Genomic DNA, 226122 nt, shown 5'->3' on the forward strand with positions numbered 1-226122 from the left:
CTGGGTCATCTGGGCCGACTGTTGGGTCAGCTGAGGCATTTTTTCCAGGACTTTCTTGCCCAGAGGCGACTTGTAGAACGCCACCAGGTCCTTGAGTTCGGATTCACTAAAGTTGCTGGTGTACAGCTTGACCATGTCCGGCTTCAGCTTGTTCCAGCCAATGGCTTGATCCAGCGCGGCGTTGGCCTTGGCCTGGTAGGTTTCCAGCAGGGCTTTTTTCGACTCCGGTGCCTGGGTCTGGGCAAAGCGCTGGGCGAACATCTGCTGCACCTGCATGTACACCGGAGTGCCCAGCTTGTCAGCATGCGCCAGGGTCAGGAAGGCCTCGGCGCTGGCGTTGTGGCTGGCGGTATCGGCGAAAGCCTGGCCGCTGGCACAGACCAGAGCAACCGCAGTACAGATGGCACGAAGACGGGTCATCGAGTGTCCTTTTCTAGCTGGCGAGGTTAAACCCCAAGGGCAGCCATTCTGCGCCTAAAAAACACACGTGCTCAACCCCCACCCCTTGGCCGGCCTGACGGGCAGCAACAAAAGCGTGGAAAAGTCGACTGATGGAACCTCAGGTGACAAACAGGACCTAAACTGCGCTATCAGCCCTAAAGGAATGTGACCCATGAGCCGTATAGAAACCGACAGCCTTGGCCAGGTTGAAGTCCCGGATGACGCCTACTGGGGCGCCCAGACCCAACGTTCGCTGATCAATTTCGCCATCGGCACCGAGCGCATGCCACTGGCTGTCCTGCACGCCCTGGCGCTGATCAAGAAAGCCGCGGCGCGGGTCAATGATCGCAATGGCGACCTGCCTGCCGACATCGCCCGGCTGATTGAGCAAGCTGCCGACGAAGTGCTCGACGGCGAACACGACGAGCAATTCCCATTGGTGGTCTGGCAGACCGGCAGCGGCACCCAGAGCAACATGAACGTCAATGAGGTGATTGCCGGTCGCGCCAACGAGTTGGCCGGCAACCCGCGTGGCGGCAAGACCCCGGTGCACCCGAACGATCACGTCAATCGCTCGCAGAGTTCCAACGACTGCTTCCCCACCGCCATGCACATTGCCGCTGTCCAGGCCGTGCAACAGCACCTGCTGCCGGCGATCAACGAGCTATCCGGCGGCCTGGCCGAACTGGCCGCGCGCCACATGAAGCTGGTGAAGACCGGGCGTACCCACATGATGGACGCCACGCCTATCACCTTCGGCCAGGAAATTTCTGCGTTCATCGCCCAACTCGACTATGCCGAACGCGCCATTCGCGCGGCGTTGCCGGCGGTCTGCGAGCTGGCCCAGGGCGGTACCGCCGTCGGCACCGGGCTCAACTCGCCCCATGGTTTTGGCGAGGCGATTGCCGCCGAACTGGCCGCCCTCTCCGGCTTGCCGTTCGTCACCGCACCGAACAAGTTCGCTGCGCTGGCCGGCCATGAGCCGTTGACCAACTTGTCCGGCGCCCTGAAAACCCTGGCCGTGACCCTGATGAAAATCGCCAACGACCTGCGCCTGCTCGGCTCTGGCCCGCGCGCCGGTTTTGCTGAGGTCAAGCTGCCGGCCAACGAACCCGGCAGCTCGATCATGCCGGGCAAGGTCAACCCGACTCAATGCGAAGCCCTGTCGATGCTGGCCTGCCAGGTGTTGGGCAACGACGTGGCGATCGGCTTCGCGGCGAGCCAGGGTCACCTGCAACTGAACGTGTTCAAGCCGGTGATCATCCACAACCTGCTGCAATCGATCCGTCTGCTGGGGGATGGCTGCAGTAACTTCCAACTGCACTGCATCGCCGGACTGGAGCCGGATGCCGAGCAAATGGCTGCCCATCTGGAACGTGGCTTGATGCTGGTGACCGCGCTGAACCCGCACATCGGCTACGACAAGTCGGCCGAGATCGCCAAGAAGGCCTACGCAGAAAACCTGACCCTGCGCGAAGCGGCGTTGCAGTTGGGCTACCTGACGGACGAGCAGTTCGACGCCTGGGTGCGCCCGGAAAACATGCTCGAGGCCGGCAAGCAGGGCTGATTCCGCTCCTCGCCGCTGCTTTTATAAGCAGCGGCGATCAGCTCTGACCACCCACCGCACGCAACCGCCGCGCCCTGAGCCCGGCAATCAGCGAAGGCCCCAACGCCACCAGCGCCGAACCCAGCACCACTAGCACCGCACCGCCATAGGCCAGGCTGTTGATCTGCTCGGCGTGCACGAACTCGGGCCAAATCCAGGCCGCCAGCGCCACTGCCGCGAAGGTTACCAAGGGCGTGATTGCCAGGGTCGCACTCACCCGCGAGGCTTCCCAGTGCGCCAGCGCCTCGGCAAACGCGCCATAGGCAACCAGGGTGTTGAGGCAGCATGCCAGCAACAGCCAGCCTTGCAGAGGCGTCAGCGCCAGCGTTTCCAGCGGGTGCACCCAAGGCGTGAGCAGTGCTGCGCAGAACAGGTAAATCACCATCATCACCTGCAGCGAGTTCCACACCGTCAGCAGTTGCTTTTGCCCCATCGCATAGAAGGTCCAGACCGTCGACGCTGCCAGAATCAGCAACACGCCGGCGGTGTAGTCGCTCAAGGAGGTCAGGAGCTCGGCCAGGCGCTCATTGAAAAACAGGCCGAAACCGACCATCAGCACCAGCAGGCCAATGCCCTGCCCGAGGGTGAAGCGTTCCTTGAACACCACCACGCTGCCGAGCAGCAGCAGGATCGGCCCCACTTGCACCACCAACTGAGCGGTGCCGGGGCTCAGCAGATTCAGGCCCATCAGGTACAGGATGTAGTTACCCACCAGCCCGAACACCGCCATCAGTACCAGCCAGCCACCTTTCGGCCCCAGCGCCTGGCGGCTCGGCAGCCGGCGAGTGGCGGCCAGATAGACGAAGAGGCAACCGCCGGACACCAACAAGCGAAACCAGGTGACGGTGATCGGGTCCATCACCACCAGCACTTGTTTGAGCTTGATCGGCAGGATTCCCCACAAGAAAGAGGTCAACAGCGCCAGGAACAGACCGTAACCCCAGCGACCGGACGAAATGTGCATGCGAACCCCAAAAGAACCAACGGCGAGAAAAGCCCATTCTAGGCTTCCTCGCCGCGCACACACAGTGACAGTTGGCGACCAGCCGCTGCTGGGACTGTATCGGTCGCTGCCAGGCTAGCGCACCGCTTCGAATAAGCCACTCGCGCCCATGCCACCGCCGACGCACATGGTGACGATGCCGTAGCGCAGATTGCGCCGTTGCAACTCACGCACCAGATGACCGACCTGACGCGAGCCGGTCATGCCAAACGGGTGACCGATTGAGATCGAACCGCCGTTGACGTTGTACTTGTCGCTGTCGATTTCCAGTCGGTCGCGGCTGTACAGGCACTGCGAGGCAAAGGCTTCGTTGAGTTCCCACAGATCAATATCCGCCACCTGCAAGCCCTTGGCCTTGAGCAGCCTGGGCACCGAGAACACCGGGCCGATACCCATCTCGTCCGGTTCGCAGCCGGCCACGGTAAAGCCACGGAAAAACGCCTTGGGCTTGAGCCCCAGTTGCAACGCCTTTTCCAGACTCATCACCAGGGTCATTGAGGCGCCGTCAGACAACTGCGAAGAGTTGCCTGCCGTCACCGAACCGTCTTCGGCGAACACCGGTTTCAATCCGGCGAGGCTTTCGTAGGTGGTGTCGGGACGGTTGCAATCGTCGCGGTCAACGATGCCATCGAGGATTTGCACCTCCCCGGAGTTTTTGTCCTCAACCTTGTATTTCACCGCCATCGGCACGATTTCGTCGCTGAACAACCCGGCCGCCTGCGCCTGAGCGGTACGCAACTGGCTCTGCAAGGCATAGCGATCCTGCTCTTCACGGCTGACCGAATAGCGTCGGGCGACGATTTCAGCGGTCTGGCCCATGGGGAAGTAAATCCCCGGCACCTGCTCCTTGAGCAAGGGATTGATCAGGTTGTCGGTGTTGACGCTTTTCATCGTCAGGCTGATGGACTCGACACCGCCGGCGACGATGATGTCGCTGCAACCCGAGGCGATCTGGTTGGCGGCAATCGCAATGGCCTGCAGGCCCGAGGAACAGAAACGGTTGAGGGTCATGCCGGCAGTGCCGGTGCCCAGGCGCGAGAGCACCGCGACGTTGCGCCCGATGTTGAAACCCTGGGCACCTTCGTTGGAGCCTGCGCCGACGATGCAGTCCTCGACGCTGGCCGGATCGATGCCATGGCGCTGCAGCAATGCGTTGACGCAATGGGCCGCCATGTCGTCCGGGCGAGTCTGGTTGAACTTGCCGCGAAACGATTTGGCCAGGCCGGTCCGTACGCTATCGACGATCACTACTTCACGCATGGCATACCTCGAATGTTGTTGTCATTGAAAGAAGTGAATCGAGCATAGATCCACCTGATCGCTGACCGCGACAATCATTCACCTCGCGTATGCAAACCCATCGAACTACTTCTTGTCGTCCTTGTGCTTTTTGGCATGCCGGTCGGATTTCTCGAACGCTGCTTCCAGGGCGCGGTTGATGGTGCGCAACACCTTGACCCGAGCCCAGCGCTTGTCATTGGCCTCCACCAGCGTCCAGGGCGCGACCTCGGTGCTGGTGCGGTCGACCATGTCGCCCACAGCCGTGCGGTAGTCGTCCCACTTCTCGCGGTTACGCCAGTCGTCCTCAGTGATCTTGAAGCGCTTGAAGGGGATCTGCTCGCGTTCCTGGAAACGCTCCAGCTGGGTCTGCTTGTCGATGGCCAGCCAGAACTTCACCACAATCACATTGGAGGCGTTGATCTGCTCTTCAAAGTCGTTGATCTCGCTGTAGGCGCGCATCCAGTCGGCTTGGGTGCAGAAACCTTCGATGCGCTCCACCAGCACCCGGCCGTACCAGGAGCGGTCGAAGATGGTGAATTTTCCGCGCGCTGGAAGGTGTCGCCAGAAGCGCCACAGGTAAGGTTGCGCACGCTCTTCCTCGGTCGGCGCGGCAATCGGCACGATGCTGTACTGACGCGGGTCCAGCGCCGCCGCCACACGGCGGATCGCCCCGCCCTTGCCGGCGGCATCGTTGCCCTCGAACACCGCGATCAGCGCGTGCCGGCGCATGCGCTTGTCACGCAACAAGCCGGCCAGGCGGGCCTGCTCGGTAATCAGTTGCTCTTCGTAGTCTTTCTTGTCCAGGCGCTGGTTGAGGTCGAGGCTGTCCAGCAGGCTGAAATGGTCGACGCTGGTGGTCAATGGCGCGGCGCTGACCTTCTCCGGCTTGAGCTTGGCGCGCTTGAGCGCCCCCTGCAGGCCCTCGAGCAGAATCTTGCCGACCGCCAGGCTGCGGTAATAGGGATCGACCCCTTCGATAACGTGCCACGGCGCATAGTCGCGACTGGTGCGGCGGATCGCCCGCTCGCCGTAATGCACAAACTTGTCGTAGGTCTGCGATTGCTGCCAGTCCAGCGGGCTGATGCGCCAGCTGTGCAGCGGATCGTCCTGCAGCGACTTGAGGCGCGCCTTCATCTGTTTCTTGGACAGGTGGAACCAGAACTTGAAGATCAGCGCACCTTCGTCGCACAGCAGTTTTTCCAGGCGCTCCGCTCCGGTGATCGCCTGATCGAGCACTGCGTCCTTGAACAGGCCGTGGACCCGCCCCTGCAGCATCTGGCTGTACCAGTTGCCGAAAAACACCCCCATGCGGCCCTTGGCCGGGAGCATCCGCCAATAGCGCCAGGCCGGTGGCCGCGCCAGCTCTTCGTCAGTTTGCTGGTCGAAGGTGCGCACTTCGATCAGCCGCGGATCCATCCATTCATTGAGCAACTTGACCGTCTCGCCCTTGCCGGCGCCTTCGATGCCGTTAATCAACACGATCACCGGAAAGCGCGCTTGCTGCTGCAATTCGAACTGAGCTTCGAGCAGGGCTTCACGCAGCGCCGGGACTTCGGCCTCATAGGTTTCTTTGTCGATCACGTGACCGATTTCGGCGGATTCGAACATGGCTGACTCCCTTCCAAGATGGCTCAAGACTAGCGGATTGATGGCCCTCGTGTGCGCAATGCTGCTCTGCTTTTTGTAGGAGCGAGCCCGCTCGCGAAAAACTCGAGAGCGCCGCGTTTATTCAAAATGCCCGCGTCATCGTTGACGTTCTTCGCGATCAGCTAGAATGCCCGCCTTGCCCACACCGAGCCTGCCATGAATCCTGCACTGCCCCACGCCCAACTCGACTGGGACGACCAAGGCCGCCCGCGTTCGCGGGTGTTCGACGACGTGTACTTTTCCGATCAGTCGGGCCTTGACGAAACCCGCTACGTGTTCATCGAGCAGAACCGCTTGAGTGAACGCTTTGCCGCACTTAAGGCAAACGAAAAGCTGGTGATTGGCGAAACTGGCTTTGGCACCGGGCTGAATTTTCTCTGTGCCTGGCAACTGTTCGAGCAACAGGTCGTGGCCGGTGCGCGCTTGCATTTCATCAGCGTCGAGAAGTACCCGCTGAGCCCACCCGACCTGCAGCGAGCGCTGGCGCTCTGGCCGCAGCTCAAACCTTTCGCCGATCAACTGCTGGCGCAGTACGTGGCGATCCACCCGGGGTTCCAGCGACTGGTGCTGGATAACGGGCGCGTGACCCTGACCCTGTTGATCGGTGATGCGTTGGAGCAATTGCCGCAACTCGATGCCCAGGTCGACGCCTGGTTTCTCGATGGCTTCGCCCCGGCAAAAAATCCGGACATGTGGACCGCCGAACTGTTCGCCGAACTGGCGCGCCTGGCAGCCCCCGACTCGACCATCAGCACCTTCACCAGCACCGGCTGGGTACGCCGCCTGCTCAATGCCGCGGGATTCAAAATGCGCCGCACGCCGGGCATCGGTCATAAATGGGAGATCCTGCGCGGGGCGTTTCTTGGCTGGCCCGAAGACATCCCGCCCGCCGCCAGCGCCAAACCCTGGTTCACCCGCCCGGCGCCATGGCGCGGTGAACGTCGCGCGCTGGTGATCGGTGCCGGCCTGGCCGGTTGCGCCAGCGCCGCCAGCCTCGCAGCCCGTGGCTGGCAGGTCAGCCTGCTGGAGCGTCATGCCGATCTGGCCCAGGAAGCCTCGGGCAATCCTCAGGGCGTGCTGTACCTCAAGCTTTCGGCCCATGGCACCGCCCTGTCACAGATGATCGTCAGCGGTTTCGGCCATACCCGCCGTCTGCTCGAACACCTGCAACGCGGCAGCGACTGGGACGACTGCGGCGTGCTGCAACTGGCGTTCAACGCCAAGGAAGCCGAGCGCCAGGCGCAACTGGCAGCGGCCTTCCCCGCCGATCTGGTGCATCAGCTTGATCAACAGCAGGCCGAGGCCCGCGCAGGCGTAGCCCTGGAGCACGGCGGCTTGTTCTACCCGGAAGGCGGCTGGGTGCACCCGCCAGCGCTGTGCCAATGGCAGGCGACCCACCCCAGCGTGCAGTTGCTGAGTCACCGCGAGGCCGTGGAGTTACGCAAGGTCGATGATCAGTGGCAAGCCTGGGACGGCGAGAGCTTATTGGCCAGCGCGCCGTTGGTGGTCCTCGCCGGCGCCGCCGAAATCAAGCGTTTCGCGCAAAGCGCCGAACTGCCGCTCAAGCGCATTCGCGGGCAAATCACCCGCCTGCCGCAAACCGCCGACAGCCAGTGCCTTTCCACGGTGGTCTGCGCCGAAGGCTACGTCGCTCCGGCCCGCTTGGGCGAACACACCCTGGGCGCCAGCTTCGATTTCCACAGCGACGATCTGACGCCGACCACCGCCGAACACCTAGGCAACCTGGAAATGCTCAAAGAGATATCCACTGACCTGGTGACGCGTCTGCACGCCGATCAACTCGATCCGCAGCAGTTACAAGGCCGGGCCGCCTTTCGCTGCACCAGCCCGGACTACCTGCCCATCGTTGGCCCGCTCGCCGATCGCCAGGCCTTCATAGAGGCCTATGCAGCCCTGGCCCGAGATGCGCGGCAGGTTCCGGACATCGTCTGCCCGTGGCTAGAAGGCCTCTACGCCAACAGCGGCCACGGCTCGCGCGGCTTGATCACCGCGCCGCTGTCCGGCGAATTGCTGGCCGCCTGGCTGGACAACGAACCGTTGCCGCTGCCGCGCGGTGTGGCTGAGGCCTGTCACCCCAATCGCTTCGCTTTGCGCCAATTGATCAGGGGCAAGGCCGGCCAATGATTTCAGTGCTGGCGGTCGCCGGGATACAGCGCCAGATAGTTGCTGACCGCATCGTCAATTGTGGGAAAGAACGCCGCTTCGCCCAGACGGGCGAACAGGCCGAAGCGCTTGAGCTTGTCCTTGACCGGGTCTTTCATCTCGGCCACGCACAACTTGATGCCCGCTGCATGCAGGGTTTCGTCCAGTTCCGCCAGCACATCGGCTGAGGTCACGTCGACGCTGGTCACCGGTTCGGCGGCCACCACCAGCCAGCGTACCGGCGTCGGCGAGGCGGCCACGGCGTCCAGCACACGGTCGTTGAACAGTTCCGCGTTGGCGAAAAACAGCGGCGCATCCCAACGGAACAGCACCAGCCCGGGGATCAAACTGGCCTGTGGATAACGTTGGATATCGTGGTAGCCCTTGACCCCGTCGGGCTGCCCCAGCACCGCGGAATAGGGACGCCAGCCATCCCAGAGAAACTCAATCACGGCGAGCACGATGGCCAGGGCGATCCCTTCAATCGCACCGAACACCGCAACGCCGATGGTGCAGACAATCGACAGCCAGAACTCCCAGCGCTGGATGCGATAGATACGCCGCAGGTCGGCGACTTCGATCAGGCCGATCGCCGAGGCAATCACCACCGCCGCCAGTGCGGCATTGGGCAGGTGCTGCAACAGGTTCGGTGCCACCATCAGCAGCAAGGCCACCGTCAAAGCACCAACGATCCCGGTCAACTGGGTTTTCGAGCCTGCGGCTTCGGCCACCGGGGTCCGCGACGAACTGCTGCTGATGGGAAAGCCCTGGAAGAACCCGGCCGCCAGGTTGGCAAAGCCCAGACCGGCCATTTCCTGGTTGGGGTCGACGTAGCTGCGGGTGCGCGCCGCGTAGACTCTTGACAGCACGCTGGTGTCGGCGAATGAAACCAGCGCCACCGCGCAGCCACCAATCAACACCGGGACCAGGTCTTCGCGAGTAATCCAGGGAATGGCGAATGCCGGCAAGCCCTGGGGCAACGCGCCGAGCACCGAGACCCCGGCACTCGCCCCCAGATCCAGCACGCCGACAGCGACCGTCGCCCCGACCACGGCGATGAGGATGCCGGGGATGCGTTTGTTGCCCTTGAGCAGCAGGATCACCGCCAGGGTCGTGGCGCCGACCGCAAAGGTGATCCAGTTGCTCTTGCCGTCGACTATTGACGTGGCAATGGACCAGAGGTTGGTCAGTGGGCCTTCGGACTCGATGGAGAAACCGAACATCTTCGGCAACTGGCTGATCAATACGGTCAGGGCAATCCCGTTCATATAGCCATAGCGAATCGGCTTGGACAGCAACTCGGTGATAAAACCCAGACGCGCAATGCCGGCGAGGATGCACACCACGCCTGAGACAATCGCCATCGCCGCCGCCAGGGCCACGGCGCGCTGCGGATCACCACCGGACAGCGGCAGGATGACGGCGAGGATCACCGCCGCCAGCGACGAGTCCGGGCCCAGCACCAGAATCCGGCTGGGACCGAACAGGGCATAGGCAATCAGCGGCACGATGGTCGCATACAGGCCATAGATGCCAGGCAACCCGGATGCCACCGCATAGGCGATACCCACGGGCACCAGCATGGTGGTCAGCACCAGACCGGCGAGGATGTCGTGGCGCAACCAGGCGATCTGGTACTCGCGCAAGGTGCGAAATCCGGGCAGCCAGCGGTTCCAGCCGGTGTTGACGCCGGTCTTGCGCACGATGCGCCCCGGCTCGGGACTTGGCGACGGCGAGTCCGCAAGGTTCATGGGTCTGGCCCCTAAGTGTGGAGGATGTGTAGCGCCCGTCAGCGTTGTTCAGGGACTTGTGAAGAATCGCGAGAATGACCGAGGGGGAGCCGACCAGTGCCGGTCTCCCCCCCTCATCTGTCAATGGAACGGGAAGATGTAGTTCATCCAGGCGGCCATGCGCAGCAGTATCTTGCGCATGATCGCCACATGGTGGAAGTGCTGGCTGTACAGCGCCGCCTGACCATATGAGCCACCGGGTAGCAACTTGGCGTACTCCGGATAATCCGGGTCAGTGATCTCGATGATCACCGGCACCCGACCCGGTGGTGGCGATCCGGTGTAGCTGAGCAAGGTGCCGGATGGCTGGATCTGCCCCTCGCCTATCACACTGATGACATTCTTCACCTTACCGGTAAACACTCGTCCGGGAATGCCGTCGAAGGCGACCTCCGCCTCATCGCCCGGCACCAGGCGCAGCAAGCTGTTCTGGCGCATCCAGGCAGCAAAGTATTGGCCCTCTTCCGGGATGAAGACCATCGACGGACGCAGCGGAAACTTGGTCGCCATCATCCCCGCACGCAGCGAAACATGGGTCACGAAACCCTTGCTCGGTGCCCGTACGGTGGTGTTGTCCAAATCGAACTGGGCGTTGTCGATCTGCCCCTGCAGGTCGTCCACCAGGGCTTGGGCCGCATCCAGCTCGCGCCGCGTACCGAAGTTGCGCTTGATCAGTTCGTTGATTCGGAACAAATCAGCCCGTGCGGAGATTTGCTGGGCTTTCAGCGACTTGAGGCGGTTCTGGAACGGCTCGGGGTCGATGCGAAACAGCACATCCCCGGTTTTCAGCGGCTCGTTGCCCTTGACCGGCACCTCGATCACCTTGCCCGTCACGGTCGGGATAATCGGCACCGAGACGAAGTACGAACGCGCCACCTCCGAATACGGGTGGTTGTAGTTCATCAGGAAGATCAGCGCGCCAATCAACACCACGCCGCCCAACACGGCGGTCGGCACCGTCCACTTGTTCAGGGGAATACGGAAAATCTTGAAGATTGCCACGCAGATGGCGGTGTAGGTCAGGATCAGTAATAAGTCCATGGTTTATTGCCGTCCTTCTATAGAAGAGTCATCGGACTGCGTCTTCCCTTCCAGGCGCTGCACCCGTTGGCGCAGTTCAGCCAGCTCCTTGACCAGCTCCGCATCGAGTTTCAACTGCTCGGGATCCGTGCGAAATCCCCAGCCGCGATCCTCCCGGTACAACATCGCCCAGATCCACAGGAACGGCCACAACGCATGCAGGGTGAACAGACTCACCCAACCTGCTGCATGAATAGCGTCCTGATGCGGATGTTTGCGGTGTACGGCAATTTCGTAGGGAATGTCGTGCAGCACGATAATCCCGTAGAACAACACGATTGCCGCAAAAAAAAGAATGCCCAGCGCAATGTAGTCGAGCACGACGCCCCCCTCCCGAAAAACAAAAACAGCGCGTACGCACCACGTGAGTGCTGTGATGGTCGACTGCGGTCGCTGCTCCGCGCGCGCCCGTTCGAAATCAGAATAGTTCAAGTTTAATCGCCTGCCCGGCTATCGCTCGCTGACTTAACTCAGTGAAATCGCAGATAGCAGACAGTCCCATGCAGGGCGAAATGCTCGGCAATTCAATCGATAAGGTCACCAGGCAAGTTGCCGAACACCGACTATTCTTGGGCGTGTCCGTCAGCTATCACAGGGAAACCAAGCTCATGAAATCCGTCAAATCCTTCGCCTTGCGTGTCGCGTTTGCCACTCTCCTGTCGACTGCCGGCATCAGTGCCCAGGCGGCTGATATTCCGTTGGGCAGTACCGCGATGGAAGGCCACTTCGTGACGAAAGTGCTGGCAGTCGATGCGGCGAATTATCAGGTCACCATCGAAGGCCTCAACAAGCAGCCGATTCCCCTGCAACTGACCGATCAAGCCAAAGCCCTGCCCAACCTGAAAGTCGGAGATAACGTCGACATCCAGGTGCTGCGCTCGGTGGCCTATGTACTCGACACCCAGGTGGGGGGTGCACCCAAAGTCAGCGATGAAGCCATGACCATTCGCGCCACCAAAGACAACCCCAATCCCGGCGGCGAGGCGGTACGCCAGGTCAAGGTCACCTCGAAGATTACCCAGATCGATTTGAAGACCCATGAAGTGACCTTGATGCCTCCAGAAGGCAAGGTCAGGGTGGTCAAGGTCGAGGACCCGCAGCTTCAAGAGCGCATGAAGAAGCTGCAGGTGGGGCAGACGGTCGAGGCGATCTACACCGAGATCCTGAAAATCAAAACCTCGACCAACCCATAATCGCCCATGAGTGATTTATTCAACGCGATTGCCCTGGGATTGCTGGCGTTGTTGCCGTTGCTCAACCCGCCCACCACCGTGGCGCTGTTCCTCGCCCTGAGTAAAGGACTCAACCAACGGCAAAAGAATAAACAGGCGCGGCTGACGGCCTTCTATGTCTTCCTGATCATGACGCTGACCTACTACACCGGCGAACTGATCATGGATGCCTTCAACATCTCCATCCCCGGTTTGCGCATAGCCGGGGGTGGAATCCTGATCGTCATGGGCATGAAGATGCTGTTTCCACCGCCCGCACCACCGACGACCGACCATGACGTCAAGGAAAAGGAGAGCTTCGCCTTGATCCCGCTGGCTATGCCCAGCACCGCCGGCCCCGGCACCATTGCCTTGATCATCAGTTCTGCGGCAACGATCAAGCACAGCACGATGTTCCCGGCCTGGGTGATAATGGCCGCCCCTGCGCTAATCTTCCTGTTCACCGCGCTGATCCTGTGGATCTGCCTGCGCAGCTCGGGGCTGATCATGCGCATAACCGGCGAGTCCGGGATCGACGCAATCTCCCGACTGATGGGCTTTTTGCTGGTGTGCATGGGCGCTCAGTTCGCCATCAATGGCTCGATCGAAATCGTCCAGTCGCTCATCGACAGCAACTTCCATCCGCCGCGCCTGCCCTAGTTGGCAGCCCGCGCATTTCCTCCCGGTGCCGTGATCGACTACCATAGCGCCGCCGGTCCCCCAGGGGATTAATAGGGAATCCGAAACACCACACCCGGTGTCAATCGGAACTGCCCCCGCAACTGTAGATGCCGAGCCCACTCCACAACTGCCACTGGATCATTTCCGGGAAGGCTGGGGTGCGGCAACGACGCATGAGTCAGGAGACCTGCCGGCCAAGCAAAATCACTAACCGGCGGGGTGTCCGGGAAGGACATCCCTGCTGCCCGCCAGTTTCCTTGTCGCGCGGTCTTGCCCTGTGTTCAACGCAGTGTTCGAGGGTGTGTTTCCAAACCGTATCCCTGCTGTTGCCTGTACGGTTCAAATGGAGATTGCCCCATGCTGTTGCCCCGCCTTTCGACCCTCGTTGCCGGTATGGCTCTTTGCGCCCTGGCCCAGGCCACCCCGACCCAGTACCCACTGACCCTCGAAAACTGCGGCAGCAGCCTGACCTTCCAGCATGCGCCCAGCGGCACCGTGACCATTGGCCAGGCCGGTACCGAAATGCTCTACGCCCTGGGCCTGAGCGACAAAGTGCTCGGCACGTCGCTGTGGTTCAACAACGTGTTGCCGGTGTACAAGGCGCAGAACGACAAGATCGAGCGCCTGGCGGACAACGATCCCAGTTTCGAAGCGGTGATCGGCAAGCGCCCGCAACTGGTGACGGTTGAGCTGGAATGGATGGTCGGTCCGCAAGGCGTGGTCGGCACTCGCGAGCAATTTCATGAGCTGAAAATTCCCACCTACCTGCTGCCTTCAGACTGTGAAGCCAAGGACAACCTGGTGGGCGCTGACGGTACGCGCCTGGCGCCGTTCCGCATCGAGAGCATCTACAAGGGCATTGAGCAGCTCGCCGAGATTTTCGATGTGCGCGAGCGCGGCGCCCAACTGACGGACGAGCTCAAGGCCAGCCTCGCCCAATCGATTACCAAGGCCCACGAGAAAAAGCACCCGCCGCTCAGTGCCCTGGTCTGGTTCTCCAGCGCCGACATGGACATCGATCCTTATGTGGCCGGCCACAAGGGCGTTCCCGACTTCATGTTGACGACGTTGGGCGTGCGTAACGTGGTCGAGTCCGACGAGGAATGGCCGACGGTCGGCTGGGAAACCATCGCCAAGGCCAATCCGACTTTCCTGGTCATCGCGCGCATGGACCGCCGCCGCTTCCCCGCCGATGACCATGAAAAGAAACTGGCGTTTCTGCGCAGCGACCCGGTGACACGCAACATGGACGCGGTGAAAAACAACCGCATCATCGTGCTTGATGCGATGGCCATGCAGGCCAGCGTGCGCACCTTCGACGGCCTGCAGCAACTGGCCGAGGCCATCGACCGCTTTAACCTGCCGCAATGACTGCGAGCCTGATTCGAAGCTTATCGGCCATGGCGCTGCTGTTGGCAGCTGTCATCGCCGGCGTGGCCATCGGTGAAACCGCCATCGAGCTTCACGTGGTGTTCCAGGTGCTGGCAAACAAACTGTGGGCCGCCGGCTACGCGCTGGACCCGATCGACGAAGGCATCGTCTGGAATTATCGCCTGACCCGCGCCCTGGTCGCGGCGGCCTGCGGTGCCGGCCTGGCCACCTGCGGGGTGATTCTGCAGTCGTTGTTGCGCAATCCCCTGGCTGATCCGTATCTGCTGGGCGTCAGTGCCGGAGCCTCGACCGGTGCGGTGTTGGTGGCTCTGCTCGGCGTCGGCGCCGGCATGCTGACCTTGTCGGTCGGCGCCTTCGTCGGCGCCATGGCTGCGTTCGCCCTGGTGATTTTGCTGGCGCGACTCAGCGGTTCAAGCCGTGGCACTGGGCAAATCATCCTCGCGGGCATTGCCGGCTCGCAGTTGTTCAACGCCATCACCGCGTTCCTGATCACCAAATCGGCCAGCTCCGAACAGGCGCGGGGCATCATGTTCTGGCTGCTGGGCAACCTCAGCGGGGTGCGCTGGCCGTCGGTGTGGCTGGCGGTGCCGGTGGCAGTCGCGGGCCTGGTGTTGTGCCTGCTGCACCGACGTGCCTTGGACGCTTTTGCCTTTGGCAGCGATTCAGCCGCATCACTCGGCATACCGGTGCGCCGGGTGCAGTTGGTGCTGGTGGGGTGCGCGGCGCTGGTGACGGCAGTGATGGTGTCCATTGTCGGCTCCATCGGTTTTGTCGGTCTGGTAATTCCCCACGCCGTGCGCCTGCTGCTCGGCACCGGGCACTCGCGCCTGTTGCCCGCCAGTGCCCTGGCCGGCGCGTTGTTTCTGATTGCCGCCGACGTGCTGTCACGCACCCTGATCAAGGGCCAGGTGATTCCGGTCGGGGTGATCACCGCGCTGGTCGGTGCGCCGGTGTTTGCGCTGATCCTGATCGGCCGCAGGAGCGCCCGATGAGCGCCCCCGTTCTGAGGTGCCGAGGTCTGTCCTTCAAGGTGCGTGACGCCGAGTTGCTGCAGGATATCCATCTCGATCTGCACCCCGGCGAAACCCTCGGCGTCGTCGGGTCCAACGGCTCCGGCAAGTCCACCTTGCTCAAGCTGTTGGCCGGCTTGCGCACGCCGTCAGCCGGCGGTGTGTGGCTGGCTGACCAGCCGCTGGAAAAACTTTCGCGCCGCAGCATTGCGCAACGCCTGGCGGTGGTCGAGCAACAGGCCGACACCGACGACGCGATCCGCGTTTTCGACGCCGTCGCGCTCGGCCGCACGCCCTGGTTGTCGGCCCTGAGCCCGTGGAGCCGGGAGGACGAGGCGATCGTCCGCCAGGCCCTGCACGATGTCGACGCCACGCACCTGAGCACACGCATCTGGCGTGGTCTGTCCGGGGGTGAGCGCCAGCGCGTGCATATCGCCCGGGCCCTCGCCCAGCGTCCGCAGATCCTGCTGCTCGACGAGCCGACCAACCACCTCGACATCCAGCATCAACTGACGATTCTCAAGGGTGTGCAGGCGCTGCCCGTTACCAGCCTGATCGTGCTGCACGACCTCAACCAGGCCCTGACCTGCGACCGCCTGGCAATCCTCGACCGTGGACGGCTGGTGGCGCTCGGTAAGCCCCTGGAAGTGCTCACGCCACAACGTTTGCACGCCACCTTCGGCGTACAGGCCCACTACCTCACGGACCCATTCGATGGCGCGCAGATCCTGCGCTTGCGCGCCACCTGATCAATCGAGGACTCGACATGCGCTCTCTATCCTTACCCGTGCTGCTCGCCAGCGCCCTGTTCTGCTCGGCCCTGCAGGCGCAAACTTTTGAAGTGAAAATGCTCACCCGTGGTGCCGCTGGCAGCATGGTCTACGAGCCGGATTACCTGCGTATCGAGCCCGGTGACAGTGTCAGGTTCATTCCCAGCCAAAGCGGGCACAACGCCGCTTCGGTCGCGGGGCTACTGCCGGCAGGGGCTACTGCGTTCAAGGGCAAAATCAATCAGGAGATCGAGCAGGTTTTCGACATCCCTGGCCTGTATGGCATCCAATGCACCCCGCATCTGGCCATGGGCATGGTGATGCTGATCCAGGTCGGTCCAACCACCACCCAGCCAGCCGAAATCCCGTCAGCCTTGCCAAAGCGTGCCACCGAGCGTTTCAGCCGTCTGTTGCAGCACCAGCAGGCTCAATAGTCGCCAGTTGGAATTCCATATGGGTGGTCTGCCACAGCGGATCAGCCTCGACATCGATGATCGCGAAGCCCTGGCGAATCCAGAAATCAATGGCGCCGGGAAGGAAGGGATGGGTGTGCAGGTAGACCACCTGCACGCCGTCCGCCTGGGCCAGGGCCAGCAAGGCGCCGTACAACTGCGCCGCCAGACCGACTCGTCGGTAAGCCGGCAGGACGAACAGCCGAACCACCTCGACCACTTTGCGGCCGCGATAATCCAGCTGGGGGAAACGTCCGTCGTACGGCAGGTAGCCGATCGTGGCGACGATCAGCCCGTCGACCCGCGCCACCAGAAACCGCCCGTCACCGCGCAGATAGACCGCCTCGAAATGCGCCAGATCAGCCGGCAGGCCGCTGGCGCTGAGCTTGGGAAACAACTCGGCGCGGACCTGTTGAACGAAGGTCAGGACCTCGGGGATTTCTGTGGCGGTGACAGGGTGAAATTTCAAAATGCTATTCCTGTTTCTGACACACCGCAGAGCCCCCTGTCGCTTGCAAGCCAGCGCCTACAGCCGTCAAACACCCGCGACTTTGGCCCGTGCCGCATGCAGTTTCTTGTAGCTGTCGATCAACCGCAGGTGCCGATCCAGCCCTTCGAGCTTCATGCTGGTTGGCGTCAGGCCATGGAAGCGCACGCTGCCGTTGACCGAACCAATCGCCGCGTCCATTCGCTCGTTGCCAAACATACGACGGAAGTTGACCTCGTAGTCCGCCAGCTCCAGGTCTTCGTCCAACTCCATCTCCAGCACTGCGTTCACTGCCTGGTAGAACAGGCCGCGCTCGACGGTGTTGTCGTTGTACTGCAGGAAGGCTTCCACCGCGTCCTTCGCCTCTTCGAACTGTTGCAGGGCGAGGTAGATCAGCAGTTTCAGCTCGAGGATGGTCAACTGGCCCCAGGCCGTGTTGTCGTCGAACTCGATACCGATCAGGGTGGTGATGTCGGTGTAATCGTCCAGCTCGCTTTCCACCAGGCGCTCGCCCAGGGCCTTCAGTTCGGCGTCGTCGAGGCTGTGCAGATTGAGGATGTCGGCACGGAAGAACAGCGCCTTGTTGGTGTTGTCCCAGATCAGGTCGTCCAACGGATAGATTTCCGAATAGTCCGGCACCAGGATCCGGCAGGCCGTGGCACCGAAGTGCTCATACACCGCCATGTACACCTGCTTGCCCATGTCTTCGAGAATCTTGAACAGGGTCGCGGCTTCTTCGGCGTTGGAGTTTTCGCCTTCGCTGGTGAAGTCCCACTCGACAAACTCGTAATCCGACTGGGCGCTGAAGAAGCGCCACGAGACCACGCCGCTGGAGTCGATGAAGTGCTCGACGAAGTTGTTCGGCTCGGTCACCGCGTGGCCTTCGAAGGTCGGCAGCGGCAAATCGTTCAAGCCCTCGAAACTGCGGCCCTGAAGCAATTCGGTGAGGCTGCGTTCCAGCGCCACTTCCAGGCTCGGGTGCGCGCCGAACGAGGCGAATACACCGCCGGTGCGCGGGTTCATCAGGGTCACGCACATCACCGGGAATTCACCGCCCAGCGAAGCATCCTTGACCAGCACCGGGAAGCCCTGCTCCTCCAACCCCTGGATCCCGGCAAGAATCGCCGGGTACTTGGCCAGCACTTCCTGCGGTACGTCCGGCAGGGCGAACTCGCCTTCGATGATTTCGCGCTTCACCGCCCGCTCGAAGATCTCCGACAGGCACTGCACCTGGGCTTCAGCCAGGGTATTGCCGGCACTCATGCCGTTGCTCAGGAACAGGTTTTCGATCAGGTTCGACGGGAAATACACCACTTCGCCATCGGACTGGCGCACGAACGGCAAGGACACGATGCCCCGCTCTTCGTTACCTGAGTTGGTGTCGAACAGGTGCGAGCCACGCAACTCGCCATCTCGGTTGTAGATCTTCAGGCAGTGCGGATCGAGGATTTCTGGCGGCAGTTCATCCTTGCGACCTGGCTGGAACCAGCGCTCGTCCGGGTAATGCACGAACGCCGCGTTGGCGATGTCTTCGCCCCAGAACTGATCGTTATAGAAGAAGTTGCAGTTCAGCCGCTCGATAAACTCGCCCAAGGCAGAGGCCAGTGCGCCTTCCTTGGTGGCGCCTTTGCCATTGGTGAAGCACATCGGCGAATGGGCATCGCGGATATGCAGCGACCAGACGTTGGGCACGATGTTGCGCCATGAAGCGATTTCGATCTTCATCCCCAGGTCGGCGAGGATGCCCGACATGTTGGCGATGGTCTGCTCCAGCGGTAGGTCCTTGCCGACGATGAAGGTGCTGGCGTCCGCCGCCGAGTTAGGCATCAGCAGCGCCTGAGCATCGGCGTCGAGGTTGTCCACCTCTTCGATAACGAACTCCGGCCCGGCCTGCACCACTTTTTTCACCGTGCAGCGGTCGATGGATCGCAGGATGCCCTGGCGGTCCTTGTCGGAAATATCGGCCGGCAGTTCAACCTGGATCTTGAAGATCTGGTTGTAGCGATTTTCCGGGTCGACGATGTTGTTCTGCGACAGCCGGATGTTCTCGGTGGGAATGTTGCGCGTGCTGCAGTACAGCTTCACGAAGTACGCCGCACACAGGGCCGACGAGGCCAGGAAGTAATCGAACGGCCCTGGAGCCGAGCCATCACCCTTGTAGCGAATCGGTTGGTCGGCAATCACCGTGAAGTCATCGAACTTGGCTTCAAGTCGGAGGTTGTCGAGAAAATTAACCTTGATTTCCATAAGGGATTACCAAAAAAGTCTAGCGAAACTGAATGGGCGCGATTATCCGGGTTTTACGCCGGCAGTAGTGTCCTTTCAGTGAAAAAAGCCCGCCAAGCCACGACCGTTGGTAAATTTTATTGAACGATCGCGGCGCCCGGTCACTCGAAAAACCCAGACCATCAGCCGTGGCGGCACGCAAATGCCGCCCGGTTCGGTGCATAACGCTACTGGTCGAGCGCGCTGCGCAAGCAGGTGCCGCCTGAAAAGCCGTACAGAGTGCAAATGCTGCAATCAGCGGTACACCTAAGCCACCAGTAGCGACACACATGCCGAAAAAAAGGGCTTGGACTACATGTGCGGATTAGCTGGCGAGTTACGTTTTGATCTTCAACCGGCCGACCTGGCGGCCATCGAACGCATCACCCATCATCTGGCACCTCGTGGCCCCGACGCCTGGGGTTTTCATAGCCAGGGGCCGATTGCCCTGGGCCATCGCCGCCTGAAAATCATGGACCTGTCGGACGGATCGGCGCAGCCGATGATCGATAACGTCCTGGGCCTGTCCCTGGCCTTCAATGGCGCGATCTACAACTTCCCGGAATTGCGCGCCGAGCTGGAAGGCCTGGGCTATGCGTTCCATTCCGGTGGCGACACCGAAGTTCTGCTCAAGGGCTACCACGCCTGGGGCGAAGCGCTGCTGCCGAAACTCAATGGCATGTTTGCCTTTGCCATCTGGGAGCGCGATGCCAAGCGCCTGTTCATCGCCCGCGATCGTCTCGGGGTCAAGCCGCTGTACCTGTCGCGCACCGATCAGCGCCTGCGCTTCGCCTCAGCCTTGCCGGCGCTGCTCAAGGGCGGCGACATCACGCCGATTCTCGATCCCGTCGCGCTGAACCACTACCTGAACTTCCACGCCGTGGTGCCGGCGCCGCGTACCCTGTTGGCCGGCATTGAAAAACTGCCGCCAGCGAGCTGGATGCGCATCGAGGCCGACGGCCGCACCGAGCAGAAAACCTGGTGGACCCTGCCCTACGGCCCACGCGCCGACGAGCAGAATCTGACCCTCGAAGACTGGCGTGACCGGGTTCTCGACAGCACCCGCGAAGCCGTGGCGATTCGTCAACGGGCAGCGGTGGACGTTGGTGTGCTGCTGTCCGGCGGCGTCGATTCGAGCCTGCTGGTGGGGCTGTTGCGTGAAGTAGGCGTTGAGGATCTGTCGACCTTTTCCATCGGCTTTCAGGATGCCGGCGGCGAGCGCGGCGACGAATTCCAGTATTCCGACCTGATCGCCAAGCACTACGGCACCCGCCATCACCAGCTGCGCATCGACGAAAAAGAAATCATCGAGCAATTGCCGGCGGCCTTTCGGGCGATGAGCGAGCCGATGGTCAGCCACGACTGCATTGCCTTTTATCTGTTGTCCCGTGAGGTGGCCAAACACTGCAAGGTGGTTCAAAGCGGTCAGGGTGCCGACGAACTGTTTGCCGGCTACCACTGGTACCCGCAGGTAGATGCCGCAAGCGATCCATACGCGGCCTATCGCCAGGCGTTTTTCGACCGCAGTTACGAGGACTACGCCGCCACGGTGCAACCGCAGTGGATGACCGACCATGATGCGGCCGGTGACTTCGTCCGCGAGCATTTCGCCCAGCCCGGCGCCGAAGCGCCTGTGGATAAAGCGCTGCGCCTGGACAGCACGGTGATGCTGGTCGACGACCCGGTCAAGCGTGTGGATAACATGACCATGGCCTGGGGTCTGGAGGCGCGCACGCCGTTTCTCGACTACCGCCTGGTGGAGTTGTCCGCCCGGGTGCCGGGCAAATTCAAGCTGCCGGACGGTGGCAAGCAAGTGCTCAAGGAAGCGGCGCGGCTGGTGATCCCCAGCGAGGTGATCGACCGCAAGAAAGGCTATTTCCCGGTGCCCGGGCTCAAGCATTTGCAGGGCGACACCCTGAATTGGGTGCGCGAGTTGCTGCTCGACCCAAGCCAGGACCGTGGCCTGTTCAATCCGGCGATGCTCGATCGCCTGCTCACCGACCCGCAGGGCCAACTGACCCCGCTGCGCGGCTCCAAGCTGTGGCAACTGGCGGCGCTGAACCTGTGGCTCAGCGAACAAGGAATCTGATCAATGAAACCTCACGCCACAGCCCTCAACCAGCGCTTGCTGCGCGGCCAAGCGCCGTCCTATGAACGCCTGCAGGCGCGTTTTGCCGAAGACGGCAACAGCAGCGGCGAGCCGATTGCCGTGCATTGCGGCTGGGGGCGCTTGCTGATCGGCCACACCTTTCCCGACGCGGCGAGCCTGGCCGGTGAACTGGCCCACGAACAACCCGGCGAGCGTGACATCGCCCTCTACGTTGCCGCACCCCAGCAGGTGCTGGGGCTGGAACCGACGCAGCTGTTTCTCGACCCCTCCGACACCCTGCGCCTGTGGTTCAGCGACTATCGCCAGGCGACCCGGGTGTTCCGCGGTTTTCGCATCCGCCGTGCCCAGAGCGCGACGGACTGGCAAGCGATCAACCGGCTGTACCAACTGCGCAACATGCTGCCGATCGACCCCGAACGCCTGACACCCCGTCACCATGGCGGGCCGGTGTACTGGCTGGCCGAGGACGAAGACAGCGGCGCGGTGATCGGCAGCGTCATGGGTCTCAATCATCACAAGGCGTTCCACGACCCGGAGCACGGCAGCAGCCTCTGGTGCCTGGCGGTCGATCCGCAGTGCACGCGGCCCGGGGTCGGCGAGGTGCTGGTGCGTCACCTGATCGAGCATTTCATGAGTCGTGGCTTGAGCTACCTCGACCTCTCGGTGTTGCACGACAACCGCCAGGCCAAGCAGCTTTACGCCAAGCTGGGGTTTCGCACGCTGTCGACCTTCGCCATCAAGCGCAAGAACGGCATCAATCAGCCGCTGTTCCTCGGCCCGGGACCCGAAGCCGAGTTCAATCCTTACGCGCGAATCATTGTCGAGGAAGCCCACCGGCGCGGCATCGATGTGCAGGTCGATGACGCCCAGGCCGGCATGTTCACTCTGAGTCACGGTGGGCGCCGGGTGCGTTGCCGCGAATCCCTCAGCGACCTGACCAGCGCCATCAGCATGAGCCTGTGCCAGGACAAAAGCCTGACCCACAAAGTGCTCAAGGCCGCCGGTCTTAATCTTCCCGCGCAGCAACTGGCGGGCAATGCCGACGACAACCTGGCGTTTCTCGACGAGCATCAACGGGTGGTGGTCAAGCCGCTGGACGGCGAGCAGGGCCAGGGCGTGGCGGTGGATTTGCAGCAGATCGACGAGGTGCAGCAGGCCATCGACGCCGCCCGTGCCTTCGACAGTCGGGTGCTGCTGGAAAGCTTCCACGAAGGCCTCGACCTGCGCATCCTAGTCATTGGCTTCGAAGTGGCGGCAGCGGCGATTCGCCGTCCGGCAGAGATCATCGGCGACGGCCAGCACAGGATTCAGGCCCTGATCGAGGCGCAAAGCCGGCGGCGCCAGGCCGCCACCCATGGCGAAAGCAAGATCCCGCTGGACCACGAAACCGAACGTACCCTGCAAAGTGCCGGCTACCACTACGACACCGTTCTGCCAGCTGGCGAGCGGTTGTTCGTGCGACGTACCGCCAATCTGCATACCGGCGGCACCCTGGAAGACGTCACCGCGATCCTCCATCCAACCCTGGTCGACGCCGCCGTGCGCGCCGCCCGCGCTCTCGACATCCCGATGGTCGGCCTCGACCTGATGGTGCCCGCGGCAGACCAGCCGGATTATGTATTCATCGAAGCCAACGAGCGCGCCGGGCTGGCCAACCATGAGCCGCAACCGGTGGCAGAGCGTTTTGTCGACCTGCTGTTTCCCCACAGTCATGTGGCGATTTGACCAGCGCCCCTACCCTTTCAGGAGTTCCAATGACCGGTAAGATTCCAGAACCCGATCTCGCGTACCTGCAAAAAGTCCTGCTGGAAATGCTCGCGATTCCCAGCCCCACCGGCTTCACCGACACCATCGTGCGGTATGTCGCAGAACGCCTCGAAGAACTGGGCATCCCTTTTGAACTGACTCGGCGCGGGACCATCCGCGCGACCCTCAAGGGCCAGAAAAACAGTCCCGACCGCGCCGTTTCCGCGCATTTGGACACCATCGGCGCCAGCGTCCGCGCAATCAAGGACAACGGTCGCCTGACCCTCGCCCCGGTGGGCTGCTGGTCGAGCCGCTTCGCCGAGGGCAGTCGCGTCAGTCTGTTTACCGATACCGGGGTGATCCGTGGGAGCGTGTTGCCACTAATGGCCTCCGGACATGCCTTTAACACGGCGGTGGACGAACTGCCGGTCAGTTGGGACCACGTCGAACTGCGCCTGGATGCCTACTGCGCCACCCGGGCCGACTGCGATTCGCTGGGGATCAGCGTCGGCGACTTCGTCGCCTTCGACCCGCTGCCCGAATTCACCGAAAGCGGCCATATCAGCGCCCGCCATCTGGACGACAAGGCTGGCGTCGCCGCGCTGCTGGCCGCGCTCAAGGCAATCGTCGAGAGTGATGAGCCGCTGATGATCGACTGTCATCCCCTGTTCACCATCACCGAGGAAACCGGCAGCGGTGCGGCGGCGGCGTTACCCTGGGATGTCAGCGAATTCGTCGGCATCGACATCGCCCCGGTCGCCCCCGGCCAACACTCCAGCGAACACGCGGTCAGCGTGGCCATGCAAGACTCCGCCGGGCCTTACGACTATCACCTGTCGCGACACTTGTTGCACCTGGCCAGCGCCAACGAACTGCCGGTGCGTCGCGATCTGTTCCGTTATTACTTCAGTGACGCCCACTCCGCGGTCACCGCCGGCCACGACATCCGCACCGCCCTGCTGGCCTTCGGTTGCGACGCCACCCACGGTTACGAGCGCACCCACATCGACAGCCTGGCAGCCTTGAGTCGCCTGCTCGGCGCCTACATCCTCAGCCCTCCGGTATTTGCCAGCGATGCGCAGCCGGCCAAGGGTTCGCTGGACCGCTTCAGCCATCAGATCGAACATGACGCGCAAATGGAAAGCGAGACCCGGGTGCCGTCGGTGGACAGCCTGGTAGGACAGCGCTCAACCGACTGAGGGCAGACGCCTACTGGAAGTGTGGGGTGAAGCGCCGTAGCATCAGCGAATTGATGACCGAGGTAGTTATGCTGATCCCCCACGAGCAACTTGAAGTCGACACCCTGACCCGCCTGATCGAAGACTTCGTCACCCGCGACGGCACCGACAACGGTGACGACACCCCTTTGCAAACCCGCGTACTGCGGGTGCGCAATGCCCTGAGTAAAGGCCAGGCGGTGATTGTCTTTGATCCCGAAAGCGAGCAGTGCCAGCTTATGCTCAAGCACGACGTGCCCAAGCACCTGTTCGACTGAATATTCAGCCCCGCACCTCCTTGCGCAGGCGCTTGGCATGAATGCGCTCATAGATTTCGCAACGGTAGACGTTAACGTGTCGCGGGGCTTCGATGCCGAAGCGCACGTTGCCGCCACTCACGGCGAGGATGCGTACCGTGATGGTGTCGCCAATGGAGATCTGTTCACCGATAGCGCGGCTGAGAACGAGCATGGCTGTAGTCCTTGAGGTAACCGGGCCCTGAAGATGGCCGGGTTGTGCCGGCCCTTCAAGACAGCCGCGGGAAATCAGCCACCTCCTACACGCTAGATCGAATTACCCTACAGACATCCCTTGCAAAGCGGCGGTTTTGCCTCAAGTTGCAGTAAAGCGCGGTCCCAACAAAATGATGCTCGCCCCCAGCACACACAGGGCAACGCCCCACCAGTCAGAACTCAGCGGCCGGACCCGCTCGATCATCCACAGCCAGCCAATCGAGGCGACGATGTAGATGCCGCCATAGGCCGCATAAGCCCGACCGGCATAGTTCGATTCGATTTTGGTCAGCAACAGGGCAAACAGCGTCAGGCTGAGCAGCGCCGGCGCGATCCACCAGGCGCTTTTGCCCTGGCGCAGCCACATCCAGAACGCGTAGCAGCCGGCGATTTCAAACAGCGCGGCGAGGAAGAACCACAGGTAATTGAGCATGCATCCATCTCGTCAGGGAAGCCAGGTGCGGCCACCCTAACGAGGCAGTCGGTCAGTCGCAAGCTCAGTTGGCGCCCTGGCGGGCCTTGGCGCGCATCTTGTCGGCCATCAGGGTCATTTCGTTGTAGAGCAATTGCGGGTTTTTCTGCTTCAGCGCCCAGGCCATGCGCCCTTGTTCGTGGGGCAGGATCATGAACTCTCCGGCCGCCACCTGCTGATAGATGTAGTCGGCAATGTCGCTGGCGCTGATCGGCGAGCTTTCCAGCAACTTACCGACCTGGGCCTTCATGGCCGGAGTCGGACCCCGGAACGAGTCGAGCAGGTTGGTCTGGAAGAACGAAGGGCAAACCACGTGCACGCCGATCTCCTGCTGCGCCAATTCGATCAGCAGGCTCTCGGACAGTGCCACCACGCCAGCCTTGGCCACGTTGTAGTTGCTCATGGCCGGCCCCTGCATCAGTGCCGCCATCGACGCGATGTTGATGATCTTGCCTTTGCTCTGCTCCAGCAGCGGCAGGAACGCCTTGCAGCCCTTGACCACCCCCATTAGGTTGATCGCAATCTGCCAGTCCCAATCTTCCAGCGACAACTCGCTGAAAAAGCCACCGGACGCCACGCCCGCATTGTTGACGATCACATCGATGCCGCCGAGCTTGACCTCGCAAGCCTGGGCAAAGGCGGTCAACTGGCTGTAATCGCGCACGTCGCAACGCTGGATAAAGCCATCACCGCCAGCCTCGCGCACCAGCCTCAAGGTTTCCTGAAGGCCCGGTTCACTGACATCGGACAAGGCCAACTGCCAACCTTCACGCGCCCAGCGCAGGGCGATTTCGCGACCCAGGCCGGACCCGGCGCCAGTGATCATCATGCGATTTTGCATAGGAAGTTGCCTTGTTGTTCTGGGAAAGATGCTCGCAGTGTAGCGAAGGAATTTCCTACACCCACGACCATCAAAGCGCTGAATGCCCCGGGCAAACCGCAACGCGTAGGGCTGGACTAACGCGGAACAACGCAGCCTGCTGGAAGAAACTTTGAATTTTCTCGTGTATGCCGCAGTCGAAAGTTTTAAGCCGCTCGGATTTAAAACAAGCGAGCCTGTTGTTCAACCAGTGCGACGTTCAATGCCACTCCAATAAGGAATTCGACATGGGCACGATTCTTCTGATTATTCTGATTCTGCTATTGATCGGCGGCCTGCCGGTGTTTCCACACTCCAGAAGTTGGGGTTATGGACCGTCAGGGGTGATCGGCGTAGTGGTGGTGGTCTTGCTGGTGTTGCTGCTACTGGGCAGGATTTGACGGGTAACCAACAACCCCTGCGCTTTTCCAGAAAACTGTCGGAGCGAGCTGGCTCGCTCCGACAGTTCGTTACGCCGGACGTTAATCCGGCGCGTTATTGCGGCGCAGATTAATCCGGCGTGCCGTCGACGACACCGGCGGTGTTATCCATCAGACTCTTGGTCGCTGTCTGCAGGAATGCTTCAAGTTTTTGCTTCATCTCCGCTGTACGCGGTGCATCCGGCACCACTTCGGCGCCCGGGTTGGCACCCAGTTGGTACTTGTACATCTTCGGCGCCATGTCTTTCTCTTTAGGCAGTACCAGCACTTGGTCCTGGGTGATGATTGCCGTGGTTTGCTCGCTACCCGACGGCTTGATCACGCCGAAACCGGTATCGCCTTCCGGCAGGTTGAGCAGGTCACGTCCCCAGCACTGGTGACGCACTTCGCCACCGAGGCGACCCATGATGGTCGGTACGATGTCGACCTGGGTGCCGACGGTATGGTCCAGCTTGCCGAACTTCTCCTGGATGCCCGGCGCAATCATCAGCATCGGCACGTTGAAGCGGCCCAGGTCCATTTCGGTGATCTGGCGCTCGTTGCCAAAACCGTGGTCGCCAACGATGACAAACAGGGTTTCCTTGAAATACGGCTCTTTACGCGCCTTTTCAAAGAACTGGCCCAGTGCCCAGTCGGAGTAGCGCATGGCGGTCAAGTGCTCGTTGAGGTTGCCACGGTTGGTGACCTTCTCCACCGGCAACGGCGTCGGCAGCGCGTACGGGGTGTGGTTGGACAGGGTCTGCAGCAAGGCGTAGAACGGCTTGCCGTTTTCCCGGGCCTTCAGTTCCACCAGGCCGCGGTCGAACATGTCCTGGTCGGACACACCCCAGGTCGGGTCGGAGAACACCGGGTTGATGAAGTCGTTGCGACCGACGAAGTTGGTCATGCCCTGGTTGCTGAAGAAGCCCGACTGGTTGTCCCAGGCGAAGTCGCCGTTGTACACGTATACATCGTCAAACTTGCGCGCGCTGAGCAACTGCGGCAGGCCCGACAGCTTGTGACTGCCTTCCGGGGTCTGCATCAGGTATTCGAAGCCCGGCAGGTTGGGGAAGCACGCCATGGTGGCGAACATGCCTTGGTGGGTGTGGGTGCCGTTGGAGAAGAAGCGGTCGAACAGCAGGCCTTCCTGGGACAGTTTGTCCAGGTACGGCGTGATGTTGCCCGGCGCGCCCAGCGCACCGACCGAGTGACCGGCCATGCTTTCCATCAGGATGACCACGACGTTCTTGATCGGCAGGGTCTTGTCTGCTGGCGGCAGGAAGTCGCGGCGCACGGCAGCGGTGTCGGCATCCACCAGTTTTTCGTCCGGCATCACCAGCAGGTCACGCACGATCTGCTGCGCTTCAGGCTGCGGCAGGGTAGGTTTCCAGATGTTGTCGCGGTCTTCGGACATACGGCTTTTCGCTGCCGCAATCAGTTGCAAGGTGCCATTAAGGCCCAACTGGTTGGCGAAGTTGGAGTCGGTGGTGTACACGTCGCCCCAGCGCATTGGCGGGCCCTGACGCAGAGTGCCACGGGCCGCCGCGACACAGATCAGCAGGCAGACCATGAACACCGCGGTGCGGGTGTACCACGGTGCCACCTGACGGCTGCTGACATTGCCACCGCTGAATGGGCCCCGAGGACGGGTGGCACGGTCAGCGCCCTTGAACGCCAGGCTGAGGATCCAGGTCCCGACCACCCACGCCAGCAGGTAGCGAACCACCGGGAAACCGTACCAGAGCATGCTCATCACGGTTTTCGGGTCTTCCTTGACGTACTGGAAGACCAGGCCGTTAAGGCGCTGGTGGAATTCGCGGTAGAAATCCATCTCCATCAGGCCGAGGAACAGCGCGATGCTCGAAACCACGGTCAGCCACAGGCGGAACAGGCCGCGCGCAGCCATGGCGCGCACACTGAACAGCGCCAGCAACAGCGGGATGCTCAGGTAGACCACCAGGCGCAGGTCGAAGCGCAAGCCGTTGGCGAATGCTTCGAGGAAGGTCGAAGCCGGTGTATCGAGCATCATCTCCCGGTTGTACACCAGCAGCGCCACGCGCAGCAGGGAGAGCATCACCATCATGACCAGGGCACAAAGCAGCGTGTAGGCCAGATGGGATTTCACGGTCGGTTGCAGCAGACGATTCGAGGCTCGCTGCTGATTCAGGGCGTCCGGGTTTGCCATGTCGTTTTAGGACCCATTGGAAGTTGAAGTTGCAAAGCAGTCGCGGCGCCGTGGCCTCTGATTGCCGTCACCTGCGGGCAACGGCCGGGACTTTGCGCGGTGCGCAGATGTTGCACGATCACCCACGCCATTGCCATTGATTACTGGATCAAGGATGGCCGGGGTGAAGTTTGCGCGGAAGGATTGTCTTGGAGCGATTGTGAAAATTTCGTGCAACGCATATCTCGAAACACAAAAAAGGGGCCTTGATCGGCCCCTCTGTTGACCTGCCTGTGGGAGGTCAAATACGCACATTCCCTCGTGGCCCGGCAATTGCCCAGATGATCAGGCCCAGCACCGGCAACAGCAGGATCAACAGCGTCCAGACAATTTTCATCCCGGTGGACGCACTGCTTTTGAGCACATTGATAATCGCCCAGATATCCAGCGCGAGGATGATCAGGCCAATCAGGCCATTGAAGGTAGAACCCATGGTGTCACTCCAAAGAGAAGGCATTCGTCCCTTAGGATAGCCCGCTCCCGCAAGGGTTCCGTTTTATTGCACCCAAGGGTTCAGACGTGGACCGCCACTTTCAGCGCTTCCAGTGACTGCGCCGCCTGGATGCCGACTTCGGCACACAACTCCAGGACCCGCGCCACGTCATTGCCGTATACCAGCACCACCTGCAGTTCATCGTCGAGCAATTGGCTGAAGTTGATCAGGGTGTAGCCGCCGTTTTCCGGATTCATGCTGCCCATCTGGATCTGGATGCGATTGAGCGCAGTCAACGCCTCGGTCTTGGCCAGTTGCTTGGGCTTGATGTTGAAGGCCACGTCCGGGCCGAACGAGGCGACGATCTGCGCAAACAGATCCATGTAGGTGTCGGCCTGGAACAACACCGTCTCCGGCAGGCTACCCACAACTACCCACTCACCCAGGGCAATCGGGAAGGTCTCGTCGTAATTGATATCCGGATTGGCCGCCAGAAAGGCCTCGGGATCTGCGTAGGCTTGCGCCGCTTCGTCGGCGATCCGCGTGATTTCGTCCTCGCTCATGCAGCCGGAGCTGATTTTACTGATGAGTTCGATGAGTGCAGCTTTCATGGCGGATCCTGTTGCGGTGAGATTTTCGGGGGCGAAGAATAGCGTATTTGCCAACGTTTGGCCGGCACTGGCTGACCAACACCGACTCAACGCCAGGCCACTCAGCCGAGGATTTTCTGCAATTGCGCCGTGGTGTCGGTCGCGCCCATGGTCTTCGCCGCGTCCAGCGCGGTGATGCCATTGGCATCCTTGGCCCGGGGGTCGGCCCCTTTGCTGATCAAGTAGTCGACGATCGCGGTGCGGTTGAACATTGCCGCCATCATCAATGCGGTACGGCCGTCGAAGGACGAACCTTCGATTTCGGCGCCACCTTCAATCAAGGCGGTGACCACTGGCAGATCGCCCTTGAATGCCGCGCCGGCAATCGGGCTCTGGCCGTTATCGTTACGAATTTCCGGATCAGCCTTGTGTTCGAGCAGGACTTTCACCGCCTCGACATGCCCGTGATAGGCCGCCAGCATCAGCAGGGTGTCGCCCTTGTGGTTGCGCAGGTTAGCCGGCAAGCCTTTGCTCAGCAGGGCCGCGAGCATGGCCGCGTCGCCCTCGCGAGCCTTGTTGAAAACCTGCTCGGCAAACTCCGCGGCTTCTTCCGGGGTCATCTGGCGGGATTGGTCTGACATTTGAGGCTCCACATTCGGTCAATCGCAAAGCCGCTAGTGTCCTCAAGCGGCGCTGCCGCTGTCACCCCTTTTTTCTCTCGCGCCGCCATAGCCAGAATCAATAACGGTACTTGCCCGCATTGATATCCAGCAGTATCTGCTCGGTCACTTGCACATAGGTGTCCGACCCCGGCAACCAGGCGTAAATCGGATCCTCAGCCGTCTTGCCTGGATCAAAGGCCTCCTCCTTGAGTCGGGTCTTCTGATATTTGAACGTGCCGGTGGTTTCCATTTTGACTTTGACCCGCAGAAACAACGGCACTGCGTAGCCGGGCAGTTGTTCCCGGGCGAATTTCAACAGATCAGTGAAATCCAGGGTGGCCAGGGACTCCGCCGGGGTAATCGCCGCCATCCCGGCCCGGCCATTGGTATTGCTGATCTCCACGCCATAGGCCACGGCCTCGGCGATTTGCGGATGCTGCAGCAGGATGTTTTCAACTTCGGTGGTCGAAACATTCTCGCCCTTCCAACGAAAGGTATCGCCCAACCGATCGACAAACTGCGCATGGCCGAAGCCGATATTGCGCAACAGGTCGCCGGTATTGAAGTAGCGATCGCCCTTTTCGAAGACATCATGCAGCACGACTTTTTCGGTTTTCTGCGGATCGGTGTAGCCGTCCAGTGGCGCCTTGTCATCGATTTTCGCCAACAGCAGCCCCTGCCGCCCCTTGCCGACTTTCTGCATGAAGCCCCTGCCGTTGCGCAGCGGCGCCCCTGTTTCATGGGCGAACTCCACAAGCTCCCAGGACATCAGCGAGAATCCGATGGTGTTGTCGAAGTTAAGAATGTTGCTGAAGCCTATATTGCCGTCGCTCGCCGCATACAGTTCACAGACGTGCCGGACGCCAAAACGCCCCTTGAACTCACTCCACACCCCTGGGCGCAAACCGTTGCCGATCATCTTCACCACCCCATGCTCGCGCTCGTCAGGGCCTGCGGGCTGGTCTATCAGGTAGCGACACAGCTCGCCGACATAGCCGATGGTCGTGGCGCGGTACTTGCGCACGTCATTCCAGAACTGACTGGCGCTGAACTTGCGGCGGATGGCGAACGCCGAAGCGCCGCAAATCGCCGAACCCCAGCACACGCACAGCCCGGTGGCGTGGTACAGCGGCAGGGTGCAATAGACGATATCGTCGGGCCCCATATCGAGGGCGATCAGACCGAAACTGGTGGAGCTCTTCATCCAGCGCCCGTGCTTGAACACTCCGGCCTTGGGCAAGCCTGTGGTGCCCGAGGTATAGATGTAAAAACAGGCGTCGTCGAAATATACCTGCTGACTACTGGGTGGATTGTCCAAGGGGCAATCGACACTTGCGGCGATCAGGTCGGCGAAGCCCTCAGGCAACGCTTGCGGATTCAGCGGATCGGCCAACCACCAGGTTTTGTCGGGATCGATGGCCACTCGCTGGCGAATCGCCGAGTAGGCCTGGACCAACTCCGCCCCCACCACAACGGCCACCGGGTTGACGAGATTGACGCTATGCAGCAGCGCCTGCTGGGTCTGAGAGGTATTGAGCATGGCGCTGATAGCGCCGACCTTGGCCACTGCCAGCACACTGACCAGCAACTCGGGGCGGTTTTCAATGAGAATACCGACCACGTCGCCCTTGCCGATCCCTTGGGCAATCAGATGGTGGGCGATGCGGTTGGCCCACTGATTGACCTGGCGATAGCTGAGCACCACCGAGCCTTGCAGCAGCGCCGGGCCATCCGGGTTGCGCAGCGTCGCCTGCTCGAAGGTGAAGGCCAGGCCACAAGGCTGGTCCGGCTGTTTGACGTTGCCGATCTTCAACCCCTTGACCACTCGTGGCAGGGCTTTGACGATTGCCGGTAGCTTTCGGAGCATCATGCTCCAGGTGATCATGTCGTGATGCGTGCCGCTCATGGATGCTCCCGCCAGGCCCTCTGCGTCGGGCCTGTATTGTTATTGTCGGGCGGTGTTCGGGCATGAGACACAACAGCAATTCCTCTGCTGAACGGGCAAAAAGTACGCCTGCGGTTGCGCGGCTGTACACGCAGTTTTTGAAATGTTTTGTATCCGCCGAGCAAGACCTCAGCACTGCCCGTCACCTCGCAAAATGCAGGATGCACGATGGCCATTCATGCAGATTGCACGAATCCAATAAATTCAATTTTTATTAACTTATTGATTTATAACGATTTTATAGATTTAGAATACTGGCACAATCGCTGCAATTACCCCTCCATGATTGCCACACATGCGCAAATGGAGCCGATTGACATGAACCTGATCCAAGAAAAGTTTACTTCGCTGTTCTCCAACTACGACGTCACCACTCAGCCACGTCCGGACGGCGGGATCCTGCTGACGTTGCGCAGCAGTGATGGTCGAGTGTTCAAGCGGTCGATCTCCTACTCGCAACTGCACGCCGGCGATCAATTATCCTGGGCCATCAGCGCTATCCGCCGCGATTTGGCCGAACATGCCAGCGAGTTGCCGCAGATTTCCATGTTGCAGAGCCAGCAACGCTTTGCGCTGCCGAGCTATTACTCGATGTAAATATTTAGCCAATTTTCTGGCTGCCACGTCCACGCAGTTGTAATGCTGTTCGATTCCGTGGGAGCGAGCTTGCTCGCTCCTACAAGAGCGGCATTTGCGCTTGACGGTGTTCTTTTCGCTCAGCGCAACAAGCCTCGCCTGCCGGCCTCACCCACCGCCTGCGCACGATTGCTCACCCCGAGCTTGGCGTAGATGTTGCTCAGGTGAAATTTCACGGTGGCCGGGGAAATCGCACGGATCACGCTGATTTCCCAAACGGTCTTGCCCTGTGTGGCCCAACGCAAGACCTCCAGTTCCTTTTTGCTCAGCGGCCTGCCTGCCTTGACGATGCGCCGGTGTTGCACCGGCTTCGACAGCGGCACAGCCTCAGGCGTTGCGCTTGTCATTCCCTTCCTCCCTACGGCTGAACAGCCCCGAATCAGAAAGAAAGACTTACATAGGCAGAAGATTAAACAAGATGAAAAAGGCAAATCAGGGATGCCTGACGGACCAATAGGCAACGACCTACAGGTCCTACAGGCGAGCTCACAGTCTTGTGTAGATTCGCTGAAATGGCTGACGGGTTACGGCGAGTAGTCAGTCAGTAGCGTTCATTCAGGGGGTTAGTCGTCCAGGCGCGGGACGCGGCTGGCGATATCGTCGCCGGTGACGTGGGCGACGGCGCCATCCGCGGCACTGAACAGACGAATAGCCATGAAGTGCGGGCGCTCCCCGCTGTCGAACCAGTGTTTTATGCCGGCTGGAAGCAGCAGCAGATCATTTTTTTCGCACAGGACGGCATAGATATAGTCGTCGATATGCAGATTGAACAAGCCACGCCCCATGACGAATAGTCTTACAACGTCCTGCTCATGACGCTGCTCGTAAGGGGGCGCTGAGGGCTGATCGCCGCTTACGCTGAGTACCTCCACCCTGTCGTAGCCGCGCTCGCTCATCAGTTGCTCGATTTGCTGCTGATAGGCGCCAACGACCTCATCCTGACTGGCTCCGGCCTGGACTTTCGCCGCGGCGGGCCAACGCTCGAACCGTACGCCGTGCTCGGCCAGGGTCGCGGTGATGTCTTCGCCATGGGTCAGGACCTTGTTCGGCAGATCCAGGCTTGAAATGTGGTAGACAGACAGGCTGCTCATGCAGGTTTTCCTTGTGGGCGACGCGGCCGTGCGGTCATTTAGACCGTACGGACAACGCCATGGATCAGGTGCAGGACAAAGGGTTCCAGCGCCATGTTCATGGCCTCTCCTCCTGCATACGTGTCGCAATAATAACGGCTGCCGCCAGGGCCGCGACGCTGGCAATACTAAAGGTGAAGGCAGGCCCCAGGGCATTCCAGCTATAGCCGGCATACAAAGCGCCCAGCGCACCACCGGTGCCGGCCAGCGCCGCGTAAAGGGCCTGGCCCTGGCCTTGCTGACGGGCGCCGAAGCTGCGTTGCACGAAGTGGATGGCGGCGGCGTGAAAGCTGCCGAAGGTGGCGGCGTGCAGGATCTGGGCAAACAGCAACACCCAGAGGAATTCGGCAAACGTTCCCAGCAACACCCAGCGCACGGCGGCCAGCAGGAAACTGGCAATCAGCACCCGGCGCACCGAGAACCGCGTGAGAATCCGGCTCATGACCAAAAACACCAGCACCTCGGCGACCACGCCCAGGGCCCAGAGCATGCCAATCACGCCGCGGCTGTAGCCGAGGCGCTCCAGGTGCAGAGTCAGGAAGGTGTAATACGGCCCGTGGCTCATCTGCATCAGCGCCACGCTAGCGTAAAACGCCAACACTCCCGGACTGCGCAATTGCTTGAGAAAGCCCTCGCCTGCCAATCGATGCCCCTGCAACGGTTGCGCGTTGGGCACCCACAGGCTGCTGAGGACAATCGCCGCCATGATCACCACCAAGGCGACCGGGTAGATGTCCAAGCTCAGCCACTCGAACAAACGGCCCAGGGCAACCACAGTAATGATGAAGCCAATTGAGCCCCACAAGCGGATTTGGCTATAGCGCGAGGCCTGGCCCTGCAAGTGCGCCAAGGTGATGACTTCGAATTGCGGCAGCACCGCGTGCCAGAAAAACGCATGCAGCGCCATGACCAACGCCAGCCAGGCGTAGCTTTTGCTGATGAAGATCAACGAGAAGGTCAGCAGCGTGCACACTGCACCAAAGCGCACGATTGCCAGGCGCCGGCCCGTGTAGTCGCCCAACCAACCCCAGATGTTCGGCGCGATGCAGCGCATCAGCATGGGGATGGCCACCAGTTCGCCGATGCGCGCGGCGGAAAAACCCAGGTGATCGAAGTACAGCGCCAGAAAAGGCGCTGTCGAACCGAGCAAGGCGAAATAACACAGGTAAAAACTGGAGAGCCGCCAGTACGGGAGCGCCGCCACGGCCATCAGACCGCAGCGACTTCAGCGCATGGCTTCACAGCTGGCCCAGCACCGGGGTGCTGACGCGCACATCGGCGTTCTGCCCGCGATGGCGCAGCAGGTGATCCATCAAGACGATGGCCATCATTGCTTCGGCGATTGGCGTGGCGCGGATGCCGACGCACGGGTCATGGCGGCCCTTGGTGATGACGTCCACCGGGTTACCGTCGACATCGATCGAACGGCCCGGGGTGGTGATGCTCGAGGTCGGCTTCAGCGCCAAGTGGGCGACGATCGGCTGGCCCGAGGAAATGCCACCGAGGATGCCGCCGGCGTTGTTGCTGAGGAAGCCTTCAGGGGTCAACTCATCGCGATGCTCGGTGCCGCGCTGGGCCACACTGGCAAAACCGGCGCCGATTTCCACGCCCTTGACCGCGTTGATGCTCATCAACGCGTGGGCCAGTTCGGCATCGAGACGGTCGAAAATCGGCTCGCCCAAGCCAGGCTTGACGCCTTCGGCGACCACGGTGATCTTCGCGCCCACGGAATCCTGATCACGGCGCAGTTGATCCATGTAGGCCTCAAGTTCTGGCACTTTGTCCGGATCAGGGCTGAAAAAGGCGTTCTGTTCCACCGAATCCCAGGTCTTGAACGGGATTTCGATCGGGCCCAACTGGCTCATGAAGCCACGAATGACGATGCCCTGGGTGGCCAGGTACTTTTTCGCAATCGCCCCGGCCGCCACGCGCATTGCGGTTTCGCGGGCCGAACTGCGGCCGCCGCCACGGTAGTCGCGCTCGCCGTATTTGTGGTGGTAGGTGTAGTCGGCGTGGGCCGGTCGGAACAGGTCCTTGATCGCCGAGTAGTCCTTGGACTTCTGGTCGGTGTTGCGAATCAACAGGCCAATCGCGCAGCCGGTGGTGCGCCCTTCGAACACCCCGGAGAGGATTTCGACTTCGTCGGCTTCCTGGCGCTGGGTGGTGTGGCGGCTGGTGCCCGGTTTGCGGCGGTCGAGGTCGCGCTGCAGATCGTCCAGGGACAATTCGAGGCCCGGCGGGCAGCCATCGACAATGGCGACCAACGCCGGACCATGGCTTTCGCCCGCGGTGGTGACAGTGAACAGCTTGCCGTAGGTATTGCCGGACATGCAGGGCGCTCCGTGAAATCGCTGAACTAAGTGCGCGCCAGTATACGCAGGCTATACCGGTAGATCACCCTCGAACCTTATTGATGCTTGCGAGTCCAACCGACACCTAATCGATGATGGCGTGATGATGCTGCGAGTAATTGCCTTGAGTCTGGCCCTGATTGCCGGTCTGCTGCCCCACGTGGCCCAAGCCGCGGTTCTGCAACGTCCCGTCAGCCTGGACACCGGCAGCGGTGAGCTGTTTGGGACCTTGCTGCTGCCCGAATCCGCGAAACCGGTTCCGGTGGTGCTGATTATTTCCGGATCCGGCCCCACCGACCGCAACGGCAACAATCCTGATGGCGGCAACAATGACAGCCTCAAGCGCCTGGCCTGGCTGCTGGCCAAACACAACATTGCCAGCGTGCGCTACGACAAGCGCGGTGTGGCGGCGAGCCTGGCCGCCACACCGGATGAGCGCAACCTGAGTCTTGAGGCTTACGTCGCCGACGCCGTTGCCTGGGGTAAGCAACTCAAGACCGACTCGCGCCTCGGGCCGCTGATTCTGTTGGGGCACAGCGAGGGCGCGCTGGTCGCCACCCTCGCCGCCCCGCAAGTCGATGCCGCCGGCGTTATCTCCCTCTCAGGCAGCGCACGACCGGTGGATCAGGTACTGCGCCAGCAATTGGCCGAACACCTGCCGCCGCCCTTGCAGGCCCGTGCCAATCAATTACTGGACAGCCTCAAGGCCGGCCGGGTCGATACCGACGTGCCGGCGCCGTTGCAAGTGATTTTCCGCCCCAGCGTCCAGCCGTACCTGATCAGCCTGTTTCGCCAGGACCCGGCAGCCGCCTTTGCCCGACTGAAAATGCCGGCACTGATTATCCAGGGCAGCAACGATGTGCAGGTCGGTGTCGCTGACGCGCAAATGCTCAAGGCGGCCAAGCCCGACGCACAACTGGCAGTGATCGAGGGCATGAATCACGTGATGCGCATCGTCCCCAACGACCTCAAGCGCCAGTTGGCGTCCTATAAGGATCCACAACTACCACTGGCCGCCGAACTCGGCACACGGATCCTCGGCTTTATTGACGGCATTCGCCCAAGTTAAGCCGGTTTTACCCTCCAGTCCTGGAAAAAGCGGCCGATAAGCCGGTGTCGACAGCCCTTTGGCGGTCGACACGCAGAGCTTGGACAGGACCTTGCCGTTATGACTGAAACCCCAAAAGCCCCCGACACCGCTGCCGATACCGCGCCAGCCGAAACGGTTGACCTGCCGTGGGCGGACGTCCAGACCGAGCATCACCGCATGCTGCGCCTGGCGCCGCTGAAAACCGATCGTGCGACCGGGGGCCGGCCTTTGCGCTTTGTCGAGTTCGGCTATGCCGAGCGCAACAACCATCAGCACAGCCTGCTACGCCTGAGCATTAACCTGCCGGGGCAGAAGGTGCGCAAGGAGCAGAACCACCTCGACGTCTGGGTCGACCACGAACTGCGTCGCGTGCACTTTCGCCCGGATACCGGCCTGCAGGTCGAACCCATGAACCGCGGCATCGGTCGCTTCCTCGCCGCCCAGGGCATTACCTGGGCAAAGAGAAAATGGTCGAGCTACAGCTTCGATGCCATCGATCTGAGCAATAAAGATGCGCTGGTGGAAGACACTCGCCTGCGCCGCGACCACTTTCTGCGGGTCCAGGGTTTCGATGTGGTTTATGCCGACGCCCAGCATCTGAAGGGTAGCGTCAGGGAAGGCAAGGTTGGCGATCTGCTGGGAGACTGGAACAACGAGAAGCTGCAGTTCGTGGAGATCCTCGAAGCCGCACAGATGCTTCAGCAGGCCGAGCAGAATCTGGCCGAGCAGGAAGTCAAACTGCAGAAGCAGGAAGAGACGGTGAGCAAGTTCAAGCGTGAGGAAACCGGGCTGCGCTTCACTATTACCTGTCTGGTGGCGTTCGCCATGTTCCAGGCCGGGTTGCTGATCTGGATCGCGACCCACCGCTAGATCCCTGCAGGAGCATGCTGCTCCTGCAGAAACTCAAGCCGTCAGACCCGTGACGCGAACAACGCCTGGTGCGCGCGGCATTGTTCGGCGCTGAGCATGAACACGCCGTGGCCACCGCGCTCGAACTCGAGCCAGGCGAAGTCCACTTCCGGGTACAGCGCCTCGACGTGCACCTGGCTGTTACCCACCTCGACGATCAACAGGCCCTTGTCATTCAAGTGGTCCGCCGCTTGCGCGAGCATTCGGCGCACCAGGTTCAGGCCATCGTCGCCACAGGCCAGACCCAGCTCCGGCTCGTGCTGATATTCGTCCGGCATGTCGGCGAAGTCTTCGGCATCGACATAGGGCGGGTTGGACACGATCAAGTCAAAACGCTGGCCCGGCAGCCCATCGAAGCCATCGCCCTGGACGGTGTAGACACGCTCGTCGACGCCGTGGCGCTCGATGTTCTGATTGGCCACTTCCAGCGCCTCGAACGACAAATCGGCCAACACGACTTCTGCGTCCTGGAACTCGAAGGCGCAAGCGATGCCGATGCAACCGGAACCGGTGCACAGGTCGAGAATCCGTGCCGGCTCGCCATCCAGCCAGGGGGCAAAACGGTTTTCGATCAGTTCGCCAATCGGCGAACGCGGGATCAGCACGCGCTCGTCGACGATGAACGACATGCCACAAAACCAGGCTTCGCCCAGCAGATACGCGGTGGGGACGCGATCCTCGATACGACGCTTGAGCAAGCGTTGCAGATTCACCAACTCGTCCTCTTCCAACGCGCAGTCCAGATAGCTGTCTGCGATTTCCCAGGGCAGGTGCAAGGCCCCCAGCACCAGTTGCCGGGCTTCGTCCCAGGCATTGTCGGTGCCATGGCCGAAAAACAGATCCTCCCCATGAAAGCGACTGACGGCCCAACGAATATGGTCGCGCAAAGTGCGCAGGCGGGAAGTGATCACGGGGTAGACTCCTGAAAAAACGACCGGCGATTCTAACAGCCTAAACCGGCCCCGACGATGCGAGAAAGAAACCTCGGGGAAATGTAGGATTTCTCGCTTTTTTCAGCTTTTGATTGAACATTCACTCAGCGCAGGACAGGCTACAGGCCAGCAACGACGGTGCCTACGATGGTAGCGATTCACAGAAACGCTCAGCCAGAGGACAATGTCGCAAAAGCCCCACTCGAAGGAGCCCTCGAATGTCCGTTCCAAAGACGATGTTTCAACTCAGCGGTCGTGGTTATGCGCCAGCCAATCTGGCCCAGGCGACGCTGGTGATCATCGACGCCCAGAAAGAATATCTCAGCGGTCCGCTGGCCCTGTCCGGCATGGACGCAGCTGTCGACAACATCAAGCAGTTGCTCGCCGCCGCCCGCAAGGCCGGCCGCCCGATCGTGCATGTCAGCCATCGCGGCACCGTCGGCGGGATGTTCGACCCCAATGGCGAGCGCGGCCAGTTCATTCCCGGGCTGGAACCGGAAGTCGATGAAATCCGCATTGAAAAGATCCTGCCAAGCGCCTTCCATGGCACGGGCCTGGAAAAGATTCTCCAGGATCGTGGCCCGCTCGACCTGATCGTCTGCGGTTTCATGAGCCACTCCAGCGTCAGCACCACGGTGCGTGCTGCGAAAAACCTGGGCTTTCGCTGCACCCTGGTGGAAGACGCCTGCGCCACCCGCGACCTGCCTTACAAGGGCGGTGTGCTTTCGGCCGAGCAGGTCCAGCAGACCGAAATGGCAATCATGGCTGACAACTTTGCCACCCTGGCCTTGACCCAAGACCTGATCTGATCGCCCGTTTTGAGCGGCGGCAACCGCCGCTCATCCGCAAAAGCCTCTCATTTCTTCTAATTGACTTAGCCTCAGGAACAAGCCGGGCAACTCCCGGTCGAAGGGCCGATATCATTGAGGAAGGTCGGAATGAAAATATCCGATGGATTTGACGCTCGCCGCTTGCGCCCCAAAGGGCCGCGCAATTGGCGTTATCGCTTTGGCGCCGCCTTCGCCGCCCTGCTCGCCACCCTTGGCGTGCTGTCGGCCATGGCCGGGGCCGCCAGTCTGCTGGGTCACCCGCCCGCCCTGCGCGACCTGAACGCCAGCCCGCTGGGTTCGGCGATCATCCTGGTGGTCGGACTGCTGCTGCTCTATCTCGGCATTGCGTTCTGGCGTCGCTGCCGGCGCCGCATGCGCCAACCCCGCGAGCTGAACATGGCCCCGCATTTGATGAAAAAACACGACTGAGTCGAGCGCCAGGCGTTTTGCTGCGCCCGATTCGCCCGGACTTGGGTAAACTGGCCGCCCTTCGCGGAGGCTGACATGCAAGACGACGATTTTTCCCTGTTCAAAAGCTCGATCCAAGGCGTCAAGCCGATCAAGCACGACCGCGCCGACACCGGCAAACCCAAGACTGACCGGGCGCAGATTGCCAAGCTGCGGCAAGCGGCGACCGTGCGCACCGACGTCGCCGCCGTCGATGGCCTGTCCGACCAGTTCGTGATCGATGTCGGCCCCGAAGACGAGCTGATGTGGGCTCGCGACGGTGTGCAGGAAAGCCAGATGCGCAAGCTGAAGATCGGGCAGATCCCGTTCGAAGGCAGCCTCGACCTGCACGGCATGACCGTGGAAAAGGCCCGGGAAACCCTCTGGGCGTTTCTCGCCGAAGCGACAAAATTCGAAATCCGTTGCGTGCGCGTCACTCACGGCAAGGCCGTGCGCCTGGACGGCAAGCGACCGATGATCAAAAGCCACGTCAACACCTGGCTGCGCCAGCATCCGCAGGTGCTGGGCTTCACTTCCTGCCAGGCCCGACATGGCGGTGCCGGCGCGGTGTATGTGATGCTCAAACGCACCATGATGGAAGGTCGCGACGAGTAAAGCTGATGCATCACGCTTGCAGCGCCGTGTTTGCCACCGTACCCTTGCCCTTTGCGTAAAATCCCACAGGTAGATTCATGTCCCTGGAACAGAATTACACCGCGATTCTCGGCCAATTGGGCGAGGACGTCTCCCGCGAAGGCCTGCTCGACACGCCAAAGCGTGCCGCCAAAGCCATGCAGTACCTTTGCCGCGGCTATGAACAAACACTTGAAGAAGTCACCAACGGTGCCTTGTTCAGCTCCGACAACAGCGAAATGGTGCTGGTCAAGGACATCGAGTTGTACTCGCTGTGCGAACACCACCTGCTGCCTTTCATCGGCAAGGCGCACGTCGCCTACATCCCGAGTGGCAAGGTACTGGGTCTGTCTAAAGTCGCGCGGATCGTCGATATGTACGCCCGCCGCCTGCAGATCCAGGAAAACCTCAGCCGCCAGATCGCCGATGCCGTGCAGCAAGTGACCGGCGCCCTGGGCGTTGCGGTGGTGATCGAGGCCAAGCACATGTGCATGATGATGCGCGGTGTGGAGAAACAGAATTCCTCGATGATCACTTCGGTGATGCTCGGCGAGTTCCGCGAAAACGCGGCGACGCGCAGCGAGTTTCTCAGCCTGATCAAGTAATCAGGCGACGAAGAAAACCGGCATTCATCGCCGGTTTTTTTTCGCCCGCAAAAAATCAGGTAAGCTGCGCGCCTTTCCCATTTGCCCCGTGAGGCTTGTATCGTGTTCGTCAAAGCGCTTCGTGTCGGCCTCGGCCAGTTGATCATCTTCGTCGACTTCATCACCCGTCCGGCGAAAAAGCAGCGCCCTGCCGCCGCCCAGGCCCAGGTCGAAGCTGCCGCCAAAGACCTGACCCTGTATCAGTTCCACGCCTGCCCGTTCTGCGTGAAAACCCGCCGCACCCTGCGCCGCCTGAACGTGCCGGTGGCCCTGCGCGATGCGAAGAACAGCGAGCAGGACCGCCAGACGCTGCTGGAGCAAGGCGGCAAGATCAAGGTGCCGTGCCTGCGCATCGAAGAAAACGGCCAGACCACCTGGATGTATGAATCCAAGGTGATCATTGATTATCTGGATAAGCGCTTTGCGGCGGCTTGACTGATCAAGCAGCTTTTGTAGGAGCTAGACTGCTCCGGGTGGCGTTCCGACGAAGAACCTGAGGACACCGCGTGCACTCTGGATGCCCGCGTTATCGTTCACGACCTTCGCCGGCAAGCTGGCTCCTACAGGTTCTGCTGCACTCCCCCCTCAAGCAGCCTTTGCTGCCTGCGCCTCCCGCACCACCGCCGCCAACCGCTTCAACCCCTCATCCAGGCGCGCCGGGTCGATATGGCTGAAGTTCAGCCGCAGATGACCCGGATGGCGATCCGGTTCCGGGAAGAACGGCTCGCCGGGCATGAACGCCACATCATTGTCCAACGCTGCCTTGAGCAACGTCCGGGTATCCAGCGGCTGCTTGAGTGTCAGCCAGAAGAACAACCCGCCTTGCGGCATGTTCCAGTCCGCCAGGTCGGCAAAGTGTTTTTCCAGTGCGGCCTGAAAGCTGTCACGACGGCCCCGGTAGAAATCGCGCAACTCACCCAGGTGATCACGCAGACGCTCGCTACCGATCCATTGCATCGCCTGCCACTGGCCAACCCGGTTGGTGTGCAGGTCCGCTGACTGCTTGAGACGCAGCAGGTGCGGGAACAGGTCCGCACTGGCGATCAGATATCCGACACGCAGGCCCGGCAGCAGAGTCTTCGACACGGTGCCGGTGTAGATCCAGCTGGCCTTCTTCAAGCGACTGACGATCGGCGTGGCATTGCCGCCATCAAACGTCAGCTCGCGGTACGGCTCGTCCTCGATCAGGGTCACGCCAAACTCGTCGAGCAACGCCGCCACGGCATCGCGCTTGGCCTCGCTGTAGCGCACCGCCGAGGGGTTCTGGAAAGTCGGAATCAAATAGATGAACGCCGGGCGGTGTTTGCTCAGGCGCGCGCGCAACTCCACCAGGTCCGGACCGTCGGCTTGCAGCGGCACGGTCAGACAGTCAGCGCCGAACAGCTGAAAAATTTGCAGGGCGGCGAGATACGTCGGCGCCTCGAGCATGATCTCGGTGCCCTTGTCGATGTACAGCTTGGCCGCCAGGTCAAGGGTTTGCTGGGAGCCGCTGACCACCAAAACCTGACTCGCTTCGCAGGGCACACCCAAAGCCCGCGCCTCGGCCGCCAAGGCTTCGCGCAAGGCCGGCTCGCCCTCGCTCATGCCGTACTGACCGATCGATACCGGCATCTGCGTCCAGTCGACCTTCGGCAACATCGCCTCCGCCGGCAAGCCGCCAGCAAAGGACATGACTTCCGGGCGCTGGGCTGCGGCGAGGATTTCACGGATCAGGGAGCTTTTGAGGCGCGTTACACGTTCGGAAAATGCCATGGGGACCACCGGTAGCAAAGGCCAAGGGAATTAAGTCAAACTGGTTGACCGAAATTACGACAAGCCGAGGGAATACGTCAACATGCTTGACCTTAAAAACCCGATTTCTCAGCAGCAGGCCATGGAAGCGTTTTTCTTCGGCTACCAGGCCTTCACCGCCAAGGCCGACGAAATGCTCGAACGCCGGGGCTTGAGCAGGGTTCATCAACGCATCGTGTTCTTCATCGCGCGCTATCCGAATCTGAGCGTGAAAGAGTTGCTGGCGCTGCTGGGCGTCAGCAAGCAGGCGCTGAACATGCCGCTGCGGCAACTGCAGGAAATGCATCTGGTGAACAGCGTCGCGTCCGCCACCGACAAGCGCAAACGCCTGCTGGAACTGACCGACGAGGGCGCGCGTTTCGAGCAGGCGTTGCGCCGCGAGCAGGTGAAACTGCTGGAACGGGTATTTGCCGAGGCTGGGGAAACGGCGGTGAATGGCTGGTTGGCGGTGAATCTGGCGCTTGGAAAAAGCCAGGCGGCTCCCGAGTAGTTGATGCCCTCGAGAAATTTTCGCCAACCCTGTGGAGCGATATAGCCCTTTCAGCAAAACTTTCGTCGACAAAATCAAAAACATTATTTGCTTTATTTGTATACAAAAGCATAATTCGCTGCGTGCGAGTTCCTGACCCATTAGTCAACAAATTCGCAAATGCCTCAAAGAGCCGCTGCCCACCTCTGTGTCCGGCTCTGGAAATAACAATAAAACTGTTGAGGAGTACTCGCTGTGGAAAGCCGCAAATCCGAAGCATCGCCGCTGGATCTCTCGCCGCCCCTACGCACAGGTCTGCTGGAGCGCTTGTTCAAACTCAGCGTGCATGGCACCACGGTGAAAACCGAGCTGATCGCAGGCCTGACAACCTTCATCACCATGGCCTACATCATCTTCGTCAACCCCAACATCATGGCCGACGCCGGGATTGATCACGGCGCCGCCTTCGTCGCCACCTGCATCGCCGCCGCACTCGGTTGCCTGTTGATGGGCCTGTACGCCAACTGGCCCGTCGGCCTGGCGCCAGGCATGGGGCTCAACGCCTTCTTTACCTACACCGTGGTCGGCACCATGGGCTACAACTGGGAAACCGCGCTGGGTGCGGTGTTCGTTTCCGGCGTGTTGTTTATGTTCCTGACCTTCTCGCGCATCCGCGAGTGGTTGCTCAACAGCATTCCAGTGAGCCTGCGCTTCGCCATGGGCGCCGGTGTCGGTCTGTTCCTTGGCCTGATCGGCCTGAAAACCGCCGGCATCGTGGTCGACAGCCCGGCCACCCTGATCAAGATCGGCAACCTGCGCGAGCCGGGGCCGCTGCTCGCCGCCATCTGCTTCCTGATGATTGCCATCCTCAGCTACCACCGGGTATTTGGCGCGATCCTCATCAGCATCATTACTGTGACCCTCGCAGGTTGGGGTCTGGGCCTGGTGCATTATGAAGGGATCATGTCGGCACCGCCGAGCCTGGCTCCGACCTGGATGGCCATGAACGTTGCCGGTGTGTTCAACGTCAGTATGATCAGCGTCGTCCTGGCCTTCCTCTTTGTACACATGTTCGATACCGCCGGTACCCTGATGGGCGTCGCACAACGGGCCAATCTGGTGGGTGCGGACGGCAAGATCGAAAACCTCTCTCGCGCCATGAAAGCCGACAGTGCTTCCAGTGTGTTCGGTGCGGTGGTCGGTGTTCCGCCAGTCACCAGCTATGTGGAAAGTGCCGCAGGTGTTGCAGCCGGTGGCCGTACCGGTCTGACCGCTGTCACTGTCGGCGTGCTGTTTGTTGCGGCGATGTTCTTCGCACCGCTGGCTGGCATGATTCCGGCATACGCTACCGCTGGCGCGCTGATCTACGTGGCGATGCTGATGATGGGCGGGATGGAACACATCGAGTGGGACGATGCCACCGACAGCATTCCGGCAATTGTCACCGCAATCATGATGCCCCTGACCTTTTCGGTTGCCGACGGCATCGCCCTGGGTTTCATCACCTACGTGGCGCTGAAGGCCGGTACCGGCAAGTACAAGGAAATTTCGGTTAGCCTGTGGGTACTGTGCGCGATCTTTATCGCCAAGTTCATTTTCTTGTAACGGTTTCAAGCGTGACCCAGCCTCACCCCGTCGGGTGGGGCTTTTGCACATATGGAGGAAAGTGATGAGTCTGGAAACCTGGCTGCTGTTCAGCTGCGCCGCCCTGGTGGTAATCCTGATCCCGGGACCCCTGTCGTTGTTGATGATCAGCAACAGCCTGAACTATGGCTTGCGCCGTTCCTACCCGGCATTTCTCGGCGGCGTGTTCGCTTCGATCTGCCTGCTCAGCGCCTCAGCACTGGGGCTCGGCGCCCTGCTGCTGGCCTCGGAACAACTGTTCAGCGCACTGAAGATCGTCGGCGCCCTGTACCTGTTCTACCTCGCCTGGCAAAGCTGGCAGCAGTCACGGCAACCGGCGCACGCCACCGAAGTGCCGCAAGCGCCACCGGTGCCGCGCTTTCGCGCACTGTTCGGGCGCGCATTTGTGCTGGGAGCGAGCAATCCGAAGGACATCCTGTTCTTCGCCGCCTTCCTGCCGCAATTCCTCAATGCCCAGCAGCCATTCCTGCCGCAGTTGCTGATCATGATCGCCACCTGGACCCTGCTGGACCTGTGCTGCAAGCTCGCCTACGGCCTCGGCGCCCACGGCGCGGCGCGCTACCTGCGTAGCGGCAAGGGCCAGAGTTGGTTCAACCGGATCAGCGCCGGGCTGTTTGGTGGGGCGGGGGCGGCTTCGTTGTTGAGCCGATAATCAAGCGCTTCGCCGGCAAGCCGGTTCCTACAAGGGTTTGTGCACGCTCACATGTTCGGCTGTCAGTACCAACCCTTGTAGGAGCTGGCTTGCCAGCGAATGGCGGCACTGCGGTGTATCAGACCCTATGCCTTCGCCGGCAAGCCGGCTCCTACAGCCGCGCATCGCAACGAAACGCCCGCCCAGCCAGCACCTTTCTCAAGGACGAAAAAAAGCCCGCAGTGTGAGCGGGCGAATGACCAAAGAAGCTATGTGCGCAGGATTCGTGGGGGGAGAGTCCTAGCTTCCTCTGTAGGTCGAATAGCTGTACGGCGAGATCAGCAGCGGCACGTGGTAGTGGTCCTGCTCAGCAGAAATGCCGAAACGCAGGACCACCACGTCGAGAAACGCCGGCTCCGGCAATTGCACACCGCGTGCGCGGTAGTAGTCGCCGGCGTGAAACTGCAGCTGATAAACCCCGGAACGGTAGTCATCGCCTTGCAACAACGGTGTATCGACACGGCCATCGCTGTTGGTCAGTGCGCTGGCGACCAATTCCAGCTGCGAACCTTCAACGCGGTATAACTCGATTTTGATCGAGCTGCCCGGGCAACCGTGTGCGGCATCCAAAACGTGTGTAGTCAAACGTCCCATTGATTCTGCGGGCCCGTCTGCGTGTGTCGCAGCCAGACTTCGCACCTCCCGGAGTCAGTTGAAATGAAGGCCGCCACCTTTCGGTGCATGAAAAGCGGCGGCGAGCGACTGATTAAGACATTTTCAAGAAAAATTGTACACAATAAATTCGACATTTTTTCAGTGAATCTCCGACGCGCCCTGTTTAGCTGCAAAAGTCGGCAAAGTCTTAGGCTATAGAGAGCTCTGGCCCAATAGCTGATCAATCAGGCAGGTTTTTTGCAGTACCACCTGAAGATGACAAATGGTGAAAAATGCAAAAAATCGGGCTTACAAATCGCGCATAAAGTTGTATACAATCACTCCATCGTTGTGACGCCAGCCTTTCATCACAGGTTCAGGCCCCCACACCAACCCTTATCGCGCCCCGGCAAACCCGAACAAGAAGGAAGACTGCAGTGAGCGACTACCCACGCGACCTGATCGGTTACGGCAGTAACCCTCCCCACCCACACTGGCCGGGCAATGCCCGCATTGCCTTGTCGTTCGTCCTCAACTACGAAGAAGGCGGCGAACGCAACATTCTGCACGGCGACAAGGAATCCGAAGCTTTCCTCTCGGAAATGGTTTCGGCGCAACCGCTGCAAGGCGAGCGCAACATGAGCATGGAGTCGCTGTACGAGTATGGTAGCCGTGCCGGCGTCTGGCGGATTCTCAAGCTGTTCAAGGAATTCGACATTCCGCTGACGGTATTCGCCGTGGCCATGGCCGCCCAGCGCCACCCGGATGTGATTCGCGCCATGGTTGAAGCCGGCCACGAAATCTGCAGCCACGGCTACCGCTGGATCGACTACCAGTACATGGATGAGGCGCAGGAGCGCGAGCACATGCTCGAAGCCATCCGCATCCTCACCGAAGTCACCGGCGAGCGCCCACTGGGCTGGTACACCGGCCGCACCGGCCCGAACACCCGGCGTCTGGTGATGGAAGAAGGCGGTTTCCTCTACGACTGCGACACCTACGACGACGACCTGCCCTACTGGGAACCGAATAACCCGACTGGCAAGCCGCACCTGGTGATCCCTTACACCCTGGACACCAACGACATGCGCTTCACCCAGGTCCAGGGCTTCAACAAGGGCGACGATTTCTTCGAATACCTCAAGGATGCGTTCGACGTGCTTTACGCCGAAGGCGCCGAAGCGCCGAAAATGCTCTCGATCGGCCTGCACTGCCGGCTGATCGGCCGTCCGGCGCGTCTTGCTTCGCTCAAACGCTTTATCGAATACGCTAAAAGCCACCAACAGGTGTGGTTCAGCCGCCGCGTCGACATCGCTCGTCACTGGCAACAAACCCACCCGTACCAAGGGGCGTCGAAATGACCACCTTCCAAACCCTGCAACCCTCGACGCTGAGCCGTGACGCCTTTGTCGCCGCTTTCGCCGATATTTACGAACATTCGCCATGGGTCGCCGAAAAGGCCTTTGACCTGGGCCAGGACGCTTCGATCGACCAGATCGAGACCCTGCACCAGCGCATGAGCGATATCCTGTTGAGCGCCGATCACGCCAGTCAGCTGGCACTGATCAACGCTCACCCGGACCTGGCCGGCAAAGCTGCCGTCCAGGGCCAGTTGACCGAAGCCAGCACCAATGAACAAGCCGGCGCCGGTATTCACCAATGCACGGCCGAAGAGTTCCAGCGCTTCACCGAGCTGAACGATGCCTACAAGGCCAAGTTCAAGTTTCCCTTCATCATGGCGGTAAAAGGCAGCAACCGGCATCAGATCCTCGCAGCGTTCGAAACGCGCATCCACAACCCGGTCGACACCGAGTTCAAGTGCGCGCTGGCGGAGATCAACAAGATCGCCCTGTTCCGTTTACTGACCCTATAGCAAGCCTGGCCCCCAAGGATTCAAGAACGCCGAATCCGGCCCGGGCCTCGCAAGCATCCCAAGCCACTTATTCAAAGGCAGACAAGAAGAATGAAAGCTTACGCCGTACCTTTCGAGAAGTTCGTCAACCTGGCCGATGCCCGCCTGGGCACCAAGATCATCTCGGTCACCGATGACTGGTTCGCCGACGCCAACCGCCTGTTCCAGCCGACCCCGGCCGTATGGAAGGAGGGCGTGTTCGATGACAACGGCAAGTGGATGGACGGCTGGGAGTCGCGTCGCAAGCGCTTCGAAGGCTACGACAGCGCCGTGATCCGCCTGGGCGTACCAGGCTCGATCAAGGGCGTGGACATCGACACCTCATTCTTCACCGGCAACTTCCCGCCATCGGCGTCCCTGGAAGCCTGCTTCCTGGCCTCTGGCGAGCCTGATGCCAACACCCAGTGGACTGAAGTGCTGTCCGCCGTCGAGCTGCAAGGCAACAGCCACCACTACCACGAGATCAGCAACGACCAGGCGTTCAGCCACCTGCGCTTCAACATCTACCCGGATGGTGGTGTCGCCCGTCTGCGTGTGTACGGCGTGCCGTTCCGCGACTGGTCGGCAGTGGGCGACAACGAGCAAGTCGACCTGGCAGCCGCCCTCAACGGTGGTCGCGCCCTGGCCTGCTCCGACGAACACTTCGGTCGCATGAGCAACATCCTCAACCCGGGCCGTGGCATCAACATGGGCGATGGCTGGGAAACCGCCCGTCGTCGCACGCCAGGTAACGATTGGGTGATCGTCGCCCTGGGTCACCCGGGCGAGATCGAAAAAATCGTCGTCGACACCCTGCACTTCAAAGGCAATTACCCGGACAGCTGCTCGATCCAGGGCGCGTTCGTCAAAGGCGGTACCGACAGTCAGATCGAAACCCAGTCGCTGTTTTGGCGCGAACTGCTGCCAAGCCAGAAGCTGGAAATGCACGCCGAACACACCTTCGCCGAGCAGATCAAGGCCCTGGGCCCGATCACCCACATCCGCCTGAACGTGTTCCCGGATGGTGGCGTGAGCCGCCTGCGTGTACTGGGCAAGGTCGCTAAATAAGCAGTGAAGCCATTCGCGAGCAGGTCGAATCGTCGCACCGTCGCTCCCACATTTGGAATGCAATCCCCTGTGGGAGCCAGCCTGCTCGCGAAGGCGTCAGAACAGTCAACACAGAATTCGGATAAGAAGAACAGCATGCGCACACTACAGATTGAACCGCTGACCAAAGAAGCCTTCGCCCCTTTCGGTGACGTGATCGAAACCGACGGCAGCGATCACTTCATGATCAACAACGGTTCGACCATGCGCTTCCATAAACTGGCCACGGTGGAAACCGCCAAGCCAGAAGACAACGCGATCATCAGCATCTTCCGCGCCGACGCGCAGGACATGCCGCTGACCGTGAGCATGCTGGAGCGCCATCCGCTGGGCAGCCAGGCTTTCATACCGCTGCTCGGCAACCCCTTTCTGATCGTGGTCGCGCCAGTTGGCGATGCACCTGTATCAGGCTTGGTCCGCGCCTTCGTCACTAACGGCAGGCAGGGCATTAATTACCATCGCGGCGTTTGGCACCACCCGGTGCTGACGATCGAAAAGCGGGATGACTTCCTGGTGGTTGATCGCAGTGGCACAGGCAATAACTGCGATGAGCATTTTTTCAAAGAGGATGAGCGTCTGATCCTTGCCCCCCACCAATAAGAGAAGGTCTGAACACTCGATAACAGAGTGACAGGCGAGAGGTAAAGACTGTGGAAGCACATCTGTACGAATGGCTGAACCTGAGCGTGCGCTGGGTTCACATGATCACTGGCGTCGCCTGGATTGGCGCGTCCTTCTATTTTGTCTGGCTGGAAAACAACCTCAATCGGGTCAACCCGAAGAGTGGCCTGGCCGGCGATCTCTGGGCAATTCACGGTGGCGGGATCTACCACCTGGAGAAATACAAACTGGCTCCACCGACCATGCCGGACAACCTGCACTGGTTCAAATGGGAAGCCTATTTCACCTGGATGTCGGGTATCGCGCTGCTGTGCGTGGTGTTCTACTCCAACCCGACGCTCTACCTCCTGGCACCGGGCAGCAGCCTGAGCGGCCCTGAAGGTGTGCTGCTGGGTATCGGCTCGCTGTTCGCCGGCTGGTTCATCTACTCCTTCCTGTGCGACTCGGCCCTGGGCAAACGCCCTGCCCTGCTCGGCTTCATCCTGTTCGTACTGATCATTGGCGCCGCCTACGGCTTCAGCAAAGTGTTCAGCGGTCGTGGTGCCTACCTGCACGTCGGCGCGATCATCGGCACCATCATGGTCGGTAACGTGTTCCGCATCATCATGCCGGCCCAACGGGCACTGGTAGCGGCGATTGCCGAGAACCGCACGCCGGATCCAGCGCTGCCCGCCAAAGGCCTGCTGCGTTCGCGTCACAACAACTACTTCACCTTGCCCGTGCTGTTCATCATGATCAGCAACCACTTCCCGAGCACCTACGGCAGCCAGTACAACTGGTTGATCCTGGCCGGGATCGCGGTGCTGGCGGTGTTGGTGCGCCACTACTTCAACACCCGTCATGACAGCCACAAGTTCGCCTGGACCCTGCCGGTTGCTGCGGTTGGCATGATCAGCCTGGCCTACGTCACCGGTCCTGCACCGATGAACAGCCCGGAAGTGGCCAAGGCCCCGGCGAAAATCGAGTACCAGCCGTTGCCGGAAACTGCAGTCGGCGGTGGCGCCAAACCGGCTGCCGCGACGCCGGCTGAAACCCCTGCCGCTGCACCGGCCCAGGCGTCCAACGCCGGTCCGGGTTTCGACAAGGTGCACTCGGTGATCCAGGAACGCTGCGCGGTCTGCCACTCGGCCAAACCCACCAGCCCGTTGTTCAGCGCTGCGCCCGCCGGTGTGATGTTCGACACCCCCGAGCAGATCCGCCAGAACGCGCCACGGATCCAGGCCCAGGCCGTCACCACGCAGATCATGCCACTGGGCAACATCACCCAGATGACCCAGCAGGAACGTGACCTGATCGGCGCCTGGATTGTGCAGGGAGCCCCGACCAATTAATCGTTGAAAAGCATCGCGAGCAGGCTCACTCCTACACAGCTTTGTAGGAGCGAGCCTGCTCGCGATCGTCCGCACTGCGGTCAACCTGATGCACAAAATCACAAGAATAAAAAAGATCCGAGGTGTTGCATGTCCGTGTCATCCAAAGCGCGCATCCCCGACGCACCTGCCATTCAGCGACTGCCGCTGTTGCAACTGATCCTCGTGGGTCTGCAACACGTTTTGCTGATGTACGGCGGTGCCATTGCGGTGCCGCTGATCATCGGACAGGCCGCTGGCCTGAGTCGTGAAGAAATCGCCTTCCTGATCAACGCCGACCTGCTGGTCGCCGGTATCGCCACCATCGTCCAGTCGCTGGGGATAGGCCCCATGGGCATTCGCATGCCGGTGATGATGGGCGCCAGTTTCGCGGCCGTCGGCAGCATGGTCGCCATGGCCGGGATGCCCGGTATCGGCCTGCAGGGGATTTTCGGCGCGACCATCGCCGCCGGCTTCTTCGGCATGTTGATTGCGCCGTTCATGTCCAAAGTCGTGCGCTTCTTCCCGCCGCTGGTGACCGGCACGGTCATCACCTCGATCGGTTTGTCGCTGTTCCCCGTGGCCGTGAATTGGGCCGGCGGTGGCGGTACCAGCGCCGAATTCGGTTCACCGATCTACCTGACCATTTCCGCCCTGGTGCTGGCCTGCATCCTGCTGGTGCACCGTTTCATGCGCGGCTTCTGGGTGAACATTTCGGTGCTGATCGGCATGACCCTGGGTTACCTGCTCTGCGGCCTGATCGGCATGGTCGATCTGAGCGGCATGGACAACGCGCCCTGGCTGCAATTCGTCACGCCGCTGCACTTCGGCATGCCCAAATTCGAACTGGCACCGATCCTCTCGATGTGCCTGGTGGTGGTGATCATCTTCGTCGAGTCCACCGGGATGTTCATCGCCCTGGGCAAGATCACCGGCCAGGAAGTGTGCCCGCGTATGCTGCGCCGTGGCTTGCTATGTGATGCCGGCGCGTCGTTCTTCGCCGGCTTCCTCAACACCTTCACGCATTCTTCGTTCGCCCAGAACATCGGCCTGGTGCAGATGACCGGCGTGCGCTGCCGCTCGGTGACCATCGTCGCCGGTGGCCTGCTGATCCTCCTCAGCCTCTTGCCCAAAGCGGCGTTCCTGATTGCTTCGATTCCACCGGCGGTGCTCGGCGGCGCGGCGATCGCGATGTTCGGCATGGTAGCGGCAACCGGGATCAAGATCCTCCAGGAAGCCGACATCGGCGACCGCCGCAATCAACTGCTGGTGGCGGTGAGCATCGGCATGGGCCTGATCCCCGTGATGCGCCCGGACTTTTTCGCCCACCTGCCCCTGTGGATGAGCCCGATCACCCACAGCGGCATCGCTCTGGCCACCGTCAGCGCGCTGACCTTGAACCTGCTGTTCAACATTCTCGGCGGCAGCGAACGCGCGGCGGTCAATGACTGTCAGGCCCACTGAAGTAACCAGGCACGACTCCTGTAGGAGCGAGCCTGCTCGCGATGACGGCATCAGCCACACCATCACTGCTGACTGACACGCCGCTTTCGCGAGCAGGCTCGCCCCCACAAAAAATAAAAACAAATAGGGAGCAACACATGATTCGGATGCAAACCCACTTGCTGTTGGCAGGAGGTCTGTTGGCCGCGAGTCAGGCCATGGCCGGCGATCTGCTGCTGTGGCAGACCAACAGCCTAAGCTACCTGTACGGCAAGGACTTCGTGGTCAACCCACGGATCCAGCAGACGATCACCTTCGAACACGCCGACCGCTGGAAGTACGGTGACAACTTCCTGTTCGTCGACAGCACCTATTACAACGGCGAGAAAGACCGCAACAAAGGGGTCCATGCCTACTACGGCGAGTTCAGCCCGCGCCTGTCCTTCGGCAAGATCTTCGACCGGCGTTTCGAATTCGGCCCGATCAAGGATGTCCTGCTGGCGATGACCTACGAGAACGGCGAAGACGACACCGAAGCCTACCTAATCGGCCCAGGTTTCGACCTCGCGGTCCCTGGCTTCAACTTCTTCACCCTGAACTTCTACAACCGCCACACCGAAGGCTCCCGCGCCGGCGACAACGTCTGGCAGATCACCCCGGCCTGGTCCTACACCGTACCTGTGGGCAATTCGAGCCTGCTGCTCGATGGCTACATCGACTGGGTTGTGGACAACGACGAAAACCGCCACGGCACCTACCACGCCAACCTGCACTTCAACCCACAAATCAAGTACGACCTGGGCAAGTCCCTGGGCTGGCGCGAAAAGCAGGTCTATGTCGGCGTCGAATACAGCTACTGGAAAGATAAATACGGCATCGAAAACACCTCCAACTTCGACACCAACGAAAACACCACCAGCCTGCTGGTGAAGGTGCACTTCTGAAATGACCCGCAACCACGCCCCAATCCTGTCGTCGGTGCGCTGTTGCGGGGCACTTGAGACCTGGCCAAGGAGTCAGTATTCTCCGCGGCCGCCTGAATCCGCTTTAAAAAAAAGCCCGGATTTAATTCCTGACCAGAAAGCCAACTTATCCCGGCCCTGGACGGTATCAAGGCACCCACAACCCACTCTCGATCGACTGTGCCTGCACAGCCGAGCGGGAGTTTTTGTGCTTTGCGAAAGCCTTGGCGCGACCTTTGCTATCAGCACCAAAGCTGACCGAACGGATGTTTTTTTGCAGCACCGAAAAAAGGCGCCACACCAGAGCGCCGACTCAAAAACGTGGAACCACTTACTTTGGGAGCAACCGAATGAAACGTACGTGCACTAGCCTGATGCTCGCGGGATCCTTGTTGGCAGGCGGCCAAGCCATGGCCGGCGATCTGCTGCAGTGGCAGAACAACAGCCTGACTTACCTCTACGGCAAAGACTTTCAAGTCAACCCGCGGATCCAGCAGACCGTGACCTTCGAGCACGCCGATGGCTGGAAGTACGGCGACAACTTCTTCTTCATCGACAAGATCTTCTACAACGGTAAAGAAGATGCCTTCGCTGGCAAAAACACCCACTACGGCGAGTTCCAGCCGCGCCTGTCGTTCGGAAAAATCTTCGACCAGAAATTCGAATTCGGTCCGATCAAGGACGTGTTGCTGGCCATGACCTACGAGTTTGGCGAAGACGACACCGAGTCCTACCTGATCGGTCCAGGTTTCGATCTGGCGATCCCGGGCTTCGACTACTTCCAGTTGAACTTCTACAGCCGCCACACCGAAGGTAGCCGCCCGGGTGATGATGTCTGGCAGATCACTCCGGTCTGGTCCTACACCATTCCTGTAGGCAGCTCCGACGTGCTGATCGACGGTTATATGGACTGGGTGGTCGACAACGACGTCAACAGCAAAGGCACCTACCACGCCAACCTGCACTTCAACCCACAGATCAAGTACGACTTGGGCAAGGCGCTGAACCTGGGCGAGAAGCAGCTGTACGTGGGTGTCGAGTACGACTACTGGAAAGACAAGTACGGTATCGAAGACACTCAGGCCTTCAAGACCGACCAGAGCGTGACCAGTTTCCTGGTCAAGGTGCACTTCTGAGTCTGAACTGACCGGCCTTCGTTGCGACCGACTTCTGCAGGCGCGCATCACCTGCAGAAGTCACAGCGGTGTCAGAGCACTTTGACCGCACGACCGATGAACTGCACCGGCCCAGTCGGTTTGCCTGTCTGCGATCCGCCAGGATTCTCCAGGGTCAACTCGAACAATTGGTTGGGCTGCAGTGGCGGCAGTTTGTCCAACGGCACCGACAGTGTTTGATCAGGCTTGACCAAGCCCAGCGATACCGGACCCTGCCAGCCATCGGCCTTGGTCCAGAACTCCAGCGCCTTGTCGCTCGGCACCTGCGCCACCCCCAAGGGTATCAACTGGATTTCCCGCGGACTGCTCGCCTGGATCACCCAGCCGGGCGCCTGATTCTGCGGCGCTACCAACACCACCAGATAGGTGGTCGGACTCACCGCCACCGTTCTCGTCAGCAGCATGATGCCGAGTAGCAAGCTTGCCACCAGCCCCGCGCCTGCGAGCCCGCGCCACAACGGCAGAAGATTCCACCATGAGGTGACGGGCTTAGAGCGTGCGTCAGGTGTGCGTCGCTCGAGACTGCCCAGGCTGCGCTCGATTCGCTCCCACAGCCTGGGCGTCGGCGTTTGCGGTTCGGCAAGCTCGGTCAAGGCCAGCAAGCGCTGCTCCCAGCTATCCACTGCGGCCCGCAGCCCTGGATCACGCTCAAGACGCCGCTGAACCTCGAGGCGTTGCTCGGCGGGCAAGGTGCCCAGCACATACTCACTGGCCAGTTCGTCGGTGGCGTCCGGACTGTCGTCTTCAGGGCGTGTGTTCATCCCATGCACTCGCGCAATGCCGCCAGGCTGCGTTTGATCCAGGCTTTGACGGTCCCCAGGGGTGTGTTCATTTTTTGCGCAATCTGTGAATGCGAGTAGCCGTCCACATACGCGTGCAACAGGCAGTTACGACGCGCGGGGTCGAGCTGCTCCAGGCAGCCATAAATACGCCCGGAACGGGCTTGATAATCGAAGGTATCCAAGTGTTCCGCAGCCACCGTTTCTGGCTCACTGTAAGGCACTTCGCGGGCGTGCCCTCGCACAAAGTTCAAGGCCAGATGGCGCGTCACGCTGAAGATCCAGCCGCGCGCCGAACCCCGTGCTGGATCAAAGCTGGCGGCACCGGTCCAAATCCTGATAAAGGCATCGTGCACAATGTCTTCGGCCAGGGCCTTGTCGCCAGCGATGCGCTGGGCGACGCCCAGGAGCCGGGCGCTTTCCTGCTCATACAACGCCCGCAATGCCTGCTTCTCGCCGCGAGCGCACGCCGCCAGGCAGGCTTCATAGTCATAACCGTGCTCGGGTAGGGACAAGGACTTCAGCTACCAACAAGGGATAAATGCCCCCAGCCCTGAGGCTGGGGTTCCACGCAGCAGCGTAGACCACTTTGCACGCCAGCAAGCTGCTGCAGATCGAGGGCTTACTTGGCGGCCCAAAAAATATAGTCCGCCTGATACTTCACCACTTCTCGGGCGCCGCGGTTAGCCACGGAACACTTAGTGCCAGGCGCAACACCACCTTTGACGGCCAGGCGCTGGATGTAACTGACACCATTCATCGCACCCTGGCCCTGCGCAGGGTTGGCCTTGACCAATTGATAAGGCAGGTCGCCAGTGCCCGCCGGCGCTACCGCCAGTTGGGTCCCGGTGACGGTCGAACCATCTTTGGCCTGCCAGGTGGCGGGCGGTCCAAAGTAGCTGCCAACCGGCTTGCCGCTGCGATCATTGAGCACGGCTTTGGGCCCGACGAAAAACCACTCGGTCTGCCCGGCTGTGTTGGGTTTGTCACGGCATTCGTAGGTGATTTCGCCAACGCCGACGGTCTCCAGGGCGATTTTATGACCGTCCGGGACTTTGATGCTGTCAGGCAGTTGAGCTTGCGCGAAGGCCGCAGGCGCGGCGGACAACCAGCAGGTGGCGGTGAGCGTGGCGCCGACAATACCGAAGAATCGTTTAGCGTTCATGGGGGTCTCTCCAGATGAGGGAACAGTTCAGCAGCAAGGGCTACTACCTGTACTACCCGCCAGAGGACCGATTGGATGCAGTATCGGGAAAAAATACTGCGCAGGACGGTTCGATGGTCTTTCAGGCCGGGATGGCCGGCTCTGTGATACCCAGGAAGCGGCACAATTCGTCGCGCTTGGCCAAGGCATCACGCCGCCCCAGTTCGATCAGTTCGCTGCAATACCCGGCCTCGAACAGCAAGTAACTCAAAACCCCTGCCCCGCTGGTCCTGGTCGCGCCCGGGCCGCGTAAAAACAGACGTAGCGCGGGTGGTAGTTCCTGGCGATGGCGGGCGGCGATTTCGTCAATCGGCTGACTGGGTGCGATCACCAGCACGTCCACCGGCGCCACACCGAGGCTACGTGACTGCTCATTGATGGGCAGCAACTGGCTGAACTGATTCAAGCGCTGCAGCAACTCGATATCACTCTCCAGACTGTCGATGAACGTACTGTTGAGCATGTGTCCGCCGATCTGAGCCAGCGATGGCTGCTGGCCGGTGTAGGCGCGCTGCATGGGATTTTGCGGGTCAAGGCCGCGCGGGTTGCCACTGACCCCTACCACCAGCACCCGGCTCGCGCCCAGGTGCAGCGCCGGGCTGATCGGCGCCGACTGACGAACGGCACCATCACCGAAGTACTCGTCACCGATTTTTACCGGGGCAAACAGCAAGGGGATTGCCGAACTGGCGAGCAAGTGCTCGACCTTGAGCTGGGTCGGCACACCAACTCGCCGATGGCGCAGCCAGGCATCGATGCTGCGCCCGCCCTGGTAGAAGGTCACGGCTTGCCCGGATTCGTAACCAAAGGCAGTGACAGCCACGGCGTGCAGCTGCTTTTGCGCGATGGCCTGGTCGATGCCGCGCAGGTCGAGCTTGTGCTCCAGCAAGTGGCGCAAGGGCGAGCTGTTGAGCAGCGCCACCGGGACCTTGGCGCCAATCCCCAGCAGGCTGTGGCTGACGAAGCGACTGGCTTGGCGAATCACCCCCGGCCAATCGCTGCGCAGCACCTGATGGCTACGAAAACCCTGCCAGAACTCGGTCAAGCGCCGGACCGCAGCGCTGAAGTCCAGCGCGCCGCTGGCCAGGCTCACTGCGTTGACCGCCCCGGCGGAGGTGCCGACGATCACCGGAAACGGATTGCTCGCACCTGCCGGCAGCAGTTCGGCGATGGCCGCCAGCACCCCCACCTGATAAGCCGCCCGAGCCCCACCGCCGGAAAGAATCAAGCCTGTAACCGGTTCGCCTGGACTCATACGCAACGCTCCTTGGTGCTGGGTGGGTTTTTCGGTGCCCTCGCTCCTACAGGAGTCCGAGAATCAGGCCTCAACCACGCTTGGCATACAGCTTCGGCTCACCCGGTGGCCGGCTCTTGAAGCGCCGGTGGGCCCACAGGTATTGCTCGGGGCAGCCGCGCACCGCACTTTCGATCCATTGGTTGATGCGAATGCAGTCAGCCTCGTCGCTTTCCCCCGGGAAATTATCGAACGGCGCATGGATCACCAGGCGATAGCCACTGCCGTCGGCCAGGCGCTCCTGGGTAAACGGCACCACAAGGGCCTTGCCCAGCTTGGCGAACTTGCTGGTGGCCGGAACCGTCGCCGCCATGATCCCGAACAGCGGCACGAAGATACTCTGCTTGGCGCCGTAGTCCTGGTCCGGTGCGTACCAGATCGCCCGGCCCGCGCGCAGCAGCTTGAACATGCCGCGCACGTCTTCCCGTTCGATCGCCAGAGAGTCGAGGTTATGGCGCTCGCGGCCACGGCGCTGGATGAAGTCGAACAGCGGGTTCTTGTGCTCGCGGTACATGCCGTCGATGGTGTGCTGCTGGCCAAGCAATGCCGCGCCGACTTCCAGAGTGGTGAAGTGCAGGGCCATCAGAATCACGCCCTTGCCCTCGCGCTGGGCCTGTTTCAGGTGCTCCAGCCCTTCGACATGGGACAGCCGCGCCAGGCGCTCACGGGGCCACCACCAGCTCATGGCCATTTCGAAGAAGGCGATGCCGGTGGAAGCGAAGTTTTCCTTGAGCAAACGCTTGCGTTCGTCGGGAGTTTTCTCCGGAAAACACAGTTCAAGGTTGCGTTTGGCGATGCGTCGGCGCTCGCTGGCGACCCGATACATGCCGGCACCCAGCAGGCGACCAATCCAAAGAAGCCACGAATACGGCAACTGGACAACCAGCCACAGCAGCCCTAGACCGCACCATAGCGGCCAAAAACGTGGGGAAAGAAATGCAGCTCGAAATTGCGGGCGATCCATTAACGATTCCGGACGGACAACAAGGTCGCGCATTCTACAACGGTTCGACCCGGCTTGCGGGCCGCGGGCGTTCTCGTTATAAGTCTCGGCACTTTTAGCGACAAGCCGTTGTATGCCAACCATGAGCCAAACCGAACCGCTAGACCAAGATCCCGTGTTCCAGTTGAAGGGCAGCATGCTCGCCATTACCGTGCTGGAGCTGGCCCGCAACGACCTGGAAACCCTCGACCGGCAACTGGCTGCGAAGGTTGCTCTGGCACCCAATTTCTTTAGCAACGCGCCGCTGGTGCTGGCCCTGGACAAACTGCCGGCCCACGAAGGCACGGTCGATTTGCCGGCGCTGATGCGTGTGTGCCGCCACCATGGCCTGCGCACCCTGGCCATTCGCGCCAGTCGCATTGAAGACATTGCCGCGGCGATCGCCGTCGACTTGCCGGTGCTGCCGCCGTCGGGCGCCCGCGAACGCACCCTCGACCTGCCGGAACCCGCAGCGCAGAAAAAACCGGAAAAACCACCCGAGCCGACGATCAAGCCGACCCGCATCATTACCTCGCCAGTACGCGGCGGTCAGCAGATTTACGCCCAAGGTGGCGATTTGGTAGTGGTTTCCTCTGTAAGCCCGGGCGCGGAACTTCTCGCCGATGGCAACATCCATGTATACGGCCCGATGCGCGGTCGAGCGCTGGCCGGGGTCAAAGGCGATGGCAAGGCACGGATTTTCTGTCAGCAAATGAGCGCTGAACTGCTGTCCATCGCCGGTCATTACAAGGTCTCCGAAGATCTGCGCCGCGACCCGCTTTGGGGGGCTGGGGTACAAGTCAGCCTGTCGGGCGACGTGTTGAACATCATTCGGCTTTAACGGATACTGCCGCATTTTCCAAGCATCTCTAAAACGTAGTGAAAACGGCTCAAACGAAGTAGGAAAATGGCAGAAAGCGGTGTTTACCAACGGTAAACCCTGCCCCAGGCCTGATTCCAGCCAAGGCGGTCCGACTGCAGTCGTTTCAAGAGATGTTTTTCGGGGCTAAAAGTCCTTTTTCCTTAGGGGTGAAACACCTTGGCCAAGATTCTCGTGGTTACATCCGGCAAGGGTGGTGTGGGTAAGACCACCACCAGCGCCGCTATCGGTACCGGCCTCGCAATGCGCGGTCACAAAACAGTCATCGTCGACTTCGACGTCGGCCTGCGTAACCTCGACCTGATCATGGGTTGCGAGCGCCGCGTGGTGTATGACTTTGTCAACGTGGTCAACGGCGAAGCCAACCTGCAGCAGGCCCTGATCAAGGACAAGCGCCTTGAGAACCTCTACGTGCTGGCCGCCAGCCAGACCCGCGACAAAGACGCGCTGACCACCGAGGGCGTGGAAAAAGTGCTGATGCAACTCAAGGAGGATTTTGATTTCGTGGTCTGCGACTCCCCGGCCGGTATCGAAAAAGGTGCCCACCTGGCCATGTACTTCGCTGACGAAGCGATCGTCGTGACCAACCCGGAAGTCTCCTCGGTACGTGACTCCGACCGCATGCTTGGCCTGCTGGCCAGCAAATCGCGTCGCGCCGAACGAGGCGAAGACCCGATCAAAGAGCACCTGCTGATTACCCGCTACCATCCAGAGCGCGTAAGCAAAGGCGAAATGCTCGGCGTTGAAGACGTCAAGGAAATCCTCTCGGTGACCCTGCTCGGCGTGATCCCGGAATCCCAGGCGGTGCTCAAGGCCTCCAACCAGGGTGTTCCGGTGATTCTCGACGACCAGAGCGATGCCGGCCAGGCCTACAGCGATACCGTAGATCGCCTGCTGGGCAAGACCGTGGATCATCGATTCCTCGATGTACAGAAGAAGGGATTCTTCGAGCGCCTGTTTGGAGGCAACTAAACAATGAACCTTTTTGACTTCTTTCGTGCCAACAAAAAGCAAAGCACCGCGTCGGTAGCGAAAGAGCGTCTACAGATCATCGTGGCGCACGAACGCGGCCAACGCAGCACCCCGGACTACCTGCCAGCCTTGCAGAAGGAATTGGTAGAAGTGATCCGCAAGTACGTCAATATCGGCTCCGATGACGTACACGTGGCACTGGAAAACCAGGGCAGCTGCTCGATTCTGGAACTCAACATCACCCTGCCCGATCGCTGAGTCGATCCGTCAGGTATCACGGCAGTTAGAACACCTGCTGATCCAATGTGGGAGCGGGTTTGTCCGTGAAGGTTCAGGCACACTCAACTTCAGTGTTGGCTGTGCTGAACCTTCGCGGGCAAGCCCGCTCCCACACGTTATGAGGCTGTTTTTTAATGCCGCTGTCGAATATCCACATCCTCCATCAGGATGCCGCCGTCCTGGTGGTGAACAAGCCGACCCTGCTGCTCTCCGTGCCGGGCCGTGCCGATGACAACAAGGACTGCCTGATTACCCGTCTGCAGGAAAACGGCTACCCGGAAGCGCGGATTGTTCATCGCCTGGATTGGGAAACCTCGGGCATCATCCTGCTGGCCCGTGACCCGGACACCCATCGCGAGCTGTCTCGTCAGTTTCATGATCGTGAAACCGAAAAAGCCTACACGGCGCTGTGCTGGGGCCAGCCAGAGCTGGACAGTGGCAGCATCGACCTGCCGCTGCGCTACGATCCGCCGACCAAGCCACGGCACGTGGTGGATCACGAATTCGGCAAGCATGCCCTGACCTTCTGGCGCGTCCTCGAGCGTTGCGGCGACTGGTGCCGGGTCGAGCTGACACCGATCACCGGGCGCTCTCATCAATTGCGCGTGCACATGCTGTCCATCGGCCACCCGCTGCTCGGCGACGGGCTGTATGCCCACCCGCAAGCCCTGGCGGCGTATCCTCGGCTATGCCTGCACGCCAGCATGCTGAGCTTTACCCACCCGCAAAGTGGCGAGCGCCTGCGCTTCGAGTGCCCGGCACCGTTTTAAGCGCATTCAATACCCCCAAGCCCCCTGTTGAAACCAGAAGGACGCCTGGCCACATGACGCCTATCACCTCCCCCGCGTCGACGCCCCTTGAGATCGCACCGCAACAGTTGCTGTATCTCATCTATGGCGACAAGGACGTCTACCGGCGCGAAGCCAAGTTCAGCATGCTCACCGCCCTCGCCCAGCTCAAGCGCGGCGAGTCGCTGTGCATCAGGATCATGACCGATCGGCCGCAGGACTACGCCGGCTGGCCGGTGGAGACCATCACGCTCGATGAACAGACCCTCAAGGGCTGGCAGGGCGATAATGGCTACATCCATCGCCGCAAGGCCTGCGCCATTACCCAGGGCCTGAGGCTGGCGGACAAGACCCTGTTCGTCGACACCGACACCCTGTTCCTGGAAAACCCGCTGCGATTGTTTGAAAAAATCGCCCCCGGGCAGTACGTGATGGATCGCTTCGAGTACGACTGGAGCACCGTTTGCGCACGCGCCGACTACGTCAAACTGGGCCAGCACCTGCAAGCCCACGGCATCAATGCGCAGAACAGTTTCAAGCTGTACAACAGCGGCTTGTGCGGCGTCACTGCAGGCGACTCGGCGATGCTGGAGGAGTCGATTCGACTGATCGACGAATGGACCCGAGGTTCGTTCGATATTCACACCATCGAGCAAATTGCCATTTCTTTCGCCATGCGCGACAAACCGGTGCAGGAAGCGAAGAAGTTCGTGTATCACTACTTCGCCGAGAAGAACTTTTTCCATGCCATGCAGAAGCACTTTTTCACCCAGCATGGTGAACAGTTCCGCCCACAATTGCCGGCGCTGTGCACCGAAGTGCCGCGCTGCAAGCCGATACCCTCGCCCTGGCAGCGGCTGCGGATCAAATGGAAGCTGCGCAATAAAAGCGACAGCCTGAAGAAAGTCGGCCGCGCCTTGTTGTACGGCAGCGCCGCCCCAGAGCATCCCTACTACGAGGTGTGCCGCCATGAGTGGTGGGAATCGGCCGCGCGGGAAATCCTGCGCTGGGACGAAAGCAAACAGCAGAAATTTTTCGGCCCCCACAAGGGACGCTGGCCCAAACAGCTGCCCAAGCCTGCCCGGGCAAATGACGAACAAACCATCATTGCTTACCTGCGCAAACGCCTGGCCGACTGATCCCGGCGCGCAAGCACTTGCCCAACGCGCCGGGGCAATACGTTAAACTCGCGACACTGCTGTCTGGAGCTACTTATGCGCGAAGAGTTGAACCAAGGCCTGATCGACTTCCTCAGGGCCTCCCCTACCCCCTTTCATGCCACTGCCAGCCTGGTTCAGCGCCTGGAAGCGGCGGGTTATCAGCGCCTTGACGAGCGCGAACCCTGGACCACCGAAGCCAACGGTCGCTACTACGTCACCCGTAATGATTCCTCGATCGTGGCCATCAAGCTGGGCCGTAACTCGCCGCTGTACGACGGCATCCGCATGGTCGGCGCTCACACCGACAGTCCGTGCCTGCGAGTCAAGCCGCAACCCGAATTGCAGCGCCAGGGTTTCTGGCAACTGGGCGTCGAAGTCTATGGCGGCGCGCTGCTTGCCCCCTGGTTCGACCGCGACCTTTCGCTGGCTGGCCGGGTGACCTTCCGCCGCGACGGCAAGGTCGAAAGCCAACTGATCGATTTCAAGGCGCCGATTGCGATCATTCCCAACCTGGCGATCCACCTCAACCGCGAAGCCAACCAGGGCTGGGCGATCAACGCGCAAACCGAGCTGCCGCCGATCCTTGCGCAGTTTGCCGGCGACGAGCGCGTCGACTTCCGTGCCGTGCTGACCAATCAACTGGCACTGGAACATGGCCTCAACGCCGACGTGGTGCTGGATTACGAGCTGAGTTTCTACGATACCCAGGGCGCAGCCGTGATCGGCCTGCACGGCGACTTCATCGCCGGCGCGCGCCTGGACAACTTGCTGTCGTGCTACGCCGGCCTCCAAGCCTTGCTCACCGCCGATACCGAGGAAACCTGCGTCTTCGTCGCCAACGACCACGAAGAAGTTGGCTCCTGCTCGGCCTGCGGTGCCGATGGCCCGATGCTCGAACAGACCCTGCGCCGCCTGCTGCCTGAAGGCGAAGAGTTCGTGCGCACGATCCAGAAATCGCTGCTGATTTCTGCCGACAATGCCCACGGCGTGCACCCCAACTACGCCGACAAGCACGACGCCAACCACGGCCCGAAACTCAATGCCGGCCCGGTGATCAAGGTCAACAGCAACCAGCGCTACGCCACCAACAGCGAAACCGCCGGTTTCTTCCGCCACCTGTGCATGGCCGAAGAAGTACCGGTGCAGAGCTTCGTGGTGCGCAGCGACATGGGTTGCGGCTCGACCATCGGCCCGATCACCGCCAGCCATCTGGGCGTGCGCACTGTGGACATCGGCCTGCCGACCTTTGCCATGCACTCGATCCGCGAACTGTGTGGCAGCCATGACCTGGTGCATCTGGTGAAAGTGCTCAGCGCGTTCTACGCCTCGCGCGAATTACCCTGATATTGATGATCCCCTGTAGGAGCGAGCCTGCTCGCGATGACGGTGTGTCAGGCAATGAATAGGTTGCCTGTGCCAGCCTCTTCGCTGGCAAGCCAGCTTCTACAGTGAGGTGTACGTAATCTCATTAAATTGACATTCGTCAGCTCACCCACCACAAACCCACCTACACTCGAACCCGTCCCTTGCCAAGGCTGTTGCCATGATCTCGATGTCACTGTTTTCCTCCATGCTGATCCCGATTCTGTCGGGCATGATCCTGTTGGCCATCGGCTTCAACTTTCGCGACAAGAATGCCGGTGTGTTCTCGATGTGGATCGGCATGCTGGTGATCCTCGCCACCGTGGTCATCAAGATCCTCGCCAAGCTCAACGAATAAAAGCCGCCACTGCGCTCGCATTGGTCCTGCCCCCCTCGTACACTCGGTCAACCTGTACCTGTTTGAGGTTGACCGCCTAGTGTTCGCTCGCCTGCTGGCCCTGCCCTCCACCTTGTTGCTATGCCTGCTGATGCTGTTGCCCATGGCACCGGCCCAGGCCGTTGGTTTGCCGAGCCTGCTGGGCAGCTCGAACAAAACCCAGCCGGAGGCCACCGAGCCTTTGGGGCAATCGCTGGACGAGGTGATCAAGTCGCTGGAGAACGACCAGCAACGAGCCAAGTTGCTGGCCGACCTGAAGAAGCTGCGCGACGCCACGAACAAAGCCCAGACGCCTGCCGAAGAAGGTGTATTGGGGTTGATTGGCGGCACCCTGGCGACGATTGAGAAACAGTTTTCCGGTGCCGACAGCCCAATCACCCGCTGGACCGACGAGCTCGACCTGGCTCAGCAGGAATTCAACGCCCTGCTGCTGCCGGCCAACGAATGGCTGCCGATCATCTTCGGCTTCGCTGTGGTCCTGATGCTCTGGAGCCTGCTCGCCGCCGCCTTGATCTGGCTGGGCCATCGGGTGCGCATGCGCTTCGGCCTGACCGAAGAACTGCCGCAACACCCAAAGGCCCTCGACATGCTGCGCTTTGCCCTGCGCAAGCTCGGGCCGTGGCTGATTGCTTTGGTGATCACCGTCTATATGAGCTACGCCCTGCCCTCGTCACTGGGCAAGTCGCTGGCGATGGTGCTGGCCTATGCGCTGGTGGTCGGCACCTGCTTCTCGGCGATCTGCGTGATCGCGTTTTCCCTGCTCGACGGCCCGCACCGCCACCGCGCGCTGTACATCCTGCGCCATCAGGCTTTCCACCCACTGTGGCTGATCGGCAGCTTCGCCGCCTTCGGTGAGGCGCTAAACGACCCGCGCCTGGTGGCCGGCCTCGGTCCGCACCTGGCCCACGCCACAGCCACCGTGGCCAATGTCCTTGCGGCGCTGTTCACCGGGCTGTTCATCCTGCGCTTCCGCCGGCCCATCGCGCACCTCGTACGTAACCAGCCACTGTCCCGGCGCCTGACCCGCCGTGCCCTGAGCGACACCATCGAAATCCTCGGGACCTTCTGGTATCTGCCGGCGCTGGTGCTGGTGGGCATTTCGCTGTTCGCCACCTTTGTCTCCGCCGGTGACACCAGCACCGCCCTGCGCCAATCGCTGATCTGCACCGTGCTGCTGGTGCTATGCATGGTGATCAACGGCCTGGTGCGTCGCCATGCCCTCAAACCGCAACGCGGGGCCAAGCGCCACGCGCTGTATTCGGAACGCCTGAAGAGTTTCTTCTACACCCTGGCACATCTGCTGGTGTGGCTGACGTTCATCGAACTGGGCCTGCGCGTCTGGGGCCTGTCGCTGATCCGCTTCACCGAAGGCGATGGCCACGACGTCAGCGTGAAGATCCTTGGCTTGGCCGGTACGCTGATTTTTGCCTGGCTGGTGTGGATCCTCAGCGATACCGCCGTGCACCTGGCCCTCACTCGCTCACGCAAGGGCCTGGCCAACGCCCGCGCGCAGACCATGATGCCGCTGATCCGCAACGTGCTGTTCGTGGCAATTTTCATCATTGCGCTGATCGTCGCCCTGGCCAACATGGGCATGAACGTCACCCCGCTGCTGGCCGGTGCCGGGGTGATCGGTCTGGCCATCGGTTTCGGCGCGCAGTCACTGGTGGCCGACCTGATCACCGGGCTGTTCATCATCATTGAAGACTCCCTGGCTATCGATGACTATGTCGACGTCGGCGGCCACCTGGGCACGGTCGAAGGCCTGACCATCCGCACTGTGCGCCTGCGCGATATCGATGGCATTGTCCATACCATTCCGTTCAGCGAAATCAAAAGCATCAAGAACTACTCACGGGAATTCGGCTACGCGATCTTCCGGGTGGCGGTGCCCTACAACATGGAAATCGACGACGCGATCAAACTGATGCGCGAGGTCGGGCAGAAAATCCGCACCGATCCCCTGCAACGCCGCAACATCTGGTCGCCCCTGGAAATTCAGGGCGTGGAAAGCTTCGAGTCTGGCAGCGCGATCCTGCGCGCCCGCTTCAAGACTGCGCCGATCAAGCAATGGGAAGTGTCGCGAGCGTTCAACCTGTCGCTCAAACGCCACCTCGACGAAGCCGGACTGGACCTGGCGACGCCGCGGATGAGCATTCAGGTGATGAATGTGGGCGGCGGCAAAGAGCAGGATTAGTAGATAGCCTGCTCAAACCACCTCGACCCCGACATGGATCGCATCGTGGCGCCAGAACTCCAGGTCACAGTCGATCAAGCGTTCATGCTGGTCATAATTGACCCGGGCAATCCGCAACCCCGGGCTCCCCGCCGACACCCGCAACGCCGCTGCCGCGTCCAGCGGCAATGAGGTCGGGACAATTTCGAAGCGCACCCGTCCGTAGTGCAAGTCGTAGTGCCGCGCGTACAACTCAGTGATCGACTGATTCAGATCGAATTCGAGAATCCCCGGGAAGTACTGCGGATTCAGATAGTGCTCAACGTACAGCACCAGGCGCCCATCGATGCGTCGCGAGCGGCAGATCTGGATCACGCTGGATAGCGCCGGCAACTGCAGCCAGGCACAGACCGCCGCCGACGCTGGCTGCAAGCGTGCACTGATGACCTCGGTCGACGGCACTCGCCCCTGGGCACTGACCATCGCGTGAAAGTGACTGCGTTGCATCAGGTTGTAGGCAAGCCGTGGTGGGGAAACGAACCAGCCGCGACGCTCCTCGCGATAAATCTGCCCTTGGGCTTCCAGTTGTAACAGTGCCTCGCGCACGGTGATCCGCGTGGTGCCGAACAGCTCACTGAGCTTGCGCTCCGCCGGCAGTTTGCTCGCTGGCGTCAGCAAGCCGTGGTCGATCTGCTCCTGCAGCACCTGGCCGATGGCTGTGACCGCCTTGGTTGCCTCTTCACGCATCAACGTTACCTATCTGGACTAGACCAGCACTGTTTCAGGGCTGTAACGCGCCAAAAAGTGCCCCTTCAAACCTAGTGCAAGCCTAGGCATTGCACATGACCGATCGATGACAAAGCCGCCGAACGGCTGCCCCACAGGCGTTGCAATTCAGCGGCCAAGTCCCGTCAAACCGGCAATGCAACGATGGTCTACGCTTACTTCGCAGCCACCCCACGGGAGTGAAAAATCCTCACAGGCGTGAATGACCGACATCAAAGTGTCATCCACCGCCCCTAAATTGGCTCGGGTATTGCTGACCTAGACCAACCCAACCGCAAACGTTAAAAAAACGCAGCGTTGAATACGCCCAAAGGAGCTTTCGATGAAACAGCTTTTCCTGGCATCACTGTTAGGCACGACCATTGCCATGTGCACCGCCGCCATGGCCGCTGACACCGATCTGAAATCCCTCGAAGCCGCTGCGCGTGCGGAAGGCGCGGTCAATAGCGTCGGCATGCCCGATGACTGGGCCAACTGGAAAGGCACTTGGGAAGACCTGGCCAAAAACTACGGGCTCAAGCACATCGACACCGACATGAGCTCGGCCCAGGAAATCGCCAAGTTCGCCGCCGAAAAAGACAACGCCAGCGCCGACATCGGCGACGTCGGCGCGGCCTTCGGCCCGATCGCGGTCAAGCAGGGCGTGGTGCAGCCCTACAAGCCTTCGACCTGGGACCAGGTACCCGACTGGGCCAAGGATAAAGACGGCAACTGGGCCCTGGCCTACACCGGCACCATCGCGTTTATCGTCAACAAGAAGCTGCTGCACGGCTCCGAGGTTCCGACCAAATGGGCCGACCTCAAGACCGGCAAATACAAGGTCTCCATCGGTGACGTGAGCACCGCCGCCCAGGCTGCCAACGGCGTGCTGGCAGCGGCCCTGGCTAACGGTGGTGACGAGAAGAACCTGAAACCGGCGCTGTTGATGTTTGCCGAAATCGCCAAGCAGGGTCGCCTGTCGATGGCCAACCCGACCATTGCCACCATGGAGAAAGGCGAGGTCGAAGTGGGGGTGGTCTGGGACTTCAACGGCTTGAGCTACAAGGCCAAGATGGCCAACCCGGATGACTACACCGTGCTGATCCCGTCCGATGGCTCGGTGATTTCCGGCTACACCACGATCATCAACAAATACGCGAAGAACCCCAACGCCGCCAAGCTGACCCGCGAGTACATCTTCAGCGATGCAGGCCAGATCAACCTGGCCAAAGGCAACGCTCGGCCAATCCGCGCCGAACACCTGACCCTGCCCGCCGAGATCCAGGCCAAGTTGCTGCCTAACGAGCAGTACAAAGGCGTGACCCCGATCAAGGACGCCGACGCTTGGGAAAAAACTTCCAAGGCGCTGCCACAGAAGTGGAACGAAGAAGTCATCGTAGAGATGAAGTAACCCCTGTAAGAGCGAGCCTGCTCGCGATGGCGCCCTGACATTCGAAGATCCTCTCGGGTGTCAGACCGCTCTCGCGAGCAGGCTCGCTCCTACAACGAATTACGATGTTTCGAGTTACTGATGTACGGAGTTTCAGTGCCATGAGTCACAACGTCATCCTTGTCGTCCTCGACGGTCTCAACTACGAAGTCGCGCGGCACGCCATGGGGCATTTGCAGGCCTATGTGCAGGCGAAAAAAGCCGCCCTGTACAAACTCACCTGCGAGCTGCCTTCGCTGTCGCGCCCGCTCTACGAAACGATCCTGACCGGGGTCACGCCGATCGACAGCGGTATCGTCCACAACAACGTCGCGCGCCTGTCCAACCAGCGCAGTATCTATCACTACGCCCGTGACGCCGGCCTGACTACCGCCGCCGCGGCCTATCACTGGGTCAGCGAGCTGTACAACCGCTCCCCCTTCGTCCCGGCCCGAGATCGCCACACCGCCGAGCCCGAATTACCGATCCAGTACGGCCACTTCTATTGGTCCGACCACTACCCGGATTCGCACCTGTTCGCCGACGCCGAACACCTGCGCCTGCAACATGCCCCGCACTTTCTGCTGGTGCACCCGATGAACATCGACGACGCCGGGCACAAGCACGGCCTCGACACCCCGCAGTACCGCAACAGCGCCCGCTCGGCCGACATCATCCTGGCCGACTACCTGCAAGGCTGGCTCGACGCCGGCTACCAGGTGCTGGTGACCGCCGACCACGGCATGAACAACGACCGCTCCCACAACGGCCTGCTGGCCGAGGAACGGGAGGTCCCACTGTTTGTGATTGGCGATGCCTTCAGCTTCGACCCCGATGCCGCTCCCGCACAGCTCGAGCTGTGCGGCACGGTGTGCCAGTTGCTCGGCATACCCCACGACAAACCTGTATGCCGGGAGTTGCTCAAGTGAACGCCATCACGCGCGGTAAATGGCTGGCAGCCTTGTGCCTGGTGCCTTTTGCGATCTTCTTTTTCGTGTTCCAGATCGCCCCGCTGTGCTGGGTGCTGATCAACAGCCTGCAATCGGAAGAGTTTGGCTGGGGCCTGGCCAACTTCGATAAAATCTTCAGCTCCAGGTTTTACCTGCAAGCGATCCAGCACAGCTTGGAAATCAGTTTTTATTCCAGCCTGTTCGGCATTGTCATTGCCATCCTCGGCGCCTACTCGCTGCGCCGGGTCGACTCCAGGCTGCGTAACTTCGTCAACGCCTTCGCCAACATGACCAGCAACTTTTCCGGTGTGCCCCTGGCCTTCGCCTTCATCATTCTGCTGGGCTTCAACGGCAGTATCACCATCATGCTCAAGCAGGCCGGGATCATTGAGGACTTCAACCTGTACTCAAAAACCGGGCTGATCATCCTCTACACCTACTTCCAGATTCCCCTGGGTGTATTGCTGCTGTACCCGGCGTTCGACGCCCTGCGTGAAGACTGGCGCGAATCCGCCGAGTTGCTGGGGGCCAACGGCTGGCAGTTCTGGCGCCACATCGGCCTGCCGGTGCTGACCCCGGCCCTGCTCGGCACTTTCGTGATCCTGCTGGCCAACGCCCTGGGCGCCTACGCCACGGTGTACGCCCTGACCACCGGCAACTTCAACGTCTTGCCGATCCGCATCGCGGCGATGGTTTCAGGTGACATTACCCTGGACCCGAACATGGCCAGTGCCCTGGCCGTGGTGCTGGTGGCCTTGATGACCCTGGTGACCGTGGTCCATCAGTTATTGTTGAAGAGGAGCTACCATGTCTCGCGCTGAACCCGGCTCTGCAGCCCTTTATCACCGCGTGGTGGTCTACCTGCTGTTTGCCATCTTGCTGCTGCCGCTGGTTGGCACGCTGATCTACTCGATTTCCAGCAGTTGGTCGGCGACCATCCTGCCCTCCGGCTTCACCTTCAAGTGGTACCTGCAACTGTGGAGTGACCCGCGTTTTCTCAATGCCTTCGGCCAGTCGCTGCTGGTCTGCGTCGGGGCGCTGATCCTGTCGGTGGTGCTGATCCTGCCGCTGCTGTTCGTGGTTCATTACCACTTCCCCAAGCTCGACGCACTGATGAACATTCTGATTTTGCTGCCGTTCGCGGTGCCGCCGGTGGTGTCCTCGGTGGGGCTGTTGCAACTCTACGGTTCCGGTCCCTTCGCCATGGTCGGCACACCCTGGATCCTCATCGGCTGCTACTTCACCGTGGCGCTGCCGTTCATGTACCGGGCGATCACCAACAACCTGCAGGCGATCAATCTGCGCGACCTGATGGACGCCGCCCAACTGCTCGGCGCCAGCACCTGGCAGGCAGCGTTCCTGGTGGTCCTGCCCAACCTGCGCAAGGGCCTGATGGTGGCGTTGCTGCTGTCGTTCTCGTTCCTGTTCGGCGAATTCGTGTTCGCCAACATCCTCGTCGGCACCCGCTACGAAACCCTGCAGGTGTACCTCAACAACATGCGTAACAGCAGCGGTCACTTCACCAGCGCACTGGTGATCTCCTACTTCCTCTTTGTGCTGGTTCTGACCTGGGCTGCCAATATCTTGAACAAGGACAAAAGCCAATGAGCTATGTCAGCGTCCAACACCTGCAAAAAAACTATTCCGGCACCACGGTGTTCAGTGACATCAACTGCGAGATCCAGAAAGGCGAGTTCGTCACCCTGCTCGGCCCATCGGGTTGCGGCAAGTCCACCCTGCTGCGCTGCATTGCCGGGCTGACCGCGGTGGATGGCGGCAAGATCCTGCTCGAGGGGCAGGACCTGGTGCCCATGAGCCCACAAAAACGCGGGATCGGCATGGTGTTCCAGAGCTATGCACTGTTCCCCAACATGACCGTGGAGCAGAACGTGGCCTTCGGCTTGCGCATGCAAAAGGTCAATGCCGACGACAGCCACAAGCGCGTGCAGGAAGTGCTGCAACTGGTGGAGCTGACGGACTTTGCCGCGCGTTATCCGCACCAGTTGTCCGGCGGTCAATGCCAGCGCGTGGCCCTCGCCCGCTCACTGGTCACCCGGCCGCGCCTGCTGTTGCTCGATGAGCCGCTGTCGGCACTGGACGCGCGGATTCGCAAACACCTGCGCGAACAGATCCGTCAGATTCAACGTGAACTGGGCCTGACCACCATTTTCGTCACCCACGATCAGGAAGAAGCCCTGACAATGTCTGACCGAATATTCCTGATGAACCAGGGAAAGATCGTACAAAGTGGCGACGCAGAGACGCTCTACACTGCGCCGGCGGATGTATTTGCCGCCGGTTTTATCGGCAACTACAACCTGCTCGACCCGGCCAGCGCCAGCAAACTGCTGCAACGGCCGGTCACCAGCCGTATCGCAATACGCCCCGAAGCCATCGAATTGAGTCGCATCGGTGAACCGGACGCACTGATCCGCAGCCACAGTCTGCTGGGCAATGTCATTCGCTACCGGGTCGAAGCTCGGGGCGTGGAACTGGTGGTGGATGTGCTGAACCGTTCGGCGGCCGACCTCTATGCCGATGGTCAACGTCTGGCACTGTCCATCGATCCGACGGCCTTGTGTGAGGTAGCGTAATGCTTGTGCCGCAACCACCGATTTCGAAGAGAGAACCCTACTGATGTCTTTGGCAATTTTTGATCTGGACGAAACCCTGATTCACGGCGACTGCGCGACCCTTTGGAGCGAGCAGATGGCGCGCCTGGGCTGGGTCGATGGCGAATCCTTCATGCGCCGCAACAATGAACTGATGGATGCCTACAGCCACGGCAAGCTGGCTATGGAGGAGTTCATGGACTTCAGCCTCGAGCCGCTGATTGGCCGCACGCCGGAAGAAGTCGAACACCTTGTAGGTCCCTGGGTCGAAGACTTCATCGAACCCATCATCTTCAGCGACGCCACCAAAACCATCGCCGCCCACCGCAAGGCAGGTGATCGAATCCTGGTGATTTCCGCCTCCGGTACGCACCTGGTCGCACCCATTGCCGAGCGCCTGGGGATCGACGAAATCCTCGGCATCCAACTGGAAGTGGTCAACGGTTTCTACACCGGCAAGACCGTCGGCACCCTGACCTACCGCGAAGGCAAGATCACCCGCCTGCTGGAATGGCTGGACGCCGAAGAGGAAAATCTTGAAGGCGCGAGTTTCTATTCGGATTCGCGTAACGACTTGCCGCTGCTGCTCAAGGTCGACTTCCCGCACGTCGTCAACCCGGATCCGGTGTTGCGTGAGCATGCAGAAAAGGCCGGCTGGCCGATTCATCTGTGGAAATAGAGATCGCTGTTCGCTGGCACGCCACGCGCGTGCCAGCCAACACGGTCTACCGCCTCAAACCAGACTTTCGTCGATCACCAGCACCAACTTGCCCGACACCTGATTACCCGCCAGCTCGGCAAACGCCGCCTCGGCGTCGGTGATCGGGTAGGTCTTGGCCAGTTGCGGGCTCAAACGGCCTTCGGCGAACAACGGCCAGACTTGCTGGTGCAAGTCAGTGAACAGATCAGCCTTGAACTGATCATCACGGTTGCGCAGGGTCGAACCGATTACCTGAACCCGCTTGGCCAGCACTTGTGCCAGATCCACCTTCGCGTCGCGCCCGCCCATCAGGCCAATCAGCACCCAACGCCCGTCGCGGGCCAGTACCTTGAGGTTCAGCCCTGCATAGTTGGCGCCGACCGGGTCGAGAATCACATCAAACGGCCCCAGGTCATTCAAACCCTCCAGTCCATCTGTGCGCACCACCCCGCCCTGGGCGCCAAGCGCCTCGCAGTAGGCTAGTCGATCCGCCGAGCCCACGCTGACCCAGCACGGGCTGCCAAACGCCTTGCACAACTGAATGGCGGCCGAACCCACGCCACTGGCCCCGGCATGCAGTAACACTTTCTCCCCCGGCTTGAGTGCCGCCAGTTGAAACAGATTCAACCAGGCGGTGCTGTATACCTCCGGCAAGCCGGCGGCTTCAGCCAGCGACAAGCCCTCCGGCACCGGCAATACGTGACGGCCGTCGACCACCACTTCCTCGGCCATGCCGCCACCGGCCAGCAGCGCGCAGACCCGGTCGCCAACCTGCCAGGACGAGCCCGGCCCGACCTCGCTGATGATTCCCGAACACTCCAGGCCCAGTACCTGACTGGCGCCGGGAGGAGCAGGATAGAGCCCCGCTCGCTGTAACAAGTCGGCTCGATTCAAGCCCGCTGCCGCCACACGGATGCGAACTTGTCCTACATCACAGGCCGGACTGGGCTCTTCAACCCACTCCACATGACCTTCAACGCCTTGCAATGCCTTCACAGTGCCTCCATAGTGAGTCTGGACTGAGCCCGTGCTGTAGCGCCGGGCTTTTTGCATTATGCGACCGGCCCATTGGGAACCGGCGACTTCAAAGACGGCCTAATATGCGTTATCAATTGTCCCCGCGTCGAATCGGCATGAAGCATTTGTTCCCCAGCACCGCACTCGCTCTATTCATTGGTCTTGGCAGCTTGTCGCTGTCAGCCAATACGTTCGCAGCCAATAGCTGGGACAAGCTTCAGCCCGATCGTGACGAGGTGATTGCCAGCCTGAACGTCGTCGAACTGCTCAAGCGCCACCACTACAGCAAGCCGCCACTCGATGATGCGCGCTCGGTGATTATCTACGACAGCTACCTCAAGCTGCTGGATCCCTCGCGCAGCTACTTCATGGCCAGCGACATTGCCGAATTCGACAAATGGAAAACCCAGTTTGACGATTTCCTCAAGAGCGGCGATCTGAACGCCGGCTTCACCATCTACAAACGTTATCTGGACCGAGTCAAATCGCGTCTGGACTTCGTCCTCGCCGAACTGAACAAGGGCGTCGACAAGATCGACTTCACCACCAAGGAAACCTTGCTGATCGATCGCAAGGATGCACCGTGGCTCAAGTCCACCACCGAACTCGACGACCTGTGGCGCAAACGCGTCAAGGACGAAGTGCTGCGCATGAAGATTGCCGGCAAGGATTCCAAGCAGATCCAGGAAACCCTGACCAAGCGCTACAAAAACCAGCTGTCGCGCCTGGACCAGACCCGCGCCGAAGACATCTTCCAGGCGTACATCAATACCTTCGCCATGTCCTACGACCCGCACACCAACTATCTGTCGCCGGATAACGCGGAAAACTTCGACATCAACATGAGCCTGTCCCTCGAGGGCATCGGCGCCGTGCTGCAGAGCGACAACGACCAGGTCAAGATCGTACGCTTGGTGCCGGCCGGCCCTGCCGACAAGACCAAGCAAGTGGCCCCGGCGGACAAGATCATTGGCGTAGCCCAGGGCAATAAAGAGATGGTCGACGTGGTCGGCTGGCGCCTGGACGAAGTGGTCAAGCTGATTCGCGGTCCGAAAGGCACCGTGGTGCGCCTGGAAGTGATTCCGGCCAACAATGCGCCGAACGACCAGACCAGCAAGATCGTGCCGATCACTCGTGAAGCGGTGAAGCTCGAAGACCAGGCGGTTAAAAAATCCGTGCTCAACCTCAAGCAGGATGGCAAGGACTACAAGCTCGGCGTGATCGAGATCCCGGCCTTCTACCTCGACTTCAAGGCATTCCGTGCCGGTGATCCGGACTACAAGAGCACCACCCGCGACGTCAAGAAACTGCTGACCGAGTTGCAGAAAGAGAAAGTCGACGGCGTCGTTATCGACCTGCGCAACAACGGCGGTGGTTCCCTGCAGGAAGCCACCGAGCTGACAAGCCTGTTCATCGACAAGGGCCCGACCGTGCTGGTGCGCAATGCCGATGGCCGGGTCGATGTGCTCGAAGACGAAAACCCGGGCGCCTTCTACAAAGGCCCGATGGCGTTGCTGGTCAACCGCCTGTCGGCCTCGGCCTCGGAGATTTTTGCCGGCGCCATGCAGGACTACCACCGCGCGCTGATCATTGGCGGCCAGACCTTCGGCAAAGGCACCGTGCAGACCATCCAGCCGCTGAACCATGGCGAACTGAAGCTGACCCTGGCCAAGTTCTACCGGGTTTCCGGCCAGAGCACCCAGCATCAGGGCGTACTGCCGGACATCGACTACCCGTCGCTGATCGATACCAAGGAAATTGGCGAAAGCGCCCTGCCGGAAGCCATGCCGTGGGACACCATCCGCCCGGCGATCAAGCCGGCCGTGGACCCGTTCAAGCCGTTCCTCGCCCAGCTCAAGAGCGAGCATGACGACCGTACCGCCAAGGATGCGGAATTCGTGTTCATCCGCGACAAGCTGGCCCTGGCGCAGAAGCTGATGGCGGAAAAAACCGTCAGCCTCAACGAAGCCGAACGCCGTGCGCAACATGCCGATATCGAAGCCAAGCAACTGGCGATGGAGAACATCCGGCGCAAGGCCAAGGGCGAAGAGCCGCTCAAGGAGCTGAAAAAAGAGGACGAGGACGCCATCGCCGCCGAGCCGGACAAGACCAAGCCGGAAGACGACGCCTACCTGAGCGAGACCGGGCGCATTCTGCTCGACTACCTGAAGCTCAATACCGCGGTGGCCAGCAACAAGAAGTGATGGCTATTTAATACTAGCCCTCTCCGGAGTGTCATCAAATAGACATCATTCTGTCGTGAAATACAGGACCGGGTTTGCTCTGCTACAGGGCCAACCCGGTCCTTTTTTTATCGACAGAGATCGCCATGACCACCACCGAACAGCTGAGTGCCTTGAGTTCAATCCTGGCTCAACGCGGTTTGCACAGCCTGTTCCAGCCAATCATCAGCCTGTCCGAACGGCGCATCCTCGGCTATGAGGCCCTCAGCCGCGGCCCTTCCAACAGTCCCCTGCATTCGCCTATCGCCCTGTTCGCCGTAGCCCGTCAGGCCGGTCGCCTAAGCGAGCTGGAAATGGCCTGCCGCTACAGCGCTTGCCGCCAGTTCAGCAGCCAACAATTGCCCGGCAAACTGTTTCTCAACGTCTCCCCCGAATCGCTGCTCGAACCCGAACACCAGCCTGGACGCACGCTGCAGATGCTTCAGGACTTCGGCATTGCACCCGACCAGGTGGTGATCGAATTGACCGAGCAAACCCCGACCGATGACTTCCAACTCCTGCAAAACGCCTTGCATCATTATCGGGCGATGGGTTTTTCCATTGCCCTTGATGACCTGGGTGCCGGTTACTCCAGCTTGCGCCTGTGGTCGGAGCTGCGTCCGGACTACGTGAAGATCGACCGGCACTTCATCGATGGCATTCATCAGGATGCGCTCAAGCGCGAGTTTGTCGGCTCGATCCTGCAGATTGCCCGGGCGTCGCGGGCGCAGGTGATTGCCGAAGGCATCGAATTACCGGAAGAGTTGGCGGTGCTGACCGAGATGGGTGTTGATCTGCTCCAGGGCTACCTGCTCTGCCGTCCGCAGGAACAACCGCCACGCGAAGCCCGCGCACTGATGCCCAGGCATGACGGCAACGCTGCCGGGCTGAACGAGGAAGGCAGCGACTTGAGCGCGCTGCTCAACGAACAGCCGGCGGTGACGCTCGACACAGCCACCGCCCATGTCCTTGAACGCTTCCGCCGCCAGGCCAATCTCAACTCGCTGGCGGTGCTCGATGAACAGGACCGTCCGTGCGGCATCGTCCATCGTCATTTGCTGTCCGACGCGTTGCTCAAGCCGTTTGCCACCGACCTGTTTGCCCGCAAGCCAATCAGCCGGCTGATGAGCGAGGATTTTCTGGCCGTGGAGATCAGCCAATCACTGCAACAGGTCAGCCGGTTGATCACCAGCCGCGCCCGCCAGCGCATCGAAGAAGATTTCATCATCACCGCCAATGGCCGCTATCTGGGGCTGGGTCGGGTGATTGATGTGCTCAAGCTGATTACCGAACTGAAAATCCAACAGGCGCGCCATGCCAATCCGCTGACCCTGCTACCGGGCAACGTGCCGATCCAGCAGTGCCTGACGCGCCTGCTGCAACAGCAGCGGGAGTCGATGATCTGCTATGTCGACATCGACAGCTTCAAGCCTTTCAACGATATCTATGGCTACGGCCGTGGCGACGAAGTGCTGTTGTGCCTGGCGCAGTGCCTGAACGAATGCATCGATCCGAGCCGGGATTTTGTCGGCCATATAGGCGGCGATGACTTTCTGCTGGTGCTCGGCCCGGGCGACTGGCACCAGCGACTTGCGCAATTGCGCGAGGACTTCCACCAACAGTGCCAACGCTTCTACCGCGCCGAACACCTGGCCGCCGGTTGCTTCGTGGCGTCCAACCGCCAGGGTGCGCGCCAGGAGTTCGCCCTCCTGTCACTGTCGGTGGGCGTCGTGCATCTCTATCCACAGACCTGTGCGCAACTGGATGCCAGCCGCCTGGCGGAACTGGCCTCACAGGCCAAACACCACGCCAAGGGCACGTCCGGCGACAGTGTTCATGTGATCGACAGCCTGGCGGCTGGAGCGGCTCTCAACCCTGATTGGAACGCGTCGCCAGCTCTTCCAGCTTGATCGCCGCCAGCGGGTGCCCGGCCTTGGCCGCCATGCCCCACCAGCGCGCCGCTTCCGCCGGATCGGGCGCTTTGCTCGGGGTTCCGGCCAGGCTGATCACACCGACCTGATACGCCGCCTTGCCATCGCCCGCCAAGGCCGCCAGGCGCAGCAAGCGCACGCCTTCCTCACGCGCCCCCAGGCCAACGCCGCGAAACGTCAGAATGTGCCCATAGAAGCTCTGGGCGCCGACATCGCCCAAGTTGGCCATGCGCGCGAATTGCCCTTCCATCCACTGCCAGACCCGTGGCTGGCGGACGAACCACGACCAATGAAACAGGCGCCGCGCCCACCAATAGCCGAGACGTGACTTGAGTCGCAAAAACACTCAGGCCTCCGCCGACTCGGGGTATTCGTATTCGAACACCCGGACCACTTCCGACGCATGCCAGGACGCTGCCGCAACGCCATCAGAAGGACCGGAGAAACGCCCCAGACGCTCGACACATTCGAAGAAGCCGGTGCGCGGCAAGCGGCTCGCCCCTTGGCTGATCACCAGCGAACTGCGCAAGGGCTGCTCGGCCCGTGCATCGAGGGCGGCCAGGTGTTCGAGCGCGGCGGTCAGGGTCTGCATGGCCGGGCTGGGCAACTGCAGACGTTCAAGCAAGGCACGATAGGTCAACAAATGGCGCTGTCGGCGCGCCTGATCCAGCTCCCCGAGCAAACCGTCCCAATGTTGACGACTGATGCGTACGCTCACGACTCATCCCTCCAACCCTGCACCTTCAACTCCCAGGCCAGGCTGCGGCGAATCGCGGCGTCGGGTTGACGCTCGCCACTCTCAATCAGGGCCAGGTAAGAAGGGCTGATGCCTACCGTGCGGGCCAGCGCCTCAATGGCGATGCCCTGTTCTTCACGCAAACGACGGAGTTGATCCAGACCCACCAATACTGGGTCCGAGGTGGCCGCGTGATGAGCTGTTGCTTCACGCGAGGGTTGTTCCGTGACACCTGCCGCTTTCAATAATGCTTGATACTGAGCCCATGGCAAAACCGCATATTCGGGCTCTCCATCGCGTGCAATTATCTGAATATCCATGACTACCCCGTAGGACAACAACACTTAGCGAGTCGGCACTTTTCCCTAGAAGTGTAATCCTAACAGTCGCCAAGGTCGCGGTGGGGCATCAATCTGAAGTTGGATCCGGAACAATTCAGCTATTTTTCGGACGTTGCAGCCTTAATTTTTCTGGCGAATCGGGTAGACGCTCGACCAAGGCAAGCTTTTCCGGATGCTGGCGAGTGCGCCAGAGCCGGAAGGCGTTCAGTTCGTCATCGAGGGTTTTCATCAGCCACGCCAGAACCGCGATGTCATCGATCATGCCAAACAACGGCAGGAAATCCGGGATCGCATCCACTGGACTGAGGAAATACATCAGGCCGGCCACCACTGACACCAGGGCCTTGGGACTGATGGCCCGGTACTCGCCCCGCCAGTACGCCAGGCACAAGGCCTGCAGCAGGCGCAGATCGTCCTTGAGCTTGCCCAGTCGGTTGCCTTGGGTGGCCCCCTTGCTGGCCACGGCAAAGAGCAGGGTCGGCAAACGCCCACGGCTGATCAATCGACCGGCGAGTGGCAAGAATCGGGCGAAATTCCACGGTGTTTTCATCACGCCTCCACTGAAATGTTATCCACATATATTGTGGATAACCTTGTGAACAGAGCCACTTTCCATGCCTCAAAGCCCCGTTTTACAAGGGCTCACGTCAGATCGGGCGTTTTTTACACACATAAAAAAAACCCAACAATTCATTGACTTGGCAATCTTCAGCGGTTACCCACAGCAGTCCTAATCCTATGACTGCCGGTATCGCCATCGGTTCGAACCGATTCTCGCCCGCCGGCCGCCAGATGCAACAACGCCCCGGATAAGCGGGGCGTTGTGTTCAAGCCGGACGCTGATTACTTGGCGTCGTCTTGCTTGGCTGGATCCTTGATTGCCAGCAGTTCCAGGTCGAATACCAGCACCGAGTTGGCCGGAATTGCCGGGCTTGGGCTTTGAGCGCCGTAGGCCAGTTCGCTAGGAATGAACAGCTTGTACTTCTCGCCGACGTGCATCAGTTGCAGGCCTTCGACCCAACCCGGGATCACGCCGCTAACTGGCAGATCGATCGGGCTGCCGCGCTCGACCGAGCTGTCGAAAACGGTGCCGTTGGTCAGGGTGCCGGTGTAGTGCACAGTTACCACGTCGGTAGGCTTTGGCTGCGGGCCATCGGCCTTCTTCACGACTTCATACTGCAGGCCGGAAGCGGTGGTAGTTACACCGGCTTTCTTGGCGTTGTCTTCGAGGAATTTCTTGCCGGCGGCAGCCGACTCTTCGCTCATCTTGGCCATGCGCTCTTCAGCACGCTTTTGCAGCGCGGCGAAGGCTTCGACCAGCTCTTCATCTTTAAGCTTCTGTTCTTTCTTGCCGACAGCATCTTCGATGCCTTGGGCTACGGCTTTCGAGTCCAGGTCATCCATGCCTTCCTGAGCCAGGCTTTTACCCATGTTCAGGCCGATACCGTAGGAAGCTTTTTGCGCCGGAGTTTTCAGCTCGACACTGGTCTGCGAGTCACAACCCGCGAGTACCAGGCTAACCAGGGCCACCGCCGCCGCCAACCGATGCTGTTTCATGCTATTTCCTTGTTCATGCGCCTAAAGGGCAATCGAATAAAGCCGCGAGCTTATCAGGCCGCCACGACCAATGGCTACCGGCATAAGAGCAGGAAAGCGGCGATAAGTTCAGGTGTTTTAACGCGTTTTCCACACCGAGGTGGTGAAGTTTCTGTCAGCAACTACGCAATCCGCCAAACATTACCTCCTGCAACAAAGATTGGCGTAATGGCCACTTGCTGCTGAACTTTAGCTCAGGCATAAACCCACCCCCATTTACAAGGAAGTTTATTGTGCGTTTTCTCCTGCGTGCCCTGTTGCTGATCCTCGTCCTCGTGGGCGTACTGGTGGCCGTCGTGCTGTATTACGTGGCCAACCCGAGACTCCCGGTCTATCAGCCTGTCGAGCAGGTGCATTACCAGGAACAGTGGAGCGAGGCGGAGCGCCAGACCTATTACTTCACGCCCCAGGGTACTCAGGTCAAAGGCTTGCGCTACGACTGGTTCACCGCCCTCGAACTGCCCTTTTCCAAGCAGCGTTTCGCCACGCCCGAGTACCTGGCGCGCTTCGGCTTCCTGGTGGATCCGGCGCGATCGAAGACGCCAGCCAATCCGGGCAACCTGCCGGTTGGCTTCGCGCGACACCGCAACGGCGACAGCCAGGAAGAGTTTCTGGATATTACCTGCGCCGCCTGCCACACCGGCGAACTGCGCTTCAAGGGCCAGGCATTGCGTATCGATGGCGGCTCGGCACAGCACGTGCTGCCCTCCAGCGTGCCGACATTGCGCGGCGGCAGCTTCGGCCAGGCGCTGGTTGCCAGCCTCGCTTCGACCTATTACCTGCCGTGGAAATTCGAACGCTTCGCCCGCGCGGTCCTCGGCCCTGACTACGAGACCGGACACGAACAACTGCGCAAGGACTTCAAGGCCTCGCTCGACACCTTCCTGCGCGTTGCCTGGAATGACACCCATCGCGGCCTCTACCCGACCGAGGAAGGCCCCGGCCGCACAGACGCCTTCGGCCGTATCGCCAATGCCACGTTTGGCGATGCCATTTCCGCCGACAACTATCGCGTCGCCAACGCCCCGGTGGATTACCCGCAACTCTGGGACATCTGGACCTTCGACTGGGTGCAGTGGAACGGTTCGGCCCAGCAACCCATGGCCCGCAACATAGGCGAGGCGCTAGGCGTGGGCGCCACACTAGACTTCTTTGCCGCCGACGGCCAACCGCTCAAGGGTGAGGCGCGCTACCCCTCCAGCGTACGGGTGCGCGACCTGCATTTGATCGAAGAAACCCTCAAGCGCCTGCAACCGCCGACCTGGCCTCAGGAACTGCTAGGCAATGTCGATCTGCCCTTGGCCGCCCAGGGGCGCACGCTGTTCAGCGAGAACTGCGCCGGCTGCCACGTACCCAACGTCATCGAGGCCAACGGCCGGCCCGAGAAGCAATTGAAGATGCTGCCCGTGGCCTACATCGGTACCGACCCGTCCAGTGCCACCAACATCGCCGACCACCGTTTTGATGTCAGCGCCCTGCAGTGGGATCCGGCGGAACTGGCCAAGCTGGATGTGAAACTGCAACCCACACCCACCGAGCCGCTGGACCTGAGCCAACTCTCGGTGGCCAAGGGCTTGGCGTATGTCACCGCCTTCGTGGAGAACCGCGCCTACCGCGACGCCAATATCACGCCAGCCGAGCGCCCGGAAATGGACGGCTTCGCCCTGCCAATCGGCGTGCGCGAGCGTGTGGCGTACAAAGCCCGGCCACTGGCGGGCGTGTGGGCTACCGCGCCGTTCCTGCATAACGGCTCGGTGCCGAACCTGTACCAATTGCTGTCTCCGCAAAGTGAACGCGCCAGCACCTTCTATAAAGGTACGTTCGAGTACGACCCGCAGCACCTGGGTTATCGAACCGAAGCCTTCGACAACGGTTTTCTGTTCGATACCCGCATCACCGGCAACCACAACAGCGGTCACGAATTCCGCGCCGGCGAGCGCGGTAACGGGGTCATAGGTCGCTTGCTGCAACCGCAGGAACGCTGGGCGCTGCTGGAGTACCTGAAAGTCCTCGGTGGCCCGCTGGAGGCGCAACTGCCATGAACTCAATATTGGTGAAAAGGAGCCGCCCATGCTGATGACCCTGTGGCAACGTATCGGCGCACTGCTGGTCAAAATCCTCATGCTGCTGGCGGGTCTTGGCCTTCTGGGCTGGGCGGCGGCCACCGCCTGGTTCGCCTGGCAGCATCGCGGGCCGGCGTCCGTCGAAGAACAGATTCCTGCCGGCGAAGCGGCAATGACCCAGGACGTGATCCAGACCGCGGTGCGCATCGTCGACCAGCACCGGGAAAACACCCGCTACTTGCGCGACGCCCATGCCAAGGCACACGGCTGCCTGCGCGCCGAGGTCCAGGTGCTGCCGCAGCTGTCCGAGGATTTGCGCCAGGGTGTGTTTAGCGAGCCGGGCAAGATCTGGCAAGCGACCATGCGTCTGTCCAATGGCAACGCCTACCCACAGTTCGACAGCCTGCGCGATGCCCGGGGCATGGCCTTGAAACTGCTGGATGTACCGGGTGCTCAGTTGCTCAAGGACCGTCAAGGACGTGGCGAACAGGATTTCGTGATGTTTAACCATGCGAATTTCTTCGTCAGCGATGTCGCCGAGTATCGTCAGAACGTTGCCGCGCAGGCCGACGGCAAAAAAGCCATGGCCTTCTTCCCCTCCTGGGATCCGCGCAGTTGGCAGGTTCGCCATCTGTTCATCGCCCTGGCCACGCTGGCGCCCGCCCCCGCCAGCCCGACACAGACTACTTATTTTTCGGTTTCGCCTTACAAGTTCGGCAACGCCAATGCCAAATTCCGTGTCGCGCCGGATCCGGACAGTTGCCCGAGCTACACCCTGCCCGCGCAGAACCAGGACCTGCCGAACTTCCTGCGCAGCGCCTTGAACCAGCAGCTGTCGACGGATCGGGTCGACGCCTGTTTTGTCCTGCAGATCCAGCGCCAGGACCCGAGCAAATACATGCCCATCGAAGACACCAGCATCGAATGGCGCGAAAGCGACGCGCCATTCGAAACCGTGGCGCGGATCAGGATCCCGGCCCAGGACTTCGACACCCCGGCGCAGAACCTGCAATGCGACAACCTGTCATTCAATCCCTGGTTTGGTCTTGAGGCCCATCGACCAATCGGTGGCATTAACCGCTTGCGCAAGGCAGTGTATGAAGCCGTCAGCGACTACCGGCACGCCCGAAACAGCGAGCAATAAGCTGATCTGAAGCCGGTCACCCCGGCTTCAGACCTTTCCGGGTTCAGTAGCGCGCGTCCGCTGGCTTGCCACCTTTCGGCCAGTCCTTGAGCTTGTCCGGGTAGTCCGGGCGCGGCTGATGGGAGAAATACTCCGCGACATCCACTGCCTCTTGATCGGACAGCCCGCCCTGACCCAGCGGGAACTGCTCATGAAAGCCCACTGGCATGTTGCGTTTGACGAAGGCTGCAGCGGTGTAGGTGCGGGCCATGCCGGCGCCGATATTGAACGATTCATCGCCCCACAGTGGCGGGAATAGCCAGTCGCCAGTGGCGCGCTTGAGGCCTTCGCCGTCATTGCCATGGCACACCGCGCACTGCTTGGCGTACACCCGCTCGCCATTCTGAGCGTTGGGCTTGATCGCCGGATCAATTTTGCCGACGCCACGCCCCGCCACTTTGGCGCCGGGCTGGGTGTTGCGTTTCATCCAATCGAAATAGGCAATCATCGCCTGCATGTCAGCTGACTGCGGCGGCAGCGGGTGGCCGTTCATCGAGCGCCGGAAGCAGCCGTTGATCCGATCAGCCAGAGTAATCTCCCGACCCGCCCGCGGTGCATAGCCCGGGAAGAACGCCGAAACGCCGACAAACGGCGAGCCATCGGCGACGGTGCCCGCGTTCAGGTGGCAACTGGTGCAGTTCAGCGCATTGCCGACGTTGTCCGGCAGCAGTTCCCGGGTTTGCAGGTGCAGGCGCATGCCGCGCACCACCTGCTCAGCGTTGGGCGCCAGCAACATCTCGGCCAGGCGTGGGGTTTCAAAGGTGGCCGGCTCGTTGATCGGTTTGAGCTGCGCCCGCAGTTGCTTGACCTGCGCCGCGCTGATCGCCGAGCCGTTGTTGCCCCAACTGCTGCGGACAAAACTTAGGATTTCGGCGATTTCCTGGTCCGCTAGCCGGGCAAACCCGGGCATGGCGTAGACCCGGGGGTGGGTCTGGGTTTGTGCGGTTTTCCAGCCGGTCAGGGTGATGTGCAGCAGCGAGGTCGGGTCAACCGAGGCCACGCTCGGGTTGCCCGCCAAGGGCGGGAACATGCCGTTCACGCCGCCGCCATCCGGGCGATGGCAGTCGCCACAGAATTGCGTGTAGCCGAGGCCGCCACGGCTGCTGAACAGGGTGCTTGGCGGTTCGGCCGGTGCCAGCGGTACGCTCGGTGTCGGCAGGTCATCCTTGCCCGCCGGCAAGGACTTGAGGTAGGTCGCGATTGCCGTCAGGTCGGCGTCGGTAAAGTGCTGGGTGCTGTGATGAATCACCTCGGCCATGTTGCCGGACACCGTGGCGAAACGGTTCTGCCCGGTCTTGAGCAACTGCACGGTGTCGGGCACCGTCCACAGGTTGCGCAGGCTCAGGGCGCGCCAGTGCTCCACGGTTTCGCCAGCGAGGAAGTGTCGACCGCTGGCGCCGCCGTCGCTCATGGCCTTTTCCTGGAAGGCAATCCCCCGTGGCGTATGGCACGCACCGCAATGCCCCAACCCCTGCACCAGGTAGGCGCCGCGGTTGATGAGGGCATCTTTGCCGGGATCGGCGACGTAAGGCTTGGCGTCGACAAACAGGGTATTCCAGAACCACAGCCCCCAACGCTGATTGAAGGGAAAACTCATGTCCGCCTGCAGATTGGCCTGCTTGACCGGCTCCACCCCTTGCAGCAAATAGGCATAGAGGGCGCGCATGTCCGCTTCGCTCATCTTCGCGTAGGACGGATAGGGCATCGCCGGGTACAGGTTGATGCCCGCCGGCGTGACGCCTTCACGCATCGCCCGATCGAATTGCTCGAAGCTATAGCGACCGATACCGGTCTCGGGGTCTGGGGTGATGTTGCTGGAGTACAGGGTGCCCATCGGCGTTTGCAGCTCAAGGCCACCAGCCATCAGCGCGCCGCCCTTGGCGGTGTGACAGGCAACACAGTCGCCGAGCCGGGCGACGTACTCGCCCTGCTCGATCTGTGCACTTGGCTCAGCGGCATACAGGGTTGGCAGGAGAAACAACGAGATGACCAGCAACGCCAGTCGCGAGAGATTCATATCCATTGAAACACCCCTTCTGGGACTGGCCTCGGGTGGTCCCGCCGGCCAGCTTCCTATTCATTTTTATCGGTTCATCAGGCAAGAACCGGGACCTGCAGGGCCCACTGTCTTTCTATAGGAATGGTTCGTAATGGCCGTTGATATGAATCACAGGATCGGCGCTTGAGGGGTAATGGCCGGGATTTGCCAAATCCCAGACAGCAAAAAGCCCGCATTGAGCGGGCTTTCTGGGGTGACCTGGCGTTCAGTGGTCCAGGTTACCAAATATGGCGCAGCGGACGGGACTCGAACCCGCGACCCCCGGCGTGACAGGCCGGTATTCTAACCGACTGAACTACCGCTGCGCTAAGCGTTGAAAGTAAGTGGTGGGTGATGACGGGATCGAACCGCCGACATTCTGCTTGTAAGGCAGACGCTCTCCCAGCTGAGCTAATCACCCTTTACCTTCGTTGCGGGACACATTATGCCACAAGATTTCGTAAAGTGTTGATTTAATTAATAAATTTATTAAAAAAACCGAAATCTGATGAAACCGTGCGTACCGCGTGGAACTCTTTCAGCAAAAAGCCCGCGTTAGCGGGCTTTCCGTGGTGACCTGGCGTTCAGTGGTCCAGGTTACCGAATATGGCGCAGCGGACGGGACTCGAACCCGCGACCCCCGGCGTGACAGGCCGGTATTCTAACCGACTGAACTACCGCTGCGCTAAACACTTGAAACGAATGGTGGGTGATGACGGGATCGAACCGCCGACATTCTGCTTGTAAGGCAGACGCTCTCCCAGCTGAGCTAATCACCCTTCGCTTCGGTGTGGCGCGCATTCTACGGAGCACTCCCACCTCTGGCAAGCACTTTTTTAAATAATTTTCTCAGGCCTTCCAAAGGGTTAGCGAAGGGTTGGCCTGCGACGCTGCGCGGAGAATAATGCCCCCCTTTGTATAAAGGAGAGACTCACCCCATGTGGTTCAAAAACCTGCTTATCTATCGCCTGACCCAAGATCTGCCTTTTGATGCCGAGGCGTTGGAAACTGCACTGGCCACCAAGCTGGCGCGTCCATGTGCAAGCCAGGAGTTGACCACCTACGGTTTCGTCGCGCCCTTCGGTAAAGGCGAAGATGCGCCTCTGGTGCATGTCAGCGGTGATTTCCTGCTGATCGCTGCGCGCAAGGAAGAACGCATCCTGCCGGGTAGCGTGGTGCGTGACGCGGTGAAGGAAAAGGTCGAAGAGATCGAAGCCGAACAGATGCGCAAGGTCTATAAGAAGGAGCGCGACCAGATCAAGGATGAAATCATCCAGGCCTTCCTGCCCCGCGCCTTTATCCGTCGTTCTTCGACCTTCGCCGCCATCGCGCCGAAACAGGGCCTGATCCTGGTCAACTCGGCCAGCCCGAAACGTGCCGAGGACCTGCTGTCGACCCTGCGTGAAGTGATTGGCTCACTGCCAGTACGCCCGCTGACGGTAAAAATGTCGCCAACCGCGACCATGACCGAATGGGTCACCACCCAGAAAGCCGCGGACGACTTCTTTGTGCTGGACGAGTGCGAACTGCGCGACACCCACGAAGACGGCGGCATCGTACGCTGCAAGCGTCAAGACCTGACCAGCGAAGAGATCCAGTTGCACCTGAGCACCGGCAAAGTGGTTACCCAGCTGTCCCTGGCCTGGCAGGACAAACTGTCTTTCGTCCTCGACGACAAGATGGTGGTCAAGCGCCTGAAGTTCGAAGACCTGCTGCAGGACCAGGCGGAACAGGACGGTGGCGACGAGGCCCTGGGCCAATTGGACGCCAGTTTCACCCTGATGATGCTGACTTTCGGCGACTTCCTGCCGGCCCTGGTGGAAGCGTTGGGCGGTGAAGAGACACCTCAGGGGATCTAACCTGTAGGAGCGAGCCTGATCGCGATCGCGGCATCTTATTCAATAATGATGTGACTGACATATCGCCATCGCGAGCAGGCTCGCTCTTACAGGGGCAGTGCCGCCTATTGATCCCAGGATCAATAGGCGGCACTCTAGCGCCCAACGCGAGGACGACCTCGCGGCTCGATCGAGTCATTAATCTGGGGACGACCCCGTCTATCGATGGAGGTGTTCATGTCCTGGATCATTCTGTTTTTCGCCGGCCTGTTTGAAGTCGGCTGGGCCGTAGGCCTGAAGTACACCGACGGCTTCAGCCGCCCTCTGCCCACCGCCCTGACCATCGTCGCCATGGCGATCAGCCTCGGCTTGCTGGGACTGGCGATGAAGGAGTTGCCGCTGGGCACTGCCTACGCGATCTGGACGGGCGTAGGCGCAGTGGGCACGGTCATCGCCGGGATCATCCTGTTTGGTGAATCCATGGCGCTGTTCCGCCTTGCCAGCGTTGCGCTGATCATCGCCGGGCTGGTCGGGCTGAAGATCAGCGCGGCCTGACCCGTTGGATAAAAAACGCCCGCATAACGCGGGCGTTTTTTTATCTTCGCTCTTCTAGCGCACCGCCCCCCGCAACTCGCTGACCAGTGCCTGCAACTGCGCCGGCGCTGCCGCCTCCACGGACACCGGCGGGCCCGCCACCAAGGTCACCCGCGACCAGAGCCGATGGAAAAAACCCTTGTTCGGGTCGCGACTGAAAAAGCTGCCCCACAAACCTTGCAAGGCCAACGGAATCACCGGCACCGGGGTCTGCTCGAGAATCCGCGTCAGCCCGCCCTTGAACTCATCGATCTCGCCGTCAGCGGTCAGTTTGCCTTCCGGAAAAATGCACACCAGCTCGCCGTCCTTCAGGTACTGGGCGATGCGGCTGAAGGCCTTTTCGTAGATCTGAATGTCTTCCTGACGCCCGGCAATGGGAATCGTCCCGGCAGTGCGGAAGATAAAGTTCAGCACTGGCAGGTTGTAGATCTTGTAGTACATCACGAAGCGAATCGGCCGACGCACCGCGCCGCCAATCAGCAAGGCGTCGACAAACGACACGTGATTGCACACCAGGAGCGCCGCCCCCTCATCGGGAATCAGCTCCAGGTTACGGTGCTGCACGCGGTACATGGAATGGCTGAGCAACCAGATCATGAAGCGCATGGTGAACTCGGGGACGATGCGGAAGATATAGGTGTTCACGCCGATATTGAGCAGCGACACCACCAGGAACAACTGGGGAATCGTCAGCTTGGCCAGGCTCAGCAGGACAATCGAAACGATCGCCGAGAGCACCATGAACAGCGCGTTGAGAATGTTGTTGGCGGCAATCACCCGCGCCCGCTCGTGCTCGGCGGTGCGCGACTGGATCAGCGCATACAGCGGCACAATATAGAAACCGCCAAACACCCCCAAACCGAGAATATCCAGCAGCACCCACCAGGTATGGCCGAAGCCCAGCACCTGAATCCAGCCATGACCCTCGGCGCTCTCGGGAATACCGCCGGAATGCAACCACAGCAGCAGCCCGAACACCGTCAGGCCAAAGGAGCCGAACGGCACCAGGCCGATCTCCACTTTGCGCCCCGAAAGCTTTTCACAAAGCATCGAACCCAGGGCGATCCCCACCGAAAACACCGTCAGAATCAGGGTGACCACAGTTTCATCGCCGTGCATCCACTCCTTGGCATAAGCCGGGATCTGCGTCAGATAAATCGCCCCGACGAACCAGAACCATGAGTTACCGACAATCGAACGCGAAACGGCCGGCGTCTGCCCCAGACCCAGGCGCAAGGTCGCCCAGGATTCGCTGAAAATGTTCCAGTTCAGCTTCAACTCCGGTGTCGAGGCTGCCGCCCGCGGAATCCCGCGACTGGCCAGGTAACCAAGGACCGCAACGCCAATGATCGCGGTGGAAACCACGGGCGCGTAATGACTGGAAGACATCATGATCCCGGCGCCAATGGTCCCCGCCAGGATCGCCAGGAAGGTGCCCATTTCCACCAGGCCGTTACCGCCCACCAATTCGTCCTCACGCAACGCCTGGGGCAGGATCGAGTATTTCACCGGCCCGAACAGCGCCGAGTGAGTGCCCATGGCGAACAGCGCGAGCAACATCAGCCACAGGTGATCGAACAGGAAGCCCACCGCGCCGACCGCCATGATGGCGATCTCCCCCAGCTTGATCAGGCGGATCAACGCGTCCTTGGCGAGTTTCTCGCCGAACTGCCCGGCCAACGCCGAGAACAGAAAGAACGGCAGGATGAAGAGCAAGGCGCAGAGGTTGACCCAGATCGAGCGGTCGCCCTCGATGGCCAGCTTGTAGAGGATGGCGAGGATCAACGATTGCTTGAAGATGTTGTCGTTGAACGCACCGAGGGATTGCGTGATGAAAAACGGCAGGAAGCGCCGCTTACGGAGCAAGGTGAACTGCGAAGGATGACTCATCTTCCATGTCCCTGAGTGGCTTGGATGCTCTTATTGGAATGTCCTTGAGCGATCCAGGCCACAACCTTAGCGTTATTTCTTTAACCCGGCGATGCATGGCGATACGAACAACTCACCACGCCAGGCGCCCTGCACGGTGCGCTTGGAAACGATCATCCACATGATCGCCAGCAGCGCCACCAGCAGCGTGCCAAACAGGCTGAAGAAGCTCAGGTTCAGGGTACTGGCCAGCTTCAGGGTGGTCAGCGAGAACACCCCAAGCGGGAAGGTAAAGCCCCACCAGCCGAGATTGAACGGAATGCCATCACGCAGGTAGCGCAGGGTGATCAGCACCGCCATCAGCATCCACCACAGGCCGAAGCCCCACAGGGTGATCCCGGCGATCAGGCCGATCCCCGCTGCCACCTCGCCAATACCAGGCATGCCGTTGGCGGCAAAGATCGCCGGTGCATCGGCGCCCAGCACCAGCATGCCCAAGGCTCCGGTACCGATTGGCCCCAGTGCCAGCCAGCTTGAGGCTGCCATGTTTTCATGGGGCAATTTGTGCAAGGCCATGCGCAGCAAGAGGATGGTCAGAATGCTCACCGCCACCGGCAGCGAGAACGCCCATAGCACATAGCTGGTGGTCAGCATCACTAACTGCCCATGAGCGTCAGCCAGATGAGGGGCAAGCAGGCCGCCGCTGGCCGCCGCGACTTCCGCCGCCACCACGGGCAACAGCCAGACGGCGGTCATCTGGTCGATGCTGTGCTCCTGACGGGTGAACATCATGTACGGAATCAGCACGCCGCAAGCCAGGGACATGGCCACGTCCAGCCACCAGAGGATTTCGGCGAGCGATACCACGCCCTGCCCCCAACGCGGCACGCCGAACACCAGCAGGCCGTTGATGATGGTCGCCAGCCCCATGGGAATGGTGCCGAAGAACATCGAGACAGTGGAGTGCCCGAAGATCCGCCGCGCCTCGTCGAAGAACATCACCCAGCGCGCGGTGTACAGCACACTGAACAGCACGAACAGGGCGATATTGAACAGCCACAACCCCTCGGCGACAGCGTGCAGTCCGGGAATGCGCACCGGTAATTGGGCCAGCGCTAGCGCCAGCACCCCGGTGCCCATGGTGGCGGCGAACCAGTTGGGCGTGAATTGGCGAATGACTTCACGCGGATGCTGCAGTTGGCTCAATGGCCGGCTGATGATTCTGCTGTTATGGATGGTGTGCACGCTGATCTCCTGTCCCCTGATGAGGTTGAATCCATCATAGAACCGGATCGAATATCCATATAACGGGTATTTTCTCTAACTGTTATCTATTTTGCAGATATAAAGCTACACACTGCCCTCCGTCTCGACCACCAGGATCCGCGCCACCCCTTGGGGGTGGGCCACATGCTCTGTGCCGACGGTGGCATAAAAAATATCGCCGACTTCCAGCAAGGCAACCTGTTCAACGCCCTCCTCCCGGTAATGCATCCGCACCTGTCCATCGAGCACCACGAACACTTCCTGGCCATCGTTGACGTGCCATTTGTAGGGCTGATCGGTCCAGTGCAGGCGGGTGGTAATCCCGTTCATATTGGCAATATCCAGCGCGGCCCAGGCACGCTCACCCGTAAAGGATTTGCTGCGGATAATCTTCATTGCGAATCAACTCCCTTGAATCGGTCCAGGTCAGGCCCCAAGGCTAACTCAAGCGCTCGGTTGAACGACACGGGATTGTCCCTGCGACACCCCGCCGCGCTCCGACCTTGGTCGACACTGACGTCGCCGGGACTACGTGCGAGACTGTCTGACCGGGCCGCGCTCCCGGGTGTCTTTTGTCAGGAGTTTCCATGTCGCTGTCCAGCGGGCTGATTGCCGCCGTCGCCCTGGCCTATATGGCCATCATGTTCGCTATCGCTTTCTACGGTGATCGGCGCAGCACCCCGCTGCCACCGCGCATGCGCGCCTGGGTGTACAGCCTGTCGCTGGCCGTCTATTGCACCAGCTGGACCTTCTTCGGCGCGGTGGGCCAGGCTGCCGAGCAACTCTGGTCATTTCTACCGATTTACCTCGGACCGATCCTGCTGCTGGTGCTGGCACCCTGGGTCCTGCAAAAGATGGTGATGATCAGCAAACAGGAAAACATCACCTCGATTGCCGACTTCATCGCTGCCCGCTACGGCAAATCCCAATCGTTGGCGGTGGTGGTGGCGTTGATCTGCCTGGTCGGCGTCCTGCCCTACATCGCCCTGCAACTCAAGGGCATCGTCCTCGGGGTGAACCTGTTGATCGGCGCCGGAGCCGACGCCATGGGCACCCGCGCCCAGGACACGGCGCTGATTGTGTCGCTGATTCTGGCGCTGTTCACCATTGTCTTCGGCACGCGCAACCTAGATGCCACCGAGCACCACCGGGGCATGGTACTGGCGATCGCTTTCGAGTCGCTGGTCAAGTTGTTCGCCTTTCTCGCAGTCGGCGCGTTCGTCACCTACGGCCTGTATGACGGCTTCGACGACCTGTTCGACCAGGCGATGCTTGCCCCGCGCTTGGAGCAATACTGGAAAGAAACCATCAACTGGCCCTCGATGGTGGTGCAGACCGGGGTTGCCATGATGGCTATCATTTGTCTGCCCCGACAGTTCCACGTCACCGTGGTGGAGAACATCGAACCCCAAGACCTGCGCCTGGCGAAATGGGTATTCCCTGCTTATCTGGCACTGGCGGCGCTGTTCGTGGTGCCCATTGCCCTGGCCGGGCAAATGCTGCTGCCCAGTTCGGTCCTGCCCGACTCATTCGTGATCAGCCTGCCCCTGGCCCAGGCGCATCCGGCCCTGGCGTTGCTGGCTTTTATCGGTGGCGCCTCAGCCGCGACCGGCATGGTGATCGTCGCCAGTGTTGCGCTGTCGACCATGGTCTCCAACGACATGCTGCTGCCCTGGCTGCTGCGGCGCAAAAATGCCGAGCGACCGTTCGAAGTGTTCCGCCACTGGATGCTCTCGGTACGCCGCGTCAGCATCGTAGTCATCCTGCTGCTGGCGTATGTCGCCTATCGCCTGCTCGGTTCCACCGCCAGCCTCGCCACCATTGGTCAAATCGCCTTCGCCGCGGTGACCCAACTGGCACCCGCGATGCTCGGCGCGCTGTATTGGAAACAGGCTAACCGCCGCGGTGTCTTCGCCGGCCTCGCCGCCGGTACCTTCCTCTGGTTCTACACCCTGATCCTGCCGATTGCCGCCCACAGCATGGGCTGGTCACTGAGCAGTTTCCCCGGCCTCGGCTGGTTGCACAGCAATCCGCTGAACCTGCCGATCACCCCGTTGACCCAAGGCGTGGTGCTGTCACTGGCCGGTAACTTCACCCTGTTTGCCTGGGTTTCGGTGCTGTCGCGCACCCGCGTCTCGGAGCACTGGCAGGCCGGTCGCTTTATCGGCCAGGAAATCAGCGCGCGGCCCAGTGCCCGTTCGATGCTGGCGGTGCAGATCGATGACCTGCTGCAACTGGCGGCACGTTTTGTCGGTGAAGAGCGCGCCCGGCAGAGCTTCATTCGTTTCGCCTATCGCCAGGGCAAGGGCTTCAACCCGAACCAGAATGCCGACAACGAATGGATCGCCCATACCGAACGCCTGCTGGCCGGGGTGCTTGGCGCTTCTTCCACCCGCGCCGTGGTGAAAGCGGCTATCGAAGGGCGGGAAATGCAGCTTGAGGATGTCGTCCGCATCGCCGACGAAGCGTCGGAAGTGTTGCAGTTCAACCGCGCCTTGCTGCAAGGCGCGATTGAAAACATCACCCAGGGCATCAGCGTGGTCGACCAGTCGCTGAAGCTGGTGGCCTGGAACCGCCGTTACCTGGAACTGTTCGACTACCCGGACGGCTTGATCAGCGTCGGCCGGCCGATCGCCGACATCATCCGCCACAATGCCGAACGCGGCCTGTGCGGCCCCGGGGAAGCCCAGGTGCATGTCGCACGCCGCCTGCATTGGATGCGCCAGGGACGGGCCCACACTTCCGAACGACTTTTCCCCAACGGCCGGGTGATCGAGCTGATCGGTAATCCGATGCCCGGCGGCGGTTTCGTCATGAGTTTCACCGACATTACTGCGTTCCGCGAAGCCGAGCAGGCGCTGACTGAGGCCAATGAAGGATTGGAGCGCCGAGTCGCCGAGCGCACTCATGAGCTGTCGCAATTGAATGTCGCCCTGACCGAAGCCAAAGGCACCGCAGAAGCCGCCAACCAGTCGAAAACCCGTTTCCTTGCTGCGGTCAGCCATGACTTGATGCAGCCGCTGAACGCTGCGCGTCTGTTCTCGGCCGCCCTCTCCCATCGCGACGACGACCTGTCGGACGAGTCCCGGCAACTGGTGCAACACCTGGACAGCTCACTGCGTTCGGCCGAAGACTTGATCAGCGACCTGCTGGACATCTCGCGCCTGGAGAACGGCAAGATCAATCCGGACCGCAAGCCATTCGAGCTCAACGAGCTGTTCGACACCCTGGGCGCCGAGTTCAAGGCGCTGGCCCAGGAGCAAGGATTGAAGTTCCGGGTGCGCGGCAGCCGCCTGCGCGTTGACAGTGATGCCAAGCTGTTGCGCCGGGTCTTGCAGAATTTTCTCACCAACGCGTTCCGTTATGCCAAAGGGCCTGTTCTGCTCGGCGTGCGGCGCCAGGGCGAACACCTGAGCCTGGAAGTCTGGGACCGTGGGCCGGGCATTCCGGAAGACAAGCGCCAGGTGATTTTCGAAGAGTTCAAGCGCTTGGACAGCCACCAGACTCGCGCCGAGAAAGGCCTGGGCCTGGGTCTGGCGATTGCCGATGGCTTGTGTCGGGTACTCGGTCACCCACTGCAAGTGCGCTCCTGGCCGGGCCGGGGCAGCGTGTTCAGCGTCAGCGTGCCGCTGGCCCGCGCGCAAACCGCCGCAACGGGAAAAGTCAGCGAAGCGAACGGACAACCACTGACCGGCGCGCAAGTGCTCTGCGTCGATAACGAAGACAGCATTCTGATTGGCATGAACAGCCTGCTCAGCCGCTGGGGCTGTCAGGTGCACACCGCCCGCAACCGTGCCGAATGCGCGGCCCTGCTCAACGATGGCGTGCGCCCGCAACTGGCGCTGGTCGACTACCACCTCGACGAGGGCGAAACCGGCACTGCGCTGATGGCCTGGCTGCGCACCCAGCTCGGCGAGCCAGTGCCCGGCGTGGTGATCAGCGCCGACGGGCGACCCGAGCGCATCGCCCAAGTGCATGCAGCCGGCCTGGATTATTTGCCCAAGCCGGTGAAACCGGCTGCCTTGCGCGCCTTGTTGAGTCGGCACCTGCCGCTGTAGCTATTCGGGCAGCTCGGCCAGGCCATCGACATCGGTCATCGCCCGCTCCAGCAGGTCCGCTGGCAGGCTCTTGCTGGCTCGCGCACCGAGCAATTTAAGTTGCTCGCTGCGACTGACCAGGTTGCCACGGCCCTCGGTCAGTTTGTTGCGGGCAGCGCTGTAGGCTTTATCCAGTTGCTGCAGGCGATTGCCCACCTCGTCCAGGTCCTGGATGAACAGCACAAACTTGTCGTAGAGCCAGCCAGCACGCTCGGCAATTTCCCGCGCATTCTGGCTCTGGCGCTCCTGTTTCCACAGGCTGTCGATCACCCGCAAGGTCGCCAGCAATGTGGTCGGGCTGACAATCACGATGTGCCGATCGAATGCCTCCTGGAACAGGTTCGGCTCCGCCTGCAAAGCCGCCGAGAACGCTGCCTCGATCGGCACGAACAGCAGGACGAAATCCAGACTGTGCAGGCCGTCCAGGCGTTTATAGTCCTTGTCGGACAAGCCCTTGACGTGATTGCGCAACGATTGCACGTGCTGCTTGAGCGCGGCTTGGCCGATGGCCGCATCGTCCGCCGCGACATACTGCTGATAGGCCGTGAGGCTGACCTTGGAGTCGACCACCACCTGCTTGTCGCCCGGCAGATAAATCAGCACATCCGGCTGAAAACGCTCACCGTCTGGCCCTTTGAGACTGACCTGAGTCTGGTACTCGCGCCCCTTCTCCAGACCTGCGTGCTCGAGCACCCGCTCCAGAATCAACTCGCCCCAGTTACCCTGGGTCTTCTGGCCCTTAAGGGCGCGCGTGAGGTTGGTCGCTTCGTCGCTCAAACGCAGGTTCAGTTGCTGCAGGCGCTCCAGCTCCTTGGCCAGGGAAAAACGCTCGCGCGCCTCGGCCTGATAACTTTCCTCGACGCGCTTTTCGAACGATTGAATGCGTTCTTTCAGCGGATCGAGCAATTGCCCCAGACGCTGTTGGCTGGTCTCGGCGAAGCGTTGCTCACGCTCATCGAAGATCTTCCCGGCCAGTTCGGCGAATTGCGCGCGCAGCTCGTCCCGCGAGCCTTGCAGGTCGTTGAGGCGCTGTTGATGGCTTTCCTGCTGCTCGCGCAACTCGGCATTGAGCGACGCCGCCTGGGCGTCCAGCCGGCGCAACTCAATCTCCTTGCTGTTGCGCTCGAGGTTCCAGGCATGGGCGGCGTCACGAGCGTTATCACGTTCGATCTGCAGCAACTCGACCTCCCGGCGGACGGCAGCGAGGTCTGCCTGCTTGCTGGCATTGGCTTGCCCGAGGTCGCTGATTTCGTCGCGACAGGCATCGAGCTGGGCATTCAGCCCGTCCTGCGCCAACTGGGCGGTCGCCAGGCGCTCCTCCAGCAGCGACTGCGCGGCCTGCGCCGAGCTCAATCGGCGCTGCAGTTGCCAGGCCAAAAACAGCAACGGCAAAGCGCCAGCCGCCAGCCCCAGCAACACACTGGTCAAGTCCATAGCCATGAAGACTCCTGCCGATCCACTAAAACTCGAAGGTTAACCAAGCCGGCAAGGCTTGGACAGCTCAGTCTTCGATCTGGCCGAGTTCGCGCAGGGCACGCCGGTCGCCGGCGCGGGCGGCCTGGCGCAGCAGGTCTTGGCCGATACGGCGGTCCCGGGCATTGCCACACTCGCGGCACATTAACTGACCCAGACGACTTTGCGCGGCCACCACCCCTTCCCGGGCAGGCGCCTTAAGCAAACGCCCGGCCAAGTGCTTGACGTTGGGGTTTTCGCCCAGGCGTGGACTATCGAGCAGCCACTCAGCGACTCGCATCGAAATGCGCTTGGGCGGGGTAACACTGGAGTGTTTGTCGGTAACAGAAGTTGATACTGAGCGAAACTTCATAAAGCACTGTGGGACAGATCGGAGGGCGCGCCACTTTACTCCTTTTTTCGCGTGGGTAAAGTCGAAAAAAACCCGGCACGCCCGTGCTAGAGCAAGCGCTCGGGACAATCCACAGAAGCTGTGGATAACTCAGTGGACAACACCCCTTGAACTGCCCGTAACCCCTGTGGAATGGGGCTCCCGCTCAAACTGACGATTTTTTCACCAGTAAAAAAAAGCGATGTTTTTCATTGACTTAAATTTCCGCTACAGGCACCCATCAGCCTCGAAGGCGACATGACAGTACGGTGACAACCTGCCCCCGGAATGTGCACAAGTACCTGGGTAGCGGTTATATCAACGCACTTTTAACGGGCATTTTTTGAAGATCGGTAACAACTGGATCCAGGATGATCGGTAGCGGCTTGCCCGGGGGAGAGTCAATAGCCAGAGGCACGCAATGCGACGCAGGTAACAAAATATTTCTCACCTAGCACACTTCCATTCCCCAATTCAATGCGCTACTATCCGCGGCGTTAGTACCAAGCTGAAAGTCAATTCTGGTCGAACAACGCCTGCGGTCTACCTTCCCTAAAGAGAAGCCATCACCGATATCACAGGGGCGGCCACCTCGATGGTTTCCAGGTAATGCTTGCAACCACCCTGTTCTGCTACGAACGCAATGGGTGCCTTGAAGCTCGCTTACTCTGACCGAACCAACCTGCAAATTGATCAGGATCTTCACCCCGGGCCCAGAACCTTTGCCCTTGATGTGTCGCCTGCCCTCCTAAGTACCTACCTGCCGGCCCAAGCGCGCAAACTTATAGCGCTTCAACTGGCTGCTTTGTTCCAGTCGGGTTCTTCGTTCGATCAATGGTGATCGACGTTACTGGAACGTTTTAACGTTGCACGGTTCTTATCCGTGTCATTTGTAGGAACACCCATAATTATGTCGACTCAAATCCATACTCAGGATGCCATTCGCACCCTAACCAACGCCTTCGCACCGATGAACTGCCTGATCATGGCCGCTCGCAAAGGCTGCTTCAGCTTTACCCTGGTCAACGAACACGGCATCGCTCGTCACAGCGAACGCCTGTACCCCGATCAATACTCCAGCGCCGAGCCGCTGCAGGCCGTGATCGAGCGTACCCGTCAGGCACTGGTTGCCTGAGACGCCAGAAAGGCTGAAAACCTGAAAAGCCTCGCCGAAAATGCGGGGCTTTTTATTGCCTTTTATTTCTCGCCTACCGACAGCGGCCTAAGCACCAACCGATATAACGGTTATAACTCGCAGCCGGAAATATTTTAAAAACAGGCCTTTACAGCAAGAATATGACACTACACTTCAACTCAAGCGGCTTGATCCGCTTCCGGCGAGCCTGAGTCGACCCACCGCTGCCAAGCCCACCCAATCAGGCATCGCCGCCCACTTTACGTTTCGAGGGCCTTATGGGTATCGCCGCCAGCGAACTGTGCCGTTTTGTGATCCGCCCGACCCTGATTTATCTGGGAAGTCACAGCGCGACAGCCGAAACCCTGCTGCTGGGAGTTGCCGCCAGCCAGTCAGCCCTGGGCTCCGGTCTGCATGACCGCCGTGGCCATGGCCTGTACCGGATTGGTGAACTTCGCCATCAGGCCCTGTGGGACGATTACCTGGCCCTGGATCCCGAGCGCGCCAGCCTGGTTCGCGGACTCGCCAGCCAGCACGCCTTCCTCAGCGGTCCGCACCTGGAACTCACGGTTAATTTGCGCTACGCCACGGCCATTGCCTGGCTGTTGATCGAAGAACAGAACACCCCACTCCCGGCCGCCGATGACGTGCTCGGCATGGCAAAAATATGGCGCCAGATTTTCAATCCACAAGGCCGCCTGCGCGACTACACTTGCGCCTGGCAGGCCTGTGTTTCACCGCTGAATCAGGTGGCATGCTGACCGGGCAAATTGCAAGATCGGCGAAATAGCAGCGAATTTGGTAGGATTGTCCTACAAAAGCGCTCTAACTCGCGCATTACAGGCTATGGCGTTGGAGTGAAAATATTGGTAGTTTCCGCTCCGGTGATCACCCGGAGTTTCTAATAATGAAAAAAGTCATGCTCAAAACCACCCTTGGCCTCGCTGTTACCTTGGCATCCACCCAGATCTTCGCAGCTGGCTTTGCCATCAACGAACAAAGCATCAGCGGGATGGGTACAGGTTTCGCCGGGCGTTCTTCTGTCGCAGATGATGCAAGCACCATTTATGGCAACCCGGCCGGCATGTCGCGCCTCAAGCGTGAACAAGTCACTGGCGGGGTCGCCCTGCTCGATGCCCATACCGACATCAGCCATGCCAGCTCCAGCCCTAACGGCGGCACCAACAAAGGCGACATGGTGCCGTTCATCGGCGTACCCATGGGCTTCTACGTCAAGCCGATCGATGAGCATTGGGCTGTCGGTATTGGCGCATATGCACCCTTTGGCCTGGTGACCGACTACGAGAACGGTTTCGCCGGCAAATACTTTGGCACCAAGAGCGACGTTAAAGTCCTGACCTTGCAGCCAACCGTTTCCTACGCCTTCAACGACAAGGTCTCTATCGGTTTCGGCCCGACTTTTAACCGCATCGAAGGCAAACTCGAGTCGGACCTGTCGATTACCCAAGCGGCCCCGGATGGCCATGTACGCATCAAGGGTGACGACACCGCAGTGGGCTACAACATCGGCGTGCTGGCACAGCTGACCGACAGCACCCGTGTCGGCCTGACCTACCACTCGAAGGTCAAGTACAAGCTCGAAGGCAATACCAAGGTCAACTACGGCCTGCTGCCGCTGGCCGGCCAGAGCAAGGACCAGAAGTACGATGCATCCCTGGACCTGACCACCCCGGAATCCGTGGACTTCTCGGTCACGCACGCCCTCGATGACCAATGGACCCTGTATGCAGGCAGCACCTGGACCCGCTGGAGCCGTCTGAAAGAAATCACCGTCGAGAACAGCGGCGTGCCGGGCGTGTTGGCAGGTCAATTCGGCGAAATTACCGAAGAGCAGAACTGGCACGACACCTGGGCACACGCCATCGGTGCTTCGTACCAGCTGAACAAAGAGTGGGTATTGCGTACCGGCCTGTCGTTCGACCAGGCCCCGACCAATAACGTTGATCGCTCACCGCGCATCCCGACCGGCGACCGCACCATCTTCAGCCTGGGCGCTGGCTGGAGCCCGACCGATGACCTGACCATCGACCTGGCCTACTCCTACCTCAAGGAAGAAGCCGTCAAGGTCAACAACAGCAACGACCGTGGCCAAAGCTACAACGCCAAGTATGAAAACTGGGCGAACGGCTTCGGTGTTGGCGCGACCTACCGCTTCTGATGCAAGACAGGCCTGAACAGCTCGGCAAGTGAAGTGAAAAAGCCCCGCCTCGGTTGACCGAGGCGGGGCTTTTTAGTGGGCGTCATTCAGGGTTGGGAGGCCAGGGCCTTCTCGACCGCCTCAATGAATTCGGGGTTGTCTGGCTTAGTCAGGCTGGAGAAGTTGGCAATCACATTGCCTTTGCGGTCGACCACGTACTTGTAGAAATTCCACTTCGGCGAACTGCTCTGCTCCGCCAACATCTTGAACAAGTGAGTGGCGCCATCACCGCGAACCTTCTGGGCCTCGGTCATGGTGAAGGTCACGCCATAGTTCACATAGCAGACCTTGGCGGTCTCGGCGTTATCCCCGGATTCCTGCTTGAAGTCGTTGGACGGTACGCCGAGCACCTCCAGCCCCTGGCCCTTATAGCGCTGATACAGCGCTTCAAGGCTTTTAAATTGCGGGGCAAAGCCGCAGAAGCTGGCGGTATTGACCACCACCAGCGGTTTGCCGGCATAGCGCTGGCACAGGTCAATGCTGTCCTTGGCGTGTAACTTGGGCAGGGAACCGGTCAGTAGCGGCGGGCATTCAGCCGCCAGCACGGAACCTGTGAACATCGACAAAAGAGCGGGAACAGCAAGCCAGCGCAGCGGCATATCGAGCGTCCTTGAGTAGGTGTCAGAGGGCGACGTTACTCGCCCCGCGCAATTAATGGCAAGTGGCTATCTAGCAAGATCCCAGACCCAACTGCATCAACGCCAACCCACCCTGATGCCAGCCCCACCAGACCAGCGCCAGGAGCAGAGCGCCAGCGGCCACCGCCACCACTGACAGGCCAATACGGCTCACACGGCACCCGCCTGGGCTTGCAGACGCGCCACCGGGCGTTCGCGCACAGGCCAGTTGAGGGCCGCGGCCAGCAGACTGAGAAGAATCGCCACTTGCCAGATCAAGTCATAGTTTCCTGTTCGGTCATACACCACGCCGCCCAACCAGCCACCGAGGAAAGAACCCAACTGATGGAAGAGGAAGACGATTCCTCCCAGCATAGAGAGATTTCTGACGCCGAACAGCGTAGCGACCGTACCGTTGGTCAATGGCACCGTGGACAGCCAGAGAAAGCCCATGGCCATGCCGAACAAATAGGCGCTGGTTTGTGTCACCGGCAGCCACAGGAACAGTCCGATCACCACCGCTCGCAACAGGTACAGAGCCGTCAACAAACGCGGCTTGGACATGCGTCCACCGAGCCAGCCTGCGGTGTAGGTGCCGAAAATGTTGAACAAACCGATCAACGCCAGCACCGTGGTGCCGACGGTGGCCGGCAAGTGCTGGTCCACCAGATAAGCCGGTAGATGCACACCAATGAACACCACCTGGAACCCGCACACAAAAAACCCGAACGCCAGCAGCCAAAAACCAGAGTGGGAACAGGCCTCGCGCAACGCCTCACCCAGCGTTTGCTCATGTCCAGAGGTCGGCAGCGGGGTGTCCTTGAGCATGCTCACCAGCGGCACAATCATCGCCACCAACAGGCCCAGCACCAACAGCGCGCTGGACCAGCCAAGCCAGCCGATCAGGCCCAGGGTGCCCGGCAACATGGCGAACTGTCCGAAGGAGCCGGCAGCACTGGCAATGCCCATGGCCATGCTGCGCTTCTCCGGCGGTACGGCTCGCCCGACCACACCGAGGATCACCGAGAACGAGGTGCCGGAAAGACCGATACCGATCAACAGCCCGGCACTCAGCGACAAGGACAACGGTGAATCGGCCAGGCCCATGAACATCAAGCCGACCGCATAGAGAATGCCGCCCACCAGCACCACCTTGGCCGCACCAAAGCGATCGGCCAGCGCTCCGGTAAAGGGTTGCGCCAGACCCCAGATCAGGTTCTGCAAGGCAATGGCAAAGGCAAAGACTTCACGTCCCCAGCCAAACTGCGCGCTCATGGGCGGCAGGAAAAGGCCGAAGCCATGCCGGATACCGAGTGACAACGCCAGGATCAGCGCACTCCCGAGCAAGACCCATCCACTGGTACGCCACATCGATGTCATTTTTATTCTCCAGATGCGGGTACATACCCGCTTTAACTCGAAAAAACCCGCCTCAGGCGAGTTCGTCCAGCAATGCCAACAAGGTTGCGCGCTTCTCGGCGCCCAATTTATCGATCAAGCGTTGCTGCGCCGCTTCCCAGGCCGGCAACGCCGCGGCCAGGCGCTCATGCCCGGCTGGCGTCAGTTGCACGATGCGGTTGCGCTGATCCTCACCTTCATCCATGCGTACCAACCCCTCGCCTTCCAGCACCCGCAGGTTGCGCCCCAGCGTGCTGCGGTCCAGGCCCATGGCCTCGGCCAGCGTGGAAATGCTCGGCTGATCCAGGCGCTGCAAGTTGCACAGCAAAGAATACTGGGCAACGTTGATCCCGAAGCCATCAAGGGCGCCGTCGTAATACCTGCTGACGCCACGTGCGGCGCGACGCAGGTTGATACACAAACATTGAGAGGCAATCATGGTGCGTGTATATACCCGCGATTAATCCAAAGCAAGCATTGCCTGCAGTTACCGGCTTATTCAGTGCAACGCCAACACCACCAGTACAGTCATTTCCAGCAGTTCCAGCAACGCTCCGGCGGTGTCGCCGGTAGTACCACCCAGGCGTTGCAGCATCAGCCGGCGCAGGACAAAGAACGTCAACGTCGCCATCATCAGCGCCAGCACCCCGCTCCAGCCGCCCAACAACACGCAGGCCAGGGCACTGGCCAGCAACACCCAACCCGCAGACTGATGAGGCAAATGATCAGCCAGCGCCTGACCCAGACCTCCTGCCCGTACATACGGCGTATTGAGGAACAGGCCGAGCAGAGCCGCCCTCCCGAGGAGCGGGGCGAGAATCAAGCCGACCGTTGCCTGTTGCTCGATCAACGCCAGCAACGCGGTGAACTTGAGCAACAACACCAGCATCAGCGTGACCACCGCAATCGGTCCGCTGCGCGGGTCCTTCATGATGGTCAGGGTGCGTTCGCGGTCGCCAAAACCGCCAAGCCAGGCGTCCGCGCTGTCCGCCAGGCCATCCAGATGCAAGCCGCCGCTGAGCATCACCCAGGCCGTCAGCAGCAGGGCCGCGTGCAGCCAAACGGGACTGCCCGCCAGCAAAGCGTTCAGCGCCCACAACAACCCACCGAACAGCAGGCCCACCAGCGGGTAGAACAGCAGCGATCGGCCCATCTGCTCAGGCGCAGGCATGCCAGGCAGACGAATCGGCAGACTGCTGAGAAATTGCAGGGCGATCCTCAAGGGCAGCAGGTTCACGACATTTCCCGCAGCAGACCCGCGCCGGCGACGCTCAAGGAGAAAAAGCCGCCGTGGGCGACTTCGACATTCAATAGCTGTTCGCGGGGCAAGCCACGGGCCCTGGCCAACAGCAGGCGCATGACTCCGCCATGGCTGACCAGCAACACCCGCTCGCCCGCGTGGGCCTGATGCAAACGCTCGACCGCTGCCAACACGCGCGCGGAGAAATCAATCACCGCCTCGCCCTGTGGCGGGGTGAAACTGTAGGGGTCAGCCCAGAATAAACCGAGCCCTTCCGCGTCGGTTTCCATCAACGCCGCTGCGCTCTGCCCTTCCCAAGCGCCGAAATGCAGTTCCTGCAGGTCCTTTTCCAGACTGACCGGCACACCCAGGCGAAACGCCAGTTGCTCGGCAAACTGTGCACAACGTTGCAACGGCGAACTGATCACCCGGTTCCAAGGGCCGCGATCGATCAGCGCCGCGTTCATTTGCTGCCAGCCGGTGGCGGTCAGCGCGTCGTCGAGGCTGCCGCGCAGGCCGCCGCCCAATTCGGTTTCACCGTGGCGCAGCAGGTCCAGGTGCAAGGTCATGCGGGACGGTCGGCAACGGCCGCCTCGGCAAAGGTCGCCATTTGTCCGTGCAGGTCACAGGCCAGGCGCAACAACGGCACGGCCAGTGCCGCCCCGCTGCCCTCGCCCAGGCGCAGGCCAAGGTCGAGCAACGGCGTGGCCTGCAGGCTCTCCAGGAGATGGCGATGTCCTGGCTCCGCGCCGCGATGGCCGAACAGCATCCACTCACGGCTCGCCGGGTTCAGGCGCACCGCCACCAGCGCGGCGACGCTGCAGATAAAGCCGTCCACCAGGATCGGCAAGCCTTGCTGGGCGCAGGCCAGGTACGCACCGACCAGTGCAGCGATCTCAAAGCCGCCAAGGTTGAACAGGGTCTGCAGTGGATCGCCACGCTGCGCACCATGCACGGCCAAGGCGCGCTCAATGACCTGCGCCTTGTGACTGACGCCGGCAGCATTCAAGCCGGTGCCCGGACCGGTTAGATGCACCACCGGGCAGTCGAGCAAGGCGCACGCCAGGGCGCTGGCCGCCGTGGTATTGCCGATGCCCATCTCGCCACCGATAAATAACTGGGCGCCTGCTTCGATGGCCCGTAACACGCTGTCCCGACCAGCCTGCAGCGCCTGCTCGCCTTGGCTTGCGGTCATTGCCGGGCCCTGAACGAAGTTGGCCGTGCCGGCCCCCAGACGCAAGTGGCGCACACCCGGCAGGTCCAACGCAGGGTTCACCGTGCCCAGGTCGATCACTTCCAACTGCGCTCGCAGTTGCCGCGCCAACACGCTGATCGCTGCGCCGCCGCTGACAAAGTTGTGCAACATCTGCCCAGTGACCTCTTGCGGATAGGCCGAGACACCTTCGGCAACCACCCCGTGATCACCGGCAAAGATAGTGATCCACAGTTGCTCCAGGCTCGGTTTTACCCGCCCCTGCAACCCGGCCAGTTGCACCGCGAGGTTTTCCAGTTGGCCTAGCGAGCCAGCGGGTTTGGTCAGTTGCTGCTGCCGGGCGTTCGCCTGGGCAACAGCCTCGGCATCAACGGCCTTACAGGGATTCAGCCACCAGAAATCTGTCATAACGCACTACCTTTCAACGTCAGGGGCAAGCCGGCAACGGTCAATACGACACGCTGACAACGCTCGGCGAGGGCTTGATGCAGCCATCCGGCTTCATCGACATAACGGCGAGTCAATTCGCCCAGCGGCACGACACCCATGCCGGTCTCGTTGCTGACTAACAGAACTTCACCCGGCAATGTCGCCAGGCACTCCAGCAAAGCTTCACGCTCCTGGGCCAGGCGCGCGGGATCATCGAGCATCAAAAGATTGGTCAACCACAGGGTCAGGCAATCCACCAGCAGGCAACGCTCGGCATTGGCGTTTTCGCGCAACACACGGGCCAGCTCCAGCGGTTCCTCGATCAAGCCCCATTCGACGGGACGGCGTTCACGGTGATGGGCCACGCGGGCATTCATTTCGCCATCCAGGGGTTGGCTGGTGGCGATATAGATCACTTCCAGGGCGCTGTCGCTGGCGAGCTTTTCGGCCAGGCGGCTTTTGCCGGAGCGGGCGCCGCCGAGGATTAGTTGGTGCATGAACGCTTCCTGAAAAATGCCGTGAGGCTGAGAGCCTCATCCCGAGCAGTCAATTCAAATCCCACAGAGCTGACGCAACAATTCGGTATCCAGGTGTTTTTCCACCAGATCCGCCAGGCGTTCGATATCGCGTTCGCGCAAGCCGTGGTAATCGACCTCCTGCACATCCTGCAATCCGGCCCAGCGCAGCAGTGCACTGCACGCCGCCGCAGATTCGAACAGACCGTGCAGGTAAGTGCCCAGTACCTGCCCATCGGCACTCTGTGCGCCATCGCAACGCCCGTCATCCAGCATCACCGCCGCATTTTCCAACGCAGGGCCGCTGGTCACCCCGGCATGAATCTCATAACCGCTGACCTCGGCGTTTTCCAGCGCCAGCCGGCCACGCACGTTGCGCAGTTGCTTCTCTTGTTCGAGCACGGTTTCAAAGGCCAGCAACCCCAGGCCGGCGCTGGAGCCCGCCGCGCCCTCCAGGCCCAACGGGTCATGCACCTGTTCGCCCAGCATTTGCAGGCCGCCACAGATCCCCAGCACCTTGCCGCCGTAACGCAGATGCCGGGCAATGGCAGTGTCCCAGCCGTTGGCACGCAGGTAACGCAGATCGCTGCGCACGCTTTTCGAGCCCGGCAGGATGATCAGATCAGCCGGCGGTATCGGCTGGCCGGGGCCAATAAACTGCAGGTTGACCTGAGGATGCAGGCGCAGCGGGTCGAAATCGGTGTGATTGCTGATGCGCGGCAAGACCGGCACCAGCACATTGAGCACCTGCTCGGCCTTGTCGGTCTGGCGCTGGTCGATGCCGTCTTCGGCTTCCAGGTGCAGGTCCATGACATAGGGCAGGACGCCAACCACCGGCTTGCCGGTGCGCGCCTCGAGCCAGTCCAGGCCCGGTTGCAGCAGTGCGATATCACCGCGAAAGCGATTGATGATGAAGCCCCTGACCCGAGCCTGTTCGCTGGCCGAGAGCAACTCCAGGGTACCGACCAGATGGGCGAACACACCGCCGCGATTGATATCGGCGATCAGCAGCACCGGGCAATCCACCGCCTCGGCGAAGCCCATGTTGGCGATGTCGCCAGCGCGCAGATTGATCTCCGCCGGTGAGCCGGCACCTTCGACCATGACCACCGGGTACGTCGCGCTCAGGCGTTGATGAGAAGCCAGCACTGCCTGCATCGCGATCGCTTTGTAGTCGTGATAGGCGACGGCGTTCATCGTGGTGACGGCGCGACCGTGGATGATCACCTGCGCACCGGTGTCACTGTTGGGCTTGAGCAGCACCGGGTTCATATCGGTGTGCGGCTCGAGGTGCGCGGCCTGGGCCTGAACCGCCTGGGCCCGGCCGATCTCGCCGCCATCGGCAGTGACGGCACTGTTGAGCGCCATGTTCTGCGGCTTGAATGGCACCACCGCAACGCCCTGGCGCGTCACCCAGCGACACAGCGCCGTCACCAGGGTGCTCTTGCCGGCATCGGACGTAGTGCCCTGCACCATCAATGTAGTCATGAGGCTTCCTTGGCGTAGGCAACAAAGGCGCGTTCGAGGCGCAGCCAGTCATTTTCGTCAGCCGGCAGGCCAAAACGTACGCTGCTGTTGTGACTGAACAGGCGCAGCAAGATGCCTTGCCGTGCCATGAATTCGTACAGGTGCTCGGCGCGCTCGGTGATCAGCCACTGGAACAACGCGCAACCACCGTGGGGCTTGAAGCCATGCCGTTCGAGGAGTTCGACCAGACGCAGGCTGGCCGCCTCGCTGCGCAGGCGTTGCTGCTGATGCCCTTCGGTATCGCGCAGGCAAGCCTGGCCAAGCACCCGCGTCGGCCCACTGACCGCCCAGGGGCCGACCTGTTCGGCGAGCAACTTGAGCAATTTGCGTTCCGCCAGGACAAAACCCAGGCGCACGCCCGCCAGGCCGAAAAACTTGCCGAAAGAGCGCAACACGATCAGCCCGACCTGGTTGGCAAAGGCCGCCAGGCTCAGGTGCGGGGTGTTGTCCATGAAGGCTTCATCGACCACCAGCCAGCCACCGCGCTGGGCCAACCGCGCATGCCAATCAAGCAAGCGCTCCGGGGTCAGGCTCAAGCCTGTGGGATTGTTTGGATTGACCACCACCAGCACGTCGAGCTTATCGAGGTAGAAGTCCACCTCCTGCTCCACCACTTCGCGCACGATGTAACCGTTGCGCCGCCAGGCCTCGGCGTGTTCGGCATAACAGGGAGAAAGCACGCCGACTTTGCCGGCACGGCGCAAGCGCGGCAGCAACTGGATGGCCATTTGCGAACCGGCGACCGGCAGCACCTGGCTGGCGCCGTAGTACTCGCGCGCGGCCTGCTCCAGGCCGTCTTCGGTTTCCGGCAAGCGTGCCCAGGCTCGCGGTGCGATTTCCGGGATCGCCCACGGCCACGGCGCCAGGCCACTGGAGAGGTCGAGCCAGTCGGCTTCAGCAATGCCATAGTGCAAGGCCGCCTTGCGCAGGCGGCCACCGTGCTCAAGCATAGAACTCGGCTCCCACACAGAGAATCAGCAACCATAACCACACCCCGCGCTGGACCAGTTGCCAGCCACGGTCGATCGAGTCGGCATCCGCCGGCACACCCTCGCCCAGTTGCGGACGCTGATGCAGCTCGCCGTGATAGATCGCCGCCCCACCCAACTCCACACCCAGTGCCCCCGCACCGGCAGCCATGACCGGCCCGGCATTGGGACTGTCCCAGGTCGGCCCCTGAGTCCGCCAGCACTTGAGCGCCAGACGGGTTTTGCCCAACACCGCGTAAGTCAGGGCCACCAGCCGCGCCGGAACATAGTTCAGCACATCGTCGATTTTTGCCGCCGCCCAGCCAAAACGCTCGAAACGTTCATTACGATAGCCCCACATCGCATCAAGGGTATTGCTCAGGCGATAAAGCACCACACCCGGCGCACCGGCCACGGCAAACCAGAACAACGCCGCAAATACTGCGTCGCTACCGTTCTCCAACACCGACTCAGTCGCCGCCCGGGCAACTTCGGTAGAGTCCAGTTCGCTGGTCTGGCGACTGACCAGATAACCGACGCGGTGGCGGGCTTCGTCCAGGTCGTTGCTGCGCAAGGCACGGGCCACCGGTTCGACATGCTCGCCGAGACTGCGCAGGCCAAGCGCGCAATACAACGCGAGAATTTCCACCAGCCAGCCGATATAGGGCAACCAGGACAAGGCCGTGGCCAGCAGGGTCAAAGGCACGACCACGATCACCCAGGCAGTGACGCCATGACTGCGCCAGCCGCGACCGGCGGCATTGAAGCGCTGCTCGACCCGATCGGCAAAGCGGCCGAACGCTACCAGCGGATGCCAGCGTTTCGGCTCGCCCAGTAACGCGTCCAGCGCAACGGCGGCGACACTCAGCAACGCCACACTCATTGACTCACTCCCCAGCTATTTTCATACAGCAGTTCGCTTAGCGGACGCGGCTGCGCCCAGCCCTCCAGCGCCAGCATCGGCGCTGAATAGAATTCGTTGACCGGTCCCAGGCACAACACCGCCAGCGGCTTGGCCCCCGCCGGCAAGCCGAGCAATTCGGCCAGCGCTTGTGGCTCGAACAACGACACCCAACCCATGCCCAGACCTTCGGCACGAGAAGCCAACCAAAGGTTCTGGATCGCACAGGACAGCGACGCCATGTCCATTTCCGGCAAGGTCCGGCGGCCAAAAATGTGCCGCTCACGGTCATCCATCAAGGCCGCGACCAGCACTTCGGCGCAGTCGTTGATGCCTTCGACCTTGAGTTTCATGAATTCGTCGGAGCGCTCACCCAGCGCCTCGGCGGTGCGCACCCGCTCTTCTTCCACCAGATTCTGGATCTGCCGGCGCAAATCCCGGTCACTGATGCGGATAAACCGCCAGGGCTGCATCAGACCGACGCTCGGCGCCTGATGCGCCGCTTCGAGCAGGCGTCGCAACAGCTCCGGCGCGACGGTGCCGCCGCTGAAATGGCGCATATCGCGGCGCTCGGCTATGGCCCGATAGACCGCCTGGCGTTCCGCTTCGGAAAACGCGTTGATGCTCATGAGTGGTTCGCTGTAGGCGCGAGCAACGCGGCGATCGCTGACGGATTTGAGGGGAAGTAAAAGTGTACGTAGGATGCGGTCATCCGCCCTTCACGGTAGACCGCTTCGGCACCACGCCCACCATTCGGGCTCAGGCCACGGGCAATCGGTTCAAGCGAGGTGCTGGTCAGCGAGTGGTGATAGGTATGCCCGCGCAACGCGCCCTCCGGCAACTCCACGGCTTGCAATGCCAGCGCGGCCAGACGCTTTTGCATCACCGCGTCACCGCTGAGCAAGCCGACCAGTTCGGCGCGTACGCCCTCAACGTCGGTCAGCGAGTCAAGCAGGTAAAGCATGCCGCCACACTCGGCGAGCAAGGGTTTGCCAGCGTCATGGTGAGCGCGGATAGCAGCGAGCATTGCGCTGTTTTGCGCCAGTGCCTCGTGGTGCAATTCCGGATAGCCACCGGGCAGATACAGGCTGTCCGCCTCAGGCAATTGCTGGTCACGAATCGGCGAGAAGAAACACAACTCGGCGCCCATCGCCCGCAACAGGTCGAGGCTCGCGCCATAGGTGAAGGCAAAGGCTTCGTCGCGGGCTACGGCGATGCGCACCCCGGCCAACAGCGGCTCGGCGGGGATCACTTCGGGCGCGGCAAAGGTCACGGCGGGCGGCAATGCCACCTCGCAACTGCTGGCCAGGGCGTCTGCCGCCGCATCAAGACGCAGATCGAGATCATTCAGTTCGCTGGCCTGCACCAGCCCGAGGTGACGGCTCGGCAGTTCGATGCCGGTCTCGCGGGATAACGCGCCATACCAGCGCAAGCCCTCCGTCAAGCTGCCTTCGAGCAACTGCGCGTGACGCAAGGTGCCGACCCGGTTGGCCAGGACCCCGGCAAACGGCAGGTCCGGCTGATAGCGCGCCAGACCCAGGGCCAAAGCGCCAAAGGTCTGGGCCATGGCCGTGCCATCGATGACCCCCAGCACTGGCACCCCAAAGTGCCGGGCCAGGTCGGCGCTGGACGGGGTGCCATCAAACAGCCCCATAACCCCTTCAATCAGGATCAGATCCGCGTCCAGGGCCGCTTCCCACAACAGGCGTCGACTTTCCTGCTCGCCGACCATCCACATGTCCAGTTGGTACACGGGATTGCCGCTGGCGCGCTCGAGAATCATTGGATCGAGAAAATCCGGGCCGCACTTGAACACCCGGACCTTGCGTCCCTGATTGCGATGCAGGCGTGCCAGGGCGGCGGTGACGGTGGTTTTGCCCTGGCCGGACGCCGGCGCGGCAATCAGTACGGCGGGGCAATGACGAGGGTTATTCATGAACAGTGGCTCACAGCTCGACACCTTTTTGCGCCTTGATCCCGGCCTGGAATGCATGCTTGATCATGCCCATCTCGGTGACGGTGTCCGCCTGCTCGATCATTTCCGGCTTGGCGCCGCGACCGGTAACCAGCACGTGCTGCATCGGCGGACGGGCCTGCAGGTCGCTGAGCACCTGATCAAGATCCAGATAGCCGTGTTTGAGAGCAATGTTCAGCTCATCCAGCACCACCAGGCCGATGGCCGGGTCGCGCAGCAGCTCGCGGGACACGGCCCAGGCGGCTTCGGCGGCAGCGATGTCACGCTGGCGATCCTGGGTTTCCCAGGTGAACCCTTCGCCCATCACATGAAACCGCACCTGTTCCGGGAATCGCCGAAAGAACAGCTCCTCACCGGTGCTGTTGCGGCCCTTGATGAACTGCACGACGCCGCACTGCATGCCGTGGCCCATGGCCCGTGCAAGCATCCCGAACGCCGAACTGCTCTTGCCTTTGCCATTGCCGGTCAGGACCAGCAGCAGCCCGCATTCGTTGGGCGAGTTGGCTATGCGCTCGTCGATCACCGCTTTTTTGCGCAGCATGCGCGCCAGGTGACGTTCGTCGCGTTCGGGGGAATCAGTCATGGGGGAGCTCTCCGTTGAGGCTGGATAACGGCGGGCAGGCATGGAAATAGACGGCAAGAAGCCTGGCATCGCCCACCGTGATGCCGCTGGATGGATCAGGCCGGTCTCCGGGCTCATGAGCGGCCATTGGCCGGGCGCTGCGCCTTCCCATGTCGCGCTCGACACAGTGGCTGATGGCAGCACTTTTACTCATTTACCGTTGCGGGGGCAGCGCCGGGATCGTCGCCCGTTCTGTAGCAGAACGCGCCCTCACCGGCTTCCCTGTTTCACTCGATCGACCCACGAGTCACCGAGCACCTGAAACAAGTCGCGAAGGTTAGTGGGTTGGGGGTGGAGCGTCAATTAAAGGAAGCCGCTCTCTGACCGATTGAACCTTCGGCGGCGCGCCATCCTCTACCCCTCATGTGCGGTTATGAATGGGAGATCGGCATGCAAACGTCCCGCCTGACAGTTGTCCTCACACTGGCCGCAGTCCTGGTCGCCTGCGGCGAAACCGCGGTATTAAAAGTCGCCGAGGGCACTGGCCCCTCCCCCGAGTTACCGGCACCGAACAAAACCTTGCTGCCCACCGTCAACATCGCCCCGGCCGTGGGCTGGAGCGATGGCGCCAAACCGACCGCAGCCCCCGGCACCCAGGTCGCGGCCTTCGCCGAAGGCCTCGACCATCCGCGCTGGCTGTACGTGCTACCCAATGGCGATGTGCTGGTGGCTGAAACCAACGCGCCGCCCAAACCAGACGACAGCAAAGGCCTGCGCGGCTGGGTCATGAAGAGAGTCATGGGCCGTGCCGGCGCCACGGTGCCCAGCGCCAACCGCATCACCCTGCTGCGTGACAGCAACCACGATGGCGTCGCCGAGACAAAAACCACCTTTATCGAAAACCTCAACTCGCCGTTCGGCATGACCCTGGTGGGCAATGACTTATACGTGGCCGATACCGACCGGCTGCTGCGCTTCAACTACGTCGAAGGTGAAACCACGATCAGCTCGAAACCGATGAAAGTCATCGACCTGCCAGGCGGCCCCCTCAATCACCACTGGACCAAAAATGTGATCGCCAGCGCCGACGGCAGCAAGCTCTACGTCACCGTGGGTTCCAACAGCAATGTCGGTGAGAACGGTCTGGACCAGGAACAGGGTCGCGCGGCGATCTGGGAGGTGGATCGGGCCACCGGCAATCACCGGATTTTTGCGTCCGGCCTGCGCAACCCCAACGGCATGGCCTGGGAACCAAACAGCAAAGCACTGTGGACGGCGGTGAATGAACGGGACGAGATCGGCAGCGACCTGGTGCCGGACTACATCACCTCGGTCAAGGACGGCGGTTTCTATGGCTGGCCGTTCAGCTATTACGGACAGCACGTCGATGCGCGGGTCAGCCCGCAGGATCCGGCCCTGGTCGCCAAAGCCATTGCCCCGGACTACGCCGTAGGCCCGCACACGGCTTCGCTGGGCCTGACCTTTGCCGAGGGCAGCAAGTTGCCAGCACCTTTTACCGAGGGTGCGTTCATTGGCCAGCATGGCTCATGGAATCGAGACCCCCACAGCGGCTACAAAGTGATTTTCGTGCCCTTTCACAACGGCAAACCCTCTGGCGTGCCAGTGGATGTCCTGTCTGGATTTCTGAACAAGGATGAAGAGGCAATGGGACGGCCGGCAGGCGTGGTGATCGATCAACAGGGTAGCCTGCTGGTGGCCGATGACGTGGGCAACAAGGTCTGGCGAGTGTCCGCTACACGCTAATGTCAGCGCTTGCGGCACAGCGTCAGGCCATCACCCAGTGGCAGCAACGACAGATCAACCCGCACATCATCCTTCAGCGCCCGATTCAAGGCCTGGATGGCGCGAGTATCTTCGCTTTGCGGATTGCTCTCCAGCACTCGCCCACTCCACAGGGTGTTATCGAACACCGCCAGCCCACCGGTGCGCAGCAAACGCAGGGCATGCTCCAGATAGGCCGGGTAATTGGCCTTGTCCGCGTCGATGAACATCAGGTCGAAGCATTCGCCCTGCCCCTCCCGCTCAAGTTCGGCCAAGGTCTGCAAGGCAGGCGCCAGACGCAGCTCGATGCGCTCGCTGAGACCGGCCTCCTGCCAATAACGGCGAGCAGTGGCGTTGTAGTCGCCGGGGATATCGCAGCAGATCAGCCGGCCATCCTCGGGCAGCGCCGCCGCCATACACATCGCGCTGTAGCCGGTGAAGGTCCCCACCTCGAGTACGCGCCGGGCACCCGTGAGCTTGATGAGCAAGGCGAGAAACTGCCCCTGTTCGGGCGCCACCTGCCAGCGCGCCATCGGCAGGGCCTGGGTTTCGTCACGCAAACGGCGCAGCAGCGGCGTTTCACGCAGCGAAACATCCAGCAGGTAGTGATAGAGGGCGTCGTCGAGGTTAAGCGTTCGTGCGGTCATGACCACCTCCGCCTACCCGGAAATTGACTAGGGATTGCGCGCCAGGTGCTCAGGCTGCAACACGCGCTTGGCACTCAGGTAGGCCCGTTGCCAATACGCCTTGGACAGACTGTCGAGCTTGACCGTTCCGCCCGTCGCAGGCGCATGCACAAAGCGCCCCTCACCCACGTAGATTCCGGCATGACTGACCTGGGAACCGCCGTTGGTGGCGAAGAAAATCACATCGCCGGTCTGCAGTGAATCCTTGCCGACACTCGGGGCCTGCATGCCGATCATTTCGCTGGTGGTACGTGGCAGGGAAATGCCCGCCGCATCGCGATAGACATAGCCAATCAGGCCACTGCAATCGAAGCCCGAATCCGGTGTGTTACCGCCCCAGCGATAAGGCGTGCCAACCAGGCCAAGGGCCCGAAACAGCACGTCGTCAGCGACAGGAGAAAAGGTTTGGGTGGGGGCGAAAACCGGCGCGCGAACCACTTTTGCAGGAGGTGGCGTGCGGCTGGCGCAAGCGCTGAGCAGCGCGGCGCAGACAATCAGTGCTAGGCGGGCCGACTTCGTCATCACAGAACATCCTGAACTGGCTGCGGCTTTCTCTGCCGGGAGGCTGAAAACAAAACCGCGTAAGCAGGGCTTACGCGGTTAGTTTTTAACAATAGATCAGAATTCTAGCGGCTACGCGTCAAACTTCAAGTAAGACTTTAAGTTTGCACCACAAAAAGAAGGGGTATTACCGAGGGAGATCGCTTTGTTGGACTGTGGGCGCTCTAACACAGGGGTTACAGCGCCTTTGTCCGCCAGCTTATTTGCGCGCGGTGACCGTAGTCGGAGCCATCGCCAGGGCACGCTTGGCTTCGATGAAGGTCTTGCTCCAGTAGCTATCGCCCAGGCTATCGACCCGAACACCGCCACTGCGGCTGCTGCTGGAGTGAATGAACTGGTTGTCGCCCAGGTAGATCCCGGCGTGACTGACACGACCGCGACGACCATTGGTGGCGAAGAACAGCAGATCACCCGGTTCCAGCTTGCTGCGAGAAACCAGCGGTGCGTCTACGTTGATCATTTCGCGAGTGGAGCGCGGCAGGTTCATGCCAGCTTCTTCGCGAAACAGGTAGCCGATGAAACCGCTGCAATCGAAGCCAGCTTCAGAGGTACCGCCGAAACGGTAGCGGGTACCGATCAGGGACATGCCACGTTCGAGGATGCTGTCGGCCAGGACCGGCATTTGATAAGGCTTGCTGCCCGCGAAATCGGCGAGCTCTTTTTCGGTTGCCAGTTCTTCCTGATAAAGAGCGGAAGACTGGGCGGTAGCCGAGTTTTTAGCCTGTTGCTGTTGGATATCCTGCTGGGACACTGGAGAGTGTGCAGCGCAACCAAACAACAGGGTGACGAGTGCGAGAGGCACGAGGGGTGCGAAGCGCTTTAGCATGGGCACGACCGTGGCTGAATGTGTAAAGAAGCCGAGACTATGCCTTCTATCATCCTCATTTGCAAATTCAATCGATTTAAATGTGACTTTGCCGTTTTGCCCTGACATCTAAGCGCTTAAGCCCATTTAATTTCCACGCGCGCTGCGAGCCCTCTCCGCCAGCGGGATTTTTGGCGCCTGGAATATGCCGAAACGCTCTGCAGGCCGCGGTTTTACCAGCCCAGGGTTTCTTTGAGGAAAGGAATTGTCAGCTTGCGCTGCGCTTGCAGGGAAGCCTGATCGAGCTGCTCGAGCAGTTCGAACAACGCACTCATGCTGCGGGTACCGCGAGTCAGAATAAAATGCCCGACTTCATCAGTCAGATGCAGGCCGCGACGCGATGCGCGCAACTGCAACGCGCGCAACTTGTCCTCATCGGACAGCGGGCGCATCTGGAAAATCAGCGCCAGGGTCAGGCGCGATTTGAGGTCGGCCAGCTTGACCGGCAATTCGCGGGGCGACGTGGACGCCGCGATCAACAGGCGACGGCCGCTGTCTCGCAGGCGATTGAACAGATGAAACAGCGCCTCTTCCCAGTCAGCCCGACCGGCGACGGCTTGCAGGTCGTCCAGGCATACCAGTTCGTATTGCTCGAGGTTGTCGAGAATTTCCGTACCGCGATCGAGCAACTCGGCCAAAGGCAGGTAGACCGCCGGTTCGCCCAACTGCTCAAAGCGCAGGCACGCGGCCTGCAACAGATGGGTACGCCCTACGCCGTCCTTGCCCCACAGATAAATAAGGCTTTCAGTCCAGCCGGCGTCGGCTTCGCACAGGCGTTCGACATAGCCGAGTGCAGCGGCGTTGGCGCCAGGGTAGTAGTTGATAAAGGTAGCGTCATCACGCAGACGCACACCTAGGGGCAGCTGAATCGGTTTCATGCTGACTGAACAGTTCCTGAGGAACCGTTAGTGGCCTCTGTGTAAAGTTTGCAAAGTTTATACCCGTGACGCGAGCGGCACAATGCGATAGACCACAAGCAAAATCAAAGGTTTGCGTTAACCTGGCGGCCCGCCGTCAACGCAGGCCGCCCGTACGCACGATTAACTGTACCTATAACTCCGGGTCGTCGGCACCACTGTACATCTGCGAATCCTTGTACAGATCCTTCAAATGACGCACCAGCACCATGATGACCGCCGCCAGCGGCAACGCCAGCAGCACCCCGGTAAAGCCGAACAGTTCGCCGCCGGCGAGGATCGCGAAGATCACCGCCACCGGATGCAGGCCAATCCGGTCCCCCACCAGCAACGGCGTCAGGACCATACCTTCAAGGGCCTGACCGACCATGAATACCGCGACAATCCCGACCATGGGGTACAGGTCACCGCCGAACTGGAACAATCCGGCAATCAACGCCGCACCGATGCCAATGACGAAGCCCATGTACGGCACGATGGCCGCCAGGCCGGCGATCAAGCCGATCAACAGCCCCAGCTCAAGCCCCACCAGCATCAGGCCGGCGGCATAGATCACCCCCAGCGCCAGCATCACCAGCAACTGCCCGCGCACGAATGCCCCCAACACCTCATGACATTCGCCCGCCAGCGAGACGATCCGTTCTTCGTTATCACGCGGCAACAGACTGCGAATCTTCGCCATCATCAGATCCCAGTCACGCAGCAGATAAAAGCTCACGACGGGGATCAGCACCAGGTTGGCCAGAAAACCGATCAGTGCCAGGCCGGATGCTGTCGCCTGACTCAGCACCACGCCGACGATGTCGGTGGTCTGGCCCATGTGCTCGCTGATGGCGGCCTTGACCTTGTCGAACTTCCAGAAGCCATCATTGAGGCCGAGCTTGGCCTGGACCCAGGGCATGGCCGCGTGCTGCAGCCAGTCGAGCATCTGTGGCGCCAGCTCATACAAGCGCAACAACTGCTTGGCGAGCATCGGCACCAGCACCAGCAACATCGCCATGACAATCAAGGTGAACAGCGCAAATACCGCGACTACCCCCCAGGTGCGTGACAGCCCGTATTTTTCCAGGCGATCGACCAGCGGATCGAACAGGTACGCCAGACCCAACGCCACCAGAAAGGGTGTGAGGATCGGGTGCAGCAGGTAAATGAACACGCACAGCAGGACGACCACACCCAGCCAAACCCAACGCCGCGAATCGACCATGAACCACTCCATTGCTTCTATATAAGGAAAGAACGTTTACCAGCGAAAATTCAATTGCGCCTGCGGTGCTGCCGCCGGAGCTTGAGATGCGCCATCCGCAGCCGGGGTAACGGGCGCGGGTGCCGACGCGGGCACTTCCTGCAAGTGCGCCAGGCCCAACTGGGCACGCAGCTGTTCACTGCTGCCGTTGACCCGGTAGACAATCCGGTCGCCCACTACCCGCTGCAAACGCGCGCTAAAAGGCTCGAGCAAACGCCCCAGGGCGGCATAGCGCTCAAGGTTCATGCCCTGCACTTCGAGCAACTGTTCGCTGGCCACGCCTTGTTTGGCGGCAAAACGTGGCGCCAGGCGCTCGCTCACCGCGAGCAATACGGCATCGGCCAACGCCGCGCTGTCGGCACCCTGGGCGGTGCCCTGCTCGCGCTGATCACCCAGCCACAAGTGCCACTTGGCCTGCCATTGCCCACCTTCCTCACGGGCATGCACCGCCAGCAGACCGTCGGCTCCATAGCGCTGCGAAGCATCGCGCAACGGCGCCGGGTCGTTGCCTTCGAGATTCGGCGCGGTAGCCACCAATTGCTCGCTCAAATCCGCCAACGGCAAGCGCAGCGGCAAGCCACGATGCTGCGCGGCACGGCGCAACGGCTCGGCGCTGGACTGGGCGTCGCCAACCAGGCTCGAGCCTTCACTCGAATCATTGAGCCACCATCCTAGAATCGACGGCCGATTGGCACCCCACAGGGCCAGACCGGCCTGACGCAGCGCGCGATCGGTACTGGCCGGGTCGAATTCGACCTGCAGGCTTTCCGGAGGCCCGGCGTCGTAGCCGTATTGACTGATGATCTGCTGGGGATCCTTGCGAATCGCGGCCAGTGCGGGACTTTGCGCGGCCTTGGCATCGCCCGTCAGACGCAGGACCAAAGTATCGAGCGCCCGTTGCGTGGCCTGGTCACGTTCTTGCGGCGCCTGGCTACTCACCGGCTCACGCACCTGATAGAGACCTTTAACGGTTTCGGCCTGACTGGCCAGACTGAGGACTGACAAACAACCGGCAAACAGCAATTTACACAGACGCATGGAAGATTCCCGACGACAAAAAGCGGCTGGAACTGAACGCATGAACGCGCTTGAACAGGGCTGTGACCACAGCACCCGGCAAAACATTCACAGGCTCGGCAGAAGTTTTTCACCCCGTCATAACCATAGACGGTAAACGGCCCTACCTTATACAGGGACGCAGTCGCTCACCAGCGACGGTGTTTTTTGGCTTTTTTTGCGCGATATGTCCCTGCCCGTCGGCCCGAGGATGGCCGCTGCCCCTCAAGCCTGATAAAATCGCGCGCCTTCGCAGACCGGCAATGGCCGGGCACTCTGGATTTTTGCGCGGCCACCCCGCCAGGACTCATTCAGCGTTCCCGCCAGATCGGTCGTTACCCCTGAATCCCCCCTAAAGGCCTGGATCATGAGCAAGCAACCCTCCCTGAGCTACAAGGACGCCGGTGTAGACATCGACGCCGGTGAAGCATTGGTCGAACGCATCAAGAGCGTCGCCAAGCGCACTGCGCGCCCGGAAGTCATGGGCGGCCTGGGCGGTTTCGGCGCCCTCTGCGAAATCCCGGCCGGCTACAAGCAGCCTGTACTGGTTTCCGGCACTGACGGCGTCGGCACCAAGCTGCGTCTGGCGCTGAACCTGAACAAGCACGACAGCATCGGCATCGACCTGGTTGCCATGTGCGTCAACGACCTGGTGGTCTGCGGTGCCGAACCGCTGTTCTTCCTCGACTACTACGCCACCGGCAAGCTGAATGTCGACACCGCTGCCCAGGTGGTGACCGGTATCGGCGCAGGCTGCGAACTGTCCGGTTGCTCGCTGGTGGGCGGCGAAACCGCTGAAATGCCTGGCATGTACGAAGGCGAAGACTATGACCTGGCCGGTTTCTGCGTCGGCGTTGTAGAAAAAGCTGAAATCATCGATGGCTCGAAAGTGGCCGCCGGCGATGCCCTGCTCGCCTTGCCGTCTTCCGGCCCGCACTCCAACGGCTACTCGCTGATCCGCAAGATCATCGAAGTGTCGGGTGCTGACATCGAGAACATCCAGCTCGACGGCAAACCGCTGACCGACCTGCTGATGGCGCCAACCCGCATCTACGTCAAGCCGCTGCTCAAGCTGATCAAGGACACCGGTGCGGTCAAGGCCATGGCCCACATCACCGGTGGCGGCCTGCTCGACAACATCCCGCGCGTCCTGCCAAAAGGCGCCCAGGCTGTGGTTGACGTGGCCAGCTGGAACCGTCCAGCGGTGTTCGACTGGCTGCAAGAGAAAGGCAACGTTGACGAAACCGAAATGCACCGCGTGCTGAACTGCGGCGTCGGCATGGTCATCTGCGTTGCTCAGGAACACGTTGAAACCGCGCTGAACGTCCTGCGCGAAGCCGGCGAGCAGCCATGGGTCATCGGCCAGATCTCCACCGCTGCCGAAGGCGCGGCCCAGGTCGAACTGAAGAACCTCAAGGCGCACTGATGCAAGAGCCGATGTCGCAGACCTGTGATGTTGTGGTGCTGCTGTCCGGCACCGGCAGTAACTTGCAGGCTTTGATCGACGCACAGACTGCGGGCAACCCTGCCCGCATTCGTGCCGTGATCTCGAACCGCGCTGATGCCTACGGCCTGCAGCGCGCCCGGGATGCAGGTATCGACACCCGCACCCTGGATCACAAGGCGTTCGAAGGTCGCGAGGCCTTCGATGCCGCCTTGATCGAATTGATTGACGCTTTCCAGCCCAAGCTGGTGGTGCTGGCCGGCTTCATGCGCATCCTCAGCGCTGATTTCGTCCGCCACTATCAGGGCCGCCTGCTCAATATCCATCCTTCGCTGCTACCCAAATACAAAGGGTTACACACTCATCAGCGAGCGCTGGAGGCCGGCGACACTGAACACGGATGCAGCGTGCACTTCGTTACCGAGGAACTCGATGGCGGCCCACTGGTCGTACAGGCAGTAATACCGGTAGAGTTACACGATTCGCCGCAAAGTCTGGCGCAACGCGTACACGTACGCGAACACCAGATTTATCCGTTGGCCGTACGCTGGTTTGCCGAGGGCCGCCTGAGCCTTGGCGAAGAAGGTGCTTTACTGGATGGCCAGCTTCTTGGGGCCAGCGGTCACTTGATTCGTAACTAGGAGATTTTATGCGTCGCGCCCTGCTCTTCGCTTGTGCTCTGTTCGCCCTGCCGCTTGCGCAGGCCGCAGACCTTCAACCGTTCTCCGCCAGCTACACCGCCGACTGGAAACAACTGCCCATGAGCGGCACCGCTGAACGCAGCCTGACCAAAGACGCCAACGGTGCCTGGAAGCTGCATTTCAAGGCATCGATGATGATTGCCAGCCTGACGGAAGAAAGCACCCTCAAGCTCGACAAGGACACCCTGCTTCCGCAGTCGTATCATTTTGAGCGCGGCGGCCTGGGCAAAGCCAAGAAGGTTGACCTGGATTTCGACTGGACCACCAAGATGGTCACCGGTACCGATCGCGGCGACCCGGTCAAGGTCCCGCTCAACACAGGCATGCTTGACAAGTCCACTTACCAGTTGGCCTTGCAGCGTGACGTGGCGGCTGGCAAGAAAAGCATGAGCTACCAGGTGGTCGAGGGTGAAGACACCGACACCTACGACTTCCGCGTGCTGGGCGCCGAAAAGGTCAGCACCAAGGTCGGCACTATCGATGCAATCAAGGTCGAGCGTGTACGCCCTCCGGCCGAGAGTGGCAACAAGCGCATCACTGAAATGTGGTTCGCCAAGGATTGGGGCTACGTGCTCGTTGCCTTGCGCCAGGTGGAAACCGACGGCAAGGAGTACAACATCATGCTCCAGGACGGTAAGGTCGACGGTAAGGCGGTCAAAGGCCAATAAGCCTGAGCAATACTCGAAAAGCCTCGCGAATGCGGGGCTTTTTTTCGCCTCGAATTTGCCCGCAACGCCCTTGAAACCATGAAACAAATGTCATGAAACCTTTCGCCCTGCGACTGAATGTCGCGGCCTGCCTGGGCTGCAGGATTCTCTCAATTTCTGCAACAGACCGTTACCGATTCTGTGGATTTACTTAGCAAGCTATCAAAACATATAACAAAGGCCTGCACACGCCTTGCTGCAGATCAATTGAGATTGGAGCCAGCCGATGACTGTAAAAGTAACTGAACGCGATGATTCACATATGTCCCATGAAGCCGTAGCCGCCGGCATTCACATCTGGGATGTGCATCAGCAGGACCTGCTGGTGGGCATGTTCCACTCTGAAAGTGACGCCCACAGTTACAGGATCGAACTCGAAGCCCAGGAACAACAGCGAGCGACCCGCTCCGCCTGAGCACAGCATTGAAAACAACGAACCCCGCCAATTGGCGGGGTTCGTGTTTACAGCGCCTGACAGCTTACCACATCAGGTCATCAGGAATCTGATAGGCCGCGTACGGATCGTCCTCGGCAGTGACCTCTTCGACCTTCTCGTTCATCTGCACGATACGCTTGGGGTCGCGCTCCTGGATTTTCAGAGCGGCCTCGCGCGGGATGACTTCGTAGCCGCCAGCGTGATGCACGATCGCCAGGGAACCGCTGCTGAGCTTGTTGCGCATCAGGGTGTTGACCGACAGGCGCTTGACCTTCTTGTCATCGACGAAGTTGTAGTAGTCCTCGGTGGTCAGCTTCGGCAGGCGCGAAACTTCGATCAATTGCTTGATCTGCGCGGCACGGGCTTTCTGCTCGACCTTCTCCTGCTGCTGACGGTTGAGTTCCTGGTCGCGCTTGACCTTCTCGGCCATGGCTTCTTGCGCCTGGCGCTGCTGGGTGTCGTCCAGCTCGATCTGCCCCTTGTGGGCCAGGCGTTGCTGTTTCTGCTTCTCTTTGCCGACCTGCTTGGCCTGCTTCTGGTTGACCAGCCCTGCTTTGAGCAACTGGTCGCGAAGGGAAATGCTCATGTGCTTACTCACTTAGGCAACTGCTCAACCGCAGTTGGGCAAATTCTTTTCCTGGCGTTTGGCTTCACCCCAGAGGGTGTCCAACTCTTCGAGGGTGCAATCTTCCATGGGACGGCCGGTGTCGCGCAATGCCTGTTCGATAAATCGGAAACGTCGCTCGAATTTTCCGTTGGCTCCGCGCAACGCAGCTTCCGGATCGACCTTGAGATGGCGGGCCAGATTGACCACGGAAAACAACAGGTCACCGATCTCATCAGTGATGGCGATCGGGTCATTGTCGGCCATGGCTTCGAGCACTTCATCGAGCTCTTCACGGACCTTGTCGAGCACCGGCAACGCATCCGGCCAGTCGAAGCCGACCTGTCCGGCACGCTTCTGCAACTTGGCCGACCGCGACAGCGCCGGGAGGGCCGCTGGCACATCGTCGAGCAAAGACAGCTGCTCGGGCGCCGCGGATTGTTCCGCCCGCTCTTCGGCCTTGATCTCTTCCCAGCGCTGCTTGACCTGTTCTTCGCTCAGCCGTGGGACATCCAGCGGCGCGTACAGGTCACCGGTAGGAAATACATGGGGATGCCGGCGGACCAGTTTGCGGGTGATGCTGTCGACCACCCCGGCGAACTCGAAGCGCCCTTCTTCCCGCGCCAGCTGGCTGTAATACACCACCTGAAACAGCAGATCGCCCAACTCACCCTGCAGGTGATCGAAGTCACCGCGCTCGATGGCGTCGGCCACCTCGTAGGCTTCTTCAAGGGTATGGGGAACGATGCTGGCGTAGGTTTGCTTGATGTCCCACGGGCAACCGTACTGCGGGTCGCGCAGGCGATTCATCAGGTGCAGCAGGTCTTGGAGTGTGTACATCAATCTCTCTCACTGCAAAATCCCTTGTGGGAGCGAGCCTGCTCGCGAAAGCGGTGTGTCAGACGCCATTGATGTCGGCTGACATACCCTCTTCGCGAGCGGGCTCGCTCCCACAGTGGATCGGCGCTGAACATCCGATCAAGGCGTACGATTGCGCCGGGTTTCAATGATGTTCGGCAACTGGGAGATACGCCCCAACAACCGTCCCAACGCATCCAGCCCCGGAATTTCAATGGTCAGGGACATCAACGCGGTGTTGTCCTCTTTATTGGAACGGGTGTTGACTGCCAGTACGTTGATCCGCTCATTGAGCAATACCTGAGAAACGTCACGCAGCAGACCGGAACGGTCGTAGGCACGGATGATGATGTCCACCGGATAGGTGAGCACCGGCACTGGCCCCCAACTGACCTGGATGATCCGCTCCGGCTCGCGCCCGCCCAGTTGCAGCACCGAAGCGCAGTCCTGGCGGTGGATACTCACACCACGGCCCTGGGTGATGTAGCCAACAATCGCGTCGCCCGGCAACGGCTGGCAGCAGCCGGCCATCTGGGTCATCAGGTTGCCCACGCCCTGGATCTGGATATCGCCACGCTTGCCTGGCTTGTAGCCAGCGGCCTTGCGCGGAATCAGCTCCAGCTGTTCGTTGCCGCGTTCCGGCTCGACCAGTTGCTGCGCCAGATTGACCAACTGCGCCAGGCGCAGGTCGCCCGCACCCAAGGCCGCAAACATGTCCTCGGCGGTTTTCATGTTGGCCTTGTCGGCCAGCTTTTCGAAATCCACCTGCGGCAGGCCGAGGCGATTGAGTTCGCGTTCGAGCAGGGTCTTGCCCGCCGCGACGTTCTGGTCCCGCGCCTGCAACTTGAACCAATGGACAATCTTCGCCCGCGCCCGCGAGGTGGTGATGTAACCCAGGTTCGGGTTCAGCCAGTCACGGCTCGGCGTACCGTGCTTGCTGGTGATGATCTCGACCTGTTCACCGGTCTGCAGGCTGTAGTTGAGCGGGACAATACGCCCGTTGATCTTCGCGCCACGGCAGTTGTGACCGATTTCGGTGTGCACGCGGTAGGCGAAGTCCAGCGGGGTCGCGCCCTTGGGCAGGTCGATGGCATGCCCGTCAGGGGTGAAGATATAGACCCGATCCGGCTCGATATCGACCCGCAACTGCTCGGCCAGGCCGCCGATATCCCCCAGCTCTTCGTGCCACTCGAGCACCTGGCGCAACCAGGAGATTTTCTCTTCGTAATGGTTGGAGCCCGATTTGACGTCAGTGCCCTTGTAGCGCCAATGCGCGCAGACGCCCAGTTCGGCCTCTTCGTGCATGGCGTGGGTACGGATCTGCACTTCCAGCACCTTGCCCTCGGGGCCGATCACCGCCGTGTGCAACGAGCGGTAGCCGTTTTCCTTGGGGTTGGCGATGTAGTCGTCGAACTCCTTGGGAATGTGCCGCCACAAAGTGTGGACGATACCCAGCGCGGTGTAGCAATCGCGCATCTCCGGCACCAGCACGCGTACCGCACGCACGTCATAGATCTGGCTGAAGGCCAGGCCCTTGCGCTGCATTTTGCGCCAGATCGAATAGATGTGCTTGGCCCGGCCGCTGATGTCGGCATCGACGCCGGTCGCCTGCAACTCGCTCTGCAACTGGTTCATCACGTCGCTGATGAAGCGCTCGCGATCCAGCCGTCGCTCGTGCAGCAGCTTGGCAATCTGTTTGTACTGATCAGGCTCCAGGTAACGGAAGGACAAGTCCTCCAGCTCCCATTTGATATGGCCGATGCCCAGGCGGTGCGCCAGCGGCGCATAGATATCAAAGACTTCGCGGGCGACCCGGTTGCGCTTCTCATCGTCGGCGGTTTTCACCGCACGAATCGCGCAGGTGCGCTCGGCCAACTTGATCAGCGCGACGCGGACGTCATCGACCATGGCCACCAGCATCTTGCGCAGGTTTTCTACCTGACCCTGGGTACCCATGACCATCGATTGGCGCGGACTCAGGCTGGCGCTGATCGCGGCCATGCGCTGCACGCCATCGATCAGCTTGCCGACTACCGGGCCGAAGCGCTGGCTGACGGCCGGCAACTGGATCTGGCCTTCGCGCACGCCACGGTAAAGGATCGCGGCGACGAGGGAGTCCTGATCGAGCTTGAGGTCGGCGAGAATTTCGGCGATCTCAAGGCCGGTGCGAAAACTCGAAGTGCCTTCGGCCCACAGATTTTTCGCGGCATTGTCCTGCTGTTCAGCCTGACGAGCGAACTCGCAGGCTTCCTTCAAGGCTTCGCGATCCAGTGCCGGATCGACACTGACCGCATGATCGAGCCAAGCCTCGAGGTTGATACTGCCGTCGGTGTTGATCGGCTGGTGTGCTCTCACCTGTACCATCTTGCTTACCTTCCCTACGACGCAGATTCAATGCGTCAAATCGCTGACCTTGGTTGCCCGTGCACGCTCGCGGCGAATCCTGCACGGGCGGTCCAGTCGGACCAGACGAGCATCCTAGCTCGCTTCAAATAACGCCATGGCCTCGACATGTGCCGTCTGAGGAAACATATCGAGGATCCCGGCACGTTTTAACCGGTAGCCCTGCTTGACCAATTCGAGCGTGTCGCGCGCCAGCGTTGCCGGGTTGCACGACACGTACACCAGACGCTTGGCGCCGAGCGCTGCGAGGTTGCGCACCACCTCGAAAGCACCGTCACGCGGTGGGTCCAAGAGTACCGCAGAAAAGCCTTCTTCGGCCCATTTGGCATCCGCCAAAGGCTGGGATAAATCGGCCTGAAAAAACTTCGCGTTATGCAAATTATTGCTAGTGGCGTTGGCTGCCGCGCGCTCGACCATGGTCTGCACGCCTTCTACCGCCACCACTTCGCGAACCTGCTGGGCCAGCGGCAAGGCAAAGTTACCCAAGCCGCAGAACAGATCCAGCACGCGCTCGTCGCTGCCGGGCTGCAACCAGTCCAGCGCCTGAGCCACCATCGCCTCGTTGACCCCGGCATTGACCTGCACAAAGTCACCCGGCCGGTACGCCAGGTCCAGGTTCCAGCGCTCCAGGCGATAGCCCAGCACTTGCTCGCTGTCCGCCGGTTGCGGCTCGCCCTCGCCATGCAGCCACAGTTGGGCTTCATGGAAGGCGCAGAACTCCTTGAGAATGACCAGGTCAGCCTCGGACAACGGCGCCATATGCCGCAGCAACACGGCCAATGACGAACCAGCAAACAACTCGACATGCCCCAGCGCCTGCGGCTTGCTCAGGCGTCGCAGCATGTCCGGCAAGCGGCTCATGATCGGCTGCAAGGGCTGTACCAGCACCGGGCACTGGTCGATGCCGACAATGTCCTGGCTACCCGCGGCACGGAAGCCGACTTCCAGCTTCTTCGTCTTGAGGTCCCAGCGCACGGCCACCCGGGCACGTCGGCGGTAGGCGAACTCCGGCCCGCTCAACGGCTCGGCCCAGGACTCGGGTTCGACACCGGCGACCCGCGACAACTGCTCGGCGAGCATGCGCTGTTTCAGGGCAAGCTGTTCGTTGTGGGGCAGGTGTTGCACGCTGCAACCGCCACAACGCCCGGCATGGGCGCAAGGTGCAGGACGGCGCAGCTCGTTGGCGACGAATACCCGTTCGGTACGCGCCTCCACCACCTTACCGTGGGCGCCAAGAACACGGGCTTCAACTTCCTCACCCGCGAGGGCACCCATGACGAACCAGGTACGCCCTTCGAAAAACGCGATACCGCGACCGTCGTTGGCCAGGCGCTCAATGCTCAAGCGCTGTTTTTTGCCGGTCGGGACTTGCGGGGCCTTGCTGCCCCCCGTGGGTTGGAAGCGCAGGCCTCTCGGTTGCTTGGCCATCAGTTGGGCGCGTCGAAAATGCCGGTCGACAGGTAACGGTCGCCACGGTCACAGATGATCGCGACGATCACCGCATTTTCCAGCTCCTGCGACAGTCGCAGCATGGCCGCGACTGCACCACCGGACGACACCCCACAGAAGATGCCTTCTTCGCGAGCCAGACGCCGGGTGACATCCTCGGCTTCCGCCTGGGCCATGTCGACGATGCGATCGACCCGATCGGCTTGATAAATCTTCGGCAGGTATTCCTCGGGCCAACGACGGATCCCCGGGATCGCCGCGCCTTCCATCGGTTGCAGGCCGACGATCTGCACGTCCTGGCTCTGTTCCTTGAGGTAGCGTGACACCCCCATGATGGTGCCGGTGGTGCCCATGGAACTGACGAAATGGGTGATGCTGCCCTGGGTCTGGCGCCAGATTTCCGGGCCGGTGGTGGTGTAGTGCGCCTCGGGGTTGTCACCGTTGGCGAACTGATCCAGCACCTTGCCACGGCCTTCGGCTTCCATGCGCTGAGCAAGGTCGCGCGCGCCTTCCATGCCTTCTTCCTGGCTGACCAGGATCAACTCGGCACCGTAGGCGGTCATCGCTGCTTTGCGCTCGGCGCTGGAGTTGTCAGGCATGATCAGGATCATCTTGTAACCCTTGATCGCCGCGGCCATGGCCAGGGCAATCCCGGTATTACCGGAGGTTGCCTCGATCAGGGTATCGCCAGGATGAATCTGCCCACGCAGTTCGGCTCGGGTAATCATCGACAGCGCCGGACGGTCCTTGACCGAACCCGCCGGGTTATTCCCCTCGAGCTTGAGCAGCAGGGTGTTGCTGGTCACGCCAGGCAGGCGCTGTAGACGGACCAGCGGGGTGTTGCCGACGCAATCGGCGATGGTTGGGTACTGCAAAGTCATGGCGTATTCGCAATCCGGACTGCGGGGGCGCCCATCATACCGGCAAACGTGCGTGGGCCATATCACGCAAAGTAAGGAGCTTATGGCTCAACGCTATAAGGCCGCAGAACGGGCGATTCAAGCCGCCCCGGCGTGAGCCAGCAGACGAATGTTCAAGCGTAATCCACTGCCTGTGTTCTGCGCCCAGATAAACCCACCCTGGCGCTGTACGGCATTCCTGGCGATGCTCAGTCCCAGGCCGAAGCCGCCATTGCCGGGACGCGAGCCGTCGAGACGGGTGAACGGCAGGAAGATCCGTTCGAGATCGGCTTCGGCCACGCCCCCGCCCTGATCCTCCAGCCACAGGTGCCAGTAATCGCCATCGCGCCCCCCGCCGAGACTGACACGGCCGCCGGCCGGTGAGTGACGGATGGCATTGCGCAGGATGTTTTCCAAGGCCTGGGCCAAGGTATTGAGGTTGCCGCGCACCCAACACTCGGCATCCACAGAACATTGCAATTGAGTGCTCGGCCAGGCGCTTTCGTAGCAGGCATTTTCGCTGAGCATTTCCCACAGCGCCTGGACCTGGATCGCCTCATCCGGCAGCGGCGAGCGCTCGGTGTCGAGCCATGCCAGTTGCAGTGTGTCCTCGACCAGGCGCTGCATGCCATCGACCTCACGGCCGATGCGTTCGCGCAGTTGCGCCAGGTCCTGCTCACTCTCGCTGGCCACCCGCAGCCGGCTCAACGGGGTGCGCAGTTCATGGGACAAGTCACGCAGCAACTGTTGCTGCAGCGCCACGGTGCTCTGCAGACGCTCGGACATGTGATCGAATGCCCGCCCCAATTCGCCCAGCTCATCCTGACGGCTGATGGTCTGGCTCGACAGACGCACCCCCAACTGATCGGCACGCCAAGCATTGGCCTGTTCACGCAGGCTGTTGAGCGGAACCACCAGCAAGCGGTACAGCCCGACACACAATAGCAGCGTGATAAATCCGGGAATCACGCCATTGGTGATCACCCGCCAGAACAACTGATTGCGCCCCGGCATGAAACGCTGGGGCAGTTCCATCACCAGGCTGCCGGCTGCAGGATCACCGGGAAACGGCAGGCGCAGTCCGGGCAGACGCTTGTTATGAATGGGCCAATCGAGGTTGCGCAGAAAAGTCAGGCGCTCGACCTGCTGCTCGCTCAAAGGCTGGGTGCCGAGGGATTGCAGGTCCGCGCCGACGACGTCGGCCCAACCTTTTTCACGCTTGCGCAGGCCCTGCAAAAAGCCATCGACGCCTTCGTGGCGACCACTCAACCAGGCCTGCTCGGCCTCGGCAGCATAGCGTGACAGAGTGGCGCGCGCCTCTGGCGAGAGAAACTGGTCCTGCTTCTCCATGTAGCGGCCCCAGGACCAACTCAGCCAGATCATCAGCAGGCAGAAGGCAACGAGGAGCAGCGCCAGCTTCCAGAACAGCGAGTGGCGGCCCGGGACGTCAGACCACTTCATCGGCGGCGCTCAATACATAGCCTTTGCCCCATACCGTGCGCACTTCGCGCTCGCTGTAGCCGATGGCCTTGAGCTTGCGGCGAATCTGGCTGATGTGCATGTCCAGACTACGGTCGTGGGGCGCGTAGCCGCGCTGCAGGACGTGTTGGTAGAGGAACGCCTTGCTGAGGACTTCTTCACCGTTGCGATTGAGCGTATCGAGCAGGCGATACTCGCTGCGGGTCAACCCGGCCCAGCCCTGACCGTAATAAACGTCAGACAGTTCGTCATCGAAACGCAGGCTATGGGTGTCGCTGCTGACGGCCGGGGCGACGTGCCGCCGGTCGAGGGCTACCCGACGCAGTATGGCTTCAATGCGTACCCGCAGTTCGGCCATGCTGAAGGGCTTGGGCAGGTAATCGTCGGCGCCCAGGCGAAAACCGCTGATGCGGTCGGCCTCGGCGCCCAGCGCCGACATCAGTAATACCGGCGTCGAGTCGCAGGAGCGCAGGTCGGTCAATACAGCCAGACCGTCCATGCCCGGCAGCAGAATATCCATCAGCACCACATCGAAGGCCTGGGCACGAGCCATTTCCAGACCTTCCCGGCCGTTCTGGCACCAGGTCACCTGAAAACCGCAACGGCCCAAGTGCTCATGCACATAAGCACCGAGTACGAGGTCATCTTCAATGGTCAGAATGCGGGGAAGGCCAGCAGATACGGGAGTCATTAGCTTCTGCAAGTAATTCTCAATCACTGATTATTCAAGATTGTCTGTCCTTGAGCAACCCGTGACTTGGGCCATGGCCTGGCGACACGATGGAAGGCAGACTCGCCCCCGGGTAATTAGCCAGGATTGCCCGCAAGCAAATCGCTACACTGGCCAGGTGTTGCGCGCCGGATGTGCGCATCCGCATCGATGAACCGCGTGTTGACGGGAGAGCGGCGTGCTGAAGAAACTCGGGATCAAGGGTCGTGTCCTGCTGCTGACCTTGCTGCCGACCAGCCTGATGGCGCTGGTCCTGGGTGGGTATTTCACCTGGATGCAGCAGACTGATCTGCAGGCCCAGTTGATGACACGCGGCGAAATGATCGCTGAACAGCTGGCACCCTTGGTGGCGCCGCCTCTGGCGCACAGCAACGCCGACCTGCTCGAACGCATCGCCAAACAATCGCTGGAGCAACCGGACGTGCGAGCGGTGTCGTTCCTGGCCCCGGACCGCAGCCTCTTGGCGCATGCCGGACCACTGATGCTCAACCAGGCGCCGATCGGCGACAGCACGCACCTGCTGCGCCGAACCGGCAACGACGCGACGCGCTACCTGCTGCCAGTCTTCGGCAAACATCGCAACCTGGCGGGCGAGGTGATTCCGGGGGAAGACGACCGCCTGCTCGGTTGGGTCGAGCTGGAACTGTCCCACAGCGGCATGCTGCTGACTGGCTATCGCAGTCTGTTCGCCAGCCTGATGCTGATTGGTGGTGGCTTGATCTGCACCGCCCTCCTCGCCCTGCGCATGGGCCGCACCATCAACAACCCGCTGACCAGCATCAAGCAGGCCGTGGCCCAGCTCAAGGACGGCCACCTGGAAACCCGCCTGCCGCCACTGGGCAGCCAGGAACTGGACGAACTGGCCTCGGGCATCAACCGCATGGCCAGTACCTTGCAGAACGCCCAAGAAGAATTGCAGCACAGCGTCGACCAGGCCACCGAAGACGTACGCCAGAACCTGGAAACCATTGAGATCCAGAACATCGAACTGGACCTGGCGCGCAAGGAGGCCCTGGAAGCGAGTCGGATCAAATCCGAATTCCTCGCCAACATGAGCCACGAAATCCGCACACCGCTCAACGGCATCCTGGGCTTCACCCACCTGCTGCAGAAAAGCGAACTGACGCCGCGTCAGCTCGACTACCTGGGCACCATCGAAAAGTCCGCCGACAGCCTGCTGGGAATCATCAACGAGATTCTCGACTTCTCGAAAATCGAGGCTGGCAAGCTGGTGCTCGACCGTATTCCGTTCAACCTGCGCGATCTGCTGCAGGACACCCTGACCATCCTCGCCCCCGCCGCCCACGCCAAACAGCTGGAGCTGGTGAGCCTGGTGTATCGCGACACCCCGCTGTCGCTGATCGGCGATCCACTGCGTCTGAAGCAAATCCTCACTAACCTGGTGAGTAACGCGATCAAGTTCACCCGCGAAGGCACCATCGTTGCCCGCGCCATGCTCGAAGATGAGCATGAGGACAGTGTGCAACTGCGCATCAGCATTCAGGACACGGGCATCGGCCTGTCCAACCAGGACGTGCGTGCGCTGTTCCAGGCCTTCAGTCAGGCCGACAATTCGCTGTCCCGCCAACCCGGTGGCACCGGCCTGGGCCTGGTGATCTCCAAGCGCCTGATCGAACAGATGGGTGGCGAGATCGGGGTCGACAGCACCCCGGGCGAAGGGTCGGAATTCTGGATCAGCCTGAGCCTGCCGAAAACCCGCGATGATGTCGAAGACCTGCCACTCGCGCCGTTGCTGGGCCGACGTATCGCGGTGCTGGAAAACCACGAACTGGCACGTCAGGCGCTGCAGCATCAACTGGAAGACTGCGGCCTTCAGGTCACCCCGTTCAACACCCTGGAGAGCCTCACCAACGGGGTCACCAGCGCCTTGCAGACCGAGCAGGCAATTGACCTGGCGGTGCTCGGCGTGACCTCCAACGACATGCCACCGGAGCGCCTCAACCAGCACATCTGGGATCTCGAACACCTGGGCTGCAAGGTGCTGGTGCTGTGCCCGACCACCGAACAGACCCTGTACCACCTCTCGGTGCCCAACCCCCACAGTCAGTTGCAGGCCAAGCCGGCCTGTACTCGCAAGCTGCGCCGGGCGCTGTCCGACCTGGTCAGCCCGCGCCCGGTGCGCAACGAACCCAACGAACCGCTCTCGAGCCGCGCGCCGAAAGTGCTGTGCGTGGATGACAACCCGGCCAACCTGCTACTGGTGCAGACCCTGCTCGAAGACATGGGTGCCAGGGTGCTGGCGGTCGAAAGTGGCTACGCCGCAATCAAGGCGGTGCAGACCGAGACCTTCGATCTGGTGCTGATGGATGTGCAGATGCCTGGCATGGACGGGCGGCAAACCACCGAAACCATTCGCCAGTGGGAAAGTACCCGGCAGAACACGCCCCTGCCCATCGTCGCCCTCACGGCCCATGCCATGGCCAATGAAAAGCGCGCCTTGCTGCAAAGCGGCATGGACGACTACCTGACCAAACCCATCAGTGAACGCCAATTGGCCCAGGTGGTATTGAAGTGGACCGGACTCGCCTTGCGCAATCACACTCCTGAACGCAGTGACAGCCCGAGCCAGGCCAACGAGCTGCTGGTGCTCGACCCCGATGAGGGCTTGCGCCTGGCCGCCGGCAAGGCCGATCTGGCCGCCGACATGCTGGCCATGCTACTGGCATCGCTGGAGGCCGATCGCGAGGCGATTCGCGCCGCTCGCGAAAACCATGACCACAATGCCCTGATCGAGCGCGTCCACCGCCTGCACGGGGCGACCCGCTATTGTGGCGTCCCGCAACTGCGCGCCGCCTGCCAGCGGAGCGAAACCCTGCTCAAACAACAGGACCCCAAGGCCCACACCGCCCTGGAAGATCTCGAACGAGCGATCAATCGCCTAGCCCTGCAGGCCCGCATCAGCGCCTGATCCAGGGCAATGGCCGGCGGTGCCACGATCTGTAGACTCAGTGCACCCAGAATAAGGATGAGACCATGCGCACCCTTCTCTTCAGCAGCCAGACCTACGACCGCGACAGCTTTCTCGCCGCCGCGCAATCTGGCGCCAACGAACTGCACTTCCAGGCCGCACGCCTGAGCCTCGACACCGTCGCCCTGGCTGAGCACTTCGAGGTGGTCTGCGCCTTTATCAATGACGACCTCAGCGCCCCGGTCCTGGAAAAGCTGGCGGTCGGCGGCACTCGCCTGATCGCCTTGCGCTCGGCTGGCTACAACCATGTCGACCTGACTGCGGCGCATCGTCTGGGCTTGAGCATCGTCCGCGTCCCGGCTTACTCGCCCCACGCCGTGGCAGAGCACGCGGTGGCCTTGATCCTGGCCCTCAACCGCCGCCTGCATCGCGCCTACAACCGCACCCGCGAGGGCGACTTCACCCTGCATGGCCTGACCGGTTTCGACCTGTACGGCAAGACGGTGGGCGTGGTCGGCACCGGGCAAATCGGCGCTACCTTCGCGAAAATCATGGCCGGTTTCGGCTGCCAGTTGCTGGCCTATGACCCCTACCCCAATCCGCAGGTCGAAGCCCTCGGCGGTCGCTACCTGCCATTGCCGGAGCTGCTGGCGCAATCGCACATCATCAGTCTTCACTGCCCGCTGACCGCCGACAGCAAACACCTGATCAACAGCCAGTCACTGGCCGACCTGCAACCCGGCGCCATGCTGATCAACACGGGGCGTGGCGCGCTGGTGGATACACCGGCCTTGATCGAGGCATTGAAAACCGGTCAGTTGGGCTATCTGGGCCTGGATGTCTATGAAGAGGAAGCGCAGCTGTTTTTCGAAGATCGCTCCGACCTCCCGCTGCAGGACGACGTGCTCGCCCGGCTGCTGACTTTCCCCAACGTGATCGTCACCGCCCACCAGGCCTTCCTCACCCGTGAGGCCCTGGCCGCGATTGCCGCGACTACGTTGCAGAACATTGCTGATTGGGCCGCTGGCACCCCGCAAAACCGGGTCGAAGGCTGATTCTGCCGGATCGAAGGTCACATCCGTGGGCCATGAGCCAGTGCTTCGCGTGCTAGCATATCGGCCATATTTGGAGGACCCATGGTCGAACACGATTTCCGCTACACCCTGATGAACCCGCAACACACCCTGACCGAATGCCGCGCACTGACGCCGGGACGCTATCAAGTCACCGGCAACGGTGGCTCGATTCGTGCCAACGATGTTCTGCTGGTGACCCTCAAGGGCAGCAAGGACTTGTCCATGCGCCTGACCGTCGACAACGTGCGTCACCTGCTCAAGCCCATGGGCCAGTGGGTTGCCGTAGCCACCGGTCCGGTGTTTGGCGAACTGGCGATTCATACCTGGCAAGTCAACTGCGACAGCTGCGCCAAAGAGCTGAGCTTTGAGTTCGCGGTCGATGCCAAACTCGGTAACAAGGCTGAAAAACCAGCGGCCACCGCGCGCATTGCCGAGCTGGGCTGGAAAACCGTCGGCGACAAACACCTGTGCCCGAAGTGCCAGGAGTCCGCGTAATGAAACACCTGGTTCTGGCCGGGATGGCGGCTGCGTCTCTGCTGGGCTGCGCCGCCGAGCCGGTGAAGCTGCAGCAGGACCGCAGCTACATTCTGGAATGGATTGGCGAGCGCCCGTTGATCGACTATAGCCACTTGACCATCACCCTGGGTACAGACGGTCGCGCCTACGGCAACGGCGGCTGCAACCACTGGTTCGCGCCCTATACCCTGGACGGCGACAAGTTGAGCTTCGGCAAAGTCGGCAGCACCCGCAAAATGTGCGCGCCGGCGCTGATGGAGCAGGAAAAACGCTTCCTGCAAGCGTTGGAAACCGTGCAACGCTGGGACGTCTCGCCGATCGAGCAAATGCGCTTCTGGCCGGCCGAAGGCAAGCCGTTGCGCTGGTGGCTGGAAGAGGGCTGATCCGCTTCCTGTAGCATGCTTGCTCGCGAAGGACGTTAACGATAACGCGTTAATCCAGGCAATACCCTTCGCCTGTTACGCCTTCGCGAGCAAGCTCGCTCCTACAAGAAGCAAGCAGAGCGCCTCTCCCACTCAATTCTTCGCCTGCAACGCCTGCAACTTGGCCATCACCCCCGCCGCCGTCTGCTCACCCATCAACTGCTCACGCACCTTGCCCTTGTCGTCGACGATGTAGGTCACCGGCAACGCTTCGCTGCGCGGCAGCTCGAAGCGCTCCGCCGGATCCTGAGCCAACACGGTGAACGCGATCCCCAGCTTGTTGCTGGCGCTCTTGAGTTCTTCGCCCTGCACGCCGTCGAAATTCACACCGAAAACACCGATCTTCTGTCCCTTGAGCTGCTCGGCCAGGGCATTGAGTTCAGGAATCTCGGTGCGACACGGACCGCACCACTCGGCCCAGTAATTGAGCACGAACCATTGGCCATCCAGGCGTTCGGAAGCCACTTTCTGTCCCAACTGGTCGGTGCCGTAGTCGTAACCACAGCCCCCCAGCAGCAAGGTTGCGAAAAGTGCCAGTACTGCGGTCAATCGCCTTGTCATGGGGCTGATCCTTACTAAATAAAAAGGTACTGCTTGCGACCCATTGCCTCGCGAGGTTCTGGACTGCTCGCCACACAGGTAGAATAGCCGCCACCTTACGCAAGATGCGACCCGCACATGACCGATCTGACGCTTTATCACAATCCGCGCTGCTCGAAATCCCGCGGTGCGCTGGAACTCCTCGAAGCCCGTGGCCTGACACCAACCGTGGTGCGCTACCTGGAAACCCCACTCGACGCCACGCAACTGCAAAGCCTGCTGGGCAAACTGGGGATCAGCGCCCGGCAACTGCTACGCACAGGCGAAGACGAGTACAAATCCCTCAATCTGGCCGACGCCAGACTCAGCGAGGCGCAGTTGATCGCCGCCATCGCCGCCCACCCGAAGCTGATGGAGCGACCGATTCTCGAAGTCGGCGACAAAGCCATCATCGGCCGGCCTCCGGAGAATGTATTGGAGCTGCTGCCGTGAGTGCGCCGTACATTCTGGTTCTGTATTACAGCCGCAGCGGCTCGACCAACGAAATGGCCCGGCAGATCGCTCGCGGCGTCGAACAGTCCGGCATGGAGGCACGCCTGCGCACGGTGCCGGCCATCTCCACCGAATGCGAAGCCGTGTCACCGAGCATTCCCGACGAAGGTGCGCTGTACGCCAGCCTCGACGATCTCAAGCACTGCTCGGGTCTGGCCCTGGGCAGCCCGACCCGGTTCGGCAACATGGCGGCGCCGCTCAAGTACTTCCTCGACGGCACCAGCAACCTATGGCTGACCGGTGCGCTGGTGGGCAAGCCGGCGGGGGTCTTCACCTCGACCGCCAGCCTCCACGGCGGCCAGGAAACCACCCTGCTGTCGATGATGCTGCCGCTGCTGCACCACGGCATGCTGATCACCGGCTTGCCCTACAGCGAATCGGCCCTGCTGGAAACCCGTGGCGGTGGTACGCCGTACGGCGCCAGTCATCACGCCGGAGCGGACGGCAAGAGCGGTCTGAACGAACATGAAATCGCCCTGTGCCGGGCCCTCGGCCTGCGCCTGGGAAAAACCGCGCAAAAGCTGGAGAGCGACCGTGGCTAAAAAGCCGAAGATCCTGCCCTCCATCGACTGGCTCGAACCCCGCGTACGTATCAGCCGTGCAGCCAGCCTGCTTTGCTTTTTCGGTCTAATCGGTTTGCTCTGCGCCTATTACCTGGTGTTTGCCGACCTGCACGGCGCCCGGCCCTGGGTGATCCTGCTGATCGAACTGGTGCCGCTGTTGCTACTGGCACCGGGAATGATCAGCGGCAGCCCACGCGGCCATTCGTGGATGTGCTTTGTGGTCAACCTGTACTTCATCAAGGGCGCAATTGCTGCGTTCGACCCCAATCGCCAGGTATTCGGCCTGTTGGAGATGGCCGCCAGTCTGGCGGTATTCTGTTCGGCGCTGCTGTATGTGCGCTGGCGCTTCCAGCTCAATCGCAAGCTGGCCGGCGAAGGCGAACCCGCTGCCGCGTGACAGGCGCCGCCGATGCTGGCGGCGCCAAACCCTCAATGATTGACGGTAAACGCCAGCATCATCGATAGCTGGCACATCGGCCGGCCGCTCTCGGCGTGCCATTGATTGAAGGCGTTCTGCACGGTGGCCAGGTCCCGCAGGCTGGTAGGCACCTTGTCGACGATCTTCTGTGCGTTCAGCGCCGCGACCACGTCATAGCTGGGCACGAAGGTGTCCTTGCCAACCATCCGCAGAAAGCGTGGCGCCGACAGGCCGCCCAATTGGTGACCGTGTTTGGCCAGGTACTTCCACAGGCCAACGATATCGGTCACCGGCCATTCGGCGATCAATTCGCCGAAACTGCCCTTCTCCTTTGCCACATCAAGGATGAACTGCGCATTGCGCGGCACGCTCTTGAGCTTGCCCAAGTGGCGGATGATCCGCGCATCCTGCATCAATCGCTCAAGGTGCTCGGCCCCCATCAGCACAACCTTTTCCGGGTCGAAGCCGAAGAACACCTGTTCAAAGGCCGGCCATTTGGCATCCACCAGGCTGTGCTTGAGACCGGCGCGGAAGACCCGTAGCGCCAGGGTCGACAGGTAGCGATCATCGCTGATCTGGCGCAGTTGGTCGGGGGTCTTGGGAACGGGCAGATGGGCTTCCAGTTCAGATGCCGAACCAAAGCGGTTCAGGCAATACTCGTGCAGCCACTTGTAATCGTGCATGCCCTCTCCTGAGCATAGAAATGGAAACGGCGCCCGCGAGCGCCGTCAGACCCAACCGGTGACAGGGGGTCAGAGATTGACCACATTGACGAAGCGCGACGCCGCGCTTTCGTCGATGGTCAGGCTGGTGAAGTCGAACAGATTGCGGTCCGCCAGTTGCGACGGGATCACGTTCTGCAGGCTGCGGAAAATGCTCTCGGTGCGCCCAGGGGTCTTGCGCTCCCATTCCTGAAGCATCTCCTTGACCACCTGGCGCTGCAGGTTTTCCTGGGAGCCACAGAGGTTGCACGGGATGATCGGGAACTGCTTGAGGTCCGAGTAGGCCTGAATGTCCTTCTCGTTGCAGTAGGCCAGCGGGCGAATCACCACGTTGCGCCCGTCATCGGCACGCAACTTCGGTGGCATGGCCTTGAGCGAGCCGTTGAAGAACATATTGAGGAAGAACGTCTCGACGATGTCGTCGCGATGATGCCCGAGGGCCATCTTGGTCGCGCCGATTTCATCGGCAAAGGTGTAGAGCGTACCGCGACGCAGGCGCGAGCACAGCGAGCAGGTGGTCTTGCCCTCGGGAATCAGCTCCTTGACCACCGAGTAGGTGTCCTTCTCGACGATGTGGTACTCGACCCCCAACTCCTTGAGGTACGCCGGCAATACATGCTCGGGAAAACCTGGCTGCTTCTGGTCCATGTTGACGGCAACGATCTCGAACTTGATCGGCGCGACCTTCTGCAGGTGCAGCAGCACGTCGAGCATGGTGTAGCTGTCCTTGCCCCCGGACAGGCAAACCATGACCTTGTCGCCGTCCTCGATCATGTTGAAGTCGGCAACGGCCTCACCGGCCTGCCGGCGTAGACGTTTCTGCAGTTTGTTCTGGTTGACCGTAAGAGTGCCCATGGCGCTTGAAATCCGCGAGGTGTGACGAAAGGCCGGCATTTTACGCAAAAACGCCGGACGGGCGAGCTATCCATCTGCGATTAACGTCGGTTTTTACAGCGCGATTTGCTCTAAAGGCAGCGTACCGGCGCGATTCAGTCCTTTCTATACTGCGACATAAGGTCGTACACACCTCTAGACCTTTGGCCACTGGCCGGTAGGCGCTCCGTTGGGGGGCGATAGCAATCACGAAGGAGTGACTGACTATGATCCATCACGTCGTGGGACTCTTTACCCACCCCGATCAAGAATGGAAGGAGATTCGTGGCGACCAAGAGGAAAGCATCAGCCACATGTACCTGACCCACACACTGATTTTGGCGGCAATTCCCGCTGTTTCAGCGTTTATCGGCACGACCCAGGTGGGCTGGGTGATCGGCAGCCGAGCACCGGTCATGCTGACCCACGAAAGCGCCCTGTGGATGACCATCATGTCGTACCTGGCGATGCTCTGCGGTGTCGCGGTGATGGGCGCTTTCATTCACTGGATGGCCCGTACATACGACGCCACACCGAGTCTGGCGCGCTGTGTGGCATTCGCCACCTACACCGCAACCCCGCTGTTCATCGGCGGTCTGGCGGCGCTCTACCCACACATGTGGCTGGGCATGATCGTCGGCACGGCAGCCATTTGCTACACGGTGTACCTGCTTTACGTGGGCCTGCCGACCTTCATGAACATTCCATCCGACGAGGGTTTTCTGTTTTCCAGTTCGGTCCTGGCCGTAGGGCTGGTGGTGCTGGTGGCCATCATGGCATTCACCGTGATCGTCTGGGGCCTGGGCGTCGGCCCGGTCTATACCAACTAGCGCTGGATGCTGTACCAACAGGCCGCCGCAAGGCGGCCTTTTCATGTGGCGACGACCATTGGGCGGCCGGGCGATTCGCAATGCCCGGGGTTTACCGCATACTTGACGCCTCTGGAGATCCGTTAAGCATGCCCGAGCAACTCAATACCCGCGTCGAAGACTGTTTCCAACTGGCTGAATCCTTTTTCAAACGCCCTTTCAAACGTCCGGTGGTCAGCCTCAAGTTGCGCGGCCAGAAGGCCGGTGTGGCACACCTGCATGAAAACCTGCTGCGCTTCAATCCACAGCTGTACCGCGAAAATACCGAAGATTTCCTCAAGCAGACCGTGGCCCACGAGGTCGCGCACCTGATCGCCCACCAGCTGTTTGGGGACCGCATCGCACCCCACGGTGAGGAGTGGCAGTTGATCATGCGCGGCGTCTACGAGCTGCCGCCCAACCGCTGCCACACCTACGCAATCAAGCGCCGCAGCGTGACTCGCTACATCTACCGCTGCCCCTGTGCCGACAGCGACTTCCCGTTCTCGGCCCAGCGCCACAGCCTGGTCCGCCAGGGTCGGCGTTACCTGTGTCGGCGCTGCCGGCAAACCCTGGTGTTCACCGGCGAATCGCGGGTCGAATAAACAGCCTCAGGCGATTGCCTTGGCCCGCCGCAATTCAGCGATCTGTTCGACGCTGTAGCCCAACTCGGCCAGTACCTGATCGCTATGGGCACCGACAGCTGCGCCAATGTGCTTTGGCGCTGGCAAGCCGCCAGAAAACTTCAGCGGGCAAGCCATCTGCGCCTGAGTCGTGCCGTCCGCGCGCGGCACCTGCGTCACCAGTTGGCGCGCCTGAAGCTGGGGATGCGCCACCGCCTCGGACAGACTCAGAACCGGCTCGACGCAGGCATCGATCACGCCGAACAGCGCACACAGCTCGCTGTAGTCGCGTTTTTCGAACTCGATCTGCAGCGCCTGCTTCAAGGCTTGTTGCTGCTCGGGTCGAGGCGACAAGCCTTGAGCTGCCAACTCGGGCCGGCCCAACGCCGCGCACAGCTGTTGCATGAAGTTCGGCTCCAGGCTGCCCACCGACATCCAGCGTCCATCGCGGCTACGGTAGTAATCGTAGAAGCTGCCACCATTGAGCATCTGCTCTTCCCGCCCCGGCTCCACGCCACACGCCAGATACCCCGCCCCGGCCAGCGCATTCAGGCTGAACGCGCAGTCGGTCATGCTCACGTCCAGATGCTGGCCTTGCCCCGTGTGCTGACGGGCAATCACGGCTGCCAGCAGGCCGATCACCCCATGCAGGGAGCCGCCGGCAATGTCGGCGGCCTGGATACCCAGGGGTAACGGCCCACTGTCCTCGCGTCCGGTGTAACTCGCCAGACCGGCCAGCGCCAGGTAGTTGATGTCGTGCCCGGCGCGATCCTTGTAGGGGCCGGTCTGGCCGTAGCCGGTGATCGACACGTAGATCAGCCGCGGATTGATCGCCTTCAAGGCTTCGTAGCCCAGGCCCAGGCGCTCCATGACACCGGGCCGGAATTGCTCGAGGAGAATGTCGTGGTCCTGCAACAGTTGCTTGACCACTTCCAGCGCCTGCGGCTGCTTGAGATCCAACGCCAGGCTGCGCTTGTTGCGGTTGAGGTAGGCGTGGCTGGCCGAGGTGCCCTGGTCGTGGGGCGGCAGGACTCGCAGCAGGTCCATGCGGGTCGGCGACTCGATACGCAGCACTTCGGCGCCCATGTCCGCCAACAATAACGAGGCGAACGGCCCTGGCAGCAGTGTCGAAAAATCCAGAACTTTCAGTGATGCCAGTGGCCCCTGCATAAGTCTTCTCCTTGGACGATCCATCCAGACTAGGCAGCGGATGCCGTGGCGGCAATAACTTTAAACAACGGCAGAGGTGACATTTGCGCTCAAATCGCGAGCAAGAAAAAACCCGCCGCAGCGGGTTTTTTTCATCAGCCTTGGCGCATTACTTCACCGAAGCCGGGGTCGGGCCTTCAGCCACGCCCAGGTCATCGACTTCACGCTCGTCGGAAATACCGCGACCGCCAGAAGCCAGCTCGACCTGCAGTTTGTCTGTGTCCAGCTCCTTGACCCACTTGGCCACGACCAGAGTTGCCACGGCGTTGCCGACCAGGTTGGTCAGGGCACGAGCTTCGGACATGAAGCGGTCGATACCGAGGATCAGCGCCAGGCCGGCAACCGGCAGGTGGCCTACGGCCGACAGGGTCGCCGCCAGCACGATGAAACCACTACCGGTCACGCCTGCCGCACCTTTGGAGGACAGCAGCAGCACCAGCAGCAGGGTGATCTGGTGGGTGATGTCCATGTGGGTGTCGGTCGCCTGAGCGATAAACACGGCGGCCATGGTCAGGTAGATCGAAGTACCGTCGAGGTTGAACGAGTAGCCGGTAGGGATTACCAGGCCGACCACCGATTTCTTCGCACCCAGGCGCTCCATCTTGATCAGCATGCGTGGCAGCGCCGATTCGGACGAGGAAGTACCCAACACGATCAGCAGTTCTTCACGGATGTAGCGAATCAGTTTCAGCACGCTGAAGCCGTGAGCGCGGCAGATCGCACCCAGCACCAGCACGACGAACAGCACACAGGTGATGTAGAAGCAGATCATCAGCTGGCCCAACTGCACCAGGGAGCCGACGCCGTAGGCACCGATGGTGAAGGCCATGGCGCCCAGCGCACCGATGGGCGCCAGCTTCATGATCATGTTGATGATGTTGAACATCACGTGGGCGAAGCGATCGATGAAGTCCAGCACCGGCTTGCCGTAGGCACCCAGGCGATGCAGGGCGAAACCGAAGATCACCGAGAACATCAGGACCTGCAGGATGTCGCCGTTGGCGAACGCGCCGACGATGGTGTTCGGAATCACATTGAGGATGAAGCCAACGATGCTCTGGTCAGCGCCAGCCGTGACGTAAGCCGCGACTTTCGAGGCATCCAGGGTCGAGACATCGATGTGCATGCCGGCACCCGGTTGCACGACGTTGACTACCACAAGGCCGATCAGCAGGGCGATGGTGGAAACGATTTCGAAGTACAGCAGCGCGTAACCACCGGTCTTGCCGACCGATTTCATGCTCTGCATGCCAGCAATGCCGCTGACGACGGTACAGAAGATAATCGGTGCGATGACCATCTTGATCAGCTTGATGAACCCGTCACCCAGCGGCTTGAGCGCCACCCCGGTCTGCGGATAAAAGTGACCGAGCAAGATGCCGATAACGATGGCAACGATTACCTGGAAATACAGGGATTTGTAAATTGGCTGACGAGTCGTCATTGCTAAGTTCCTCAAGAGCACCGCGTTGCAATCGTCCATCCGATGCAAGCGACACCTAAAGTGCGAACCCTCCTGCACTGGAGGGATTTGTTGTGGCGAACTGCGTGCTGGCAGGTCTGTCGGTTCTATTGCAGAGCCCGTGCCACCTTTGCCAGATTCGTCAAAGACCCCGAATTAGAGGGGCCCCAGGCCAGGGCCACAACATTGACTGCCCCCTTGTCTTGGCGGGTTTCCGCCCATTACCCAGAACCACTCCCGCCAAATGGCGGATATCCGCCTTGTCCCGCTCCGAGGAGCTGGCTAAGATCCGCCCATCAATGGACGGATGACTTGCCATGCGCGACCGCACCATCGCCAGCCATTTTGGCCGGGCAGCCACTGGCGGTGCGCGCCGCCTCGGGCATGACTATTCAGGCTTGCTGCACACGCTCGGCATCAGCCCCGAATGGCTCGACGAACCCCGCGCGCGCATTACGCCCGAGCAATTCACCGCCCTGCTCCAGGGCCTGTGGCTGGCACTGGACGACGAGTATCTGGGGCTCGCCGAAGGCAAGAGCAAATGTGGCACCTTCGCCATGATGTGCCACGCGCTGATTCACTGCCGTACCCTGGAAAAAGCATTCAGTCGCGGCTTACTCTTCTATAGCCTATTCCCGCACAGTCCGCGCCTGACGCTGAGTCGGGAAGACGAATGGGTGCGCCTGAGCCTGGATGATGCCCGGTTGGCCGACCCCGACCACTTCCTCAGCGAAAGCCTGCTGGTGACCTGGCACCGCTTGGGCAGTTGGTTGATCGGCCAGCGAATCCGCCTCGAACAGGCCAGCTTCCGCTACAACGAACCCGACCATGGCGCCGAATACGAGCTGATGTTTTCTTGCCCCTTGGCATTCGACGCGGAGTGCACCAGCCTGCTGTTTCATAGCCGCTACCTGTGCATGCCGCTCTTGCAGGACGAACGCACCCTCAAGCATTTCCTCGAACGTTCACCGGCCGATTTGCTGGCCCGCCCGGATGAGGGCGACAGCATGTGCAGCCGATTGCGGCGCCAACTGGGGCGCGACAGCAGCCACTGGCCCGACCTGGAAACCGTGGCCGCGCAACTGCACGTCAGCCCGCAGACCTTGCGCCGGCATCTGCGGGAAGAAGGTTCGAGCTTTCAGGAATTGAAGGATCAACTGCGCCGCGACATCGCCATCTATCATCTCAACCGTGCCGATCAGTCATTGCAACAAATCGCCGAGCAGTTGGGGTTTTCCGAGCCTTCGGCCTTTCACCGGGCGTTCAAGAAGTGGACCGGGCTGACGCCGGGGGCGTACCGGGCTCAAGCGCTTTGAGCCCTGGTCTCAGGCGGCAGGGAAATGAATGCGGAACGCCGCCCCGCCCATCGGCGAGTCGCCCAGCGTCAACTGCGCACCGTAGCTTTCGATGATGTCCTTGACCACTGCCAGGCCAATGCCCTGTCCCGGATGCTGGCGATCCAGACGCTCGCCACGCTGAAGAATCCGCGCCCGCTGGTCCACCGGCACGCCCGGTCCGTCATCCTCGACGCACAACTCGATACCCGCAACGGTTTGGCGCAGGCTGACCCGCACTTCACCCAGACACAGTCGATAGGCGTTTTCCAACAGGTTGCCGAGCATTTCCAGCAAGGCGCCCTGCTCGATAGGCACGTAACAAGGCTCAGGGAGGTCGAAGCGAGCGCGCACTCGTTTGTCGCGATACACCTTGTCCAGGGTGTCGCATAGACTCTTGAGCACCGGCTGCAACGCCACCTGATGGCGTACCAAACCACTTTTGCGCAAACTGGCACGCTGCAATTGGTAGCTGATTTGCTGGCTCATCCGCTCGATCTGCGATTGCAGGACCCACGCCTGCTCACGCTCTTCCGGACGCTGGGCCATGTCTTCACTGACCCCTTGCAGAACCGCCAGCGGTGTTTTCAGGCTATGGGCCAGATCGTCCAGTGAGTCCCGGTAGCGCGTGCGCTGCTCCCGTTCACTGCGCAACAGCCGGTTCAGCGAGCCCGTCAGGCGTAACAACTCTCGGGGATGTTCTTCACTGAGACTCTCAAGGGCACCGCTTTCGATCTGGTCGAGTTCCTGACTCAAGCGCCGCAAGGCCCGCAGCCCCCAGGTCAAGCCGACCCAGAGTAACGCCAACAACACCAGCAACGCGGCGCCGAAACCCAGGTAGAGATTTTCCCGCACGCCCTCCAGTGTCTGCTGATACTCACGCACCGGTTGCAGGGCAACAATACTGAATGCTGCACTTTTGCCGCCAAGCAGTTTGACCTCGACGTCATAGACGAAGAACTCCTGGCCGCTGGCCTCGCGGATCCGCGCAAATTCGTTGCCGCGCCCGTCATACCGGGGTTTGTAATTGATGTGCTCATCCCGGGTCGCCCGTGAACGCCAGACCAACTGCCCTTCGCGGTCGTAGATGTAGCCCAGCAGGCGGCTGTCGGCGAGATTGAATCGCTCATCGGGTAATTGAGAAGGCATGACCAGGCGGCCGTTTTCGATGCGCGCAGCGGAAATCAGGGTGGTGACATCCGACGCCAGGCGCTGCTCGATCGAGTCTTGCAGCGCCAGGCTGAACGCTCCCTGCATGGCCGGCAGCAGTGCCAGCATGAACAGCACAGCGAGGGTGGTAGCGGCCAACATCAGCCGCAAACGCAGGGAGCGAATCACTGGCAGCGCTCGTTGAACAGGTAACCCAGGCCGCGCACCGTCTCGATCGGTTTGAACCCGTTGGGCCCTTCGAGCTTGCGTCGCAGACGACCGACCAGCACTTCGATGACATTTGGATCGCGCTCGTCGTCATCTGGATAGAGCTGCTCCATCAAACGGTCCTTGGCGACCACCTGCTCATGATGACGCATCAGGTATTCGAGGATCCGGTACTCATAAGCGGTGAGCGCCAAGGGCTGATCATCGAGCGTCGCCTGCTTGCGATTGAGGTCCAGCAGCAAGGGACCGGCGATGATGGTCGACTGGGTAAATCCGCTGGAGCGACGTAGCAACGCATTGAGGCGCGCGTCCAGCTCCTCGAACTGGAACGGTTTGACCACGTAGTCATCGGCACCAGCAGCGAGCCCTTCGACCTTGTCTTGCCAATTGCCGCGGGCGGTCAGGATCAGGATCGGGAAAGTCTTGCCCTGCGAGCGCAGTTGGCGAATCAGGTCCAATCCGCCGATGCCCGGCAGACCAAGATCGATCACCGCCAAGTCATAGTTGTATTGACCCGCTTGGTACAACGCCTCTTCGGCATTGGCGACTGCTTCCACCACATGGCCACCTTCTGTCAGGCGGGTGTGCAGGTGGTGACGCAACAGTGCTTCGTCTTCAACGACCAACAATTTCATAACGCTCTCCCAGGCAAATCAACCACTCCACGGGTGCCTCGCACCCAGCTTACCGACATGCCTGCGCCGGATCACCCTAAGGTTGATCCGGCGCAGGGAAAATCTGGTCATTGTTTAGAAAGCGTAGTTGGCGGAAAGGTAGGTCTGGGCGCTGCTGTTGAGGCTCAGAGATCCTTGCTTGGTACCTTGGGCGCTCATTTCCGTGCTGGCGTTGCTACGCAGGTAACGGTAGCCCATTTCAACCGAGACATTTTTCGAAACCTGTTGCAGGACACCCGTCTGCAGACCCACGGCATAACCGATGTCGGTATCGCGGCTATAACCCGAGGATTCCTGAGACAGCTTGGTCACACCGGCAGTGGCACCGCCAAACAGTTTGGTGCTGCTGGTCACGGGCAGGAACAGGTCGTAGCTACCCAGGAGGTTCTCCTGGCGCAATTTGATGCCGTTGTGGGTACCGGAAACATTGTCATAAGTGGCGTAATAACGACGATCATTGTTCTGTTGACCGAGACGCACACCGTAGGTGGTGTCCTTGCTGATGACGCCATTGGCATTGGGGTGATCGAGATTGCTGTTCAACAAGCTGGATTTTTTGACCTTGTCGCTGGTCTGGCCCAGCGTGATGCTGGCGAAGTTCTCGTCGGCGGCCTGCGCTACGGCACTGGCACTCAGGACAGTCATCGCAAGCATGATTTTTTTGAAGGTAGTCATGTTGAGTTTCCTCTTTCGCAGCGTGCTTTTGGTTGATGCGTGCAGGTTACCCACCGACCACTGAACTCCCCCTGAACACGCACTGAACCTGACCTGAACGAGCCGAACATGCCTCACCACTACCCAGTCGGGCGACTAATCGGCAAAATGCTGGCATGAACTCGCCCCTACCCGCCTTCTGCACACCGCTCGATGCCGATTGGCCGTCGCCTTGCGCGCTACCCGACAGCGTCCTGCTCAGCACCCGCTTCGATCCCGCCTTGTTAGCGCCCGAGGATTTTCGTGGCTGCAACATCGATCCACCGGCGAGCATCCAGCGCTCGGTGGCCAAACGTCAGGCTGAATTCCTTGCCGGCCGTCTGTGCGCCCGCGCCGCGCTCCAGCACCTGACGGGCCTGGCGTGCATTCCGGCGATTGGCGAAGATCGGGCACCGGTCTGGCCGACTGATGTTTGTGGTTCGATTACCCACACCACCGGACGGGCAGCAGCGATTGTCGCGCACAAGCAGCACTGGCGCGGGCTGGGCATGGATCTGGAAAACTTGCTCGAAAGCACACGCGCCGAGCGCCTGGCGGGCGAAATCCTTACCCCGCCGGAACTGCAGCGCATGGCGGCAGGCGATCGCGAGCAACTGGCCCTGCTGGTGACCCTGACCTTTTCGGTCAAGGAGAGCCTGTTCAAGGCGCTCTACCCCATCGTCCAGCAGCGCTTTTATTTCGAGCATGCCGAAGTCGTGGAGTGGACGCTGGATGGCCGGGTCCGCCTACGACTGCTGACGGACTTGTCCAACGAGTGGCGCATCGGCGTGGAACTGGATGCTCAGTTCGCAGTGAAGGACGGCCAGTTGCTGAGCCTGGTCAGCATCCCGGCTTGAGCCCGCTCAGCGCTCGGGCTTTTCCTGATTGCGTGGCCAGCTCAAACTGAAGCAAGCACCGCCAAGGTTGCGGCTTTTGCCGATCAGCGCGCGACCGCCATGCCAATGGATGATCCGCCGCACAATCGACAAGCCGAGCCCGTGCCCACCCGAGGCTCGAGTTCGACTGTCGTCGAGGCGCAGGAACGGCGTGAAGATTTTTTCCCAGGCACTTTCCGGCACCCCCGGACCATCATCCTCGACATCGATACGGCAACGCTGCTGGCCAACCTGATAGCTGATGGAAACCTGGCCCTGGGCATGGCGCATGGCATTACTGACCAGGTTTTGCAGCGCCCGGTGCAGGTAGCGCGGCTCCGCTTCGACCCAGGCCCCGTCACAATCGGCGGCCGACAGGCACAGCCCGCGTTGCACCCTGACATTGGCGCGCAACGGTGCCAACTCGTTGATCACCTGATTGACCAAGGCATCCAGATCCACCCGCTGAAAGTTCAGCGCTGGCGAGCCTTGCTCCAACCGCGCATAGGTCAGCATTTCGTCAACCAGGCCGTCGAGATCCTGAATGTCGTGATCCATACCGATCAGGTACTTTTCCCGAGCCTGGTCGGTGCTTGCCGAACTGATCATCTCCAGGCCAAATCGCAGGCGTGCAACGGGCGTGCGCAGTTCGTGAGAGACCGCGCGCACCAATTCGCGCTGAATCGCCAGCAGTTGCTGCAAATGCTCGGCCATGCCGTTAAACGCCGCCGCCAGCCGTCCAACCGAGTCCGCGCCGCGCGCCGGCACCCGGGTCTCCAGGCTGCCCTTGGCGATTCGCGTCGCCGCCGACTCCAGGCCACTGAGCCGACGCTCGAGTTGGCGCACCAATAAATAGACGATCAAGCCGATCAGGCTCAACCCCAATGTGGCGATCAACACCAGCCACTCCGGCGGATAGGGATTCATCTGGTACAGCGGGCCAATCTCAAGCACCCAAGGGGTCCCGACCATGCCGGCAAACACCCGGATCGAATCGCCGCCCTTTCCCAGCGCCATGACCGTGTCGCCTTCGGACACCCGGCGGCTCTGGTCCTCGTCCATGTCGGCCTGATCCACGGTGACCAATTGCAACTCGAAACCAAAGCCCTTGTCTTTCTTCAGCTCTGCCAACCGCCGGGGTTGTTCGGCGACCGGGTAACGCACCAATTCATCGGCCAACAGATAAATAGTTGCCCGCGCCAACTGCTCACTGATCTGCTGCACCTCGCCAGTCAGCACCAGTTGCTCTTTTTCGCTGACCAGCCGGTAGACCTTTGCGGCGTGCGGCCCTGTCTGCTCGACCAATGCCTGGCCACGCAGGATGCGCGTGCGCTGGCCGAGATCGAGTGCGGTCTGGCTGAACGTCTGCAGACTCATGGGAATACCCAGCAGACGCTCCCAGACCACCAGCGCCCGATGGCGCTCGGTCTGGTTCATCGGCTGCAGATTGTCAGCCATCAGCGAAAACGTGCCGTGAGCCAGGCGTTCGCGGTACTGCTCGCTGCGCACTTCGTTGAGCAGGTGCAGGGCCAGCACGCCGAGCACCGCCACCAGGATCAAGGCGGCGCACATGCCTCCGTAAATGCGCAGGAAGATCGAATTCACAGGGACGGGTCTACGCAGGCTTCAGGAACGAACAGATAGCCCTTGCTGCGAATGGTCTTGATCAGGCGCGGGTGATCCGGGTCGTCGCCGATTTTCGGGCGGATTCGCGAAATTCGCACGTCGATGGAGCGGTCCTGGCCGTCATAACCTATCCCGCGCAGGGCGGTGAAGATCTCCTCGCGCGAAAGGATGCGACCGGCGTTGGCGACCAGCAGCCACAGCAAGTCGAATTCGGCGCTGGTCAGTTCGATACCCTGGTCCTGCAACCAGGCCTCACGCAGCGCATTGTCAACCACCAGCGCCCCGAACTGCAGGCGCCGAAGTTTCTCCGGCACCGCTGGCTCCGGCGGCTCGCTGCGGCGTAACAGGGCCTGGATCCGCGCCAGCAACAGGCGTGGACGCACGGGCTTGCAGACATAATCATCAGCCCCCATGTCCAGGCCCTGGATCTGGTCGAGGTCATCGGTGCGGGCGGTCAGCATCAGAATCGGACCGTCATACTGGTCACGCACCTTGCGGCAAATGCTCAGGCCGTCTTCCCCTGGCAGCATCAGATCAAGGATCACCAGATCCGGTTGCTCGGCAATAATACGCGCCGCTGCCAACGCGCCATCACCCTCGATGGCGACGCGCAATCCATTGCTTTCAAGGTATTCACGGGTCAACTCAGCCAGGCGCTGGTCGTCCTCGACAATCAATACCTGCCAGGCTTCTTGCTCCACGGGTGACCTCTGCTTGCCAGAACACTAATAAGGAAGGATCCACTGGTATTTTTGTAACTATTTGAGTGGATAAGACTGCATAGACAGCGGCCGATTGTAGCAACGCCAACCCTTATCAACACAAGCGGGCAAATGCGCTCGGTCAGGGAGATTTTTTGTGGTAGGGTTCGCGCCCGCGAAAAACCACCCAGGCTATTTTCAGGGTAAAAAACAGTGACAAACGGTCTAATCCAGCAGGGTCGCGGCCTACACGACGATTGGCCGTTTCATACACATTTTACGCACAGCCTTATCCACAGGTAGTACGTTGCAATCACTCCCCAAAACGCATTATCTTGTAGCTCGCGCGTTGAAAAACCCTACATATAGGGTTTTCACCCAAAACCCGAACACCAATCAGACCAGAAACTCAAGTGCTTTTCTTGCCGTTTCCGGGTTGAACCAAACGCTTTTTCAGTAGCCCAAACCGCGCCTGCGGATGGCTACCGTTTTCCGGCCAGATGTGGCGAAAACGGTACGGGTGTTGCAGTCACTTACTGTCACCCCACGGAATTCGGTTCTCGGCCCCTGGCCTGAGACCAAAGACTTCGGCATGGAAGCGGCGCCCTACAGCCCCCTTCCTCCTGTCCCGAAGTTGTTATGCCCGGCACTCGCCGGTTGTAGTGCTTCAGGACGGAACGGTGGGCACCTTCGTGGTGCCCAAACAAACATAGAATGTGGAGACACCCATGCAAACCGACACAACTCGCGAGAACCCGCAGGGCACCTTGCCGCAGGCCGCTGATTCGACTTCGGATCTGTCCGCCACCGCGCCAGGTCAACTGCGAGTGATCAAGCGTAACGGCACTGTCGTTCCTTACACCGATGACAAAATCACCGTCGCCATCACCAAAGCGTTTCTCGCAGTTGAAGGCGGCACCGCTGCTGCCTCGTCGCGAATCCACGACACCGTGGCCCGCCTGACCGAACAGGTCACCGCGACCTTCAAGCGTCGCATGCCATCGGGCGGCACCATCCACATCGAAGAAATCCAGGACCAGGTCGAACTGGCCCTGATGCGTGCCGGCGAGCAGAAAGTGGCTCGCGACTACGTGATCTACCGTGACGGTCGTTCGAAAGAACGCGCTGCCCACGCACCGGCCGTAGAAGCGGTCAACGCTCACCCGTCGATTCGCATCACCCGTACCGATGGCAGCCTGGCGCCACTGGACATGGGTCGCCTGAACACCATTGTCACCGAAGCGTGCGAAGGTCTGGAGGAAGTCGACGGCGAGCTGATCCAGCGCGAAACCCTGAAGAACCTCTACGACGGCGTGGCCCTGACCGACGTCAACACCGCCCTGGTGATGACCGCCCGCACCCTGGTTGAACGCGAACCGAACTACTCGTTCGTGACTGCTCGCCTGCTGATGGACACCCTGCGTGCCGAAGGCCTGAGCTTCCTGCAAGTCGCCGAGAGCGCCACTCACCACGAGATGGCCGACCTGTACGCCAAGGCGCTGCCGGCCTACGTCGCCAAAGGTATCGAATACGAGTTGCTGAACCCTGAGCTGGCCAGTTTCGACCTGGAAAAGCTCGGCAAGGCAATCAACCACGAGCGCGACCAGCAGTTCACCTACCTGGGCCTGCAAACCCTGTACGACCGTTACTTCATCCACAAGGATGGCGTGCGTTTCGAACTGCCGCAGATCTTCTTCATGCGTGTGGCCATGGGCCTGGCCATCGAAGAGAAAGACCGCGAAGCCCGTGCGATCGAGTTCTACAACCTGTTGTCGTCCTTCGACTACATGGCCTCGACCCCGACCCTGTTCAACGCCGGCACCCTGCGTCCACAGCTGTCGAGCTGCTACCTGACCACCGTGCCGGACGACCTGTCGGGCATCTACCACGCGATCCACGACAACGCCATGCTGTCGAAATTCGCTGGCGGCTTGGGCAACGACTGGACTCCGGTTCGTGCGCTGGGCTCCTACATCAAGGGCACCAACGGCAAATCCCAGGGCGTTGTACCGTTCCTCAAAGTAGTGAACGACACCGCTGTCGCCGTTAACCAGGGTGGCAAGCGCAAAGGCGCCGTATGTGCCTACCTGGAAACCTGGCACATGGACATCGAAGAGTTCATCGAGCTGCGCAAGAACACCGGTGATGATCGTCGTCGTACCCACGATATGAACACCGCCAACTGGATCCCTGACCTGTTCATGAAGCGTGTCTTCGATGACGGCAAGTGGACCCTGTTTTCGCCATCCGAAGTTCCGGACCTGCACGACCTGACCGGCAAGGCCTTCGAAGAACGCTACGAGTACTACGAAGCCCTGACCGAGTACCCAGGCAAGGTCAAGCTGTTCAAGACCATTCAGGCCAAAGACCTGTGGCGTAAAATGCTGTCCATGCTGTTTGAAACCGGCCACCCATGGCTGACCTTCAAAGACCCGTGCAACCTGCGCAGCCCGCAGCAGCACGTCGGCGTAGTCCACAGCTCGAACCTGTGCACCGAGATCACCTTGAATACCAACAAGGACGAAATCGCTGTCTGCAACCTGGGCTCGATCAACCTGCCGAACCATATCGTCAACGGCCAGCTCGACACCGCCAAGCTGCAACGCACCGTGAACACGGCTGTGCGCATGCTCGACAACGTGATCGACATCAACTACTACTCGGTGCCGCAAGCGAAGAACTCCAACTTCAAGCACCGTCCGGTCGGCCTGGGCATCATGGGCTTCCAGGACGCGCTGTACCTGCAGCACATTCCTTACGGTTCCGACGCTGCCGTCGAGTTCGCCGACAAGTCGATGGAAGCGGTCAGCTACTACGCCATCCAGGCATCCTGCGACCTGGCGGACGAGCGCGGTTCGTACGAGACGTTCCAGGGCTCGCTGTGGTCCAAGGGCATCCTGCCGCTGGATTCGCAACAGATCCTGATCGAAGCGCGTGGTCAGAAATACATTGATGTCGATCTGAACGAAACCCTCGACTGGGCACCGGTTCGTGCCCGTGTACAGAAAGGCATTCGTAACTCCAACATCATGGCCATCGCACCGACCGCGACCATCGCCAACATCACTGGCGTATCGCAGTCGATCGAACCGACCTATCAGAACCTGTACGTGAAATCGAACCTCTCGGGCGAATTCACCGTGATCAACCCGTACCTGGTTCGCGACCTCAAGGCTCGCGGTCTGTGGGACTCGGTCATGATCAACGACCTGAAGTACTACGACGGTTCCGTGCAGCAGATCGAGCGCATCCCGGCCGAGCTCAAAGCACTCTACGCCACCGCCTTCGAAGTGGACACCAAGTGGATCGTTGACGCCGCCAGCCGTCGTCAGAAGTGGATCGACCAGGCGCAGTCGCTGAACCTGTACATCGCTGGCGCATCGGGCAAGAAGCTTGACGTGACCTACCGCATGGCCTGGTACCGTGGCCTGAAAACCACCTACTACCTCCGTGCACTGGCCGCGACCAGCACCGAGAAGTCGACCATCAACACCGGCAAGCTGAACGCTGTTTCCAGCGGCGGCAACCACGGTGACGATTCGGTCCTGGCCGCCCCTGCCGGCCCTGCTCCAGTGCCGAAGGCCTGCGCCATCGACGAGCCGGATTGCGAAGCTTGCCAGTAAGCTGAGCCGATGAGCGCCGCTCGGCGCTCATCCCAACCCCCGCCAGACCCTCTGGGTTTGCCGGGGGTTTTCTTTTGCCCGCCATCCGCGGACGAAAAAAAACCGCCTCGATCGAGGCGGTTTTTTATTCAGTGACCGGCCTTGTTACTCAGCCAGCTTGAAGGTGATGAAGCTGGCGCGCCCCTGACGCAGGACGCGCATCGACACCGAACGGTTCTTCGGCAATGCCTTGGCAATGTCGGTGAACTCCTTGGCCGACGAGATCGCCTGATTGTTCAGGTGAGTGATCACATCGCCTGGCTGCAGGCCGATCAGGGCAGCAGGACCATCCTGCACTTCCTTGATTACCACGCCGCCTTTAAGGTCGTATGTCTTCTTCTGTTCGTCACTGAGCTCAACCACGGCAACGCCCAGGCGGTTACTGCTGCGCTCGACGCCGGATTGCGACAGCGTATCGAGCTCCTTGCCTTCTTCCGGGATGGCGCCAACGGTCAGCTCAACATTTTTGCGCTTACCGTCGCGAATCACTTCCAGATTGGCCTTGGCACCCGCCTTGAGCGCGCCCACCAGGTGTGGCAGATCAGCCGACATGACGATTGGCTGGCCGTTCATGCTGAGGATCACGTCACCGACCTGCAAACCACCCTTGGCGGCCGGACCGTCGTCCTGAATCTGCGCCACCAACGCACCGGCTGGCTTGTCCAGACCGAAGGACTCGGCGAGATCCTTGTTCACTTCCTGGATCACCACACCCAACCAACCACGGCTGACCTTGCCGCCGCTTTTCAGTTGGTTCGACACGTCCATCGCAACGTCGATAGGAATGGCGAACGACACGCCCATGAATCCACCGGAACGGGTGTAGATCTGCGAGTTGATCCCCACCACTTCGCCCGCCAGGTTGAACAGCGGGCCGCCGGAGTTGCCCGGGTTGATCGGCACGTCGGTCTGGATGAACGGGACGTAGTTTTCGTTCGGCAGGCTACGACCGATGGCGCTGACGATGCCTTGGGTCACAGTGTGGTCAAAGCCGAACGGCGAACCGATCGCCACCACCCATTGCCCGGCCTTCAGGTCCTGGGATTTGCCAAGCTTGAGGACCGGCAGGTCCTTGCCTTCGATTTTCAGCAGCGCCACGTCGGAGCGCGGGTCGGTGCCGATCAGCTTGGCCTTGAGTTCGCTGCGATCAGCCAGACGCACGAGAATTTCATCGGCATCGGCAATCACGTGGTTGTTGGTCAGGATGTAGCCATCAGGCGAAATAATGAAGCCCGAACCCAGCGATTGCGCCTCACGCTGGCGACCGCCGCCCGGAGAACGTTGTTGCGGTGGCAGGCCACGCTCGAAAAACTCCCGCAACATCGGCGGCAAACCTTCGAGGTCAGGCATCTGCTGGTTGGAGACCTTGCGGTCCGGCAGCTTTTGCGTGGTACTGATGTTGACCACCGCAGGCGAGGCCTGCTCGACCAATTGGGTGAAGTCAGGCAACTCGGCCGCCTGGGTTGAGACGGCCTGACCCAGCACCAGTACGGTAGCAAAGATTGTCAGGTAGGATTTCAAGCGTGGTATCGACATACGGCTCCCGTTACGACGAGCATGGTTAAGCGATATGGAACAACAAACACCGGGGAACAGGCGCCGATACTTTTGTTCCGGGAACAACTATACAAGGCCAGAGCCGAGGGACCCTGACCTATAGAAAATTTTAAGAAGTTTTGCAAATTGAAATGCTCACCAAACATTTCGACTTCTTGACGCAGCGAGGCGCCAAGGCTGACCTTTTCCCGACAACCCTGTCGATCAGTCAGCAGCACTGGGCAATTTACTGCTTGGCTGGCGCATCGGTGCGCATCGACAGCGCAATCCGTTCGGCCGTACCGATAGGGATTTCACCCACAACGGTCACCATCATTTCGCCGTCGGGTGTGGTCAGGCGCCGAGAAACCGCGACGGTCGGGCCCAACTGCGTGCGAGTATCGGTGACGACTGCGCCGTTGAGTGGCTCGAGGAACACCGAAAAGCGCGCCAAGCCATCGTCATACATCAGGCTACTGACTGGGGCCTTGGTTTCCGGATCCTTGTGGGCGCTGCTGCTGGTCAGCTCGAACCCCGGTGGCAGCCAATCCGAGTGCCAGGCCTGAGCCGCCTTCACTGCTGTCGCCTTATCGTTGCCTAGCACCACCGGCTTGCAGTCGGCACTGGCTTGCAGCTCATCGTCCGACGGCACATCGCGGGTATCCAGCCGGGTGAACTGGAATCGCTCCAGCAACTGGCCTTTTTCGTTGAGCAACAGGGACTTCAGAGGCAGACCGGTTTCCCGATCCAGATGCAGTTCGAATCCATAACGATGCTGGTCACGAGGTGTCAGCGCGACGATAACTGCCGGTCGCCCAGCCACACGCGACTTGCCGATGACGGCAAGGTCGTACCAACTCTTGAGTTTTTGCGGATCGAGGGCACGCTTTGCCGAGTCGGGAGTGGCTCCCAGACCTGCTACCAGAGTACCGCTGACGCATTGCGTACTGCCGTCAATGCGCACGACCTCCTGGGCCGAGCCGTCAAGCTGCAGCAAACGCTCGCGGACTTTGCCGTCCTCGACGCGATGCCAGATGTTATGGGTAGAAAAACTACCGTTACGCTCGTAGACGAAAGTGCCCTGAAAGCTTTGCTGCTGCTCGGCCTGGCTCAGACGGTTCAACCAATCCTGAGCCTCATCAGCTTGGGCTGGTACAACGAACCAGCCGCTCAGCAACAGCGTAAGTAGAGGTATGGCGCGCATGATCCCCCTTAACGGTTTTCCAGGCTCGCTGCACGAGCGTAAGGCAGTGCACTTTCAGTGCCTTTGAGTGCAGCTTCTTGAGCGTGTTGGCGCAGATAGCCTGGCAGACGCTGATCGTGCCAACCTGGCTGACCTTGCAAGACACCATTGGCCATCGGACCTGTGGCTTGCGAACTCTCATTGTAGCCTGCCAAAACGGCTGGGCCTTTTACTTGAGGAACGGCCAGACCTGGTTGAGTAGATTGCTGGGCCAATTCGACACCGGCGATCTCATCCTGGTTGTACAAACGTACACCCGCCAACACAGCCACAGTCACCGAGGCAGCAACGGCCAGACGACCCAGGCTACGCCAAGGGCCACGGCTCACTTTCGCCGGTGCGGCTTCATCCGCCAGGGCCTGGGATACGGCCGAAGCCAGATCCAGACGCGGGATCAGCAAGTCCTTGTGCATCACCGCCCGAGCGATCTGATAACGCGCCCAGGTTTCGCGGGTTTCAACATCGTCAAAGGCATTTAATACCCGACGCAATTCCAGTTCGTCCGCTTCGTTATCCATCACTGCGGACAGCGATTCCTGCAGGGCTTCACGACTCATGGCGGTTCCTCTCTTGGCTGACGCCGCTGTCTCAGCTTTCCTGCAACAACGGTTGCAGGGCCTTATCGATGGCTTCCCGAGCGCGGAAAATCCGGGAGCGCACGGTACCCACCGGACATTGCATGACGCTCGCAATGTCCTCGTAACTCAGACCATCAAACTCACGTAAAGTTAGCGCCGTACGTAAATCTTCTGGCAATTGCTGGATGGTTCGATGAACAGTGCCTTCGATCTCATCGCGCAACAATGCACGCTCTGGTGATTCGAGGTCCTTGAGGCCGTGATCGCCGTCGTAGAACTCCGCATCCTCGGAACTGACATCGCTATCCGGCGGCCGGCGGCCGCGTGAAACCAGATAGTTCTTCGCCGTGTTAATGGCGATGCGGTAGAGCCACGTATAAAACGCGCTGTCGCCGCGAAAATTTCCAAGTGCTCGATAGGCCTTGATAAAGGCTTCCTGGGCAACATCCTGGGCTTCATGGGTGTCGTGCACAAAACGCACGATCAACCCGAGAATTTTGTGCTGGTATTTCAGCACGAGCAGATCGAAAGCACGCTTGTCGCCGCGCTGAACGCGTTCGACCAGTTGCTGATCCTCTTCCTGGGTTAGCATGAACACTCCTCGATAAGCTCGGAGGAGGCTTGCAAAACTAATTGATCAGGCTTGCAAACATAGACTCGGGCTTTTCGCAAAAGTTCTCCCCCTCCAAGCAAGTTTCCTGCGCGCTCTGATTTGGCACACACGAAAAACGCAGCACCGGCTGGGCCGGCTGCGCGAATAATCCTGTTGTCGAGTCCAGACGCAGTGAGCGGAACACAGATCCCTGCGTGAAACCGACGCTGACCCTCGTTTCAGGCAACCTTCTATTGAGTTTGGGCGCTTGGCAAAAGTTCCCAAACTTTATAGCCGGAAGAAACCATTACCGTACAAACCGGGGCGAAAAAGCGCTATTTGTCGGCGAAAACGCCACCTCCAGCGCGATTCATGAGGTAATTCCCCCTACAGCAGGGTCAGACCTCTCCGTCACAGTAGTTTCACATTGCCACGAAGGCTCGGCTATTGTGCCGATCCACCCCTCTATATACTAGTGCGCTGTGTGGCTGTCTCGACTCGCCGATTCAGGTGTCTTGCGCCAACCCCGTCCCGGGTCGCTTTGAGCGGAATCCTGAAATGAGCCAACAGTTTCAACACGATGTTCTGGTGATTGGCAGCGGCGCTGCCGGTTTGAGTCTGGCCCTGACACTGCCTGATCATTTGCGCATTGCCGTACTGAGCAAGGGCAACCTGGCCAACGGTTCGACTTACTGGGCCCAGGGCGGCGTCGCTGCCGTGCTGGATGACACTGACACCATTGAATCCCACGTCGATGACACCCTCAATGCTGGCGGTGGCTTGTGCCACGAAGATGCGGTGCGGTTTACCGTCGAGCATAGCCGCGAGGCCATTCAATGGCTCATCGATCAAGGCGTGCCCTTTACCCGCGACGAACAGTCCGGCACAGAGGACGGCGGCTTCGAGTTCCACCTGACCCGCGAAGGTGGCCACAGCCATCGGCGCATCATCCATGCCGCCGACGCCACCGGCGCGGCCATCTTCAATACCTTGCTGGCACAAGCACGGCAGCGTCCAAACATCGAACTGCTGGAGCAAAGGGTCGCCGTCGACCTGATCACCGAAAAACGCCTGGGCCTGGATGGCGATCGGTGCCTCGGCGCCTACGTGCTCAATCGCGACTCCGGCGAAGTCGACACCTACGGCGCACGCTTCGTGATCCTTGCCTCCGGTGGTGCTGCCAAGGTCTACCTCTATACCAGCAACCCCGACGGAGCCTGCGGCGATGGCATCGCCATGGCCTGGCGCTCGGGCTGCCGGGTTGCCAACCTGGAGTTCAACCAGTTCCATCCCACGTGCCTCTATCACCCGCAAGCCAAGAGTTTCCTGGTGACCGAAGCCCTGCGTGGCGAAGGTGCGCATCTCAAGCTGCCGAACGGCGAGCGCTTCATGCAACGCTTCGACCCACGGGCCGAACTGGCGCCGCGCGACATCGTTGCCCGCGCCATCGACCACGAGATGAAGCGGCTGGGCATCGACTGCGTCTACCTGGACATCAGCCACAAGCCCGAAGCCTTCATCAAGGCGCACTTCCCGACTGTCTATGAGCGCTGCCTCGAGTTCTCCATCGACATCACCAAACAACCGATCCCGGTGGTACCCGCTGCGCATTACACCTGCGGCGGCGTCATGGTCGACCAGCAGGGTCGCACCGACGTGCCCGGCCTCTATGCGATTGGCGAGACCAGCTTCACCGGTCTGCACGGCGCCAATCGCATGGCCAGCAATTCGCTGCTGGAATGCTTCGTTTACGCGCGCTCGGCGGCGACCGACATCCTTGAGCAACTGCCCCATGTGGCGATCCCCAACGCGCTGCCGGCCTGGGATGCGAGCCAGGTGACCGACTCGGATGAAGACGTGATCATCGCGCACAACTGGGACGAATTGCGGCGGTTCATGTGGGACTACGTCGGCATCGTGCGCACCAACAAGCGCTTGCAGCGCGCCGAGCATCGGGTGCGTCTGCTGCTGGACGAGATCGATGAGTTCTACAGCAACTATAAAGTGAGTAGAGACCTGATTGAATTGAGGAACCTTGCTCAGGTAGCTGAACTGATGATCCGGTCAGCGATGGAACGCAAGGAATCTCGGGGTCTGCACTACACGCTGGACTATCCAGAGATGCTGCCAGAGGCGAAGGATACGATCCTTACCCCGACCAGATGAGGCACGTTAGGAGCCCTGAGCGTAGCACGCTGAGGACCCGTTTTGTAACAGCTTTGGGCCATCTTTGTCCCATCGCTGGGGTCCTTATCGCCTGCCCGTGAGAACCTGAGCGAGGCCATACGGGGGAAACTGAGCCTGTAGAAGCAATGAGGTGGTCACTCCCAAATTTTCTGTATTTTCTCGTTAAGGTCTCTTGAGGTGCCCGTACAGCCACAAGGCCAGATGGACAGCCACACAGACCAGATAGGCAGCCTGTAAGGTGTCCATTGGGGTTCTCCTTTATATAGTGGTGGACTCAGAATTCCGGGGATGATGCCTTGAGGTTCTCCTTGAGTCGGGCCTTGGCATCCCGCTGAGCTTTGTCCTTACGGGCTTTCACTTCGGCCACTCTGAGGTTCACCGCTTCAGCATTCTTGCGGAGCCAGTCCAGACCACGAGGCTTTACCCGCCAGCCTTCACGGTTGCCAAAGTCAGATGAGACCTTCACAAAGGCACCCACCTCGAAGCCCTGCTTGTGTGGTCGAGGTGAGCCCTCACGGGCTCCGAAGTTGTCGACGGGGTACACAAAGTTGCCCAATGTGACCAGAGCCTCAAGCGCGAGGCGTGATTGTTGGATACCAGCGACACGGCAAGCCTCAGTCCACGTCAGACCAGCGCCTCGGGCTTTCATGTCGAGGGTCGAAGCCTTGGGCATGTTGGCATCTAAGAGAGTCTTAGCGGATCTCAATTCGCCCACAGCATTGTTACGCATAGCGACGAAGGCACCAGCGACCATTAGATAGAAGTCAGTCGAGACCCACATGGCATAGGCGATTGTTCCCAGCTCATCAGCAAAGGTCCCGCTACCATCCAAGCTCCGCAAATTTCCGGAGGTTCGTAGCTCTACGGAGACCGCGTTACGCCACTCAGACGGCGACTTACGGTCTGGTAGATTGAGCCCCTTATGGATCTCGTTGAGATGCCACATACGTTCGTCATTGGCTGAGAAGGTTTGACCCATCAGGGAAACAGGGATAGGGGTATTGGTCACGTTCATTGTCTTGTTCCTCTTGTTTGCTCCCTCAAGTTCGCTCCCACGGTCCAGCGCAGAGACCCGACAAAGGTTCTGGACGGTGGCATGAAGAAGCAAACAGGAAGACTCTACGAATTGGTGATTGCCCAGCGACGGGCGATAGGGAGAGTTCGGCTTTTCGGAACTCTCTCAGGTGAAGCGATGCCCCTGCCGATCCCTCTCAGGGTCGGCCTTACAGGGCTTCTAAGGGATTCCCTTAGGTCAGTTCAAGGTGATGCGGGTGATCATCGGGAAGGCCACAGCCTCAGTCTGGAAACCATCGGTGGTCAGCTTTACCTTGACCTTTCCGTTAGCCACGATGTCCACCTGAGCCATGATCTCAACGTCCCATGCTTGATGAGCAGCATTACGGGTCGCTTGGATCTTCCAGATGTCGCCGTTACGGCCTTCACGGTAACTCAGGCTGGTGAACATCTTAGGCAGCAGGAACATACCGTAGTCGGTGCCAGTGTAAGGCTGCACTGAGGCGCCGATGAGGTCTTGGAGGTCACCCTTGCCAGCTCGCTGAGCAGCTCGCTCAAGCACGGCAACCAGAGACACTGGCAACAGGACCACAAAGTCCGCCAGTGAGGTGCCCACGGTCTGATTGATGTTCATCGTCAAGATGTCGATGAGGTCATCTGCGATCTCTACAGGCTTGCCAGTAGGCTTGGTCTCAGAGACGACCTCGGTGCTCGGAGCGGTCGAGAGGATGCCAGCGATCTCGCCACTGGCGCCATACTCAATATCGCGCAGCAGCTTCTCAGCGGTCTGGTCCAAGGCCTGCTCAGTGAAGCCAGCAATCAAGGTGTGGTCGAGAATGGTGTGGCGGTAGCTGATCAGCAGAGCGGTGTCGGTAGGCTCAGTGATGATCACAGACCCGGCCAAGACGGGGCCCTTAGAGATGGTCTGGTTGTCCCAGTTCTTACGAGGGTCGAAGGTGACAGTGCGCTCAGCCATGGTGATGATCTGCTGACCAGTGGCCTCAGTACCAGCCGGACGGAACTCGCAAGGGGTTCTCTCAGCAGCCGCTTGGCGCCATTCGTCACCATTGAGGTACTCATCGAGACCCTCAGTCAGGGCTTCCACGTATACGGACACGTCGGTGGCTCCCAAGTCCTCATGGCGGATGTCACCGGTAGAGAATTGGATAGTGCTACCGTTCTCGTAGGCCGATGAGGCGTGCTTTACGGTGTCTTTGGTTGGTGCGATGTATTGGTTATGCAGTTTCATGGGAATGGTTCTCCTGAATTGGATGATTGAATGATGTTGAGAGAGGTGGTCTTTAAGGTCCCTTGAGGGCTTACCAACCAGAGTTACGGGCCCGGGCAGCTAAGACCTTGGAACCCTGCTCATAGATGGCAGCAGCACGGGCTACCCTGTCGGCCTTCGCTTGGGCCAGCTCACGGGGCGACCATTCACGTAGACGCTCAGCATGGGCATCGACTTCGCGTTGGGCTTGCTCGCGCTTCGCCTGCTCCTCTCGCTTGGTCTCGAAGTAAGTCAGAGCGTCCTCTTGGATGGCCTTAAGGGACAGACCAGCCTCATCGAAGGCTTTGATCACAGCGAACTTGGAGGTGTTGTTGCGACCACATTGGGCCATCAGCAAGGGCAACATGACGTTCTCTACATACTCACGGGCCAGGGTCTGACCGGACACGGTTACTTCATTCTTCAGGACTTTGGTGATAGTGATTTTCATGGGTTTGGATCTCCTGTGAGGTGACCCTTTGATCGACCTTGGCGCCATAGACGCGCACGACAAGACGGCAAGGAGGGAGCCGCATGGGCATCTTCCAAGGTCGATCAAAAGGTTCTTGGTTTGGGTTTGTGGCTAATGCTGGATCAGGACATGGCAAGCCTGAGAGGCATCGAAGGACAACCGTGGCGACGGTCGGGTATTGCTGGTGAGGGTCCACTACAGGAATCTTTTAGGATTCTCTGAGGGTCTCCCAATAGTGAGGGGTTTTAAAGGTTACCTTGACGGGCACCTTAAAGCCTGAGCGAGATTGGCTCAGTTCCCGTCAAGGGAATCCTCAAGGGCACCGAAGCGATGGCTTGAAGGCATACACCTTGGGCGACCAGATGGGTTACCCGTTCGGCAGTCTTTGCGGAGCACTTCAAGGCGACCTCACGGAGCATGGTGTTCTTGTCGAAGGTGACGATCCCAGACTCATAGGTCCTAAAGGATGCGTTTCGCTTATTGAGGACACAACGAAGCTCAATCAGTTGAGGTCGTGAAGGTGGAGGGAAGACAAGAGACAAAGTGGTCAGGTCGTCCTCAGTGAGCAGGGAGGTAGCTGGGCAGGCGATGAGATCGGTCATAAAGTTCTCCTTGGCGATGTACTTTGAGATTCCTTTCGATGAGGGTTGTAATTAACAAACGCCCTCTTCCTATGAGTCTGGTCGATGGGCCTCAATGAGAAACTTGAAGTAGCCCTTTTATATGTATAGGCAGATTCAAGGGCCCACAGTGGCTATGGTCTCCAGCCATGTGTTGGTTGCAGTTTCGGAACCTTGACCTTATTCCACGCTGCCAATGCCGATCCAGTCGCCTATATAAGACTGCCGACTCATCAGGTCCCCACGCCAGCCATACCACGGATGCACAGCCACCTTGGTGGGCAGCGTCTTCCCTTGTCGGATCACACGGATTAAGCCAGCGCGGGTCAAGTCCCCGATTTCTCGCTTGGTCCCGATGTCCGCCAGCTTGCCGAACCAAATGTTCCGACCAGCCAGTCCCAGGAGGATCTGCCGGAATACCTTAACGGCGCCCGCTGTGATCTCTCCTGTTTCGAGTAGGTCCAGTAGCTTGTCAGCCTCGACGGTCAAGTTGTTGGTCCACTGGTCATGAACAGAAAGGATCTCAAGGAGCTCCTCAGAGGTGCGGGCAGCGATTGGGAACCGGCATTGCTTGCCCACATCGGTGGTGATGGTGTGCTTCTTTATGTGGACCTTTTGGGTCGCAAGGATTTCACCTGAGCGGATGTCAAACGTCAGTTCATGCCCAGTTTGGGTGTCGAGGGTTGTCTTGATTGTGTTTTGAACGGTAGTCATTGGCTGGCCTCCTATCGCCTGATCAACAAGCGGGGTGCCTGTCGCAATAGTGAGGGTTTTTAAGTCACCTCTGGGTAACCTCTGGGTTCAACAGCCGCGCCTTGAGTTCATCCATGAGGCCCATTGCGATAGGGTTGGTGGACTGCTTAGCATCATACTTGCCGGTCTTGCGGATGGTCGGGACCACCTCGTCTGCAATCCAAGTACGGAATGCTTCGGCTGCCTGAGAGTCACCCCGCATGAGCATCCGGTAGACCCAGCCCTCAGAGGCCAGCCACGAGTTGGATTGAATCACCTGACTTGGCGGTTGTCCGGGGACGCGGTTGTGTGCGTTAGACGAGCCTTGGACTGAATCCAAGACTCTCAAGGCGTCCCGCCATTGAAGCGCCCAGTTACCTTAGGGTTCTTGCTGCGATAGACGGAGACGGCATTGCTTGGGTCTTTTAAATCGCTGTAGCGTGCCACTTGTGTAGCCACAAACAACAGGTCGTGTTCAGGGTGACCTACCAGAACGTCCAACTTACAGGCTTTTACCTTCTGCTTTCTTAATATTATTATCCGCCACAGCGCAAATAAATTCAGCAACACTGGAAGCGACACTTCCACTCCCATACATAAAATCATTATCAAATTGATATTCGCCGTCGACACCTAAGCTTACAAGCTTCCCCATTTTCTTGCTGCAATCCGCAGCCGACACATACCACTTGTACAACGCTATATCAGAAGTCTTTGAATTAACCACTCTCCCTGCGATGACCGCAACGGAAACTTTATTTCTATTTGTAGAGAACTCAAATGAGCCGGGCTTTGCTTCCCATTTTAAACCATCCTTGGTTTCATCAAGACTTATCCAACTTGGCCCCGCAGAAGCCGAGAAACTGAGGATCAGGGAGATAGCACTCACCAATCCGATTGACCCCTTACGCATCTGAAATCTCCTTAAGACACGATAGAACAGTATCATTAAGACATCACTCTGGCGACCAGTGAGAACGTCTTCACGAGCGCCTCAGCCATACGCCCCACCTCAACGGCACTCCCAGCTCCATAAAGGTCATAACTGATCGACCCCGAAGCGTGCCCCAAGATTGACTCAGCGGTCCCTACAGGCACCTCAGCGGCCTTCAAAGCGCCAGCCAGTGAGTGCCGTAATGAATGGAAGGTTTGGGTCCTATCAGCCTTCAGATCCAAGACATCCCTGAGCATTCCATTGAGCAATACAGAGAACTGACCGCCGCCCAACGTGAACAACCGAGAGTCTGCCTTTTCGACAAACTCAAGGAACGCCTGAAGATCAAACCCATGACCCCCATCGGTCAACGGAATGACCCTCAAAGCGTTCTTGGTCTTCGCTGTCTTACCATCATTCCTATTGATGTCGATCACCCAAACACCCCCGACTCGCTTAACGTCCGCCTTGGTGAGCTGCCTCAGTTCCTCGATACGAGTCCCAGCGATGACCCCAAGGGACAGCGCCCAACGTTGCCATGCATCCACTGGAAGGGTCTCAGCGTGAGCCATTAAGGCTTTGACTTGATCCTGAGAGAACGCCTCACGGGAGCTTTCAGCGCCTTTGGTTGGCTTGAGACCATCCGTGAGAGCCTTGCTGAGATAGTCGTTGTTCACTGCCCACTTCATCACCGTTGATAGAGTGGTCAGGATCTTCCCCACCGTCAAAGGCTTGCGCCCTTCAAGGAGCTTGGCCCGAAGGTTCTTCATGTCCTCCCGAGTGTGGGTCTTGAGGTCCAAGCCACCGAGGATCTCAGCGATGGTCTTACAGGACGACCTCACGTCTCGTATGGTCCCTTCCCCCGCATGCTCCTTATGCTCATCCATGTAGAGCCCTGAGAGGGTCTTGAAGGTCAGAGGCTCAGACGGTAATACAGATAGGGACGGAGACAGAGCTACAGACGTGCTACAACCCTCACTCTTGAGGTCCCTCATGATCTCGACCAGCTTCCCCGGACGACCCTCCAAGCGCTCTTGAGCGGCCTCAAGGATCTCCAATGCCTTGCTCACAGCCCGTTGCTGATTGACTGTGAGCGGTAGCTTGGCGCTGGCCTCACGAAGGGCAACATGCTGCTCATCATGGATCATCTCGTAGGCAATCAATGAGCCATCCCCATGAGCCATCGTCAGGCAGCTCTCAGCGATGTCCTCAAGGCGCCCTCTCAGCTCATCCCAAGTGGCCTCAGGGTTGTCGAAGTGGAAAGCCTTGAGGGTCTGAAGGATGTCTTGGGAGATGGTCATAGCGGTGGCCTTGTCGGTGGTCCTGAGCGATAGCGTGAAGAAGCCCTTAGCGGTCCCTTGAGGGCGAAGGCGAAGGTAATAGCGACCAGACCGGCGATAGTGGTACGGCTTGGCGAGGGCAGTTTGTAACAGGTTTGTCCCAGTTTGGGAGCGCTGGTTGATGGTCATCGGCTGAAACCCCTGTATCCATTGGGTTTAGCCTCATCTATGCGAGTTCTACAGCAACTATAAGGTCAGTCGCGACTTGATTGAGTTGCGCAACCTGGCGCAAGTGGCCGAACTGATGATTCGTTCAGCCATGGCCCGAAAGGAAAGCCGCGGCCTGCATTACACGCTGGACTACCCGAATATGTTGCCGCAAGCACTGGACACTATTCTGGTGCCGCCCACCTACGCCGACTGAACTTGAGCCGCACGCGCAGGCGCCGATGAACATCCGGCGCCAGTGCGTCGCGGGGCACGCAGATTGAGCGCACGCGGCGCTGGCCATGCAGGCGAAACCGCAGCACCACGATCAAGGGCAATGCCAGGCTGTCAGGACGCAATTGCACAGCCTGCCACCCGTCCACTGCATTCCACAGATGCCAACCCAGGGCATCGCGGCGCAAGCCACAGAACGCGCGAGGATGGCTCAAACGTATTCGTCGCGGCACGACCCAGGCAGCATGCGCCAGGCACGACAAAGCACCCGCAAGGCTGGCCCAGAGGGGAATATCAAGTAGAAATAACGACCCCAGCGCGAACAGCTGGGCAAGCAGATACGCCGCCAGCAACTGCCCTGAGGCATGCCAGCGGCATTCGAAACTACTTGGGCTGGACACGATCCAGAATCATCCGGACCATACGCTGCAGCTCGGGATCTTCGGACTCGGAGCGTTCCATGAACCAGCCGAACATGTCCTGATCCTCGCACTCCAGCAGCCTGACGTAGCAAGCGCGATCAACCTCGTTCAGCTGCGAGTAAACCTCTTTGACAAAGGGCACCAGCAGCACGTCAAGCTCAAGCATGCCGCGGCGGCTGTGCCAGTAGAGGCGATTCAGTTCAACATCTTCGACCATGGAGCGCTCCTCAAATAGAGCGCAAGTATACAGCCCAGGCCTGGGTAGAACAGTCGGCTTTGGTCGGGCACCGCGATCCTTTTGTGAACTACCCATTTCAACAGCGCACCCTTATGATGTCCCCCAGACTTTTTACCCTGCGATGACCCATGGCTGATTCCGCTTTTTTCTGCACCTTGTCCCACGAAGGCGTGCTCGCCGTCCGCGGCTCCGATGCCAGCAAGTTTCTGCAGGGACAATTGACCTGCAACCTCAACTACCTGAGCGACACCCAGGCCAGTCTGGGCGCCCGCTGCACCCAGAAAGGTCGCATGCAATCGAGCTTTCGCATCCTGCTGGAAGGCGACGGGGTGTTGCTGGCCATGGCCAGCGAGCTGCTCGAGCCGCAACTGGCGGACCTGAAAAAATACGCGGTGTTTTCCAAGTCCAAACTGACGGATGAAAGCGCGGCCTGGGTGCGTTTCGGTCTGGTCAACGCCGATGCAGCGCTGGCCAGCCTCGGCTTTGAGCTGCCGGAAAGCACCGATGCAGTGGCCCGCCATGCCGGCCTGATCGCCATTCGCGTGTCGCCGGGGCGCAGTGAACTGTGGGCCGCCGCCGATCAGGCGCAGGAACTGGGCGCAAAACTTTCGGCCAGCCTCGCACAAGGTACGCTCAACGACTGGCTGCTCGGTCAGATCCGTGCCGGTATCGGCCAGGTCATGCCGCAAACCCGCGAACTGTTCATTCCGCAGATGCTTAATCTGCAGGCCGTGGGTGGCGTCAGCTTCAAGAAAGGCTGCTACACCGGCCAGGAAATCGTCGCCCGCATGCAGTACCTGGGCAAACTCAAACGCCGTTTGTACCGCCTGCAATTACCGGCTGGCGAACTGCCCGAGCCCGGCACTGCACTGTTTTCCCCGACCCATGCCAGTTCCATTGGCGAGGTGGTGATTGCCGCCCGCGCCGAGACCGGCATTGAATTGCTCGCGGTACTGCAAGCCGAGGCCGCCGAAAGCGGCGACCTGCACCTGGGCACGCTCGAAGGCCCGGCTCTGCAATTGCTCGACCTGCCCTACCAACTGGATCGCGATCGCGAGATCCAGCGTTAATCCGCAGTACTTTTGTTGCAACACCTAGAGAAACGAAATGAGCAAGCTGGCGGAAAAGGTCCAACAGGATTTGGTTGAGGCCATCGATAACGATGACCTGGTTCTGCCAACGTTACCGGAAGTGGCCCTGCAGATTCGCCGGGCCGCCGAAGACCCGGACATCAGCGTCACCACCCTGAGCAAAGTCATCGGTCGCGACACCGCGCTATCGGCGCGCCTGATCAAAGTGGTCAACAGCCCGCTGTTGCGCTCGACCCAGGAAGTCACCGACCTGCACACCGCGATCACGCGGCTGGGCATCAACTACAGCAGCAACCTGGCGATCGGGCTGGTGATGGAACAGATATTCCACGCCCGCTCCGACGTCGTCGGTCAAAAAATGCGCGATGTCTGGCGCAAGAGCCAGGAAGTGGCCGGTATCAGTTATGCACTGTGCCGCAGCCACACCCAACTCAAGCCCGACCAGGCAGCCCTCGCCGGGCTGGTACACCAGATTGGCGTGCTGCCGATCCTCACCTACGCCGAAGACCACAACGAACTGTTGTCGGACCCGGTTTGCCTCAACCACGTGATCGAGTGCATCCATCCGCTGCTGGGCGACAAACTGCTGCACGTTTGGGAGTTTCCGGAGATGCTGGTCAATATGCCGGGCCAGTACCTGGACCTGCAGCGCCAGAACGAATTCGTCGACTACGTGGACCTGGTGCAAGTGGCCACCGTCCACAGCCATCAGGGCAGCTACCACCCGCTGGGACAGATCGACCTGTCGACGCTGCCGGCGTTCAAGCGTCTGGGCATAAGCCCCGACAAGCCGATCACCTGCGCCGAACTGGAAGACTCGCGTTCGATGTTTTATTGAGCGGGAAAATATCCGCTGGTCGCAGTAAAAAAATCTGTAATGGCCAAAGCCCCATAAACGCTGGCTTCTGCCCGCATTGGCCGACTTGGTGGGCTACTTAGCCGCACCACAAACCTGAAAAAACACCTATAATGCGGCGGCAAATGGGGCCTGTAACACCTCCTTACATCAGGAGGTAAGCTGTACTGGAGCCTGCGTCGGAACCGACCCAGTTGCCTCCGCGACAAGCGGCTACAGCGCACCCGTACACAATTCTGTTTTTTGCGTGCAGTTTTACTGCAACAAAACGATTCCTTTAGATCCAACGCGGCCAACCGACCGTGTGAATAACCGACCATCAGAGTTTTCACACGGGCGATTGGCCCTCACGCAGGAGACGACACGTCATGCTGAGCTGGGACGAATTCGATAAAGAAGACGGCGAAGTTGTCGCCAAAGGTGCCAATGCTGGCCACGCAACCGAAGCCAACATGGACCGCCTCGACAGCGCCGGTGGTGCTGCCGCACTCGAAGCGCGCGCGGTAACCGCTACCGACTCGGCCGCGATCATTCGCGCCAAGGCCGCCCTCGACAAACTCGATATCGCCGAAGGCCTGGCTGAACTGGAAGGCGCCTCCGCCCGCGTTGCGGTCGACGAAAAGCGCATGATCAACTGCCGCGCCGACCTCAACCAACTCGTCCCGTTCAAATATGACTGGGCTTGGCAGAAGTACCTGGACGGCTGCGCAAACCACTGGATGCCGCAAGAAGTCAACATGACCGCCGACATCGCCCTCTGGAAAAATCCGGAAGGCCTGACCGACGACGAGCGCCGCATCGTAATGCGCAACCTGGGCTTCTTCTCCACCGCCGACTCCCTGGTTGCCAACAACCTGGTCCTGGCCGTGTACCGCCTGATCACCAACCCGGAGTGCCGCCAGTACATCCTGCGCCAGGCCTTCGAAGAGGCGATCCACACCCACGCCTACCAGTACTGCATCGAATCGCTGGCCATGGATGAAGGCGAAATCTTCAACATGTACCACGAGATCCCATCGGTCGCGAAAAAAGCCACCTGGGGCCTGAAATACACCCGTTCGATCTCCGATCCGAAGTTCGAAACCGGCACCGTCGAAACCGACAAAGAACTGCTGCGCAACCTGATCGCCTACTACTGCGTTCTGGAAGGCATCTTCTTCTACTGCGGCTTCACCCAGATCCTGTCCATGGGCCGCCGCAACAAAATGACCGGCGTCGCCGAGCAGTTCCAGTACATCCTGCGCGACGAATCCATGCACCTGAACTTCGGCATCGACGTGATCAACCAGATCAAAATCGAAAACCCACACCTGTGGGACGCCGAAATGAAGGAAGAAGCCTCGCAAATGATCCTGCAAGGCACCCAACTGGAAATCGAATACGCCCGCGACACCATGCCGCGCGGCGTACTGGGCATGAACGCCGCGATGATGGAGGACTACCTCAAGTTCATCGCCAACCGTCGCCTGTCGCAGATCGGTTTGAAGGAAGAGTACCCAGGGACCACTAACCCGTTCCCTTGGATGAGCGAGATCATGGACTTGAAGAAAGAGAAGAATTTCTTTGAGACTCGGGTAATCGAATATCAAACGGGTGGTGCTTTGAGCTGGGATTGATTGCCTAGTTCATCCCGATTTGACGGTTAAACCTGAATCGTCAAAACGAAAAAAACAAAGCCCCGATCTGATCGGGGCTTTGTTTTTATTGGGAGGGATTGAACATTTTTCATCCCTACACCATAACGCTACAAGCCCTACGGCACTTACGGCAACCTCCGAATTGATGCACTTCCGATGCACCTCTAACCTCTATCGCAGGTGCCTAAGAAACGCCCAACGTAGAAAGCTTAGCCAATTGCAAAGACGCGCAATCACCCTCGGTGATTTATCGATCGACATGCAAAGGCTTTGTTCGTTGGAGTTTCTTAAGTCCAATCTACGTTGGGGGTCAGGCTCTCAAAAACCTATACGTAGAGCTAATGGATATGCCTGATTCCTTGCCTGTAACAGCCTTCACCCGCCACAACCTCCCCCTCCACGCCCTCCTCCTAGAAAACCAACCATGGTTCTGCGCCCGGGATATCGGCCGCTTGATGGGTTTCCATCTGAGCGAACGCATGGTCAACAAGCTCGACAAAGACCAACACCGCACACTGTGTATTGAGTATTACCGGCAACCGGAACAGCAGTTGATGCTCAGCGAGTCTGGTGTGTATGCGCTGTTGGTGTATCACTACGCACCCGCCAATCGGTTGCTGCGTGAGTGGATTACCCATCAAGTGGTCCCGGCCTTACGTGATGCGGAGCAGTCGGACAATACGGATCGGCCGCTGTTGAGTGTGTTGGATTGGCCGCAGATGTCGCTAAGTCTGCTGCATTGGCAGGATGAAGCTTGGATTCGGCTGCGCGACATGCCGTATCTATTGCTCGATCACACACAACAGCGAATGCCTGCATCGAAGCCTTGGTGGCAGAAGGTTGCGCGCGTGTTTCAGTCGTCTATGGGTTAGACGGCAGCTTGTAGGACCACTTGCGAGATTTCTCATTTCTTGATGTAGGAATTTTCGTAGACAGCCGTAGTGGCCACTCAGTATCGTCCGAGGGAATTTAACCCTCGGCGATTGTATGGATACTAAAAAGAGCAACAGCGATTGGACTGAGGTAGAAATTCAAGCTGCCGTCGATGCCTACCTCAACATGCTTTCTCGCGAGCAAGCTGGTCAGGCGATCAACAAGGCTCATGAAAATCGCGTCTTGCGCGAAGGCGCTTTGGCCGGTCGGACCAAAAGCTCTGTTGAGTTTCGGATGCAGAACATTTCCACCGTGTTGGAAGAACTCGGGCGTCGCCCCATTGAGGGCTACAAACCCGCCAAGAATGTCGGCCCCCGCGTTACCAAGATCATTCGTGAAGCCCTCAATGCTCCAGGCCCTATCACTCCCGAGGACTTGGTCCCGACAGCCGACGAGGCAACGCTGGAGCTGCGCGCTTTAAAGCTTGAGCGACGACCCATTGAAGTCGAGCCAAAGGGCATTGAGAAACCGGAGCAAACTCAGTCCAACGGTAAATCGTTCGTTCGCGATCCCGGAGTGAGGGCGTGGGTGCGCCAACAGGCTAAAGGTATATGCCAAGGCTGCGGCGAACCGGCTCCGTTTGAAAAGTCCGGCCAACCCTTTCTCGAGGTTCATCACGTTAGGCATTTGGCAAAGGACGGTTCCGATCGTCCGAGCAATGCGGTAGCGCTATGCCCGAACTGTCACCGACGTTGTCACTATTCCAGTGATCGGGATGCGTTCACCGCTTCGCTTTATCTTAAGGTGAAACGGTTAAGACCCGAGTAGTTGGCTTGAACCCCCCCACCCCAAATATGCAATGCTGCGCCCCACAAAAAGTCCGTCACTCGAAGGTCTAGCATGCAGTTCACCCATCTGTCCGTTGCACGCAAACTCAAGTTCTATCAGTTGATGGTGTTTGACCAGGTCCTTCAGAGTGGCTCCCTGCTGCGCGCTGCCCAGGCGTTGAGCCTGACTCAACCCGCCGTCACCAAGATCATTCACGAGCTGGAATCCTATTTCGACGCGCCCTTGCTGGTGCGGGGGAATCGGGGGGTCAGGGCTACGGCGTTGGGTGAGTTGGTGGCGCGGCGCAGCAAGTCGCTGCTGGCCGAGTTGCGTTCGTTGACCGACGAGGTGAATGCCTACCAGGAGGGCACTTCGGGGCAGGTGCTGGTGGGCACGCTGATTTCCGCCTCCAGTTCGCTGCTGCCGCGCGCCCTGCAATTGCTCAAGCAACGGGCGCCGAAGGTGCTGGTGTCACTGCGGGTCGGCCAGATGGATCAGTTGTTCCCGGCCCTGACCGTGGGCGAGGTCGACCTGGTGGTGGGGCGTGTCCCGGATGACTGGCGCTGGTATCACGAATCGTCTCAGTTGGCGGCGGAGGTGCTTTATGGTGAGGAGCTGGCCGTCGTTGCTGGCGCGAACCACCCGCTGGCGGGCCAGGACCCGGTCAAACTCGAGGCCTTGCTCGACTATCCCTGGGTGCTGCCGACCCGCGATTCGCTGCTGCGCCGCACCGTCGACAGTCTTTTCGACAACGCCGGATTAACCGCCCCCCCCAACGTGGTCGAGTCGTTGTCGATTCTCACCAACATCAGTCTGATGCAGGACCAGCAGACCATCGCGGTCATGCCCCTGGACGCCACCCGTCAATTCACCGGAGCCGGGCTGCTGGCCACCCTGGACCTGGGCGCCCATCTGCAGTTCGGCGACATCGGCTATTTCCATGCTCGCAACCGCGAACTGGGGCCGGCCGCACGGTTGTTCCGCGAGTGTCTGGAGCAGGCCGCTCAAGAGCAACATGGCGCACCGCAGGATTGAGCAATGACTATTCCAATCACTAATATCTGACAGCGATCATTTGATTACTCGCTAATAGAAAGACCCCATAGACTCCTCCGAAAATCCAAGAATCGGAGGTTACTGTGACCCATCCCCTGCCCCTGCTGCGCCATTTCGTGAACGGCGAGTTCGTTGCGACCGCCGCGACCTTTGACAAGGTTTCTCCCATCGACGGTCGAACCCTGGCCCGGGTCTGCAAGGCCGACGCAGCATTGGTGGACAGTGCGGTCACTGCGGCCAAAGCGGCTCAAGACGGTCCCTGGGCCGGCTACAGCGCCGATCAGCGGGCGGATGTGCTGGTGCGCATTGCCGATGGCATCGAGCGTCGCTTCGAGGAGTTCGTTGCCGCCGAGGTGGCCGATACCGGTCGCCCCGTCCAGCAGGCCCGGACCCTGGATATCGCCCGTGGCGTGCACAACTTCCGCACCTTCGCCGAACTGATTCGCCAAGCGGGCGGCGAGTATTACGAGATGCGCACCGCCGACGCCAGCGACGTCTTCAGCTACACCCTGCGCAAACCTCACGGCGTGGTCGCGATCATCTCACCGTGGAACCTGCCGATGCTGCTGCTGACCTGGAAGGTCGCGCCTGCGCTGGCGTGCGGCAACTCGGTGGTGGTCAAGCCGTCGGAAGAATCCCCCAGCACCGCCACCTTGCTGGCTGAAGTCATGCAGGAAGTCGGCGTGCCGGCCGGCGTGTTCAATCTGGTGCATGGATTGGGGCGCAACTCGGCCGGTGAATTCCTCACCCGTCACCCCGATGTCGATGCCATTACTTTCACCGGCGAGTCCCGCACCGGCGCCACCATCATGAAAGCGGCCGCCGAGGGCGTGCGCGAAGTGTCCTTCGAACTGGGGGGCAAGAACGCCGCCGTGGTCTTCGCCGACTGCGACTTCGACGCCGCCGTCGCAGGCGTGCTGCGCTCCAGCTTCACCAACTCCGGCCAGGTCTGCCTGTGCTCGGAACGGGTCTACGTCGAACGACCGATCTTCGAGCGCTTTGTTGCCGCCCTCAAGGAGGGCGCTGAAAAGCTCAAGATCGGCTACCCGGACGAGGACGGCGTGAACATGGGTTCGCTGATCTCCCACCAGCACCGCGACAAGGTGCTCGGCTACTTCGAACTGGCCCGCCGCGAGGGTGCGACGGTGGTCACCGGTGGCGGTGTGCCGCACTTCGGCGACGCCCGCGACAACGGTGCCTATGTGCAACCGACGATCTGGACCGGGCTGTCCGATGACGCCCACTGCGTGCGTGAGGAAGTTTTCGGTCCGGTCTGTCACGTCGCCCCGTTCGACCGCGACGATGAAGTGATCCGTCGCGTCAACGATTCCGCCTACGGCCTGGCCGCCGCCGTCTGGACCACCAACCTCAAGCGCGCGCACAAGGTGTCCGGCCAGTTGCGCGTCGGCATGGTCTGGGTCAACACCTGGTTCCTGCGTGACCTGCGCACCCCATTCGGTGGGGCACGACTCTCCGGCCTGGGCCGCGAGGGTGGCCGTCACTCACTGGACTTCTACTCCCAAGCCACCACCGTCTGCGTTAACGCCTGAGCAGGAGAATTCCTATGCATGCAGCCCTCCTCCAAGCCGCTGAAAGCCTGCGCCAGGCGCAACTGAGCGGCCAACCCTGCCCAGCGGTTCGCGAGTTGATCGCCGCCGCCCTGGCCGACCAGCCCGATGCCGACGCCATGGCTCTGGCCTACGCCGTGCAGCGCCATAACAATCAACTCGCGATAGCCGCCGGGCGCCGCCCGGTGGGGCGAAAAATCGGCCTGACCAGTCCGGCGGTGCAAGCTCAGTTGGGCGTCGACCAGCCCGACTTCGGCCTGCTGCTGGCCGACATGGCTCGTGGCGATGGCCAGCCAATCGACTGGGCGGACTGCGCCCAACCCAAGGTCGAGGCCGAGATCGCCCTGGTGCTGGAGCACGACCTACCCCACGAACGCCACACCGTGGCCGACCTCATCCGCGCCACCGCCTTTGCGCTGCCGGCGATTGAGATCGTCGGCAGCCGCATCGCCAATTGGGACATCCGGCTGGTGGACACCATCGCCGACAACGCTTCGTCCGGCCTGTTCGTGCTCGGTACTTGCCCCGTGCAGTTGGACCGCCTGGATCTGGTGCGCTGCGGCATGAGCATGACCCTGCGCGGTGATCCGGTATCGGTCGGTGCCGGTGCGGCCTGTCTGGGCAACCCGCTGAACGCCGCCGTCTGGCTCGCCGACACCATGGCCCGCCTCGGCGAGCCGCTGCGCGCCGGCGACATCCTGCTGACCGGCGCGCTCGGCCCGATGGTCGCAGCCCAGCCGGGCGATCACTTCACCGCCCATATCCAGGGCCTGGGCAGCGTCAGCGCCGCCTTTGCCAGCCGCAGTTGAGAGGAGTCCCCATGCGCAAACTCAAAGTCGCGATCATCGGCTCCGGCAACATCGGCACTGACCTGATGATCAAGGTGCTGCGCAATGCTCAGCACCTGGAAATGGGCGCCCTGGTCGGCATCGACCCGGCGTCGGACGGCCTGGCCCGCGCCGCACGCCTGGGCGTGGCCACTACTCACGAAGGCATCGAGGGCTTGACCCGGCTGCCGGTTTTCAACGAGATCGACATCGTCTTCGATGCCACCAGCGCCAACGCCCATGTAAAGAACGACGCCTTGTTGCGAAGCCACAAGCCGAACCTGCGCCTGATTGACCTGACCCCGGCCGCCATCGGTCCTTACTGCGTGCCGGTGGTCAATCTGGAGCAGCACCTGCAGGCGCTCAACGTCAACATGGTCACCTGTGGAGGCCAGGCAACCATCCCGATGGTGGCGGCCGTGTCGCGGGTGGCCAAGGTGCATTACGCCGAGATCGTCGCCTCCATCGCCAGCAAATCCGCCGGCCCTGGCACCCGCGCCAACATTGACGAATTCACCGAAACCACCAGCAAGGCCATCGAAGTCATAGGCGGCGCCACCAAGGGCAAGGCGATCATCGTCATGAACCCGGCTGAACCGCCGCTGATGATGCGCGACACTGTGTTCGTGCTGTCCGAGGCCGCCGATCAGGCGCGCATCGAGGCCAGCGTGGAGGAAATGGCCGTCGCCGTGCAGGCCTACGTGCCGGGCTACCGTCTGAAGCAAAAGGTGCAGTTCGACCTGATCCCCGAGTCGGCGCCACTGAACATCCCCGGCCATGGCCGCTTCAGCGGATTGAAGACCTCGATTTTCCTCGAGGTGGAAGGCGCCGCCCATTACCTGCCGGCCTACGCCGGCAACCTCGACATCATGACCTCCGCCGCGCTGGCCACCGCCGAGCGCATGGCGCAATCGCTGCTGAACGCCTGAGGAACGCCCCATGAACGGCAAGAAGCTGTATATCTCCGACGTCACCCTGCGTGATGGCAGCCATGCGATCCGTCACCAGTACAGCCTCGAACAGGTCCAGGCCATTGCCCGCGCCCTTGACCAGGCCCGCGTCGATTCCATCGAAGTGACCCACGGCGACGGCCTGCAAGGCTCGTCCTTCAACTACGGTTTCGGCGCCCACACCGACCTGGAATGGATCGAGGCGGCGGCCGACGTCATCGAGCACGCCCGCCTCACCGTGCTGTTGCTCCCCGGCATAGGCACCGTGCACGACCTGAAAGCCGCCTACGACGCCGGCGCGCGTTCGGTGCGGGTGGCCACCCACTGCACCGAAGCGGACGTTGCCCGGCAGCACATCGAATATGCCCGCACGCTGGGCATGGACACCGTCGGTTTCCTGATGATGAGCCACATGATCCCGGCCGAAGAACTGGCCCGGCAGGGACAACTGATGGAGCGCTACGGCGCGCAGTGCATCTACATGGCGGACTCCGGCGGCGCGATGAACATGGATGACATTCGCGACCGCATGCGCGCCTTCAAGGCCCTGCTCAAGCCCGACACCCAGACCGGCATGCACGCGCACCATAACCTGTCCCTCGGCGTGGCCAACTCGATCGTCGCCGTGCAGGAAGGTTGCGACCGCATCGACGCCAGCCTCGCCGGCATGGGCGCCGGCGCCGGTAATGCACCTCTCGAAGTGTTTATCGCCGCTGCGGATCGCCTGGGCTGGAACCACGGCACTGATCTGTACCGCCTGATGGACGCCGCCGACGACCTGGTGCGGCCGCTGCAAGACCGCCCGGTGCGGGTCGACCGCGAAACCCTCGGCCTCGGCTATGCCGGGGTCTATTCCAGCTTCCTGCGCCATGCCGAAGTGGCCGCTGCCAAATACGGCCTGAAGACCCTCGACATTCTCGTCGAACTGGGCAAGCGGCGGATGGTCGGCGGCCAGGAAGACATGATCGTTGACGTCGCCCTTGATCTGCTGGCCCAGCGCCCGGAGAACCGCCCATGAACACCGATATCGCCCGCATCGCCAGCGCACTCGACCAGGCCGCACGGCGTGCTCGACCGCTGGCCCAGTTCAGCCTCGAGACGCCTTTCTCGCTGGAAGACGCCTACCGCATCCAGCTCGGCGCCATGCAGCACCGTTACGACGACGGTGAACGCTGCATCGGCATCAAGCTGGGTTTCACCAGCCGCGCCAAGATGGTCCAGATGGGCGTCGACAGCTTGATCTGGGGCTGGCTTACCGATGCCATGCTGGAAGAGGACGGCGGCCTGGTCGACCTGTCGCGCTACATCCACCCACGCGCCGAACCGGAGGTGTGCTTCCTCACCCGCCGGGATATCGACCGCCCGTTGACCCTGCTGGAGGCGGCGGACTACGTGGAGGCCGTGGCACCGGCACTGGAAATCATCGACTCGCGCTACCAGGCCTTCAAGTTCAGCCTGGAGGACGTGGTGGCGGATAACTGTTCCTCCTCCGGCCTGACCGTCGGCCCCTGGTCGCGGGATTTTTCCGCGCTGGCCAACGCCGGCGTGGTGATGCGCCTGGACGGCCGCGCAGTGCAGGTCGGCTCCACTGCCGCGATCCTCGGCCAACCGCTGCGCAGCCTGGTGCAGGCCTCGCGTTTGTTGCACGACGCCGAACGGGTGTTGCCCGCCGGTAGCCTGGTGATGGCCGGAGCAGCTACCGCCGCCGAAGCATTGCGTCCGGGCATGCATGTCAGCGTCGAAATCCAGGGCCTGGGCGAAAGCAGCTTCAGTGTGCGCGCCTGAGCCGAACTCACAAGGAACCTCATCATGAGTGACAATCGCGCCACCGTCGTCGCCGGCAAGGCCAAGCCTCGCGGCCGCTTCCCCCACATCAAGCGCGCCGGCGACTTCCTGTTCGTCTCCGGCACCAGCTCGCGCCGCCCGGACAACAGCTTCGTCGGCGTCGAAGTGGACGAGATGGGCACCACCAACCTGGACATCCGCGCGCAGACCCGCGCGGTGATCGAGAACATCCGTGACATTCTCGCCAGCGAGAACGCCAGCCTCGACAACCTGGTGGAGATCAGCACCTTCCTGGTCGATATAAACGACTTCGGCGGCTACAACCAGGTCTATGCCGAATACTTCGACGAAACCGGGCCGACCCGCACCACGGTCGCCGTCCACCAACTGCCGCACCCACACCTGCGCATCGAGATCAAGGCCATCGCCTACGCGCCGCGCTTACGCTGAGAGAATAATAATGGACAAGCACCACTTCAGCCCGCCACTCAACTTCAATCGCTGGATCGAAGACCACGCCCACCTGCTCAAGCCACCGGTGGGCAACCAGCAGGTCTGGCAAGGCAGCGATTTCATGGTCACGGTGGTTGGCGGTCCCAACCAGCGCACCGATTTCCATGACGACCCGGTGGAAGAGTTTTTCTACCAGTTCAAGGGCAACGCCTACCTGAACATCTGGGACCGCAACCAGTACGAGCGGATCAACCTCAAGGAGGGCGACATTTACCTGATGGCGCCCCATGTCATTCATTCGCCCCAGCGCCCCGAGCCCGGCAGCCTGTGCCTGGTCATCGAGCGCAAGCGCCCGGCCGGCCTCCACGATGCCCTGCAGTGGTCGTGCGCCCGCTGTGGCCACCTGATCAAACGCTATGAGATGCAACTGGAAAGCATCGTCGCCGACCTGCCGCCGGTGTACGAACGCTTCTACGCCACAACAGACGAAGAGCGCCGCTGCGCGGGATGCGGTGAGGTTCATCCTGGCCGTGACTGGCAGACCTGGCACCAGACACTCCAGGAGTTCCACCCTGCATGAAGATCGATATCCACTCCCACTTCTTCCCCACCATCAGCCAGGAGGAAGCCGCCCGCCTAAGCCCGGAGCGCGCGCCGTGGCTGCGTACCGAAGGTCGGCGCGGGCAGATCATGCTCGGCAACAAACCCTTCCGCCCGGTACATGATGTGCTCTGGGACCCGGTACGACGCCTCGAACATCTCGACGAGCAAGGCCTGGATATCCAGGTGATGTGCGCCACCCCGGTGATGTTCGGCTATGACCAGCCCATTGAACGCGCCCTGCCCTGGGCGCAATTGATGAACGACCGCGCACTGCAAATGGCCGCCCATGCCCCGGACCGCCTCAAGGTGCTGGCCCAGGTTCCGCTGCAGGACATTGATGCCGCCTGCCGCGAGGCCAGCCGTGCCAAGGCCTGCGGACACATAGGCGTGCAGATCGGCAACCACGTCGGCAACCACGATCTCGATCATGACGGCCTGGTCACCTTCCTCCACCATTGCGCCAGCGAGGACATCCCTCTGCTCGTTCACCCCTGGGACATGATGGGCCACGAGCGCATGAAGAAGTGGATGCTGCCCTGGCTGGTTGCCATGCCGGCGGAAACCCAACTCGGCATCCTCTCGCTGATTCTCTCTGGCGCCTTCGAAACCCTGCCCGAGTCCCTGCGTCTGTGTTTCGCCCACGGTGGCGGCGGCTTCGCCTTTTTGCTCGGCCGTGTCGACAATGCCTGGCACCACCGCGACATTGTCCGCGAAGACTGCCCGAACCTGCCGTCCAGCTACGTCAAGCGCTTCCATGTCGACTCCGCCGTCTTCGACCAGCGTGCGCTCAAGCTGCTGGTGGAGGTGATGGGCACCGACCGCGTAATGCTCGGCTCCGATGCGCCCTTCCCGCTGGGCGAGCAGCAAATCGGTGCGGGTGTCCTTGAGCACCCCACACTTTCTGCAAGCGACAAGCAGCGTATTGCTGCCGGCAACGCCCAGGCATTTTTCGGCCTCTGATCTCCTTTGGCTCGGCCACCTGGCCCCCTGTTCGCGTGCGGATAGGGGGCTTTTTTTCGTGCCTCACAATTGCCTTCTGCAGGAGCAAGCCTGCTCGCGAAGACGGTGTGTCAGTCACTGAACAGGGTGGATGGCGGTGTATCAGGCGATGCAAATGTTGGATGTGCCGGCCCCATCGCGAGCAGGCTCGCTCCCACAGTAGATGCAGGTTGGATGCGGAGTTTGTGTCTGACGCAGCGGTACCTGTGGGAGCGAGCTTGCTCGCGAAGGCGGTGTGTTATTCACGCCGCATTGCCAGGATCGGGAGAAAAGACGCAACCCCGGCAATTGCCGGGGTTGCGGGGGGGGGGAAGGTTAGAACTTGATGCGCACGCCCAGTTGCATGCCTTGCGGGTTTTCGTTCGGCAGCGGGCTGTCCAGGCTCCAGCTGACCGGGTAGCGGATCTCGCTGTCTCGGGTGTGATGGATGTAGGCGTACACCCCGTAGAGGTCGATGCTCTTGTCGTAGTTGTAGATGTAACCCAGGCTGATCGCCGCAGCATCGCTCAGGGCTTCGTCCTTACGGTCGTCCTTGTAGACGAAGCTGACCGTGGCATTGTGTTTGTTACCGAAGTTATGACGAACACCCAGTTGCAAGTCGTTGCCGTTGGAAGCGAAATCCACCCAAGGCGCGTAGGCGTAGTAGCCCACATAGCGGTGGTAAACCGCCGACAGATCGGTCTTGCCCATGCTGTAGACCGCCGTCAGATAAGCATCGGTGGACTGCTCCATGGTCTTGTGGTCCCACAGATTGCGTTGGTACTTGCGGTCCACGGCAGCCGAGAAATACCAGGGGCTGTCGGTCCAGCGATCGACAGCGAGGCTGATGACCTGCCCATCGCGGCTGCCATCGTCCTCGCCGTCGGTGACACCACCACGGAACTCAAAGCCGTCAATTCTCGGACTGATGTACATCAACAGGCCGTCTTCACGCCACGGCGCGTAGAACACCATGACGTTACTGATCAGGCTGTAGTCGTTGTTGTACAGCGGGTCGGCGTAACCATAGGCGTTGGCGGACGGGGTATCCCGGCGGCCCGCGCTGAGGGTTCCCCAGCGCTTGGAAATGCCCTCGAAATAGGTCTCGCGCTTGCTGATATCGTCATCTGAATGCGGGTTGTACTGCGCCTGATAGATCCAGTTCAGCGACAGGTCCTCGGTGACCGCCTCCTGCATATGCAGTTGCAGGCGGTTGGCGCTCAAGCCACCGCCGTTGGCACGTTCCTCGGTGTGACCACCGGACTTGGCCACCTCGTAGTTGACGTCAATGACCCCGGAAAGCTCGATCACGTCGATGCCCGAAACGTCCTTGAGGTCTGCGATGTCCGCGCAGGCGTAGCCACTCACCAGCGGCAGAATGAGTAAAAGCTTGTGCATTGAATGCTCCGATAGAACGAGTAGAGGCTCGCGACAGCACACCCCTGCTGTCGCGGCCTGGTTTCTTATTGGTCTTACTGTTCTTGCGGGTCTGGATCAGTCCCGGGGCGGCCAGGTCTTCGTCGGCGGCGCAAAGCTCGGCTCACCCAGCAACGGGGTCGAGAGTGCATAGAAGCCGTGGTTGGTGAAGACCCAGATCAGGTTGCGGTCGTACTCGGTGTAGGTGCCGTGCGTCAGGTTACCCATGGCCCAGCTCACGACGTTTTTGGTGTCGTACGGCGGTACGAAGTAGGCGCCGATCATTGGCTTGTCCGGGTTACGCACGTCAAACACCTGCACACCGGCGTTGTAGTAGGCATACGGCAGGATGCCGTCACGCGCGACGCCAGGCTGGGTGTAGTAACCACTGCGCTTGGGTCCGAAGCTGCCCTTGCGCTGGCAGTAGTCGGTGAAGCCAGCTTCGGCCGGCGGCGTCGGCAATGGCAGGGTGTGCTTGATGACTGGCTTGGTCGGGTCGCGAACATCCACGGCATAGATAGGCTTGACCGCCTCGTAGCAGTCCTCGGTCAGCGGGTAGCCGCTGAAGTAGATCAGCCCGGTTTTCTCCACTTGGCTCACATCAATACCGTCGCCTTCGGTACCGGCCACACTGACCGGGAATTCGAGATGGCCGACCACCTTGAGGTTTGCCGAGTCGGTGATGTCGACCACATACAGGCCCATCCCGCCCATGGCCGCATAGCCGTATTTGCCGCCCTGCTCCACCGGTTTGGGAATGAACAGCGACGCCCGCGAGCCCATCCAGGAGGCCCGGTTACCCGAGCGCGGGTTGGCCTTGAACACGGCCTCGTGCTCGGGATCGCCGATGATCTGGCCAGGCACGGTCAGCACGTCGAGCAGCTTGGGGTCGCTCGGGTTGGACATGTCCCAGGACTGATAGCCCGAGTTGTACAGGTCGTTGGGGTATTCGGTGAGCGCGTACTTGTCACTCGGTGCCGCCGCCACGTACATCACATCGCCGCCAAAATAGGCAGGAATGTCACGGGCCCCGGAGCCTTGTTGCTCACCGATCGGCGCATCCGGGTGCTCGATATCGGTGGTGCGGGTGGCGATCAGCTTCCAGTCCTGAGGCAGCGGGCCATTCATCTCATACACCTTGAAGCCTTTGAGGTGCTTGGATTTGCGGATGGCTTCGACCTTGTCCGGCTCACGATACTTGTCGCTCAGCACGCCAAAACGGCGGGTCTCGAAGGACTGCACCATGATGTTCTTGCCCAGCTTCTTGTTCCACTGGATAGACGCAGCGCCGAAGAAGTCGTCCGCCGGGTAGGGGTTGACCTCCTTACCCGGGCCGTCCACGCCCCATGGAGCGCCCTTGGCCAACAGCACCTTCACGTCCTTGGGATTGGTAATGTCAAAGATCTTCAGGTCGCGGCGCACGTACTGGTAGAGGTAGCGCTTGCCGACGAAGTCGACGATGTTCTGCCAGGTGTGGAAAGGCTCGACCGTGATCGGGTAGTAGGCCTCGACCTTCATGTTCTTGATGTAGCTCTTGGTGTCCCAGTGATCCAGCTCGCCAGGGAACGGCTTACCTTCATGGGAGAAAGGCGTGGCGACCGGCCAGATGAACTTGCCGGTGGCTTTGTCCATGCCATAGCTGCCCGGTGCCGGCACCGGCGGAATGCGCTCCGGGCCCAGCTCGGTCAAGCGCTTGACCAGCGGATCGGTGATGTTCATCGGGGCATGCTCTTCGGCATGCAGGCCCGTGGTGGCGAAGAGAGCGACCACCAGCGACAGCGCAAGGCGACTGCGCGTGTGTCCGGTGGCAGGGTTAACAGAGAGCTGCATTGTTTTCATTATTTACTCCGTTTGGTAAAGCCCCATCGGGCAGTCTTTGTGCTCGTTGCCTGTGCGCAGGCCGCCACGCGCGGGGCGTCAGAAAATCTCCAGGGGGTAATCGGTGATCAGCCGAAAATCATCGAGGTCGCCGGAACCCTGATCGGCATTGGCGCGATGCCAGGCCTGACGCAACCGCAGGCTCAAGCCCTTGGCCGGCCCGGCCGCCACCACGTAACGCAATTCGATGTTGGTCTCGCGATGCGCGCCGTCGTCGCCATAGCGCCCGGCGTAGGGACTGCCGAGCGCAATCCCGCCGCCGTCGATCCGGCTGCCCTCGATGTAGCGGACCATCATTGAGCTGCCGGGCAGCCCCAAGGCTGCGAACGAATAGTCGTAGCGAACCTGCCAGGAGCGTTCCCGAGGCCCGTTGAAATCGGAAAATTGCGCCGAGTTGGGCAGCCAGATCGAGGCCCCCTGGTCGTTGCCGTTGCGACCCTTGCGATCGTTATCACCGACGCCGAGGTAGTCGAACGGTGTGTCGCCGTGGACCTTCTGCAGCCCGAGCAGGAAGCGGTGGCTGCCCAGGCGCAGGTAAGTCGAGGCGCCCAGCGTCAGGTTGTCGATCTCGCCGGCGCGTGCCGTGCCGGTCTCGGTGGTCCGGTACAGGGTCAGGTTCAGCCCGGCTTCACGCTCGTCTGCCAATGCAAAGCGCGAACTCAGATTCGCGTAGCCCTGGTACCAAATGTCCTCGAACTTCGCGCCGTACAACGCCAGCGAGTGCCCCGGCGCCCATTGCCAGGTAGCGCCGGCATAGTCGGCGCGCGGCGTGCTGACCTCAGCCATCACCGCCCATAGGTCACCGTCGGCGTTGGTGGTCACCGGACTGGTGGCCGAGGTGAAATGGCCAGCCTGCACATCCAGGTCATCGTGCTCGCGGCTGCGCAGGCTCAGGCCGGTGGCGGTCTGCGGCACGATGCGGAAGTGACTGACACCGAACACCGGGGTATCCGGGCGCTGTTCGCCCACCTTCAGTTCGGTCTTTGACAGCCGCAGTTTCAGCGCCGCGCCGGCCTTGGCATATTCGTCGGCCGGCTCGCCGTTATCACGCACCGGCAGGTTGCGTGTGCCGGTCTTGCCCGCCGAGGCATCGAGACGCAGCCCCTGGTAAACGAACCCGTCCATCCCGAACCCGAGGGTGCCAGGGGTGAAGCCGGAGCTGAAGTCGAGGTTGATGCCCTGGGTCCAGTCACGCTGGTCTGGACGCCCTTCTTCCTTGCTGCGGTTGAAATAGGAATTGCGCAGCAACAGCTTGAGCTGGCTGCCCTCGACGAGACTGCCCCAGCCCTCGGCAGGCGCCGTTACCGCATGGGCCGGCAGGGCCAGAAGGCCCGAAATCAGGGGCACGGCTGAGCGAAATACGCGCATGACATCCTCGTACGACTTAATACTCATGGTCAGCGGGCAAGCCGCTCCCTACCCGGACGGCGAAGCGCCCGGGGACGGATTGTTCAGGGAATGGATGGCCCGATCTTTCGATCAGGCCAGGGCCGGCTCAGTGCCGAATCGGCAGCGGACGAGGCGCCTCACCCTCGACGGAGCGTGACTTGCGAAAACGCAGGAAGTAGATCAATCCCATCACCAGCAGGAAGGGCACACCGCAGACCAGGGTCAGGGCGAACTCCTCGGTGAATAGCGTGGTCAGCATCACTGCAAGCATCAGCAGCAGCCCGGCCAGGCTGGTCCAGGGGTAGCCCCACAGACGGAACTCCAGGGACGCGCTGTCCTGACGACGGCGGAAGAACAGGTGGGTGAGGAAGATTCCGGCCCAGGTGAACATCGCGCCGAACATGGCGATCGACATCATCAGGGTGAAGGCGTCCTTCGGGTAGGCGATGTACAACAAAGTGCCCAGACCGATCCCCAGCGACGACACCAGCAGGGCCGCCAACGGCACACCGCGAGCGCTCAATCGCCCGAACAGTGCCGGCGCCTGGCCAGCTCGCGCCAGGCTAAACATCAGCCGTGACGTGATGTACAGCTGGCTATTCATCGCCGATAGCGCGGCGATCAGGATCACCCCGTTGAACACTGCTCCGGCGTAGGGAACGCCCGTCGCGTGCATCACCGTGACAAACGGGCTCTGGCCACCGTTGTTCTGCCCCCATGGCAAGATTGCCAAGACCAGTGCGATGGTCAGCAGGTAGAACACCACCAAGCGCACCACGGTGATGCGGAAGGCCTTGGTGACTGCGCGCTTGGGATCCTTGGCCTCACCCGCCGCGACCGCGATCATCTCGATGCTCAGGTAGCTGAAGAACGCCACGATGACCGCTACCCAGGTCCCCCACATGCCGTTGGGAAAGAAGCCACGATCATTGGTGTAGTTGGCGAAACCGATGGTCGAATCCGCTGGCGCCCCATAAACCACCCAGGCGCCCAACAGAATGAAGGCGACGATGGCGCACAGCTTGAGCAGCGAGAACACATACTCGATGGCGCCGAAGACCTTGACGCTTAGCACGTTGCTCAACACCAGCGCCGCCGAGAAGGTGATCATCCAGTAGCCGCCCGGCACGTCCGGGAACCAGTACTTCATGTACATCGCCGCAGCCGTGATCTCGGTGCCCACCGCAAAGACAATGGACGCCCAGTATGCATAGCGAATGAGGAAGCCGAACCAGGGCGCCACGTAGAACTCGGCGAAAGAACCGAAGGAGCCCGACGTCGGATGGCGAACGGTCATTTCTGCCAGACAGCCCATCAGGAGCAGCGCGATCACGGCACCGATGCCATAACTCAGCAGCACGCTGGGACCGGCAAAGCCAATGGCAAAGCCGCTGCCGAGGAACAGCCCGGTGCCAATAGCGCCGCCAATGGCAATCATCGACAGCTGGCTACTGGTCAGGCTTTGTTTCAGGCCCTGCTCGCGCTGGACCAGGTTATCGAAAGAGCTTGTTGTTTTTGTCATATTCGAGTGCTCAGGTCTGGTCAAGGAGGAATCAGGTCACCGACTTCCTGGCGATGAACTGCGGCGCATTCCATTCGCCGCTTGCGAGAACCTCGCGCAGCGCCTGGACGCTGTCCCAGATGTTCACGTAGCTGTTATAGAGCGGGGCAAAGCCAAAGCGCAGAATGTCCGGGGCGCGGAAGTCGCCGATCACCCCACGGGCAATCAACGCTTGCATGACCGGGTAGGCATTGGCGTGCGCCAGCGACACCTGGCTGCCGCGCTGCGCGGCATCACGCGGCGAGCGTAATTCCACACCCAGTCCTGCCAACTGTTCGTCACACAGCTGAATGAACAGATCACAGAGGGCAACGCTCTTGTTTCGCAGCACCTGCATGTCGACGCCGTCGAACATTTCCAGTGACGCTTCCAGGGCCAGGATGCCCAACTGGGGAGCGGTGCCCACCAGCATGCGGTCGATGGTCGGGTGAGCCTCGTAGTCGTGGGTGAAGTCGAAGGGCCGAGCATGCCCGTGCCAGCCGGTCAGCGGCTGACGTACGTGCGGAATATGGCGTTCGGCGACATAGACGAAAGCCGGTGCGCCCGGCCCGCCGTTCAAGTACTTGTAGCCGCAACCGACGGCAAAATCGGCCTCTACGCCGTTCAGGTCGATCGGCATGGCCCCGGCGGAGTGGCACAGATCCCACACCACCAAGGCCCCGACTTCATGGGCACGCGCCGTGATGGCGGCCATGTCATAGCGGCGCCCAGACTTATAGTTCACGTGCGTCAGGGACAGGATCGCAACCTCTTCGTTGAGCGCCGCCAGCACCTCGTCCGGTTCAACGCAACGCAGCTCGGATCCGGTCAGCTCGGCCACGCCGGAGGCGACATAGACGTCGGTGGGAAAATTCCCCCGCTCGCCAAGGATCACCTTGCGTCCCGGTTGCATGCGGGTAGCCGCGACCAGCACCTTGAACAGGTTGATGGAAGTGGAATCGGCGACGATCACCTCATGGGCACCCGCACCGATCAGCCGGGCAATCTTGCCGCCCGTGCGCTGCGGCGCGGGGTACCAATCAGCATCGTTCCAGGAGCGAATCAGCCCCTGGGCCCACTCCTGCTTCAGCACTCGCTCAACGCGCGCCGGCACATGAGCGGGCATGGCGCCCAGGGAGTTGCCATCGAGATAGATCTCCCCGGACGGGAGATCGAATCGCCCACGGGATTCACCCAGGGGGTCATCGTGATCGAGACGTTCAAAATGCTCGCGGGTGAGCGGGACGGACAAAGACATGCGAATTCCTTTATTACTTGTTCTTCTGGAAAGGAGCGGCGGCCACCAATCGGCGAACCCCTGCAAGGATTCGCCGCAAAATTGCGCGACGCATCCCGGTGCATGCAGGGATGTTACCCCCTGCCGTCAATTACCTATAAATAGAAAGAAGGCTCATAGCTATTACGCTTGGTAATACATGAACCGAATGTGCTCCTATTAGGAAGGTTGAAAAATTGATTGCCGAATAAAAGGTGTATCGGCGCAACTCACCCCCAAGGATCGCCCTCCATGAAATTCGACCTCGCCTACTGCCTCAGCCTCGACTCCAAGCTGTCGATCTATGACGTGCGCGATCTTAATTTCGACGAGACCATGGCCTTCGATTCCTCCAAGGAGCGCTTCCAGTGCCCTAACGATGCCTGTCGCCTGGCCTTCGGTGCAGGGAATGTGCTGGGGACGATCAATGCCAAGAGCGTGAATTACATCCGGACGCCGCATTTCAAGAATGTGCCCAGTACCCGGCATGTCGAGGGTTGTCCCTATGTCAGCCTCAAGGCGCCAAGCGTCGAAAACGGGGAAACGGATGACGGGCCGGAGGAGCATTTTCCGTCGGAGTTGTTGCTGGCTCGGCGTGAGTATGTGCGCAAGCCGGTGGGTGCTTCTGCCGTTGCAGGCGACTTGCCTGTGCAGCAGCCTGAGACTTTATCCACTCGGCCGATCACGGCGCCCCCTGCCGCGGAGTCGGCGCCGGGCAAGACCAGTGTGTTTGCCCACCCGGTGGAATGTTTCGTTTCAAACTTCGCTAACAAGGAACTGCTCAAGCGCATGCCGCTGAAGATCGGCGAGCACAAGGCGTCCTACGCGTCATTCTTCAAGAAGATCGAATACCTGCAGGATAACCAGGGGTTGGTGTACTGGGGCAGGATCAAGGAGATCAAGGACTACACCCAGAGTTTTCGTATCGATTTTGAGAAGAAGGTCTGGTTCGAGAAGAAGCCCTATTCGGTCACCCTGTACCTGGGTAAAAAACTGATCGAGGGCTACCGCAAGCGCAAGGCGTTTCTCGAGGAGATCAAGCACGCGATTGAAAGCGAGCACGAGTTGTATTGCTTCTTTTATGGGGTGATGCCGCAGCTCAAGCAGGTACCGAGCAAGAAAAAACCTGATCAGACGTTCGGAGTGTTCAGTGCCAACATCGAGAATCTCGACCACTTCATCATCCGCGAGGCACCGGGCCTGGACCATTGACGGTCGCCCAGGATCACATTCATCAAAAAAATGAGTTTGATCCGGACGCAAAACAACTGTACAAAAACACAGTACTTGTTGATTTGCCACTCAAACGCCCGGAGCAAGCCATGGCCTCAATTGCAATGAAAGTCACCCTGGAGCGAATCGCCCTGTTCCAGTTCACCCCCAAACACTGCGCCCAGGCGCGCGCCATGCTGGACTGGTCCGTTGCGGATCTGTCCCGCGAGTCCGGCGTCAGCGTAGAAGCGATCCAGCGGTTTGAAGCCGGTGCCGAAGTTCTCGAGGTCACGCGATTGGCCCTCACCTACCGACTGGAGGCCGAGGGGCTGGTGTTCTTCCCCGGATTTGCCCCTGGCCGTGGCATGAGCGTCAGGGGGGTGGCGCCCAATCCAGTGGGGCGAGCGGATTTTGTGATGATCGAATAAAGGCGGCCCTAGCCCCTGGCAACCACCTGCTCGGTCGCCCCCTCGACCTCCAGCCACCAGGCGTGTCCGCTCGACGGTTGGTCAAGGTTGAACGCTTCACCCATCTGCGGCGTGGCGATGGACACATTGCGCTCCCAGGCCAAGGCCAGGATGCGATCGAAGGGTTCGTGCCAGGCGTGCATGGAAAGGTCAAAGGTGCCGTTGTGGATGGGCAGCAGCCAGCGCCCCTTCAAGTCGATGTGGGCTTGCAGGGTTTGTTCCGGCTGCATGTGGATCAACGGCCATTCGACGTTGTAAGCGCCGGTCTCCATCAAGGTCAGGTCGAAAGGACCGAATTGCTCGCCGATACGTTTGAAGCCATCGAAGTAGCCGGTGTCGCCGCTGAAAAAGATTCGCCTGTCCGCATCGATGATGACCCACGATGCCCACAGCGTACTGTTGCCGTCGAACAAGCCACGGCCGGAGAAGTGCTGGGAGGGCGTGGCAATAAAATGAATGCCGCCGACCTGGGTGCCTTGCCACCAATCCAGTTGGCGTACCTTGCCGGCATCAACACCCCACTTGATCAAGGTCTCACCCACACCCAGAGGCGCCAGGAAGCACTGGGTCTTGCTCGCCAGAGTCAGGATGGTCTGATGGTCCAGGTGATCGTAATGATCGTGGGACAGGATCACTGCTTCGATTTCCGGCAGCTCTTGAAGGCTGAGGGGTGGCTGGTGAAAGCGTTTGGGGCCGGCCCATTGCACCGGGGAGGCACGCTCGGCAAAGACCGGGTCGGTCAGCCAGAACTTGTCTCGCAGTTTCAGCAGCAGGGTCGAATGTCCAAGCCGGAAGACACTGTGATTGGGTGCCTCGAGTAACTGCTCGCGGGTCAGCCCTTGAACCGGAATGGTCCCGTCAGGTCGCGTGTTGCGCGGCTTGTTGAAGAGCATGTTCCAGAAGATTTTCAGGGTCTTGCGCAGCCCTGGTTGGCGTACCACCGCATGATTGCGATAACGCCCCTGTTCCTGTCGTGAGGTTTTCAAGGTGTTGGCGTTGTCTGCCAGGTAAGAAAAAGTGGCCATGTGCAAATGACTCCAGAAACCGATGAAAACGAGGATTTCTATGTGGAATTGAACTGGCCAATGCACGCACGCTTCAGCCGTAAACTCTAATTTTCACCCACAGAACTACACTGCACGGTGTAGTTTCTACATTGCATCAAAGCCGGGACTAAGTAAACTACCGAGTGTAACTCTTCATCTGACGTGTCGAAGCCCAGTTATGACAGCTCCTCAGCGACTCACCGAGCGTAAGCGCGAATCCATTGTCCAGGCGGCGATTGCCGAGTTCCGCGTCAGCGGTTTCGACATCACCAGCATGGACAAGATCGCTGCGACTGCCGGTGTGTCCAAGCGCACGGTGTACAACCACTTTCCGAGCAAGGATGAGTTGTTCAGCGAAATCCTGCGCCGCTTATGGACCAATGTCACGGCCGAACAAGACACCGCCTACATTCCCGGTCAGCCACTGCGCGAGCAATTGCGCCACCTGTTGCAGTGCAAGCTGCAGATGCTTGCCGACGACAGTTTCCTCGACCTGGCACGCGTGGCCATTGCTGCAACCATTCACTCCCCGGAGCGCGTCCAGGACATGGTCCTGCGCATCGCCGAGCGCGAAGAAGCGCTGACCCTGTGGATTCGCGCAGCTCAGGCTGACGGCCAACTCAAGCCGGTCGATCCCGGATTCGCGGCCCAGCAGATGCACGGGATGCTCAAGGCGTTCGCCTTCTGGCCGCAGATTTCGCTGAATCAACCACCGCTGTCAGCCGAGATGCAAAGTACGGTGATTGAATCGGCGCTGGACATGTTCCTCGCCTGTTATCAATGCTGAGCCGCCTTAAGCGCTGATTTGCGCTACGCTCCCATGCCTGTGAGTTTCGCGGGCTACGGATGCGCACCCGTGGGATAAATGACACTATTGGGCGATTGACCCCCATCTTTGGAAACTTTGGAAAAACACGACAAGTTATTTCAAAGCGACACGAGTGCCTTTCATTCATGGAAAACCAACGCGGCAAAGGGCTGTCGTTTGCCAAGCGCATCTACAAACCCAGGATCATTGGCCTGGGCATTGGCTGCCTCAGCGTAGCCGCCGGCCTCTATTCATTGTCCCCACCCGCCTGGGTCTGGGGACTGCTGCTATTCAATGCTGCGATCTGGCCACACCTGGCCTTTCAACTGTCGTGCCGCTCGGCATTTCCCTACAAGGCTGAACGTCGCAATCTGCTGATTGATTCGTTGGCTGGCGGATTCTGGGCCGCCACCATGCATTTCAATCCCCTGGCGACGGTGACCATCCTCTCGATGATGGCGATGAATAATGTCGCCGCCGGAGGCGTACGCCTGCTGCTTCAGGGCAGCCTCGCGCAGCTGGTGGGGATCGCCGTGTCCTGGAGCCTGCTGGGAAGCGGTTTTACATTCTCGGTCAGCCTGGTTCAGGTTTACGCCTGCCTGCCCATGCTGACCCTCTACCCTCTGGCTGTGGGCATGGTCTGTTACCAACTGGCGATTAAGCTGTCCGAGCACAAGCGCGCGCTGAGTGCCTTGAGTCGCACTGACAGCCTGACCGGCCTGTTCAACCACGGCGCCTGGAAGGATCTGCTGCAACTCTCCTTCCTTGAGTGCCAGCAACCCTCAAACACAGCCACCATCGGCCTGATCGATATCGACCATTTCAAGGCCATCAATGACACCTACGGGCACATTGTCGGGGACAGCGTCCTGCGCCAACTCAGCCTGGAGCTCAAACGCAACCTGCGCGAGAGCGACGTGGCGGGACGCTATGGCGGCGATGAGTTCTGCGTGATTTTGCCGAACCTGCCCCAGGACCAAGCCATCGAAGTAATGGAGCGCTTGCGCCTGGTATTCAGCCAGTATCGGCATCCACAGGTCGCTGCATTGAAAGTCAGCCTGAGTATTGGCCTGGCGACCTATCAGCCACGCTTCAGCGACGCGGCCCAGTGGCTCGACGAAGCGGACAAGGCGCTGTACAGCGCCAAGAGCAATGGTCGCAACCGCACTGACAGCGCCCGGATCACTGCGACGAATCCAGCCTGACTCCCGGCAACTGCGCCGGCAGGCGAATGGCGCGCGCCAATTCGTCAAACAACGTCACCACCGAGCGCAGCGCGCGACAGTCCGGGCGAGTCAGCAACCACAGGCTGCTGTCGTAACCGGCCAGCGGCTCGCCCACCCCTTGCATGCCTTGCGCCGGATCGATCAGAAAGTCCGGCAACGCCGCCACGCCAAGTCCGGCCCGCACCAATTCGGTAACGGCGAGCATGCTGTTACAGCGATAGGCCGGCTGCACGCCGGGCAAGTGCTGACGACGCCACGCGACAGTGGGGTGATCCGGCAGGAAGTCATCGGGGGCGATCCAACTGAGGTGTGACAGGTCGCACGGAACCATCGACTGCAGATAGTCGACACTGGCGCAGACCCTATAGGTCACCGCTGCCAAGCGTCGTCCAACCAGATGCTCCGGTGGCGAGCGCGTCAGGCGCAGCGCAATGTCGGCATCGCGACGACTGAGATTGGCAAAGTCATTGGACGTGCTCAACTCCAGGGTCAATGCCGGATAACCGGGCATGAATTGCTTCAGGGCCGGCAGCAACAAGGCGTGCAACACCGAATCGGTACAGGTCAGGCGCACCGTGCCGCTCACCACTTCCCCACCCTGCTCCACACCCACACGCGCAGCCTCCAACGCCTGCTCGGCACGTTCAGCCTGCTCGGCCAGGGTCCTGGCCAGGCTGGTGGGCAAATACCCGGCTCGGCTTTTCTCGAACAACGCCTGGCCCAATGCGCCTTCAAGACGGCGAACGCCGCGAAACACTGTCGACACATCAACCTTCAACAGTGCTGCGGCACGCGCCAGGGAGCCACCGCGGACCAATGCCAGGATCAGTACGAGGTCGGGGTAATCCAATTGATAGTGCGCTGCTGCATTGATCACTTGGGTAAACGCCAATATTGATTGCGTGAACGCCAATCTATAGTAGCCGCCAGGAATCAACCAGTCTCGGAGACCACCCCATGCACGCCACCCCGCCGCTGCGTATTGCCTTGATTGGCGACTACGATCCACAGATCACCGCCCACCAGGCTATTCCATTGGCCCTGGAACTCGCCGCACGGCACATCGATCGCGATGTTCAGTGGCAATGGCTGGCGACCGAATCGATCGCCGCCGATAGCGATTTTTCCCACTTCGACGGCCTCTGGTGTGTGCCGGGCAGCCCCTACCGCAACACTGATGGCGCGCTATGGGCGATTGGTTTTGCGCGAGAACGACAGCGACCGCTCCTCGGCACCTGCGGCGGGTTCCAGCATGCCGTGCTGGAGTTCGCACGCAATGTAATGGGTTGGGCCGACGCTGAACACGGAGAACCGGCGCCTGAAGCAGCGCGTGCCGTGATCGCGCCACTGACCTGCGCGCTGATCGAAGCCATCGACCAGATCCAGTTAGTCGAAGGCTCACTGATCGCCAAGGCCTACGCCAGCAAACAGATCAGCGAAGGCTATCGCTGCCGCTACGGGATCAATCCGGCTTTCATCGACGAACTGCTGAACCAGGATCTGCGCGTCAGCGGCCAGGATGCGCGCGGCGAACCTCGGGCGATCGAGTTGCAGGCCCATCCGTTCTTCGTCGCCACCCTGTTCCAACCCGAACGCGCTGCGCTCAAGGGCCAACTGCCGCCGTTGGTCGCGGCGTTCGTCGAGGCCTGCGCGAGGAACCAGCGATGATCGCCACGACGCCACAACCGCCCTACTACGCAGTGATCTTCACCTCGCTGCGCAACCCGGGGGATCAGGGGTACGCCCAGGCCGCAGAACAAATGCTCGAGCTGGCGCGCGAACAATCGGGGTTTCTCGGCGTGGAATCGGCACGCGGCGACGATGGACTGGGAATTACCGTGTCGTATTGGAGCAGCGAAGAAGCGATCCGCGCCTGGAAACACCACGCTGAACACAGCGCCATCCGTGAGCGAGGTCGCTCGACGTGGTACATCGCCTTTGAGACGCGAGTGTGCAAGGTCGAGCGTGCCTACGCGTTCAGGTCCTGACCCGCACTGCCGTAATCTGCGGCACATCGACCCGGCGCATGTACACCCGCAACGGTTCGCTGATGTTGATCCGCTCATCGATGTTCTGGTCCAGCAACAGCTGGATCAGTTCGCGTTTGAGGGTCATGGCGTGCTCCGGGCCGGGCGCCCAGACGAATTCATTGCTGGGGATGATGCCGTCATCGGCGACATCCATGCCGAACGAATCTTCGCTGAAGCGCACGATGTACTGGCCGGTCTTGCGATTGAGGCCGACGAAACCCTGGAGTTGATCGGCGGCCTGGCAGATAAGTTCAGAAGTGATGCGCATGGTAAACCTCACAAAAGGTCGGGGCGGACCGGTGATCAATGGTTTACACGCAGGGCGAGCGATCGGCGTTCCCTCTACCGGGGAACCTGCCGGGGCCTAGAGTACTGCAAAGGTGCGAAAAAAACTGAGGAGGATGGGCACATTCTGCGTGCTCGAATCATCATTGACGTTTTTCGCGAGCAGACTCGCTCCCACAAAACCGCATTCGCACAGCTTTATGTCGGTGATGCGATAGCACAACAGTCACTCAGTTGTTAAAAGGTATTCCTCTTGCAATGCGACTGACGAAAGGACTTCGACCATGCCTGCCCACTTTTCCCAAAACGCCCTGCTGCTGAGCCTGCTGCTCGGCGTCGGCCAGCTACAGGCTGCCGAGCCCGCAAGCCCCAAGGCGGTGGCAACGGCCAATGGTATTCCGCATCCGGCGGTGATCGCTCATCGGGGCGCTTCTTTCGATGCACCGGAGTCTACCGCCGCAGCTTACAAGCTCGCGCGCGACCTCGGCGCCGACTATCTGGAGTTGGACCTGCAACGCAGCAAGGACGGCGTGCTCTTCGCCCTGCACGACGACAATCTGCAACGCACCACCGACGTCGCCAGCAAGTTTCCCGAACGCAAGAACAGCCCGGCCAACGAATTCACCCTGGCCGAACTGAAAAGCCTGGATGCCGGCAGCTGGTTCAACACGGCCTATCCGGACCGCGCCCGCCCGGCCTATGCCGGCCTGCAAATCCTCACCCTCGACGAAGTCATCGACATCGCCCAGGGCAATCCCCGGCACAAACCCGGCCTGTACATCGAGACCAAGGAGCCCAAGCAATTTCCCGGGATCGAGCGCGACCTCAGGGATAAGCTGCAAGACCGTGGCTGGCTGAGTCCGGCCGGATCAAAACTGGCGAAAAGCGAACTGGCTGTTGGCCAGGGGAAAGGCAAGGTAGTGCTGCAGACCTTCGAAAAGAGCAGCCTGCAAAAGCTCCAGGAGGAAATGCCGCAAGTGCCGAAAATCCTCCTGCTATGGGTGGCGGAAGGCAGCATTGAACCTCAATCGAAGGTGAAGTTTGCCGATTCCGGGGACCAGGACAAAGCCACCTTCTATGCCCGGCAACAACCGAAAGACAACGCAGCCTTCGAGCAATGGGTCGACTTCGCCAAGGCCAGCGGCGCAATCGGCACCGGCCCTTCGGCGACCCGCTCCGACCTCGGCGACCAGAGCTACAGCAACCTGGTACAACCCTGGATGAACCGGTACACCCACGACCTGGGGATGCTGGTGCATGTCTACACCCTCGATGATGACGTCGACTTCAAAAGCGTCATGGATGCCGGTGTCGACGGCATCTTCACCAACCGCGCCAGCGAACTGCTCAGCTACTACAAGCGCCCCGCAACCGGCACCGTGGCCCAGTTGCTCGAACGCAACGGGTTCTAAATGAGTCAGGCCCATGAGTGGACCGGGCAGCTTTGGCTGGGGCGTGATTATGGCCTGGTGTTCGGCAAGCTGGGGCGTACCGCGCCCCATGCGCATTATGCCCATCAGTTGATCATCGCCACCGGGCAGCCCGTCACTCTTGAACTGGACGGCGTGACACAAACAGCTCACCGGATGTTTATCGAATCGCTGCGCCCCCATGCGATTGTCGAGGCCGGCGACCAGGTCTTTAGCCTTTATGCCGAGCCCTTGATGTTCGATGCGTTGGTCCTGCAGGACCACCTGCGCGATGTCGAACCGACACAGCCCTGCCTCGATCAAGCGCTGCAAAGCTGCCCCCGCCGCCAACTCGACGACCCGCGTATCAGCCGGGCGCTGATGGCATTGGACAACCTGCTCAACGGCAAAGTCGCGGCTGCGACGCTCGCCGAGCAAGCCAACGTTTCCCTGAGCCAACTGGAGCGGCTGTTCGCCCAACAGGTCGGCTTGCCGGTGCGTCGCCTGGTGTTGTGGCGCCGTCTGCGGTTGGCCATGGCCCTACTGCTGAGCGGCTGCAACGTGACCCGCGCGGCCCATGAGGCGGGCTTCGCCGATACCGCACATTTGTCGCGCACGCTGAAAAAAATCTTCGGCGTGACCGCCAGCCAGGGCCTCGGCGCTATCGATATTTGCCTGCGCGCCTAGGTATCAGCGACGCAGCCCTTGAGGCACTGCGGGCTCTTCGCCCAGCTGTTCAGGCAGGAAAGGATCGAGCAACTGATCGACATAGCCCTTGGGAAAATCCGCGCGATTGCCAATCCCCAGGTCACCATCGCGAATCCCATGGGGTGGGTTGTGCAGCGCGGTGCCCAGCAGTCGGTCCCACAGATTGAAGAACAAGCCGAAGTTCACGTTGCCCGCCGCGCCATATTTCATGTGGTGCAAACGGTGCACCGGCGCCCAGGCAAACACGTAGGACAACCACCCCGGCTGCATATCGACATTGGAATGCTGCAGCAGCAATTGCAGGCTGATGGCGTACGCCAGCAACACCGCCACCTCCATGGGAATGCCCAGCAGGATCAACGGCAGGAACCCCACCGCCGCCTCCAACATCTGGTGCAGCGGATGTTTCATCAGACCATTGAAACCGTAGAGCCGCTGGACGCTGTGATGCACCGCATGCAGACGCCACATCCACGGCACCTGGTGACTGGCGTAATGGGTCAGGCTGATACCCGCGTCGGCAATCAGCATGGCCAGTAACAGCTGCGTCCAGAGCGGCCAATCCACGGGCCAGATGCCCTCGAATGACAGCACCGCCACCAGCCCCGGCAACATCAGCAAGGCCGCCGCATTGCACGCTTCATTGACCAGCGCATGGGCCACATCGCGCCCGCTGTCGCCCTGGTCGCGGTTCCAGCATGGCTCATAGGGCAGCAGGTGTTCGGCGAGGAACGAGACCAGCAGCGCGCAGAGAAAAAAAACCAGCAGCCACCAGGCCGAAAGCCCGGTCCTGCCCACCAGCGCTATACCGCCGCCAAGAAACCCGGCAAGGAACATCGGTGCATAAAGTACTGCGAACAAACGTTTCATAAGAGCCTCCATTGATCTGGCTCCAGCATGTAACGCCCGAACGTGTAGGGATTGAACAAACGGCGCAAAGCCCCCATGTCGTAGATTAAGGATGAATTAAGTTGCAACCATTAACCTGATTCCACTTAAACAGCTCAGACCAAGGAATGAACCATGAAAACGTTGACCACCCTGTTCACTGCCGCTGCCCTGACCCTGTCCGCCGGTTTTGCCATGGCCGACGTGCGTCCTGACCAGATTCCTGGCCTGCTCAAGTCGGGCACCATCATGGACTTTGAAAAGCTCAACCAGGCGGCTCTGGCCGTGCACCCAGGCACCACGGCGGCGAACATCACCGACACTGAACTGGATCACAACGCCACCACTGGCACCTATGTCTACGAAGTGGAAATCCGTGACGCGAAGAATGTCGAATGGGATGTGAAGCTCGACGCCAAGACCGGCGCCGTCCTGAGCAACGTCCAGGACAAATAATCGTCCAAACGAAAAAGCCGCACACCCTCAGGGCTGTGCGGCTTTTTTCGTTCCCGCCGAGTGCTTATGCACTCAAGCGCGCTGTCACTTCATTGAGCTGACCCGACAAGCCGTGCAGATTGCTGCTCGCCGCCTGCGTGCGCTGCACATTGTCCAGGTTGGTGCTGGCAATACTGGTGATTTCAGTGAGGTTGCGCGAGATGTCTTCGGCGACCGAGGTTTGCTCTTCAGCCGCCGTGGCAATCTGCCGGTTCATGTCGCGAATGGCCTCCACCGACTCGGTGATGCGCTCAAGCATGGCCCCGGCCCGGGTCACTTGCTCAACACTCTCGTCACTGCGCGACTGACCGCTTTCGATCGCCTGCGCGGCGTCCACCGCGCCGGTTTGCACGCTCTGGATAATCTGATTGATCTCGATGATCGACGCTGCCGTGCGCTGGGCCAGGCTGCGCACCTCATCGGCAACCACGGCAAAACCGCGCCCGGATTCCCCGGCACGCGCAGCTTCGATGGCGGCGTTGAGTGCCAGCAGGTTGGTTTGCTCGGCAATGCCGCGAATCACCTCCAGCACCTTGCCGATACGCCCGCTATCCGTTTCCAGGCGGCGGATCACCGTCGCGGTGTTGGCGATCTCACCGCGCATCTGGGTGATGGCGTCGATGGTGCTCTGCATCACCTGCTCACCCTGTTGTGCCGACTGGTCGGCATCGTCGGCGGCCCGCGCGGCATCGGCGGCGTGTCGGGCAACTTCCTGGGCGGTGGCGGACATTTCGTTCATCGCCGTAGCCACCTGATCGGTGCGGCTGAACTGTTCGTTGGTGCCGTGGGACATCTGCCCGGCAATCTCATTCAGTTCACCGCTGGCGCTGTCCAGATCAGTGGCGCTACGTTGCAGGCGGGCAAAGGTCTCGGCGAGAAAATCACGCAAGGTGTTGGCCGCCAGCGCCAGGCGACCCAGTTCGTCCTGGCGATCGTTGGCCACTCGCGCCGAGAAACGTCCCTGGCTCAACTGCGCGACGTACTCGATCAGGCGCTGGATTGGCTGCACCAGATGCCGGTTGACCAGCCACAGGCTGAACAGGCCAATCAGCAACCCCGAGATCAACATCACCACAATGCCCAGCAGCACGGTGCGCTCGGCACTGTTGCTGATCGCAGTTGACTGCTGATTGCCACGCTGGCGCAGTTCGTTGACCAGTTCACTCATCTGCTCGCTGGTGGCGCGGTCCACACCCTTGACCGCGTTATCACCCGCCGCCGGATCGGCCCCGGCTGCCCGATAGGCCTCCAGCCCCTGCTGATAAGAACTGCCCAGCGCCCGGTGCGCGTCGCGCAGGCTGTCGATGCGGGCCTTGAGTGCGGGTTCGATGGCCGGCTGACGGCTCAGTTCACCAAGGATGTTCTGTACATCGCCCTGGCGTGCCTGGAACTGCTGCCAGTATTTGTCCCGGTCGGCCGGCTGCTTGCCGCGCAGCAGGACGTTCTTCCACTCCTGCACCTGAATCTTGAATTGCAGGTTGGCCTCATCGATCAACTGCGAGGTGTGCAGCGGCCCCTCGATCAACTGTCGGTAACTCTGCACGCCGCTGGAGAGCAGGTAAAAACAGGCCAGGGCGATTAACAACATTGCAACCAGGCTGCCACTCAGCAGCGCGAGGATTTGAGCTCTCAGGGACTTTTGCAAAAACATCGAGGGATATCTCACGACGGGAATAATGCGGACAACCAAGTGGGGACCCGGCTGCACAGACCAGCCTAGGCGTCATCGGCCTCGGCACGCATTTCTTGAGCGGCGCCGACCAGCGGTTTAGAGCGCTTGGCGCCAGTCGTCAAGCTGTCACAAAACGGTCAAATCGGCTTGCCATGATGCCGCTCGAGCGACGTTGTGATTGACGCAGCGAGCGCGCCCTCCCGCGAGACGCCATGAACTACAGCATCGATCACCGCCACCGCGACGCCGATCTTTTTGGCCTGCTCTATGGCTTCAGTTTTCGCCCCGGTGAACGGGGTCGTGAGATTGAATCGGCCGAGGCCCTGCAACGCCTGCAGCAGCCGGCCAGTGAAGACGAATTTCTCTGGCTGCACCTGAATCTCGCCCACGCCGCCTGCGAGCGCTGGATGAAAGCCCACCTGGCGCTACCCGACGAATTCTTTGAAGCGTTGCACGAAGGCTCGCGCTCAACGCGAATCGAGCACGTCGACTCGGCCTTGCTCGCGGTGGTCAACGACGTGGTGTTCAACCTCAGCAATCTGCAATCCTCGGACGTCTCGACCCTGTGGGTCTGCGCCCGCAGCCGACTGATCGTCAGCGCCCGCCTGCAACCGCTGCACTCGGTGGACAAGCTGCGCTCCTCAGTCAAGGCCGGCGAGTGTTTTCGCTCGCCCCTGGAATTGCTGGTGCACCTGTTGCGCGATCAGGGCGAAGTGCTGACCCAGATCGTGCGCAAGACCAGCCTCAGCGTCGACCAGGTCGAAGACCAGTTGCTATGCTCCCGGCTTTCGACCAACCGCGCCGAACTGGGCGCCAACCGCCGCGTGCTGGTGCGCCTGCAACGCCTGCTCGCGCTGGAGCCGGGCTCGCTGCTGCGGCTGCTCAATCGTCCGCCGCAATGGCTGCAGAAAGAGGACGTCAAGGAGTTGCGCAAATCCACCGAAGAATTCGCCCTGATCATCAACGACCTGACGGCCCTCGGCGAGCGGATCAAACTGTTGCAGGAAGAGATCGCCGCCAACCTCAATGAACAGAGCAACCGCACGCTGTTCACCCTGACCGTGGTCACGGTGCTGGCGCTGCCGATCAACATCATCGCCGGCTTCTTCGGGATGAACGTCGGCGGCGTGCCGCTCTCGGGCGATCCCGAAGGGTTCTGGATCCTGGTGGCGCTGGTGGCGTCCTTTACCCTGATTGCCGGACGCTGGGCGTTTCGCAAGCGCGGGGATTACTGATCAACGACTGCATGCGCGCACGCTTCTGGCCAGCAACATACGCTCGCGCACCACGTCGTAGGCCCAGTGGTAGACATAGGTGTACGGCAGGAAGAACAGCAGCACGCCGATGTCGAGAATCAACGCCTGCAACAGGCTGACGTTCAACCACCAGGCAATCAGCGGCACACTGACAGCCACCAGCCCGCCTTCGAACAGCAACGCGTGAATCACTCGAGTGAAGGCACTGGGCGTCAGCTTCAAGCGCTTGAGCAGGCGATCGAACAGGCCGTTGAAGAGCACGTTCCAGGCCAGGGCAATCAGGCCGATGGCGATGGTGGCGACGCCCATGTCGACCACCGGCTTGTCCATCAGCCACGCCAGCAGTGGCGTGCACAGCAGGACGGCGAGCAATTCGAAACCGATGGCTTGGCCAATACGCTCGGTGAGGGATTTTTGCGTGGTCATGATCCAATGCCTTTACAAGTGAACAGGGTTGCCATCATCTGCCACGATGCCGATACTTCATAACCAGTAACCATCGATCAAGGCGATAGTTCATGGCCTCACATGAAGTGCTGCTGGCCTTTGTCCAAGCAGCGACCCAGGGCTCGTTTTCCGCCGCCGCACGCAAGTTGGGCAAGAGTCAGTCGACCATCAGCGCGGCAGTCGCCAGCCTGGAGATCGACCTCAACGTCACGCTGTTCGACCGCAGCAGCCGCAAGCCCGGCCTGACCTCGGCCGGGCACGTGCTGCTGCAGCGTGCCGAGGAAATTCTCGCGGCCACCAGCCGCCTGGAAATGAGTGCGGCGCAGTTGGCGCAGGGGGTGGAGGCGAAGCTGACCATCGCCATGTCCGACACCTACCAATCGGATCGATTTGAAGCGGCCCTGAGCGAGTTCGAACAGCGCTACCCGGACCTCGAACTGGAATGCCTGATCGCCGAATGCGACGACTTGATCGCCCTGGTGCAAGGCGGTCGCGCCCATATCGGTTTCGCTGAAATGCAGGAGCATTACCCGCCGGACCTGGATCGCGCGACGGTCGACGAGCACACCGAAATCGCCCTGTTCGTGTCTCCTGCGCACCCCTTGGCCACGCTGGCGAAGATCGACCGGCAAGTGCTTCAGCAACATCGCGAATTGCGCCTGGCAACCATCATCAATCCCTATGAAAGCCGTGCGCAGGGTCGGGTCTGGTCAGCGCCCAGCTACCTGATGTTGCTGGAAATGGCCCAGGGTGGTTTCGGCTGGGCGCCTCTGCCGCGTTGGCTGGTCGCGCGTTTTGGCCCAGGCACATTGCAGGAACTCAAGGTCCGTGGTTGGCCAAAGCCGGTGGCGGTGGACGCGCTCTGGTCACGTTTGAATCCGCCGGGACCGGCGGGCAGTTGGATGCTGGCGAAGATGCTCGAATGACCTCAGGTGGCAAAAACCCAGCCTGAGGGGTGTCAGCCCAGTTCGTGCAGGCGCTGCTCGATAAAGTGTTGCTCGGGGACTTGCCGGGTCAGCTCCAGAGCCCGGCGATAGGCAGCCCGCGCCTCGTCCATGCGCCCCAGTTGGCGACAGAACTCACCCCGCGCCGAATGCGCCAGGTGATAGTCGAGCAACTCACCGCGTGCAAGGATCTGCTCGACCAACTGCAATCCGGCCAAGGGGCCATCACGCCGCGAAATGGCCGCTGCGCGATTGAGCTCAATCACCGGCGACGGCAACGCCTGCAGCAGGACATCGTACAAGCCGACGATCTGCGCCCAGTCGGTGTCGGCGGCGCTCGGTGCTTCGGCATGCACCGCCGAAATCGCCGCCTGCAGACAATAAGGTCCGATATCGCGCAGGCTCAAGGCGCGCTCGATCAAGGCGCAGCCTTCGGCAATCATGGCCGCGCTCCACAGCGAACGGTCCTGCTCATCCAACAGGATCAGTTCGCCAGTGGGCGAAGTGCGCGCCGGACGTCGCGACTCGTTGAGCAGCATCAACGCCAGCAGCCCCATGACCTCGGCCTCTGGCAGCAATTCCATGAGCAGGCGACCAAGGCGGATCGCTTCGCGGGTCAGGTCCTCGCGGGTCAGCTCAGTGCCGACGGACGCTGAATAACCTTCGTTGAACACCAGGTAAATCACCCGCAACACGCTATCAAGGCGCTCAGGCAATTCAGCCAGGGACGGCACCTGGTAGGGAATTTTCGCGTCGCGAATCTTCGCTTTGGCGCGCACGATGCGCTGGGCAATGGTGGCCGGTGTGGCGAGAAAGGCCCGGGCGATTTCCTCGGTGGTCAGGTCGCAGACTTCACGCAAAGTCAGCGGCACTTGCGCATCGGCGGCGAGTGCCGGGTGACAACAGGTGAAGATCAACCGCAGACGATCGTCTTGCACGTCCTCGACACTCCACTCGGCCTCTTCCAATGCTTCAAGTTGCGCCACCAGTTGTGCCTGGGACGCAGCGAACCGCGCGCGCCGACGCAGGCCGTCAATGGCCTTGAAGCGCCCGGTGGAAACCAGCCAGGCCCGGGGATTATCCGGCACACCGTCGCGCTGCCAACGCTCGACCGCGACGAAGAAGGCTTCATGCAGGGCCTCTTCGGCCAGATCGAAATCGCCGAGCAAACGAATCAAGGTCGCCAGGATCCGCCGCGACTCGTTACGGTAGACCGACTCGACCAGGGCCTTGACCTCCTCGCCAGGCATCAGTCAGGCATGTCCGTGGTGACCAGCGTCACCAGCCGATCCAGACTCTGTCCCCAGCCATCATGAAAGCCCATGGCCTCGTGTGCCTGCCGATCCTCCTGGTTCCAATGCATGGCGCGGGCGGTGTACAGCGTTTTTCCGTCGACCTCATCGAAGGTCACTTCAGCCGTCATGAAAGGCTTGCCGGAGGGAATCCAGCCCGGCTTGAACGCATCGGTGAACACCAGCCGCTGCGGAGCCTGGATCTCCAGGAACACGCCGCTGGTGGGATACTCGCTGCCATCCGGAGCGCGCATCAGCGTACGAAACTGGCCGCCGACCCACAGGTCCATTTCGCATTCGGGGGTGGTCATGCCGTGGGGCCCCCACCACTGAGCGAGCAACTTTGGCTCGGTCCAGGCGCGGAACACTTTGTTGCGTGGCGCATCAATCAGCCGACTGATGACCAGTTGGTGGTCAGCCGGCTGCGGGCCGGCGTTGGAAATGCTCATGAATAAACTCCTGTCTTATGCTTGTTATCAGAGATTCAGTTCACGGATGGGACGGACTTCGACACTGCCGACCCGGGCGGCCGGAATCTTCCCGGCGACCTGGATGGCTTCGTTCAGATCCTTGGCCTCGATCAGGTAGAACCCGGCCAATTGCTCCTTGGTTTCGGCAAACGGGCCGTCAGTGATCGACAGCTTGCCGCCGCGCATGCGCACCGTGGTGGCGGTCTGCACCGGCTGCAAGGCCTCGGCGGCGAGCATCCGGCCACTGCCCTGTACCGATTCGGCGTAGGCCATGCATTCGGCGTCCTCAGGGCTGTCGGGCGAGCTGTGCAACAGGTGTTCGTCGCTGTAGACCAGGCATAGGTATTTCATAAGGCTCTCCCACTGCGGGCTGATCAACTATGGCTGCAGAATGCAGGTTTGGCGAAAAACCCGACGATTAGGGCTCAAGCTCGAACAACGCCGCGCCGCTGACCATGTCGAAGGGGGCCGACCAGTGCTCGTGGACAATCCGCCATTGCCCGGCGATGCGTTGATAACCGGCGCTGGCACGCATCCAGCAGCCTTTGGTTTCGCCCTTGTCGTCGGTGCCACCGCAGTGCACCAGCCAGTGGGCGAACGCCAAATCCTGGCTTTGGGTCACCTGAAGTTCGGCGAACTCGAACAGGTGCGGACCGGGGCAATACGTCATGCATTCTTCCCAGTGCGCGCGGTAGGCGGCCTTGCCCTTGAATTGCAGAGCCTTGACCGCATCGAACGAGACGATGTTGTCGGCATACAGGCCCATTAAGGTGTCGATGTCCTTGGCCACCACCGCTTTGCGGTAGTGCTCGATCAGGGTGTGGACTTCAGTGTTTTCCATCGGTGCGTTCATCACGGCTCTCCTGCTGTTTTATCGGAAGACACCCTTAGTCGACTGACACACAGCGCATTCGACAGCGTGAAGAAAAAAATCTGTCCGACTGCAAACGGGATAAAATCCGAGCCTTGATTTCGCCGGATGACGGACACCTCAGTGGCTACTCAACTCGTTCCTTATGCGCGGCTTTCGGCGCTACAACGCCAACAGGTGGAAGCTATCGAGGTTCACCCCGCGCAAAAGCTGTTCAGCGGCGATATCCATGGCGCCCTGCATTCCTTGGGCGCGGCGGCTGGCGATGCGATCCAGGGTTTTGCGCTGATCGCCGACGACATTCCCGTGGCCTTCCTGCTGCTCAAGCGCCCGCCCTTCCTGCCAACCTGGGCCCACGAGGACACCGCCTCCCTGCACGCACTGCAAGTCGACCGACGTTGCCAGGGCCAGGGTTATGGCAAAGCCTGCCTGCAAGCCCTGCCGGACGCTGCGCGCCGAGCCTGGCCGCAGATCAAGGGCCTTGAATTGTCGGTGGATACTGACAACGAAGCGGCGTTGGCGCTGTACCGGCAACAGGGCTGGGTCGACAGCGGCGACGCCTTCAAGGGCCGTATCGGCTACGAACGGCGCATGGCCCTGGCGTTCTGAAAAGACCTACAGATCCAGCGCCATTTCATGCCAAGCCAGGCCGCCGTGGTCTGACTCGGAGGCTTTGAGGTAGGCAAAGCCAAAACCTGCATACAGGCGGATGTGCTGCTCGCGGCACATCAGGTTGATGCGGATCTTGCCCAGCTCGCGCATGCGTGTGATGAACTCGCCCATCAACACTTTCGCCAGACCCAGGCCCTGGTAGTCCGGGTGCACCACTACCGACATGATCACCACCTGCGGGCCGTCCGGGTCGTGGCCGATCATCTCCTTGAAGGCTTCATCGGCCATTTCCACCTGATACGCGGCACCCGAATTGATAAACCCGGCAACCACGCCATTGATTTCAGCAACGATAAAGCCCTCGGGCCAGGTCTCGATACGGATGGCGATTTTCTCGCGGGTGGCCGCTTCGTCGCCCTCGTAGGCCTCGGTTTCGATGGCAAAACAACGGTCGAGGTCAGCGGCGGTAACCTGACGAATGACAGGCTTGGAAGCGTTCATGGCGAAAGTCCGGACAAGAAAAAACGGGGTTTGGATCATAATCGATCCAGCCCCCCGCCGGGGGCTGTGGCGTTCGAATGCTGTCGCCCGTCAAAGCCCCGGAAGACTGACCGGCGCGGCCGCTCCGACAAACTCGTTGTAGCCGGATAGGATCACGTAAACCGCGAAATAACAGAAGATCGCTGCAGATGCCATATAGGAATAGCGCAGCAATTTGTCCCCCAGCAGCTTGCCGCCCTGGGTCGCCGCCAGGCACAGGCCGGCACTCCACAGCAAGCCGGCGCAGAAGAACCCGGCCAGGAACAAACCGGCACTGGCCGGGCCGCCGCCACCGGAGCGGGCAATCAGGGTGCCGCCTACCGCGGCAAACCAGAGAATCGCGCTGGGCGAGGACATTGCCAGGAACACCCCGCGCAAGAACTCGCGGCGATGGGAGCCGCCGCCAGCCTCACCTGCCGGCGCCAGCACCGCGCTGTGGTGGATCGCCGAGTAAATCATCTTCGCCGCGAAGTACAGCAACAACACTGATCCACCGATCCACAGCACCCAGCGCACCGCCGAATACTGCAGCAACACGGTCATTCCGGCCAACGCCAGCACCGCGTAGATCAGATCGCCGAAGCAGGTCCCCAGACCAAGGGCAAAACCCTGTAGATACCCGCGCTGCATGGCCAGGGTAATCATTGCAATGTTGGCCACGCCGATGTCCAGGCACAGCGAGAGGCTCAGCAGAAAGCCGCTGGAAAACTCCATGGTTCATTCCGTTCAAAAGTCAGTAGGTCACGTGCAAGCCGAACAGTGTCGTCGAAAATAGTTGCTTGTGGCCACTAGACAATCGCACGCCGCCGCCCTTATCGTGCGCCCAGACCACCGCAGTGGTCAGCGTCGCTCGGACGGTTCCGGGCGCTAACGTATCCTGAGGCAACAATGGCAGACCACGGTTCGCCGCGCCGCTTTGCGCGCATAGATCGACTCCCCCCTTACGTATTCAACATCACTGCCGAGCTGAAGATGGCCGCCCGACGTCGTGGCGAAGACATCATCGACTTGAGCATGGGTAACCCCGACGGTGCGACCCCGCCACACATTGTGGAAAAACTGGTCACCGTCGCACAGCGTGAAGACACCCACGGCTACTCCACCTCTAAAGGTATTCCGCGCCTGCGCCGGGCGATTTCCCGTTGGTACAAGGATCGCTACGAGGTCGACATCGACCCGGAAAGCGAAGCCATTGTCACCATCGGTTCCAAGGAAGGCCTGGCGCACCTGATGCTGGCCACTCTGGACCAGGGCGACACCGTGCTGGTGCCCAACCCGAGCTACCCGATCCACATCTACGGCGCAGTGATTGCTGGCGCCCAGGTGCGCTCGGTGCCGCTGATTCCGGGCGTGGACTTCTTCGCCGAATTGGAACGGGCCATTCGTGGCTCGATCCCGAAGCCGAAAATGATGATCCTCGGCTTCCCGTCCAACCCCACCGCGCAGTGCGTGGAGCTGGATTTCTTCGAGCGCGTGATCGCTCTGGCCAAGCAATACGACGTGTTGGTGATTCACGACCTGGCCTACGCCGACATTGTCTACGACGGCTGGAAAGCCCCGTCGATCATGCAAGTGCCGGGGGCCAAGGACATTGCGGTGGAGTTTTTCACCCTGTCCAAGAGCTACAACATGGCCGGCTGGCGCATCGGTTTCATGGTCGGCAACCCGGAGCTGGTCAACGCCCTGGCGCGGATCAAGAGCTATCACGACTACGGCACTTTCACCCCGCTGCAAGTGGCCGCCATTGCGGCGCTGGAAGGCGATCAACAGTGTGTGCGCGACATCGCCGAGCAGTACCGGCAGCGCCGCAACGTCCTGGTCAAGGGCCTGCATGAGCTGGGCTGGATGGTCGAGAACCCAAAAGCTTCGATGTATGTCTGGGCGAAAATCCCCGAGCAATACGCCCACCTGGGTTCGCTGGAATTTGCCAAGAAACTGCTGGCCGAGGCCAAGGTCTGCGTATCCCCGGGCGTGGGTTTCGGCGAGTACGGCGACGACCACGTGCGCTTCGCCCTGATCGAAAACCAGGACCGAATTCGCCAGGCGGTACGCGGGATTCGCGGGATGTTTCGGGCGGATGGGTTGGTCAGCAAAACCAACGTCTGACGCAAACCCTGTACGAGCGGGCTTGCCCGCTCCTACAGGGACCGTGTTCAACAATGAAATCGATTTAAAACAAAAAAACCGCATCACTGCGGTTTTTTTGTGCCTGTCGAATGCGCTTTAAACGAACAGCGACAACAACAGAATAAAGCCCAGGCCCACCACCGACAGAATGGTCTCCATCGCGGTCCAGGTCTTGAAGGTTTCGGCCACGGTCATGTTGAAGTACTGCTTGACCAGCCAGAAACCGGCGTCGTTGACGTGGGACAGGATCAGCGAGCCGGCACCTGTGGCCAGTACCAGCAGTTCACGGTTTACGCCAGGAATCATACCCACCACCGGCACCACAATGCCCGCGCCGGTAATGGTCGCAACGGTTGCCGAACCGGTAGCGATACGGATCACCGCGGCCACCAGCCAGGCCAGCAGGATCGGCGAGATCTGCGCGGCCACAGCCATGTGTCCGATCACGTCACCCACACCGCTGGTCACCAGCATCTGCTTGAAGCCACCACCAGCACCGATGATCAGAATGATCGCGGCGGTGGGCGCCAGGCTGGCGTCGAGCCACTTGAGCATCTGCTGAGAGCCGATGCCCTGCTTGTAGCCGAAGGTGTACAGCGACAGCAGCAACGCCAGCAACAGGGCCGAGATCGGGTGGCCGATCAGGTCCATAAAGGTGCGGAAGAAATTACCGTCTGGCAGCACCACGTCGGCAAAGGTCTTGAGCAGCATCAGGAACACCGGCGACAGCACGGTGACCAGGGTGATGCCGAAGCTCGGCAAGGTGGCCGAATCGGTTTCACGGGCCAGTTGATCCACCAGTTCCTGATTCGGATGACCGGGAATGTACTTGGCAATGAACGTACCGTAGATCGGACCGGCGATGATCGCCGTCGGCAGCGCCACGATCAGACCGTACAGAATGGTCTTGCCGATGTCGGCACCGAACACGCCGATCGCCAGCAGCGGGCCCGGGTGCGGTGGCACCAGGCCGTGTACCGCGGACAGGCCGGCCAGCAGCGGGATACCGATCTTGATGATCGACACGCCGGTGCGCCGGGCGACGATGAACACCAGCGGGATCAGCAGCACAAAGCCGATTTCGAAGAACAGCGGGATGCCCACCAGGAACGCGGCGAACATCATTGCCCATTGCACCTTGTCCTTGCCGAAGGCGCGGATCAGGGTCTGGGCAATCTGGTCCGCCCCGCCCGACTCGGCCATCATCTTGCCGAGCATGGTGCCCAACGCGAGGATGATCCCGACAAACCCCAGTACCCCACCGAAACCGTCCTGGAACGCCTTGATGATGGTGCCGATCGGCATGCCCGAAGTCAGCCCGAGGAACGCGGCCGCGATGATCAACGCAATGAAGGGGTGCAACTTGAACTTGGTGATCAGGACAATCAAGCCAATCACCGTGACCACTGCATCGAGCAGCAGGAACGTGTCGTGGGACATGCCGAACATTAGGGGTGTCTCCTGGTTGTTGTTGTTATTAAAGCGGGTAATTCAATAGCCATCAGGACAGCGCTACCTTTGAAAGCAAAACTCATACGGCGAGCTTCAAGCCATGTTCGCCCCACCAATCGTGGGCTTGCTTGGCCAGTTGCTCGACGCTGTGAACGGAGGCATTGAGGGCCAGGGTCAGCGGTTCACCGACCGGCGACTCGAGGGTGGCGAACTGGCTATCGATCAGGGTCGACGGCATGAAGTGCCCCGGACGATGGGAGACCCGGTCAGCGGCCACCTCGCGACTCAACTCGAGAAACACAAAGCCCAGGCCTGGCAAGGCGCTGCGCAAACGCTCGCGATAACTGTGCTTGAGGGCCGAACAGGTCAATACCGGGCGCTGGCCCTTGGCATCGACGCGACGCAGTTCGTCGCACAGGCTGTCCAGCCAGCCGGCACGGTCGTCGTCGTTCAGGGGAATGCCGGCGCTCATCTTTTCGATGTTGGCCGCAGGATGGAAGGAATCGCCTTCGATGCCGGTCGCGCCGCTGAGCCGGCACAAGGCCTCGCTGACGCTGGACTTGCCGCAGCCGGCCACGCCCATGATGACCAGGGCGGAGATTGCTTGACTCATGTAACACCTCAGCGCGCAGACAGCGCTACCTTTGCTCATTGAAACTCTAGTGCAAACGCAGCCATTGCCGACGACTTCTTGTCGTTTTTATGGGTTGCAACACATTCTTGCCCAATGCCGACAGGCAGGGATCAGGCAACCCCCGCTCAATCATTTGCAGCCGCATCGAGACAGCGCTACCTTAGTGCCTTGAATTTTGTTTGGCAAGCCGCCCGATGACCTCGACCAAAAACGATAAAAATACCCGCACCACTGGCCGCCCTACCCTCAACGAAGTTGCCCGCCTGGCCGGGGTCAGTCCGATCACCGCCTCACGCGCCTTGCGCGGGGTCAGCAGCGTGGCCACCGAACTGGTGGAAAAGGTCCAGCAGGCCGCCTCGGAACTCAATTACGTGGTCAACCCCGCGGCCCGCGCCCTGGCCTCGGCGCAGAGCCAATCGGTGGTGGTGCTGGTGCCATCGCTGTCGAACCTGCTGTTCATCGAAACCCTCGAAGCCATCCATCAGGTCTTGCGCCCCAAAGGCTTCGAAGTGCTGATCGGCAACTGCCACTACTCCCGTGACGAAGAAGAAAATCTGCTGCGCAATTACATGGCCTACCAGCCACGCGGCTTGCTGCTGACCGGTTTTGACCGCACCGATAGCGCCCGGCGGATGGTCGAGACGAGCAATGTGCCCTGCGTCTACATGATGGACCTGGACCCCGATGCCGGCGTGAACTGCGTCGGCTTCTCGCAAATCAGCGCCGGTGAAACCGCCGCGCAACATTTGCTCGCCCGGGGGCGGAAAAAACTGGCGTATATCGGCGCACAACTCGACCAGCGCACCCTGCTGCGTGGCGAAGGCTTCCGCCGCGCCCTGCAACATGCCGGCCGCTATGATTCGGATCTGGAATTGCTGACGCCGCGCCCATCCTCGGTCGGGCTGGGCGGCGAGTTGTTCCTGCAGATGATGGCCAACCACCCCGAAGTCGATGCGATCTTCTTCGGCAACGACGACCTGGCCCACGGCGCCCTGCTCGAGGCCATGCGCCACGGGATCAAGGTTCCGGAGCAGGTCGCTGTGCTGGGATTCAACGACCTGCCCGCCTCCGAACACATGGTGCCGCGCCTGAGCAGCATCAGCACCCCGCGCGAAGCCATCGGCCGACGGGCCGCCGAACACCTGCTGACATTGATGGCCGGCAACCGCATCGCCAAACCACTGGTGGACATGGGCTTCGAACTCAAGGTCCGCGAAAGCACCTGAGTTCGAGGCCGCTACATTTGAGTCGAGCGGATTCAGTTGAGCTGCAAACTCGAACTGAACTGGCCGATGGCGTCCACCACGTGACGTGAACCCTGCTGGATTTCCAGGATCACTTCACCGGCCTCGTTCGCCAGTTCCACCCCGAGTCCGGTGCGACTCAAGCTCGATTGCATGCTCGAGACGGCACTCAACGACAAGTCGTGGTTCTTGCGCACCACGTCGACGATCTCCAGAGTCGCCTTGCTGGTCCGCGCCGCCAGACTCCGGACTTCATCGGCCACCACCGCAAAGCCACGACCATGCTCGCCGGCCCGCGCCGCTTCGATGGCAGCGTTGAGTGCCAGCAGGTTGGTCTGGTCGGCAATCCCGCGGATGGTCTGCACGATGCTGCCGATGATGTCGGACTGTTTGCTCACGGCATCGATGCTCAGCGCCGCTTCATTCAGGTCTTTGGAAATCTCCTCGATGATCTGCACGGTCTGCTGCACCACCTGCGAGCCTTTGCGGGCACAGGCGTCGTTCTGCACCGAGGTCGCATGGGCGGATTCGGCAGCGGTCTGCAGGGTGGTCATTTGCGGGGTGATGTCGCTGGCGAACTTGACCACTTTGTACAAGCGCCCGCGCGCATCGAAAATCGGGTTGTAGGACGCTTCGAGGTAAACCATGCGTCCGTACTTGTCGACCCGCTCAAAACGATGGGAATGGAATTCGCCACGGTTCAGCGAGGCCCAGAACGCCTTATAGGCCGCCGATTCGCTTTCCGAGCGGTGACAGAACAGGCTGTGGTGCTGCCCGACCACTTCGCCCAGCGAGTAATGCATGGTCTGCAGGAAGTTGTCGTTGGCGGTGATCACCCTGCCATCGGGTGAAAATTCGATCACTGCCATCGCTCGTCCCACAGCGTTTACCAAACTCTGATTTTCATGTTCCTTATGGATGCGGGCGGTAATGTCGGTGGCCACCTTGATTACGCTGGTGACTTGGCGATCGACGCCGAATACCGGCATGTAACTCGCTTCCAGCCAGACTTCCTGGCCCTTCTTGTTCAAGCGTTGGAAGGTCCCGCTGCTGGGCTCGCCGCGCCCCAGATCGCGCCAGAAGCGTTGGTAATCCACGCTGCTGGCGTAGTCGTCCTCACAGAAAATCCGATGATGCTTGCCACGGATTTCCTCAAGGGAATAGCCGACGGCAGCGCAGAAGTTTTCATTGGCATCGAGAATCACCCCCGTCGGGCCGAACTCGATCATGGCCATCGAACGGCTGATCGCTGCCCACTTGGCGTTGGCTTCGGTCAACGCGCAGGTGGTTCGTTGAATCTCGAGCAGGTCGGATTTGTGATGTAGGTTAAACATGGTCGCATTGCCCCAAGCACGGTTTTTTTGATTGATGAAAGTTCATCGGTCTTTCAACGTATCCACCACAACGTTCCATGGAACAGGCACACACACCCCTCTGCGGGAGGGCCAGATCAAGTCAATAACAGAGTTGAGTCGGAGGTTCGTGCCGCACGTTCCTACTGGGGCACCCCTCTCTTGATTGCCCGGGACAGGCCAACTCAAGCGCCAGAATCAATCGCTCAGCCGTAAGCATAGACAGGCTCTTCACGGCTGCAAGGCCATCATTGAGCCAGTAATCGGGACAAAATCGGTTCAGCGCCAACCGTCGGTCTTTTATACTCGGCGGCCTTGAGAATCGATGACAGTTACCATGCCCGATATCCAGTACAGCCAGCTCGATGAAGCCCTGTGGCCACTGATGAACAAGTTCTATCGCAGCCACCAATCTTCGATGAAAGCGGTGCGTGACGCGCAGCTGTGGGTCGGCCGGCGCGACGAAATCATCGCCGGGCTGTGCCTGCGGCCGGTGGCATCGGGGTTCTGGTTGACGGGTTTGTTTGTCGCCCCGGATTGTCGCGGCCAGGGCGTGGCGGCGGCCTTGATGGCAGAGGCGCTGGCCACGAGCAGCGCGCCGGTGTGGCTGTTCTGTCACCCGGATCTACAAGGCTTCTATGAGCGCAACGGTTTCAGCGCCCATCCGCTGCTGCCCCAGGCGCTGGGCGAGCGCCTGCTGCGCTACAGCCGCAGCAAGCCGATGATCGCCATGGCCCGGGGTTGAACGGGTTCAGTCGTCGGCGTTGGGGTCGAGGTCGGGGAACATCACGTCGGTGAAGCCGAACTTGCGGAAGTCGCTGATGCGCGACGGGTACAACCGGCCGATCAAATGATCGCACTCGTGCTGCACCACCCGCGCATGAAACCCCGAGGCATAGCGCACGATCGGTTCGCCCTTGGGATCGAACCCTTCATAGCGGATGTGCTGGTAGCGCTCGACGGCCCCACGCAGGCCCGGCACCGACAGGCAGCCTTCGAAGCCCTCTTCCATGCTTGGGTCTAGCGGGGTGATCAACGGATTGATCAGGATGGTCTGCGGCACCGCTTCAGCGTCGGGATAGCGCTCGCTGTGCTCGAAGCCGAAGATCACCAGTTGCAGGTCGACACCAATCTGCGGGGCTGCGAGGCCGACGCCACCGACGCTTTCCATGGTCTGGAACATGTCATCGATCAACTGCCACAGCTCGGGGCTGTCGAACAGTTCAGCCGGAACCGGTGAGGCAATACGCAGCAGGCGTTCATCGCCCATTTTGAGAATTTCACGGATCATGATCAGGCTTCGTCAGAGGTCGGTTTGAGCGAGTGGTCCCGTCCCAATCCCGAAACGTGTTGTTTGGGTTCGTTTGCGTGCTCACCCGGGACTTTTTCCCCCGGGTCCTTGCCTTCGTTCGACATGTGTTCGATCACCGCATTCATTTCAGCGCCGAGCAGCAGCACCGCCGCGGAAATATAGAAGTACAGCAATAGCACGATGATCGCACCGATACTGCCATACATGGCGTTGTAGTTGGCAAAGGTCTTCACGTAGAAACCAAAGCCCAGGGACGCGATGATCCACACCACCACCGCCAGCACCGAGCCCGGGGTGATGAAGCGGAATTCCTGCTTCACGTCCGGCATCACGTAATAGATCAACGCCACCGCGATCATCAGCAGGATCACGATCACTGGCCAGCGCAAGATCGTCCAGACGGTGACGATAAACTCCTGCATGCCAATTTGCGCGGCAATCCATTCCATCACCTGCGGCCCCAGCACCATCAGCGCGGCGGCGATCAGGAGCATGCCGGCAATGCCGACGGTATAGAAGATCGACAGCGGGAAACGCTTCCACACCGGGCGACCTTCGACCACGTCGTAGGCGGCGTTCATTGCACTCATCATCAGTCGCACACCGGCCGAGGCGGTCCACAGGGCGATGACGATACCCACCGAGAGCAGCCCGCCCTTGGATTGCTGCAACTGGTCGATGACCGGGTTGACCTGTTCCAGGGCTTGCGGCGGCAACACCAGTTCCGATTGCAGGCGCAGCCAGGAGAAAAAGTCCGGCAGGTGCAGGAAACCGATCAGGGCGATCAGGAACAGAATGAAAGGAAACAGCGAGAACAACATCTGATAGGCCAGTGCCGAGGCGTAGGTCGACATTTCATCGTCGACAAACTCGGTGACGGTGCGCATCATCACGCGATGCAGGGGCAAGCCTTTCAAATCGGGGAAAATCATAGCGTCTCCTTTCGCCGCTGGATTGAAGTCGGAGGCGACTCAGGGGCCGTTTTCTACATCAAAGTAGCTTGTTTGGCGACCTTGAAACAATTTCTAGCGTAGTCCATGCCTGTCTGACGTAAAAACGGCCATCCGCGGATGGCCGTCATGCTGCTGTAACGTCGGCTAGCCAAATCAGGCTTTGTCGATGGTGTTCTTCACTGCGTCCTTGGCTTTGCCCAGCTCTTGCTGGGCTTCGCCCTTCTTCTCCTGGATCTTGCCTTCGGTCTGCAACTTGGTGTCGTCGGTGGCCTTGCCAATACCCTGCTTGATGTTGCCGATTGCTTCGTTGGCCAAACCTTTTGCTTTATCGCCAGTGCTGCTCATGGTCGTTACTCCTGTGAACGTTCAGTGGTCAAAAGGGCTTACCTAGACGTTGACCGGCTGGCCTTGCGAGGAGTTTCATTTATTTTTCACCCGGTTCATTTCATCAGCCCATGCAGGTTGGGCTTTATGTTTGGCGCTTTAGCCGGGAGAATGCGCGTCTTGTTCAGGCTTTGGCACTGAAGCTCCATTTGTGTAGGAACGTTATGAAACTCGATAAAAAGCAGGCCATTGCCCGCAGAAACCAGGAACTGGGCGGTGCAGTGCTGGGCGTCAACAACTGCCACTTCACCGAATTGAACCGCAACCGCAATATCTGGTGGTTCGACATCCCGGTGACGCGCTTGGCGATTGGTCAGTACGAGTGGATTCACCTGCTGATGCACACGCCGGCCACCGACACCCTGCTGCACCTGAAGGTGCCTACGGTGTTCCTGCGCGAAAAGCTCGAAGGCCTGGTGGTGCGCAACGAAGGCAAGCGCAAGGCAGCGCTGAGCCTGGAGTTGAGCGCCGACAAAGACTCCTTCCTGCAGGACATGCGCCCGGCAGGCACCAATGTGAATTTTGCGCAATTCCAGCAGTAAGTCTGCGCTAATCAAAAGCCCCGCATGTGCGGGGCTTTTTGTTGGGCGCCTGGTTTACTTCTTCAGGCCCAGCTTCTTCAGCTCTTCGTCACGCAGCTCGCGGCGCAGGATCTTGCCGACGTTGGTGGTCGGCAGCGCATCGCGGAATTCAACAGCCTTCGGCACTTTGTAGCCGGTGACGTTGGCGCGCATGTGGGTCATCACCTGCTCCTTGGTCAGGGTCACACCCGGCTTGGCGACGATGAAAATCTTGATCGCCTCGCCCGACTTCTCGTCCGGAACGCCAATGGCCGCGCACTGCAGCACGCCCGGCAGGGTCGCCAGCACGTCTTCCAGCTCGTTCGGGTAAACGTTGAAACCGGAGACCAGAATCATGTCTTTCTTGCGATCGACAATGCGCATGTAGCCGTCAGGCTGAATCAACGCGATGTCACCGGTCTTCAGCCACCCTTCGCTGTCGAGGATCTCGTCGGTAGCCTCCTGGCGCTGCCAGTAGCCCTTCATCACCTGTGGCCCTTTCACACAGAGTTCGCCGATTTCGCCCATTGGTTGTTCCACGCCAGCGTCGTCGATGACCTTGCACAGGGTCGAAGGCACTGGAATGCCGATGGTGCCGATCTGGATGTTCTGGATCGGGTTGACCGTGGCCACCGGGCTGGTTTCGGTCATGCCGTAACCTTCACAGATCGGGCAGCCGGTCACTTCTTTCCAGCGTTCGGCGGCGGCCAGTTGCAGGGCCATACCACCAGACAAGGTGACCTTGAGGGCCGAGAAATCCAGCTTGCGGAACCCTTCGTTGTTGCACAGTGCGACGAACAGCGTGTTGAGACCGACAAAGCCGCTGAACTTCCACTTCGACAGTTCCTTGACCATCGCCGGCAGGTCCCGCGGGTTGCTGATCAGGATGTTGTGGTTGCCGATCAACATCATTGCCATGCAGTGAAAGGTGAAGGCATAGATGTGGTACAGCGGCAGCGGCGTAATCAGGATCTCGCAGCCTTCGTGCAGGTTGGAGCCCATCAGCGCCTTGCACTGCAGCATGTTCGCCACCAGATTGCGGTGGGTCAGCATCGCGCCCTTGGCTACGCCAGTGGTGCCGCCGGTGTATTGCAGCACCGCGACGTCGCTGCTGGCCGGGTTGGCTTCGGTCACCGGTTGGCCACGCCCCTTGCTCAGCACGTCATTGAATTTGATGGCGTTGGGCAGATGAAACGCCGGGACCATCTTCTTCACATACTTGATGACGCTGTTGATCAGCAGGCGCTTGAGCGGTGGCAGCAGGTCCGCCACTTCGGTGACGATGACGTGCTTGACGCCGGTCTTGGGCACCACGGCCTCGGCCAGGTGCGCCATGTTCGCCAGGCACACCAGCGCCTTGGCTCCGGAATCGTTGAACTGGTGTTCCATTTCCCGCGCGGTGTACAGCGGGTTGGTATTGACCACAATCAGCCCGGCGCGGATGGCACCAAACACGGCGATTGGGTACTGCAGCAGGTTGGGCAATTGCACGGCGATTCGATCGCCCGGGCGCAAATCGGTATGCTGTTGCAGATAAGCGGCAAAGGCCCCGGACAATTCGTACAGCTCACCGTAGGTAAGTGTCTTGCCGAGGTTGCTGAAAGCCGGCTTGTTGGCGAAGCGTTGGCAGGATTGCTTCAACACTGCCTGAATATTCGGGTACTCGTCTGGATTGATATCGGCAGCAATCCCAGCTGGGTACTTATCCTTCCAAAAGTCTTCGATCATGGAAGCCCACTCCTCAGCAACGCGAATTCTTCACCGCATTTGATGCGATTATTATTGGTGTGTGTTTTTGGTGAATCTGGCGTTTATCGAGTGCCGAGAAGTCCCAAAGCGCGCCGAGAGTAGCAGCTTTGCCAAGGGCCTACTAGAGCCAAAACAGGCCTCTACGGTCACTATGATGACTCAAGAAACTTTAATGGTCACTTTTAGAGTAAAAAATCTAAAGACCCTGAAATACCCGTGCTACAGGGTTCAAACGGCTTTTCAAGGGACAAAAAAAGGGGCGCCCATTGATGGACGCCCCTTTTTTGCTGCCGGCTCGCTAACAAATCATTACGCGATGTCGCGCAACTCCCGACGCAGGATCTTGCCCACCGGGGTCATCGGCAATGACTCGCGCAGGACGATGTGTTTGGGCACCTTGTAGGCGGTGAAGTTTTCCTTGCAGTACGCCTTCAACTCCTCAAGGCTGACCCCGGCTTCACGGGCCACCACGAACAGCTTCACCGCCTCTCCGGAACGGTCGTCCGGCACACCGATCACCGCGCAGTTGGCGACTTTCGGATGGGCCATGACCACGTCTTCGATCTCGTTGGGGTACACGTTGAAGCCCGAGACGATGATCATGTCTTTCTTGCGGTCGACGATACGCACAAAGCCGTCCGGATCGATCACCCCGATATCACCGGACTTGAACCAGCCCTCGGCATCCAGCACTTCGGCCGTAGCCTCCGGTTTCAGCCAGTAGCCTTTCATGATCTGTGGGCCCTTGATGCACAGCTCGCCCCGCTCACCCAGGGCTTGCTCGACGCCGTCATCGTTAATGACTTTCAAGGTCGTGCCAGGGACCGGAATGCCGACCGTGCCCAGGCGTGACAGGTCGCCGTAAGGGTTTGTGCAGGCCACCGGCGAGGTCTCGGTGAGGCCGTAGCCCTCGGTGATCCGGCAACCGGTCAGCTGTGCCCAACGCTCGGCCGTAGCCTTGACCAGCGCGGTGCCGCCGGAGTTGGTCAGCTTGAGGCTGGAGAAATCCAGGGTTTTGAAGTCCGGGTGATCCATGAGTGCCACAAACAGCGTGTTAAGCCCCAGCAATGCCGAGAAACGCCAGTTTTTCAGCTCCTTGATGAAGCCGGCGATGTCTCGTGGGTTGGTGATCAGCACGTTGTGATTGCCAGTCACCATCATGCACATGCAGTTCGCCGTGAAGGCATAGATGTGGTACAGCGGCAGCGGCGCGATCATCACTTCCTGGCCTTCGCGCAACAGCGGCTGGCCGTCGCGACCAAACTGACCGAGGCAGGCGCGGGCCTGCTGCATGTTGGCCACCAGGTTGCCGTGGGTCAGCATCGCGCCCTTGGCCAGGCCCGTGGTGCCGCCGGTATATTGCAGCACGGCGATGTCGTCGAGCCCGGCTTGCAGCGGTTTGATGCCCTGGCCGCGACCCAGTCGCAGGGCGGTCTTGAAGGAGATGGCCTGCGGCAGGTCATAGGCCGGGACCATCTTTTTGACCTTGTCGACCAGGGTATTGACCAGCCAGCCCTTGGCGGTGGGCATCAGGTCGCCCATCTTCGCTTCGATCAAGTATTGGATCTCGGTGTCGGCCAGCACTTCCTGGACTTTCTGCCCGAACATGTTCAGGTACACCAGCGCCCGGGCACCGGAGTCCTTGAACTGGTGGCGCATCTCGCGCGCGGTGTACAACGGATTGGTGTTGACCACGATCAGGCCGGCGCGCAAGGCGCCGAACACGGCAATGGGGTATTGCAGGACATTGGGCATCTGCACTGCGATGCGATCGCCCGGTACCAGGTCGGTCTGGCTTTGCAGGTAACCAGCGAAAGCCGCGCTGTAACGCTCCAGATCGGCGTAGGTCAGGGTCACGCCCATGTTGCTGAATGCCGGACGATCAGCAAATTTCTTGCAGGAACGTTCGAACACCTCGATCACCGATTGGTAGGCACCCAGATCGATATCCACGGGTACACCGGCCGGGCGTTTGTCATTCCAGAAATCAGGTTGCATTGTTCTTGTCCTCTATACCTGAGCCAATCCGGGCCGCTTGGGGTGGTGCCGCGTCTATCCCCGTAGGAGCTAGCCTGCTCGCGAAAAATCTGAAGGCGTCGCGAGCATTCAGGATGTCCGCGTCATCGTTGACGTTTTTCGCGAGCAGGCTCGCTCCTACAAAAAATGGCACATCCCGTCCAAAGCGGAGCTTCTGGGACACTAGCAGTTATGGCGAATCAGGCAAATATCAGCACCAGTGTCATTGACCGCGTGAATCTTGCTGCCATGGATTGCCCGCATCACCCGTACGCCAGCCGATGCGCTATACAATGCAACGACCCCGCGCAAAGGAACCGCCATGATCCACGACACGTTCTGGTTGACCGCGAATGACCGCAGCCAGGTTTTCGTCAACCAGTGGTTACCCGAAGGCCCGCTCAAGGCGGTGATCCTGATTTCCCACGGGATGGCGGAACATAGCGCGCGTTATGAGCGCCTGGCTCAGCGATTGTGTAACCAGACGTACGGGGTCTACGCACTGGACCAGCGTGGCCATGGTCGAACGGCCGAAAACGGCGTCTTGGGTCACTACGCCGATGAAGACGGCTGGTGCAAGGTCGTCGGTGATCTCGCCAGCCTCAACCAACATATCGGTCAACAGCATCCGGGCATTCCAATCGTGCTGCTGGGCCACAGCATGGGCAGCTACATCGCCCAGGCCTATCTGCTGCATCACAGCGCCAGCCTGTATGGCGCAGTGCTCAGCGGTTCGAATTTCCAGCCGGTGGCGCTGTACCGCGCCGCGAGCCTGATTGCCCGTTTCGAGCGCTGGCGCCAGGGGCCGACCGGGCGCAGTGCGCTGATCGAATGGTTGTCATTCGGCGCCTTCAACAAGGCGTTCAAACCCAACCGCAGCCCGTTCGACTGGCTCAGTCGCGATCCGGACGAAGTCGACAAATACGTCCGCGACCCGCTCTGCGGCTTCCGTTGCACTAATCAGATGTGGATCGACATGCTGGGCGGCTTGCAGCAGATCAGCAATGCGTCCAATCTCGCGCAGATTGATCCGGGCCTACCCTTGCTGATCATGGGCGGCGAATGTGATCCGGTGAGTGAGGGCAAGCGTCTCAAGTCGTTGGCCAATGCCTTGCGCCGGGCCGGCAGCCAGAGCCTGCAGCTCAATCTCTACCCGCAAGCCCGGCACGAACTGTTCAACGAGAGCAACCGCGATGAAGTCACCGCGGACCTGCTCGACTGGCTGGATAAGGCGTTGAGCCATCGCCGGCCACCCAGAACCGAATGAGCCTCGGCTCTTTCACTTAACTCGTCACAGGATTCAACCCATGACCCAGGTTACCAACACGCCGTACGAAGCCCTCGAAGTCGGCCAGACCGCCAGCTACAGCAAAACCGTGGAAGAGCGCGACATCCAGCTGTTCGCGGCAATGTCCGGCGACCACAACCCGGTGCACCTGGACGCCGAGTTTGCCGCCGCCAGCATGTTCAAGGAGCGTATCGCCCACGGCATGTTCAGCGGTGCCTTGATCAGCGCCGCCGTAGCGTGCGAGTTGCCTGGGCCCGGCACTATCTACATTGGCCAGACGATGAGCTTCCAGAAGCCGGTGAAAATCGGCGACACCCTGACCGTGCGCCTGGAAATCCTCGAAAAAATGCCGAAATTCCGCGTGCGCATCGCTACCCGCGTATTCAACCAGCGCGATGAATTGGTGGTTGATGGCGAGGCGGAAATCCTCGCCCCGCGCAAACAGCAGACCGTGACCCTGCCAACCCTGCCGGCCATCAGCATCGGCTGATCAGCCGGTCATGCGGCCCGTGCCTATCGGGCCGCTTCCTGCACTTGCACGCTGGCGGTCATCCCTGAACTGAGGTTGACCCCTTCAGGCAACCGGTCGAACTTGATCCGCACCGGAATCCGTTGCGCCAGGCGCACCCAGTTGAACGTCGGCTCGACCTGAGCCAGCAACTGGCCGTCCGGCGTGCTGTTGCGATCATTGATCCCGCGACTGATGCTCTCGACCTGCCCCGGGATCGCTTCCCCCGCACTCATCAGCCAGACTTTGACCGGATCGCCGACCTTGATTCGCGGCAGTTTGGTTTCCTCGAAATACGCCTGCACATAGAACGTCGAGTCATCGACCAGCGCCATCACAGGCTGCCCGGCGTTCACGTAGTTGCCCTGGGCCAGGCGCAGATTGGTCACGTGCCCGCTGCGTGGCGCATGCACCTGGCTGCGGGCCAGATTGATCTCGGCGATCTTGGCGTCGGCCTCGGCCTGGCGCAATTCACCTCGGGCAATGCCGGCGTTGATCTGCGCGTTCTCGCGCAACTCGGCGCTGATCGCCTGTGGGCCGAGGGCGGCGCGGCGACTGGCTTCATGTTCACGCAGGCTGAGTTGTTGCTGGCGGGTCTGCACCACGGCGCGAGCTTTTTCCAACGCGGCCTGGTAGCGCTCGCGGTCGATGCTCAGCAACAGATCACCGGCCTTGACCGGCTGGTTGTCGACCGCCTTAAGCTCCTCCACCCAGCCGGACACGTCGGGGGCGATGACCACCACGTCGGCGCGAATCCGTGCATCGCGGGTCCAGGGGGTGAGCATGTAGTACTGCCACAAGTGCATGCCGGCAAAAATCGCCACGGCCACCAGGCACAGGGTTACCGCGACACGTACGGAGGTACGCATAGTCAACTCCTTATAAAGGCCCAAGTCCCAGAGTAATCAGGGTCAGGACA

Annotated in this window: 226 protein-coding genes, 4 tRNA genes, 3 pseudogenes and 2 riboswitches (2 of these 235 running past the window's edge); of the genes and pseudogenes, 107 read left to right on the plus strand and 126 right to left on the minus strand. The window is 60.7% G+C overall.

Annotation, left to right across the window (positions count from 1 at the left end):
* On the minus strand, positions 1-420 hold the 5' portion of the coding sequence (locus tag KW062_RS21640; protein WP_027620084.1) for a DUF2059 domain-containing protein. Its footprint begins 102 nt before the window's first position; the window shows 420 of its 522 coding nt (coding positions 1-420); the start codon lies at positions 418-420; the stop codon falls past the left edge of the window.
* Between the two features lie 193 nt (positions 421-613).
* On the opposite strand from KW062_RS21640, the gene KW062_RS21645 reads away from it, so the two are divergent.
* Positions 614-2008, plus strand: coding sequence for a class II fumarate hydratase (locus tag KW062_RS21645; protein WP_105753781.1), 1395 nt, complete (start codon positions 614-616; stop codon positions 2006-2008).
* Positions 2009-2045: 37 nt separating this feature from the next.
* Here the strand turns inward: KW062_RS21645 and KW062_RS21650 are convergent, their stop codons facing one another.
* The 3 genes from KW062_RS21650 to pap form a co-directional block, all read right to left on the minus strand.
* Complete coding sequence (locus KW062_RS21650; RefSeq protein WP_027620082.1) at positions 2046-3011, minus strand: DMT family transporter; 966 nt, start codon at positions 3009-3011, stop codon at positions 2046-2048.
* A 114-nt stretch (positions 3012-3125) separates the two neighbouring features.
* Positions 3126-4310 carry a thiolase family protein gene (locus KW062_RS21655; RefSeq protein ID WP_027620081.1) on the minus strand — a complete coding sequence of 395 codons (1185 nt, stop codon included), beginning with the start codon at positions 4308-4310 and terminating at the stop codon, positions 3126-3128.
* Between the two features lie 105 nt (positions 4311-4415).
* Positions 4416-5939, minus strand: coding sequence for a polyphosphate:AMP phosphotransferase (gene pap / locus KW062_RS21660; protein ID WP_027620080.1), 1524 nt, complete (start codon positions 5937-5939; stop codon positions 4416-4418).
* A 195-nt stretch (positions 5940-6134) separates the two neighbouring features.
* Between pap and mnmC the strand changes: the two genes are divergently transcribed.
* Positions 6135-8123 (plus strand): bifunctional tRNA (5-methylaminomethyl-2-thiouridine)(34)-methyltransferase MnmD/FAD-dependent 5-carboxymethylaminomethyl-2-thiouridine(34) oxidoreductase MnmC, encoded by a 1989-nt coding sequence (gene mnmC, locus KW062_RS21665; RefSeq protein ID WP_027620079.1) that lies wholly within the window; start codon positions 6135-6137, stop codon positions 8121-8123.
* Positions 8124-8125: 2 nt separating this feature from the next.
* Here the strand turns inward: mnmC and KW062_RS21670 are convergent, their stop codons facing one another.
* From KW062_RS21670 to KW062_RS21680, 3 genes are all read right to left on the minus strand, one after another.
* A complete protein-coding gene (locus tag KW062_RS21670; RefSeq protein WP_027620078.1) occupies positions 8126-9892 on the minus strand; it encodes a SulP family inorganic anion transporter in 1767 nt (588 codons plus the stop codon).
* Positions 9893-10012: 120 nt separating this feature from the next.
* Complete coding sequence (locus KW062_RS21675; protein WP_027620077.1) at positions 10013-10972, minus strand: HlyD family secretion protein; 960 nt, start codon at positions 10970-10972, stop codon at positions 10013-10015.
* A 3-nt stretch (positions 10973-10975) separates the two neighbouring features.
* Positions 10976-11332 (minus strand): DUF3302 domain-containing protein, encoded by a 357-nt coding sequence (locus KW062_RS21680; protein ID WP_027620076.1) that lies wholly within the window; start codon positions 11330-11332, stop codon positions 10976-10978.
* Positions 11333-11619: 287 nt separating this feature from the next.
* Here KW062_RS21680 and KW062_RS21685 point away from each other — a divergent pair, with 287 nt between their 5' ends.
* The 6 genes from KW062_RS21685 (at position 11620) to KW062_RS21710 (ending at position 16509) form a co-directional block, all read left to right on the plus strand.
* Positions 11620-12204 (plus strand): hypothetical protein, encoded by a 585-nt coding sequence (locus KW062_RS21685; RefSeq protein ID WP_027620075.1) that lies wholly within the window; start codon positions 11620-11622, stop codon positions 12202-12204.
* 6 nt (positions 12205-12210) lie between these two features.
* Complete coding sequence (locus KW062_RS21690; RefSeq protein ID WP_027620074.1) at positions 12211-12882, plus strand: MarC family NAAT transporter; 672 nt, start codon at positions 12211-12213, stop codon at positions 12880-12882.
* 36 nt (positions 12883-12918) lie between these two features.
* A riboswitch (cobalamin riboswitch) is annotated at positions 12919-13112 on the plus strand.
* A gap of 148 nt (positions 13113-13260) precedes the next feature.
* Entirely contained in the window at positions 13261-14274 is a 1014-nt protein-coding gene (locus KW062_RS21695) for an ABC transporter substrate-binding protein (RefSeq protein WP_033866314.1), read from the plus strand.
* Entirely contained in the window at positions 14271-15287 is a 1017-nt protein-coding gene (locus KW062_RS21700; protein ID WP_033866313.1) for a FecCD family ABC transporter permease, read from the plus strand. Before KW062_RS21695 ends, KW062_RS21700 begins: the two co-directional genes overlap by 4 nt.
* Positions 15284-16054, plus strand: coding sequence for an ABC transporter ATP-binding protein (locus KW062_RS21705; protein ID WP_027620071.1), 771 nt, complete (start codon positions 15284-15286; stop codon positions 16052-16054). Before KW062_RS21700 ends, KW062_RS21705 begins: the two co-directional genes overlap by 4 nt.
* 17 nt (positions 16055-16071) lie before the next feature.
* Positions 16072-16509, plus strand: a complete 438-nt coding sequence (locus KW062_RS21710; RefSeq protein WP_027620070.1) for a pseudoazurin — start codon at positions 16072-16074, stop codon at positions 16507-16509.
* Here KW062_RS21710 and KW062_RS21715 read toward each other — a convergent pair.
* On the minus strand, positions 16475-16996 hold the full coding sequence (locus tag KW062_RS21715; RefSeq protein WP_256350833.1) for a GNAT family N-acetyltransferase: 522 nt from the start codon (positions 16994-16996) through the stop codon (positions 16475-16477). The two genes, KW062_RS21710 and KW062_RS21715, sit on opposite strands and share 35 nt — an antisense overlap.
* A 66-nt stretch (positions 16997-17062) precedes the next feature.
* On the minus strand, positions 17063-19261 hold the full coding sequence (locus tag KW062_RS21720; protein ID WP_105753782.1) for an OsmC domain/YcaO domain-containing protein: 2199 nt from the start codon (positions 19259-19261) through the stop codon (positions 17063-17065).
* A gap of 334 nt (positions 19262-19595) precedes the next feature.
* On the opposite strand from KW062_RS21720, the gene KW062_RS21725 reads away from it, so the two are divergent.
* The 4 genes from KW062_RS21725 (at position 19596) to KW062_RS21740 (ending at position 24630) form a co-directional block, all read left to right on the plus strand.
* Entirely contained in the window at positions 19596-21368 is a 1773-nt protein-coding gene (locus KW062_RS21725) for an N-acetylglutaminylglutamine amidotransferase (RefSeq protein WP_105753783.1), read from the plus strand.
* 3 nt (positions 21369-21371) lie between these two features.
* The gene (gene ngg, locus KW062_RS21730; RefSeq protein WP_105753784.1) at positions 21372-23114 is read left to right on the plus strand and encodes an N-acetylglutaminylglutamine synthetase; all 1743 of its coding nucleotides are present in this window, start codon (positions 21372-21374) and stop codon (positions 23112-23114) included.
* 29 nt (positions 23115-23143) lie between these two features.
* The gene (locus KW062_RS21735) at positions 23144-24334 is read left to right on the plus strand and encodes an osmoprotectant NAGGN system M42 family peptidase (RefSeq protein ID WP_027620066.1); all 1191 of its coding nucleotides are present in this window, start codon (positions 23144-23146) and stop codon (positions 24332-24334) included.
* Between the two features lie 68 nt (positions 24335-24402).
* On the plus strand, positions 24403-24630 hold the full coding sequence (locus tag KW062_RS21740; RefSeq protein ID WP_027620065.1) for a YheU family protein: 228 nt from the start codon (positions 24403-24405) through the stop codon (positions 24628-24630).
* 4 nt (positions 24631-24634) lie between these two features.
* On the opposite strand, the gene csrA is transcribed toward KW062_RS21740, so the two are convergent.
* The 3 genes from csrA to KW062_RS21755 form a co-directional block, all read right to left on the minus strand.
* Positions 24635-24823 carry a carbon storage regulator CsrA gene (csrA, locus tag KW062_RS21745; protein ID WP_027620064.1) on the minus strand — a complete coding sequence of 63 codons (189 nt, stop codon included), beginning with the start codon at positions 24821-24823 and terminating at the stop codon, positions 24635-24637.
* Between the two features lie 141 nt (positions 24824-24964).
* The gene (locus KW062_RS21750; RefSeq protein WP_105753785.1) at positions 24965-25297 is read right to left on the minus strand and encodes a YnfA family protein; all 333 of its coding nucleotides are present in this window, start codon (positions 25295-25297) and stop codon (positions 24965-24967) included.
* 64 nt (positions 25298-25361) lie between these two features.
* Positions 25362-26177, minus strand: coding sequence for an SDR family oxidoreductase (locus KW062_RS21755; RefSeq protein WP_105753786.1), 816 nt, complete (start codon positions 26175-26177; stop codon positions 25362-25364).
* A gap of 266 nt (positions 26178-26443) precedes the next feature.
* On the opposite strand from KW062_RS21755, the gene KW062_RS21760 reads away from it, so the two are divergent.
* Complete coding sequence (locus KW062_RS21760; RefSeq protein ID WP_033866310.1) at positions 26444-26596, plus strand: DUF3309 family protein; 153 nt, start codon at positions 26444-26446, stop codon at positions 26594-26596.
* 109 nt (positions 26597-26705) lie between these two features.
* Here the strand turns inward: KW062_RS21760 and KW062_RS21765 are convergent, their stop codons facing one another.
* From KW062_RS21765 to KW062_RS21785, 5 genes are all read right to left on the minus strand, one after another.
* Positions 26706-28799 (minus strand): LTA synthase family protein, encoded by a 2094-nt coding sequence (locus KW062_RS21765; protein ID WP_105753787.1) that lies wholly within the window; start codon positions 28797-28799, stop codon positions 26706-26708.
* A 280-nt stretch (positions 28800-29079) separates the two neighbouring features.
* Positions 29080-29271 carry a PLDc N-terminal domain-containing protein gene (locus KW062_RS21770; RefSeq protein WP_027620060.1) on the minus strand — a complete coding sequence of 64 codons (192 nt, stop codon included), beginning with the start codon at positions 29269-29271 and terminating at the stop codon, positions 29080-29082.
* Between the two features lie 80 nt (positions 29272-29351).
* Positions 29352-29882: a hypothetical protein gene (locus KW062_RS21775; protein WP_027620059.1), complete on the minus strand. Its 531-nt coding sequence runs from the start codon at positions 29880-29882 to the stop codon at positions 29352-29354.
* A 101-nt stretch (positions 29883-29983) separates the two neighbouring features.
* Complete coding sequence (locus KW062_RS21780) at positions 29984-30502, minus strand: ankyrin repeat domain-containing protein (protein WP_027620058.1); 519 nt, start codon at positions 30500-30502, stop codon at positions 29984-29986.
* 97 nt (positions 30503-30599) lie between these two features.
* The gene (locus KW062_RS21785; RefSeq protein WP_105753788.1) at positions 30600-32429 is read right to left on the minus strand and encodes a long-chain-acyl-CoA synthetase; all 1830 of its coding nucleotides are present in this window, start codon (positions 32427-32429) and stop codon (positions 30600-30602) included.
* A 357-nt stretch (positions 32430-32786) separates the two neighbouring features.
* On the opposite strand from KW062_RS21785, the gene KW062_RS21790 reads away from it, so the two are divergent.
* Complete coding sequence (locus tag KW062_RS21790) at positions 32787-33065, plus strand: DUF3509 domain-containing protein (protein WP_027620056.1); 279 nt, start codon at positions 32787-32789, stop codon at positions 33063-33065.
* A 119-nt stretch (positions 33066-33184) separates the two neighbouring features.
* Here KW062_RS21790 and KW062_RS21795 read toward each other — a convergent pair whose 3' ends face one another.
* The 4 genes from KW062_RS21795 to aroC all read right to left on the minus strand — a co-directional run bounded on the left by KW062_RS21795 (position 33185) and on the right by aroC (position 36564).
* Positions 33185-33451 carry a response regulator transcription factor gene (locus tag KW062_RS21795; RefSeq protein WP_033866308.1) on the minus strand — a complete coding sequence of 89 codons (267 nt, stop codon included), beginning with the start codon at positions 33449-33451 and terminating at the stop codon, positions 33185-33187.
* A 216-nt stretch (positions 33452-33667) separates the two neighbouring features.
* Positions 33668-34195, minus strand: coding sequence for an acireductone dioxygenase (locus KW062_RS21800; protein ID WP_027620054.1), 528 nt, complete (start codon positions 34193-34195; stop codon positions 33668-33670).
* Between the two features lie 97 nt (positions 34196-34292).
* The gene (locus KW062_RS21805; protein WP_177327265.1) at positions 34293-35444 is read right to left on the minus strand and encodes an MFS transporter; all 1152 of its coding nucleotides are present in this window, start codon (positions 35442-35444) and stop codon (positions 34293-34295) included.
* Positions 35445-35472: 28 nt separating this feature from the next.
* Positions 35473-36564, minus strand: coding sequence for a chorismate synthase (aroC, locus tag KW062_RS21810; protein ID WP_027620052.1), 1092 nt, complete (start codon positions 36562-36564; stop codon positions 35473-35475).
* A 79-nt stretch (positions 36565-36643) separates the two neighbouring features.
* On the opposite strand from aroC, the gene KW062_RS21815 reads away from it, so the two are divergent.
* A complete protein-coding gene (locus KW062_RS21815; protein ID WP_081786395.1) occupies positions 36644-37654 on the plus strand; it encodes an alpha/beta hydrolase in 1011 nt (336 codons plus the stop codon).
* Between the two features lie 99 nt (positions 37655-37753).
* The gene (locus KW062_RS21820) at positions 37754-38545 is read left to right on the plus strand and encodes a hypothetical protein (RefSeq protein WP_105753789.1); all 792 of its coding nucleotides are present in this window, start codon (positions 37754-37756) and stop codon (positions 38543-38545) included.
* A gap of 41 nt (positions 38546-38586) precedes the next feature.
* On the opposite strand, the gene prmB is transcribed toward KW062_RS21820, so the two are convergent.
* Positions 38587-39495 (minus strand): 50S ribosomal protein L3 N(5)-glutamine methyltransferase, encoded by a 909-nt coding sequence (gene prmB, locus KW062_RS21825; protein ID WP_105753790.1) that lies wholly within the window; start codon positions 39493-39495, stop codon positions 38587-38589.
* A 239-nt stretch (positions 39496-39734) separates the two neighbouring features.
* Between prmB and KW062_RS21830 the strand changes: the two genes are divergently transcribed.
* The 5 genes from KW062_RS21830 (at position 39735) to KW062_RS21850 (ending at position 42505) form a co-directional block, all read left to right on the plus strand.
* Entirely contained in the window at positions 39735-40325 is a 591-nt protein-coding gene (locus tag KW062_RS21830) for a cysteine hydrolase family protein (protein ID WP_027620048.1), read from the plus strand.
* 129 nt (positions 40326-40454) lie between these two features.
* A complete protein-coding gene (locus tag KW062_RS21835) occupies positions 40455-40775 on the plus strand; it encodes a hypothetical protein (protein ID WP_027620047.1) in 321 nt (106 codons plus the stop codon).
* A gap of 75 nt (positions 40776-40850) precedes the next feature.
* The gene (locus KW062_RS21840; RefSeq protein WP_027620046.1) at positions 40851-41408 is read left to right on the plus strand and encodes a Smr/MutS family protein; all 558 of its coding nucleotides are present in this window, start codon (positions 40851-40853) and stop codon (positions 41406-41408) included.
* 77 nt (positions 41409-41485) lie between these two features.
* The gene (gene folE, locus KW062_RS21845) at positions 41486-42031 is read left to right on the plus strand and encodes a GTP cyclohydrolase I FolE (protein ID WP_003204506.1); all 546 of its coding nucleotides are present in this window, start codon (positions 41486-41488) and stop codon (positions 42029-42031) included.
* A 102-nt stretch (positions 42032-42133) separates the two neighbouring features.
* A complete protein-coding gene (locus tag KW062_RS21850) occupies positions 42134-42505 on the plus strand; it encodes a glutathione S-transferase N-terminal domain-containing protein (RefSeq protein ID WP_027620045.1) in 372 nt (123 codons plus the stop codon).
* 150 nt (positions 42506-42655) lie between these two features.
* On the opposite strand, the gene KW062_RS21855 is transcribed toward KW062_RS21850, so the two are convergent.
* Positions 42656-43822: an aminotransferase-like domain-containing protein gene (locus KW062_RS21855; RefSeq protein WP_027620044.1), complete on the minus strand. Its 1167-nt coding sequence runs from the start codon at positions 43820-43822 to the stop codon at positions 42656-42658.
* 82 nt (positions 43823-43904) lie between these two features.
* Between KW062_RS21855 and KW062_RS21860 the strand changes: the two genes are divergently transcribed.
* From KW062_RS21860 to KW062_RS21870, 3 genes are all read left to right on the plus strand, one after another.
* Complete coding sequence (locus tag KW062_RS21860) at positions 43905-44351, plus strand: MarR family winged helix-turn-helix transcriptional regulator (RefSeq protein WP_027620043.1); 447 nt, start codon at positions 43905-43907, stop codon at positions 44349-44351.
* A gap of 234 nt (positions 44352-44585) precedes the next feature.
* Positions 44586-45935, plus strand: coding sequence for an NCS2 family permease (locus KW062_RS21865; protein ID WP_027620042.1), 1350 nt, complete (start codon positions 44586-44588; stop codon positions 45933-45935).
* Between the two features lie 64 nt (positions 45936-45999).
* Complete coding sequence (locus KW062_RS21870) at positions 46000-46626, plus strand: LysE family translocator (RefSeq protein ID WP_105753791.1); 627 nt, start codon at positions 46000-46002, stop codon at positions 46624-46626.
* 279 nt (positions 46627-46905) lie between these two features.
* Here the strand turns inward: KW062_RS21870 and uraH are convergent, their stop codons facing one another.
* The gene (gene uraH, locus KW062_RS21875) at positions 46906-47259 is read right to left on the minus strand and encodes a hydroxyisourate hydrolase (RefSeq protein WP_105753792.1); all 354 of its coding nucleotides are present in this window, start codon (positions 47257-47259) and stop codon (positions 46906-46908) included.
* 437 nt (positions 47260-47696) lie between these two features.
* Between uraH and puuE the strand changes: the two genes are divergently transcribed.
* The 8 genes from puuE (at position 47697) to KW062_RS21915 (ending at position 55768) form a co-directional block, all read left to right on the plus strand.
* Positions 47697-48620: an allantoinase PuuE gene (puuE, locus tag KW062_RS21880; protein WP_027620039.1), complete on the plus strand. Its 924-nt coding sequence runs from the start codon at positions 47697-47699 to the stop codon at positions 48618-48620.
* Positions 48617-49132 carry a 2-oxo-4-hydroxy-4-carboxy-5-ureidoimidazoline decarboxylase gene (gene uraD, locus KW062_RS21885; protein WP_027620038.1) on the plus strand — a complete coding sequence of 172 codons (516 nt, stop codon included), beginning with the start codon at positions 48617-48619 and terminating at the stop codon, positions 49130-49132. The genes puuE and uraD overlap by 4 nt, the downstream gene beginning before the upstream one ends.
* 90 nt (positions 49133-49222) lie before the next feature.
* Entirely contained in the window at positions 49223-50218 is a 996-nt protein-coding gene (gene alc, locus KW062_RS21890; protein WP_027620037.1) for an allantoicase, read from the plus strand.
* Positions 50219-50353: 135 nt separating this feature from the next.
* On the plus strand, positions 50354-50857 hold the full coding sequence (locus KW062_RS21895) for an ureidoglycolate lyase (RefSeq protein ID WP_027620036.1): 504 nt from the start codon (positions 50354-50356) through the stop codon (positions 50855-50857).
* 50 nt (positions 50858-50907) lie between these two features.
* Positions 50908-52209 carry a urate hydroxylase PuuD gene (locus tag KW062_RS21900; protein ID WP_105753793.1) on the plus strand — a complete coding sequence of 434 codons (1302 nt, stop codon included), beginning with the start codon at positions 50908-50910 and terminating at the stop codon, positions 52207-52209.
* Between the two features lie 129 nt (positions 52210-52338).
* Complete coding sequence (locus KW062_RS21905; protein ID WP_105753794.1) at positions 52339-53691, plus strand: nucleobase:cation symporter-2 family protein; 1353 nt, start codon at positions 52339-52341, stop codon at positions 53689-53691.
* 137 nt (positions 53692-53828) lie between these two features.
* Complete coding sequence (locus KW062_RS21910; protein ID WP_027620033.1) at positions 53829-54614, plus strand: outer membrane protein OmpK; 786 nt, start codon at positions 53829-53831, stop codon at positions 54612-54614.
* 368 nt (positions 54615-54982) lie between these two features.
* Entirely contained in the window at positions 54983-55768 is a 786-nt protein-coding gene (locus tag KW062_RS21915) for an outer membrane protein OmpK (protein WP_105753795.1), read from the plus strand.
* 71 nt (positions 55769-55839) lie between these two features.
* On the opposite strand, the gene KW062_RS21920 is transcribed toward KW062_RS21915, so the two are convergent.
* The 5 genes from KW062_RS21920 to KW062_RS21940 all read right to left on the minus strand — a co-directional run bounded on the left by KW062_RS21920 (position 55840) and on the right by KW062_RS21940 (position 60048).
* Positions 55840-56568, minus strand: coding sequence for an anti-sigma factor (locus KW062_RS21920; protein ID WP_105753796.1), 729 nt, complete (start codon positions 56566-56568; stop codon positions 55840-55842).
* On the minus strand, positions 56565-57101 hold the full coding sequence (locus KW062_RS21925) for a sigma-70 family RNA polymerase sigma factor (RefSeq protein ID WP_105753797.1): 537 nt from the start codon (positions 57099-57101) through the stop codon (positions 56565-56567). Before KW062_RS21925 ends, KW062_RS21920 begins: the two co-directional genes overlap by 4 nt.
* A 107-nt stretch (positions 57102-57208) precedes the next feature.
* Complete coding sequence (locus KW062_RS21930; RefSeq protein WP_105753798.1) at positions 57209-57751, minus strand: DUF3455 domain-containing protein; 543 nt, start codon at positions 57749-57751, stop codon at positions 57209-57211.
* A 121-nt stretch (positions 57752-57872) separates the two neighbouring features.
* The gene (locus tag KW062_RS21935) at positions 57873-59045 is read right to left on the minus strand and encodes a patatin-like phospholipase family protein (protein WP_027620028.1); all 1173 of its coding nucleotides are present in this window, start codon (positions 59043-59045) and stop codon (positions 57873-57875) included.
* 70 nt (positions 59046-59115) lie between these two features.
* Entirely contained in the window at positions 59116-60048 is a 933-nt protein-coding gene (locus KW062_RS21940; RefSeq protein WP_033866304.1) for a lipid A biosynthesis lauroyl acyltransferase, read from the minus strand.
* A 121-nt stretch (positions 60049-60169) separates the two neighbouring features.
* Between KW062_RS21940 and minC the strand changes: the two genes are divergently transcribed.
* From minC to KW062_RS21980, 8 genes are all read left to right on the plus strand, one after another.
* Positions 60170-60907 carry a septum site-determining protein MinC gene (minC, locus tag KW062_RS21945; protein WP_027620026.1) on the plus strand — a complete coding sequence of 246 codons (738 nt, stop codon included), beginning with the start codon at positions 60170-60172 and terminating at the stop codon, positions 60905-60907.
* Between the two features lie 198 nt (positions 60908-61105).
* Positions 61106-61918 (plus strand): septum site-determining protein MinD, encoded by an 813-nt coding sequence (gene minD, locus KW062_RS21950; RefSeq protein ID WP_027620025.1) that lies wholly within the window; start codon positions 61106-61108, stop codon positions 61916-61918.
* 3 nt (positions 61919-61921) lie between these two features.
* Positions 61922-62176: a cell division topological specificity factor MinE gene (minE, locus tag KW062_RS21955; RefSeq protein WP_027620024.1), complete on the plus strand. Its 255-nt coding sequence runs from the start codon at positions 61922-61924 to the stop codon at positions 62174-62176.
* A gap of 155 nt (positions 62177-62331) precedes the next feature.
* Positions 62332-62967, plus strand: coding sequence for an RluA family pseudouridine synthase (locus KW062_RS21960; RefSeq protein WP_027620023.1), 636 nt, complete (start codon positions 62332-62334; stop codon positions 62965-62967).
* Between the two features lie 53 nt (positions 62968-63020).
* Positions 63021-64124, plus strand: a complete 1104-nt coding sequence (locus KW062_RS21965; RefSeq protein ID WP_105753799.1) for a hypothetical protein — start codon at positions 63021-63023, stop codon at positions 64122-64124.
* A gap of 75 nt (positions 64125-64199) precedes the next feature.
* Positions 64200-65489, plus strand: coding sequence for a M18 family aminopeptidase (locus tag KW062_RS21970; protein WP_105753800.1), 1290 nt, complete (start codon positions 64200-64202; stop codon positions 65487-65489).
* A gap of 199 nt (positions 65490-65688) precedes the next feature.
* On the plus strand, positions 65689-65865 hold the full coding sequence (locus KW062_RS21975) for a hypothetical protein (RefSeq protein WP_177327264.1): 177 nt from the start codon (positions 65689-65691) through the stop codon (positions 65863-65865).
* Positions 65866-65944: 79 nt separating this feature from the next.
* Entirely contained in the window at positions 65945-68101 is a 2157-nt protein-coding gene (locus KW062_RS21980; protein ID WP_027620020.1) for a mechanosensitive ion channel domain-containing protein, read from the plus strand.
* A gap of 12 nt (positions 68102-68113) precedes the next feature.
* On the opposite strand, the gene phnR is transcribed toward KW062_RS21980, so the two are convergent.
* Positions 68114-68827: a phosphonate utilization transcriptional regulator PhnR gene (gene phnR, locus KW062_RS21985; RefSeq protein ID WP_027620019.1), complete on the minus strand. Its 714-nt coding sequence runs from the start codon at positions 68825-68827 to the stop codon at positions 68114-68116.
* Between the two features lie 361 nt (positions 68828-69188).
* On the opposite strand from phnR, the gene KW062_RS21990 reads away from it, so the two are divergent.
* The 6 genes from KW062_RS21990 (at position 69189) to KW062_RS22015 (ending at position 74515) form a co-directional block, all read left to right on the plus strand.
* Complete coding sequence (locus tag KW062_RS21990) at positions 69189-70256, plus strand: ABC transporter substrate-binding protein (RefSeq protein ID WP_027620018.1); 1068 nt, start codon at positions 69189-69191, stop codon at positions 70254-70256.
* 140 nt (positions 70257-70396) lie between these two features.
* Complete coding sequence (locus KW062_RS21995; RefSeq protein ID WP_105753801.1) at positions 70397-71203, plus strand: alkaline phosphatase family protein; 807 nt, start codon at positions 70397-70399, stop codon at positions 71201-71203.
* Positions 71182-72045: an ABC transporter permease gene (locus tag KW062_RS22000; RefSeq protein WP_177327263.1), complete on the plus strand. Its 864-nt coding sequence runs from the start codon at positions 71182-71184 to the stop codon at positions 72043-72045. Before KW062_RS21995 ends, KW062_RS22000 begins: the two co-directional genes overlap by 22 nt.
* Positions 72032-72832, plus strand: coding sequence for an ABC transporter permease (locus KW062_RS22005; protein ID WP_105753802.1), 801 nt, complete (start codon positions 72032-72034; stop codon positions 72830-72832). Before KW062_RS22000 ends, KW062_RS22005 begins: the two co-directional genes overlap by 14 nt.
* On the plus strand, positions 72829-73818 hold the full coding sequence (locus tag KW062_RS22010) for an ABC transporter ATP-binding protein (protein WP_105753803.1): 990 nt from the start codon (positions 72829-72831) through the stop codon (positions 73816-73818). The genes KW062_RS22005 and KW062_RS22010 overlap by 4 nt, the downstream gene beginning before the upstream one ends.
* Positions 73819-73861: 43 nt before the next feature.
* A complete protein-coding gene (locus KW062_RS22015) occupies positions 73862-74515 on the plus strand; it encodes an HAD family hydrolase (protein WP_027620013.1) in 654 nt (217 codons plus the stop codon).
* 54 nt (positions 74516-74569) lie between these two features.
* Here KW062_RS22015 and KW062_RS22020 read toward each other — a convergent pair whose 3' ends face one another.
* Positions 74570-75532: a zinc-binding dehydrogenase gene (locus KW062_RS22020; RefSeq protein WP_027620012.1), complete on the minus strand. Its 963-nt coding sequence runs from the start codon at positions 75530-75532 to the stop codon at positions 74570-74572.
* Between the two features lie 137 nt (positions 75533-75669).
* Here KW062_RS22020 and KW062_RS22025 point away from each other — a divergent pair, with 137 nt between their 5' ends.
* Together KW062_RS22025 and KW062_RS22030 are read left to right on the plus strand one after the other, a co-directional pair.
* Entirely contained in the window at positions 75670-77757 is a 2088-nt protein-coding gene (locus KW062_RS22025) for a carboxy terminal-processing peptidase (RefSeq protein WP_177433237.1), read from the plus strand.
* A 125-nt stretch (positions 77758-77882) separates the two neighbouring features.
* A complete protein-coding gene (locus KW062_RS22030) occupies positions 77883-79685 on the plus strand; it encodes a bifunctional diguanylate cyclase/phosphodiesterase (protein ID WP_105753805.1) in 1803 nt (600 codons plus the stop codon).
* Here KW062_RS22030 and KW062_RS22035 read toward each other — a convergent pair.
* From KW062_RS22035 to KW062_RS22055, 5 genes are all read right to left on the minus strand, one after another.
* Entirely contained in the window at positions 79645-80052 is a 408-nt protein-coding gene (locus tag KW062_RS22035) for a sel1 repeat family protein (RefSeq protein WP_027620009.1), read from the minus strand. The genes KW062_RS22030 and KW062_RS22035 overlap by 41 nt on opposite strands.
* Complete coding sequence (locus KW062_RS22040; RefSeq protein WP_003179080.1) at positions 80053-80424, minus strand: hypothetical protein; 372 nt, start codon at positions 80422-80424, stop codon at positions 80053-80055.
* Entirely contained in the window at positions 80421-80762 is a 342-nt protein-coding gene (locus KW062_RS22045) for a helix-turn-helix domain-containing protein (protein WP_027620008.1), read from the minus strand. Before KW062_RS22045 ends, KW062_RS22040 begins: the two co-directional genes overlap by 4 nt.
* Positions 80763-80877: 115 nt before the next feature.
* Positions 80878-81333, minus strand: coding sequence for a YkvA family protein (locus tag KW062_RS22050; protein WP_027620007.1), 456 nt, complete (start codon positions 81331-81333; stop codon positions 80878-80880).
* Between the two features lie 293 nt (positions 81334-81626).
* Complete coding sequence (locus KW062_RS22055; protein ID WP_027620006.1) at positions 81627-82340, minus strand: FKBP-type peptidyl-prolyl cis-trans isomerase; 714 nt, start codon at positions 82338-82340, stop codon at positions 81627-81629.
* Between the two features lie 272 nt (positions 82341-82612).
* Here KW062_RS22055 and KW062_RS22060 point away from each other — a divergent pair, with 272 nt between their 5' ends.
* Positions 82613-84421 carry a di-heme-cytochrome C peroxidase gene (locus tag KW062_RS22060; RefSeq protein WP_027620005.1) on the plus strand — a complete coding sequence of 603 codons (1809 nt, stop codon included), beginning with the start codon at positions 82613-82615 and terminating at the stop codon, positions 84419-84421.
* A 28-nt stretch (positions 84422-84449) separates the two neighbouring features.
* Entirely contained in the window at positions 84450-85586 is a 1137-nt protein-coding gene (locus KW062_RS22065; protein WP_105753806.1) for a catalase family protein, read from the plus strand.
* Between the two features lie 43 nt (positions 85587-85629).
* Here the strand turns inward: KW062_RS22065 and KW062_RS22070 are convergent, their stop codons facing one another.
* The 5 genes from KW062_RS22070 to KW062_RS22090 all read right to left on the minus strand — a co-directional run bounded on the left by KW062_RS22070 (position 85630) and on the right by KW062_RS22090 (position 88442).
* Positions 85630-87648: a c-type cytochrome gene (locus KW062_RS22070; protein WP_105753807.1), complete on the minus strand. Its 2019-nt coding sequence runs from the start codon at positions 87646-87648 to the stop codon at positions 85630-85632.
* Positions 87649-87912: 264 nt separating this feature from the next.
* A tRNA-Asp gene (locus tag KW062_RS22075) sits at positions 87913-87989 on the minus strand.
* Between the two features lie 19 nt (positions 87990-88008).
* Positions 88009-88084: transfer RNA gene (locus KW062_RS22080), tRNA-Val, on the minus strand.
* A 186-nt stretch (positions 88085-88270) separates the two neighbouring features.
* A tRNA-Asp gene (locus tag KW062_RS22085) sits at positions 88271-88347 on the minus strand.
* Positions 88348-88366: 19 nt separating this feature from the next.
* Positions 88367-88442, minus strand: a tRNA-Val gene (locus KW062_RS22090).
* A gap of 159 nt (positions 88443-88601) precedes the next feature.
* On the opposite strand from KW062_RS22090, the gene rdgC reads away from it, so the two are divergent.
* Positions 88602-89522, plus strand: a complete 921-nt coding sequence (rdgC, locus tag KW062_RS22095) for a recombination-associated protein RdgC (RefSeq protein WP_007936132.1) — start codon at positions 88602-88604, stop codon at positions 89520-89522.
* Between the two features lie 216 nt (positions 89523-89738).
* Entirely contained in the window at positions 89739-90056 is a 318-nt protein-coding gene (sugE, locus tag KW062_RS22100) for a quaternary ammonium compound efflux SMR transporter SugE (protein WP_027620002.1), read from the plus strand.
* 54 nt (positions 90057-90110) lie between these two features.
* Here sugE and KW062_RS22105 read toward each other — a convergent pair whose 3' ends face one another.
* From KW062_RS22105 to KW062_RS22115, 3 genes are all read right to left on the minus strand, one after another.
* Complete coding sequence (locus KW062_RS22105) at positions 90111-91985, minus strand: MFS transporter (RefSeq protein WP_105753808.1); 1875 nt, start codon at positions 91983-91985, stop codon at positions 90111-90113.
* 72 nt (positions 91986-92057) lie between these two features.
* Complete coding sequence (locus tag KW062_RS22110; protein WP_051550566.1) at positions 92058-93209, minus strand: TDT family transporter; 1152 nt, start codon at positions 93207-93209, stop codon at positions 92058-92060.
* Between the two features lie 105 nt (positions 93210-93314).
* Complete coding sequence (locus tag KW062_RS22115) at positions 93315-93626, minus strand: cupin (protein WP_027619999.1); 312 nt, start codon at positions 93624-93626, stop codon at positions 93315-93317.
* Between the two features lie 191 nt (positions 93627-93817).
* On the opposite strand from KW062_RS22115, the gene KW062_RS22120 reads away from it, so the two are divergent.
* Positions 93818-97288 carry a hybrid sensor histidine kinase/response regulator gene (locus KW062_RS22120; protein WP_027619998.1) on the plus strand — a complete coding sequence of 1157 codons (3471 nt, stop codon included), beginning with the start codon at positions 93818-93820 and terminating at the stop codon, positions 97286-97288.
* Here the strand turns inward: KW062_RS22120 and rmuC are convergent, their stop codons facing one another.
* Entirely contained in the window at positions 97289-98653 is a 1365-nt protein-coding gene (rmuC, locus tag KW062_RS22125; protein WP_177327274.1) for a DNA recombination protein RmuC, read from the minus strand.
* 175 nt (positions 98654-98828) lie between these two features.
* Positions 98829-99152 (minus strand): hypothetical protein, encoded by a 324-nt coding sequence (locus tag KW062_RS22130; protein ID WP_105753809.1) that lies wholly within the window; start codon positions 99150-99152, stop codon positions 98829-98831.
* A 928-nt stretch (positions 99153-100080) separates the two neighbouring features.
* Between KW062_RS22130 and KW062_RS22135 the strand changes: the two genes are divergently transcribed.
* The 3 genes from KW062_RS22135 to KW062_RS22145 all read left to right on the plus strand — a co-directional run bounded on the left by KW062_RS22135 (position 100081) and on the right by KW062_RS22145 (position 102484).
* Positions 100081-100305 (plus strand): hypothetical protein, encoded by a 225-nt coding sequence (locus KW062_RS22135; RefSeq protein ID WP_007898912.1) that lies wholly within the window; start codon positions 100081-100083, stop codon positions 100303-100305.
* 278 nt (positions 100306-100583) lie between these two features.
* Positions 100584-101066, plus strand: coding sequence for a hypothetical protein (locus KW062_RS22140; RefSeq protein ID WP_105753810.1), 483 nt, complete (start codon positions 100584-100586; stop codon positions 101064-101066).
* Positions 101067-101212: 146 nt separating this feature from the next.
* A complete protein-coding gene (locus KW062_RS22145; protein WP_105753811.1) occupies positions 101213-102484 on the plus strand; it encodes an OmpP1/FadL family transporter in 1272 nt (423 codons plus the stop codon).
* 86 nt (positions 102485-102570) lie between these two features.
* Here KW062_RS22145 and KW062_RS22150 read toward each other — a convergent pair whose 3' ends face one another.
* The 14 genes from KW062_RS22150 to cobO form a co-directional block, all read right to left on the minus strand.
* Positions 102571-103122, minus strand: coding sequence for a glutathione peroxidase (locus tag KW062_RS22150; protein ID WP_105753812.1), 552 nt, complete (start codon positions 103120-103122; stop codon positions 102571-102573).
* A 70-nt stretch (positions 103123-103192) separates the two neighbouring features.
* On the minus strand, positions 103193-103315 hold the full coding sequence (locus tag KW062_RS29045) for a hypothetical protein (protein WP_256350834.1): 123 nt from the start codon (positions 103313-103315) through the stop codon (positions 103193-103195).
* Positions 103312-104520 carry an MFS transporter gene (locus KW062_RS22155; RefSeq protein WP_027619992.1) on the minus strand — a complete coding sequence of 403 codons (1209 nt, stop codon included), beginning with the start codon at positions 104518-104520 and terminating at the stop codon, positions 103312-103314. The genes KW062_RS29045 and KW062_RS22155 overlap by 4 nt, the downstream gene beginning before the upstream one ends.
* 52 nt (positions 104521-104572) lie before the next feature.
* Positions 104573-104977: a MarR family winged helix-turn-helix transcriptional regulator gene (locus tag KW062_RS22160; protein WP_027619991.1), complete on the minus strand. Its 405-nt coding sequence runs from the start codon at positions 104975-104977 to the stop codon at positions 104573-104575.
* Positions 104978-105037: 60 nt separating this feature from the next.
* The gene (locus KW062_RS22165) at positions 105038-105769 is read right to left on the minus strand and encodes an adenosylcobinamide-GDP ribazoletransferase (RefSeq protein ID WP_105753929.1); all 732 of its coding nucleotides are present in this window, start codon (positions 105767-105769) and stop codon (positions 105038-105040) included.
* Positions 105770-105771: 2 nt separating this feature from the next.
* Complete coding sequence (gene cobC, locus KW062_RS22170) at positions 105772-106347, minus strand: alpha-ribazole phosphatase family protein (protein ID WP_105753813.1); 576 nt, start codon at positions 106345-106347, stop codon at positions 105772-105774.
* Positions 106344-107399 (minus strand): nicotinate-nucleotide--dimethylbenzimidazole phosphoribosyltransferase, encoded by a 1056-nt coding sequence (cobT, locus tag KW062_RS22175; protein ID WP_105753814.1) that lies wholly within the window; start codon positions 107397-107399, stop codon positions 106344-106346. The genes cobC and cobT overlap by 4 nt, the downstream gene beginning before the upstream one ends.
* Positions 107396-107917, minus strand: coding sequence for a bifunctional adenosylcobinamide kinase/adenosylcobinamide-phosphate guanylyltransferase (cobU, locus tag KW062_RS22180; protein WP_027619987.1), 522 nt, complete (start codon positions 107915-107917; stop codon positions 107396-107398). Before cobU ends, cobT begins: the two co-directional genes overlap by 4 nt.
* A 54-nt stretch (positions 107918-107971) precedes the next feature.
* The gene (locus KW062_RS22185; protein ID WP_105753815.1) at positions 107972-109423 is read right to left on the minus strand and encodes a cobyric acid synthase; all 1452 of its coding nucleotides are present in this window, start codon (positions 109421-109423) and stop codon (positions 107972-107974) included.
* On the minus strand, positions 109420-110412 hold the full coding sequence (gene cobD / locus KW062_RS22190) for a threonine-phosphate decarboxylase CobD (protein WP_105753816.1): 993 nt from the start codon (positions 110410-110412) through the stop codon (positions 109420-109422). Before cobD ends, KW062_RS22185 begins: the two co-directional genes overlap by 4 nt.
* Positions 110405-111313, minus strand: coding sequence for an adenosylcobinamide-phosphate synthase CbiB (cbiB, locus tag KW062_RS22195; protein ID WP_027619984.1), 909 nt, complete (start codon positions 111311-111313; stop codon positions 110405-110407). Before cbiB ends, cobD begins: the two co-directional genes overlap by 8 nt.
* A complete protein-coding gene (gene bluB, locus KW062_RS22200) occupies positions 111310-111960 on the minus strand; it encodes a 5,6-dimethylbenzimidazole synthase (protein WP_027619983.1) in 651 nt (216 codons plus the stop codon). The genes cbiB and bluB overlap by 4 nt, the downstream gene beginning before the upstream one ends.
* On the minus strand, positions 111957-113267 hold the full coding sequence (locus KW062_RS22205; RefSeq protein WP_105753930.1) for a cobyrinate a,c-diamide synthase: 1311 nt from the start codon (positions 113265-113267) through the stop codon (positions 111957-111959). The genes bluB and KW062_RS22205 overlap by 4 nt, the downstream gene beginning before the upstream one ends.
* Before the next feature lie 10 nt (positions 113268-113277).
* Positions 113278-113889 carry a cob(I)yrinic acid a,c-diamide adenosyltransferase gene (cobO, locus tag KW062_RS22210; protein WP_105753817.1) on the minus strand — a complete coding sequence of 204 codons (612 nt, stop codon included), beginning with the start codon at positions 113887-113889 and terminating at the stop codon, positions 113278-113280.
* 81 nt (positions 113890-113970) lie between these two features.
* A riboswitch (cobalamin riboswitch) is annotated at positions 113971-114205 on the minus strand.
* A 113-nt stretch (positions 114206-114318) separates the two neighbouring features.
* Between cobO and KW062_RS22215 the strand changes: the two genes are divergently transcribed.
* Positions 114319-115632 carry a PQQ-dependent sugar dehydrogenase gene (locus KW062_RS22215; protein ID WP_105753931.1) on the plus strand — a complete coding sequence of 438 codons (1314 nt, stop codon included), beginning with the start codon at positions 114319-114321 and terminating at the stop codon, positions 115630-115632.
* A gap of 2 nt (positions 115633-115634) precedes the next feature.
* Here KW062_RS22215 and KW062_RS22220 read toward each other — a convergent pair whose 3' ends face one another.
* The 6 genes from KW062_RS22220 to KW062_RS22245 form a co-directional block, all read right to left on the minus strand.
* Positions 115635-116297 carry a class I SAM-dependent methyltransferase gene (locus KW062_RS22220; protein ID WP_105753818.1) on the minus strand — a complete coding sequence of 221 codons (663 nt, stop codon included), beginning with the start codon at positions 116295-116297 and terminating at the stop codon, positions 115635-115637.
* A gap of 27 nt (positions 116298-116324) precedes the next feature.
* Positions 116325-116858 (minus strand): C40 family peptidase, encoded by a 534-nt coding sequence (locus KW062_RS22225; RefSeq protein WP_027619978.1) that lies wholly within the window; start codon positions 116856-116858, stop codon positions 116325-116327.
* 238 nt (positions 116859-117096) lie between these two features.
* On the minus strand, positions 117097-117723 hold the full coding sequence (locus KW062_RS22230; RefSeq protein ID WP_027619977.1) for a C40 family peptidase: 627 nt from the start codon (positions 117721-117723) through the stop codon (positions 117097-117099).
* Positions 117724-117935: 212 nt separating this feature from the next.
* Positions 117936-118640: a DnaA regulatory inactivator Hda gene (hda, locus tag KW062_RS22235; RefSeq protein WP_027619976.1), complete on the minus strand. Its 705-nt coding sequence runs from the start codon at positions 118638-118640 to the stop codon at positions 117936-117938.
* A gap of 172 nt (positions 118641-118812) precedes the next feature.
* A complete protein-coding gene (locus tag KW062_RS22240; protein WP_027619975.1) occupies positions 118813-119886 on the minus strand; it encodes an AI-2E family transporter in 1074 nt (357 codons plus the stop codon).
* 36 nt (positions 119887-119922) lie between these two features.
* Complete coding sequence (locus KW062_RS22245; RefSeq protein ID WP_177433238.1) at positions 119923-120963, minus strand: DUF2066 domain-containing protein; 1041 nt, start codon at positions 120961-120963, stop codon at positions 119923-119925.
* Between the two features lie 385 nt (positions 120964-121348).
* On the opposite strand from KW062_RS22245, the gene purM reads away from it, so the two are divergent.
* The 4 genes from purM (at position 121349) to KW062_RS22265 (ending at position 124248) form a co-directional block, all read left to right on the plus strand.
* Positions 121349-122407 (plus strand): phosphoribosylformylglycinamidine cyclo-ligase, encoded by a 1059-nt coding sequence (gene purM, locus KW062_RS22250; protein WP_027619973.1) that lies wholly within the window; start codon positions 121349-121351, stop codon positions 122405-122407.
* 11 nt (positions 122408-122418) lie between these two features.
* The gene (purN, locus tag KW062_RS22255; protein ID WP_027619972.1) at positions 122419-123066 is read left to right on the plus strand and encodes a phosphoribosylglycinamide formyltransferase; all 648 of its coding nucleotides are present in this window, start codon (positions 122419-122421) and stop codon (positions 123064-123066) included.
* Positions 123067-123074: 8 nt separating this feature from the next.
* Complete coding sequence (locus KW062_RS22260; RefSeq protein WP_105753820.1) at positions 123075-123794, plus strand: DUF3108 domain-containing protein; 720 nt, start codon at positions 123075-123077, stop codon at positions 123792-123794.
* Between the two features lie 265 nt (positions 123795-124059).
* Positions 124060-124248, plus strand: coding sequence for a hypothetical protein (locus KW062_RS22265; RefSeq protein ID WP_027619970.1), 189 nt, complete (start codon positions 124060-124062; stop codon positions 124246-124248).
* Positions 124249-124312: 64 nt separating this feature from the next.
* Here the strand turns inward: KW062_RS22265 and KW062_RS22270 are convergent, their stop codons facing one another.
* The 7 genes from KW062_RS22270 to KW062_RS22300 form a co-directional block, all read right to left on the minus strand.
* Positions 124313-124855, minus strand: coding sequence for a DUF2058 domain-containing protein (locus tag KW062_RS22270; protein ID WP_027619969.1), 543 nt, complete (start codon positions 124853-124855; stop codon positions 124313-124315).
* 24 nt (positions 124856-124879) lie between these two features.
* Entirely contained in the window at positions 124880-125713 is an 834-nt protein-coding gene (mazG, locus tag KW062_RS22275) for a nucleoside triphosphate pyrophosphohydrolase (protein ID WP_027619968.1), read from the minus strand.
* A gap of 138 nt (positions 125714-125851) precedes the next feature.
* Positions 125852-128095: a GTP diphosphokinase gene (gene relA, locus KW062_RS22280; RefSeq protein WP_027619967.1), complete on the minus strand. Its 2244-nt coding sequence runs from the start codon at positions 128093-128095 to the stop codon at positions 125852-125854.
* 114 nt (positions 128096-128209) lie between these two features.
* Positions 128210-129562, minus strand: coding sequence for a 23S rRNA (uracil(1939)-C(5))-methyltransferase RlmD (gene rlmD / locus KW062_RS22285; protein WP_027619966.1), 1353 nt, complete (start codon positions 129560-129562; stop codon positions 128210-128212).
* A complete protein-coding gene (cysM, locus tag KW062_RS22290) occupies positions 129562-130464 on the minus strand; it encodes a cysteine synthase CysM (protein WP_027619965.1) in 903 nt (300 codons plus the stop codon). Before cysM ends, rlmD begins: the two co-directional genes overlap by 1 nt.
* 117 nt (positions 130465-130581) lie before the next feature.
* Positions 130582-131943, minus strand: a complete 1362-nt coding sequence (locus KW062_RS22295) for a sensor histidine kinase (RefSeq protein ID WP_033866302.1) — start codon at positions 131941-131943, stop codon at positions 130582-130584.
* On the minus strand, positions 131930-132652 hold the full coding sequence (locus KW062_RS22300; RefSeq protein ID WP_027619964.1) for a response regulator transcription factor: 723 nt from the start codon (positions 132650-132652) through the stop codon (positions 131930-131932). The genes KW062_RS22295 and KW062_RS22300 overlap by 14 nt, the downstream gene beginning before the upstream one ends.
* Positions 132653-132869: 217 nt before the next feature.
* On the opposite strand from KW062_RS22300, the gene KW062_RS22305 reads away from it, so the two are divergent.
* The 4 genes from KW062_RS22305 (at position 132870) to KW062_RS22320 (ending at position 137595) form a co-directional block, all read left to right on the plus strand.
* Complete coding sequence (locus KW062_RS22305) at positions 132870-135620, plus strand: response regulator (protein WP_027619963.1); 2751 nt, start codon at positions 132870-132872, stop codon at positions 135618-135620.
* 65 nt (positions 135621-135685) lie between these two features.
* Positions 135686-136675: a 2-hydroxyacid dehydrogenase gene (locus KW062_RS22310; RefSeq protein WP_105753821.1), complete on the plus strand. Its 990-nt coding sequence runs from the start codon at positions 135686-135688 to the stop codon at positions 136673-136675.
* A gap of 81 nt (positions 136676-136756) precedes the next feature.
* Complete coding sequence (locus KW062_RS22315; protein ID WP_105753822.1) at positions 136757-137191, plus strand: hypothetical protein; 435 nt, start codon at positions 136757-136759, stop codon at positions 137189-137191.
* Positions 137191-137595 carry an META domain-containing protein gene (locus KW062_RS22320; protein WP_027619960.1) on the plus strand — a complete coding sequence of 135 codons (405 nt, stop codon included), beginning with the start codon at positions 137191-137193 and terminating at the stop codon, positions 137593-137595. Before KW062_RS22315 ends, KW062_RS22320 begins: the two co-directional genes overlap by 1 nt.
* Positions 137596-137727: 132 nt before the next feature.
* Here KW062_RS22320 and KW062_RS22325 read toward each other — a convergent pair whose 3' ends face one another.
* Positions 137728-138195: a TlpA family protein disulfide reductase gene (locus KW062_RS22325; RefSeq protein ID WP_027619959.1), complete on the minus strand. Its 468-nt coding sequence runs from the start codon at positions 138193-138195 to the stop codon at positions 137728-137730.
* A gap of 117 nt (positions 138196-138312) precedes the next feature.
* Here KW062_RS22325 and arsC point away from each other — a divergent pair, with 117 nt between their 5' ends.
* The 3 genes from arsC to KW062_RS22340 are packed head-to-tail and all read left to right on the plus strand — an operon-like array spanning position 138313 to position 139686.
* A complete protein-coding gene (arsC, locus tag KW062_RS22330) occupies positions 138313-138666 on the plus strand; it encodes an arsenate reductase (glutaredoxin) (protein WP_027619958.1) in 354 nt (117 codons plus the stop codon).
* Positions 138663-139268 (plus strand): NAD(P)H:quinone oxidoreductase, encoded by a 606-nt coding sequence (gene wrbA / locus KW062_RS22335; protein WP_027619957.1) that lies wholly within the window; start codon positions 138663-138665, stop codon positions 139266-139268. Before arsC ends, wrbA begins: the two co-directional genes overlap by 4 nt.
* Positions 139261-139686 carry a DUF2069 domain-containing protein gene (locus tag KW062_RS22340; RefSeq protein ID WP_027619956.1) on the plus strand — a complete coding sequence of 142 codons (426 nt, stop codon included), beginning with the start codon at positions 139261-139263 and terminating at the stop codon, positions 139684-139686. Before wrbA ends, KW062_RS22340 begins: the two co-directional genes overlap by 8 nt.
* 32 nt (positions 139687-139718) lie before the next feature.
* Here the strand turns inward: KW062_RS22340 and KW062_RS22345 are convergent, their stop codons facing one another.
* Together KW062_RS22345 and ttcA are read right to left on the minus strand one after the other, a co-directional pair.
* Positions 139719-140390, minus strand: a complete 672-nt coding sequence (locus tag KW062_RS22345) for a DNA-3-methyladenine glycosylase I (RefSeq protein WP_027619955.1) — start codon at positions 140388-140390, stop codon at positions 139719-139721.
* A gap of 69 nt (positions 140391-140459) precedes the next feature.
* Positions 140460-141284: a tRNA 2-thiocytidine(32) synthetase TtcA gene (gene ttcA / locus KW062_RS22350; RefSeq protein WP_027619954.1), complete on the minus strand. Its 825-nt coding sequence runs from the start codon at positions 141282-141284 to the stop codon at positions 140460-140462.
* Positions 141285-141529: 245 nt separating this feature from the next.
* Between ttcA and KW062_RS22355 the strand changes: the two genes are divergently transcribed.
* Both KW062_RS22355 and KW062_RS22360 read left to right on the plus strand, forming a co-directional pair.
* Positions 141530-142132: a Yip1 family protein gene (locus tag KW062_RS22355; RefSeq protein ID WP_027619953.1), complete on the plus strand. Its 603-nt coding sequence runs from the start codon at positions 141530-141532 to the stop codon at positions 142130-142132.
* 128 nt (positions 142133-142260) lie between these two features.
* Entirely contained in the window at positions 142261-142755 is a 495-nt protein-coding gene (locus KW062_RS22360; protein WP_027619952.1) for a SprT family zinc-dependent metalloprotease, read from the plus strand.
* Between the two features lie 6 nt (positions 142756-142761).
* Here the strand turns inward: KW062_RS22360 and KW062_RS22365 are convergent, their stop codons facing one another.
* A complete protein-coding gene (locus KW062_RS22365) occupies positions 142762-143943 on the minus strand; it encodes a CaiB/BaiF CoA transferase family protein (RefSeq protein ID WP_027619951.1) in 1182 nt (393 codons plus the stop codon).
* Positions 143944-144091: 148 nt separating this feature from the next.
* A complete protein-coding gene (locus KW062_RS22370; protein ID WP_027619950.1) occupies positions 144092-145426 on the minus strand; it encodes a dicarboxylate/amino acid:cation symporter in 1335 nt (444 codons plus the stop codon).
* A gap of 335 nt (positions 145427-145761) precedes the next feature.
* On the opposite strand from KW062_RS22370, the gene KW062_RS22375 reads away from it, so the two are divergent.
* Positions 145762-146760 (plus strand): AraC family transcriptional regulator, encoded by a 999-nt coding sequence (locus KW062_RS22375; RefSeq protein ID WP_105753823.1) that lies wholly within the window; start codon positions 145762-145764, stop codon positions 146758-146760.
* Between the two features lie 9 nt (positions 146761-146769).
* Here KW062_RS22375 and KW062_RS22380 read toward each other — a convergent pair whose 3' ends face one another.
* The 3 genes from KW062_RS22380 to KW062_RS22390 form a co-directional block, all read right to left on the minus strand.
* Complete coding sequence (locus KW062_RS22380) at positions 146770-148116, minus strand: ATP-binding protein (protein ID WP_027619948.1); 1347 nt, start codon at positions 148114-148116, stop codon at positions 146770-146772.
* Positions 148113-148790: a response regulator gene (locus tag KW062_RS22385; protein WP_027619947.1), complete on the minus strand. Its 678-nt coding sequence runs from the start codon at positions 148788-148790 to the stop codon at positions 148113-148115. Before KW062_RS22385 ends, KW062_RS22380 begins: the two co-directional genes overlap by 4 nt.
* Before the next feature lie 114 nt (positions 148791-148904).
* Entirely contained in the window at positions 148905-149504 is a 600-nt protein-coding gene (locus KW062_RS22390; protein WP_027619946.1) for a membrane protein, read from the minus strand.
* A 155-nt stretch (positions 149505-149659) separates the two neighbouring features.
* Here KW062_RS22390 and KW062_RS22395 point away from each other — a divergent pair, with 155 nt between their 5' ends.
* Positions 149660-150379 (plus strand): 4'-phosphopantetheinyl transferase family protein, encoded by a 720-nt coding sequence (locus tag KW062_RS22395; protein WP_105753824.1) that lies wholly within the window; start codon positions 149660-149662, stop codon positions 150377-150379.
* Between the two features lie 6 nt (positions 150380-150385).
* Here KW062_RS22395 and KW062_RS22400 read toward each other — a convergent pair whose 3' ends face one another.
* The gene (locus KW062_RS22400) at positions 150386-152002 is read right to left on the minus strand and encodes an ATP-binding protein (RefSeq protein WP_105753825.1); all 1617 of its coding nucleotides are present in this window, start codon (positions 152000-152002) and stop codon (positions 150386-150388) included.
* A complete protein-coding gene (locus KW062_RS22405; RefSeq protein ID WP_027619943.1) occupies positions 151999-152724 on the minus strand; it encodes a response regulator in 726 nt (241 codons plus the stop codon). Before KW062_RS22405 ends, KW062_RS22400 begins: the two co-directional genes overlap by 4 nt.
* A gap of 728 nt (positions 152725-153452) precedes the next feature.
* Between KW062_RS22405 and KW062_RS22410 the strand changes: the two genes are divergently transcribed.
* On the plus strand, positions 153453-156347 hold the full coding sequence (locus KW062_RS22410) for a ribonucleoside-diphosphate reductase subunit alpha (protein ID WP_027619942.1): 2895 nt from the start codon (positions 153453-153455) through the stop codon (positions 156345-156347).
* Between the two features lie 144 nt (positions 156348-156491).
* On the opposite strand, the gene KW062_RS22415 is transcribed toward KW062_RS22410, so the two are convergent.
* The 4 genes from KW062_RS22415 to rpoE all read right to left on the minus strand — a co-directional run bounded on the left by KW062_RS22415 (position 156492) and on the right by rpoE (position 160335).
* Positions 156492-157922, minus strand: a complete 1431-nt coding sequence (locus KW062_RS22415; RefSeq protein ID WP_027619941.1) for a DegQ family serine endoprotease — start codon at positions 157920-157922, stop codon at positions 156492-156494.
* Positions 157923-158169: 247 nt separating this feature from the next.
* Complete coding sequence (locus KW062_RS22420) at positions 158170-159126, minus strand: MucB/RseB C-terminal domain-containing protein (protein WP_105753826.1); 957 nt, start codon at positions 159124-159126, stop codon at positions 158170-158172.
* 8 nt (positions 159127-159134) lie between these two features.
* On the minus strand, positions 159135-159722 hold the full coding sequence (locus KW062_RS22425) for a sigma-E factor negative regulatory protein (RefSeq protein ID WP_027619939.1): 588 nt from the start codon (positions 159720-159722) through the stop codon (positions 159135-159137).
* Between the two features lie 31 nt (positions 159723-159753).
* Entirely contained in the window at positions 159754-160335 is a 582-nt protein-coding gene (gene rpoE, locus KW062_RS22430) for an RNA polymerase sigma factor RpoE (protein ID WP_019692537.1), read from the minus strand.
* A gap of 558 nt (positions 160336-160893) precedes the next feature.
* Here rpoE and nadB point away from each other — a divergent pair.
* Entirely contained in the window at positions 160894-162501 is a 1608-nt protein-coding gene (gene nadB, locus KW062_RS22435; RefSeq protein ID WP_105753827.1) for an L-aspartate oxidase, read from the plus strand.
* A gap of 295 nt (positions 162502-162796) precedes the next feature.
* Here the strand turns inward: nadB and KW062_RS22440 are convergent, their stop codons facing one another.
* From KW062_RS22440 to KW062_RS22475, 8 genes are all read right to left on the minus strand, one after another.
* Entirely contained in the window at positions 162797-163537 is a 741-nt protein-coding gene (locus KW062_RS22440) for a hypothetical protein (protein ID WP_105753828.1), read from the minus strand.
* Positions 163538-163774: 237 nt separating this feature from the next.
* The gene (locus tag KW062_RS22445; RefSeq protein WP_105753829.1) at positions 163775-164785 is read right to left on the minus strand and encodes a hypothetical protein; all 1011 of its coding nucleotides are present in this window, start codon (positions 164783-164785) and stop codon (positions 163775-163777) included.
* A gap of 70 nt (positions 164786-164855) precedes the next feature.
* A complete protein-coding gene (locus KW062_RS22450) occupies positions 164856-165254 on the minus strand; it encodes a hypothetical protein (protein ID WP_105753830.1) in 399 nt (132 codons plus the stop codon).
* 290 nt (positions 165255-165544) lie between these two features.
* Complete coding sequence (locus tag KW062_RS22455) at positions 165545-165877, minus strand: hypothetical protein (protein WP_105753831.1); 333 nt, start codon at positions 165875-165877, stop codon at positions 165545-165547.
* Between the two features lie 198 nt (positions 165878-166075).
* Complete coding sequence (locus tag KW062_RS22460; protein ID WP_105753832.1) at positions 166076-166609, minus strand: hypothetical protein; 534 nt, start codon at positions 166607-166609, stop codon at positions 166076-166078.
* Between the two features lie 64 nt (positions 166610-166673).
* Positions 166674-166976, minus strand: a complete 303-nt coding sequence (locus tag KW062_RS29325; RefSeq protein ID WP_105753833.1) for a BRO family protein — start codon at positions 166974-166976, stop codon at positions 166674-166676.
* A gap of 153 nt (positions 166977-167129) precedes the next feature.
* Positions 167130-167540, minus strand: a complete 411-nt coding sequence (locus KW062_RS22470) for a hypothetical protein (RefSeq protein WP_105753834.1) — start codon at positions 167538-167540, stop codon at positions 167130-167132.
* Between the two features lie 35 nt (positions 167541-167575).
* Positions 167576-169030 carry a tyrosine-type recombinase/integrase gene (locus KW062_RS22475; protein WP_105753835.1) on the minus strand — a complete coding sequence of 485 codons (1455 nt, stop codon included), beginning with the start codon at positions 169028-169030 and terminating at the stop codon, positions 167576-167578.
* 43 nt (positions 169031-169073) lie between these two features.
* Here KW062_RS22475 and KW062_RS22480 point away from each other — a divergent pair.
* Positions 169074-169265, plus strand: a pseudogene (locus tag KW062_RS22480) (L-aspartate oxidase); the annotation flags it as partial.
* On the opposite strand, the gene KW062_RS22485 reads toward KW062_RS22480, so the two are convergent.
* Entirely contained in the window at positions 169234-169683 is a 450-nt protein-coding gene (locus tag KW062_RS22485; RefSeq protein ID WP_081786392.1) for a protein YgfX, read from the minus strand. The pseudogene KW062_RS22480 and the gene KW062_RS22485 sit on opposite strands and share 32 nt — an antisense overlap.
* On the minus strand, positions 169667-169921 hold the full coding sequence (locus tag KW062_RS22490; protein WP_027619936.1) for an FAD assembly factor SdhE: 255 nt from the start codon (positions 169919-169921) through the stop codon (positions 169667-169669). The genes KW062_RS22485 and KW062_RS22490 overlap by 17 nt, the downstream gene beginning before the upstream one ends.
* A 149-nt stretch (positions 169922-170070) precedes the next feature.
* Here KW062_RS22490 and ygfZ point away from each other — a divergent pair, with 149 nt between their 5' ends.
* The 14 genes from ygfZ (at position 170071) to KW062_RS22560 (ending at position 183429) form a co-directional block, all read left to right on the plus strand.
* Entirely contained in the window at positions 170071-171012 is a 942-nt protein-coding gene (ygfZ, locus tag KW062_RS22495; protein ID WP_105753836.1) for a CAF17-like 4Fe-4S cluster assembly/insertion protein YgfZ, read from the plus strand.
* A 37-nt stretch (positions 171013-171049) separates the two neighbouring features.
* Positions 171050-171871, plus strand: a complete 822-nt coding sequence (locus KW062_RS22500; RefSeq protein WP_027619934.1) for an HDOD domain-containing protein — start codon at positions 171050-171052, stop codon at positions 171869-171871.
* A 386-nt stretch (positions 171872-172257) separates the two neighbouring features.
* Positions 172258-173505 carry a ribonucleotide-diphosphate reductase subunit beta gene (locus tag KW062_RS22505; RefSeq protein WP_027619933.1) on the plus strand — a complete coding sequence of 416 codons (1248 nt, stop codon included), beginning with the start codon at positions 172258-172260 and terminating at the stop codon, positions 173503-173505.
* A gap of 368 nt (positions 173506-173873) precedes the next feature.
* Positions 173874-174398 (plus strand): BRO-N domain-containing protein, encoded by a 525-nt coding sequence (locus tag KW062_RS22510; RefSeq protein ID WP_105753837.1) that lies wholly within the window; start codon positions 173874-173876, stop codon positions 174396-174398.
* Between the two features lie 115 nt (positions 174399-174513).
* The gene (locus tag KW062_RS22515; RefSeq protein ID WP_105753838.1) at positions 174514-175227 is read left to right on the plus strand and encodes an HNH endonuclease; all 714 of its coding nucleotides are present in this window, start codon (positions 174514-174516) and stop codon (positions 175225-175227) included.
* Between the two features lie 72 nt (positions 175228-175299).
* Positions 175300-176262, plus strand: a complete 963-nt coding sequence (locus KW062_RS22520) for a LysR substrate-binding domain-containing protein (protein ID WP_105753839.1) — start codon at positions 175300-175302, stop codon at positions 176260-176262.
* Positions 176263-176366: 104 nt separating this feature from the next.
* Positions 176367-177833: a 2-hydroxymuconic semialdehyde dehydrogenase gene (locus KW062_RS22525; RefSeq protein WP_105753840.1), complete on the plus strand. Its 1467-nt coding sequence runs from the start codon at positions 176367-176369 to the stop codon at positions 177831-177833.
* A 14-nt stretch (positions 177834-177847) separates the two neighbouring features.
* Positions 177848-178660, plus strand: a complete 813-nt coding sequence (locus tag KW062_RS22530; RefSeq protein ID WP_027619926.1) for a fumarylacetoacetate hydrolase family protein — start codon at positions 177848-177850, stop codon at positions 178658-178660.
* Between the two features lie 11 nt (positions 178661-178671).
* Positions 178672-179607, plus strand: coding sequence for an acetaldehyde dehydrogenase (acetylating) (locus KW062_RS22535; protein WP_105753841.1), 936 nt, complete (start codon positions 178672-178674; stop codon positions 179605-179607).
* Positions 179608-179617: 10 nt separating this feature from the next.
* Positions 179618-180646: a 4-hydroxy-2-oxovalerate aldolase gene (dmpG, locus tag KW062_RS22540; RefSeq protein WP_027619924.1), complete on the plus strand. Its 1029-nt coding sequence runs from the start codon at positions 179618-179620 to the stop codon at positions 180644-180646.
* Positions 180643-181413, plus strand: a complete 771-nt coding sequence (locus KW062_RS22545) for a 2-keto-4-pentenoate hydratase (protein WP_027619923.1) — start codon at positions 180643-180645, stop codon at positions 181411-181413. The genes dmpG and KW062_RS22545 overlap by 4 nt, the downstream gene beginning before the upstream one ends.
* Positions 181414-181437: 24 nt before the next feature.
* Positions 181438-181863, plus strand: a complete 426-nt coding sequence (locus tag KW062_RS22550) for a RidA family protein (protein WP_027619922.1) — start codon at positions 181438-181440, stop codon at positions 181861-181863.
* Positions 181864-181873: 10 nt separating this feature from the next.
* On the plus strand, positions 181874-182446 hold the full coding sequence (locus tag KW062_RS22555) for a 3-hydroxyanthranilate 3,4-dioxygenase (protein ID WP_027619921.1): 573 nt from the start codon (positions 181874-181876) through the stop codon (positions 182444-182446).
* The gene (locus tag KW062_RS22560) at positions 182443-183429 is read left to right on the plus strand and encodes an amidohydrolase family protein (RefSeq protein WP_105753842.1); all 987 of its coding nucleotides are present in this window, start codon (positions 182443-182445) and stop codon (positions 183427-183429) included. Before KW062_RS22555 ends, KW062_RS22560 begins: the two co-directional genes overlap by 4 nt.
* A gap of 354 nt (positions 183430-183783) precedes the next feature.
* Here the strand turns inward: KW062_RS22560 and KW062_RS22565 are convergent, their stop codons facing one another.
* The 5 genes from KW062_RS22565 to kynU form a co-directional block, all read right to left on the minus strand.
* Positions 183784-184845, minus strand: a complete 1062-nt coding sequence (locus KW062_RS22565; RefSeq protein ID WP_027619919.1) for a porin — start codon at positions 184843-184845, stop codon at positions 183784-183786.
* 96 nt (positions 184846-184941) lie between these two features.
* Positions 184942-186702: a hypothetical protein gene (locus KW062_RS22570; protein ID WP_218277046.1), complete on the minus strand. Its 1761-nt coding sequence runs from the start codon at positions 186700-186702 to the stop codon at positions 184942-184944.
* 78 nt (positions 186703-186780) lie between these two features.
* Positions 186781-188109, minus strand: coding sequence for an OprD family porin (locus KW062_RS22575; protein ID WP_105753844.1), 1329 nt, complete (start codon positions 188107-188109; stop codon positions 186781-186783).
* A gap of 127 nt (positions 188110-188236) precedes the next feature.
* Positions 188237-189652, minus strand: coding sequence for an amino acid permease (locus KW062_RS22580; protein ID WP_027619917.1), 1416 nt, complete (start codon positions 189650-189652; stop codon positions 188237-188239).
* 31 nt (positions 189653-189683) lie between these two features.
* Complete coding sequence (gene kynU, locus KW062_RS22585) at positions 189684-190928, minus strand: kynureninase (RefSeq protein WP_027619916.1); 1245 nt, start codon at positions 190926-190928, stop codon at positions 189684-189686.
* 270 nt (positions 190929-191198) lie between these two features.
* Here kynU and KW062_RS22590 point away from each other — a divergent pair, with 270 nt between their 5' ends.
* Both KW062_RS22590 and KW062_RS22595 read left to right on the plus strand, forming a co-directional pair.
* Positions 191199-192158 (plus strand): hypothetical protein, encoded by a 960-nt coding sequence (locus tag KW062_RS22590; protein ID WP_027619915.1) that lies wholly within the window; start codon positions 191199-191201, stop codon positions 192156-192158.
* 110 nt (positions 192159-192268) lie between these two features.
* Positions 192269-192586, plus strand: a complete 318-nt coding sequence (locus KW062_RS22595; RefSeq protein WP_027619914.1) for a helix-turn-helix transcriptional regulator — start codon at positions 192269-192271, stop codon at positions 192584-192586.
* An 8-nt stretch (positions 192587-192594) separates the two neighbouring features.
* Here the strand turns inward: KW062_RS22595 and KW062_RS22600 are convergent, their stop codons facing one another.
* Complete coding sequence (locus tag KW062_RS22600) at positions 192595-193650, minus strand: MBL fold metallo-hydrolase (RefSeq protein WP_027619913.1); 1056 nt, start codon at positions 193648-193650, stop codon at positions 192595-192597.
* Between the two features lie 199 nt (positions 193651-193849).
* Here KW062_RS22600 and KW062_RS22605 point away from each other — a divergent pair, with 199 nt between their 5' ends.
* Together KW062_RS22605 and KW062_RS22610 are read left to right on the plus strand one after the other, a co-directional pair.
* Entirely contained in the window at positions 193850-194458 is a 609-nt protein-coding gene (locus tag KW062_RS22605) for a TetR/AcrR family transcriptional regulator (RefSeq protein WP_027619912.1), read from the plus strand.
* Between the two features lie 167 nt (positions 194459-194625).
* Entirely contained in the window at positions 194626-195684 is a 1059-nt protein-coding gene (locus tag KW062_RS22610) for a diguanylate cyclase (protein WP_105753845.1), read from the plus strand.
* On the opposite strand, the gene KW062_RS22615 is transcribed toward KW062_RS22610, so the two are convergent.
* The gene (locus KW062_RS22615; protein ID WP_256350835.1) at positions 195662-196642 is read right to left on the minus strand and encodes a LysR family transcriptional regulator; all 981 of its coding nucleotides are present in this window, start codon (positions 196640-196642) and stop codon (positions 195662-195664) included. The genes KW062_RS22610 and KW062_RS22615 overlap by 23 nt on opposite strands.
* Positions 196643-196662: 20 nt before the next feature.
* Between KW062_RS22615 and KW062_RS22620 the strand changes: the two genes are divergently transcribed.
* Both KW062_RS22620 and KW062_RS22625 read left to right on the plus strand, forming a co-directional pair.
* The gene (locus KW062_RS22620; RefSeq protein WP_105753847.1) at positions 196663-197373 is read left to right on the plus strand and encodes a CTP synthase C-terminal region-related (seleno)protein; all 711 of its coding nucleotides are present in this window, start codon (positions 196663-196665) and stop codon (positions 197371-197373) included.
* Positions 197370-197693: an antibiotic biosynthesis monooxygenase family protein gene (locus tag KW062_RS22625; RefSeq protein ID WP_027619909.1), complete on the plus strand. Its 324-nt coding sequence runs from the start codon at positions 197370-197372 to the stop codon at positions 197691-197693. Before KW062_RS22620 ends, KW062_RS22625 begins: the two co-directional genes overlap by 4 nt.
* Here KW062_RS22625 and KW062_RS22630 read toward each other — a convergent pair.
* Positions 197683-198003, minus strand: coding sequence for a DUF2025 family protein (locus KW062_RS22630; RefSeq protein ID WP_027619908.1), 321 nt, complete (start codon positions 198001-198003; stop codon positions 197683-197685). The genes KW062_RS22625 and KW062_RS22630 overlap by 11 nt on opposite strands.
* 301 nt (positions 198004-198304) lie before the next feature.
* Between KW062_RS22630 and KW062_RS22635 the strand changes: the two genes are divergently transcribed.
* Both KW062_RS22635 and KW062_RS22640 read left to right on the plus strand, forming a co-directional pair.
* Positions 198305-199432, plus strand: coding sequence for a glycerophosphodiester phosphodiesterase (locus KW062_RS22635; protein WP_027619907.1), 1128 nt, complete (start codon positions 198305-198307; stop codon positions 199430-199432).
* Entirely contained in the window at positions 199433-200116 is a 684-nt protein-coding gene (locus tag KW062_RS22640) for a helix-turn-helix domain-containing protein (protein WP_027619906.1), read from the plus strand.
* 3 nt (positions 200117-200119) lie between these two features.
* Here KW062_RS22640 and KW062_RS22645 read toward each other — a convergent pair whose 3' ends face one another.
* Complete coding sequence (locus KW062_RS22645; RefSeq protein WP_105753848.1) at positions 200120-201007, minus strand: sterol desaturase family protein; 888 nt, start codon at positions 201005-201007, stop codon at positions 200120-200122.
* 153 nt (positions 201008-201160) lie between these two features.
* Between KW062_RS22645 and KW062_RS22650 the strand changes: the two genes are divergently transcribed.
* Positions 201161-201481 (plus strand): PepSY domain-containing protein, encoded by a 321-nt coding sequence (locus tag KW062_RS22650; protein ID WP_027619904.1) that lies wholly within the window; start codon positions 201161-201163, stop codon positions 201479-201481.
* A 64-nt stretch (positions 201482-201545) separates the two neighbouring features.
* On the opposite strand, the gene KW062_RS29390 is transcribed toward KW062_RS22650, so the two are convergent.
* Positions 201546-202313 carry a methyl-accepting chemotaxis protein gene (locus KW062_RS29390; protein ID WP_419150866.1) on the minus strand — a complete coding sequence of 256 codons (768 nt, stop codon included), beginning with the start codon at positions 202311-202313 and terminating at the stop codon, positions 201546-201548.
* 117 nt (positions 202314-202430) lie between these two features.
* Positions 202431-203171: pseudogene (locus KW062_RS29395) on the minus strand (HAMP domain-containing protein); the annotation flags it as partial.
* Between the two features lie 233 nt (positions 203172-203404).
* On the opposite strand from KW062_RS29395, the gene KW062_RS22660 reads away from it, so the two are divergent.
* Positions 203405-204427, plus strand: a complete 1023-nt coding sequence (locus tag KW062_RS22660) for a transporter (RefSeq protein ID WP_105753850.1) — start codon at positions 203405-203407, stop codon at positions 204425-204427.
* On the opposite strand, the gene KW062_RS22665 is transcribed toward KW062_RS22660, so the two are convergent.
* Positions 204428-204874: a multidrug/biocide efflux PACE transporter gene (locus KW062_RS22665; protein ID WP_105753851.1), complete on the minus strand. Its 447-nt coding sequence runs from the start codon at positions 204872-204874 to the stop codon at positions 204428-204430.
* 92 nt (positions 204875-204966) lie between these two features.
* Here KW062_RS22665 and KW062_RS22670 point away from each other — a divergent pair, with 92 nt between their 5' ends.
* Entirely contained in the window at positions 204967-205821 is an 855-nt protein-coding gene (locus tag KW062_RS22670) for a LysR family transcriptional regulator (RefSeq protein ID WP_027619900.1), read from the plus strand.
* A gap of 32 nt (positions 205822-205853) precedes the next feature.
* Here KW062_RS22670 and KW062_RS22675 read toward each other — a convergent pair whose 3' ends face one another.
* The 4 genes from KW062_RS22675 to KW062_RS22690 form a co-directional block, all read right to left on the minus strand.
* Positions 205854-207089, minus strand: coding sequence for an RNA polymerase sigma factor (locus tag KW062_RS22675; RefSeq protein ID WP_105753852.1), 1236 nt, complete (start codon positions 207087-207089; stop codon positions 205854-205856).
* The gene (locus KW062_RS22680) at positions 207089-207580 is read right to left on the minus strand and encodes an SRPBCC family protein (protein WP_027619898.1); all 492 of its coding nucleotides are present in this window, start codon (positions 207578-207580) and stop codon (positions 207089-207091) included. The genes KW062_RS22675 and KW062_RS22680 overlap by 1 nt, the downstream gene beginning before the upstream one ends.
* Positions 207581-207607: 27 nt before the next feature.
* Complete coding sequence (locus tag KW062_RS22685) at positions 207608-207952, minus strand: YciI family protein (RefSeq protein ID WP_105753853.1); 345 nt, start codon at positions 207950-207952, stop codon at positions 207608-207610.
* Positions 207953-208019: 67 nt separating this feature from the next.
* Positions 208020-208454 carry a YybH family protein gene (locus KW062_RS22690; protein ID WP_027619896.1) on the minus strand — a complete coding sequence of 145 codons (435 nt, stop codon included), beginning with the start codon at positions 208452-208454 and terminating at the stop codon, positions 208020-208022.
* Between the two features lie 141 nt (positions 208455-208595).
* Here KW062_RS22690 and KW062_RS22695 point away from each other — a divergent pair, with 141 nt between their 5' ends.
* Complete coding sequence (locus KW062_RS22695) at positions 208596-209081, plus strand: GNAT family N-acetyltransferase (RefSeq protein ID WP_105753932.1); 486 nt, start codon at positions 208596-208598, stop codon at positions 209079-209081.
* 6 nt (positions 209082-209087) lie between these two features.
* On the opposite strand, the gene KW062_RS22700 is transcribed toward KW062_RS22695, so the two are convergent.
* Together KW062_RS22700 and KW062_RS22705 are read right to left on the minus strand one after the other, a co-directional pair.
* A complete protein-coding gene (locus tag KW062_RS22700) occupies positions 209088-209585 on the minus strand; it encodes a GNAT family N-acetyltransferase (protein WP_027619894.1) in 498 nt (165 codons plus the stop codon).
* A gap of 90 nt (positions 209586-209675) precedes the next feature.
* Positions 209676-210338, minus strand: a complete 663-nt coding sequence (locus tag KW062_RS22705) for a LysE family translocator (RefSeq protein ID WP_027619893.1) — start codon at positions 210336-210338, stop codon at positions 209676-209678.
* 174 nt (positions 210339-210512) lie between these two features.
* Between KW062_RS22705 and alaC the strand changes: the two genes are divergently transcribed.
* Positions 210513-211730: an alanine transaminase gene (gene alaC / locus KW062_RS22710; protein WP_027619892.1), complete on the plus strand. Its 1218-nt coding sequence runs from the start codon at positions 210513-210515 to the stop codon at positions 211728-211730.
* Between the two features lie 117 nt (positions 211731-211847).
* Here the strand turns inward: alaC and KW062_RS22715 are convergent, their stop codons facing one another.
* Positions 211848-213200, minus strand: a complete 1353-nt coding sequence (locus tag KW062_RS22715; RefSeq protein ID WP_027619891.1) for a GntP family permease — start codon at positions 213198-213200, stop codon at positions 211848-211850.
* An 82-nt stretch (positions 213201-213282) separates the two neighbouring features.
* Complete coding sequence (locus KW062_RS22720; protein WP_027619890.1) at positions 213283-213816, minus strand: gluconokinase; 534 nt, start codon at positions 213814-213816, stop codon at positions 213283-213285.
* A gap of 215 nt (positions 213817-214031) precedes the next feature.
* Between KW062_RS22720 and KW062_RS22725 the strand changes: the two genes are divergently transcribed.
* Positions 214032-215063 carry a LacI family DNA-binding transcriptional regulator gene (locus KW062_RS22725; RefSeq protein ID WP_027619889.1) on the plus strand — a complete coding sequence of 344 codons (1032 nt, stop codon included), beginning with the start codon at positions 214032-214034 and terminating at the stop codon, positions 215061-215063.
* A gap of 32 nt (positions 215064-215095) precedes the next feature.
* Here the strand turns inward: KW062_RS22725 and KW062_RS29050 are convergent, their stop codons facing one another.
* Both KW062_RS29050 and KW062_RS29055 read right to left on the minus strand, forming a co-directional pair.
* Positions 215096-215635 (minus strand): methyl-accepting chemotaxis protein, encoded by a 540-nt coding sequence (locus tag KW062_RS29050; RefSeq protein ID WP_256351146.1) that lies wholly within the window; start codon positions 215633-215635, stop codon positions 215096-215098.
* A 9-nt stretch (positions 215636-215644) separates the two neighbouring features.
* Positions 215645-216415: pseudogene (locus KW062_RS29055) on the minus strand (PAS domain-containing protein); the annotation flags it as partial.
* Positions 216416-216770: 355 nt separating this feature from the next.
* On the opposite strand from KW062_RS29055, the gene KW062_RS22735 reads away from it, so the two are divergent.
* Positions 216771-217178 (plus strand): GNAT family N-acetyltransferase, encoded by a 408-nt coding sequence (locus KW062_RS22735; protein WP_105753854.1) that lies wholly within the window; start codon positions 216771-216773, stop codon positions 217176-217178.
* Positions 217179-217184: 6 nt separating this feature from the next.
* Here KW062_RS22735 and def read toward each other — a convergent pair whose 3' ends face one another.
* The 3 genes from def to KW062_RS22750 all read right to left on the minus strand — a co-directional run bounded on the left by def (position 217185) and on the right by KW062_RS22750 (position 219043).
* Positions 217185-217724, minus strand: a complete 540-nt coding sequence (gene def / locus KW062_RS22740; RefSeq protein WP_027619886.1) for a peptide deformylase — start codon at positions 217722-217724, stop codon at positions 217185-217187.
* A 2-nt stretch (positions 217725-217726) separates the two neighbouring features.
* Positions 217727-218677, minus strand: a complete 951-nt coding sequence (locus KW062_RS22745; protein WP_027619885.1) for a YihY/virulence factor BrkB family protein — start codon at positions 218675-218677, stop codon at positions 217727-217729.
* A gap of 174 nt (positions 218678-218851) precedes the next feature.
* Positions 218852-219043: a CsbD family protein gene (locus KW062_RS22750; protein WP_027619884.1), complete on the minus strand. Its 192-nt coding sequence runs from the start codon at positions 219041-219043 to the stop codon at positions 218852-218854.
* A gap of 203 nt (positions 219044-219246) precedes the next feature.
* Between KW062_RS22750 and KW062_RS22755 the strand changes: the two genes are divergently transcribed.
* The gene (locus KW062_RS22755; RefSeq protein WP_027619883.1) at positions 219247-219624 is read left to right on the plus strand and encodes a hypothetical protein; all 378 of its coding nucleotides are present in this window, start codon (positions 219247-219249) and stop codon (positions 219622-219624) included.
* A 54-nt stretch (positions 219625-219678) separates the two neighbouring features.
* Here the strand turns inward: KW062_RS22755 and fadD1 are convergent, their stop codons facing one another.
* Positions 219679-221370 carry a long-chain-fatty-acid--CoA ligase FadD1 gene (gene fadD1 / locus KW062_RS22760; RefSeq protein ID WP_105753855.1) on the minus strand — a complete coding sequence of 564 codons (1692 nt, stop codon included), beginning with the start codon at positions 221368-221370 and terminating at the stop codon, positions 219679-219681.
* Between the two features lie 330 nt (positions 221371-221700).
* Positions 221701-223389, minus strand: coding sequence for a long-chain-fatty-acid--CoA ligase FadD2 (gene fadD2 / locus KW062_RS22765; protein ID WP_027619881.1), 1689 nt, complete (start codon positions 223387-223389; stop codon positions 221701-221703).
* Between the two features lie 340 nt (positions 223390-223729).
* Between fadD2 and KW062_RS22770 the strand changes: the two genes are divergently transcribed.
* On the plus strand, positions 223730-224674 hold the full coding sequence (locus tag KW062_RS22770) for an alpha/beta hydrolase (protein WP_105753857.1): 945 nt from the start codon (positions 223730-223732) through the stop codon (positions 224672-224674).
* Between the two features lie 40 nt (positions 224675-224714).
* Positions 224715-225185, plus strand: a complete 471-nt coding sequence (locus KW062_RS22775) for a MaoC family dehydratase (protein WP_018926458.1) — start codon at positions 224715-224717, stop codon at positions 225183-225185.
* Positions 225186-225208: 23 nt separating this feature from the next.
* Here KW062_RS22775 and KW062_RS22780 read toward each other — a convergent pair whose 3' ends face one another.
* Positions 225209-226072 (minus strand): efflux RND transporter periplasmic adaptor subunit, encoded by an 864-nt coding sequence (locus tag KW062_RS22780; protein WP_027619878.1) that lies wholly within the window; start codon positions 226070-226072, stop codon positions 225209-225211.
* A gap of 10 nt (positions 226073-226082) precedes the next feature.
* A protein-coding gene (locus KW062_RS22785) for a DUF1656 domain-containing protein (RefSeq protein ID WP_027619877.1) crosses the window boundary here: on the minus strand, positions 226083-226122 show its 3' portion. It continues 167 nt past the right edge of the window; the window shows 40 of its 207 coding nt (coding positions 168-207); its start codon lies off the right edge, out of view — the gene reads right to left on this strand; the stop codon is at positions 226083-226085.

The organism is Pseudomonas fluorescens, from assembly GCF_019212185.1.
Classification (GTDB): domain Bacteria; phylum Pseudomonadota; class Gammaproteobacteria; order Pseudomonadales; family Pseudomonadaceae; genus Aquipseudomonas.

Excerpts from the sequence above, each read along its gene's own strand:
- KW062_RS21790 (WP_027620056.1), top strand. The coding sequence starts at position 32,787 with ATGAACCTGATCCAAGAAAAGTTTACTTCGCTGTTCTCCAACTACGAC.
- KW062_RS22505 (WP_027619933.1), top strand. The coding sequence starts at position 172,258 with ATGCTGAGCTGGGACGAATTCGATAAAGAAGACGGCGAAGTTGTCGCC.
- KW062_RS22670 (WP_027619900.1), top strand. The coding sequence starts at position 204,967 with ATGGCCTCACATGAAGTGCTGCTGGCCTTTGTCCAAGCAGCGACCCAG.
- alaC (WP_027619892.1), top strand. The coding sequence starts at position 210,513 with ATGGCAGACCACGGTTCGCCGCGCCGCTTTGCGCGCATAGATCGACTC.
- KW062_RS22775 (WP_018926458.1), top strand. The coding sequence starts at position 224,715 with ATGACCCAGGTTACCAACACGCCGTACGAAGCCCTCGAAGTCGGCCAG.
- rdgC (WP_007936132.1), top strand. The coding sequence starts at position 88,602 with ATGTGGTTCAAAAACCTGCTTATCTATCGCCTGACCCAAGATCTGCCT.
- cobU (WP_027619987.1), bottom strand. The coding sequence starts at position 107,917 with ATGCACCAACTAATCCTCGGCGGCGCCCGCTCCGGCAAAAGCCGCCTG.
- KW062_RS22605 (WP_027619912.1), top strand. The coding sequence starts at position 193,850 with ATGACAGCTCCTCAGCGACTCACCGAGCGTAAGCGCGAATCCATTGTC.
- KW062_RS22370 (WP_027619950.1), bottom strand. The coding sequence starts at position 145,426 with ATGACGACTCGTCAGCCAATTTACAAATCCCTGTATTTCCAGGTAATC.
- KW062_RS21705 (WP_027620071.1), top strand. The coding sequence starts at position 15,284 with ATGAGCGCCCCCGTTCTGAGGTGCCGAGGTCTGTCCTTCAAGGTGCGT.
- KW062_RS22460 (WP_105753832.1), bottom strand. The coding sequence starts at position 166,609 with ATGACTACCGTTCAAAACACAATCAAGACAACCCTCGACACCCAAACT.
- rpoE (WP_019692537.1), bottom strand. The coding sequence starts at position 160,335 with ATGCTAACCCAGGAAGAGGATCAGCAACTGGTCGAACGCGTTCAGCGC.
- KW062_RS22140 (WP_105753810.1), top strand. The coding sequence starts at position 100,584 with ATGGGTATCGCCGCCAGCGAACTGTGCCGTTTTGTGATCCGCCCGACC.
- KW062_RS22105 (WP_105753808.1), bottom strand. The coding sequence starts at position 91,985 with ATGAGTCATCCTTCGCAGTTCACCTTGCTCCGTAAGCGGCGCTTCCTG.
- KW062_RS22680 (WP_027619898.1), bottom strand. The coding sequence starts at position 207,580 with ATGAGCATTTCCAACGCCGGCCCGCAGCCGGCTGACCACCAACTGGTC.
- KW062_RS21725 (WP_105753783.1), top strand. The coding sequence starts at position 19,596 with ATGTGCGGATTAGCTGGCGAGTTACGTTTTGATCTTCAACCGGCCGAC.
- cobO (WP_105753817.1), bottom strand. The coding sequence starts at position 113,889 with ATGACTGATTCCCCCGAACGCGACGAACGTCACCTGGCGCGCATGCTG.
- aroC (WP_027620052.1), bottom strand. The coding sequence starts at position 36,564 with ATGTCCGGCAATACCTACGGCAAGCTGTTCACTGTCACCACCGCGGGC.
- KW062_RS29050 (WP_256351146.1), bottom strand. The coding sequence starts at position 215,635 with ATGACCACCCTGCAGACCGCTGCCGAATCCGCCCATGCGACCTCGGTG.
- ygfZ (WP_105753836.1), top strand. The coding sequence starts at position 170,071 with ATGGCTGATTCCGCTTTTTTCTGCACCTTGTCCCACGAAGGCGTGCTC.
- KW062_RS22705 (WP_027619893.1), bottom strand. The coding sequence starts at position 210,338 with ATGGAGTTTTCCAGCGGCTTTCTGCTGAGCCTCTCGCTGTGCCTGGAC.
- KW062_RS21975 (WP_177327264.1), top strand. The coding sequence starts at position 65,689 with ATGATCTCGATGTCACTGTTTTCCTCCATGCTGATCCCGATTCTGTCG.
- KW062_RS22455 (WP_105753831.1), bottom strand. The coding sequence starts at position 165,877 with ATGACCGATCTCATCGCCTGCCCAGCTACCTCCCTGCTCACTGAGGAC.
- KW062_RS22225 (WP_027619978.1), bottom strand. The coding sequence starts at position 116,858 with ATGACGAAGTCGGCCCGCCTAGCACTGATTGTCTGCGCCGCGCTGCTC.
- KW062_RS21685 (WP_027620075.1), top strand. The coding sequence starts at position 11,620 with ATGAAATCCGTCAAATCCTTCGCCTTGCGTGTCGCGTTTGCCACTCTC.
- KW062_RS21915 (WP_105753795.1), top strand. The coding sequence starts at position 54,983 with ATGAAACGTACGTGCACTAGCCTGATGCTCGCGGGATCCTTGTTGGCA.
- KW062_RS22650 (WP_027619904.1), top strand. The coding sequence starts at position 201,161 with ATGAAAACGTTGACCACCCTGTTCACTGCCGCTGCCCTGACCCTGTCC.
- KW062_RS22135 (WP_007898912.1), top strand. The coding sequence starts at position 100,081 with ATGTCGACTCAAATCCATACTCAGGATGCCATTCGCACCCTAACCAAC.
- KW062_RS22630 (WP_027619908.1), bottom strand. The coding sequence starts at position 198,003 with ATGCGCATCACTTCTGAACTTATCTGCCAGGCCGCCGATCAACTCCAG.
- KW062_RS22720 (WP_027619890.1), bottom strand. The coding sequence starts at position 213,816 with ATGAGTCAAGCAATCTCCGCCCTGGTCATCATGGGCGTGGCCGGCTGC.
- KW062_RS22010 (WP_105753803.1), top strand. The coding sequence starts at position 72,829 with ATGAGCTATGTCAGCGTCCAACACCTGCAAAAAAACTATTCCGGCACC.
- KW062_RS22690 (WP_027619896.1), bottom strand. The coding sequence starts at position 208,454 with ATGAACGCACCGATGGAAAACACTGAAGTCCACACCCTGATCGAGCAC.
- KW062_RS22145 (WP_105753811.1), top strand. The coding sequence starts at position 101,213 with ATGAAAAAAGTCATGCTCAAAACCACCCTTGGCCTCGCTGTTACCTTG.
- phnR (WP_027620019.1), bottom strand. The coding sequence starts at position 68,827 with ATGCGTGAAGAGGCAACCAAGGCGGTCACAGCCATCGGCCAGGTGCTG.
- KW062_RS22055 (WP_027620006.1), bottom strand. The coding sequence starts at position 82,340 with ATGAAACAGCATCGGTTGGCGGCGGCGGTGGCCCTGGTTAGCCTGGTA.
- KW062_RS22260 (WP_105753820.1), top strand. The coding sequence starts at position 123,075 with ATGCGTCGCGCCCTGCTCTTCGCTTGTGCTCTGTTCGCCCTGCCGCTT.
- KW062_RS21860 (WP_027620043.1), top strand. The coding sequence starts at position 43,905 with ATGCTTGACCTTAAAAACCCGATTTCTCAGCAGCAGGCCATGGAAGCG.
- KW062_RS22030 (WP_105753805.1), top strand. The coding sequence starts at position 77,883 with ATGACCACCACCGAACAGCTGAGTGCCTTGAGTTCAATCCTGGCTCAA.
- KW062_RS22625 (WP_027619909.1), top strand. The coding sequence starts at position 197,370 with ATGATCGCCACGACGCCACAACCGCCCTACTACGCAGTGATCTTCACC.
- KW062_RS22120 (WP_027619998.1), top strand. The coding sequence starts at position 93,818 with ATGTCGCTGTCCAGCGGGCTGATTGCCGCCGTCGCCCTGGCCTATATG.
- arsC (WP_027619958.1), top strand. The coding sequence starts at position 138,313 with ATGACCGATCTGACGCTTTATCACAATCCGCGCTGCTCGAAATCCCGC.
- KW062_RS21935 (WP_027620028.1), bottom strand. The coding sequence starts at position 59,045 with ATGAGTCCAGGCGAACCGGTTACAGGCTTGATTCTTTCCGGCGGTGGG.
- hda (WP_027619976.1), bottom strand. The coding sequence starts at position 118,640 with ATGAAACCGATTCAGCTGCCCCTAGGTGTGCGTCTGCGTGATGACGCT.
- KW062_RS21755 (WP_105753786.1), bottom strand. The coding sequence starts at position 26,177 with ATGCAAAATCGCATGATGATCACTGGCGCCGGGTCCGGCCTGGGTCGC.
- KW062_RS22320 (WP_027619960.1), top strand. The coding sequence starts at position 137,191 with ATGAAACACCTGGTTCTGGCCGGGATGGCGGCTGCGTCTCTGCTGGGC.
- ngg (WP_105753784.1), top strand. The coding sequence starts at position 21,372 with ATGAAACCTCACGCCACAGCCCTCAACCAGCGCTTGCTGCGCGGCCAA.
- KW062_RS21870 (WP_105753791.1), top strand. The coding sequence starts at position 46,000 with ATGAGTCTGGAAACCTGGCTGCTGTTCAGCTGCGCCGCCCTGGTGGTA.
- KW062_RS22205 (WP_105753930.1), bottom strand. The coding sequence starts at position 113,267 with ATGAATAACCCTCGTCATTGCCCCGCCGTACTGATTGCCGCGCCGGCG.
- mnmC (WP_027620079.1), top strand. The coding sequence starts at position 6,135 with ATGAATCCTGCACTGCCCCACGCCCAACTCGACTGGGACGACCAAGGC.
- KW062_RS22000 (WP_177327263.1), top strand. The coding sequence starts at position 71,182 with ATGCCGGGAGTTGCTCAAGTGAACGCCATCACGCGCGGTAAATGGCTG.
- def (WP_027619886.1), bottom strand. The coding sequence starts at position 217,724 with ATGATCCGTGAAATTCTCAAAATGGGCGATGAACGCCTGCTGCGTATT.
- KW062_RS22065 (WP_105753806.1), top strand. The coding sequence starts at position 84,450 with ATGCTGATGACCCTGTGGCAACGTATCGGCGCACTGCTGGTCAAAATC.
- KW062_RS22510 (WP_105753837.1), top strand. The coding sequence starts at position 173,874 with ATGCCTGATTCCTTGCCTGTAACAGCCTTCACCCGCCACAACCTCCCC.
- KW062_RS21960 (WP_027620023.1), top strand. The coding sequence starts at position 62,332 with ATGCCGCTGTCGAATATCCACATCCTCCATCAGGATGCCGCCGTCCTG.
- KW062_RS21760 (WP_033866310.1), top strand. The coding sequence starts at position 26,444 with ATGGGCACGATTCTTCTGATTATTCTGATTCTGCTATTGATCGGCGGC.
- relA (WP_027619967.1), bottom strand. The coding sequence starts at position 128,095 with ATGGTACAGGTGAGAGCACACCAGCCGATCAACACCGACGGCAGTATC.
- KW062_RS21910 (WP_027620033.1), top strand. The coding sequence starts at position 53,829 with ATGATTCGGATGCAAACCCACTTGCTGTTGGCAGGAGGTCTGTTGGCC.
- KW062_RS22610 (WP_105753845.1), top strand. The coding sequence starts at position 194,626 with ATGGAAAACCAACGCGGCAAAGGGCTGTCGTTTGCCAAGCGCATCTAC.
- KW062_RS22565 (WP_027619919.1), bottom strand. The coding sequence starts at position 184,845 with ATGCACAAGCTTTTACTCATTCTGCCGCTGGTGAGTGGCTACGCCTGC.
- sugE (WP_027620002.1), top strand. The coding sequence starts at position 89,739 with ATGTCCTGGATCATTCTGTTTTTCGCCGGCCTGTTTGAAGTCGGCTGG.
- KW062_RS22425 (WP_027619939.1), bottom strand. The coding sequence starts at position 159,722 with ATGAGTCGTGAAGCCCTGCAGGAATCGCTGTCCGCAGTGATGGATAAC.
- KW062_RS22440 (WP_105753828.1), bottom strand. The coding sequence starts at position 163,537 with ATGAACGTGACCAATACCCCTATCCCTGTTTCCCTGATGGGTCAAACC.
- KW062_RS22070 (WP_105753807.1), bottom strand. The coding sequence starts at position 87,648 with ATGGATATGAATCTCTCGCGACTGGCGTTGCTGGTCATCTCGTTGTTT.
- alc (WP_027620037.1), top strand. The coding sequence starts at position 49,223 with ATGAAAGCTTACGCCGTACCTTTCGAGAAGTTCGTCAACCTGGCCGAT.
- KW062_RS21650 (WP_027620082.1), bottom strand. The coding sequence starts at position 3,011 with ATGCACATTTCGTCCGGTCGCTGGGGTTACGGTCTGTTCCTGGCGCTG.
- fadD2 (WP_027619881.1), bottom strand. The coding sequence starts at position 223,389 with ATGCAACCTGATTTCTGGAATGACAAACGCCCGGCCGGTGTACCCGTG.
- KW062_RS21765 (WP_105753787.1), bottom strand. The coding sequence starts at position 28,799 with ATGGCAAACCCGGACGCCCTGAATCAGCAGCGAGCCTCGAATCGTCTG.
- fadD1 (WP_105753855.1), bottom strand. The coding sequence starts at position 221,370 with ATGATCGAAGACTTTTGGAAGGATAAGTACCCAGCTGGGATTGCTGCC.
- KW062_RS22240 (WP_027619975.1), bottom strand. The coding sequence starts at position 119,886 with ATGGTCGATTCGCGGCGTTGGGTTTGGCTGGGTGTGGTCGTCCTGCTG.
- KW062_RS22355 (WP_027619953.1), top strand. The coding sequence starts at position 141,530 with ATGATCCATCACGTCGTGGGACTCTTTACCCACCCCGATCAAGAATGG.
- KW062_RS22245 (WP_177433238.1), bottom strand. The coding sequence starts at position 120,963 with ATGCGTCTGTGTAAATTGCTGTTTGCCGGTTGTTTGTCAGTCCTCAGT.
- KW062_RS21740 (WP_027620065.1), top strand. The coding sequence starts at position 24,403 with ATGCTGATCCCCCACGAGCAACTTGAAGTCGACACCCTGACCCGCCTG.
- cobC (WP_105753813.1), bottom strand. The coding sequence starts at position 106,347 with ATGACCTTGCACCTGGACCTGCTGCGCCACGGTGAAACCGAATTGGGC.
- KW062_RS22310 (WP_105753821.1), top strand. The coding sequence starts at position 135,686 with ATGCGCACCCTTCTCTTCAGCAGCCAGACCTACGACCGCGACAGCTTT.
- KW062_RS21835 (WP_027620047.1), top strand. The coding sequence starts at position 40,455 with ATGAAAATATCCGATGGATTTGACGCTCGCCGCTTGCGCCCCAAAGGG.
- bluB (WP_027619983.1), bottom strand. The coding sequence starts at position 111,960 with ATGAGCATCAACGCGTTTTCCGAAGCGGAACGCCAGGCGGTCTATCGG.
- KW062_RS21690 (WP_027620074.1), top strand. The coding sequence starts at position 12,211 with ATGAGTGATTTATTCAACGCGATTGCCCTGGGATTGCTGGCGTTGTTG.
- KW062_RS21895 (WP_027620036.1), top strand. The coding sequence starts at position 50,354 with ATGCGCACACTACAGATTGAACCGCTGACCAAAGAAGCCTTCGCCCCT.
- KW062_RS22700 (WP_027619894.1), bottom strand. The coding sequence starts at position 209,585 with ATGAACGCTTCCAAGCCTGTCATTCGTCAGGTTACCGCCGCTGACCTC.
- KW062_RS21780 (WP_027620058.1), bottom strand. The coding sequence starts at position 30,502 with ATGTCAGACCAATCCCGCCAGATGACCCCGGAAGAAGCCGCGGAGTTT.
- KW062_RS22115 (WP_027619999.1), bottom strand. The coding sequence starts at position 93,626 with ATGAAGATTATCCGCAGCAAATCCTTTACGGGTGAGCGTGCCTGGGCC.
- KW062_RS21820 (WP_105753789.1), top strand. The coding sequence starts at position 37,754 with ATGACTGAAACCCCAAAAGCCCCCGACACCGCTGCCGATACCGCGCCA.
- KW062_RS21720 (WP_105753782.1), bottom strand. The coding sequence starts at position 19,261 with ATGGAAATCAAGGTTAATTTTCTCGACAACCTCCGACTTGAAGCCAAG.
- KW062_RS22295 (WP_033866302.1), bottom strand. The coding sequence starts at position 131,943 with ATGAAGTGGTCTGACGTCCCGGGCCGCCACTCGCTGTTCTGGAAGCTG.
- KW062_RS22360 (WP_027619952.1), top strand. The coding sequence starts at position 142,261 with ATGCCCGAGCAACTCAATACCCGCGTCGAAGACTGTTTCCAACTGGCT.
- KW062_RS22685 (WP_105753853.1), bottom strand. The coding sequence starts at position 207,952 with ATGAAATACCTATGCCTGGTCTACAGCGACGAACACCTGTTGCACAGC.
- KW062_RS22620 (WP_105753847.1), top strand. The coding sequence starts at position 196,663 with ATGCACGCCACCCCGCCGCTGCGTATTGCCTTGATTGGCGACTACGAT.
- KW062_RS21670 (WP_027620078.1), bottom strand. The coding sequence starts at position 9,892 with ATGAACCTTGCGGACTCGCCGTCGCCAAGTCCCGAGCCGGGGCGCATC.
- KW062_RS22745 (WP_027619885.1), bottom strand. The coding sequence starts at position 218,677 with ATGATTTTCCCCGATTTGAAAGGCTTGCCCCTGCATCGCGTGATGATG.
- cobD (WP_105753816.1), bottom strand. The coding sequence starts at position 110,412 with ATGCTTGAGCACGGTGGCCGCCTGCGCAAGGCGGCCTTGCACTATGGC.
- KW062_RS22365 (WP_027619951.1), bottom strand. The coding sequence starts at position 143,943 with ATGCAGGGGCCACTGGCATCACTGAAAGTTCTGGATTTTTCGACACTG.
- KW062_RS22045 (WP_027620008.1), bottom strand. The coding sequence starts at position 80,762 with ATGGATATTCAGATAATTGCACGCGATGGAGAGCCCGAATATGCGGTT.
- KW062_RS22300 (WP_027619964.1), bottom strand. The coding sequence starts at position 132,652 with ATGACTCCCGTATCTGCTGGCCTTCCCCGCATTCTGACCATTGAAGAT.
- KW062_RS22410 (WP_027619942.1), top strand. The coding sequence starts at position 153,453 with ATGCAAACCGACACAACTCGCGAGAACCCGCAGGGCACCTTGCCGCAG.
- KW062_RS22325 (WP_027619959.1), bottom strand. The coding sequence starts at position 138,195 with ATGACAAGGCGATTGACCGCAGTACTGGCACTTTTCGCAACCTTGCTG.
- KW062_RS22725 (WP_027619889.1), top strand. The coding sequence starts at position 214,032 with ATGACCTCGACCAAAAACGATAAAAATACCCGCACCACTGGCCGCCCT.
- KW062_RS22595 (WP_027619914.1), top strand. The coding sequence starts at position 192,269 with ATGGCCTCAATTGCAATGAAAGTCACCCTGGAGCGAATCGCCCTGTTC.
- cobT (WP_105753814.1), bottom strand. The coding sequence starts at position 107,399 with ATGACAGATTTCTGGTGGCTGAATCCCTGTAAGGCCGTTGATGCCGAG.
- KW062_RS22570 (WP_218277046.1), bottom strand. The coding sequence starts at position 186,702 with ATGAAAACAATGCAGCTCTCTGTTAACCCTGCCACCGGACACACGCGC.
- KW062_RS21675 (WP_027620077.1), bottom strand. The coding sequence starts at position 10,972 with ATGGACTTATTACTGATCCTGACCTACACCGCCATCTGCGTGGCAATC.
- KW062_RS21645 (WP_105753781.1), top strand. The coding sequence starts at position 614 with ATGAGCCGTATAGAAACCGACAGCCTTGGCCAGGTTGAAGTCCCGGAT.
- KW062_RS21970 (WP_105753800.1), top strand. The coding sequence starts at position 64,200 with ATGCGCGAAGAGTTGAACCAAGGCCTGATCGACTTCCTCAGGGCCTCC.
- KW062_RS22005 (WP_105753802.1), top strand. The coding sequence starts at position 72,032 with ATGTCTCGCGCTGAACCCGGCTCTGCAGCCCTTTATCACCGCGTGGTG.
- KW062_RS22395 (WP_105753824.1), top strand. The coding sequence starts at position 149,660 with ATGAACTCGCCCCTACCCGCCTTCTGCACACCGCTCGATGCCGATTGG.
- KW062_RS22445 (WP_105753829.1), bottom strand. The coding sequence starts at position 164,785 with ATGAAACTGCATAACCAATACATCGCACCAACCAAAGACACCGTAAAG.
- KW062_RS21735 (WP_027620066.1), top strand. The coding sequence starts at position 23,144 with ATGACCGGTAAGATTCCAGAACCCGATCTCGCGTACCTGCAAAAAGTC.
- KW062_RS22520 (WP_105753839.1), top strand. The coding sequence starts at position 175,300 with ATGCAGTTCACCCATCTGTCCGTTGCACGCAAACTCAAGTTCTATCAG.
- KW062_RS22735 (WP_105753854.1), top strand. The coding sequence starts at position 216,771 with ATGCCCGATATCCAGTACAGCCAGCTCGATGAAGCCCTGTGGCCACTG.
- KW062_RS22150 (WP_105753812.1), bottom strand. The coding sequence starts at position 103,122 with ATGCCGCTGCGCTGGCTTGCTGTTCCCGCTCTTTTGTCGATGTTCACA.
- KW062_RS21655 (WP_027620081.1), bottom strand. The coding sequence starts at position 4,310 with ATGCGTGAAGTAGTGATCGTCGATAGCGTACGGACCGGCCTGGCCAAA.
- folE (WP_003204506.1), top strand. The coding sequence starts at position 41,486 with ATGTCCCTGGAACAGAATTACACCGCGATTCTCGGCCAATTGGGCGAG.
- KW062_RS22645 (WP_105753848.1), bottom strand. The coding sequence starts at position 201,007 with ATGAAACGTTTGTTCGCAGTACTTTATGCACCGATGTTCCTTGCCGGG.
- KW062_RS22555 (WP_027619921.1), top strand. The coding sequence starts at position 181,874 with ATGGACAAGCACCACTTCAGCCCGCCACTCAACTTCAATCGCTGGATC.
- KW062_RS21775 (WP_027620059.1), bottom strand. The coding sequence starts at position 29,882 with ATGAAAGCTGCACTCATCGAACTCATCAGTAAAATCAGCTCCGGCTGC.
- mazG (WP_027619968.1), bottom strand. The coding sequence starts at position 125,713 with ATGTACACACTCCAAGACCTGCTGCACCTGATGAATCGCCTGCGCGAC.
- KW062_RS21795 (WP_033866308.1), bottom strand. The coding sequence starts at position 33,451 with ATGACAAGCGCAACGCCTGAGGCTGTGCCGCTGTCGAAGCCGGTGCAA.
- KW062_RS22475 (WP_105753835.1), bottom strand. The coding sequence starts at position 169,030 with ATGACCATCAACCAGCGCTCCCAAACTGGGACAAACCTGTTACAAACT.
- KW062_RS22415 (WP_027619941.1), bottom strand. The coding sequence starts at position 157,922 with ATGTCGATACCACGCTTGAAATCCTACCTGACAATCTTTGCTACCGTA.
- KW062_RS22715 (WP_027619891.1), bottom strand. The coding sequence starts at position 213,200 with ATGTTCGGCATGTCCCACGACACGTTCCTGCTGCTCGATGCAGTGGTC.
- KW062_RS22375 (WP_105753823.1), top strand. The coding sequence starts at position 145,762 with ATGCGCGACCGCACCATCGCCAGCCATTTTGGCCGGGCAGCCACTGGC.
- KW062_RS22665 (WP_105753851.1), bottom strand. The coding sequence starts at position 204,874 with ATGACCACGCAAAAATCCCTCACCGAGCGTATTGGCCAAGCCATCGGT.
- KW062_RS22160 (WP_027619991.1), bottom strand. The coding sequence starts at position 104,977 with ATGATTGCCTCTCAATGTTTGTGTATCAACCTGCGTCGCGCCGCACGT.
- KW062_RS22755 (WP_027619883.1), top strand. The coding sequence starts at position 219,247 with ATGAAACTCGATAAAAAGCAGGCCATTGCCCGCAGAAACCAGGAACTG.
- KW062_RS22215 (WP_105753931.1), top strand. The coding sequence starts at position 114,319 with ATGCAAACGTCCCGCCTGACAGTTGTCCTCACACTGGCCGCAGTCCTG.
- KW062_RS21840 (WP_027620046.1), top strand. The coding sequence starts at position 40,851 with ATGCAAGACGACGATTTTTCCCTGTTCAAAAGCTCGATCCAAGGCGTC.
- nadB (WP_105753827.1), top strand. The coding sequence starts at position 160,894 with ATGAGCCAACAGTTTCAACACGATGTTCTGGTGATTGGCAGCGGCGCT.
- KW062_RS21990 (WP_027620018.1), top strand. The coding sequence starts at position 69,189 with ATGAAACAGCTTTTCCTGGCATCACTGTTAGGCACGACCATTGCCATG.
- KW062_RS22780 (WP_027619878.1), bottom strand. The coding sequence starts at position 226,072 with ATGCGTACCTCCGTACGTGTCGCGGTAACCCTGTGCCTGGTGGCCGTG.
- KW062_RS22535 (WP_105753841.1), top strand. The coding sequence starts at position 178,672 with ATGCGCAAACTCAAAGTCGCGATCATCGGCTCCGGCAACATCGGCACT.
- KW062_RS22560 (WP_105753842.1), top strand. The coding sequence starts at position 182,443 with ATGAAGATCGATATCCACTCCCACTTCTTCCCCACCATCAGCCAGGAG.
- uraD (WP_027620038.1), top strand. The coding sequence starts at position 48,617 with ATGACCACCTTCCAAACCCTGCAACCCTCGACGCTGAGCCGTGACGCC.
- minE (WP_027620024.1), top strand. The coding sequence starts at position 61,922 with ATGAACCTTTTTGACTTCTTTCGTGCCAACAAAAAGCAAAGCACCGCG.
- KW062_RS21800 (WP_027620054.1), bottom strand. The coding sequence starts at position 34,195 with ATGAGCAGCCTGTCTGTCTACCACATTTCAAGCCTGGATCTGCCGAAC.
- KW062_RS21905 (WP_105753794.1), top strand. The coding sequence starts at position 52,339 with ATGTCCGTGTCATCCAAAGCGCGCATCCCCGACGCACCTGCCATTCAG.
- KW062_RS22265 (WP_027619970.1), top strand. The coding sequence starts at position 124,060 with ATGACTGTAAAAGTAACTGAACGCGATGATTCACATATGTCCCATGAA.
- KW062_RS29390 (WP_419150866.1), bottom strand. The coding sequence starts at position 202,313 with ATGTCCCACGGCACCAACGAACAGTTCAGCCGCACCGATCAGGTGGCT.
- KW062_RS21940 (WP_033866304.1), bottom strand. The coding sequence starts at position 60,048 with ATGGATCGCCCGCAATTTCGAGCTGCATTTCTTTCCCCACGTTTTTGG.
- kynU (WP_027619916.1), bottom strand. The coding sequence starts at position 190,928 with ATGTCTTTGTCCGTCCCGCTCACCCGCGAGCATTTTGAACGTCTCGAT.
- KW062_RS22470 (WP_105753834.1), bottom strand. The coding sequence starts at position 167,540 with ATGCGTAAGGGGTCAATCGGATTGGTGAGTGCTATCTCCCTGATCCTC.
- KW062_RS22500 (WP_027619934.1), top strand. The coding sequence starts at position 171,050 with ATGAGCAAGCTGGCGGAAAAGGTCCAACAGGATTTGGTTGAGGCCATC.
- KW062_RS22420 (WP_105753826.1), bottom strand. The coding sequence starts at position 159,126 with ATGCGCGCCATACCTCTACTTACGCTGTTGCTGAGCGGCTGGTTCGTT.
- KW062_RS22390 (WP_027619946.1), bottom strand. The coding sequence starts at position 149,504 with ATGACTACCTTCAAAAAAATCATGCTTGCGATGACTGTCCTGAGTGCC.
- KW062_RS22345 (WP_027619955.1), bottom strand. The coding sequence starts at position 140,390 with ATGCACGATTACAAGTGGCTGCACGAGTATTGCCTGAACCGCTTTGGT.
- pap (WP_027620080.1), bottom strand. The coding sequence starts at position 5,939 with ATGTTCGAATCCGCCGAAATCGGTCACGTGATCGACAAAGAAACCTAT.
- uraH (WP_105753792.1), bottom strand. The coding sequence starts at position 47,259 with ATGGGACGTTTGACTACACACGTTTTGGATGCCGCACACGGTTGCCCG.
- KW062_RS22550 (WP_027619922.1), top strand. The coding sequence starts at position 181,438 with ATGAGTGACAATCGCGCCACCGTCGTCGCCGGCAAGGCCAAGCCTCGC.
- KW062_RS22640 (WP_027619906.1), top strand. The coding sequence starts at position 199,433 with ATGAGTCAGGCCCATGAGTGGACCGGGCAGCTTTGGCTGGGGCGTGAT.
- KW062_RS21995 (WP_105753801.1), top strand. The coding sequence starts at position 70,397 with ATGAGTCACAACGTCATCCTTGTCGTCCTCGACGGTCTCAACTACGAA.
- KW062_RS21830 (WP_027620048.1), top strand. The coding sequence starts at position 39,735 with ATGTCCGTTCCAAAGACGATGTTTCAACTCAGCGGTCGTGGTTATGCG.
- KW062_RS22580 (WP_027619917.1), bottom strand. The coding sequence starts at position 189,652 with ATGACAAAAACAACAAGCTCTTTCGATAACCTGGTCCAGCGCGAGCAG.
- KW062_RS22230 (WP_027619977.1), bottom strand. The coding sequence starts at position 117,723 with ATGCTAAAGCGCTTCGCACCCCTCGTGCCTCTCGCACTCGTCACCCTG.
- KW062_RS21695 (WP_033866314.1), top strand. The coding sequence starts at position 13,261 with ATGCTGTTGCCCCGCCTTTCGACCCTCGTTGCCGGTATGGCTCTTTGC.
- KW062_RS22660 (WP_105753850.1), top strand. The coding sequence starts at position 203,405 with ATGAACTACAGCATCGATCACCGCCACCGCGACGCCGATCTTTTTGGC.
- KW062_RS21710 (WP_027620070.1), top strand. The coding sequence starts at position 16,072 with ATGCGCTCTCTATCCTTACCCGTGCTGCTCGCCAGCGCCCTGTTCTGC.
- KW062_RS21805 (WP_177327265.1), bottom strand. The coding sequence starts at position 35,444 with ATGGCCGTGGCGGCGCTCCCGTACTGGCGGCTCTCCAGTTTTTACCTG.
- KW062_RS22590 (WP_027619915.1), top strand. The coding sequence starts at position 191,199 with ATGAAATTCGACCTCGCCTACTGCCTCAGCCTCGACTCCAAGCTGTCG.
- KW062_RS21920 (WP_105753796.1), bottom strand. The coding sequence starts at position 56,568 with ATGAACACACGCCCTGAAGACGACAGTCCGGACGCCACCGACGAACTG.
- purN (WP_027619972.1), top strand. The coding sequence starts at position 122,419 with ATGTCGCAGACCTGTGATGTTGTGGTGCTGCTGTCCGGCACCGGCAGT.
- dmpG (WP_027619924.1), top strand. The coding sequence starts at position 179,618 with ATGAACGGCAAGAAGCTGTATATCTCCGACGTCACCCTGCGTGATGGC.
- purM (WP_027619973.1), top strand. The coding sequence starts at position 121,349 with ATGAGCAAGCAACCCTCCCTGAGCTACAAGGACGCCGGTGTAGACATC.
- KW062_RS22530 (WP_027619926.1), top strand. The coding sequence starts at position 177,848 with ATGCATGCAGCCCTCCTCCAAGCCGCTGAAAGCCTGCGCCAGGCGCAA.
- csrA (WP_027620064.1), bottom strand. The coding sequence starts at position 24,823 with ATGCTCGTTCTCAGCCGCGCTATCGGTGAACAGATCTCCATTGGCGAC.
- KW062_RS22315 (WP_105753822.1), top strand. The coding sequence starts at position 136,757 with ATGGTCGAACACGATTTCCGCTACACCCTGATGAACCCGCAACACACC.
- KW062_RS22575 (WP_105753844.1), bottom strand. The coding sequence starts at position 188,109 with ATGCGCGTATTTCGCTCAGCCGTGCCCCTGATTTCGGGCCTTCTGGCC.
- KW062_RS22185 (WP_105753815.1), bottom strand. The coding sequence starts at position 109,423 with ATGACTACATTGATGGTGCAGGGCACTACGTCCGATGCCGGCAAGAGC.
- KW062_RS22450 (WP_105753830.1), bottom strand. The coding sequence starts at position 165,254 with ATGAAAATCACTATCACCAAAGTCCTGAAGAATGAAGTAACCGTGTCC.
- KW062_RS22220 (WP_105753818.1), bottom strand. The coding sequence starts at position 116,297 with ATGACCGCACGAACGCTTAACCTCGACGACGCCCTCTATCACTACCTG.
- KW062_RS22675 (WP_105753852.1), bottom strand. The coding sequence starts at position 207,089 with ATGCCTGGCGAGGAGGTCAAGGCCCTGGTCGAGTCGGTCTACCGTAAC.
- KW062_RS22050 (WP_027620007.1), bottom strand. The coding sequence starts at position 81,333 with ATGAAAACACCGTGGAATTTCGCCCGATTCTTGCCACTCGCCGGTCGA.
- ttcA (WP_027619954.1), bottom strand. The coding sequence starts at position 141,284 with ATGGGCACTCTTACGGTCAACCAGAACAAACTGCAGAAACGTCTACGC.
- KW062_RS22545 (WP_027619923.1), top strand. The coding sequence starts at position 180,643 with ATGAACACCGATATCGCCCGCATCGCCAGCGCACTCGACCAGGCCGCA.
- cbiB (WP_027619984.1), bottom strand. The coding sequence starts at position 111,313 with ATGAGTGTGGCGTTGCTGAGTGTCGCCGCCGTTGCGCTGGACGCGTTA.
- KW062_RS22600 (WP_027619913.1), bottom strand. The coding sequence starts at position 193,650 with ATGGCCACTTTTTCTTACCTGGCAGACAACGCCAACACCTTGAAAACC.
- KW062_RS21785 (WP_105753788.1), bottom strand. The coding sequence starts at position 32,429 with ATGAGCGGCACGCATCACGACATGATCACCTGGAGCATGATGCTCCGA.
- KW062_RS21750 (WP_105753785.1), bottom strand. The coding sequence starts at position 25,297 with ATGCTCAATTACCTGTGGTTCTTCCTCGCCGCGCTGTTTGAAATCGCC.
- KW062_RS22155 (WP_027619992.1), bottom strand. The coding sequence starts at position 104,520 with ATGACATCGATGTGGCGTACCAGTGGATGGGTCTTGCTCGGGAGTGCG.
- KW062_RS22130 (WP_105753809.1), bottom strand. The coding sequence starts at position 99,152 with ATGAAGTTTCGCTCAGTATCAACTTCTGTTACCGACAAACACTCCAGT.
- cysM (WP_027619965.1), bottom strand. The coding sequence starts at position 130,464 with ATGACTTTGCAGTACCCAACCATCGCCGATTGCGTCGGCAACACCCCG.
- KW062_RS22385 (WP_027619947.1), bottom strand. The coding sequence starts at position 148,790 with ATGAAATTGTTGGTCGTTGAAGACGAAGCACTGTTGCGTCACCACCTG.
- KW062_RS22270 (WP_027619969.1), bottom strand. The coding sequence starts at position 124,855 with ATGAGCATTTCCCTTCGCGACCAGTTGCTCAAAGCAGGGCTGGTCAAC.
- KW062_RS22515 (WP_105753838.1), top strand. The coding sequence starts at position 174,514 with ATGGATACTAAAAAGAGCAACAGCGATTGGACTGAGGTAGAAATTCAA.
- KW062_RS21965 (WP_105753799.1), top strand. The coding sequence starts at position 63,021 with ATGACGCCTATCACCTCCCCCGCGTCGACGCCCCTTGAGATCGCACCG.
- KW062_RS22750 (WP_027619884.1), bottom strand. The coding sequence starts at position 219,043 with ATGAGCAGCACTGGCGATAAAGCAAAAGGTTTGGCCAACGAAGCAATC.
- KW062_RS22015 (WP_027620013.1), top strand. The coding sequence starts at position 73,862 with ATGTCTTTGGCAATTTTTGATCTGGACGAAACCCTGATTCACGGCGAC.
- KW062_RS21930 (WP_105753798.1), bottom strand. The coding sequence starts at position 57,751 with ATGAACGCTAAACGATTCTTCGGTATTGTCGGCGCCACGCTCACCGCC.
- KW062_RS21700 (WP_033866313.1), top strand. The coding sequence starts at position 14,271 with ATGACTGCGAGCCTGATTCGAAGCTTATCGGCCATGGCGCTGCTGTTG.
- KW062_RS22025 (WP_177433237.1), top strand. The coding sequence starts at position 75,670 with ATGAAGCATTTGTTCCCCAGCACCGCACTCGCTCTATTCATTGGTCTT.
- KW062_RS22770 (WP_105753857.1), top strand. The coding sequence starts at position 223,730 with ATGATCCACGACACGTTCTGGTTGACCGCGAATGACCGCAGCCAGGTT.
- KW062_RS22490 (WP_027619936.1), bottom strand. The coding sequence starts at position 169,921 with ATGGTCGAAGATGTTGAACTGAATCGCCTCTACTGGCACAGCCGCCGC.
- KW062_RS22635 (WP_027619907.1), top strand. The coding sequence starts at position 198,305 with ATGCCTGCCCACTTTTCCCAAAACGCCCTGCTGCTGAGCCTGCTGCTC.
- KW062_RS21855 (WP_027620044.1), bottom strand. The coding sequence starts at position 43,822 with ATGGCATTTTCCGAACGTGTAACGCGCCTCAAAAGCTCCCTGATCCGT.
- rlmD (WP_027619966.1), bottom strand. The coding sequence starts at position 129,562 with ATGGCCAAGCAACCGAGAGGCCTGCGCTTCCAACCCACGGGGGGCAGC.
- minC (WP_027620026.1), top strand. The coding sequence starts at position 60,170 with ATGAGCCAAACCGAACCGCTAGACCAAGATCCCGTGTTCCAGTTGAAG.
- KW062_RS21770 (WP_027620060.1), bottom strand. The coding sequence starts at position 29,271 with ATGGGTTCTACCTTCAATGGCCTGATTGGCCTGATCATCCTCGCGCTG.